This window comes from Halopseudomonas sp. (assembly GCF_036960865.1).
Lineage (GTDB): Bacteria > Pseudomonadota > Gammaproteobacteria > Pseudomonadales > Pseudomonadaceae > Halopseudomonas.
In genome coordinates this window covers 229060-459745 of the sequence record NZ_JBALWE010000002.1, presented here as the reverse complement: position 1 = coordinate 459745, position 230686 = coordinate 229060, and the positions used below count along the sequence as shown (strand labels likewise).

The 230686-nt window shown below is 59.3% G+C and carries 205 protein-coding genes, 9 tRNA genes, 1 pseudogene and 1 riboswitch (2 of these 216 running past the window's edge); of the genes and pseudogenes, 99 read left to right on the top strand and 116 right to left on the bottom strand.

What is annotated here, in order from left to right:
- From V7747_RS04560 to fabB, 3 genes are all read left to right on the top strand, one after another.
- A protein-coding gene (locus tag V7747_RS04560) for a class I adenylate-forming enzyme family protein (RefSeq protein WP_335614861.1) crosses the window boundary here: on the top strand, nucleotides 1–168 show its 3' portion. 1386 nt of this gene lie to the left of the window's left edge; only the last 168 of its 1554 coding nucleotides appear in the window; the start codon falls outside the window, past its left edge; it ends in the stop codon at nucleotides 166–168.
- 383 nt (nucleotides 169–551) lie between these two features.
- The gene (gene fabA / locus V7747_RS04555; protein ID WP_335614860.1) at nucleotides 552–1067 is read left to right on the top strand and encodes a 3-hydroxyacyl-[acyl-carrier-protein] dehydratase FabA; all 516 of its coding nucleotides are present in this window, start codon (nucleotides 552–554) and stop codon (nucleotides 1065–1067) included.
- An 11-nt stretch (nucleotides 1068–1078) separates the two neighbouring features.
- On the top strand, nucleotides 1079–2296 hold the full coding sequence (gene fabB / locus V7747_RS04550; RefSeq protein WP_335614859.1) for a beta-ketoacyl-ACP synthase I: 1218 nt from the start codon (nucleotides 1079–1081) through the stop codon (nucleotides 2294–2296).
- Between the two features lie 61 nt (nucleotides 2297–2357).
- Here fabB and V7747_RS04545 read toward each other — a convergent pair whose 3' ends face one another.
- A complete protein-coding gene (locus V7747_RS04545; protein WP_335614858.1) occupies nucleotides 2358–3554 on the bottom strand; it encodes a Bcr/CflA family multidrug efflux MFS transporter in 1197 nt (398 codons plus the stop codon).
- 236 nt (nucleotides 3555–3790) lie between these two features.
- Between V7747_RS04545 and V7747_RS04540 the strand changes: the two genes are divergently transcribed.
- The gene (locus tag V7747_RS04540; RefSeq protein WP_335614857.1) at nucleotides 3791–4312 is read left to right on the top strand and encodes an ankyrin repeat domain-containing protein; all 522 of its coding nucleotides are present in this window, start codon (nucleotides 3791–3793) and stop codon (nucleotides 4310–4312) included.
- A gap of 24 nt (nucleotides 4313–4336) precedes the next feature.
- Here the strand turns inward: V7747_RS04540 and V7747_RS04535 are convergent, their stop codons facing one another.
- Nucleotides 4337–4957 (bottom strand): TetR/AcrR family transcriptional regulator, encoded by a 621-nt coding sequence (locus V7747_RS04535; protein WP_335614856.1) that lies wholly within the window; start codon nucleotides 4955–4957, stop codon nucleotides 4337–4339.
- 82 nt (nucleotides 4958–5039) lie between these two features.
- On the opposite strand from V7747_RS04535, the gene V7747_RS04530 reads away from it, so the two are divergent.
- The 9 genes from V7747_RS04530 to V7747_RS04490 all read left to right on the top strand — a co-directional run bounded on the left by V7747_RS04530 (nucleotide 5040) and on the right by V7747_RS04490 (nucleotide 11803).
- Nucleotides 5040–6515: a flavin-containing monooxygenase gene (locus V7747_RS04530; RefSeq protein ID WP_335614855.1), complete on the top strand. Its 1476-nt coding sequence runs from the start codon at nucleotides 5040–5042 to the stop codon at nucleotides 6513–6515.
- Between the two features lie 14 nt (nucleotides 6516–6529).
- Nucleotides 6530–7345, top strand: a complete 816-nt coding sequence (locus V7747_RS04525; protein WP_335614854.1) for an SDR family NAD(P)-dependent oxidoreductase — start codon at nucleotides 6530–6532, stop codon at nucleotides 7343–7345.
- 25 nt (nucleotides 7346–7370) lie between these two features.
- Complete coding sequence (locus V7747_RS04520; protein WP_335614853.1) at nucleotides 7371–8324, top strand: alpha/beta fold hydrolase; 954 nt, start codon at nucleotides 7371–7373, stop codon at nucleotides 8322–8324.
- A gap of 203 nt (nucleotides 8325–8527) precedes the next feature.
- A complete protein-coding gene (locus V7747_RS04515) occupies nucleotides 8528–8746 on the top strand; it encodes a YgdI/YgdR family lipoprotein (protein WP_335614852.1) in 219 nt (72 codons plus the stop codon).
- 215 nt (nucleotides 8747–8961) lie between these two features.
- A complete protein-coding gene (locus V7747_RS04510) occupies nucleotides 8962–9180 on the top strand; it encodes a YgdI/YgdR family lipoprotein (protein ID WP_335614851.1) in 219 nt (72 codons plus the stop codon).
- Nucleotides 9181–9360: 180 nt separating this feature from the next.
- Nucleotides 9361–9786: a VOC family protein gene (locus V7747_RS04505; RefSeq protein ID WP_335614850.1), complete on the top strand. Its 426-nt coding sequence runs from the start codon at nucleotides 9361–9363 to the stop codon at nucleotides 9784–9786.
- A 10-nt stretch (nucleotides 9787–9796) separates the two neighbouring features.
- Nucleotides 9797–10156: a YciI family protein gene (locus V7747_RS04500; RefSeq protein ID WP_335614849.1), complete on the top strand. Its 360-nt coding sequence runs from the start codon at nucleotides 9797–9799 to the stop codon at nucleotides 10154–10156.
- A 5-nt stretch (nucleotides 10157–10161) separates the two neighbouring features.
- Entirely contained in the window at nucleotides 10162–11421 is a 1260-nt protein-coding gene (locus V7747_RS04495) for an RNA polymerase sigma factor (protein WP_335614848.1), read from the top strand.
- A gap of 25 nt (nucleotides 11422–11446) precedes the next feature.
- Entirely contained in the window at nucleotides 11447–11803 is a 357-nt protein-coding gene (locus tag V7747_RS04490) for a DUF1428 domain-containing protein (protein ID WP_335614847.1), read from the top strand.
- 93 nt (nucleotides 11804–11896) lie between these two features.
- Here V7747_RS04490 and V7747_RS04485 read toward each other — a convergent pair whose 3' ends face one another.
- From V7747_RS04485 to V7747_RS04475, 3 genes are all read right to left on the bottom strand, one after another.
- Nucleotides 11897–14359, bottom strand: a complete 2463-nt coding sequence (locus V7747_RS04485; RefSeq protein WP_335614846.1) for a TonB-dependent siderophore receptor — start codon at nucleotides 14357–14359, stop codon at nucleotides 11897–11899.
- A 101-nt stretch (nucleotides 14360–14460) separates the two neighbouring features.
- Nucleotides 14461–15456 carry a FecR family protein gene (locus V7747_RS04480; protein WP_335614845.1) on the bottom strand — a complete coding sequence of 332 codons (996 nt, stop codon included), beginning with the start codon at nucleotides 15454–15456 and terminating at the stop codon, nucleotides 14461–14463.
- Entirely contained in the window at nucleotides 15435–15944 is a 510-nt protein-coding gene (locus V7747_RS04475) for a sigma-70 family RNA polymerase sigma factor (protein ID WP_442909178.1), read from the bottom strand. The genes V7747_RS04480 and V7747_RS04475 overlap by 22 nt, the downstream gene beginning before the upstream one ends.
- Nucleotides 15945–16170: 226 nt before the next feature.
- Between V7747_RS04475 and rimO the strand changes: the two genes are divergently transcribed.
- Together rimO and V7747_RS04465 are read left to right on the top strand one after the other, a co-directional pair.
- Complete coding sequence (rimO, locus tag V7747_RS04470; protein ID WP_335614843.1) at nucleotides 16171–17502, top strand: 30S ribosomal protein S12 methylthiotransferase RimO; 1332 nt, start codon at nucleotides 16171–16173, stop codon at nucleotides 17500–17502.
- Nucleotides 17503–17760: 258 nt separating this feature from the next.
- The gene (locus V7747_RS04465; RefSeq protein ID WP_335614842.1) at nucleotides 17761–18135 is read left to right on the top strand and encodes a hypothetical protein; all 375 of its coding nucleotides are present in this window, start codon (nucleotides 17761–17763) and stop codon (nucleotides 18133–18135) included.
- 282 nt (nucleotides 18136–18417) lie between these two features.
- On the opposite strand, the gene V7747_RS04460 is transcribed toward V7747_RS04465, so the two are convergent.
- The gene (locus V7747_RS04460) at nucleotides 18418–19236 is read right to left on the bottom strand and encodes an HDOD domain-containing protein (protein WP_335614841.1); all 819 of its coding nucleotides are present in this window, start codon (nucleotides 19234–19236) and stop codon (nucleotides 18418–18420) included.
- 378 nt (nucleotides 19237–19614) lie between these two features.
- Between V7747_RS04460 and V7747_RS04455 the strand changes: the two genes are divergently transcribed.
- The 5 genes from V7747_RS04455 (at nucleotide 19615) to V7747_RS04435 (ending at nucleotide 25396) form a co-directional block, all read left to right on the top strand.
- Nucleotides 19615–21339, top strand: a complete 1725-nt coding sequence (locus V7747_RS04455) for a sensor domain-containing diguanylate cyclase (RefSeq protein WP_335614840.1) — start codon at nucleotides 19615–19617, stop codon at nucleotides 21337–21339.
- A gap of 23 nt (nucleotides 21340–21362) precedes the next feature.
- Nucleotides 21363–22067 carry a hypothetical protein gene (locus V7747_RS04450; RefSeq protein WP_335614839.1) on the top strand — a complete coding sequence of 235 codons (705 nt, stop codon included), beginning with the start codon at nucleotides 21363–21365 and terminating at the stop codon, nucleotides 22065–22067.
- 58 nt (nucleotides 22068–22125) lie between these two features.
- Nucleotides 22126–22575 carry a hypothetical protein gene (locus tag V7747_RS04445; protein ID WP_335614838.1) on the top strand — a complete coding sequence of 150 codons (450 nt, stop codon included), beginning with the start codon at nucleotides 22126–22128 and terminating at the stop codon, nucleotides 22573–22575.
- A 9-nt stretch (nucleotides 22576–22584) separates the two neighbouring features.
- Nucleotides 22585–22953, top strand: coding sequence for a VOC family protein (locus V7747_RS04440; RefSeq protein ID WP_335614837.1), 369 nt, complete (start codon nucleotides 22585–22587; stop codon nucleotides 22951–22953).
- 202 nt (nucleotides 22954–23155) lie between these two features.
- On the top strand, nucleotides 23156–25396 hold the full coding sequence (locus V7747_RS04435) for a TonB-dependent siderophore receptor (RefSeq protein WP_335614836.1): 2241 nt from the start codon (nucleotides 23156–23158) through the stop codon (nucleotides 25394–25396).
- Nucleotides 25397–25443: 47 nt separating this feature from the next.
- Here the strand turns inward: V7747_RS04435 and V7747_RS04430 are convergent, their stop codons facing one another.
- Nucleotides 25444–25815, bottom strand: a complete 372-nt coding sequence (locus tag V7747_RS04430; RefSeq protein WP_335614835.1) for a hypothetical protein — start codon at nucleotides 25813–25815, stop codon at nucleotides 25444–25446.
- Between the two features lie 435 nt (nucleotides 25816–26250).
- Here V7747_RS04430 and V7747_RS04425 point away from each other — a divergent pair, with 435 nt between their 5' ends.
- From V7747_RS04425 to V7747_RS04410, 4 genes are all read left to right on the top strand, one after another.
- Nucleotides 26251–27006 (top strand): DUF6602 domain-containing protein, encoded by a 756-nt coding sequence (locus V7747_RS04425; RefSeq protein WP_335614834.1) that lies wholly within the window; start codon nucleotides 26251–26253, stop codon nucleotides 27004–27006.
- A gap of 100 nt (nucleotides 27007–27106) precedes the next feature.
- Nucleotides 27107–27988, top strand: coding sequence for a hypothetical protein (locus V7747_RS04420; protein ID WP_335614833.1), 882 nt, complete (start codon nucleotides 27107–27109; stop codon nucleotides 27986–27988).
- A 93-nt stretch (nucleotides 27989–28081) separates the two neighbouring features.
- Complete coding sequence (locus V7747_RS04415) at nucleotides 28082–28507, top strand: hypothetical protein (protein ID WP_335614832.1); 426 nt, start codon at nucleotides 28082–28084, stop codon at nucleotides 28505–28507.
- Entirely contained in the window at nucleotides 28488–29168 is a 681-nt protein-coding gene (locus V7747_RS04410) for a hypothetical protein (RefSeq protein WP_335614831.1), read from the top strand. Before V7747_RS04415 ends, V7747_RS04410 begins: the two co-directional genes overlap by 20 nt.
- 631 nt (nucleotides 29169–29799) lie before the next feature.
- On the opposite strand, the gene V7747_RS04405 is transcribed toward V7747_RS04410, so the two are convergent.
- On the bottom strand, nucleotides 29800–31266 hold the full coding sequence (locus V7747_RS04405) for a CHASE domain-containing protein (protein ID WP_335614830.1): 1467 nt from the start codon (nucleotides 31264–31266) through the stop codon (nucleotides 29800–29802).
- Nucleotides 31267–31867: 601 nt separating this feature from the next.
- On the opposite strand from V7747_RS04405, the gene V7747_RS04400 reads away from it, so the two are divergent.
- Nucleotides 31868–32521, top strand: coding sequence for a DUF2959 domain-containing protein (locus V7747_RS04400; RefSeq protein ID WP_335614829.1), 654 nt, complete (start codon nucleotides 31868–31870; stop codon nucleotides 32519–32521).
- 105 nt (nucleotides 32522–32626) lie between these two features.
- Here the strand turns inward: V7747_RS04400 and V7747_RS04395 are convergent, their stop codons facing one another.
- On the bottom strand, nucleotides 32627–33754 hold the full coding sequence (locus V7747_RS04395) for a zinc-binding dehydrogenase (protein WP_335614828.1): 1128 nt from the start codon (nucleotides 33752–33754) through the stop codon (nucleotides 32627–32629).
- Between the two features lie 419 nt (nucleotides 33755–34173).
- Between V7747_RS04395 and V7747_RS04390 the strand changes: the two genes are divergently transcribed.
- From V7747_RS04390 to V7747_RS04350, 9 genes are all read left to right on the top strand, one after another.
- Nucleotides 34174–35085 (top strand): YihY/virulence factor BrkB family protein, encoded by a 912-nt coding sequence (locus V7747_RS04390; RefSeq protein ID WP_335614827.1) that lies wholly within the window; start codon nucleotides 34174–34176, stop codon nucleotides 35083–35085.
- 154 nt (nucleotides 35086–35239) lie between these two features.
- Nucleotides 35240–36439: a serine hydrolase domain-containing protein gene (locus tag V7747_RS04385; protein ID WP_335614826.1), complete on the top strand. Its 1200-nt coding sequence runs from the start codon at nucleotides 35240–35242 to the stop codon at nucleotides 36437–36439.
- Nucleotides 36440–36470: 31 nt separating this feature from the next.
- A complete protein-coding gene (locus tag V7747_RS04380) occupies nucleotides 36471–37040 on the top strand; it encodes a hypothetical protein (RefSeq protein ID WP_335614825.1) in 570 nt (189 codons plus the stop codon).
- A 162-nt stretch (nucleotides 37041–37202) separates the two neighbouring features.
- The gene (locus tag V7747_RS04375) at nucleotides 37203–37691 is read left to right on the top strand and encodes a GFA family protein (RefSeq protein ID WP_335614824.1); all 489 of its coding nucleotides are present in this window, start codon (nucleotides 37203–37205) and stop codon (nucleotides 37689–37691) included.
- Between the two features lie 34 nt (nucleotides 37692–37725).
- The gene (gene blaOXA, locus V7747_RS04370; protein ID WP_442909177.1) at nucleotides 37726–38514 is read left to right on the top strand and encodes a class D beta-lactamase; all 789 of its coding nucleotides are present in this window, start codon (nucleotides 37726–37728) and stop codon (nucleotides 38512–38514) included.
- 100 nt (nucleotides 38515–38614) lie between these two features.
- Nucleotides 38615–39145: an AAA family ATPase gene (locus tag V7747_RS04365; protein WP_335614823.1), complete on the top strand. Its 531-nt coding sequence runs from the start codon at nucleotides 38615–38617 to the stop codon at nucleotides 39143–39145.
- Between the two features lie 141 nt (nucleotides 39146–39286).
- Nucleotides 39287–39895 carry a hypothetical protein gene (locus V7747_RS04360; RefSeq protein WP_335614822.1) on the top strand — a complete coding sequence of 203 codons (609 nt, stop codon included), beginning with the start codon at nucleotides 39287–39289 and terminating at the stop codon, nucleotides 39893–39895.
- Between the two features lie 69 nt (nucleotides 39896–39964).
- A complete protein-coding gene (locus V7747_RS04355; protein ID WP_335614821.1) occupies nucleotides 39965–40642 on the top strand; it encodes a response regulator in 678 nt (225 codons plus the stop codon).
- A complete protein-coding gene (locus tag V7747_RS04350; RefSeq protein ID WP_335614820.1) occupies nucleotides 40639–42009 on the top strand; it encodes an ATP-binding protein in 1371 nt (456 codons plus the stop codon). Before V7747_RS04355 ends, V7747_RS04350 begins: the two co-directional genes overlap by 4 nt.
- Nucleotides 42010–42025: 16 nt before the next feature.
- Here V7747_RS04350 and V7747_RS04345 read toward each other — a convergent pair whose 3' ends face one another.
- Together V7747_RS04345 and rarD are read right to left on the bottom strand one after the other, a co-directional pair.
- A complete protein-coding gene (locus V7747_RS04345) occupies nucleotides 42026–43744 on the bottom strand; it encodes a sensor domain-containing diguanylate cyclase (protein WP_335614819.1) in 1719 nt (572 codons plus the stop codon).
- A gap of 154 nt (nucleotides 43745–43898) precedes the next feature.
- A complete protein-coding gene (rarD, locus tag V7747_RS04340) occupies nucleotides 43899–44801 on the bottom strand; it encodes an EamA family transporter RarD (RefSeq protein ID WP_335614818.1) in 903 nt (300 codons plus the stop codon).
- Between the two features lie 464 nt (nucleotides 44802–45265).
- On the opposite strand from rarD, the gene panB reads away from it, so the two are divergent.
- The 6 genes from panB to V7747_RS04310 all read left to right on the top strand — a co-directional run bounded on the left by panB (nucleotide 45266) and on the right by V7747_RS04310 (nucleotide 49006).
- On the top strand, nucleotides 45266–46051 hold the full coding sequence (gene panB, locus V7747_RS04335) for a 3-methyl-2-oxobutanoate hydroxymethyltransferase (protein WP_335614817.1): 786 nt from the start codon (nucleotides 45266–45268) through the stop codon (nucleotides 46049–46051).
- A 155-nt stretch (nucleotides 46052–46206) separates the two neighbouring features.
- Nucleotides 46207–46731, top strand: a complete 525-nt coding sequence (locus tag V7747_RS04330) for a hypothetical protein (protein WP_335614816.1) — start codon at nucleotides 46207–46209, stop codon at nucleotides 46729–46731.
- Nucleotides 46732–46809: 78 nt separating this feature from the next.
- Entirely contained in the window at nucleotides 46810–47040 is a 231-nt protein-coding gene (locus V7747_RS04325) for a hypothetical protein (protein ID WP_335614815.1), read from the top strand.
- 105 nt (nucleotides 47041–47145) lie between these two features.
- Nucleotides 47146–47838, top strand: a complete 693-nt coding sequence (locus V7747_RS04320) for an aspartate/glutamate racemase family protein (protein WP_335614814.1) — start codon at nucleotides 47146–47148, stop codon at nucleotides 47836–47838.
- A 17-nt stretch (nucleotides 47839–47855) separates the two neighbouring features.
- Entirely contained in the window at nucleotides 47856–48272 is a 417-nt protein-coding gene (locus V7747_RS04315) for a GFA family protein (RefSeq protein ID WP_335614813.1), read from the top strand.
- Between the two features lie 122 nt (nucleotides 48273–48394).
- A complete protein-coding gene (locus V7747_RS04310; protein WP_335614812.1) occupies nucleotides 48395–49006 on the top strand; it encodes a LysE family translocator in 612 nt (203 codons plus the stop codon).
- Nucleotides 49007–49034: 28 nt separating this feature from the next.
- Here the strand turns inward: V7747_RS04310 and V7747_RS04305 are convergent, their stop codons facing one another.
- From V7747_RS04305 to V7747_RS04290, 4 genes are read right to left on the bottom strand one after another with little or no spacing between them, the layout of a single operon-like run.
- Nucleotides 49035–50456 carry an efflux transporter outer membrane subunit gene (locus tag V7747_RS04305; RefSeq protein ID WP_335614811.1) on the bottom strand — a complete coding sequence of 474 codons (1422 nt, stop codon included), beginning with the start codon at nucleotides 50454–50456 and terminating at the stop codon, nucleotides 49035–49037.
- 14 nt (nucleotides 50457–50470) lie between these two features.
- Complete coding sequence (locus tag V7747_RS04300) at nucleotides 50471–53563, bottom strand: efflux RND transporter permease subunit (RefSeq protein WP_335614810.1); 3093 nt, start codon at nucleotides 53561–53563, stop codon at nucleotides 50471–50473.
- Nucleotides 53563–56634 (bottom strand): multidrug efflux RND transporter permease subunit, encoded by a 3072-nt coding sequence (locus tag V7747_RS04295; RefSeq protein WP_335614809.1) that lies wholly within the window; start codon nucleotides 56632–56634, stop codon nucleotides 53563–53565. Before V7747_RS04295 ends, V7747_RS04300 begins: the two co-directional genes overlap by 1 nt.
- 8 nt (nucleotides 56635–56642) lie before the next feature.
- Nucleotides 56643–57881 carry an efflux RND transporter periplasmic adaptor subunit gene (locus V7747_RS04290; protein ID WP_335614808.1) on the bottom strand — a complete coding sequence of 413 codons (1239 nt, stop codon included), beginning with the start codon at nucleotides 57879–57881 and terminating at the stop codon, nucleotides 56643–56645.
- 637 nt (nucleotides 57882–58518) lie between these two features.
- Here V7747_RS04290 and V7747_RS04285 point away from each other — a divergent pair.
- The gene (locus tag V7747_RS04285) at nucleotides 58519–59628 is read left to right on the top strand and encodes a Zn-dependent alcohol dehydrogenase (protein WP_335614807.1); all 1110 of its coding nucleotides are present in this window, start codon (nucleotides 58519–58521) and stop codon (nucleotides 59626–59628) included.
- Between the two features lie 73 nt (nucleotides 59629–59701).
- On the opposite strand, the gene rlmKL is transcribed toward V7747_RS04285, so the two are convergent.
- Nucleotides 59702–61888, bottom strand: coding sequence for a bifunctional 23S rRNA (guanine(2069)-N(7))-methyltransferase RlmK/23S rRNA (guanine(2445)-N(2))-methyltransferase RlmL (gene rlmKL / locus V7747_RS04280; RefSeq protein ID WP_335614806.1), 2187 nt, complete (start codon nucleotides 61886–61888; stop codon nucleotides 59702–59704).
- Nucleotides 61889–62152: 264 nt separating this feature from the next.
- Between rlmKL and rmf the strand changes: the two genes are divergently transcribed.
- Nucleotides 62153–62368 (top strand): ribosome modulation factor, encoded by a 216-nt coding sequence (rmf, locus tag V7747_RS04275; protein WP_092284106.1) that lies wholly within the window; start codon nucleotides 62153–62155, stop codon nucleotides 62366–62368.
- A gap of 94 nt (nucleotides 62369–62462) precedes the next feature.
- Here the strand turns inward: rmf and V7747_RS04270 are convergent, their stop codons facing one another.
- The 3 genes from V7747_RS04270 to V7747_RS04260 all read right to left on the bottom strand — a co-directional run bounded on the left by V7747_RS04270 (nucleotide 62463) and on the right by V7747_RS04260 (nucleotide 68673).
- Nucleotides 62463–63506: a quinone-dependent dihydroorotate dehydrogenase gene (locus V7747_RS04270; protein ID WP_335614805.1), complete on the bottom strand. Its 1044-nt coding sequence runs from the start codon at nucleotides 63504–63506 to the stop codon at nucleotides 62463–62465.
- Nucleotides 63507–63589: 83 nt separating this feature from the next.
- Complete coding sequence (locus tag V7747_RS04265) at nucleotides 63590–63814, bottom strand: DUF2835 domain-containing protein (RefSeq protein ID WP_335614804.1); 225 nt, start codon at nucleotides 63812–63814, stop codon at nucleotides 63590–63592.
- The gene (locus V7747_RS04260) at nucleotides 63802–68673 is read right to left on the bottom strand and encodes an NAD-glutamate dehydrogenase (RefSeq protein ID WP_335614803.1); all 4872 of its coding nucleotides are present in this window, start codon (nucleotides 68671–68673) and stop codon (nucleotides 63802–63804) included. The genes V7747_RS04265 and V7747_RS04260 overlap by 13 nt, the downstream gene beginning before the upstream one ends.
- 187 nt (nucleotides 68674–68860) lie before the next feature.
- Between V7747_RS04260 and V7747_RS04255 the strand changes: the two genes are divergently transcribed.
- Genes V7747_RS04255 through V7747_RS04230 form a run of 6 tightly spaced genes read left to right on the top strand, consistent with a single transcriptional unit; the run spans nucleotide 68861 to nucleotide 75691 of the window.
- A complete protein-coding gene (locus tag V7747_RS04255; protein WP_335614802.1) occupies nucleotides 68861–69820 on the top strand; it encodes an AAA family ATPase in 960 nt (319 codons plus the stop codon).
- Nucleotides 69821–69823: 3 nt separating this feature from the next.
- On the top strand, nucleotides 69824–70774 hold the full coding sequence (locus V7747_RS04250; RefSeq protein ID WP_335614801.1) for a DUF58 domain-containing protein: 951 nt from the start codon (nucleotides 69824–69826) through the stop codon (nucleotides 70772–70774).
- On the top strand, nucleotides 70771–71232 hold the full coding sequence (locus V7747_RS04245) for a DUF4381 domain-containing protein (protein ID WP_335614800.1): 462 nt from the start codon (nucleotides 70771–70773) through the stop codon (nucleotides 71230–71232). The genes V7747_RS04250 and V7747_RS04245 overlap by 4 nt, the downstream gene beginning before the upstream one ends.
- Nucleotides 71225–72223 (top strand): vWA domain-containing protein, encoded by a 999-nt coding sequence (locus tag V7747_RS04240; RefSeq protein ID WP_335614799.1) that lies wholly within the window; start codon nucleotides 71225–71227, stop codon nucleotides 72221–72223. The genes V7747_RS04245 and V7747_RS04240 overlap by 8 nt, the downstream gene beginning before the upstream one ends.
- Nucleotides 72213–74027, top strand: coding sequence for a VWA domain-containing protein (locus V7747_RS04235; RefSeq protein WP_335614798.1), 1815 nt, complete (start codon nucleotides 72213–72215; stop codon nucleotides 74025–74027). The genes V7747_RS04240 and V7747_RS04235 overlap by 11 nt, the downstream gene beginning before the upstream one ends.
- Entirely contained in the window at nucleotides 74024–75691 is a 1668-nt protein-coding gene (locus V7747_RS04230) for a BatD family protein (RefSeq protein WP_335614797.1), read from the top strand. Before V7747_RS04235 ends, V7747_RS04230 begins: the two co-directional genes overlap by 4 nt.
- 323 nt (nucleotides 75692–76014) lie before the next feature.
- Here V7747_RS04230 and V7747_RS04225 read toward each other — a convergent pair whose 3' ends face one another.
- From V7747_RS04225 to V7747_RS04180, 10 genes are all read right to left on the bottom strand, one after another.
- Nucleotides 76015–78366, bottom strand: coding sequence for an efflux RND transporter permease subunit (locus V7747_RS04225; RefSeq protein ID WP_335614796.1), 2352 nt, complete (start codon nucleotides 78364–78366; stop codon nucleotides 76015–76017).
- Between the two features lie 21 nt (nucleotides 78367–78387).
- Nucleotides 78388–79422, bottom strand: a complete 1035-nt coding sequence (locus V7747_RS04220; RefSeq protein ID WP_335614795.1) for a WD40/YVTN/BNR-like repeat-containing protein — start codon at nucleotides 79420–79422, stop codon at nucleotides 78388–78390.
- 325 nt (nucleotides 79423–79747) lie between these two features.
- Nucleotides 79748–82123 (bottom strand): efflux RND transporter permease subunit, encoded by a 2376-nt coding sequence (locus V7747_RS04215; RefSeq protein WP_335614794.1) that lies wholly within the window; start codon nucleotides 82121–82123, stop codon nucleotides 79748–79750.
- Nucleotides 82124–82150: 27 nt separating this feature from the next.
- Entirely contained in the window at nucleotides 82151–83254 is a 1104-nt protein-coding gene (locus V7747_RS04210; protein ID WP_442909176.1) for a YCF48-related protein, read from the bottom strand.
- Nucleotides 83255–83525: 271 nt separating this feature from the next.
- Complete coding sequence (gene pepN / locus V7747_RS04205) at nucleotides 83526–86174, bottom strand: aminopeptidase N (RefSeq protein WP_335614792.1); 2649 nt, start codon at nucleotides 86172–86174, stop codon at nucleotides 83526–83528.
- Nucleotides 86175–86255: 81 nt separating this feature from the next.
- Nucleotides 86256–87098, bottom strand: a complete 843-nt coding sequence (locus V7747_RS04200; RefSeq protein WP_335614791.1) for a DUF2797 domain-containing protein — start codon at nucleotides 87096–87098, stop codon at nucleotides 86256–86258.
- Entirely contained in the window at nucleotides 87098–87364 is a 267-nt protein-coding gene (locus tag V7747_RS04195) for a YeaC family protein (RefSeq protein ID WP_335614790.1), read from the bottom strand. The genes V7747_RS04200 and V7747_RS04195 overlap by 1 nt, the downstream gene beginning before the upstream one ends.
- A 43-nt stretch (nucleotides 87365–87407) precedes the next feature.
- The gene (locus tag V7747_RS04190; protein WP_335614789.1) at nucleotides 87408–88247 is read right to left on the bottom strand and encodes a rhomboid family intramembrane serine protease; all 840 of its coding nucleotides are present in this window, start codon (nucleotides 88245–88247) and stop codon (nucleotides 87408–87410) included.
- Nucleotides 88248–88254: 7 nt separating this feature from the next.
- Nucleotides 88255–89217, bottom strand: a complete 963-nt coding sequence (locus V7747_RS04185) for a metallophosphoesterase (protein WP_335614895.1) — start codon at nucleotides 89215–89217, stop codon at nucleotides 88255–88257.
- 6 nt (nucleotides 89218–89223) lie between these two features.
- A complete protein-coding gene (locus V7747_RS04180; protein WP_335614788.1) occupies nucleotides 89224–90108 on the bottom strand; it encodes an NAD(+) kinase in 885 nt (294 codons plus the stop codon).
- Nucleotides 90109–90233: 125 nt separating this feature from the next.
- Here V7747_RS04180 and V7747_RS04175 point away from each other — a divergent pair, with 125 nt between their 5' ends.
- On the top strand, nucleotides 90234–91145 hold the full coding sequence (locus tag V7747_RS04175; protein ID WP_335614787.1) for a DUF1853 family protein: 912 nt from the start codon (nucleotides 90234–90236) through the stop codon (nucleotides 91143–91145).
- Here the strand turns inward: V7747_RS04175 and V7747_RS04170 are convergent, their stop codons facing one another.
- Nucleotides 91146–92000 carry a hypothetical protein gene (locus tag V7747_RS04170; protein ID WP_335614786.1) on the bottom strand — a complete coding sequence of 285 codons (855 nt, stop codon included), beginning with the start codon at nucleotides 91998–92000 and terminating at the stop codon, nucleotides 91146–91148.
- A gap of 232 nt (nucleotides 92001–92232) precedes the next feature.
- On the bottom strand, nucleotides 92233–94269 hold the full coding sequence (locus V7747_RS04165) for an NADPH-dependent 2,4-dienoyl-CoA reductase (protein WP_335614785.1): 2037 nt from the start codon (nucleotides 94267–94269) through the stop codon (nucleotides 92233–92235).
- A 188-nt stretch (nucleotides 94270–94457) separates the two neighbouring features.
- On the opposite strand from V7747_RS04165, the gene V7747_RS04160 reads away from it, so the two are divergent.
- On the top strand, nucleotides 94458–95495 hold the full coding sequence (locus V7747_RS04160; RefSeq protein WP_335614784.1) for an AraC family transcriptional regulator: 1038 nt from the start codon (nucleotides 94458–94460) through the stop codon (nucleotides 95493–95495).
- Nucleotides 95496–95721: 226 nt separating this feature from the next.
- Here the strand turns inward: V7747_RS04160 and V7747_RS04155 are convergent, their stop codons facing one another.
- From V7747_RS04155 to V7747_RS04085, 15 genes are all read right to left on the bottom strand, one after another.
- The gene (locus V7747_RS04155; RefSeq protein WP_335614783.1) at nucleotides 95722–96456 is read right to left on the bottom strand and encodes an adenosylcobinamide-GDP ribazoletransferase; all 735 of its coding nucleotides are present in this window, start codon (nucleotides 96454–96456) and stop codon (nucleotides 95722–95724) included.
- A complete protein-coding gene (gene cobC, locus V7747_RS04150) occupies nucleotides 96453–97031 on the bottom strand; it encodes an alpha-ribazole phosphatase family protein (protein ID WP_335614782.1) in 579 nt (192 codons plus the stop codon). The genes V7747_RS04155 and cobC overlap by 4 nt, the downstream gene beginning before the upstream one ends.
- A complete protein-coding gene (gene cobT / locus V7747_RS04145; RefSeq protein WP_335614781.1) occupies nucleotides 97028–98083 on the bottom strand; it encodes a nicotinate-nucleotide--dimethylbenzimidazole phosphoribosyltransferase in 1056 nt (351 codons plus the stop codon). Before cobT ends, cobC begins: the two co-directional genes overlap by 4 nt.
- Nucleotides 98080–98601: a bifunctional adenosylcobinamide kinase/adenosylcobinamide-phosphate guanylyltransferase gene (gene cobU, locus V7747_RS04140; protein ID WP_335614780.1), complete on the bottom strand. Its 522-nt coding sequence runs from the start codon at nucleotides 98599–98601 to the stop codon at nucleotides 98080–98082. Before cobU ends, cobT begins: the two co-directional genes overlap by 4 nt.
- Nucleotides 98594–100054 carry a cobyric acid synthase gene (locus V7747_RS04135; RefSeq protein ID WP_335614779.1) on the bottom strand — a complete coding sequence of 487 codons (1461 nt, stop codon included), beginning with the start codon at nucleotides 100052–100054 and terminating at the stop codon, nucleotides 98594–98596. The genes cobU and V7747_RS04135 overlap by 8 nt, the downstream gene beginning before the upstream one ends.
- Complete coding sequence (gene cobD / locus V7747_RS04130; protein WP_335614778.1) at nucleotides 100051–101049, bottom strand: threonine-phosphate decarboxylase CobD; 999 nt, start codon at nucleotides 101047–101049, stop codon at nucleotides 100051–100053. The genes V7747_RS04135 and cobD overlap by 4 nt, the downstream gene beginning before the upstream one ends.
- Nucleotides 101042–101950, bottom strand: a complete 909-nt coding sequence (gene cbiB / locus V7747_RS04125; protein ID WP_335614777.1) for an adenosylcobinamide-phosphate synthase CbiB — start codon at nucleotides 101948–101950, stop codon at nucleotides 101042–101044. The genes cobD and cbiB overlap by 8 nt, the downstream gene beginning before the upstream one ends.
- Nucleotides 101947–102741: a cobalamin-binding protein gene (locus tag V7747_RS04120; protein ID WP_335614894.1), complete on the bottom strand. Its 795-nt coding sequence runs from the start codon at nucleotides 102739–102741 to the stop codon at nucleotides 101947–101949. Before V7747_RS04120 ends, cbiB begins: the two co-directional genes overlap by 4 nt.
- Before the next feature lie 11 nt (nucleotides 102742–102752).
- Nucleotides 102753–103406: a 5,6-dimethylbenzimidazole synthase gene (gene bluB, locus V7747_RS04115; RefSeq protein WP_335614776.1), complete on the bottom strand. Its 654-nt coding sequence runs from the start codon at nucleotides 103404–103406 to the stop codon at nucleotides 102753–102755.
- Entirely contained in the window at nucleotides 103403–104695 is a 1293-nt protein-coding gene (locus tag V7747_RS04110; RefSeq protein ID WP_335614775.1) for a cobyrinate a,c-diamide synthase, read from the bottom strand. The genes bluB and V7747_RS04110 overlap by 4 nt, the downstream gene beginning before the upstream one ends.
- Nucleotides 104692–105306 carry a cob(I)yrinic acid a,c-diamide adenosyltransferase gene (gene cobO / locus V7747_RS04105; RefSeq protein WP_335614774.1) on the bottom strand — a complete coding sequence of 205 codons (615 nt, stop codon included), beginning with the start codon at nucleotides 105304–105306 and terminating at the stop codon, nucleotides 104692–104694. The genes V7747_RS04110 and cobO overlap by 4 nt, the downstream gene beginning before the upstream one ends.
- Entirely contained in the window at nucleotides 105303–105878 is a 576-nt protein-coding gene (locus V7747_RS04100; protein ID WP_335614773.1) for a hypothetical protein, read from the bottom strand. Before V7747_RS04100 ends, cobO begins: the two co-directional genes overlap by 4 nt.
- Before the next feature lie 102 nt (nucleotides 105879–105980).
- The gene (gene btuB, locus V7747_RS04095) at nucleotides 105981–107792 is read right to left on the bottom strand and encodes a TonB-dependent vitamin B12 receptor (RefSeq protein ID WP_335614772.1); all 1812 of its coding nucleotides are present in this window, start codon (nucleotides 107790–107792) and stop codon (nucleotides 105981–105983) included.
- Between the two features lie 121 nt (nucleotides 107793–107913).
- Nucleotides 107914–108140, bottom strand: a riboswitch (cobalamin riboswitch).
- Between the two features lie 88 nt (nucleotides 108141–108228).
- Nucleotides 108229–109518 (bottom strand): nitrate- and nitrite sensing domain-containing protein, encoded by a 1290-nt coding sequence (locus V7747_RS04090; RefSeq protein WP_335614771.1) that lies wholly within the window; start codon nucleotides 109516–109518, stop codon nucleotides 108229–108231.
- Nucleotides 109519–109872: 354 nt separating this feature from the next.
- Nucleotides 109873–109949 (bottom strand) — tRNA-Asp (locus V7747_RS04085).
- A gap of 316 nt (nucleotides 109950–110265) precedes the next feature.
- On the opposite strand from V7747_RS04085, the gene V7747_RS04080 reads away from it, so the two are divergent.
- Both V7747_RS04080 and V7747_RS04075 read left to right on the top strand, forming a co-directional pair.
- Nucleotides 110266–110439, top strand: a complete 174-nt coding sequence (locus V7747_RS04080; protein WP_092284176.1) for a DUF2897 family protein — start codon at nucleotides 110266–110268, stop codon at nucleotides 110437–110439.
- Nucleotides 110440–110525: 86 nt separating this feature from the next.
- Nucleotides 110526–111050 carry a DUF2058 domain-containing protein gene (locus V7747_RS04075; RefSeq protein ID WP_335614770.1) on the top strand — a complete coding sequence of 175 codons (525 nt, stop codon included), beginning with the start codon at nucleotides 110526–110528 and terminating at the stop codon, nucleotides 111048–111050.
- A gap of 46 nt (nucleotides 111051–111096) precedes the next feature.
- Here V7747_RS04075 and rloA3 read toward each other — a convergent pair whose 3' ends face one another.
- Nucleotides 111097–111762 (bottom strand): retropepsin-like aspartic peptidase RloA3, encoded by a 666-nt coding sequence (rloA3, locus tag V7747_RS04070; protein ID WP_335614769.1) that lies wholly within the window; start codon nucleotides 111760–111762, stop codon nucleotides 111097–111099.
- A 335-nt stretch (nucleotides 111763–112097) separates the two neighbouring features.
- On the opposite strand from rloA3, the gene V7747_RS04065 reads away from it, so the two are divergent.
- A complete protein-coding gene (locus tag V7747_RS04065; RefSeq protein ID WP_335614768.1) occupies nucleotides 112098–113732 on the top strand; it encodes a methyl-accepting chemotaxis protein in 1635 nt (544 codons plus the stop codon).
- 68 nt (nucleotides 113733–113800) lie between these two features.
- On the opposite strand, the gene V7747_RS04060 is transcribed toward V7747_RS04065, so the two are convergent.
- The 6 genes from V7747_RS04060 to V7747_RS04035 form a co-directional block, all read right to left on the bottom strand.
- Nucleotides 113801–115120 carry a Na+/H+ antiporter family protein gene (locus V7747_RS04060; RefSeq protein WP_335614767.1) on the bottom strand — a complete coding sequence of 440 codons (1320 nt, stop codon included), beginning with the start codon at nucleotides 115118–115120 and terminating at the stop codon, nucleotides 113801–113803.
- A gap of 188 nt (nucleotides 115121–115308) precedes the next feature.
- Nucleotides 115309–115737, bottom strand: a complete 429-nt coding sequence (locus tag V7747_RS04055) for an ion channel (protein WP_335614766.1) — start codon at nucleotides 115735–115737, stop codon at nucleotides 115309–115311.
- Nucleotides 115737–116789, bottom strand: a complete 1053-nt coding sequence (locus tag V7747_RS04050) for a DUF2955 domain-containing protein (RefSeq protein ID WP_335614765.1) — start codon at nucleotides 116787–116789, stop codon at nucleotides 115737–115739. The genes V7747_RS04055 and V7747_RS04050 overlap by 1 nt, the downstream gene beginning before the upstream one ends.
- Nucleotides 116789–117955 (bottom strand): HlyD family secretion protein, encoded by a 1167-nt coding sequence (locus tag V7747_RS04045; RefSeq protein WP_335614764.1) that lies wholly within the window; start codon nucleotides 117953–117955, stop codon nucleotides 116789–116791. Before V7747_RS04045 ends, V7747_RS04050 begins: the two co-directional genes overlap by 1 nt.
- Nucleotides 117952–119481, bottom strand: a complete 1530-nt coding sequence (locus V7747_RS04040; protein ID WP_335614763.1) for an efflux transporter outer membrane subunit — start codon at nucleotides 119479–119481, stop codon at nucleotides 117952–117954. The genes V7747_RS04045 and V7747_RS04040 overlap by 4 nt, the downstream gene beginning before the upstream one ends.
- Nucleotides 119478–120512 (bottom strand): AI-2E family transporter, encoded by a 1035-nt coding sequence (locus V7747_RS04035; RefSeq protein ID WP_335614762.1) that lies wholly within the window; start codon nucleotides 120510–120512, stop codon nucleotides 119478–119480. The genes V7747_RS04040 and V7747_RS04035 overlap by 4 nt, the downstream gene beginning before the upstream one ends.
- A gap of 510 nt (nucleotides 120513–121022) precedes the next feature.
- Here V7747_RS04035 and V7747_RS04030 point away from each other — a divergent pair.
- Nucleotides 121023–122255: an OprD family porin gene (locus tag V7747_RS04030; protein WP_335614761.1), complete on the top strand. Its 1233-nt coding sequence runs from the start codon at nucleotides 121023–121025 to the stop codon at nucleotides 122253–122255.
- A 190-nt stretch (nucleotides 122256–122445) separates the two neighbouring features.
- Here the strand turns inward: V7747_RS04030 and V7747_RS04025 are convergent, their stop codons facing one another.
- The 11 genes from V7747_RS04025 to V7747_RS03975 form a co-directional block, all read right to left on the bottom strand.
- Nucleotides 122446–124347: a SurA N-terminal domain-containing protein gene (locus V7747_RS04025; protein WP_335614760.1), complete on the bottom strand. Its 1902-nt coding sequence runs from the start codon at nucleotides 124345–124347 to the stop codon at nucleotides 122446–122448.
- A gap of 232 nt (nucleotides 124348–124579) precedes the next feature.
- Nucleotides 124580–124852 (bottom strand): nucleoid-associated protein HU-beta, encoded by a 273-nt coding sequence (gene hupB, locus V7747_RS04020; RefSeq protein ID WP_092284196.1) that lies wholly within the window; start codon nucleotides 124850–124852, stop codon nucleotides 124580–124582.
- A gap of 214 nt (nucleotides 124853–125066) precedes the next feature.
- Nucleotides 125067–127466 (bottom strand): endopeptidase La, encoded by a 2400-nt coding sequence (gene lon / locus V7747_RS04015; RefSeq protein WP_335614759.1) that lies wholly within the window; start codon nucleotides 127464–127466, stop codon nucleotides 125067–125069.
- A gap of 186 nt (nucleotides 127467–127652) precedes the next feature.
- On the bottom strand, nucleotides 127653–128936 hold the full coding sequence (clpX, locus tag V7747_RS04010) for an ATP-dependent Clp protease ATP-binding subunit ClpX (RefSeq protein WP_335614758.1): 1284 nt from the start codon (nucleotides 128934–128936) through the stop codon (nucleotides 127653–127655).
- Between the two features lie 174 nt (nucleotides 128937–129110).
- Nucleotides 129111–129752: an ATP-dependent Clp endopeptidase proteolytic subunit ClpP gene (gene clpP / locus V7747_RS04005; protein ID WP_092284202.1), complete on the bottom strand. Its 642-nt coding sequence runs from the start codon at nucleotides 129750–129752 to the stop codon at nucleotides 129111–129113.
- A gap of 88 nt (nucleotides 129753–129840) precedes the next feature.
- A complete protein-coding gene (gene tig / locus V7747_RS04000; RefSeq protein WP_335614757.1) occupies nucleotides 129841–131187 on the bottom strand; it encodes a trigger factor in 1347 nt (448 codons plus the stop codon).
- Nucleotides 131188–131306: 119 nt separating this feature from the next.
- Nucleotides 131307–134123, bottom strand: coding sequence for an EAL domain-containing protein (locus tag V7747_RS03995; protein WP_335614756.1), 2817 nt, complete (start codon nucleotides 134121–134123; stop codon nucleotides 131307–131309).
- An 8-nt stretch (nucleotides 134124–134131) separates the two neighbouring features.
- Nucleotides 134132–134584, bottom strand: coding sequence for a prepilin-type N-terminal cleavage/methylation domain-containing protein (locus tag V7747_RS03990; RefSeq protein ID WP_335614755.1), 453 nt, complete (start codon nucleotides 134582–134584; stop codon nucleotides 134132–134134).
- A gap of 370 nt (nucleotides 134585–134954) precedes the next feature.
- Nucleotides 134955–135039: transfer RNA gene (locus V7747_RS03985), tRNA-Leu, on the bottom strand.
- Nucleotides 135040–135092: 53 nt separating this feature from the next.
- Nucleotides 135093–135168: transfer RNA gene (locus V7747_RS03980), tRNA-His, on the bottom strand.
- 43 nt (nucleotides 135169–135211) lie between these two features.
- Nucleotides 135212–135288: transfer RNA gene (locus V7747_RS03975), tRNA-Arg, on the bottom strand.
- 324 nt (nucleotides 135289–135612) lie between these two features.
- On the opposite strand from V7747_RS03975, the gene folD reads away from it, so the two are divergent.
- Nucleotides 135613–136467, top strand: coding sequence for a bifunctional methylenetetrahydrofolate dehydrogenase/methenyltetrahydrofolate cyclohydrolase FolD (gene folD, locus V7747_RS03970; protein ID WP_335614754.1), 855 nt, complete (start codon nucleotides 135613–135615; stop codon nucleotides 136465–136467).
- A 51-nt stretch (nucleotides 136468–136518) separates the two neighbouring features.
- Here the strand turns inward: folD and V7747_RS03965 are convergent, their stop codons facing one another.
- The 6 genes from V7747_RS03965 to V7747_RS03940 all read right to left on the bottom strand — a co-directional run bounded on the left by V7747_RS03965 (nucleotide 136519) and on the right by V7747_RS03940 (nucleotide 144507).
- The gene (locus tag V7747_RS03965; RefSeq protein ID WP_335614753.1) at nucleotides 136519–137307 is read right to left on the bottom strand and encodes an SDR family oxidoreductase; all 789 of its coding nucleotides are present in this window, start codon (nucleotides 137305–137307) and stop codon (nucleotides 136519–136521) included.
- A gap of 185 nt (nucleotides 137308–137492) precedes the next feature.
- Nucleotides 137493–138680 carry a 2-methylaconitate cis-trans isomerase PrpF gene (gene prpF, locus V7747_RS03960; protein WP_335614752.1) on the bottom strand — a complete coding sequence of 396 codons (1188 nt, stop codon included), beginning with the start codon at nucleotides 138678–138680 and terminating at the stop codon, nucleotides 137493–137495.
- A 384-nt stretch (nucleotides 138681–139064) separates the two neighbouring features.
- Nucleotides 139065–141656, bottom strand: coding sequence for a Fe/S-dependent 2-methylisocitrate dehydratase AcnD (gene acnD / locus V7747_RS03955; RefSeq protein ID WP_335614751.1), 2592 nt, complete (start codon nucleotides 141654–141656; stop codon nucleotides 139065–139067).
- Nucleotides 141656–142819 (bottom strand): bifunctional 2-methylcitrate synthase/citrate synthase, encoded by a 1164-nt coding sequence (gene prpC / locus V7747_RS03950; RefSeq protein ID WP_335614750.1) that lies wholly within the window; start codon nucleotides 142817–142819, stop codon nucleotides 141656–141658. Before prpC ends, acnD begins: the two co-directional genes overlap by 1 nt.
- Before the next feature lie 96 nt (nucleotides 142820–142915).
- Complete coding sequence (prpB, locus tag V7747_RS03945; protein ID WP_335614749.1) at nucleotides 142916–143800, bottom strand: methylisocitrate lyase; 885 nt, start codon at nucleotides 143798–143800, stop codon at nucleotides 142916–142918.
- Nucleotides 143800–144507: a GntR family transcriptional regulator gene (locus tag V7747_RS03940; protein ID WP_442909175.1), complete on the bottom strand. Its 708-nt coding sequence runs from the start codon at nucleotides 144505–144507 to the stop codon at nucleotides 143800–143802. Before V7747_RS03940 ends, prpB begins: the two co-directional genes overlap by 1 nt.
- A 309-nt stretch (nucleotides 144508–144816) precedes the next feature.
- Here V7747_RS03940 and rloB point away from each other — a divergent pair, with 309 nt between their 5' ends.
- The 3 genes from rloB to pabB are packed head-to-tail and all read left to right on the top strand — an operon-like array spanning nucleotide 144817 to nucleotide 148725.
- Entirely contained in the window at nucleotides 144817–146343 is a 1527-nt protein-coding gene (gene rloB, locus V7747_RS03935) for an osmotic stress tolerance membrane protein RloB (protein ID WP_335614747.1), read from the top strand.
- Nucleotides 146344–146352: 9 nt separating this feature from the next.
- The gene (locus V7747_RS03930) at nucleotides 146353–147366 is read left to right on the top strand and encodes an alpha-L-glutamate ligase-like protein (protein ID WP_335614746.1); all 1014 of its coding nucleotides are present in this window, start codon (nucleotides 146353–146355) and stop codon (nucleotides 147364–147366) included.
- 18 nt (nucleotides 147367–147384) lie between these two features.
- Nucleotides 147385–148725: an aminodeoxychorismate synthase component I gene (gene pabB, locus V7747_RS03925; protein WP_335614745.1), complete on the top strand. Its 1341-nt coding sequence runs from the start codon at nucleotides 147385–147387 to the stop codon at nucleotides 148723–148725.
- Between the two features lie 68 nt (nucleotides 148726–148793).
- Here pabB and V7747_RS03920 read toward each other — a convergent pair whose 3' ends face one another.
- A complete protein-coding gene (locus V7747_RS03920; protein ID WP_335614744.1) occupies nucleotides 148794–150167 on the bottom strand; it encodes a spinster family MFS transporter in 1374 nt (457 codons plus the stop codon).
- A 428-nt stretch (nucleotides 150168–150595) separates the two neighbouring features.
- Between V7747_RS03920 and V7747_RS03915 the strand changes: the two genes are divergently transcribed.
- The 4 genes from V7747_RS03915 to tal all read left to right on the top strand — a co-directional run bounded on the left by V7747_RS03915 (nucleotide 150596) and on the right by tal (nucleotide 153528).
- Nucleotides 150596–150958, top strand: a complete 363-nt coding sequence (locus tag V7747_RS03915) for a hypothetical protein (protein ID WP_335614743.1) — start codon at nucleotides 150596–150598, stop codon at nucleotides 150956–150958.
- Entirely contained in the window at nucleotides 150918–151343 is a 426-nt protein-coding gene (locus V7747_RS03910; protein WP_335614742.1) for a hypothetical protein, read from the top strand. The genes V7747_RS03915 and V7747_RS03910 overlap by 41 nt, the downstream gene beginning before the upstream one ends.
- A gap of 160 nt (nucleotides 151344–151503) precedes the next feature.
- Complete coding sequence (gene dusA, locus V7747_RS03905) at nucleotides 151504–152535, top strand: tRNA dihydrouridine(20/20a) synthase DusA (protein ID WP_335614741.1); 1032 nt, start codon at nucleotides 151504–151506, stop codon at nucleotides 152533–152535.
- A gap of 39 nt (nucleotides 152536–152574) precedes the next feature.
- Complete coding sequence (tal, locus tag V7747_RS03900) at nucleotides 152575–153528, top strand: transaldolase (protein ID WP_335614740.1); 954 nt, start codon at nucleotides 152575–152577, stop codon at nucleotides 153526–153528.
- On the opposite strand, the gene rssC is transcribed toward tal, so the two are convergent.
- Nucleotides 153517–154002 carry an anti-sigma factor antagonist RssC gene (rssC, locus tag V7747_RS03895; RefSeq protein ID WP_092288360.1) on the bottom strand — a complete coding sequence of 162 codons (486 nt, stop codon included), beginning with the start codon at nucleotides 154000–154002 and terminating at the stop codon, nucleotides 153517–153519. The two genes, tal and rssC, sit on opposite strands and share 12 nt — an antisense overlap.
- Nucleotides 154002–155192: a SpoIIE family protein phosphatase gene (locus V7747_RS03890; protein WP_335614739.1), complete on the bottom strand. Its 1191-nt coding sequence runs from the start codon at nucleotides 155190–155192 to the stop codon at nucleotides 154002–154004. The genes rssC and V7747_RS03890 overlap by 1 nt, the downstream gene beginning before the upstream one ends.
- Before the next feature lie 227 nt (nucleotides 155193–155419).
- Between V7747_RS03890 and V7747_RS03885 the strand changes: the two genes are divergently transcribed.
- Entirely contained in the window at nucleotides 155420–155725 is a 306-nt protein-coding gene (locus tag V7747_RS03885; RefSeq protein WP_335614738.1) for a PilZ domain-containing protein, read from the top strand.
- A 44-nt stretch (nucleotides 155726–155769) separates the two neighbouring features.
- Here V7747_RS03885 and V7747_RS03880 read toward each other — a convergent pair whose 3' ends face one another.
- On the bottom strand, nucleotides 155770–156498 hold the full coding sequence (locus tag V7747_RS03880; RefSeq protein WP_335614737.1) for an MlaA family lipoprotein: 729 nt from the start codon (nucleotides 156496–156498) through the stop codon (nucleotides 155770–155772).
- A 105-nt stretch (nucleotides 156499–156603) separates the two neighbouring features.
- Between V7747_RS03880 and V7747_RS03875 the strand changes: the two genes are divergently transcribed.
- The 3 genes from V7747_RS03875 (at nucleotide 156604) to V7747_RS03865 (ending at nucleotide 158052) form a co-directional block, all read left to right on the top strand.
- Nucleotides 156604–157032, top strand: coding sequence for an acyl-CoA thioesterase (locus tag V7747_RS03875; protein ID WP_335614736.1), 429 nt, complete (start codon nucleotides 156604–156606; stop codon nucleotides 157030–157032).
- A 118-nt stretch (nucleotides 157033–157150) separates the two neighbouring features.
- Complete coding sequence (locus V7747_RS03870) at nucleotides 157151–157711, top strand: hypothetical protein (RefSeq protein WP_335614735.1); 561 nt, start codon at nucleotides 157151–157153, stop codon at nucleotides 157709–157711.
- A 62-nt stretch (nucleotides 157712–157773) separates the two neighbouring features.
- Nucleotides 157774–158052 carry a DUF4404 family protein gene (locus V7747_RS03865; RefSeq protein WP_335614734.1) on the top strand — a complete coding sequence of 93 codons (279 nt, stop codon included), beginning with the start codon at nucleotides 157774–157776 and terminating at the stop codon, nucleotides 158050–158052.
- Nucleotides 158053–158137: 85 nt separating this feature from the next.
- Here the strand turns inward: V7747_RS03865 and queF are convergent, their stop codons facing one another.
- Genes queF through V7747_RS03850 form a run of 3 tightly spaced genes read right to left on the bottom strand, consistent with a single transcriptional unit; the run spans nucleotide 158138 to nucleotide 160739 of the window.
- A complete protein-coding gene (gene queF / locus V7747_RS03860) occupies nucleotides 158138–158971 on the bottom strand; it encodes an NADPH-dependent 7-cyano-7-deazaguanine reductase QueF (RefSeq protein WP_335614733.1) in 834 nt (277 codons plus the stop codon).
- Between the two features lie 54 nt (nucleotides 158972–159025).
- On the bottom strand, nucleotides 159026–159802 hold the full coding sequence (locus V7747_RS03855) for an ABC transporter permease (protein WP_335614732.1): 777 nt from the start codon (nucleotides 159800–159802) through the stop codon (nucleotides 159026–159028).
- Nucleotide 159803: 1 nt separating this feature from the next.
- Nucleotides 159804–160739 carry an ABC transporter ATP-binding protein gene (locus V7747_RS03850; protein ID WP_335614731.1) on the bottom strand — a complete coding sequence of 312 codons (936 nt, stop codon included), beginning with the start codon at nucleotides 160737–160739 and terminating at the stop codon, nucleotides 159804–159806.
- 208 nt (nucleotides 160740–160947) lie between these two features.
- Here V7747_RS03850 and V7747_RS03845 point away from each other — a divergent pair, with 208 nt between their 5' ends.
- The 3 genes and pseudogenes from V7747_RS03845 (at nucleotide 160948) to V7747_RS03835 (ending at nucleotide 165463) form a co-directional block, all read left to right on the top strand.
- Entirely contained in the window at nucleotides 160948–162258 is a 1311-nt protein-coding gene (locus V7747_RS03845; protein WP_335614730.1) for a spinster family MFS transporter, read from the top strand.
- 149 nt (nucleotides 162259–162407) lie between these two features.
- A pseudogene (locus tag V7747_RS03840) lies at nucleotides 162408–164912 on the top strand (acyl-CoA dehydrogenase); the annotation flags it as partial.
- 149 nt (nucleotides 164913–165061) lie between these two features.
- A complete protein-coding gene (locus tag V7747_RS03835; protein ID WP_335614729.1) occupies nucleotides 165062–165463 on the top strand; it encodes a PA2817 family protein in 402 nt (133 codons plus the stop codon).
- A 343-nt stretch (nucleotides 165464–165806) separates the two neighbouring features.
- Here the strand turns inward: V7747_RS03835 and V7747_RS03830 are convergent.
- Nucleotides 165807–165882, bottom strand: a tRNA-Gly gene (locus V7747_RS03830).
- A 16-nt stretch (nucleotides 165883–165898) separates the two neighbouring features.
- Nucleotides 165899–165974, bottom strand: a tRNA-Glu gene (locus tag V7747_RS03825).
- Nucleotides 165975–166388: 414 nt separating this feature from the next.
- Here V7747_RS03825 and V7747_RS03820 point away from each other — a divergent pair.
- From V7747_RS03820 to V7747_RS03810, 3 genes are all read left to right on the top strand, one after another.
- Nucleotides 166389–167156 (top strand): hypothetical protein, encoded by a 768-nt coding sequence (locus V7747_RS03820; protein WP_335614728.1) that lies wholly within the window; start codon nucleotides 166389–166391, stop codon nucleotides 167154–167156.
- A 62-nt stretch (nucleotides 167157–167218) separates the two neighbouring features.
- Complete coding sequence (locus tag V7747_RS03815; RefSeq protein WP_335614727.1) at nucleotides 167219–167878, top strand: glutathione S-transferase family protein; 660 nt, start codon at nucleotides 167219–167221, stop codon at nucleotides 167876–167878.
- Between the two features lie 302 nt (nucleotides 167879–168180).
- The gene (locus V7747_RS03810; RefSeq protein WP_335614726.1) at nucleotides 168181–170529 is read left to right on the top strand and encodes an ATP-binding protein; all 2349 of its coding nucleotides are present in this window, start codon (nucleotides 168181–168183) and stop codon (nucleotides 170527–170529) included.
- Nucleotides 170530–170557: 28 nt separating this feature from the next.
- Here the strand turns inward: V7747_RS03810 and V7747_RS03805 are convergent, their stop codons facing one another.
- Complete coding sequence (locus V7747_RS03805; RefSeq protein ID WP_335614725.1) at nucleotides 170558–171043, bottom strand: glutathione peroxidase; 486 nt, start codon at nucleotides 171041–171043, stop codon at nucleotides 170558–170560.
- Between the two features lie 340 nt (nucleotides 171044–171383).
- Between V7747_RS03805 and V7747_RS03800 the strand changes: the two genes are divergently transcribed.
- The 3 genes from V7747_RS03800 (at nucleotide 171384) to htpX (ending at nucleotide 174082) form a co-directional block, all read left to right on the top strand.
- Nucleotides 171384–172595, top strand: coding sequence for a pyridoxal phosphate-dependent aminotransferase (locus V7747_RS03800; protein ID WP_335614724.1), 1212 nt, complete (start codon nucleotides 171384–171386; stop codon nucleotides 172593–172595).
- 10 nt (nucleotides 172596–172605) lie between these two features.
- Complete coding sequence (locus tag V7747_RS03795; RefSeq protein WP_335614723.1) at nucleotides 172606–173037, top strand: hypothetical protein; 432 nt, start codon at nucleotides 172606–172608, stop codon at nucleotides 173035–173037.
- A gap of 151 nt (nucleotides 173038–173188) precedes the next feature.
- A complete protein-coding gene (gene htpX, locus V7747_RS03790) occupies nucleotides 173189–174082 on the top strand; it encodes a protease HtpX (RefSeq protein ID WP_335614722.1) in 894 nt (297 codons plus the stop codon).
- A gap of 135 nt (nucleotides 174083–174217) precedes the next feature.
- On the opposite strand, the gene ilvY is transcribed toward htpX, so the two are convergent.
- Nucleotides 174218–175096 carry an HTH-type transcriptional activator IlvY gene (ilvY, locus tag V7747_RS03785; RefSeq protein WP_335614721.1) on the bottom strand — a complete coding sequence of 293 codons (879 nt, stop codon included), beginning with the start codon at nucleotides 175094–175096 and terminating at the stop codon, nucleotides 174218–174220.
- Between the two features lie 193 nt (nucleotides 175097–175289).
- Between ilvY and ilvC the strand changes: the two genes are divergently transcribed.
- Entirely contained in the window at nucleotides 175290–176762 is a 1473-nt protein-coding gene (gene ilvC / locus V7747_RS03780) for a ketol-acid reductoisomerase (RefSeq protein WP_335614720.1), read from the top strand.
- A 125-nt stretch (nucleotides 176763–176887) separates the two neighbouring features.
- Nucleotides 176888–178360 carry a molybdate ABC transporter ATP-binding protein ModF gene (gene modF / locus V7747_RS03775; RefSeq protein WP_335614719.1) on the top strand — a complete coding sequence of 491 codons (1473 nt, stop codon included), beginning with the start codon at nucleotides 176888–176890 and terminating at the stop codon, nucleotides 178358–178360.
- Nucleotides 178361–178433: 73 nt separating this feature from the next.
- Here modF and V7747_RS03770 read toward each other — a convergent pair whose 3' ends face one another.
- The 9 genes from V7747_RS03770 to V7747_RS03730 form a co-directional block, all read right to left on the bottom strand.
- The gene (locus tag V7747_RS03770; RefSeq protein ID WP_335614718.1) at nucleotides 178434–179327 is read right to left on the bottom strand and encodes an alpha/beta fold hydrolase; all 894 of its coding nucleotides are present in this window, start codon (nucleotides 179325–179327) and stop codon (nucleotides 178434–178436) included.
- Between the two features lie 149 nt (nucleotides 179328–179476).
- Nucleotides 179477–180427, bottom strand: a complete 951-nt coding sequence (locus V7747_RS03765; protein WP_335614717.1) for a TIGR01777 family oxidoreductase — start codon at nucleotides 180425–180427, stop codon at nucleotides 179477–179479.
- Nucleotides 180424–180861, bottom strand: a complete 438-nt coding sequence (locus tag V7747_RS03760; protein WP_335614716.1) for a hypothetical protein — start codon at nucleotides 180859–180861, stop codon at nucleotides 180424–180426. Before V7747_RS03760 ends, V7747_RS03765 begins: the two co-directional genes overlap by 4 nt.
- A 66-nt stretch (nucleotides 180862–180927) precedes the next feature.
- Nucleotides 180928–181377 carry an SRPBCC family protein gene (locus V7747_RS03755; RefSeq protein ID WP_335614715.1) on the bottom strand — a complete coding sequence of 150 codons (450 nt, stop codon included), beginning with the start codon at nucleotides 181375–181377 and terminating at the stop codon, nucleotides 180928–180930.
- Nucleotides 181378–181458: 81 nt separating this feature from the next.
- Nucleotides 181459–181953 (bottom strand): AAA family ATPase, encoded by a 495-nt coding sequence (locus V7747_RS03750; protein ID WP_335614714.1) that lies wholly within the window; start codon nucleotides 181951–181953, stop codon nucleotides 181459–181461.
- 105 nt (nucleotides 181954–182058) lie between these two features.
- Complete coding sequence (locus tag V7747_RS03745; RefSeq protein WP_335614713.1) at nucleotides 182059–182340, bottom strand: putative quinol monooxygenase; 282 nt, start codon at nucleotides 182338–182340, stop codon at nucleotides 182059–182061.
- Between the two features lie 588 nt (nucleotides 182341–182928).
- Entirely contained in the window at nucleotides 182929–183417 is a 489-nt protein-coding gene (locus V7747_RS03740) for a hypothetical protein (RefSeq protein ID WP_335614712.1), read from the bottom strand.
- 157 nt (nucleotides 183418–183574) lie between these two features.
- Nucleotides 183575–183970, bottom strand: coding sequence for a DUF7674 family protein (locus V7747_RS03735; protein ID WP_335614711.1), 396 nt, complete (start codon nucleotides 183968–183970; stop codon nucleotides 183575–183577).
- Nucleotides 183971–184480: 510 nt separating this feature from the next.
- The gene (locus tag V7747_RS03730) at nucleotides 184481–185614 is read right to left on the bottom strand and encodes an ATP-NAD kinase family protein (RefSeq protein ID WP_335614710.1); all 1134 of its coding nucleotides are present in this window, start codon (nucleotides 185612–185614) and stop codon (nucleotides 184481–184483) included.
- 142 nt (nucleotides 185615–185756) lie between these two features.
- Between V7747_RS03730 and V7747_RS03725 the strand changes: the two genes are divergently transcribed.
- Nucleotides 185757–185945 (top strand): PA1571 family protein, encoded by a 189-nt coding sequence (locus tag V7747_RS03725; RefSeq protein WP_335614709.1) that lies wholly within the window; start codon nucleotides 185757–185759, stop codon nucleotides 185943–185945.
- On the opposite strand, the gene pdxB is transcribed toward V7747_RS03725, so the two are convergent.
- Complete coding sequence (gene pdxB, locus V7747_RS03720) at nucleotides 185926–187074, bottom strand: 4-phosphoerythronate dehydrogenase PdxB (RefSeq protein WP_335614708.1); 1149 nt, start codon at nucleotides 187072–187074, stop codon at nucleotides 185926–185928. The genes V7747_RS03725 and pdxB overlap by 20 nt on opposite strands.
- A gap of 421 nt (nucleotides 187075–187495) precedes the next feature.
- Here pdxB and V7747_RS03715 point away from each other — a divergent pair, with 421 nt between their 5' ends.
- Nucleotides 187496–188404, top strand: coding sequence for an alpha/beta fold hydrolase (locus V7747_RS03715; RefSeq protein WP_335614707.1), 909 nt, complete (start codon nucleotides 187496–187498; stop codon nucleotides 188402–188404).
- 48 nt (nucleotides 188405–188452) lie between these two features.
- Here V7747_RS03715 and V7747_RS03710 read toward each other — a convergent pair whose 3' ends face one another.
- Complete coding sequence (locus tag V7747_RS03710; RefSeq protein ID WP_335614706.1) at nucleotides 188453–188977, bottom strand: elongation factor P hydroxylase; 525 nt, start codon at nucleotides 188975–188977, stop codon at nucleotides 188453–188455.
- A 63-nt stretch (nucleotides 188978–189040) separates the two neighbouring features.
- Between V7747_RS03710 and V7747_RS03705 the strand changes: the two genes are divergently transcribed.
- Both V7747_RS03705 and V7747_RS03700 read left to right on the top strand, forming a co-directional pair.
- Entirely contained in the window at nucleotides 189041–190459 is a 1419-nt protein-coding gene (locus V7747_RS03705; RefSeq protein ID WP_335614705.1) for an MATE family efflux transporter, read from the top strand.
- Nucleotides 190460–190494: 35 nt separating this feature from the next.
- Nucleotides 190495–191577: a DUF3080 family protein gene (locus V7747_RS03700; RefSeq protein WP_335614704.1), complete on the top strand. Its 1083-nt coding sequence runs from the start codon at nucleotides 190495–190497 to the stop codon at nucleotides 191575–191577.
- Between the two features lie 90 nt (nucleotides 191578–191667).
- Here the strand turns inward: V7747_RS03700 and V7747_RS03695 are convergent.
- From V7747_RS03695 to V7747_RS03675, 5 genes are all read right to left on the bottom strand, one after another.
- A tRNA-Ala gene (locus tag V7747_RS03695) sits at nucleotides 191668–191743 on the bottom strand.
- A 41-nt stretch (nucleotides 191744–191784) separates the two neighbouring features.
- Nucleotides 191785–191860 (bottom strand) — tRNA-Glu (locus V7747_RS03690).
- A 77-nt stretch (nucleotides 191861–191937) separates the two neighbouring features.
- Nucleotides 191938–192013 (bottom strand) — tRNA-Ala (locus V7747_RS03685).
- A gap of 107 nt (nucleotides 192014–192120) precedes the next feature.
- Nucleotides 192121–193596 (bottom strand): glutamate--tRNA ligase, encoded by a 1476-nt coding sequence (gltX, locus tag V7747_RS03680; protein ID WP_335614703.1) that lies wholly within the window; start codon nucleotides 193594–193596, stop codon nucleotides 192121–192123.
- 82 nt (nucleotides 193597–193678) lie between these two features.
- On the bottom strand, nucleotides 193679–194581 hold the full coding sequence (locus tag V7747_RS03675; protein WP_335614702.1) for a LysR family transcriptional regulator: 903 nt from the start codon (nucleotides 194579–194581) through the stop codon (nucleotides 193679–193681).
- Between the two features lie 104 nt (nucleotides 194582–194685).
- Here V7747_RS03675 and V7747_RS03670 point away from each other — a divergent pair, with 104 nt between their 5' ends.
- The 9 genes from V7747_RS03670 (at nucleotide 194686) to V7747_RS03630 (ending at nucleotide 204908) form a co-directional block, all read left to right on the top strand.
- Entirely contained in the window at nucleotides 194686–195717 is a 1032-nt protein-coding gene (locus V7747_RS03670; protein ID WP_335614701.1) for an HlyD family secretion protein, read from the top strand.
- Nucleotides 195710–197296, top strand: coding sequence for a DHA2 family efflux MFS transporter permease subunit (locus V7747_RS03665; protein ID WP_335614700.1), 1587 nt, complete (start codon nucleotides 195710–195712; stop codon nucleotides 197294–197296). The genes V7747_RS03670 and V7747_RS03665 overlap by 8 nt, the downstream gene beginning before the upstream one ends.
- Before the next feature lie 102 nt (nucleotides 197297–197398).
- A complete protein-coding gene (locus tag V7747_RS03660; RefSeq protein WP_335614699.1) occupies nucleotides 197399–198682 on the top strand; it encodes an NAD(P)/FAD-dependent oxidoreductase in 1284 nt (427 codons plus the stop codon).
- Nucleotides 198683–198907: 225 nt separating this feature from the next.
- Nucleotides 198908–199312 (top strand): PA2779 family protein, encoded by a 405-nt coding sequence (locus V7747_RS03655; protein ID WP_442909174.1) that lies wholly within the window; start codon nucleotides 198908–198910, stop codon nucleotides 199310–199312.
- Between the two features lie 45 nt (nucleotides 199313–199357).
- Nucleotides 199358–200251, top strand: a complete 894-nt coding sequence (locus V7747_RS03650) for a PA2778 family cysteine peptidase (protein WP_335614697.1) — start codon at nucleotides 199358–199360, stop codon at nucleotides 200249–200251.
- A 39-nt stretch (nucleotides 200252–200290) separates the two neighbouring features.
- Complete coding sequence (locus tag V7747_RS03645; protein WP_335614893.1) at nucleotides 200291–200698, top strand: PaaI family thioesterase; 408 nt, start codon at nucleotides 200291–200293, stop codon at nucleotides 200696–200698.
- Between the two features lie 94 nt (nucleotides 200699–200792).
- A complete protein-coding gene (locus V7747_RS03640; RefSeq protein ID WP_335614696.1) occupies nucleotides 200793–201635 on the top strand; it encodes a DMT family transporter in 843 nt (280 codons plus the stop codon).
- 14 nt (nucleotides 201636–201649) lie between these two features.
- Nucleotides 201650–202405, top strand: coding sequence for a DUF2238 domain-containing protein (locus tag V7747_RS03635; protein WP_335614695.1), 756 nt, complete (start codon nucleotides 201650–201652; stop codon nucleotides 202403–202405).
- Between the two features lie 115 nt (nucleotides 202406–202520).
- A complete protein-coding gene (locus V7747_RS03630; RefSeq protein WP_335614694.1) occupies nucleotides 202521–204908 on the top strand; it encodes a fatty acid cis/trans isomerase in 2388 nt (795 codons plus the stop codon).
- Between the two features lie 78 nt (nucleotides 204909–204986).
- Here V7747_RS03630 and V7747_RS03625 read toward each other — a convergent pair whose 3' ends face one another.
- Complete coding sequence (locus V7747_RS03625) at nucleotides 204987–205301, bottom strand: EthD family reductase (RefSeq protein WP_335614693.1); 315 nt, start codon at nucleotides 205299–205301, stop codon at nucleotides 204987–204989.
- A gap of 227 nt (nucleotides 205302–205528) precedes the next feature.
- Here V7747_RS03625 and V7747_RS03620 point away from each other — a divergent pair, with 227 nt between their 5' ends.
- The 6 genes from V7747_RS03620 to V7747_RS03595 all read left to right on the top strand — a co-directional run bounded on the left by V7747_RS03620 (nucleotide 205529) and on the right by V7747_RS03595 (nucleotide 210598).
- A complete protein-coding gene (locus V7747_RS03620; RefSeq protein ID WP_335614692.1) occupies nucleotides 205529–206710 on the top strand; it encodes a BamA/TamA family outer membrane protein in 1182 nt (393 codons plus the stop codon).
- A gap of 79 nt (nucleotides 206711–206789) precedes the next feature.
- On the top strand, nucleotides 206790–207932 hold the full coding sequence (locus tag V7747_RS03615) for a YbaY family lipoprotein (protein WP_335614691.1): 1143 nt from the start codon (nucleotides 206790–206792) through the stop codon (nucleotides 207930–207932).
- Nucleotides 207929–208342 carry a GFA family protein gene (locus V7747_RS03610; RefSeq protein WP_335614690.1) on the top strand — a complete coding sequence of 138 codons (414 nt, stop codon included), beginning with the start codon at nucleotides 207929–207931 and terminating at the stop codon, nucleotides 208340–208342. The genes V7747_RS03615 and V7747_RS03610 overlap by 4 nt, the downstream gene beginning before the upstream one ends.
- A gap of 34 nt (nucleotides 208343–208376) precedes the next feature.
- Nucleotides 208377–208670: a YrhK family protein gene (locus V7747_RS03605; RefSeq protein WP_335614689.1), complete on the top strand. Its 294-nt coding sequence runs from the start codon at nucleotides 208377–208379 to the stop codon at nucleotides 208668–208670.
- A gap of 116 nt (nucleotides 208671–208786) precedes the next feature.
- Nucleotides 208787–210166, top strand: a complete 1380-nt coding sequence (locus V7747_RS03600; RefSeq protein WP_335614688.1) for an MFS transporter — start codon at nucleotides 208787–208789, stop codon at nucleotides 210164–210166.
- Between the two features lie 96 nt (nucleotides 210167–210262).
- On the top strand, nucleotides 210263–210598 hold the full coding sequence (locus V7747_RS03595) for a zinc ribbon domain-containing protein YjdM (RefSeq protein ID WP_335614687.1): 336 nt from the start codon (nucleotides 210263–210265) through the stop codon (nucleotides 210596–210598).
- 69 nt (nucleotides 210599–210667) lie between these two features.
- On the opposite strand, the gene V7747_RS03590 is transcribed toward V7747_RS03595, so the two are convergent.
- The 5 genes from V7747_RS03590 to V7747_RS03570 all read right to left on the bottom strand — a co-directional run bounded on the left by V7747_RS03590 (nucleotide 210668) and on the right by V7747_RS03570 (nucleotide 216210).
- Nucleotides 210668–211663 carry a hypothetical protein gene (locus V7747_RS03590; RefSeq protein WP_335614686.1) on the bottom strand — a complete coding sequence of 332 codons (996 nt, stop codon included), beginning with the start codon at nucleotides 211661–211663 and terminating at the stop codon, nucleotides 210668–210670.
- Nucleotides 211664–211755: 92 nt separating this feature from the next.
- Nucleotides 211756–212220 (bottom strand): DUF3429 domain-containing protein, encoded by a 465-nt coding sequence (locus V7747_RS03585; protein WP_335614685.1) that lies wholly within the window; start codon nucleotides 212218–212220, stop codon nucleotides 211756–211758.
- A gap of 50 nt (nucleotides 212221–212270) precedes the next feature.
- Entirely contained in the window at nucleotides 212271–214325 is a 2055-nt protein-coding gene (locus tag V7747_RS03580; protein ID WP_335614684.1) for a transglutaminase TgpA family protein, read from the bottom strand.
- Nucleotides 214322–215323 (bottom strand): DUF58 domain-containing protein, encoded by a 1002-nt coding sequence (locus V7747_RS03575; RefSeq protein ID WP_335614683.1) that lies wholly within the window; start codon nucleotides 215321–215323, stop codon nucleotides 214322–214324. Before V7747_RS03575 ends, V7747_RS03580 begins: the two co-directional genes overlap by 4 nt.
- Nucleotides 215293–216210: an AAA family ATPase gene (locus V7747_RS03570; protein WP_335614682.1), complete on the bottom strand. Its 918-nt coding sequence runs from the start codon at nucleotides 216208–216210 to the stop codon at nucleotides 215293–215295. Before V7747_RS03570 ends, V7747_RS03575 begins: the two co-directional genes overlap by 31 nt.
- Before the next feature lie 118 nt (nucleotides 216211–216328).
- On the opposite strand from V7747_RS03570, the gene V7747_RS03565 reads away from it, so the two are divergent.
- Complete coding sequence (locus tag V7747_RS03565) at nucleotides 216329–217255, top strand: alpha/beta hydrolase (RefSeq protein WP_335614681.1); 927 nt, start codon at nucleotides 216329–216331, stop codon at nucleotides 217253–217255.
- Here V7747_RS03565 and V7747_RS03560 read toward each other — a convergent pair.
- The 10 genes from V7747_RS03560 to V7747_RS03515 all read right to left on the bottom strand — a co-directional run bounded on the left by V7747_RS03560 (nucleotide 217195) and on the right by V7747_RS03515 (nucleotide 225010).
- Nucleotides 217195–218547 (bottom strand): TAXI family TRAP transporter solute-binding subunit, encoded by a 1353-nt coding sequence (locus V7747_RS03560; protein WP_335614680.1) that lies wholly within the window; start codon nucleotides 218545–218547, stop codon nucleotides 217195–217197. The genes V7747_RS03565 and V7747_RS03560 overlap by 61 nt on opposite strands.
- Before the next feature lie 83 nt (nucleotides 218548–218630).
- Nucleotides 218631–219101, bottom strand: a complete 471-nt coding sequence (locus V7747_RS03555; protein ID WP_335614679.1) for a CreA family protein — start codon at nucleotides 219099–219101, stop codon at nucleotides 218631–218633.
- A gap of 220 nt (nucleotides 219102–219321) precedes the next feature.
- Entirely contained in the window at nucleotides 219322–219906 is a 585-nt protein-coding gene (locus tag V7747_RS03550; RefSeq protein ID WP_335614678.1) for a HupE/UreJ family protein, read from the bottom strand.
- 1 nt (nucleotide 219907) lies between these two features.
- The gene (gene ureG / locus V7747_RS03545; protein WP_335614677.1) at nucleotides 219908–220555 is read right to left on the bottom strand and encodes an urease accessory protein UreG; all 648 of its coding nucleotides are present in this window, start codon (nucleotides 220553–220555) and stop codon (nucleotides 219908–219910) included.
- 13 nt (nucleotides 220556–220568) lie between these two features.
- Nucleotides 220569–221240 carry an urease accessory protein UreF gene (locus V7747_RS03540; RefSeq protein ID WP_335614676.1) on the bottom strand — a complete coding sequence of 224 codons (672 nt, stop codon included), beginning with the start codon at nucleotides 221238–221240 and terminating at the stop codon, nucleotides 220569–220571.
- A gap of 22 nt (nucleotides 221241–221262) precedes the next feature.
- A complete protein-coding gene (ureE, locus tag V7747_RS03535; RefSeq protein WP_335614675.1) occupies nucleotides 221263–221748 on the bottom strand; it encodes an urease accessory protein UreE in 486 nt (161 codons plus the stop codon).
- Between the two features lie 52 nt (nucleotides 221749–221800).
- The gene (ureC, locus tag V7747_RS03530) at nucleotides 221801–223501 is read right to left on the bottom strand and encodes an urease subunit alpha (protein ID WP_335614674.1); all 1701 of its coding nucleotides are present in this window, start codon (nucleotides 223499–223501) and stop codon (nucleotides 221801–221803) included.
- Between the two features lie 17 nt (nucleotides 223502–223518).
- On the bottom strand, nucleotides 223519–223824 hold the full coding sequence (locus V7747_RS03525; protein WP_335614673.1) for an urease subunit beta: 306 nt from the start codon (nucleotides 223822–223824) through the stop codon (nucleotides 223519–223521).
- A gap of 11 nt (nucleotides 223825–223835) precedes the next feature.
- Nucleotides 223836–224138, bottom strand: a complete 303-nt coding sequence (gene ureA, locus V7747_RS03520; protein ID WP_335614672.1) for an urease subunit gamma — start codon at nucleotides 224136–224138, stop codon at nucleotides 223836–223838.
- 14 nt (nucleotides 224139–224152) lie between these two features.
- A complete protein-coding gene (locus V7747_RS03515; protein ID WP_335614671.1) occupies nucleotides 224153–225010 on the bottom strand; it encodes an urease accessory protein UreD in 858 nt (285 codons plus the stop codon).
- A gap of 296 nt (nucleotides 225011–225306) precedes the next feature.
- Between V7747_RS03515 and rnk the strand changes: the two genes are divergently transcribed.
- Nucleotides 225307–225714, top strand: coding sequence for a nucleoside diphosphate kinase regulator (gene rnk / locus V7747_RS03510; RefSeq protein ID WP_335610719.1), 408 nt, complete (start codon nucleotides 225307–225309; stop codon nucleotides 225712–225714).
- Between the two features lie 59 nt (nucleotides 225715–225773).
- Here the strand turns inward: rnk and rmuC are convergent, their stop codons facing one another.
- The gene (rmuC, locus tag V7747_RS03505; protein WP_335614670.1) at nucleotides 225774–227348 is read right to left on the bottom strand and encodes a DNA recombination protein RmuC; all 1575 of its coding nucleotides are present in this window, start codon (nucleotides 227346–227348) and stop codon (nucleotides 225774–225776) included.
- A 173-nt stretch (nucleotides 227349–227521) separates the two neighbouring features.
- Between rmuC and V7747_RS03500 the strand changes: the two genes are divergently transcribed.
- On the top strand, nucleotides 227522–228853 hold the full coding sequence (locus V7747_RS03500) for a sigma-54 dependent transcriptional regulator (protein ID WP_335614669.1): 1332 nt from the start codon (nucleotides 227522–227524) through the stop codon (nucleotides 228851–228853).
- Nucleotides 228854–228906: 53 nt separating this feature from the next.
- Here V7747_RS03500 and V7747_RS03495 read toward each other — a convergent pair whose 3' ends face one another.
- Nucleotides 228907–230151, bottom strand: a complete 1245-nt coding sequence (locus V7747_RS03495) for a hypothetical protein (protein ID WP_335614668.1) — start codon at nucleotides 230149–230151, stop codon at nucleotides 228907–228909.
- 14 nt (nucleotides 230152–230165) lie between these two features.
- A protein-coding gene (locus V7747_RS03490; protein ID WP_335614667.1) for a hypothetical protein crosses the window boundary here: on the bottom strand, nucleotides 230166–230686 show its 3' portion. The gene runs 217 nt beyond the window's last position; 521 of the gene's 738 nt are visible here — the last part of the coding sequence; the start codon falls outside the window, past its right edge; it ends in the stop codon at nucleotides 230166–230168.

Sequence of the window (230686 nt, the reverse complement as noted above, 5' to 3'; positions counted from 1 at the left end):
CAGGTCAGCGCCGAAGCCGTGCAGAGCTGGTTCAACGCACGTGTCGGCAAAACCCAGCGCCTGAACCGCGTAATCATCACCGACGAGCTGCCACGCAGCGCGATCGGCAAGGTGCTCAAGCGCGAGTTACGCGACCAGTTCCAGGCCGAGTTCGGCGTACTGCCCTGATTTGGCAGCCCCGCATCCTGCCTGTGCGCTATTGACGCGGCACCTCGAGGACACAGAACCTTTGTCCTCGGGGGCCATCGCGGGTATCCTCAACGCCTCGTTGCACACTTAAGAGCGACAGTTGTGACTTTATCGTCAGGCATGCAGTCTGACCTTACGCTGGCCCGATAGCGCCAGGAAGCATCTGAAAACGCTGCAACATGAGAGCAAAAGAACAAGAGTCTTGATTGAAATTTCTTTTATTTCATACAAATAACGAAATTTCTTAACACAGGATCTACTACTGTTGGCTTCTCACAGCGCGCTTTTTCAGATGTTGCCTGAAACTCAGGTCAAGCCGAATTAACAGCGCCCCACTATTCAGGGGAAGAGCAGGAGCCTCTATGACACAACAGAATGCGTATTCCCGGGAAGAGCTGCTCAAATGCAGCCGTGGCGAAATGTTTGGCCCCGGTAACGCACAACTACCCGCCCCTAATATGCTGATGATGGACCGCATCGTGCACATCAGCGAGACCGGCGGCAAGTACGGCAAAGGCGAGATCGTTGCCGAGCTGGATATCACCCCTGATCTCTGGTTCTTTGCCTGTCACTTTGAAGGCGACCCCGTCATGCCGGGTTGCCTGGGCCTGGATGCCATGTGGCAGCTGGTGGGCTTCCATTTGGGCTGGCTGGGTTACGAAGGCCGCGGCCGGGCGTTGGGCTCCGGCGAAGTCAAGTTCTTTGGCCAGGTACTGCCTACCGCCAAGAAAGTCACCTACACCATCCACATCAAACGTACCATCAATCGTGCCCTGACCCTCGGTATTGCCGACGGCAGCATGGCTGTTGATGGCCGCGAGATCTACAGCGCCGAAGGTCTGCGTGTGGGTCTGTTTACTTCTACCGACAGCTTCTGAGGATCATCACTATGCGTCGCGTCGTGATTACCGGCATGGGCATTGTTTCCTGCCTTGGCCAGGACCTGGAAAGCGTGGCAGCCAGCCTCAAGGCCGGCAAGCCAGGCATTCGCTTCAACCCTTCGTATGCTGAAATGGGCCTGCGCAGCCACGTTTCCGGCTCGGTCGATATCGACCTTGAAGCCGCGATTGACCGCAAGGTAAAGCGCTTCATGGGCGATGCAGCCGCGTACGCTTATCTGTCTATGCAACAGGCCATCGCTGATGCCGGCCTAAGCGAAGATCAGGTCAGCAACGTACGCACCGGTCTGGTTGCCGGCAGCGGTGGCGCTTCCACGCTGAATCAGATGGAAGCCATCGACATTCTCCGCGAGAAAGGCGTAAAGAAGATCGGGCCATACCGCGTACCGCGCACCATGGGCAGCACCGTCTCCGCCTGCCTGGCCACACCCTTCAAGATCAAGGGTGTTAACTACTCTATCTCCTCCGCGTGCGCCACCAGCGCTCACTGTATCGGCCACGCCGCAGAGCTGATTCAACTGGGCAAGCAGGACATCGTCTTCGCCGGCGGCGGCGAAGAAGAGCATTGGTCGCAGACCATGCTGTTTGATGCCATGGGCGCCCTCTCCACCCAGTACAACGACACCCCGGAAAAAGCCTCGCGTGCTTACGACAGCAAACGTGACGGCTTTGTCATCGCCGGCGGCGGCGGCATGGTTGTGGTCGAAGAGCTGGAACACGCGCTGGCACGTGGCGCCAAGATCTACGGCGAAGTGGTCGGTTATGGCGCGACCTCCGACGGTTACGACATGGTCGCACCGAGCGGCGAAGGCGCAGTCCGCTGCATGCAGCAGGCACTGGCAACCGTTGATGGCGCCATCGAGTACCTCAACACTCACGGCACCTCGACGCCGGTTGGCGACGTTGCCGAGCTCAAGGCAATTCGTGAAGTGTTTGGCGACAAGGCGCCCAAGATCAGCTCCACCAAGAGCTTGTCAGGACACTCGCTGGGCGCTGCCGGTGTACAGGAAGCCATCTACTGCTTGCTGATGCTGCGTGACAACTTCCTGGTGGCTTCAGCCAACATTGAAGAGCTGGACGAAAACGCTGGCGATCTGCCGATTCTGCGTGAACGTCTGGATCAGGCGGTTGATCTGGTCATGTCCAACAGCTTCGGCTTTGGTGGCACCAATGCCACGCTGATCATGAAGCGCTGGAACGCTGCCTGAGTTCATGGCAGTAAAAAAAACGCCGCATTTGCGGCGTTTTTTTATGTGCGAGCGCAGTCGATCAGGTCGACCAGCTCGGCTGCGGCGCCCGAGCTGAGGCGCGCCGGGCCAAAAATGCCATCACCACGGTACCCAGGCCGCAGGCGGCCATCACCAGTGCCATAGGTACGTTGCTGCCATCGTGCAGCCAACCCACGGCCGCCGAGGTCAGGCCGGCAATCGCAAACTGCATGGTGCCCATCAACGCCGAGGCCACCCCCGCCTGATGCCCGTGCCCCGCCAGCGCGCAGGCCGAAGCATTGGGAATCACCAGCGAAATAACTGCCACACTGCAGAATAGCGGCGGAAGAAATAACCAAAGACTCGATGAATGCGACAGGGCGACCAGCAGCAGCGATGCGGTAGCAGCCAGATAAACCGCCGTGGTCCCCTTGAGCAGGTTCAGCGGCATGTGTCGACGCAGCATGCGGCTATTGAACTGGGCAAAGAGGATAAACCCCGCCGCATTGGCACCGAACAGCCAGGCGTAGTGATCCACACTCATACCGTACAGTTCGATGAAAATGTATGGCGAGCCAGCAATGTAGGCAAACATCCCCGCCATCGCGACACCGCCGGTGAGCGAATGGAACATGAACACCGGCTCACGCAGCAGCCCGGCGTAACGTCCCAGCGCACTGCTTAGCCGCGACGCTGGCACGTCGCTTGGCAGGGTTTCCGGCAGGAAGAAGTAGACCGCCAGCGCAAAGAGAGCAGAAAACGCAGTCAGGAACCAGAAGATCGACGGCCAACCGGAAACCTTGAGCATTGCGCCGCCCAGCAATGGCGCGAGAATTGGTGCTACTCCCATGATCAGCATGAGCTGCGAAAAGGCCTTGGCAGCGTCAATCGGTGCGCACAGATCGCGCACTACGGCGCGAGTTACCACCATGCCCGCGCAGCCACCCAGCGCCTGTACAAAACGTGCAGCCAACAGCCACTCAAGCGTGGGCGCCATGGCGCAAGCGAAGGACGCCAGACAGAACAGCAGCACACCGACCAGCAAGGGCTTGCGCCGACCAAACCGGTCCGCGAGTGGGCCGTACAGCAATTGACCACTGGCCAGGCCCAGAAAGTAGACAGACAGGCTCATCTGCACCTGTTCAGCATCCGCGTTCAGGGCTGCGCCTATGGCAGGAAAGGCCGGCAAATACATATCGATAGCCAACGGGCCAAAGGCGCTTAGAGCACCGAGGATGAGCAAAATATAGAAAGGCATTCAGGTATCCATCAGAGCCGCCGGGCACGCCTGGTGACAGCAACTATCTGGTGCTCGGCACCAGAGAAAAGAAAGGCACGACATCAGCCTAGATATCGATCGCGTATGATGCCAGAAAACCCGTGGCATGAGGGTGGAACAGAGTGTTGCCGGAATGGGTCCTAAGGCTATACAACGCCTTGGCAATTCTTTAGCGATAGGCGAGCACCACCTTAACTCTTTACACAGGAGACTGTATGAGCGAGCCCAATCACAGCAGCAAACCTCAACTGGACGATGAGGCCATGGCCTTCGCCCAGAAAGTCTTTGACCTGGCCCGCAATGGTGATGCACAGGCCCTCGCGCCGCTGCTCGACGCAGGCCTGCCGGTCGACATTCTCACCAGCAATGGCGACAGCCTGTTGATGCTAGCCAGCTATCACGGCCATGAAGCGGCCAGCCGTCTACTGCTGGAGCGCGGCGCGGACCCGGAACTGGCAAACGGGCGCGCACAAACGCCGTTGGCGGGCGTCGTCTTCAAAGGAGATGCCCCTTTGGTGAAGTTGCTGCTGGAGTATGGCGCCGCCGTGGATGGGCGGCCCGAAAGCGGCAAGACGCCGTTGATGTATGCCGCCATGTTTGATCGCACCGACATGTTGGAGCTGTTGCTGGCTGCGGGCGCAGATCCGGCCGCCCAAGACGACGCACAACGCACTGCGCTGGATTATGCCAACGCCATGGGTGCCGATGCAGCCGCTACCTATCTCGCGCAAAGGTGAGCGGCTGGTAGCCTCATCCGACACTCAGCTCTCGAGCAAAGCGCCACCCAGCTTGAACGCGGTGGCCGCAACCTCTTCAACCGGCATCCGGTAACCTGTCGCCATCCAGTGCAAGGCAATGTGAATCACCCCACCCATGATCCCGGCGTGCAATAGCTCATCGACCGGTTCCGCCTCGCGACCAGGCTTTACCAGCAGACGCGCCATATCGTTATTGGCAGCATGCAGAGCTTTCTCGATAGCCCGATCCACAGCCGGGCTGATGCCGCGGATCTCGATCAGTAGCAGACGCGCAATCAAGGGATAGTCTTTCAGCGCTTGGAAATACGCCTGCAGCATGGCCTTGCTGCGGGCGACCGGGTTGGGGCCGGCGGCCTCGGCCACCGCGGCATTGTTCTCGCGCAGCTGGCCCGCCGCTTGCTCGTAACAGGCAATCAGCAACTCATCGCTGTGCGAGAACGACTCATAGAAATAACGCTGCGTCAGGCCGGCCGCGTCGCACACCTGCTTCACCCCGGAATGGCGATAACCATTGCGACCGTAGACTTCAATAGCGGCATCAATGAGCTGCTGACGCCGTTGCGCCCGCCGCTCTTCGACGGCGGCGCCGCGATAACGTCGTTTGGCGGTAGTGGCTGTATTCATGCAATGAATTCTGGCAATAGGGATTGCCAAATCATATATGACAATCTAGATTGTCACCACAACCTATCGCTGGGATATGACCATGAGCACAGTACAACAACAAATTGCGCCCACCCCGCTGGATGTTCTCATTATTGGCGCCGGGCTGTCCGGCATAGGCGCTGCCCGTGCCCTCGCCGACCAGTGCCCCGACAAGCGTTATCTGATTCTCGAGCGTCGCGAGGCCATCGGCGGCACCTGGGACCTGTTCCGCTATCCCGGCATTCGTTCCGATTCGGATATGTACACCTTGAGTTACAGCTACAAGCCGTGGACTCACCGCAAGGCGATTGCCGATGGCGCCGATATCAAGCGCTACATCGAGGATATCGCTGACGAATCCGGCATCACGCACAACATTCGTTTCAAGCGCAAGGTCATCAGCGCCAGCTGGTCGACCAAGGATGCGCTCTGGACGGTGGTTGCCAGCGCCACCGACGCCCAGGGTCAGGAGCACGAGGAGCGTTACCAAACCCAGCTGCTTTCCGTCTGCGCCGGTTACTACAGCTACGACGAAGGCTATCGTCCCGCCTTCCGCAACGAGCAGGCGTTCAATGGGCAAATCATTCACCCGCAATTTTGGCCTGAAGATCTGAACTACGCCGGCAAGCGCATAGTGGTGATCGGCAGCGGCGCTACCGCCGTCACCCTGGTACCCGCACTGGCAAACACCGCCGCGCATGTGACCATGCTGCAACGGTCTCCCAGTTATGTTGTCAGCCGTCCGCTCAGCGATGGCATCGCCCAAACATTGCAAAAATGGTTGCCGCTGCCTGCCGCACACCACCTGACCCGCTGGAAGAACGTCCTGGTTGGTTCTTTCTTCTACCGTATCGCGCGCAATAAACCGGAGATGTTCAAGCAACGACTGCTGCAGATGGCTCAGGCCCAGGTGGGTTCGGATGTCGATATCAAGCACTTCACGCCGTCCTACAAGCCTTGGGATCAGCGTCTCTGCGCAGTACCTGACGGCGACCTGTTCCATGACATTCGTGCCGGCCGCGCCTCCGTGGTCACCGACACTATCGAGTCGTTCACCGAGCAGGGTATCCGGCTGACCTCTGGTGAAGACCTGGCAGCTGACATCATCGTCACCGCCACCGGCCTCAAGCTCAACGCCCTCGGCGATGTGCAGGTCGATGTGGATGGCAAAGCCGTCGCCTTTGGCGAATGCATGTCATACAAGGGCATGATGCTCAGCGATGTACCCAATCTGATTCTCACCTTTGGCTACACCAATGCGTCCTGGACGCTGAAAGCTGAGCTGACCTCCAACTATACCTGCCGCCTGCTGCGCTACATGGACAACAAGGGGTACCGCATCGCGGTAGCCAAACGCGATCCGGCGGTGAATGTAGAGCCCTTTCTCGACTTCACCTCAGGTTACGTGCAGCGTGCCGAGGGTATGCTGCCCAAACAGGGCGACCGCAAGCCTTGGCAGGTACACCAGAACTACCTCGCCGACAAATTCACTATTCAATATGGCCGGGTCGATGACGGCGTGATGCAATTTCAATAACAAGGACAATAAAAATGCAGATCAATGATTGTGTTGCAGTTCTGACGGGCGCAGGTAGCGGCATCGGCCGCGCACTGGCAATGGCGCTAGCCGAGAAACACTGTCATCTGGCCCTGGCCGACGTGAACCCGAGCGCCCTGGCAGAAACCGCTGCGCAGGCGCGCGCGCTGGGCGTCAAGGTCAGTGAGCATCCGCTGGATGTAGCCGATCGCGCCGCCGTTGCCGCTCTGCCTCAGGCAGTGATGGCCGAACATGGCAAGGTGGATTTGGTCATCAACAACGCCGGCGTCGCGCTGGGCGGCTACTTTGATCAGGTCACGGTGGAAAACTTCGACTGGTTGATGGCCATCAATTTTGATGCCGTGGTGTGCATGTGCCGCGCCTTCTTGCCATTGCTCAAGCAACGCCCCGCGGCCCGTATCGTCAACCTGTCTAGTCTGTTCGGGCTGGTCACCCCGGCCGGCCAGACCGCCTATTGCGCCAGCAAGTTCGCGGTACGCGGCTTTTCCAACGCGCTGCGCCTGGAGCTGTTAAACACGCCGGTAGGCGTGACCGTGGTGCACCCAGGCGGTGTCGCCACGTCGATTGCGACCAGCGCGCGGCCGGCCGAAGGGGCAAGCGAACAAGAGATGCAGGAGAAGCTTGTGCAAGCCAACAAGCTGCTGCGCATGCCACCTCCCAAGGCGGCAGAAATCATTCTGCGCGGAATAGAGAAAGACAAGCCGCGGGTGATCGTTGGCAACGACGCACGCGTGCTGTCTTGGCTGGAACGCCTGCTGCCGGTCAATTACTGGCGTCTACTACCGGGCCTTGCCACCCGAAACAACTGACGCGCCATAGCACGAGGAATACACCGTGAGTTATCTGTTCAACGCCTTGCTTGTCATTGTTCTGCTGCTGGTTGCCGGATTGTTCGTCTTTACCTGGCTGATCAAGAAGCGTGTAGAGGCCGGGCTGCCGCCAGAGGGCCGCTTTATCACTATTCGTGGTACTCGTTTGCACTACCTGGAGCAGGGCCAGGGACCGGCGATCGTCATGATCCATGGTTTGAGTGGCGTTGCCCAGAACTTCGGCTACCGTGTGCTTGGCCAGCTCGCCCGCGACCACCGAGTGATCGCCATTGACCGCCCCGGCAGCGGTTATTCCGTGCGCCATCCGCGTGCCTCCGCCGCCCTTGACGTACAAGCTGACGTGGTCGCCGAATTGATCGACGCCCTGGGCTTAGAGCGACCGTTGATTGTTGGCCATTCGCTGGGCGGCGCCGTGGCTCTGGCGATCGCGCAGCGCCATCCCGAGAAAGTGCGTGGGCTGGCACTCATTGCACCGCTTACCCACCTGCCCAGCGAAACCTCCAAAGCCTTTGCCGCGCTCGATATTCCTTTTCTATGGTTGCGCAAGCTGGTCGCCTGGACACTGGCCACGCCGTTATCAATCCGCAAGCGTGAGCAGGTGCTGGATGTGGTATTCGGGCCGGAAGACGCGCCCAAGGACTTTCCCGTGCGCGGTGGTGGCTTTCTCGGCATGCGGCCCAGCCACTTTGTCGCTGCCTCCAGCGACCTGCACGCGGTGCCGAACAGCCTGCCTGCGTTGCAGCAGCGCTACGCCCAGTTGAACCTGCCGGTTGCCGTGCTCTATGGCCGTCAGGACCGCATTCTCGACCCACAGGAACAGGGACAGGCGTTGGTCGATGTGCTGCCCGGTGCCGAGCTGGAGCTGATCGACGGCGGTCACATGCTGCCGATCACTCAGCCCGACATCACCAGCGAGTTCATTCGTCGCCAGTCACTGCGCTCAGCCCCAACGGCTTGAGCTGACAGCACTCCGGGCTTGGCAACGGCCCTGAGTGCTGATCCTCCAATCAGCTCAATGTTCAATTTATACACACCCCATTGTTTGTTTTGTGAGGTTTTCGGCGAAAAAACACCGAATTACAGTGAATTTGGAACCTTTTGCGTCGGACGCCTGTCATCTGTGTGTACATTTTGCACAAGCCACAATGAGAGGATTATCTGATGAAACCATGGAAACTTGCCGCGCTGGGTGCCGTTGCTATGCTGGCCGTTGTGGGCTGCTCAAACGACCACATTATCCGCACCGAAGATGGCGACATGATTCAGAGTAACGAGAAACCGGAAATCGATGAAGACACCGGCATGATCGAATATGAAGATGAGCAAGGCTACGACAATCAGATGAAGCAGTCTGAGGTGAAGGAAATCATCGAGCGCTGATACAAGTATCGTCTGGTATCACACAACGCCGGCCCTGATGGCCGGCGTTGTGCTGTCTGCAGCAAAAAATCCACCTGGCGCAAGGCAGCACACCGATAGCTATGTCACAAAAATGCAGCCTCACATCGCGACTTGCAGCGCTTTACGGATTTGAGTCTATTCTGATAAAGCACTACCCGAAGCAGGAACGCTAATATCCGTATAGGAGTGTCACCATGAAACACGCAATGCTGATCGCTTTCGCCTTGTTCGCTGCCATCACCCTGTCGGCTTGCTCCAGTGAGTACATCATCAGCACCACCAGCGGCCAGATGATCCCTACCGATGGCAAGCCCAAACTGAATAACGAGACCGGCATGGTCGAATACAAGGACGCAGAGGGCCGCAAGGCGACCATCCTGCAATCCGACGTCAAATCAGTCATCGAACGCTAAATCAGACCTCAGCGGTGGTGAGTGTCAACTGCTCACCACCGTATGGCCCCCTTGCCCACCCTCCTTCTATCCTTTCTTGCCACCTCAGCTACGCTTGCTGTCGAAAACCCTTTTGCTCAATCGACATGATACTGCCGCTGGGCAATAACGCCCCTCGGTACGTCTTATGAGGAATTTGCAATGCAGCTGACGCCCTACGTTTCCTTCAACGGCAATTGCGCCGAAGCCTTCGCTTTTTATCACGCCTGTCTGGGCGGTGAACTGGATGCCATGCCCTACGCCGGCTCGCCTATGGCCGATGAAATGCCCGCCGTGATGCAGGATCGCATCATGCACGCCACCTTGACCAACGGGGAATTTTTCCTGATGGGCAGTGATGTGCCTCCCTCTGTTTACCAGGCACCCCAAGGCATGCAGATCGCCCTGCTCTGTGACGACCTGGACGAGGCCCAGCGCCGATTCGACAGCCTGTCGGCCGACGGCCAGATCAGCATGCCCCTGCAGGCGACATTCTGGTCCACTGGGTTCGCTCTGTTTACTGACCGATTTGGCATCCAGTGGATGATCAACTGCACCTGTGCACTCGACGCCAAAATAGATGCTTAAGGAGACGACCATGCAATACATGCTGCTGTGCTGCATTGATGAAGCCCTGTGGGCCGCATTGCCCGATGAACAACGCCAGAAGGTGATGAACGATTATGACAAGCTGATTCAGGAGATGGTCACCGCAGGCCACTACCGCGGCGGCGGTAAGTTGATGCCCACGCAAAGCGCCACCACGCTGCGCAAGGAACAGGGGCAGTTGATTACCATGGATGGCCCCTTTGCCGAAACCAAGGAACAACTGGGTGGCTTTCACGTGATCGAGTGCGAGCACCTGGATCAGGCTCTGGCCCTCGCCCGACGCGTTCCACCACTGGCAGTCGGCGGTGTGGTCGAGGTACGACCTCTCGACCCGGCCTATCAGCTGTAATGTGCATGCCAACGCTAGAGCAGCTCTACCGCAGCGAGTACGGCAAGCTGCTGGCTGGGCTGATCCGGCGCTGCGGCAGTTTTGAACAGGCAGAAGATGCTCTGCAGGCTGCCTTTGAGGCCGCCCTGCGGCAATGGCCCGGCGAGGGCTGGCCAGCCAGCCCGGCTGCGTGGCTCAGCCGTACCGCGCAGCACAAACTGATTGATCAGCAACGGCGCCTGGTCACGCAAAGAGACAAGACCGAGGCGTTTGAGTATCACCTGCAGCAGTTGGCGTCAGAGGATGTCGATCAGGACGTTCCGCAGGACAGCCTGCGACTGATGTTTACCTGCTGCCACCCCGCCTTGCCGCAGGCCAGCCAAGTGGCGCTAACGCTGCATACCCTGGGCGGCTTGAAAACAGACGAAATCGCCCGCGCGCTGCTGTTACCGCTACCCACACTGGCACAACGCCTGGTGCGCGCCAAGAACAAGATTCGCGATGCCGGCATTCCCTTTCACATACCCGCGGATGGGCAGCTATCGGAGCGGCTGCAACCCGTTCTGACGGTGCTGTATCTGATTTTCAACGAAGGCTATAGCGCCAGTTTCGGCGCACAGATCGTGCGCCATGACCTCTGCCAGGAGGCCATCCGCCTCGCCAGCATGCTGGTTCGGCTTCTGCCCGCCGAGGCCGAAGCACGCGGTTTGCTGGGCCTGATGCTGCTGCACGATGCGCGGCGGGCCACGCGCACCGACAGTCAGGGTGATCTTGTGCTGCTTGAGGACCAAGACCGTGGCCAATGGGACCAGTCACAGATCGAACTGGGTTGCCGGCACACCAGCCGCGCTTTCCAACAGGGCCGCCCCGGCCCCTACACCCTGCAGGCCGGCATCGCCGCACTGCATGCTCAGGCACCCAGCAGCGCAACGACCGAATGGCGACGCATTGCCGCACTCTACAGTCTGCTTTACCAACAGCAGCCGACCCCCATCATTGCCCTCAATCGGGCGGTGGCGATCGCCATGGCCGATGGACTAGAACAGGGCCTGGCGCTGCTGGAGCACATTAATTTGCCCAAGTATCACCTGCTCCCGGCAACCCGTGCCGACCTGCTGCGCCGCCTTGGACGGCCTGCTGCTGCGGCCGAACAGTACCGCGCGGCGCTGGCGCTGGTGAACAACCAGCAGGAGCAGCGCTTTCTGGCGCGGCGTCTGCAGGAAATGGAGTCGGCCATGGCAGTGTCGAATTCGCCGCCGCTCAACCGACAGGTTTATGTACCTTGAGATTCAACTGCCCCAGGAGGCTGATATGTCTTATGTAGATGGATTTGTGGTGCCGGTGCCCAAAACCAAGATCGATGAATATATCCGCGTGGCCGAGATTGGCAAGACCGTGTGGATGGAGCACGGCGCGCTGGAATATGTCGAATGCATCGGTGACGACGTGCCCGATGGGCAGCACACGTCCTTCCCGATGAGCGTCAAGCTGGAGGCAGACGAGGTGGTGGTGTTTTCCTGGATCCGCTACAGCTCCCGCGAGGAACGCGACCGCATCCTGGCGCTGGTGATGGCTGACCCCAGACTCAAGGATCAGATGACACCGGAGACCATGCCCTTTGATGGCAAGCGGATGATCTTTGGCGGCTTCAAGGTAGCAATAGACTGAACCGGCGCCAGCCTGCAGACCGCAGGCTGGCGCGTTTCAAAACCACCTTCCGGGATGGCAACAGCCTATAACGTTGCCGTCCCTGCCCTGCTGCTACCAGTTGTATTTCACCTGTGCAGTGACCACCCGACCGCCGTCGTAAAAACAGCCGGTGCTGGAAATACAGTAGGACACGTATTCCTTGTCCATCAGGTTGTTGGCGCTCAACGACAGCTGCGTGCCATCGAGCGCCTGACTCAGCGCGCCAACGTCGTAGCTCAATACCGCATCAAACAGCGTAACGCTCGGCGATTCGAAGTTATTGGCCACCTCACCATACGACTTGCCGATATAGCGCACGCCCCCGCCTAGCCCAAGTCCGCGCAGGGCACTGCTCTGCAGCACATAGTTGAGCCACGCGCTGCCCTGCTTGTTGGGTACAAAGGGCTGCTCATTGCCCTCGATTGCCGGGTTGCCATCGCGGGTAATTTCGCTGTCGGTCAGCGCATAGGAAACGCTCGCCTCCAGCCCACGAGTCAGGGCCATCTTGCCCTCAAGCTCCAGCCCGCGCACGCGCACCTCGCCGGTTTGCGAACGCACGTTGGTCACCAGGTCACGGGTGAGTACGTTCTGCTGCGTCAGGTCATAAACAGAGAGCGACCACAGACTGCTGCCTGAGCCGGGCTGATAGCGCACGCCGAGTTCGTACTGCTCGCCTTCGGTGGGTTTCAGCGCATTGCCGTCAGCACCCACCCCGGCGGTCGGAGCGAAGGACTGCGAGTAACTGGCATAAGGCGCAATACCGTTGGCAAATTCATACACCAGGCCAAGACGTCCGGTGAAGGCTTCATCGTCCTGATCCACGGTGCTACTGGTGCCCGCCAGCACGTCGGTGGTTTTGCTTTCAGCCTTGGCGATGTCATACCGCCCGCCGAGGTTGAAGGTCCAACCGGCCAGCTGCAGCTCTTCCTGCAGATAAAGGCCGGCCTGATAACGATCCTGTTCGCGCCGGGTAGTGAGTGGCGGTTTCACCGCATCGCCGCTGTACTCCAGCGTGCTCAGATCGATCGGGCTGACGCTGGTGCCCTGAAAGTGCTCATCGTAGGTTGCGTCTTCGTGCTGGTAATCTGCGCCGATCAGCAGGGTATGCTCAGCCACCCCCGTCGCAAAGCGAGCGATAGCCTGATTATCCACGGTGAAGGTAGTGGAATCTTCCGGGAAGGCCCAGGCATAACGCGCCAGCACCGTCGGGCTGATCATGCTGTAAGCCTGCACGCGCTGAGTGTAGGTATCCACCCGCGAGACGCGCAGGTTCTGGCGCAGCTGCCACACATCGTTCAACTGATGCTCAAACTCCCAGCCGGCCATCATATGTTCATTGCTGAAACGGTCAAAGTCCGGCTCACCGATAAAGGTATCAGCGCCCAGTTTGCCGTAGGGCGAGCCACCGTAGAGCGTACCCACCGCCGGTAACGCTGGCTGGGCACCACCGCCATCGGAGTCGATGTTTTGATACTGCGCCAGCAGGGTCAGACGTGTGTCGTCACTGATCAGCCAGGTCAGCGACGGCGCGATGAACTGCCGCTCCTCACTGAGGTAATCCACCCGCGAGTCTGCCTCGCCCAACTGGCCCACCAGGCGATACAGCAGGTTACCGCTATCGGTAAGCACGCCGCCCAGATCAAAGCCAACTTGCTGAGAATCGTAGCTGCCGTACTCGGCATAGACTTCACGCAACGGGTCGTCGCTGGGGCGCTTGCTGACCATATTGATCATGCCGCCCGGGGAGTTCTGCCCATAAAGCACGGATGCCGGTCCCTTGAACACCTCTACCCGCTCCAGCCCGTAGCTGGCAATTTTCGGTTGCGCATAACCCAGCACGCCAAACGGCAGACGCAAACCATCAAGGTAACGGCCCGGCGTGAAGCCGCGAACGGTGAACCAGTCGTGCCGCACATCGGCATTACCATACTGACTGACCAGGCCCGGCGTGTACTGCAACGCCTGGGTCACGTTGTTGGCGCCGTGCTGCTCCAACTCTTCGCGGGTCACTACGTTCACCGCCTGGGGCGTGCGTATCAGCGGCGTACCGGTTTTGGTGCCGGTCGCCGAGGTGGTCGCCACAATACTGCCCGCTGCCGAGGTCGGCGACCTGTCTCCGCGCTGTCCGGTGATGGTCAGCGGTTCCAGCAGCGCGGTGTCCGTTGCTGCCGCGCTGAGCACGTACACCCGACTGCCTCGCTCGCTAATGCTCAGCCCGGAACCCTGCAATAAGCGGGAAAACCCCTCACTGACGCTGTATTCGCCGCGCAAGCCTGGCGAGCGAAGCCCCTCGGTCAAAGCTGGTTTGAACTGCACGGTAACGCCGGCCTGGGCGGCAAAATCGGTTAGCGCATTGGCTAACGGGCCCGATGCAATCTGATAGCTGTGGCGCTGAGCACCCAAGGTGCTGGGCTCGCTCTGGGCCTGCACCTGGGGTATGCCGGTGAGCAACGCCGCGGCGATGATGGCTGCGCGCAGCGGCAACCTGGCAGGGTGATTTCCGGCGACCCGCTGGCGAGATGAGGGGTGCGTCATTCCATAGACTCCTGAAGCTGAAAAAGAGTGAACTGTCTAAGGGAATGACACGCCAGTTGAGAAAAGGGGACACATCTTTTTCAGCCCCAAGACCATCGATTTCAAGCCGCAGTCAGCGAAACCCAAAAACGCGTGCGGTACACCACATTCACCGGCAGCGTATCCGGCAAGGCCGCCAGCACCTGATCGGTATTATCCAGTTGAAAGGCACCACTGATGCGCAGATCGGCAATCGCCGAATCACAGCGCACCAGGCCCGGGCGGTAGCGCGCCAGCTCGCGGATGAAGTCACCGAGTGGCATCTGCTGGGCAACCAGCAACCCCCGCGCCCAATCGGCGCCATGCGGGTCCACCGGACGCGGCAACTGTAGCGCCTCGGCACTGAAGCTCAGTTGCTGTCCGGCTTGAATGACCTGGCGTACGCCAGCGTTGACAGGTTGTACCTCCACCGCGCCGTCGTAGACCTGCACGCGGGTGATATCGTGATCGCGACGCACCACAAAGCGCGTACCCATTGCGCGGATGCGCCCTTGCCGGGTCTGCACCAGAAACGGGCGGAAGTTCTCATCGCTGCGGCGCGGGTCAGCGCCGGTATCAATCAGCACCTCCCCGCGATGCAGGCGTATGAGCCGCTGCACCGCATCGAATTTCACATCGAGCGCCGTGTCGGTGTTCAGCTCCAGCTCGGAGCCGTCGTTCAGCGACAGACTGCGCCGCTCCCCCGTGCGGGTGGCGTAATCTGCACTCCATTCGCGCCAGGGTGTATGCCGGTAGGCAACGTAAGAGGCCGGCACAAAGGTCATCAGCAATGCCAGTGCCTTGATCGCCCGGCGGCGTGAACCGTCAGAGGCATGCCCCAGCACCGGCAACCCAAACTGCGCCGGGATCAGGCCAAACTTATCGTTGACCAGCTGCGCGCGCTGCCAGGCACGTTCGTGCTCGTTACTGCTGGCGCGCCAGTGCGCCAGGGCCTCCAGCACCTTGGGGTCCTGGCGCTCTTCATGCAGGCGCACCAGCCAGCCCGCCGCTTCACGCACCGCCGCGCGGTCCAGTTTGTCGGCCTGTTCCAACCCGTTCAGAGAGTCAGCATGATGCATTGTTCGTATGCCTCCGCCATGTAGCGTTTAACCGTGCGTACGCTGATGCCAAGCCGCTCGGCGATCTGCGCATAGGTGCAGCCTTCCAGCTGCGCCAGCAAAAAAGCCTGCCTCACCCGTGGCGCCAGACCGTCAAGCATCGCGTCCACCTCATGCAGGCTCTGTAACAAACTGGTTTGCACTTCCGGCGAGGGCACCTGCTGCTCCGGCAACGCTGCCAGGGTCTCCAGCCAGGCCTGCTCAAGGGAGCGCCGACGAAAATGATTCGATACCAGGCGGCCCGCTACCATGACCAGAAAGGCGCGTGGCTCCTGCAGCTGCTGCTCCGTCTGCAGCTCACGGGAGCCCAGCACGCGCACGAAGGTATCCTGTGCCAGATCGGCCGCATCGTGCAGACAACCCAGCTTGTAGCGCAGCCAGCCCACTAACCAACGGTGATGCTCAACGTAGAGCGCACCGCACTGCTGTCTTGCACTGTCGCTGGACATCATGAGCTCCCTCTCGTGTGGTGAATTGCACATTTATAAATGAGAATTGTTCGCATTGTATGCAGATAAAAGTCCACGCGCAATCACTGTCAAACAATAATGGGAATGGTTAACGAAATCGCGGGACAGACGGCAGCTGGCAAAGCTGGAATGGGGCAAGGCAGATCGCTAGAATACGCCGTTTTCAGCTACGGCTATCACCTGATGCCGCCCTGCGAGGTCATTGATGTCCACCACCCCGTCCGCCCCTAAAGTCGGCTTCGTTTCCCTCGGCTGCCCCAAAGCCCTGGTCGACTCGGAACGCATTCTTACTCAGCTGCGCACCGAGGGTTATCAGGTGGTGCCCACCTATGAAGATGCCGACGTGGTAGTGGTCAACACCTGCGGCTTTATCGACACCGCCAAGGCTGAATCGCTGGATGCCATCGGCGAAGCCATCGCCGAAAACGGCCGCGTGATCGTCACCGGTTGCATGGGTGTGGAAGAAAGCGCGATTCGCGACGTGCACCCCAGCGTGCTGGCCGTTACCGGTCCGCAGCAATACGAGCAGGTGGTCAGCGCCGTGCACGAGGTTGTGCCTCCGCGCGCCGACCACAACCCGCTGATCGACCTGGTACCGCCGCAGGGCATCAAGCTCACCCCGCGTCACTACGCTTACCTGAAGATTTCCGAAGGCTGTAACCACAGCTGCAGCTTCTGCATCATCCCCTCCATGCGCGGCAAGCTGGTCAGCCGCCCGGTGGGTGATGTACTGAGTGAAGCCGAGCGTCTGGCCAAGGCCGGGGTGAAAGAAGTGTTGGTGATTTCGCAGGATACCAGCGCCTACGGCGTCGACATCAAGTACCGCACCGGGTTCTGGAATGGCCGCCCGGTCAAGTCGCGCATGACTGAAATGTGCGAAGCCCTGAGCGAGCTGGGCATCTGGGTACGCCTGCATTACGTGTATCCCTACCCGCACGTGGATGAACTGATCCCGCTGATGGCAGCGGGCAAGATCCTGCCTTACCTCGACATCCCCTTCCAGCACGCCAGCCCCAAGGTGCTCAAGGCGATGAAACGCCCGGCCTTTGAAGACAAGACCCTGGCGCGCATCAAGAACTGGCGCGAGATCTGCCCCGAGCTGACCATTCGCTCGACCTTCATCGTCGGCTTCCCGGGTGAAACTGAAGAAGACTTCCAGTACCTGCTCGACTGGCTGACCGAAGCGCAGCTCGACCGCGTGGGTTGCTTCAAGTACTCACCCGTTGAAGGCGCACCCGCCAACGACCTGGGCCTCGACCCAGTGCCGGAAGACGTGCAGCAGGACCGCTGGGAGCGTTTCATGGCGCACCAGCAAGCCATTTCTACCGCGCGTCTGCAGCAGAAAGTCGGCAAGACCATTCAGGTCATCATCGATGAGGTAGACGAAGAAGGCCCGATCGGTCGCTCGATGGCCGACGCGCCCGAGATCGACGGCAACGTTTATATCGATACCGACGAGCCGCTGCAGCCGGGCGATCTGGTCACCGTCACCGTGACCGATGCCGACGAGTACGACCTCTGGGCGCAGCTAGCGTAAGCGAAACAGCGCAGCCTACTTCCGCTGCGGCAGACAACGCCGGCTCGCAGAGCTCTCTTCCAGGAACGGTCGAGTACTAACTCGACCATCGCCTCAACGGATCACGGTCAAGGCAGCCAAGCCGTTTGGCATTGATCTGGCTGCGCGGCATCCGGAAAATCCCTCACAGTCTGGCGCGTCCGCTGCGCGGAAACATTGAAAATCCAGGCAGCATGGCCGATCCTGTGGCGCGTATAACCACGCCAGGACACCAATAGGATGAAATGCTTCACACACACCACCGACGACGCCATCGGCATCTGTAAAATCTGCGCCAAAGGCCTTTGCATGCCCTGCACCACCGACACCGGCTCGGGTCTGGTGTGCTCCGAAAGCTGCGCGGCCGAACTCGCCGACCTGGATGAAATCATGCGCAAGAACAAAGTGCTGCTTGGCATCGGCAGCGCGCGCAAATCCATCCCCACCGGCCTGTTGATGTTCTTTTTCTTCGGCGTCATGTTTACCGGTTTCGGTCTGTATTTCGCTTTGGTAAAGGGCCGCGAGGATTATTTTCTGGTGCTGATGGGGCTGGGGTTTCTGGTCATCGGCGGCATTGGCTGGTGGCGTAACCGCAAGATCAATCTCAGCTGCTGAGACGCTGTCAACATTGTTTAGGCAGCATCAGCGACGGTGCGCAGGAAGTAGAACTCTGAGTCGACGCGAAGACCTGCGGGCAAGTAGCGTATCGGGAAAACGCGCTGGCTTCGGTTGAGGTGACCTACCGGCCAGCCAACCTGTATTCGCCGCGCGAGCTTTACACCATGGTGCGCTTCAATCAGCCGCCGGTATCGGTTGAATAACCTGCCCTAGCCGCGCAGCGCCATGACGCCGGCGGCCAGTCGAAACAACAGTGCTGCTGGCGAATGGTCCTTCGACTCAGACGATCTTCATCGGCTCAAGATTGACTACCTGATCGGCAATATCCCCCAGCCCCTCTTTCACTCCGGCCAGGTTCAACAGCGGGAATGACACTCCATCGACGATCTCTGTGGCCGTTGCGCCCTTCTTGTGCGCCGCCATCATTTGCTGGGCCAGGCAAATGATGGCCGCCAGGGAGCTTGGCTCCGGGTGATCCAGTGGCGCGCGCTGCTGCAGCACCGCCACGCACAGCTCGGTGGGTAGTTTCCATTCTTCCAACAAGGCAGCGCCCGCCTCGGGGCTGGTGAACTGAAAGCGGTCCAGCTCGGCCTGATTCCGATTTGCCCCTTCGTCCACCATCGTCTGCACTGCCTTGGCACGATTGGGCGTGGTCAGGTGCAACAGCAGGCGGCCGATATTACTGATGATGCCGGCCGTGAAGGCCACATCCGGTTCAACGGTCTTGGTCTTTTTGGCGATAATTTTGCAAATTTCGCCAGTCTCGAACGATTCATTCCAGAAGCGTTTTACGTCCAGCCCCTCTACCTCGCCGGTAACCGAGCCGGAAAGGCCGGAGGAGATAACCAGAATCTTCAGCCGATCAAAGCCAATGCGCACAATGGCCTCGTCGATGGAGTTCACCTTGCGCGGCAACCCGTAATAGGAGGAGTTGACCATGCGCAGAATCTTGACCGACAAAGTCGGATCTCGGGCCACCTTGGTGGCGATAAGGTCCAGATCAGCCTTGTCGTCAGACAGCACCTGAATCAGCTCTTTAACCACCTCGGGCACATTTGGCAGCTTGTCTTTTTGCGCCAATAACTCACTTATATTCATCGTTCGGCTTCCTTGACATCGGGGGTAGTGTCGCAGCGTCATCTCGCGCTCGAAGCACCATCGTTTCCCTGACAACCTGCACACCCCTAATCAGGTTACAGCCGCAGCAAAACTCAGGGCCTGTGCTGTCCAGCGGCAGGGGAAAGACGTAAACGGCCTGGACACCCTCAAAATAGTTGCCGCCCAATGGGAAAGCAAGACGCCGCAAGCATTGCTGCGGCCCTACAGCCCGGGCAAACCAAGCGGCTGCGGCGGCGTGCGGTAGCCCGCCGTACTGCTCTTTGCATGCACAGCGCTTGGTACGCTCGACACCTTTAGCTAACATGGGCACAGTAATGGCACCATGGAACAGCAGTTAACCCAATGGATGGTCGCAGGATGACGTTAACCCGTATCTTTGTTTTGCTGATGCTGCTGTTTTCAGCAATGGCCGTCAGTGCCGAGCCACGCGTTCTGCTCGACGCCCCCGCCGTCAACCTCACCGACTTTCGCATCGGCTATTACATCGATGACTCGCGGGAACTGACCTATACCCAGATACGCGACCGCAGCTTCCGGGAAACCGCCAGCACGGCCAGTCTGGGCACCAATGCCCGCGTGGCCTGGTACAAGGTCATCATGGAGAATACCTCGGGTATGGAGCTGGCACTGGATATCCAGATGCCACACGCCTACCACGTCAAGTCAGTCGCCTTTTATGAAGAGCGCAACGGCCAACTGGTACGCAGCGAAACGCTGGATCTCGACAACCTGGCAGACAGCCACATCATGTACCGCGGCGTGGCCGTCTATCCCGTCAGCCTGCCAGCCGACTCGGTCACCACCGTCTATGTGCGCAGCTTTGCCTATTCGCACCAGTGGTTCGCCCTCAACATTTTCGACCAGGAGCACTCGCGCAAGGCATTGGTGGGTACCAACAATGACGTCGCCCTGCTCGTCGGCATGATGCTGGCCCTGGTGTTCTACAACTTCCTGCTGTACTTCGCCACCAGCAAGCTGGAGAACATCTTCTACTCCTTCTATCTCGTCTCCGGGTTGGTCTGGATCGCGCTGTCTTACGGCCTGGTTGCCAGTCTGTTTGATGTCTATGGCGAGCAGGTATTCATGCTCAACATCTCGCTGATCACCATGCCAATCTTTCTGGTGTTGTTCATGATGGCGATCTTCGAAACCAAAACGCGATACACCACGGAGCACCGCTGGTTGCAGGCGTTGCTATTGCCGCTATTTGTGGTGCTTGTATGGGGGCTGTTCGATATTTCCGCGGCGCTCAAACCCGCCAGCACCCTTGCCGTCATCATGATGCTGATTACCCTTTCGGTCACCTTCTCGCTACTGCGCAAGGGCAACCCTTTGGCCAAGTTCTTCCTGATTGGCCATGGTTTTTTCGTCATCTTCAACGTTATGGCGGTGCTCTTTTACAAGGGCCTGATAGAACCCACCTATGTCGCCAGCCACGGAGTCGGCATCGGCATCATGCTGGAGGCATTGATGCTCGCGTTCATCATTTCGCACCGCATCAAGATTCTGGAAGACATTCGTGCCTCGCAGGACGAGCTGAAAAAACAGGCCGCCACTGACCCGCTGACGCGCCTCTACAACCGCCGCTATTTCTTTGCCGAAGCCGGTTATCTGATGGAGGTAGCCAAGGCGCACCAGCAGCCACTTGCCATACTGGCCATCGATATCGACCGCTTCAAACAGGTCAATGACTCCCACGGCCACGCAGTGGGCGACCAGGTGATCATTACCCTCGCCCGCACACTGAAGGCCCAAAGTCGCAACAAGGACCTACTCGCCCGTTTTGGCGGTGAAGAGTTTGTCATGCTGCTGCCCGAGACCGACACCGAGCAGGCCCTCGCGTGCGCCGAACGCGTGCGCGCCGCGATTGCCGCCCAACGCATCGCCGCAAGCCCCACAGAGCAGCTGACCCTGACCGTGAGTATTGGCGTAACCTCCGTCAACCTCACCACAGACAGCATAGAAACCGCGCTGAATCGGGCAGATCAGGCGCTGTATGAAGCCAAGCACAAAGGCCGCGATCAGGTGTGCCTGAACAACGACAACCAAACCACCGAGCCCGGCGTCACGCAAAACCCCTGACGCGCCACTCGCAAGGACGCCCCATGCATCCACCGGCCTACCCGCATGATCCAATCCAGCAACTCTACTCCGGCATTTACTGGGTGCAGGGCAGCATCCGCATGGCGCCCGGGCTACGCATGAACCGCAACATGATCATTGTGCAACATCAAGGCGAGCTCACCCTGATCAACCCCGTGCGCCTGAGTGAACAAGGCCTGGCGAGCCTCGAGGCACTGGGCAAGGTTACGCACCTGCTGCGTCTGAGTGACTTCCACGGCATGGACGATGCCTTCTACCTTGAGCGCTACAGCTGCGCGTTCTGGGCGCAACCCGGGCAAGCCACCTACCCGCAACCTGCACCCGACCACGTGATCACCGAACAGGTTGCGCCGCCGCTACCCGACGCCGCGTTCTTTATATTCCGCACAGCTATCTACCCGGAAGCCGCTCTGTTGCTCAAACAACACAAACTGCTGGTCACCGGTGACAGCGTGCAATACCACGCAGACTTTCGCTATTTCAGCGTCATTACCCGTCTGGTCTTCAAGCTGCTGGGCTTTAAAAAGGGGGTCAACATTGGTGGGCCTTGGCGAAAACGCGTCACGCCCAAAGGCGGCTCGCTGCGCGCCGACTTCGACAGCCTGCTAAACCTTGATTTCGACGCCCTGATCGCCGCCCATGGCCAACCACTCGCCGGCGGCGCCAAGGCCGCGCTGCGGCGAGAGGCAGAGCAGGTTTTCAAATGACGCCAGCCTTGCACCGGCCAGCTTGTGCCACCACCCACCACCGCCCTGAGTACGCAGCATGCACCCTCCGGTAATACAGGAAGAAACCACCGGCTGCGGCATCGCCGCCGTGGCTAACATACTTGGCAAGACCTACACCCAGATGCGTGCCATCGCCAACGGCATGGGCATTTATGCCGCAGACACCGCGCTGTGGTCAGATACCCAATACGTACGTCGCCTGCTAGCTGATGCCGGCGTTGCCACTTCGCCAACTGAAGCCCCCTTCACCCATTGGCAAGCGCTGCCGGATCTGGCGTTACTGCCCATCAAACATCATCAGGACGGAGGGAAGGAGTTCTGGCATTGGGTGGTGTTCAAGCGAGAGGCCGGCCAGCCGGTAGTGCTGGACTCTGCCAGCTACCTGGATGAAAACTGCAGAACCGATTTTGACCAGATGCACCCACGCTGGTATATCGCCGTCACGCCGCCCCAGCGCAAAGGGGCTGACAGCCAGGTAACCGATTAGGGAAACAGCATGAGCGCATCACTCAGCAACGTCATCCTCTACGCCAGAAACATGCAGCTCACCGCCGCATTCTATCGGCAGCATTTTGGCTTCACGGGCAACGGCGAGGTGGTGGAAGGCTTGATCGAGCTGAGAGCGGAAGATGGCGGCTGCAGCATCCTGATTCATCAAGCAGCCAAGAGCCTGAAGTTCGGCCAGGCCACCGTCAAACTGATGTTCAGCGTGCAGGATGTAGACGCCTTCAAAGCGCTCAGCGCAGAACAAGGCTTGCTCTTCGGCAGCACTCATCACGCCAACGGCTACAGCTTCGCCAACGCCAAAGACCCGGACCAGAACAATATCTGCATCTCCAGCCGAGCGTTCCGCAAACTGGCTTGACCTGGCTGCATAGCCGCCGTTTGCGCCAAGGCCACGCCCGCGCTATCGCCGCCCCGGCATGACCTCAAACGGGCGTTACGCCCACAGTCTCACCGCAGTGTTCTAGCCACCGGACAGGTACAGCCCTTTCCTTTCGTAAAAAACCGCCTTATCATCGCGAACGGTTATCAATACGATTACGTTTACCAAGGAAAGTTCACTGATGCCTGTATCCCACTCTTCCGCTACGGCCCTCCCGCCTACCAACACCGCAAAACATGCAGCCCTGCGCCCACTGACGCTGGCCGTGCATCTGCTCGCGACCGGCATGGCCGCGGCTTCCCTGCCCGCTTACGCGCAACAGGCCGACACAACAACCGAGGGTAGCGCCACACTGGCACCGCTGACCGTTACCGGCAAACACGACGCTCAGGTAACCGAAGACACTGGCTCCTACACTACTGATGAAGCCCGTACCGCCACCCCACTGGGCCTGTCTCTGCGTGAAACGCCGCAGTCGGTAAGCGTCGTTACCCAGCAGCGCATTCAGGATCAGGACATGCAGACCATCCTGGACGTGGTCAATAACGCCACCGGCGTATCCGTCAACCGCTATGAAACCAGCCGCGCACAGTTCAATGCGCGGGGTTTTAATATCAACGCATTGATGATCGATGGCGTCCCCACCATCTGGGAGCAGCCTTGGAGTTCGGGGGAGATTTTCACCAGCCTGGCCATGTATGACCGGGTAGAAATCGTGCGCGGCGCCAATGGTTTGATGGCCGGTTCAGGCGACCCCTCGGCCTCCCTGAACCTGGCGCGCAAACGTGCCAATAGCCGTTATCTGACGGGATCGCTGGAAGTCAGCGGGGGCACATGGGACACCTACGGCACCCTGGGCGACGTCTCAATGGCGCTGAACGAAGCCGGCACCGTACGCGCCCGTCTGGTGGGCGAGTACAACGAGGGCGACAGCTGGATAGACCTGCACACAAACCAACGCGAAACCCTCTACGGCACGATGGACGTTGACCTGAGCGACAACACCACCCTCTGGTTTGGCTTGAGCCGTCAAGAGAACAACTCCGATTCGCCCATGTGGGGAGGCTTACCGGTTTGGTATGCCGATGGCAGCCGCACGGATTGGAGCCGCTCCAAGACCACATCCGCCAAATGGAGCAAATGGGATAGCAGCTATGAAACCCGGTTCATCAACCTGGACCACACCTTTGCCAATGATTGGCAGCTCCATCTGAGCTACAACCGCGGCGAGCGGAACTCGGACTCGGCCTTGCTGTATATCTCCGGCAATCCGGATAAGACCGGCGCAGTGCCCATGAGCACCTTCCCGGCGGTATATCAAACCAAGACCGTTCAGGACGATTACAGCGTCCGTTTAGATGGCCCCTTCTCTTTGCTTGATCGTGAGCATGAGTTGGCGTTCGGCTACATCTACAGCGAACAGGATTTCGACGCCGACACCCGCCAGGCACTCAGCGGGTTCGGTGGCGTGACTGACTTTGACGCCTACAACGGCAACTTTCCCGAGCCTACCTGGGGCAACCGCATCGAATATGGCTATGGCGACATCACTCAGAAGGCCCTCTACGCCGTCACCCGCCTTAACCTCACTGACGATCTGAAGCTGATTCTGGGTGCGCGCGACAACACTTATGAGAAGGAAAGCTACGACATTTATACCCCGGCCCCAACCAACACCGATGTCGGGCATGAGTTAACCCCCTACGCAGGTGTAATTTACGACCTGACCCAGGCGATCTCGGTTTACGCCAGCTATACCGATATTTTCCAGCCGCAAACCGAACGCGACATCAACGGGCAGCAGATTGAACCCATCATTGGAGAAAGCTACGAAATCGGCGCCAAGAGCGAGCTGTACGACGGGCGCCTGAATTTGTCTGCTGCGATCTTTAAGATCAAGCAAGACAACCTGGCAATTAAAACCGAAGACAAGGTCATCGGCAGCCCCACCAATGAGGCGGCCTACGCCGCAGGCGACGCCACCAGTGAAGGTTTTGAGCTGGAAGTGTCCGGCGAGCTAGCGCCCGGCTGGAACGTCTCGGCAGGTTACACCCAGTTTGATATTGAAGACTCGACCGGCAAAACGGTAAACACGCTCTACCCCACCAAGTTGCTGCGCACCTTCACGACCTACCGCTTTCAGGGTCCGCTTAACAAGCTGACCGTCGGCGGCGGCGTGAACTGGCAAGATAGCATCTACACCTATGCCACCAACCCCGCAGGAGACTTGGAAAAGATCCAGCAGGACGCCTACGCCCTGGTCAATCTGATGGCCCGTTACGACATCACCGATAACCTCTCGGCTCAGGTGAACGCCAACAACGTGACCGACGAAAAGTACTTCGATATTTTCAATGCCTACGACGCCCTGACCTACGGCGCGCCCCGCAGCATTACCGCATCCGCCAAATACCGCTTCTGATGCACCTCACGCGGGGCTGGCAGCAGCCCCGCGTACCCTCCAGGCTGTTACAGCCCTAGATACTCCGCAATCAGAAACGCCTCGCCCTGCCCTTCGTGCTTGCCAAAATAACTCACCGGCTCGCGCTCGCCGTCCTCGATGTAACCCACCTCGCAATCAATCTCGTATTTTTTCGCCAGATCGTTAAACAGGTTCACCGGGAAGTTCAGCTGAATGTGCTTCTTGATCGGTTGGCTGATACCCAATTGCCAGTCTTCGCAATCATCGCTCGCGCAGTCATTGATCAGCGTAACCTGGTTCGCCTCGTTCGCCTCAGCGTACGCCTGCAAGGCCACCTGCAACTCAGGCAGGTTTTGCCGCAGCTTCTTTTCCTGCTTCTCTTCAAGACGGTCAGTGGCGATGAGTACGTATATAAGCATGTGAAGTACCGGAGCTAGGCTGGAGTTTGCGGCCACTTTACCACAGGGCAGCGCCCTGCCTCGCAGGTGTGGCGGCAAGCCAACCCTTTCACACTAAGAGACGCACGCCACGCCTAACCAAAGCGCTTGGCGCACCCGAAAAATGAACCAAAAACCCGGGTTGGCACCACAAAAAAACTGTAGCACTATGCCAGTAACTGCAAGCCAGCCTACGCCCCTCCGGACGCAGCAAGGACGCTCGCTTACAGCCTGACTGCCACACGCAGTCGGTATAACACGCGACTAATGGTGTTATACCGACTGCGATATAACGTGCACAGATGAGCTGAGGTAAAACATGGAAAGTACTGATTTTAAAATATTTTTACCGCTAGCGCGCGGCGGTTGCCGCGCGCTATATCGGAGCGTTCTATCTAATCACTGTTGGGCTTAAAAATGCCAAATCCATATGTACTCGAAAGACTTAGCGGCCTACTCGCGGGCCTCAATGCCACCTATGCGGCAACGGCTAGCTCGGCGGCAGCTGCTAAGGGTGCCGGACGTGCAAACTTCATAGATTCGTTTTTGAAGCAGGTTATACCCCCAGGTTGGCGCATCAGCACAAATGGGGAAATCACCGACGCGGGAGGTACAAAAACGGGTGAACTCGACATCATCATTGAGAATGGCTTTTTCCCGAGCTTACCCGTCATCGGCATTGAGTCGTCCCGGCTCTACTTCGCGGAGGGAGTGGCGGCCGTTATCGAAGTGAAGTCGAACCTTCAGGGACAGTGGAGCGAAGCGGTCAGCACTGGCGCAAAGTTGGAAGCTCTGGACCGGCACATAAAAGGGGGCATCATGGGCGGCAGTAGTGGGCCTTTCGTTATCCAGTTGCCAATGACGATTAACAATGCCAATCTTCCAAAGATGTCACCAATGCCGAAGGACATTATCAAGAAGAAGGTGCCCTACTTTGTCGTCGGCTACAAAGGGTGGAGCAATCCTGAAACTATCGTGGCAAAGCTGGATGAGGCAGGCGGGAGCATCTCTGGAATCCTTCAACTCGATATAGGCTACTTCGCCGGTAGTGCCGCATTTGACAGCGTGAGAGCAACAGGCGCTCTTTCTCTTCTTGGTTTTCTAAATAGCATCAATGAAGCTTCGTCTTACATCAAATCGGCGACAGCTGACCTGTTGTCTTATGGCCGCTGAGCTTGCCCAACAAGCGCTTCCAGCCGACATCCCGGCCTCTGCGGCTACGCCGCTCCAGCCGGGCCGCGGCTGAAGCTGGGCGTTAGAAGGAGAAGAATAGATGGCATGGAGGTCGACGCAAGAAATCGTAGATCGCTTTGGTCTTGAAGCAGCACCTAATGATTTTGAGTCACTTAACCGAGAGCTGCGCCAGCGACTTACTGATTTGCATCCTGACAAGACAGGTGGGCACTTCGAAACCGAAGACCACAAGATTGAGTACGATGAGGTTAGGACTGCTCGTGACTTTGTGAGTACGTTGGAGAATGCCTCTCAGAATGTTGTAACCATTGAGCAATTACCCGCCTTGCTGAACGCCCTTCAAATTGCACAGGCCAGCCAGCAGCACGGACAGGACCGGCAACTTCGTGCAGAAGTGCGTGACGAGAATCGCCGAGAACTGCATTCCCGCTATACCGCCCCGCGCGTGGGATCAGGTGTTTTTGCGGCGCTAACCGGGGCGTTGTTCACGTTTAGCGGGGCACTCGCTGACCATCCCGTATTGGGAAATCTAGCGGATAATTACTATATACAGCTCGGCTTGTTAGCTCTTTCGGGATACAGCGCAGTATTTTTCGGGCTAACTTGGTATTTTGAGCAGCGTGCCGAAGCCCGCGTTGATTTCTTGCTGTCCGAGCAAGGGATGCAGATCGTATTCGATGATCTTGTCCAAGACCTAATGCAAGGAAGCGGTTCGTTAAGATTCTCGCGGAGACGGGTGGCAGAAATAGTCTCACGATACTGCGACGGCCGGGAAACGGCTAGAGGGTTACCGATGTTGCTTGGGCGGCAGGGGGTCAAACCTGCCACTATCGATCGGATAGTTCAGCTTCACGTGTCCGAATGGGAAAGTCGCGGTGCTATTAAACAAGTAGATGTGCCATCGGTTGAGCGCATATACGACTTGAATCAGCAGGTTGTGGACTCCCGGGATTCCTTCTAACAAGGCTAGGCACGGCGACGGATTTTTCGTTGCGGCCTCGCCTCCACTACAAAGCCGCGTATGCTGGCGGCGTTAAATTTACTGGAGTAAATTTTGACTAAAGATGAATTTGATGAACTATATCTATTTCTCCGTCAGAAGGTTTCTGCCGCTGGGCTAAGTCAAATAGATCAAATTATTGACATGGAATTTACCCGTTACCTAGACGGTAAAGAATCAGTTGAAAGGTATATTGAGTACTTATTGAGGATGCTTAAAGAGCGAAATACTAAAATTGGTGACTCTATACTCGATCTCCTCAATTACTCTATTAAAACCAAGTCGGGAAAACCAATCAAAGACATTGAAGTGTCATTTTCCCGAGAAGAATCTAAGCGTTACAACAAGCAATCTGAAAATATTCGCAAAGGCAAAGACTATTCAGACTTAATATCCAGAATAGAGAGCTTTAATTACAAACTCTCTCAAACTCCAGAAAACACACCAAGAGGGCCTAGCAATGGACCTGGCTTCCCTTAAAAATGAGATAATTAACATGCTTCAAGAAAATGTTGAAGCATCTGAAGAATCGGACTATCAAGTCATAAAAGACGATGAGAAAGCTGGAAAGCTTTACGAAGCATATGTATTGGCTTCAGTTTGTAGCTCTTTGAAAAATAAGGAAGGTTTGCGACTAGAGCTAAGCGTTGGCGAGAAAATTTACCTTAAGCGTGGTACAGGACCAATAAATAGGGCTTACCCCTGCATAGAGGCATATCGCGATGATGAGTTGGTGGCTGAAATTTGGACTGACGTGTGCTTTATGTCTCAGAGTTACTTAAGGACCTCCGAATACTTCCGGTCAACAACACCTCAGTATGGTGACTATCATGAGCTGGATATCCTTATGGTTGAGCCGAAATTAGATTCTTACCCACTACCAGAACAAATCTGGTTAGGTGTCGAGTGTAAAAATACCGGAATGAGGAAAGGTATATTAAAAGAAATACTAGGTGTCAGAAGAGAATTGAGTTTTATCAACGAATTAAGAAAAACAAAATTCAAAAATTGGCCTCAAACCGAAGCTAAGTCTAATCCACCTTGTTGTTTAATGCTCTACTCAAGTGATGAGGCAGTTGAAAAGTATAGAAATACCGGTATTTTTTACGACATTAAGTTCATGCATCAAGAAATGGAGTGAAATTTAACAAACAAAGCCAGCGGATGCTTCGCACCGCTGCTTTAGGCGCTAAACCCCGCAGGAGCAATGCGTGCACTCGTCTCGTAACGCAGAAATCTGGCAACTGCTACTTCAGATCGCAGCAATCCTTTCTGTAGCCGGATCGCTCTTACTCTGGCTCTTCTTCTTCACCTTGTACTGGCCATATAGAAACCTCTTCAATGAGGAGGGCCGCTACTTCGATGAAGATAGTGCGGTCGTCTACCACGAGCACAATGGCCTATTGGTCGTGCCGGCATTGGCTCTGCTGCTACTGGCGATATTATTCACTTTTCGTTGGTGGGCTCGCCGCCGTGTTCGCAAGGGCGGCCCCTAACGGGAAACCGGCTCAGATGAACATTTGGCCAGTTTTCCACAGCCTTGGCTTTGCTAGTGCGCGACAAAAAAAGGCCCTAACGGGCCTCTTTTTCAGACTTGATCAAGCAGCTTAGAACTTGAACAGCCCCCAACAGAATAAAAATCAACATCGCTTTCAATGCCGTACCATTCCCACTCACCGACGATAATCAACGCAATACCGGACGTATCGGCCGGAGGCCAGCGACCAAAAAGCGAAGAATTTTTGGCACGTGATGAACCGCCCGATCGCACATCAACACCCTTCCACCCTATTGCGACCCGCATTTTTCGCGCGGTAGAGCGCAGCGTCTGCCTGTTCTTTGAGCTCTTCCAGACTGTTGGATTCGCTCGGTACCATGGAGCACACGCCTGCGCTGATGGTCACTCGTTTGCTGGTATCGGAAAGCTCGTGCTGCATTGCCGCCTGTTCAATCGCGGCTCGACAGGCTTCGGCAACGAGGCTGCCGTTGGCCGTGTCGGGCAGAATGATCGCGAACTCTTCGCCTCCGTAGCGGGCCAGCATGTCGGTCGGCCTGCGCACGACGCGTTGTAGAATGCGCGCCACATTCCTCAGGCACTCATCACCAGCGGGGTGCCCGTACTGATCGTTGTAGTGTTTGAAGTGGTCTATATCCAGCATGATCAATGACAGTGGTTGGCTTTGTCGCATACCGCGAGCCCACTCCTGCTCAAGAAACTGATCAAAATGCCGTCGGTTCGCCAGCTGGGTCAAACCGTCGGTGAGGGACATCTTTTCCAGCTTCTCCTTGCTGGCAACAAGCGCGCGGTTCCGATTGACGTTGATCAGCGCATAGATCACCAGCAATGCGGTGAAAAAAGAACCAGACACCATGATCAGGGCTGGCAGAAAGCTCCGTCGGGCATCGACATAGGTCTGCGATGGCTTGGCTTGAATCTGCCAGGTACGGCCGGCCACCTCGGCCAGCAGGGTTTTGTAACCCATACTGCTCACCCACTTGGGCTCTGCAGGGCCGGCATTACTGTACAACTGGTTAGGTTGCGCGTCGGTAACATCTACTACCTGAAACAGCAGATTGCGGTTGTTCCTGATACCAATGGCCTGGTTGGCCAGCTCTCCCACCAGGAAGACGCCATTGATGTAACCATAATGGGCTTCGCGCCGTTGCTCCAGGTTGGTCGGTCGGCCCTTATAAAGCGGAGCAAATACCAAAAAACCCTGTTTCTTTTCCGACTCTTGTACCAGCTTGATGCCAGCAGTCGCAACCAGCCTGTCCGTGTCGCGTGAGGCTTCGATCGCCGCGCGGCGATTGGCTTCACTGGCCAGGTCAAAACCCATCGCAGCCGCGTTCTTATCCAATGGCGCTATGAATTGCACAGGGACGTACAGACTCCGTTCAGCTACAGGAATCACTCTGTTTTCAGCATCCCTTTCGCTAAGGCGCCAACCCGGAAAATGGCGTTGCTGTTCCCTTTCAAAGGTGGCTATCTCGCTGCGCTCAACGATCGGGGCCCAGGCGAAGGCCATGATTACCGGTGAACGCTCGAGTATGCCATCGGTGATGGATGTGAAACGCTCTGCATCCATACCGGGTACCACCTCGATGGCCGCTTTCAAAGCAAACAGCACCTCCAGGTTGAGCAGCACCTCCCGCTCCAATACTGCGGCAATCTGGTCCACATCCCCCTGAAATTCGCTGGATATAGCCTGGGTCTCCTGAACGTAAAAGCTACGGCTCATTGCCGCGCAAAGAGACATCCCCAACACAGCGAGGATCGCGATGGCCACGAAGGGAGAGCGCCTCAAATGGGCGCCATTGGCCACATGGGCTTCAGCGTTCTAATACTATTCACGGCAAGGGGCTCCCGATAATGATTCACGCGAATAACCACTGCCACTGACCGCGCAGCAATTCGTGATTATGAGGGCCCTTGAGGGAAACAGTTCCGCACAGAGGTAGGGAAAACAGGCAAAATGCCAGCACCATCACTGCGTGCCATAGCATTGCTCTCACTCAGGTAACAGCAGGCCCTGCTGAATGGGCAAGGGCTGCTGGCAATCACGCCTTGTGTGATTTCAGCATCCAGACATAGGCTGAGCGAGAACTTGAGTGCCAACGGCGGTTTTTCAGACGGGGCTTCAGGCTTGATGCCACATCGCCCTACCTTTATTCCTTAGGCCCGGCGCCTGTACGATGCACAAATGCAATTGGCAGGTAATTGGGGTCAGATGAGTAATATTCACTTGGCCTCGTGCACCTGGCGCTCCCCTGCTCTCGCGTCACAAGGGCGTTCATTTGCGCTGATCAAACTGGTCGGAATTCAGCTAAAGGTAAGGACACATGTTATTAACTCGTTGGGTTTTCATTTCTTTTTTTCTGGTCGCGCTGACCGGCTGCCAGTCAGCCTACTATGGCGCGATGGAACGGGTTGGCGTTCACAAGCGCGACATCATGGTCGATCGGGTTGAGTCGGCCCAAGACGCGCAAACCGATGCCAAAGAGCAATTCGAATCGGCGCTGGCGCAGTTCCGCTCCATTATCCAGATCAAGGATCAGGATCTGGCCACCCGCTACGACAAGCTGAACAGCGAATACGAAGACAGCAAAGCCGCCGCTGAATCGGTGACCGATCGTATTGATGCGGTGGAAGATGTGTCTGAGGCATTGTTCGATGAGTGGGAGGATGAAATCGAGCTATACAGCAGCGCCAACCTCAAGCGCCAGAGTGCCGCCAAGCTTTCCCAGACCCGGCGGCAATACCAGGCGCTCATCAAAGCCATGCGCAGCGCTGAGTCCAGCATGGAGCCGGTGTTGCGCGCCTTTCAGGATCAGGTGCTGTTTCTCAAGCACAATCTGAACGCGCGAGCGATTGACTCGCTCCAGGGTGAACTGGGGAGCATAGAGACGGATGTCGCCCAGCTGATCAGAGAAATGGAAAGATCGATCGCCGAATCAGAAGCTTTTATCAGCAGCTTGCAGAACCAGGATCAATAGTCGGCAATGGCGTTAGCGCCTTAGAGGGCAAGATTGCTTTGGGGCAGACGCTGGAGCCAGATTGGCTCCAGCGTTCTGGGCTGGCCATGCGGCCAGAGACAAATCTCAGCTCTGCGGCTTGATCAGGAACTTCTCTCCAGTCGCCTGTTTGCCGTATACCGCCATCGATTCCAGTTTTAACGCACCGGCCAGCGATACTTCATGCGTGTAGCTGCTGGCGAAGGTGGTTTTGATTTCGGCGGCGATGCGTTTGCGCATGGCGGCGACGGTGTCGTTACCCAGTTTGCCCAGCGCGTTGAACAACAAGAAGCCGTTCACACCCCAGGCAAAACCGAAGCTGCGGTTGAGGGTGATGGGGCCGCGATCCAGGCCGCCATAGATATACACCTGCTTGTAGATGTCCGATCCGTAGACGCTGTATTGCGTCATGTTGCGTGAGACGGCGGCTTCCATGCAGGTGAGGATGTCGCTGGCCAGGCGACCGCCACCAATCGGATCGAAGGCGATGGTCGCGCCGGTGTCGATCAGCGCCTGGGTCAGGTCGGCCATGAAGCTGTCGCTGCTGGAATTGACCACATACTTGGCGCCCTGCTCGCGCAGCAGCGCTTCCTGCTCTGGCTTGCGGACGATATTGACCAGGTCGATGCCATCGGCAATACAGATGCGATTGAGCATTTGCCCCAGGTTGGAGGCAGCGGCAGCATGCACGATCGCCTTGTGCCCTTCCGCGCGCATGGTTTCGACCATGGCCAGGGCGGTCAGCGGGTTAACAAAGCTGGAGGCGGCTTCAACCGCAGTGGTACCCGACTCCAGTTCCAGACAGCTTTGCACATTGGCACGCAGGAATTTGCGGTAGCTGCCACCGCCGATAAAGGCGACGGTTTTGCCCATCAGGGCTTGGGCCGCGGCAGATGAGCCTGCAGCAATAACGGTACCTGCGCCTTCGTTACCCACGGGGATCGCCTTGCCAATGCGCTTTTTAACCGCGCCCATGAACTTGGCAGGCACGTCGGCATGGATAACCGGCCGCTCGGCGCTGCCGGATTGCTTGGCCGTGGTCATATCGGCGGCGCTGAACATCACGCCCAGATCAGACGGGTTGATGGGCGCGGCCTCGATACGGATGATCACATCGTTCTCGCCCGGCTCGGGGATCTCGATCTCGCGCAGGGCCAGCTCCAGTTTGTTGTCTTCGCTGATGGTTGATACCAGTTCGATGTTGATGTCCGACATTTTATTCTCCTGAAAGGTGGTGGGGTCTGGCATGGCGCCCAGGGGTCTGGCTACCGACAAACAGTGAGCGACCTTTGGCGCCTGCCTGATCCGCGTCGCGGGACTGTCTTATCATAGGCCTTAAAACCCATTCACATGAACGCTTTAACCTGTGGGTGACGGCTGTGAATGGGGCGACATTTCGCTCAAGGGTGCCGCGGCGGGGCCTCACTCCTCGCCTGCTGCCTGGGCGGCCTTACCCTCACACCCTTGAATCAGCCGTGACAGACCCTTCCAGCGCCCTCGCCGCCGCCGCCAAAACCGGCTCGCGTAGTGGTCAGGCTTGAGCGCCTGTGTCTACAATGGCCCAAACCCGCAAGACTGATATCAAGAAAAGGCCTTTCGACAATGGTTTTCAGCTTTCACCGCAGCGCCGCCCTATGTTGAAACACTGGTTCAGCATTCTCCGCGCCGCCATCCAGAACTGGCTTGATAGCCAGGCCTTTATCTACGCTGCCGCCCTGGCCTTTTTTACCGTCTTTTCCATCGCACCGGTGCTGGTTGTGGTGGTGGCCCTGGTTGGGCTGATTCTGGGTCAGAGCGCTGTACAAGGGGAGCTGTTTGCGCAGCTGGAGGGCACGCTCGGGCCAGAGGCCGCCGGCGTGATACAAACCGCGGTGGTTAATTCGCAGATTGACAATAGCGGCCCCTGGCCGGCGTTGATCGGGATTCTTGCCACCGTTGTGGGCGCCACCACGGTGTTTGCCAAGATGCAGCAGTCGCTGAATCAGATCTGGGGCGTGGCGCCCCGGCCGACGCGCAACAATCTCTGGCTGTTTATCAAAAGCCGCCTGTTATCGCTCACCATCATTCTGGCCATTGGCTTCATTTTGCTGGTGTCGCTGATGCTGTCGGTCGCCTTCAGCGCCCTCACGGCCTTTGCCGAAGGCTGGTTGCCGATTCCTGGCCCGGCCATGGTGGGGATGGAGTTGGCGCTGTCGTTGCTCGTCACTACCCTGCTGTTTGCTGCCATGTTCAAGATTCTGCCCGACGTGCTGCTGTCCTGGCGCGAGGTAATACTGGGCGCTTTCATTACCGCCGTGCTGTTTACCGTGGGCCGCTCGCTGATCGCTACCTATCTGGCCTATACTGCCACGGCATCGGCCTACGGCGCCGCCGGCTCGCTGGCGCTGCTGCTGCTGTGGGTGAACTATTCATCCATGATCCTGCTGTTTGGCGCAGCTTTTACCCGCGCGCATCTGGAGGGCCGGGGCAAGTCTGTGCGCCCCAAGAGCACGGCGGTGCGCGTGCAGCGGGAGCTGATTGCCCAGGCGCCCCAGGAGGGAGGCTAATGCGGCTAGCAAGGCCATGGCTCGGCGTTGGCTTTGTAACCAGCAAAAATGGACCAATACCCAGCAATCACCACGGCTTATAAGTTTAAAAAATCACCCGACAGCCCGCGCCCGCCCCTAAGATACCCAAACAACAATAAGACGGAGCATAGGCATGAAAAAGGGAATCATCTCGATAGCACTGCTGCTGGTAGTGGGTTGCGGCATTGTCTGGGCAACGGCCGACAAGGACATGCGCCGGCTGCTGCTGAACCTGCCCACCGATACCAATGTACTCTTCTGGTCTACCGAGCAGCGCGATGCGGGCTTTCGGGCGCTGGATCGTGTACCGCTGCTGAGTGAATCGAGTGTAATTACGGCTGGCGGCAAGGTTTATCCCCTGCCCGAGGGAGCGCCCCTGGACGTGGGCGTCGACGTGGATGCCTATATGGACGCGCAACGCGCTGCTGCGCTGATCATAGTGCACAAGGGCAAGATACGGCTGGAGAAGTACGGCCTCGACTTTGGCCCCGAGGGCCGCTGGACCAGTTTCTCGGTCGCTAAATCCTTTACCTCTACCTTAGTAGGAGCCGCCATTGAAGACGGCTACATCAACAGCGTCGACGACATGGTCTCTGACTACATTCCCGACCTCAAGGGCTCGGCCTACGACAACGTCACCATCAAGCAGCTGCTGACCATGACCTCGGGCGTGGCCTGGAACGAAGACTACGCCGACCCGCAATCGGATGTGGCGCAGTTCAACAAGCACACACCCGAACCGGGCGTGGATGCGACCGTGAGCTACATGCGTCAGTTGCAGTCCGAAGCCGAACCCGGCACCAAGTGGGTGTATAAAACCGGCGAGACCAACCTGATTGGCGTGCTGGCCAGTTCCGCCGCCAACAAACCGTTGGCTGAATACCTCTCCGAAAAGGTCTGGAAGCCCTTTGGCATGCAGCAGGACGCGACCTGGCTGCTGGGCAGCACCGGGCATGAAATTGGCGGCTGCTGCATTCAGGCCGCGACCCGTGACTATGCTCGCTTCGGGCTGTTCATGCTCGGTGGCGGCATTGCCGATGGCGAACGGGTAGTACCCGTGGGCTGGATTGCCGAGGCCACCACCAAACAGGCGGATATTGGCCGCCCCGGTGCTGGCTATGGTTACCAGTGGTGGACGCTGGATGACGGCGCCTATATCGCCCAGGGCATTTTCGGTCAGGGCATCTTTATCGACCCCAAACGCCAACTGGTGATCGCCTCCAACGGCAACTGGCCGCAGGCCACCGATATGCAGGGCGGCAGCCAGGGGAAAGAGCGCCTCGCGTTCTTCCGGCAGGTGCAACAGGCCATAGATAACGAGGCCCAGCCCTGATCTATCACCCTGACCTAGCTGGATTCCGACCATGAAAGCATTCCTGCCCTGCGCCCTGCTGCTACTCCTGATGGTCATTCCAAAGGCCCCCCAAGCCCGCTCCATGGCGCAGGAGGTGCGCCTGCCGGTCGTACAGGGATGGCAGATCAGTGCGACCCGGAAGATCGGTGCAGTGACCTGCGCCGCACGGCGACGTGACACGGACGGGCAGCGACTCTACCTCTCAGTCAGAGTCATAGCCGAGCGCGAGAGTACCTGGGATCTGCAGGTTACCACTCGCCATCGAGCCCTGGCGGCCGACGCAACGCAGACGACCGCCAGCCTGCTGGCGGCGGGTACGCCAGTCGCCACAGGTCGTGCGGTGGCCCTTGGTTCGGGTACAGACAGCCAAGGCGCCGGGCGCTTTGTTCGTTTTGAGTTTGCAGCACTGACGAACGGCGTGGAGTCGATAAAGCAGGCGTATGCAGTCGAGTTGGCGGCGCCGGGCTTGGCGCCATTACAGATTGAATCAATAGCGCCGATAGTCACCGCCCTAGAGCAATGCCAGCGCGACAGTGTGAATCCTGCTTTCTGGAACAAGGCGGTAACCCTCTGTAATTGAACAGGGACTAAATGTGGGACGTTTTATTGATTGTTAGCCTGCCATTCGCCAAACGCGCCGTCATGCCGACTGAACCCAAAGCGCGCTTCGTGATCCCTGTTCTAGCAGCCTGCGTCTGCTTCATCCCACCCTGCACGCTGCGTTTATCAACGGAGGTACCCCATGCACCTGGAAGGCTCCTGCCACTGCGGCCGCGTTCACTTCTCGCTGGAATCCGCGCAGCCCTACCCGTTCAACCTGTGCTACTGCTCCATCTGCCGCAAGACGGCGGGCGGTGGCGGCTATGCCATCAACCTGGGCGGCGATTATCAAACGCTCAAGGTCGCGGGCATGGAGCATGTGAAGGTGTATCAGGCGATGATCACCGACGCTGAAACCGCAGAGCAGCGGCAAAGCTCGGGGCAACGGCATTTTTGCAGCGAGTGTGGCAGCGCGCTCTGGCTCTGGGACCCGAACTGGCCAGAGCTGGTGCACCCACTGGCCTCAGCCATTGATACCCCGCTGCCGGTGCCGCCAGAGCGCACGCACCTGATGTTGGGCTCAAAGGCGCCCTGGGTTAACGTACAGGCCGCGCCGAATGACAAGCTGTTTGATGTGTACCCGGATGAATCACTGGCCGAATGGCACGAACGGCTGGGGCTAAACAGCTAGTGCGCACAATACAACCAATCCAGAATGTCTAACCATGCCAAGACTGACGCTATACCTGCTGTTTTTCCTTGCCCTGCCACTGCAAGCCGCCGAGCAGGAGCGCGCCGACTGGGCTCCGGTATTTGCCGCGCAGGATGCCGTAGGCACCATTGTGGTGGTGGATGAACGCCAGCCGAGCAAACCCACCTGGGTGCATAACCCCGAGCGCGCCGCAAAGCGCTACTCGCCTGCCTCGACCTTCAAGATTCCACATACGCTGATGGCGCTGGATGCGGGCGCGGTGACGGACGAGTTTCAGGTCTTCCCCTGGAATGGCGTAGAGCACAGCTACGCCGGCCACAATCAGGATCAGACCCTGCGCTCGGCCATGCGCCACTCCACCGTGTGGGTGTATCGCGGTTTTGCCAATGCCATCGGCGAGCCCAAGGCCCGCGCCTATCTGCAGCGGCTGAATTACGGCAATGCCGACCCCAGCGTAGCGCGAGGCGACTACTGGATCGACGGCAAGCTGGCGATCTCGGCCAGGGAGCAGATCACCTTTTTGCAGCAGCTTTACCGCAATCAGCTGCCATTCGATGTAGCGCATCAGCGGCTGACCAAGGACGTGATGATTGTGGAAGCCCAGCGCGATTGGATACTGCGCGCCAAAACCGGCTGGGAGGGTCGTTACGGCTGGTGGGTAGGCTGGGTTGAGTGGCCAGAAGGCCCGGTGTTTTTTGCGCTGAATATCGACACCCCCAACCGGCTGGACGACCTGCACAAGCGCGAAGCCATTACCCGTGCTGTGCTACGCAGCATTGATGCGCTGCCCGCAGCCGACTGAGGTCAAGCCGCAACTCACCTGACCCTGCTTGTACCAGCCGCCGAGACAACAAAGCGCCATGCAGTAAGCTAGCGCGCCAACAGACTAAACCGTATTTCAGATGCAAAAAATCAACGTGATAGGTACCACCGGCAGCGGCAAATCGACCTTTGCCCGGCAACTGGCCGACAGGCTTGCCTGCCCTTGCGTGCATATGGATCAGCTGTTCTGGCTACCGCAATGGCGCGAGTCGAACGATGCGACGTTTTTCCCAAAAGTCGCGCAGGCTGTGTCTGGCCCGCGCTGGGTACTGGACGGCAACTACAGCCGCACCAGCACGATCAAATGGCAGAACGCCGATACAATCATCTGGCTCGACTATTCCTTTGCGCGCACGTTCTGGCAGTTGTTCAAACGTACCACGCAGCGTGTCATTACCCGGCAGGAGCTATGGCCCGGCACTGGCAACACGGAGTCATTCCGCCGCTCGTTCCTGTCGCAGAACTCGATCTTTCTCTGGCTATTCAAGAACTACAAACACAACCGCAGCCGCTATGCGCAGCTGCAGCAGACGATGGAAAGCAGCCAGCAGATTCGCTTTGTGCGCCTGACCTCCCCGGCGCAAGCGCGCCTGCTGCTTGCCAGCCTGTAGGCGTACGCGGCGCACTGGCTGGACGCTGTAAAGAGCCGCTCGTTCAGCTACTGTTCAGCAAGGGTTCAGCCAGCGTTCAGTTACCCGCCTGCATCATGACTCTCGAACTTGCCACATCCACAGCTATTCGAGAGGCATCACATGAAATCGACTATCACCAAACTGGTTCTAGCGACCCCTCTGGTTTTTTGCGCCGCCACTGCAGCCCAGGCCGACGAGAACTTCGCCAGCCTTACCTGGGGGCAGACCAGCAACAACATGCAGAAATCTTCGGCGCTGAACGCGAACCTGAACAACCCCAACTTCGACAGCGTGATCAATAACGAAACCACCTGGGGCGTACGCGCCGGTCAGCAGAATGACAGCGCGCGTTACTACGCCACCTACGAATACATCTCCGGCAGCAACAACGGCCTGAAATTACGTCAGCAGAACCTGCTGGGCAGCTATGACGTGTTTTACCCCCTGAATCAGAGCGGCACCCAGGTATTTGGTGGCGGTACCCTGGGGCTGGTGAAACTGGAGCAGAATGGCTCGGGTTTCTCGCATGACAGCAATATCAGTTATGCTGCCGGCCTGCAGGCTGGGCTGCTGCAGGACATCAGCCAGCGCGTTTCCCTGGAGGGCGGTTATCGCTACCTGCGCAGCAATGCCACTGTCGACGTGGCACCGCACGGAGCAGGTTCGCTGGGCAAGGTCGACCTGCACAGCAGCGGCCAATGGTATCTGGGCGCAAACTACCAGTTCTAGGCTGATCGCGAAGGTACCGGGCCACCCTGACGGTGGCCCGTCTTCGTTTTCGAGGAAGAGGACACAACCATGAAACTGCTGGTCGTGGAGGATGAGGCGCTGCTGCGTCACCATCTCTATACCCGACTCGGCGACCAGGGCCACGTAGTAGACGCGGTCGCTGACGCTGCAGAGGCGCTTTATCGCGCCGAGGAGTATCACCATGATCTGGCCATCATCGACCTTGGCCTGCCGGACATCAGTGGGCTGGATCTGATCCGCCAGCTGCGCAGCAGTGGCAAGCGCTTCCCCATACTGATCCTCACTGCTCGCGGTAATTGGCAGGACAAGGTTGAAGGTCTGGCCGCCGGCGCTGACGATTACGTTGTCAAACCCTTCCAGTTCGAGGAGCTTGAGGCGCGGCTCAACGCCCTGCTCCGCCGCTCCGCCGGGTTTATCCAGTCCACTATCGAAGCCGGCCCTCTGCTGCTGGACATGAACCGCAAGCAGGCACAGATGGGCGGCGCCAGCATGAATCTCACGGCGTTTGAGTACCGCATTCTTGAATACCTGATGCGCCATCAGCAGCAGGTGGTGCCCAAGGAGCGCCTGATCGAACAGCTCTACCCTGACGATGACGAGCGTGACCCCAACGTGATCGAAGTGCTGGTAGGCCGGCTACGCCGCAAGCTGGAAAACGCCAACGGATTCAAGCCGATAGAAACAGTGCGTGGCCAGGGTTATCTGTTTACCGAGCGTTGCCGATGAGATCGACCCGGGGCCGATTGCAGCGCCGCTGGTCATCGTCACTGCGCTGGCGCCTGATGCTTGGCAGTGCGGTACTGGCGGTGCTCTTCATGCTGGCTCTGCTGCCAGCGCTGCGCAGTGCCTTTTTGATTGCTCTGGAACAGTCGGTAGAAAAACGTCTGGCAGCCGATGCCGGGGCACTGATTTCCGCCGCACGAACCGACAACGGCAAGCTGAGCATGCCCAGCAAGTTGCCGGACGAAGAGTTCGACATACCCGACGCCAAGCTCCTGGGCTTTATCTACGACCGTGAGGGCAATCTGGTTTGGCAGTCGCGCTCTGCCAAGGGCATCTCCGTCACCTATCTGCCGCGCTACGACGGCGGCGGCAACCGCTTGTTGCGCATCGACGATGGCAACGGCGATGAATTCTATCTGTACGACGTAGAGGTCGATTTGCTGCGCGGCGAAAGCGCGGCCTTCAGCATCGTTACCCTGCAACCGGCCAGCGATACCCAGGCGTTGTACAACGGCTTCATGCAGCAGCTGTACCTGTGGCTGGGCTTGGCACTGCTGCTGTTGCTCGGCCTGCTCTGGTTCGGTCTGACCTGGGGCTTTCGCAGTCTGCGTGGTTTGCGCCGGGAGCTGGATGAGGTGGAGAGCGGCCACCGCGAGCGTCTGAGCGAGGCCCATCCCAGCGAACTGCTGCGCCTGACTGGCTCACTGAACCGCCTGCTGGACAGCGAGCGCCAGCAGCGTGAGCGCTATCGTCACTCATTGGACGACCTGGCCCACAGCCTGAAAACGCCGCTGTCAGTCCTGCAGGGCGCCAGCGAAATCATCGCCGCACACCCGGAGAACCGCGAACAAACCCGCATAGTGCAGGTACAGATAGAACGCATGAGTCAGCAGATCAGCTACCAGCTGCAACGCGCCAGCCTGCGCAAAAGCGGCCTGATACGCCATCGCGTTCTGCTCCGGCAGGTACTGGACAACCTCTGCGAAGCTCTCGACAAGGTGTACGCCGGTAAACAGGTGACCGTGCAACGCGCCTTTGATCCTGAGCTGCAAATTCCCATGGAGCGCGCGGCGCTACTTGAGCTGCTGGGCAACCTGCTGGAAAACGCCTACCGCCTGTGCCTTGGCCAGGTTCGCGTTAGCGCCAGCATCAGTGACGGCGGGTGCCAGCTGTGCGTCGAGGATGACGGTCCCGGCGTACCCATCAGCCAGCGGGAGCGTATTCTGCGGCGCGGCGAGCGGCTGGATGGTCAGCACCCCGGCCAAGGCATCGGCACTGCCGTGGTCAAGGACATTCTCGAAAGCTATGACGGCGAGCTATTTGTAGAAAAAGCCGAGTTGGGCGGCGCGGCTTTTCGGGTTCGCCTCTGAGCAGGCGCTCACCCTGCTACCCCGTTCCCGGCAACACTGAATATCGAACCACGCGATTGCGCCCTGCCCTTTTTGCTGCGTAGAGCGCCTTGTCAGCCAGCGCCAGCAAGGCGTCTAGATCATCCGTACCGGTGGGCGTCACGCAGGCCACCCCTACACTGACGGTCAACCCGAGCGGCCCATGTTCCAGCGGCAAGGGTGTTGATTCGATACCGAGGCGCAGGCGTTCGGCTACCTCAGCCGCCGCCTCCTCGGTGGTGTTTTCCAACACGATGGCAAATTCCTCACCGCCTACCCGCGCCAGAATGTCGGTATCTCGGAGCACACGCTGGGCCAATTGACCGAGATGCACCAGCGCGTCATCACCAGCGCCATGGCCGTAGGTATCGTTCACCGCTTTGAAGTGATCGGCATCAAACATGATTACAGAGAGCGGGTTAGCAGCACGTATGGCCTTTTTCATGGCCACCTCACCCAGCTCAAAGTAATGCCGGCGATTATTCAGGCCGGTCAATGCATCCGTACGCGCGGTCATCTCCAACTGCTGATTGGCCTGCTCCAGCGCCTGAGTACGTTCGGTAACGCGCGCTTCAAGGTGCGTGTTGAGTTCGTTCATCTCACGGGTTTTATTCGCCAGATTACGAATCAGATCGCGCAAGACGGATGAAAGGGTTTTTACCTCTGCGTAGTCCTCTCGCAGTTGAATCGAGTTGTCCGGGTTCTGTGGGTCGAGATTGCTGGCTTCTTCGGTGATCTTGATGATCGGACGCGTGGTCCATCGCGCCGCCACGGAGGCAAAGAAAATCAACACCAGACCAACCAGCGCGCCCACCAGAACGAGCGAACGCTGTAGCTCCCTGGCCGGCTGGAAAGCGGCCGCTGTCGGCTTGCGGACCAGCACCAGCCAGTCAAAGCTGGCGTACTCGCTGCGGTCTTTCAGGCGACTGAACCCCACCAGATAATCCTGGGGGCGGGCTGCGGCCTCGCTGCTCGGCAGCGACGCGGTGATATAACCTGACTCCTTGCCGGCGACTTTGGCCAGCAGCGCATCGGGCAGGCTTTTCCCCATGCTGTTTGGCGGCCCCATCAAGACCACGCCGTGCTCGTCTGCCACCAGAAATTCGGACCCAAGACGCTTATTGATTGGGGCCAAGGACTCACCCATGCTGGTCACCCAGTCCAGATACAGGTGTGCGCCCAGCACCGCCAACAACCTGCCATCGGTCGACCGCAACGGCACGGCGACATCGAGAAAGCGCAGCGGCGTATCCGTTTCGCCGCCCAGCATGTCGGCCAACAAGAGCGCCTCGTGTGCATCACCCAGAAATGGCTTTTCCATCGCCTGCTGGAACCAGGGTCGCTGGCTGACGTTGACCCCTACCAACATGCCACCCGTGCTTTCCAGTACCGTGCCGTCGGGCGTGACCAGACCAATCCAGGCGTAGCTTGGGAAGTTGTCATTCAGCGCATTGAGCAAGGAGTCTATTTCGGGCGTACGCTGGGACGCTAGGCGGTCGGTGGCAAAGGCGCCCGCCACCTTCAGATCGCTGTAGCGCTCATAGAGGTCAAGGTCGATCTTATCGCGGAGCTGGCTGGCAACCTCCTGCAGATTCTGCCCCGTGGACAGGTGCATGGCATCCACGGCAAGGTCGCTGAGCAGCGCCGTACTGATGATGGTCGACACCAGAATCAAGCCACCGAACAGCAGCGTCAAACGGCTCTTGAGCGTATTCATTAGCCTGATAACAAGGCTCCTCAACTAGGTTGCGTGGTCTGTTGCAGCATCCTTGCAACAACAACCTGCCAGCACCGGGACGATAGGCGCAGTCTCACGCGCCATGTCGCTGCTACGCAAGAACGGTAATGCAGCAGACCGCGATTGCCACCGATTATAGCGCTGCCCGCTGTTTTTTCGCGCTCTGCATACCGCGCCAAGCCGACCAGGAATACAGCAGGAGCGCCAGCCAGATCAGCGCAAAACTGGCCAATTGCACCCCACTGACGCTCTCACGGAATACAAACACGGCAATCAGAAACTGCAGGCTCGGATTGATGTACATGAGAAATCCCAGGGTCGCCAAGCGTAACCGGCGCGCCGCGCCAGCAAAGGCCAGCAACGGGATGGCGGTTGCCACGCCACTGGCTAACAGCAGCATCAGGGTGCTCGCGTCACGAGTGAAGTGCGACAGTCCCATCTGCGCGAGTGCCGCCAGCGCCAGCAAGGCCACCGGCAACAGCAACAGGGTCTCGACAAACAGGCCTGAGAGCCCGTCCAGCAACACCTGTTTGCGCAACAGGCCGTAGGTACCAAAGCTGACCGCCAGAATCAGGGCAATGGCGGGGATACTGCCTAGCATGACCAGTTGCACCAATATGCCAGCCACCGCAAGCGCGACCGCCACACCTTGCGCGCGGGCCATGCGCTCGCGCAGTACCAGCATCCCCAGTGCCACATTCACCAGCGGCGTGAGAAAATAACCCAGGCTGGCCTGCAGCACATGGTGGGTCTCTACCGCGTAGATGTACACCCCCCAGTTCAGCCCAATCAGCACCGCGCAGCCCAGCACACGCCCCAGGCGGGCCGGCTGCGCCAAGGCCGAGACGACCGGCGCCCAACGACGCATCAGTGTGATCACCAGCGCCAGGAATACGCAGGACCAGACAATCCGGTGCACCAATATTTCGTAGGCCGGAACGCCATCAAACAGGGCAAAGAACAGCGGAAAGCAGCCCCACATGAGGTAGGCACCAGCGCCGTAAACAACGCCTTGGCTGTTCTCGTTGGATTTCATGGAATGACACGCTCGGGTCGGTAGGCAGGAATGGCGTGCGACCATTCTACAGACGAGCTCAATGCTGCCAATCAAAACCTGCGTGCATCTAGGGGAATATCAGAACAGCGCATTGCATCTGTGCGCGTTCGGGTGCGCGTGCTTGGAGTGGTGCCCTGGTTATTCGCAACGAACCGCATTGACCGTGAAGTGATCGCCGCTGACCTCGAATGCCGCCCCTGTGCAGGCGATGCTGCCGACCACAATGGGCAGGGTTCCTGAGGTTTTTATCCCGATGACCGCTGGCCCCGTACTGGCAACATCGGCGCTTATCCCAGCCCGCCAGGGAAATAACCGCAAACAATGATGCTTGAGCCCCGCGGCATTTGCTGGTATTTCATCAGCACGACGCGGCCTGCGGCCCTGCCTGTTGTGATGGCTGCACCGTGATCCCGCGTCGTTTTCAGTCAATTGGGAGACATCACATGACTCTGCACGCAGCTGATTTTATTGCCCGAAAGGGCAACAAGCCGATCACCATGCTGACTGCCTATACCTGCCCGGTTGCCCGTGGCATCGAGGCAGCTGGCGTGCCAGTGATTCTGGTGGGCGATACCGTGGGTATGGTGGAGATGGGGTTTGAAAGCACCCGTGATGTGACCCTGGAGCACATGGAGTACCACATCGGCGCGGTGCGCCGTGGTGCCCGCAACACGCACATCATTGGGGATTTGCCCTACCTGACCGATACCGACCCGCAGACCGCACTGACCAGTGCCCGCCGCCTGATTGCCGCCGGTGCCAACAGCATCAAGCTGGAAGGCCCCAAGGCTGAGGTCATTCGGCATCTGGTGGATAACGACATACCGGTCGTTGGGCACACCGGACTGACGCCGCAAACCGCAACCTCGTTCAAGAAGGTCGGTAACACCGATGCCGAAGCGCAGCGCATCCTGGATGAAGCGCGGCTGATCGAGGCTTCCGGTGCCTTCATGGTGGTCCTGGAGCACATCCCCTATACCCTCGCCGGGCAGATCACCCGCGCGCTGGGCATTCCCACCATTGGCATTGGCGCAGGCCCGGAGTGCGACGGTCAGGTGCTGGTGATCAACGACGCCCTGGGGTTGGGCGACTATTGGCCGCCCTTCTCCAAGCAGTATGCCCATGTGAGCGATACCATACTCAAGGTGGCGCGCGACTTTACCGCCGAGGTAGAGACTCTGGAGTTCCCCAACAACATCATCCAGTTCACCGGTACCGGCAAACGCTGACACCGTGTCCCTTGCGGGCGGGGCGCTGCCAACCAAGCAGCGCCTCGCCCGGTCTGCCGCTTCCCGCACAAGCCAGCTATCCTGCATAAGGGCCTGCTGTTTTCAAGCAGTGTTCAGCGCATCTGCACACCAAGACCGCCACGCAAGGAGCATTCATGTCGCGTAACTTGAGCATTCTGTTTTTGCTGCTGGTCAGCCTTAGCGGTTGCCGTGAAGAAACCGTTCAGATCACCCTGCCTACGCTGGAACTGAACTGGAACGCGAGCAGCGCTGATGAGCGCCAGAGTAGCTGGGACGCGATGGTCGGCCGCTGGTACGGCGACCGGGTGGATGAAGACGGCGCACGCATACAGTGGATTACCCAGCGCTACGCCGACGGCACCTATCAGGTCGACTTTCGCAGCACCAGTACCCGCGGTCACGTAGAAAACAGCACCGAGCTGGGCCAATGGGGCCTAGCCGGGCCTATCTACTTCGGTTTTTTCCGCGGCTGGCTGGAAGGCGACGCCTTTACCCCATCCGACCCCAGCAAGGCGGACAACTACGACGCCTATAACGTCATCAGTTTGACTGACGACCTTATGATCTACGACAGTCTGACCACCGGCACGCGCTATGAAGCGCGGCGCGTACCTGAAGGTTTCCACATTCCGGATGCGGCTACCGAGACCCGGCTGTAAGCGGATTTTTTGGCCAGGGGTTATCCCTTACACTCGCTCACGGCCAAGTGCGCTTCATCACTGGATCAAGGAAGAATCATGTACCGCTACCTGCTTTCACTGCTCACTACCCTACTCATCTGGACGGTATTTATGCCCACAGGGGATGGCTTCGTTTCACTCGTCATCATTGGCGCCATCGTATTTACGCTTATCGAATGGCTGCATCGACGCTACTTCCCAGGTGTGCGGATTTCCACAGAGCAGGAACTCACTGTCGAAACGGGCGGGGTCGATATCGGTAGTGACAGTGGCGGTGGTGGCGACTAGCGTTGCTACTCGATAACTGTACTGCTCCTCTGCCTGCCTACAGCGCTAGACTGGCTGCACAGCTCGCTGCGGACTCGCACGAGCCGAACAAATTTGGGAGCGCATATGCAAACCATCGGCCTGCTCGGCGGCATGAGCTGGGAGTCGACCCAGAGTTACTACGCCGCCATCAATCAGGGCATCAAGCAGCGACTGGGCGGCCTGCACTCGGCCAAGCTGGTGCTCTACAGCGTGGACTTTGCCGACATAGAAGCCTTGCAGCAGCGCGGTGACTGGGCCGCAGCGGCGCAGCTGCTGAGCCAGGCTGCGCAATCGCTGCAGGCGGCCGGCGCCGACTTTCTGGTGATTGCCACCAACACCATGCACAAGGTCGCGCCGGAGATTCAGCAGCACACCAGCATGCCGCTGTTACACATCGCCGACGCAACCGCGCAGGTACTGCAACAGCAAGGCGTGCAGAAAGTAGGATTGCTCGGCACTGCCTTTACCATGGAACAGGCATTCTATCGTGAACGCCTGGAGGCCCAAGGCATCGAGGTACTGGTGCCCGAGGCGGCGGAGCGCGCAGAGGTACACCGCATCATTTACGAAGAACTATGTCTGGGAACAATCACGAGTGCCTCGCGCGCGGCCTATCTGCAGACAATCGATAGTCTGGCCGCACGCGGCGCGCAGGGCGTGATACTGGGTTGTACGGAAATCGGCCTGTTGGTGAGCCAGGCTGACACCACAGTGCCCCTGTACGATACCACCGCCATTCATGCGCAGGCTGCCGTCAGCCAGGCCCTGATTGATTGACCACCGAGGACAGCTCAATGCCCGAAATCCATTACCCGATTACCGGTTCCTGCCAATGCGGTCAGGTGAGCTACGAGCTACTGGCGCCGCCGCAGGCAATCATTGCCTGCCATTGCCGGGAATGCCAGAAGCTCTCCACCAGCGCCTTCAGCATCACTGCGCTGGTGCCGAAGAGTAACTTGCGTTTCAGCGGCCAACTGCAACACTGGAGCCGCCTTGCCGAGAGTGGCAATACCAACGCGGCGGCCTTCTGTGGCACCTGCGGCAATCGCATCTATCACGTCAACCCTGACCAGCCGGAGCTGATCAAACTCAAACCCAGCAACCTGTCGGACACCCGCGTTATTCAGCCGACCAAGCATGTGTGGGTCAGTGAGAAGCAGGATTGGTTTGCCATTCCAGCCGGAGCTGAGACTTTTCCGAAAGACCCGTAGCAGCTACCGGCACGGCAGAGCGGCAGGCAGTTTTTTATCGCACCAGCCCTTCCCGTCTGCCGAACACTGCAGCACAATCAAAGCGGCCGAAAACCTGTTGTGAGGTCTAACCAGAGCGCTACATGGACGCCTACCTGCTGTTTCTGATCATCACTGTAGCCACTGTCATGAGCCCCGGCCCCGGCGTATTGCTGACGCTGACCAACGCCATTCGCTTTGGTGTGCGCGGCGCCATTGGCGGCATACTTGGGCTGGCAGTGGGTGCCTTTCTGGTTGCCGGGGTATCGGCTACCGGGCTGGGGATTTTGCTGGCGACCTCGGCTATCGCCTTTACCGTACTGAAGTTTATTGGCGCCGCTTACCTGATCTACCTGGGCGTGAAGCTGTGGCGTGCGCCGCCTGCGGTCATCGAGTTGCGCGCGGCCAGCCCGCGCAGCCTGCCCCGCCAGTTTGCCGAAGGTCTTGGCCTGCAGCTGACCAACCCCAAGGCGGTATTCTTTTTCCTCTCCATCCTGCCGCAGTTCGTCACCTACGACAGCGCGCACGTTGGCCAGTTTGCGCTGCTGGTCTGCACCTACAGCCTGATACTGGTGGTGGTTCACCTGATCTATGCGGGATTGGCCAGAACCACCCGGCAGTGGCTGGCGTCCGATAACGGTGGGCGTCTGGTCAACCGCCTGGGCGGCGGCACCTTCATGTGTTTCGGACTGGGGCTGGCCGCGACCAGCCGCTAAGCCAGCTGCGTCAGGGTTCTCTCTGAGCTCAAGGCTGCTCTGGCCGCTCGGCAGCCTCACCGACGTCATCACCCACCTGCCAACTGCCGCCGATACTACCCGCCAGCTCTGCGGCGGCGGCCAGTTGCGCGGCGGTCACGTTAACCTGAGTGCGCTTGGCATTGAGGGTGGTGTTCTGCGCGACCGCTACTTCCAGATAGGAAATCAACCCGGACTGGTAGCGGTTGGTAATCACGCGCTCGTTTTCTTCCGCCAACTCGACCAGCTTGGCCTGCTGCACGGCTTTCTCGCGCAGGATGCTGGTGGTGGCCAGGGCGTTTTCCACATCGCGCAGACTGTCGAGCACGGTCTGACGGTAAGCCGCCGCCTGCTCGTCGTAACTGGCCACCGCCGCATCCTCTGCGGCGCTGCGCCGGCCGCCGTCAAAGAGGGTTAGTGCCAGACTGGGGCCGACCGACCAGAAACGCACCGGAGCATTCCACAGGTCACTGACGTTTTGTCCGTTCACACCGCCACTGGCATCCAGACTGAGGGTCGGCAGCCAAGCGGTAATCGCCACACCAATCTGCGCGTTGGCCGCCGCCACGTTGCGCTCGGCGGCGACCACATCCGGTCGGCGGGCAATCAGCTCGGCCGGCAGTTGCGCGGGAATCGCCGGCACGGCGGGCAGTACGTCGTGCCGCGGCAGGTCGAAGGCTACCGGGGGTTTACCCTGTAGCGCAGCGATGGTGTTTTCTTCAATGGCACGCTGCGCCTCAAGGTCATACAGGTCGCTGCGCAGCGATTGCAGCTGGGTTTCAGCCTGAATCACGTCAGCGCGCGACACTATGCCGGCGTCGTACTGATTGCGCGTAAGCTGGGTCGAGCGCGTGAAGGAATCCATGGTTTGTCTGAGAATGCGGTACTGCACATCCAACGCACGCAGATTGATGTAGCTGTTCACTACCGCCAATTGAATCGACAGCCGCGCCGCCGCCAGATCGGCGGCACTCGCGTCCAGCTGCGCGGTACTGGCCTCCACCTGACGCCGCACCCTGCCCCACAAATCCAGCTCCCAGCTGATGCCCAGGCGCGCGCTGCTGCTTTCGCCGATCACCTCATCACTGCTGCTGCGCGCGGCATCTACCGAGGCACTCAGGGTGGGGCTGTAATCGGCGCGCGATAGACGGCGCTGCGCCAGGGCGGCGCGGTAACGCGCTTCAGCCTGCGCCAACGTCTGGTTATTCGCATTGGCTTGCTGCACCAGGGCGTTGAGGTCCTCATCACCAAAAACCAGCCACCATTCGCCGCTGTTGGCCCAGCCCTGTGCCGGCAGCGGCTGCCAGCCCGCATCGTACTTGAGCTGTTGCATCGGCACGGTGGCCGGTTTGACGTAGTCCGGCCCCAAGGTACAACCGGCAGCGAGCATAGCGGCCAGGATGACGAAGGTGGGCAGTGGAAGGCGTTTCATCGGTTACGGGCCCGTCAGGTAGGTGATTCGGATTGGTCGGCAGCCGCGCCGCGCTTGAGCCAGCGCTGACGCAGGTTTTCCAGATACAGGTAAACTGCCGGTGTGGTGTAGAGCGTCAGCAATTGGCTGAGCGCCAAACCGCCAAATATGGTGATACCCAAAGGGCGACGCATCTCGGCGCCCTCGCCAAAGCCCAGAATCAGCGGCACCGCACCGAGCATGCCAGCCATGTTGGTCATCAGGATCGGACGCAGGCGCAGCAAGGCAGCGCGGTGAATACCCTGTTGTGGCGTCAGACCTTGGCGGCGCTGCAGATCGAGCGCGAAATCGATCATCATGATGGCGTTCTTCATCACGATGCCGATCAGCAAGAACAGCCCCAGCATGGCAATCAGGCTGAGGCTCTGCCCGCCTAGTTTCAACGCCAGCAAGGCACCAAGCCCGGCGGGCGGCAAGGTCGACAAAATGGTCAGCGGATGCAGGGTACTCTCATAGAGCACACCCAGCACCAGATACACCGCTACCAACACGGCGACAAAAACCCAGGGGTCGTTCAGTGCATTGCCGAAATCGTTGGGCGATGGCGGCGCCTGATGCACCTCGCTGGGCAACATGACCTCGTTGAGTATCTGCTCGATCGCCGCATCGGCCTCGCCATCAGTCACCTCCGGCGCCAACGAGTAACCAATACCCATGGAGGCAAACTGACCCTCGTGGCGCACGCGGTCTTCGGCCATGCCGTAATCCCAGGTGGCAAAACTGGTGAAGGGCACCCGCTGGCCGTCACTGGTCAGCACCTCCAACTGATCGAGAACTGCCGGACGCTCGGTATAGCGCGGCGCCAATTCCATTACCACGCGGTACTGGTTCAGCTCGTCATAGAGCGTTGCCACCTGGCGCTGCGAAAAGGAATTGTTGAGCACCGAGGCGATGGTCTGCATGTCCACGCCCAGACGCCGGGCAGCCTCACGGTCGATATTCAGCACCATCTGCCGGGTTTCATCGCCGTCGACGTTGTCTACATCGGTAAGTAACGGGCTCTGCTCCATCGCCTGCGCCACCCTGCGTGCCCAGACTTTCAGTGCCTCAAGCGAATCAGAGCGCAGCACCACTTCGTTCTCACTGTTGCCGAAGGGGCCGCGGAAATGCAGGTCCTGGTCGGCCATCAGATACATCATCACGCCCGGCACCGGCGGCGCGTTGGCACGCAGGCGATCAATCACCTGCTGGGAAGACAGCTCGCGCTCTGCCAGCGGCTTCAGGCGGATCGCCAATTGCGCATTGGTCAGGCCGCCATTGCCGCCACTGGTGCCGGTCAGATCCTGCACCGCCGGGTCGGACAGTATGTATTGCCGGTAGGCTTCGATCTTCGGCTGCATCACCTGAAACGACAGGCCGTCGTCACCACGGATAAAGCCGCGAATCTGCCCGGTGTCCTGCTGTGGCAGCGACTCCTCCGGCAAGTTGAGCATCAGATAGCCACTGGCCAGAATGGCGCCCAGCAGCGTCAGCAGGGCCAGCGGTCGATGGTTCAGCGTCCAGCTCAGCGAGCGGCCATAGCCGCGCTGCAGGCCGGCAAACAAGGATTCTGATCTGGCCTCAACAGACTGCTCCTGCCTGGCCGTGCCGCGGCCTTGCAGCCAGTGGGCACAGAGGCTCGGCGTGAGCGTCAGCGACACCAGCAGCGAAATCAGCATGGCAGCAATCAGGGTGATGGAGAACTCTTCGAACAGCTGCTTGACCAACCCACCCAACAGCAGAATGGACGCAAACACCACCGCCAGGGCCAGGGTCATGGCGATCAGGGTGAAACTCAGCTCGCGGGCGCTGCGCGCCGCGGCCTGCTGCGGCGTCAGCCCATCAGCCATGTGCCGTTGTACGTTTTCCAGTACCACGATGGCGTCATCCACCACCAAGCCGGCGCCGACGATCAAGGCCATCAACGACAGGTTATTGAGCGAAAAGCCCCAGAAGTACATGACCACAAAGCTGCCGATCAGCGACACCGGAATAGCCGCCGAAGGAATCAGCGCCGCGCGGAAATTACCCAGGAACAGCCAGACCACCACGACCACCAACAGGGCCGCCAGCAGCAATGAAATCTGCGCCTCACGCAGGGTGGCCCGAATCACTGGCGAGCGGTCCATGATGACTGAGAGTTCGGCATCGGCCGGCAGCAGCACCAGCAGCTGCGGCAAGCGGTCGTAAATGTTGTCGATAGTTTCGACGATATTGGCGCCACTCTGCCGACTGATATTCAGGATTACTGCGGCGCGATCGTTGTGAAAACCGCTGCTGTATCGGTTCTCGACCGAGTCGGTTACCTCGGCTACATCGCTCAGCCGCACCACCGCGCCCTCGTCATAACGCACCACGAGTTCACGGTAGGCCTTGGCCGTGCGCAATGCATCGCTGGTTTGCACCTGCCAGCGATGTGCGCCCTCCTCGATCACGCCCATGGGCCGGAGCGCGTTGCTGCGCGAAATGGCGCTGCGCACCTCGTCCAGCGAGAGACCGTAATGCAGCAGCGCGCCCGCGTCGATTTGCACCCGCACCGCGGGCAAGGAAGCCCCGTCGACAGTCACTTCACCCACGCCGGAAATCTGCGCCAGTTTCTGCGCCAGAATGGTGGCGCCTATATCGTACAGCTCGCTGGAAGCGAGGTTGGGCGAGCTCAGCGCCAGCCCCATGATAGGCGCCTGGGATGGGTCGATCTTGACGTACTGTGGATTGCCGGGCATTCCAGCCGGTAGATCGCCGCGCACCGCGTTGATGGCGGCCTGCACTTCTCTGGCCGCCTCGTTCAGATCACGCTCCAACTCGAAAGTCAGCGCCACCTGGGTGCTGCCCTGGTTGCTGGAAGACGAGATCGCCGTGACGCCGGAGATACTGCCCAGTGCACGTTCCATGGGCGTCGCAACCGTAGTAGCCATGCTTTCGGGGCTGGCGCCCGGCAAACTGGCGGTCACCACGATCATGGGGATATCCAGCTGCGGCAACGGCGCCACCGGCAGCAGACGCCAGCAGAGCAAGCCACAGAGCACCAACGCCAGCGCCAACAGCGAAATGCCCACCGGACGCTGAATAAAGGTATTGGCGACGTTCACTACACGGCCTCGGCAGGCGCCGGGGCATCTGCCTTGCGCGTCAAGCGATCAAAGAACAGGTAAACCACCGGCGTAGTGAAGAGCGTCAGCACCTGACTGACCAACAGGCCGCCAACCATGACCACGCCCAGCGGCTGGCGCAACTCGGCGCCCGAACCACTGGCAAGCATCAGCGGCAAAGCGCCGAACAGCGCGGCCAGCGTGGTCATCAGAATCGGCCGAAAGCGCAGCATGGCGGCGCGGTGAATCGCCTCGCGCGGGCTCATGCCCAGGTTGCGCTGCGCATCCAGGGCAAAATCAACCATCATGATACCGTTTTTCTTCACCAGGCCAATCAGCAGCACTATGCCCACCACCGAGATCATGTCCAGCGCGCGGCCGGTCAGCAGCAGCGCCAGCAGCGCGCCCAGGGTAGCCGAAGGCAAGGTAGAGAGAATCGTGATCGGATGGATGGTGCTCTCGTACAGCACGCCCAGCACTATGTACATGGTCAGCACTGCGGCCAGAATCAGCCACAGTGTATTGGCCAGCGAGCTGCGGAAGGCCTCTGCAGCGCCCTGGAAACGCAGCTCGACCGAGGCCGGTAATTGCAGCTGCGCCTGAACCTGCTCAATGGCCTCTACCGCTTCCCCCAGGGAGGTGCCGGGCGCCAGGTTGAACGACACCGTGGCCGCCGGGAACTGGCCCTGATGGTTGATCAGTAACGCGGCGCGGCGCTGATGCACACTGGCCACGCTGGCCAGCGGGATCGGATTGCCGTCGGCGCTGGTCATGTACACCTGGCCCAGGCTCTCCGGCGTACCGGCAAACTGCGGATCGACCTCCATGATGACCCGGTACTGATTCGACTGGGTAAAGAGCGTCGCTATCTGCCGCTGACCAAAGGCGTTGTAGAGGGTATCGGCGATGTCGGTAACGTCCAGGCCGAGGCGCGCAGCGGCGTCGCGGTCGATATCCACATAGGCTTCCATGCCCTGTTGCTGCACATCGGAGGCCACATCGACCAGCTCCGGGCGATCACTCAGGGCGGCAATCATCTGTGGCACCCAGTCGTGCAACTCGTCGCTATCCAGACTGGTGAGGCTGAACTGGTATTGGGTGCGGCTCACCCGATCCTCAATGCTCAACTCCTGCACCGGTTGGAACCAGGCGGTAATCCCGGGCACCTGCGCGCTGCGCTCGCGCAGGCGATCCATCACCTCAAACAGACTCTCGCTACGCTCGCTGTGTGGCGGCAGGTTGATCAGCAGACGACCGCTGTTGATGGTCACGTTGGTGCCATCCACACCGATGAAGGAGGACAGACTTTCCACGCCTGGGTCCTCCATCAGCGCCTTGGCCAGGTTCTGCTGTCGCTCGGCCATGGCGGTAAAGGAAATATCCTGCGGCGCCTCGGTGACCACTTGGATCACGTTGCTGTCTTGCACCGGGAAGAAGTCCTTGTTCACCGCCAGGTACAGCAAACCGCTGAGCAGGATGGTTGCCAGCATCACCAGCAACGCCGCGCCCTGCCGTGCCAGCACCCAATCCAGACCACGGCCATAACGCTCGATGATGCGCTGCAGCAGGTCGTCCTTGTGCTCCTGCGGCGGGCTTTTCAACATGCGCGCACACATCATGGGCGTCAGCGTGAGCGAGACCACTAGCGAAATCACGATGGCGACCGCCAGGGTGATGGCAAATTCGTGGAACAGCCGGCCGACTACATCCGGCATGAACAGCAGCGGAATCAATACCGCAACCAGTGAAAAGGTCAGCGACATCAGCGTAAAGCCGATTTCCGCGGCCCCCTTGAGCGCCGCCTGCATCGGGCTTTCACCCATTTCACGGTGGCGCGCCACGTTCTCCAGCATGACGATGGCATCGTCCACCACAAAGCCGGTGGCAATGGTCAACGCCATCAGCGTGAGGTTGTTGACCGAAAAGTCCATCAGGTACATGAAAGCGAAGGTGCCCACCAGCGACAGCGGCACCGCAATACTCGGAATGAAGGTCGCCTGCAGATTGCGCAGAAATACCAGCGTCACCAACACCACCAGGGCAATGGCGAAGATCAGCTCTTTCTGGGTGTCACGCACTGACGCACGAATGCTGTGGGTGCGGTCCGTCAGCACCTGCACGTCCACCGCCGCAGGCAGCGATGCGGTGAGCTGCGGCAGCAATTCACGCACCCGATCCGCCACCTCGATCACGTTGGCGCCGGGCTGGCGTTGCACGTTCAACAAGACCGCAGGCGCGCCGTTGGCCCAAGCGGCCAGAAAACGATCTTCGGCTCCGTCGACAATGGTCGCGACGTCGCCTAGACGCAGGGGTGCGCCATCGACCCAGGTGACAATCAGTTTGCGATAATCCTCGACCGAACGGATCTGGTCGTTGGCGTCCAGCATGGTCGTGCGCGTGGGCCCATCAAAGCTGCCCTTGGGCTGGTTGACGTTGGTGGCGGCAATAGTCTGGCGCACGGCGTCAAGGCTCAGGCCATAGGACGCCAGCGCACGCGGGTTGACCAGTACCCGCAAGGCCGGCCGCTGGCCGCCCGCCAGGCTGACCATGCCTACCCCCGACAGCTGCGCCAGCTTCTGCGCCATGCGGGTATCCACCAGATCGTGTACGCGCGGCAACGGAAGGCTGGCGGAGGTAATCGCCAGAGTAAGAATCGGTGCATCGGCCGGGTTCACCTTGCGGTAGATCGGCGGCGTCGGCAGATCGCCGGGCAGCAGGCTCTCTGCCGTATTCATGGCCGCCTGGACCTCCTGCTCGGCGACGCCCAGATCTTCATCCAGCGCAAATTGCAGGGTAATCACCGAGGCGCCACCGGAACTGGTAGAAGACATCTGTTTGAGGCCGGGAATCTGCCCAAGGTGCCGTTCCAGCGGTGCGGTAATGGTCCTTGCCGTCACTTCCGGGCTGGCACCTGGCTGAAAGGTAAACACCTGAATGATGGGGTAATCCACCTGCGGCAAAGCCGCTACCGGCAACATGCGCCAGGCAATCAGCCCCGCCGCCAGGAATGCCAGCATCAGCAGCGAGGTGGCAACGGGGCGCAGGATAAAGGGGGCGGACAGGTTTTTCATGGGCCTGCTCAGTTGCCGGCGCGCGGCGGGCTACCACGCTCACCGGCTGCCGAGGTCTCGCCCGTGTCGGCATTGCCAGACTCGGCTGCTCGTTCCGCGTCGGGCATCGTTACCTCCTTGCCATCGCGCAACCGGTCAAGCCCTTCCAGCACCACCAGCTCGCCGGGTTCCAGACCGCTGCTGACAGCCACCCGATCATTGGCCGTTGCGCCCAGCACTACCTCACGCACGTAGGCCTTGCCGTCGTTGATGACATACACGTAGTTGCGGTCGGTACCAAACTGCACTGCATCCGCCGGAATGGTCACCACGTCTGCCAGTGTGGTCAGACGCAAACGCACGTTGACGAACTGGTTTGGAAAGAGCGCGTTGTCGTCGTTCTCGAAACGAGCACGCACCCGCAGGGTACCGGTGGTGGTATCTATCTGGTTGTCCAGGGTTGCCAGCTCGCCGGTTGCCAGCACCTGGCGTTCGCTGCGGTCCAGCGCTTCCACCTGCAGTTTTCCTTCGCCCTGAAAGGCGCGGCGCAGCGCCTGCAGCTCGATTTCGGGAACGGTAAAGTTCACCGCAATGGGCTGCATTTGCGTAATAGTCACCAGACCCTCGGTATCGCCGCTGGAAATCAGGTTGCCCGGATCAACACGGCGCAGCCCCAGTTTGCCCGACAGGGGCGCCTTGATTCGCGTCCAGGACAACTGCAGCTGGGCATCCTCCACTTGCGCCTGATTCGCTCGAATCGTACCGGTCAGCTCCTTGACCAGCGCGCGTTGATCGCTCAGCTGCTGGCGCGCAATGGAATCCTGCTCCCAGAGCTTTTCATACAGTTGCAGATCGGCGCGAGCGTTCTCCAGCGTGGCGCGGTTCTGCTGTAGCTGTCCCTCGGCCTGCTCCAGTTGGGTTTTGTAGGGACGCGGATCGATCTCCGCCAACAGCTCATCCTGCTCTACTGTGGCCCCCTCCTCGAACACCACGCGGTCGAGCACGCCTTCTACACGGCTACGCACCACCACGGTATTCAGCGGCGTTACTGTGCCAATGGATTTTATCTGCACTGCCAGGCTACCCAGGGTGGCTGGCTCGGCGCGCACCACAGCCGGCGCATCCCACCCCATGCGCCGCCAGCTTTCCGCCTGGGTTGGTGCCGGCTCACCACCAAACTGATACCAGGCAAACAGCGACACGGCAGCGATACCGGCAAACAGAATCAGAAACTTGCCATAGCGGCGTAGGGGAAGTGCTTGGGCCATGAGATCAATATCCGGGTTTACGACGTGTGGCAATAGAGAAGAGAATCAGGAATGCTGACGTTAGAGGAGCTCTGCGCGGAGCTGTACCGAATTTACATACCTTTACCCTGGCTTTACATTACTTTTCCTTTACCGCGCATTACCGCCGCGCCGCAGTCTGGCTGAAGACGTATACCTTGCCGCCTTGCCTGCGTGCATCGCGTCATGGGGCGTAGCTCGCGGCAAATGATAGTTATTATCATTCGCCAGCACAACGTGTGGCAAGCTGGCGCGCAGAGAGTATCCGGAGCGCTTTGACAGCGCTGCTGCGCAGCTCTAGCATCCGATCACCGTTTTGCGCAGTCGGTTTACATTCTTGAGCCTATAGATGCAGTACATTCGTCTTGCCCATCGCCCTCTCGGGCGTAGACAATCGTGCCAGGTCCCTGCCATAAATAACGCCTCAGCAACGGGCACCCGGGTTACAAAACCAGCACATAAAACACAATTTGGTTTAGTAATAACGCGAGTCAATACCGTAAAATAGATCACCTTGGTAACTGGAAAGCGTCAGGCGCTGCGCTGCAAGCAGACAGGTTTGCGCACCACACGAACACACAAGCCATGCCCGTAATCAGAACATGAAAGGAGAAAAACAATGAGTCGTCAGGCAAAAGCCGTCGTTTGTCGCGAGTGGGGCCAACCCGTTCAGGTCGAAACCATCACTGTGGATGCACCCAAGCGCGGCGAGGTAACCATCAAGGTTGCCGCCTGTGGCGTCTGCCACAGCGATCACTCCGCCACCACCGGCAAGATTCCCTACCCCGCACCGCTCGTGCTCGGCCATGAAGCGGCCGGTGTGGTCGTTGAAGTGGGCGAAGGCGTGACCGAGCTGAAGGAAGGCGACTACGTTGTCAGTACCTTCATCACTATGTGCGGCAAGTGCCGCAACTGCGTGCGCGGTCGCCCGGTACTGTGTGAAAACGCGCGTAAATCGATGACCACCCTGCCTGACGGTACCGTACGTACCCACGGTAAGGACGGCGAAGATCTGAACGTGTTTGGCGCCTGCGGCGTGATGGCCGAGTATGCCACCCTGCACGTCGACAACTGCGTGAAAATTGATGAAGGCGTGCCCATGTCCAGCGCAGCACTGGTGGGTTGTGCGGTTATCACCGGCGTGGGCTCGGTATTCAATACCGCCCAACTGGAGCCTGGCTCACGCGCTGCGGTCTTCGGTATTGGCGGCGTTGGTCTGAACGCCATTCAGGGTTGCGTAACCGCTGGCGCCGAAATGGTTATCGCCGTGGATACCAACGACGCCAAGCTGGAAATGGCCAAGGAGTTTGGTGCTACTCACACCATCAATCTCACCGAAGTCGAAGACGTCAGCAAGGCGATCAAAAAACTGAGCGGTGGTGGTGTCGACTATGCCTTTGAGTGTGTGGGCAACGGCAAGGTTGTCGAGCAGGCGTTCAAGGCGCTCGGTCGCGCCGGCACCGTGGTAGTGGTCGGCGTAGCTGACAGTAAAGACAAGACCTCAATCACCACCCTAGCGCTGCCGGCAGATGAGCGCACCATCAAGGGTAGCTGGTTGGGCTCGGCGCGTCCGCAGTACGACTTCCCCAAGATCCTCAATCTGTACAAGGCCAATCGCCTGAAGCTGGATGAGCTGGTTACCCAGACCTATAGCATCGACGAGGCACCGCAGGCCTTTGACGACATGCTCGCGGGCAAGAACGCCCGTGGTGTAATCGTCTTCGAGTAAGCGGCACTGCCGCTGAAAAAAAACCGGCCAGCTGATCAGCTGGCCGGTTTTTTTATTGCTGCATCCCTGCGTATCAGACGCGGCGGGTAATCCGCCAGGTCTTGTGAATCCGGGTATTGCGCTGAAAGTCCTTGTCCAGCGTCTGCGCGGAAATGTCTTCAACCTGATAGGCCGCCTCTACCGATTCGTCCATACGGAAACGTCGGAAGTTGTTGGAGAAGTAAATCACCCCGCCCGGCGCCAGACGTGCCATGGCCAACTCCAGCAGTTTCGGGTGGTCTCGCTGCACATCGAATACATCGTCCAGACGCTTGGAGTTGGAGAAGGTCGGTGGATCGATAAAGATCAGATCGTAGCTTTGCTGCTCCTGCGCCAACCATTCCATCACATCGGCGCGCTCCAGCTTGTGCAGCTCCGAGAGACCATTGAGAGACAGGTTGCGTCGCGCCCAGTCCAGGTAGGTCTTGGACAGATCGACACTGGTGGTCGAGCGCGCTCCGCCTGCCGCCGCATGCACACTGGCCGTTGCCGTGTAGCAGAACAGGTTGAGGAAACGTTTGCCGCGTGCTTCCTGGGCAATGCGCAAACGAATGGGCCGGTGATCCAGAAACAGGCCGGTATCCAGATAGTCGGTCAGATTGACCAACAGCCGCACCTGCCCTTCGTGCACGGTCATGAACTCGCCACGCTGCGCCATGCGCTGATACTGCTGCTTTCCCGTCTGGCGCTGACGCTGCTTGAGCACCACCTGACTTTGCGGAATATCCAGCACCTGCGGGATCGCTGACAGCACGTCCTGCAGGCGCGCCTGGGCCTTGTCTTCGTCGATACTGGCTGGCGCGGCGTACTCCTGCACGTGCACCCAATCGTTGTAAACGTCGACGGCAACGGAGAACTCGGGCATATCGGCGTCGTACAGGCGATAGCACTGAATGTCGTTCTGCCGCGCCCACTTGCCCAGCAGCTTGAGATTCTTTTTCAGCCGATTGGCAAACATCTGCGCCGATTCACTGAGCCGCGCGGTCGCCACTGGCGCCGCGCTGCCCTGCTCTGCCTGTTTCTGGCTCTGGGGCGCCGCCTGGGTGATGAAACGCTCTGGCGCCAGATCCATCAACAGCAGCTTGCACGGCAAGGCGCCGTTGAACAGGTTGTACTGCTTGTGACTGCGAATGCCCATGCGCTTGCCCAGGTCCTGGTTACCGGTAAAGATCGCGGCCTGCCAGCCCAAACATTGCTCACGCAGCACCTCACCGAGCTTCTGATACAGATAAACCAGGCTGGCGGTATCGCCCAGGCGTTCCCCATAGGGAGGGTTGCAGACAATTAATCCCTGCTGGGCACGATCGGGGCTAGGCGCAAAGGTCGCCAATTCGCCCTGATAGACCTTGACCCACTCGGTCACACCGGCGCGCTGAATGTTGTTACGCACCGGCTGCAGCAGGCGCGGGTCGGCCTCGTAACCGCGAATCCATAGCGGCGGTTTGGCCAGACCCTGCTCGGCGCGCTGCTGCGCTTCCTGCAGCAGCCGCTGCCAGAGCGCCGGGATGTGCTGCAACCAACGACTGAAGCCCCAGCGCTCGCGCTGCAGGTTAGGCGCCACATCCGCTGCCATCAGCGCTGCCTCTACCAGAAAGGTGCCGGAGCCACACATGGGGTCGGCCAGTGCCGCGCCTTCGGCCGCCAGCTTGGGCCAGCCACTGCGAATCAGGATGGCTGCGGCCAGGTTCTCTTTTAGCGGCGCCGCACCCTGCTGCAAGCGGTAACCACGCTGGTGCAGGCTGACACCGGAGAGGTCAAGCGCTACCTGCACTTCGCTGCGGCGGCAATGCACGTTGATGCGCAGATCAGGCTGGACCTTTTCCACGCTGGGGCGGGTACCGTCAGCCTGGCGCAGTTGATCAACGATGGCGTCCTTGACCTTGAGCGCGCCAAAGTGGGTGTTGTCGATGCCCGGCAGGCTGCCGGTAAAGTCGATCGCCAGGCTGCCATCGGGGCGCAGGTGATCAGCCCAGTCGGTTTGCTGGATGCCGTCATACATGTCCTGCGCGCTTTGCGCCGGGAAGCGGGTAAGCACCATGAGCACCCGGTTGGCCAGTCGCGACCACAGACAGATGCGATAGGCCAGCTCCATATCGCCCTGCACTTCGATGCCGGTAACAGTTTCGCGGGCAGAATCAGCGCCCAGTGCGAGCACTTCGTCACGCAGCAGCCCCTCCACGCCTTTCGGACAGGTAACAAAAAATTCAAGGGTCTCGCGCATGTCGTTGATTTCCGGCAGATGATGACGTTTATATTTCAAGGGCGGCTAAATATAAGCCGCGGTATGCCAATTCGTTCTTTGGAGGAGGCACCTCCGGTAAGGTACAACAAGCTATGACTTGATCAGCAACACGGATTCGGCAGCCAGCCCTTAACTACATGGTAGCTGGCTTCCCTCTGGTGCAACCAGTCAGTTACTGGTTAGCACACTTTCCCGCACGGCATGTGCCGTCTGGTATGTCATACCCAACGAGGACTCAACCCTATGAGAAGACTCAAGCGTGATCCGATGGAACGAGCGTTTTTGCGCGGTTACCAAAATGGAGTACATGGCAAATCTCAAGACAGTTGCCCTTTCAACAGTGCCAGTGCCCGACAGAATTGGATCAATGGTTGGCGTGAAGGACGCGCGGATCATTGGGCTGGTTACACCGGCATCTCCGGTGTACACCGTTTAAACGAGATGCACGCGGTAGGTTAAGCTTTTCTCTTTTTCATTTTTCCCCAAGGCGCTCACCCAGAGCGCCGGGCCTCGCGAAGGCCCACCCGGCCCCCGCTTGCGGGGGCTGCCTATTTCAGCCCACAGCAATTTCTTCAGTGTGCGGTAACGTGGCAATCGCCTCGGCACATTCCCTGATAAGCCCCGGCCCGCGATAGATAAAGCCACTGTAGAGCTGCACCAGACTCGCGCCCGCCGCGATCTTGTCGGCCGCATCTGCGCCGCTGAAAATCCCGCCAACGCCAATGATTGGCATCCGCCCTTTTAGCTCCTGCGCCAGCAACCGCACCACTTCGGTTGATACATCGGTCAGCGGCGCGCCGGACAGGCCGCCCGCCTCCTCGGCAAAAGGCGAATCCGCCACCGCGCTGCGATCCAACGTAGTGTTGGTCGCAATCACCGCATCCATGCCCTGCTCCAGCAAGGTAGCCGCAACCAGAGCCACCTCTTCCGGGGTCATATCCGGCGCAATTTTGATGGCAATTGGAACATAGCGGCCGTGCTGGTCGCTCAACTGCAGCTGGCAGGTCTTGATCTGCGCCAGCAGCTGTTTGAGCGAATCGCCGTACTGCAGAGTACGCAGGCCTGGGGTATTGGGTGAGGACAGATTGACGGTGACATAGCTGGCACGGCTGTAGACCTTGCGCAGGCAGTAGAGGTAATCATCCACCGCGCTCTCGACCGGGGTAACCGCGTTCTTGCCGATATTGATGCCCAGCACGCCCTGATACTTCACCGCCGCCAGACGTTCAAGCATGGCGTCTACGCCTTGGTTGTTGAAACCGAAGCGGTTGATGATGGCCTCGTGCTCGGCTAGACGAAACAGTCGCGGCTTGGCGTTGCCTGGCTGCGGCTTTGGCGTAACCGTACCAACCTCGATGGAACCAAAGCCCATGGCGGCCAGGCCGTCCACCGCCACGGCGTTCTTGTCCAGTCCGGCGGCCAGACCTACCGGATTGTCGAAGGTCAGCCCCATTACTTCAACCGGCTGCGATGGCACCGGCCGCACCAGCTTGTCGGCCAGTCGCAACCGCCCGGCAGCGCCAATCAGATCCAGAGCTAGGTCGTGGGAGGTTTCAGCGGGCAGTTTGAACATCAGAGAGCGGAGCAGGTCGTACATGGGCGCGGGCCTGGGCAGTGAAAACAGGTTGCAGAGTATAAAGGGTTATGCCCCAGGATTCAGTAGTCGTGGTTATCCGGCGTTCAACCGGATAACCGCTCCAACTTGAGCAGCTTGCCCTCATCAGTGAAGCTCATACGAAAACTGCCGTATACCCCGGCATGGGTCAGAAATGGCCGCAGATGATGCGCCGGCAAACTGACCCGGCGCCCATCCCGGCTGTACATCAGCACCCGCTCGGCGCGTCCCTGGTACCACGCCAGGTAGCGCTCTGCGGGCAATGCAAGGTCGATGATCAACTGCTGCATGGCTCTCCCTGCACGTTCAAACGCGCTGCCTGAGCCAGATCCAGCAATTCACGCATGGCGACCGCCACCATGGGATAGTCCCCTGCCCCGGCGTTTTTCAGCTCGGTCAGCATGGCTTGCCAGCGCATTACCATCTGCTGGTTCTGCGCCATCCAGCGCTCAACCAGTTCCGCCACCGGCATTGCCGCGTTCGCACTCTGCAACGCCGCCACCGTCATGGTGCGCGCCTGCCAATCCAGGTCGTCGCGGTAGCTTTCACGGGCCAGCGCCTGCCAGTGGTTGTCGACCACGAGGTTTGATACCTGCTGGTTGAACCAGGGCAATTGCAGCTGACTGCCAATAGCAAAGAACACCTGCGCTACCCGCTCCGGGCTCTGCCCGGTGGTATCAGCAGCTTCGACAATGCCCAACAGGGTATAAGCATGACCGGTGCCGGCGACCACGCGGGCGATGCCTTCGGGGACCTTGGCATCGGCGTAATGCTGATAGCGCTCATCCCAGAGGCGCCGAATGTCGCCATCCAGCAGTTGGTCAAAGCGCTCTGACAGCGCCTGAACGCAGGGCGCAAAGTGCTCGACTTCACGCTGTGGCAACAGCTCTGTGCGGCGGTTGCGGATAAACCAGCGCGTCGCCCGCCGCCCAAGCCGCATCAGCTCTTCCATCAGTTCCAGCTGCACGTCGGCAGGAATCTGATAGTCCAGCTGTTCGATGCCGGCAAAGTGCTCCTGCAAGTGGAACACATCACGCGCTACCACGTAGGCCCGCGCGATGTCGCTGGCGGTCGCACCGGTAGATTGCTCCAGGCGGCGCAGGAAGGTAATCCCCATGTGGTTGACCAGGTTGTTGGCCAGTTGGGTGGAGATGATCTCGCGGCGCAGACGGTGGCTGGACAGCGCAGACTGGTACTTCTTCAGCAGTACCTCGGGGAAGGCGGTTTCCAGCTCGGTCGCCAGATAGGTATCTTCCGGTACATCGGACGCCGCCAGGGCTTCTTTCAAATCCGCCTTGGAATAGGAGATCAGCACCGACAGCTCGGCGCGGGTCAGACCTTTGCCGGCAGCCTTGCGCTCTGCCATCTGCTCGTCATCGGGGATGAACTCCAGCGCCCGATTGAGCTTGCCGCTGCTCTCCATCGCGCTGATGAAGCGCTGGTACTCGCCCATGGTCTGCCCAGCCAAGCGCTGCGCCAGACTGATCGCCTGAGTCTGCTTGTAGTTGTTGCCCAGCACCAGGCCGGCGACCGCGTCAGTCATGCTGGCCAGCAGCTTGTTGCGCTGCTTGGCGGTCATGTCCTGGCTGGCTACTACTTCATTGAGCAGAATCTTGATATTGACCTCGTGGTCGGAGCAGTCGACGCCGCCGGCGTTATCGATAAAGTCGGTATTTACCGCTCCGCCGTTGAGGCAAAACTCGATACGCCCGAGCTGCGTCAGACCCAGGTTACCGCCCTCGCCCACCACGCGGCAGCGCAGGTCGCGGCCGTTGACCCGCAGCGCATCATTGGCCTTGTCGCCGACATCGGCGTGGGTTTCGCCGCTGCCCTTGACGTAAGTACCGATGCCACCGTTCCAGATCAGGTCAACCGGCGCCTTGAGCAACTGATGAATCAGCTCGGTGGGCGTAAGTTTATCGGCCTTGATATCGAACAGTTCGCGCATCTGTGACGTCAGGGTGATCTGCTTGAGGCTGCGTTCGAAGATCCCGCCGCCCTTGGAGATGTGGCTGGCGTCGTAGTCGGCCCAACTGGAGCGCGGCAGGTCAAACAGGCGTTGCCGCTCAACAAAGCTGCTTTCCGGGTCAGGCGTCGGATCAATGAAGATATGCTGGTGGTTGAACGCCGCCACCAACTTGAGCTGGCGGGACAGCAGCATGCCATTGCCGAACACATCGCCGGCCATGTCGCCAATGCCGATCACCGTAATCGGGTCGTTTTGCACATCCAGCCCCAGCTCTCGGAAGTGCCGCTGCACCGACACCCAGGCGCCCTTGGCAGTGATGCCCATTTTCTTGTGGTCATACCCGGCCGAGCCGCCGGACGCAAAGGCATCACCCAGCCAGAAGCCGTACCCGGCAGCGATGCCGTTGGCGATGTCGGAGAAGGTCGCGGTGCCCTTGTCGGCCGCTACGACCAGATAAGGATCATCGGCGTCATGGCGCACCACATTGACCGGCGGCACCACCTGCCCTTCAACCAGGTTGTCAGTCAGGTCCAGCAAGCCCTGGATAAACAGCTTGTAGCAGGCAATCGCCTCCTGCTGCACCTCATCACGGTTACCCCCCACCGGCAACCGTCGCGGTACAAAGCCGCCCTTGGCGCCCACCGGCACGATGACGGCGTTCTTGACCTGCTGAGCCTTGACCAGCCCCAGCACCTCGGTGCGGTAGTCTTCCTCACGGTCTGACCAGCGCAGGCCACCACGCGCAACCTTGCCGCCCCGCAGATGCACCCCCTCGACCCGTGGCGAATAGACAAATATCTCGAACATCGGGCGCGGCAACGGCAGCTCGGGAATGCCGGATGGGTCGAACTTGAGGCTGAGATAGTCTTTGGCCTCACCCTCGGCATCCGGTTGATAGAAGTTGGTCCGCAGCGTGGCTTTGATCAGGTCTAGGTAGCGCCGCAGGATGCGGTCTTCGTTGAGCACTGCCACGTTATCCAGCGCATTGAGGATCGCGTGTTCCAGCTTCTGCTGCATTTCTTCCAGGTCATCGGCCGAGAGCTTGCGGGCCAGATAAAAACGCGTGCGGAACAGCCGTACCAGTTCGCGCGCAATATCTGCGTGGGCAATCAGCGTATTGGCGATATAGGGCAATTCGAAACCCAGACGAATCTGCTTGAGGTAACGCGCGTAGGCGCGCAGCAGCGATACGTCCCGCCAGGGCAGGCTGGCGAGCAGCACGAGGCGGTTGAAGGCGTCGTTCTCGGCCTGCCCGGCCCATATCGCGGCGAAGGCCTCGCGGAACAGGTCGTTGGCTTCCTGAATGTCCAGGCTGGCGTTGGCGGCAAAGGTAAACTCAAAATCGTGAATCCAGAAACCGGTGCCATCTTGCTGGGCAATATGGAATGGGAACTCGCCGAGCACGCGCAGCCCGAGGTTTTCCAGAATCGGGATAACGTCCGACAACGGCAAGGGATCATTCAGGTGATACAGCTTGCAATGCAGCACACCCGGCTTCTGCTCAAGCGGCTGGTAGAAGCTCATCGCCAACGGCTGCTCCGCGGTCAGCCCCAGCATGGTTTGCAGATCGACCACCCCGGTGGCCGGCGGGAAGCGGTCGCTGTAACCGGCCGGGAAACCTTCACCCAGATGCGCCAGTACGTCAGTCGCTTGCGCCTCGCCCATGCTTTCCAGCAGCCGATCACGAAACTCGTCCTTCCAGTCGCGGCAGGCACGAATGACTTCCTGTTCTATTTTCACGGGGTCGATGTCCAGCGTCTTGGTGGGGTCAACCCGCAGAATGAACTGGGTGCGGGCCAGAATGGATTCAGAAAAATAGGTCCAGAACTCGCTTTCAGTGGCCTGCAGCCGCTCCATCAGGACCGACTGAATGGTCAGGCGAATATCGGTGGAGTAGACATCGCGCGGCACGAAGGCCAGGCAATAATAGAAACGCCCATAGTTGCCCGACCGCAGGAACACACGAATCTGATTGCGCTCCTGCATCTGCACTATGCTGAGCGCGGTATCGGCCAACTCCTCCACCGACATCTGAAACAGGTCGTCGCGCGGCAACACTTGCAGCACCTGCTCCAGCTCCTTGGCCAGATGGCTGCGCGGGATGAAGCCCGATACCTCGCGCACGTGGGCTACCTTGCGCCGCACATGGGGGATGTTGTCGACCAGGTCGGAGTAGACACGCGAGGTGTACAACCCCATGAAACGGTGCTCCAGCAACACCTTGCCGTCGGCATCCACCTCGCGGATAGAGACGTAGTCCGGGTAGGCCGGGCGGTGCACACGGCTGAGCCGCGAGGCCTTGGCAAAGGACAGCAACAGCGGCGCCTGCAGGTACTCGATGACCTGCGCCGGCAAACCGGCGAGACTTTCATCACGCGGCTCCATCGACAGCGCGCCAAGGCTCTTGCCGGATATCAACCCCAGCCGCTGCTTGGGGAGCCCCTCATTGACGGCAAAGCACTCGTAACCGAGAAAGGTAAAGTGGTCTTCCAGCAGCCATTCGAGAAAAGCCACGGTCTCGCTGCGATCTTCGGCGGAGAAGTAGTGTTTGCCGCGCTTTTTCAGGTTGGCGATCAGCGTATCGACCTGGCCACACATGGCCGGGAAGTCGCGTACAGTTACCCGCACATTGCGCAGTGCTTCCTGCAGCCCTTCCTGCAGGGCACGCAAATCGGCGCTGGTGGTGCAGCGGTCGATTTCGATGTACATCAGCGACTCGGTGCGCACCTGATCACCAGTGCTACCTGCCTCAAGCAGTGACAGCAGATTGCCCTGCTCGTCGCGCTGCGTTGTCATGATGCTGTTTTGCAGGGTGTGGATAGCATAGCCCGAGCGCGTCAGCTCCATGCGCACGGAGTCCACCAGGAACGGCAGGTCACGGTGCAGCACCTCAACAACGGTGTGGGTACTCTGCCAGCCGTGCTGCTGGGTATCGGGGTTGAACACCCGCAGTTTGACTTCACCACCCTCGAACTGCTGCAGGAAGCGCCAGCTGGACAAAGTGCAGCCTAACAGGTCGTTATCCTGGCGCTGGCTCAGCTCGTCCAGCGTGGCGATTCCATAGAAATAGCGGCAGAACAGCCGAATGGCCTCTTGATCCTTTGCCTGCACCAGCGCCTGAAGCCGCTCTTGCAGTGTGTCGATGAAGCCCTGCTTAGTGCTGGCCATGATCAATGCCATGCTGCCTACCTCCTGTTGCGTCTTGGGTGTGGACTGCGAACCTGCTTTGGCCTTGCGCTGTGCCCTTGTGGGGCATCCGGCCGGCGCCTGAATTATTCTTGTCTCAGGCATAGTCTAGACCAAAGGCATTTCGGTAAAGTGACGTACACTGACGCTGGCCCCAACGAACAGGACACGAAAAATTCCAATGACCCATCGTGACTCACTGCTGCAGCTCAAGGCCTTCCTCGGGCAACACATCTTTGGTCAGGAGCATTTGATTGATCGCATGCTGATCAGCCTGCTGGCCGGCGGCCATGTTTTGGTCGAAGGTGCACCTGGTCTGGCCAAGACCAAGGCAATCAAAGCGCTCTCCGAAGGTATCGAAGCCGACTTCCACCGTATCCAGTTCACCCCCGACCTGTTGCCCGCCGACATCACCGGCACCGAGGTCTATCGGCCAGAAACCGCTACCTTCAGTTTTCAGCAGGGGCCGATCTTTCATCACCTAGTGTTGGCCGACGAAATCAACCGGGCCCCGGCCAAGGTGCAATCGGCACTGCTTGAAGCCATGGCCGAGCGCCAGGTCAGTATTGGCCGCGAGACCTATCCGCTGCCAGAGCTGTTCATGGTGATGGCGACGCAGAATCCGATAGAACAGGAAGGCACCTACCCGCTGCCCGAAGCCCAACTCGACCGTTTTCTGATGCACGTACGTATCGGCTTTCCCGATGCCGCGCTGGAGCGCCAGATTCTGCAGCTGGCCCGCGGCGAAGCACGCGGTGAAGAGCCCGCCATCAGCAGCAAGATCAGCCAGGCGAGCATTCTGGGGGCACGCCAGGAAGTGCTCGAGATGTTCATGGCCGACGCGGTTGAGGAGTATCTGATCCAGTTGGTCATGGCGACCCGCCGTGCCGAACAGTACAACCCGCAGTTGGCCGAATGGCTGTCGATGGGTGCCAGCCCGCGGGGCACCATTGCCCTGGACCGTTGCGCACGCGCGCACGCCTGGCTCGCCGGGCGTGATTTCGTGAGCCCGGAGGATGTGCAGGCCATCGTCCACGACGTGCTGCGCCACCGCATCATGCTGAGCTTTGAGGCCGAAGCGGCCGGCATCGATACCGATCAGGCCATCAACCTGTTGATCGACTCGGTTCCGGTGGTCTGATCCGTGGCTGCCAGTCTGGACCCGGCTGTTTACACCAGTCTGGAAGCATTGCTCGGCACGCGCCGCCACTGCCATGAGCTGCCGCTGTTCAGTCGGCCGGTTCGCAGCGGCCGGCAGAGCGGCCAGCAAAGCTCACGTCTGCGCGGTCGCGGGGTCGACTTTGATCAGGTGCGTGCCTACCAGCCCGGCGACGACATCCGCAACATCGACTGGCGCGTGACTGCGCGTACCCAGAAGGTGCACACCAAGGTGTTCAACGAAGAACGTGAACGCCCGGTATTCGTCATCGGCGAGCAGAGTCCCCGGCTGTTTTTTGGCAGCCAGCAGTGCTTCAAGTCCGTACTGGCCGCCGAAACCTGCGCCCTGATCGCCTGGACCGCGTTGTCCCACCACGACCGCGTGGGTGGCATGGTCTACGGCCCTGGCGTGTGCCACGAGGTACGCCCGCGACGTGACCGCAAAGCGCTGCTGCAGCTGCTGCAGCTGTTGCTCAAGGCCAACCACGCGCTGCAGACCGGCCAGCAAAGCGAACCCGAGGACGAGAGCGAGGCACTGAACCTGGCGCTGCGGCACAGCCGCGAGATCATCCGCCCGGGCAGCATCCTCTATATCATCTGCGACCATGCCGCCATTAACGGCCTGAACCAGAGTCTGCTGGTCCCCCTGGCGGGTCACAACGATCTGGTGCTGCTGCCGGTGTTTGATCCGCTGGACAGCAGTCTGCCGCTGTTTGGCCCACTCGATTTTGTGCAGGGCGAGCAGCGTTTGACGGTCGACACCCTGCAAAGCGGCGTGCGTCAGGCCTACACCGCGCAGTTCGAGCAACAGCAGCAAAACTGGCTGCGCCTCGCCCGTCGTCTGCGTTGCAGCCTGATCCCGCTGGACACCCGCTTCGCCGCGCATGAACAGCTGCATGACAACCTCACCGGCCATCCCCGCGGAGGGCCACGATGAGCAGCCCGCTTCAGGATGCGCTCCTGCAACCCGCCGCGCCGCCGCCGGTAAGCTGGTGGCCACCGGCACCGGGCTGGATAACCTTGGCCGTCGTCCTCACCCTCTTGCTGCTGGCCATTCCGGTACTCTGGCTGACCCTGCGACGGCGTCAGCGGCGGCGTATGCGCGCACAGCGCATCATCTGGGAAATACCCGACCAGCTGTCTGATCAAGCCTGGCTCGCGGCGCTCAACACGCAGTTGAAGCGCCAACTGAAAAGCCGTGGCAAAGATGAAGCCACTCGGTTGTACGGCGCAAACTGGGTCGATTACCTGTGCCAGCACTACCCGAATCCGCGTAAGGATATTCTGCAGCCGCTGGGCGGTGGTCTGTATCAGCCTGGGGTTGATATGAGCTCCACCGACCGCCTGGCACTGCAACGCGAGCTGCTGCGCTGGATCAGGTATAACCATGTTTGAGCTGCACTGGCCTGCCGCCTTCGCCCTGCTGCCCTTACCCTGGCTGCTGCGCTGGTTGTTGCCAAGCGCCGATCGACCGGCGAGCGCCCTGCAGGTCAGTTTTCTGCGCCGTCTGCAGCAGCTCGAGCACAGCAGCCCGCGCAGCAGCAGTAACGGGCGCGCCCGCTGGCCGGCAATCGTGATCTGGTGCTTGCTGGTGTTCGCCTGCGCTCGGCCGGAGCTGCTCGGTGCGCCCCTGGCTCCCAGTATCAGCGGGCGCGACATGATGATCGCGGTCGATCTGTCAGCCAGCATGGAAATACGCGACATGCAGCTGGAAGAACAGGCGGTGGATCGCCTGTCGCTGGTCAAACATTGGCTTGGCGCCTTTGTCGAACGCCGGCATGGCGACCGGCTGGGGCTGATCCTGTTTGGCAGCAAGGCCTACGTCCAGGCTCCGCTGACCTACGATCTGGACAGCATTGCGCTGTGGCTGGATGAGGCCTTTGTCGGTCTGACCGGTCGCGACACTGCCATCGGCGATGCCATTGGCCTGAGCATCAAGCGGCTGATGCAGCAGCCAGCGTCCAGCCGAGTCATGCTACTGATCACCGATGGCGCTAACACCGCAGGCAAGATCGCTCCCATGCAGGCGGCTCAACTGGCCGCCGAACAGGGCATCCGCATCTTTACCATCGGCGTCGGCGCCGACAGTGCACGCGAGGATGGCTTGCAGGGTATCCTCAATGGCGACGTCGACCCCTCGATCGATCTGGATGAAACCACGCTGCGGGAAATCGCCGAACTCACCGGCGGCGAGTATTTTCGCGCCCGCGACAGCGCCAGTCTGGAGGCCATCTATCAGCAACTGGATAACCTCGAGCCCAGTCTGCGCGCCGGCCGCCCAAGTCGCGAGAGCATTCCACTGTACCCCTGGCCCTTGGCCGCCGCCTGGCTGCTCAGCCTAGGCATGGCGCTACAGCAAGTGCGGAGGCAGCGCCGTGTGGTCTGATCTGCTGCCCTTCAGTTTTCTACGCCCCTGGTGGCTGCTCGCACTGCCGCCCACCTTGTTGCTGTGCGCTTATCTGTATCGCCACATGAAGAAGTACTCGGGCTGGGAGGCACTGCTACCAGTCAACCTGCGCAACGCGCTGTTGCAGCAGCAACCGGGTCGGCATTACGCCGGGCGCTATCTACTACTGGCTCTGGCTTGGGCGCTCGCGCTGGTCGCTCTGGCCGGCCCCGCCTGGGAGTCGGATGACGCGGTGGAGCGCAGCGACCAGGCCGCCCTGGTTCTGGTGCTCCAGGTATCGCGCAGCATGCTGTCTACTGACTTGACGCCTAACCGTCTGGAGCAGGCCCGGCACAAGGTGGAAGACATTCTGCGCGCCTTTCCGGAACGGCGCATTGGACTGATCGCCTATGCTGGCAGCGCCCATCTGGTGGCCCCGCTGACGCGCGATCACGCCACCCTGAAAAACCTGCTTGGGGTGCTGCACCCCGACATCATGCCGGCCCGAGGACAACAGGCCGACCAGGCTCTGCTACTGGCAGCGAAACTGCTCAGCAGCTTGCCACCAGACAGCGCGCAGGTACTGCTGTTAACCAATGGCCTGAGCGCTGACGAGCAGTCACTGGCCGACCCGACCAGCGAGCAGCTCGGCGAGCGCTTGCGCGTACTCGGCATCGGTACTGCCGACGGCGCCCCGGTGCCCCTCGCCGAGGGCGGTTTCATGCGCGATGAGCAGGGCCGGATACTGCTGCCGCAACTCGATGAAAGTGTGCTCAGCCATTTTGCCCGGCGCCACGGCGGCGATTATGCGCGACTCAGCGTTGACGACAGCGACATTCAATATCTACTGGCCGATGCGCCAAGCGTCGATGAAGTACTGCAGACCGACCAGCGCCAATGGCTGGACCAGGGCCACTGGGTGCTGTTGCTGCTGTTGCCCATAGCTGCCTTTGGCGCACGCCGCGGCTGGCTTGGCGTGGTACTGATTGCCCTCTGGCTACCGCCACCGGCGTCGGCAATGAGTTGGCAGGATCTATGGCAAAGACCGGACCAGCAGGGCGCCACGCTGCTGGAACAGGGCCAGCCTGCTGCCGCTGCAACGCGTTTTGAGGATCCGCAGTGGCGCGCCTGGGCACTCTTGCAGGCCGGCGACTACGCCGCCGCAAGCCAGGCTTACGGTGCACTGGCCAAAGCCGCACCCGAGAACGCGGATTATCACTTTGCCGAAGGCACCGCGCTGGCCCTCAAAGGCGATTACCCTGAAGCCTTGGACGCCTTCGAACAGACCCTGATTCGGGCGCCGGAGCATACTGCCGCGCGGCATAACCGCCAGCGCGTGGAAGCCTACCTGGCAGAACTCGCAGAGCAGGAGCAGCAAGAAACAGCCGGCAGCGACCAGACCGGAGAGGAAGCAGACATAGGCAGTGGGACCAAAGCCGACCCGAACGCTGACAACGACTCCGGCAACAGCGACGAATCGCCAGACAACGGCGAAGAGGCCCAGAGCTCGGGTGATCCGACCGTAACCGGGATTGACAGCAACCCGGCACAAACCACCGACGGCAGCAGCCAAACCGGTGCCGCACTGACCGAGCAGGTGACTAGCGAGGAGCTGGACGACAGCCTGCCCGGCAACAGCGTCACCGACAGCACTGGCGCTCCCCTCCCCGCCAGAGGCTACAATACCGAGCAGCAACAGGCGTTGCAGCAATGGCTGCGCGACATCCCGGATAATCCGGCCGAACTGCTGCGCCGCAAGTTTCTGTATCAACACCTGCAACAACCCGATGGACGCCCCCGATGATGCGACTGCTGTGCACCCTCTTGCTGTTATCGCTGGCAGGCCTTAGCCAGGCTGCCATGCAGGCCAGTGTGGACCGCACCCAACTGGTCGAGGGAGAAAGCCTGGAGCTGACGCTGGAAAGCAACGCCGGGAGCAAGTACGGCCCGCCCGACCTGACGCCCCTGCAGGAACACTTCACGGTGACACAGAGCCACCAGTTGAGCCTGCTCAGCGAACTGGAAGGCCGCAAGCAATGGGTCAACCGCTGGGTGATCGGCCTGACGCCCAAACGCACCGGGTTTGTGGTGATCCCGCCGTTGTTTCTGGGCCCCGACAGCAGCGAGCCGATAACCCTGCGCGTTCTCACTGAGGAGCAGGCCCGTGACGACGCAGCTGGCAAACTGGCGCCCATTTTCATCGACAGCGAAGTGGATACTGAAACACCTTACGTGCAGGCACAGGTACTCTTGACTCTGCGCATCTACCACTCGGTTTCGCTGTACGACGACTCCGACCTCAGCGGCCTGGATATCGCCAACACCAGAATCGAGCGCCTGGGCGCGCCGCGCAACTATGAGCGCACCATTAACGGCGTGCTGCACGGGGTGATGGAGGTGCGCTATGCCATCTACCCGCAACAGAGCGGCCCCCTGGATATTCCTTCCCAGCTGTTCAGTGCCACCGTGCAACTACCACGCGACCCCGCCAACCCCGCTGGCCCGCATAGTGCACGCATGGTACAGCTGCGTTCTCCCAGTCTGCAGCTGAACGTAAAGCCCATTCCAGAGAGCTACCCCGCAGGCGCACTCTGGTTGCCAGCCAAACAGGTTCGCCTGAGCCAGAACTGGCAACCAGACCCGGGGCAGGACTTACTGCGCGGCGAACCGCTCACTCGAACGCTGTCGATTCAGGCCGACGGCCTGACGGCGAGCCAGTTACCCGAGCTGGGTCACCTCAACGAGGATCAATCCGAAGACCTGCGTCAATACAACGATCAACCCCAGCTCGAGAACCAGCTTTCAGCCAATGGCATCCTCGGGCTACGCCAGGAAAGCGCGGCTATTGTGGCGCGCAGCACCGGAGACTTGCAGGTACCGGAAGTCCGTGTGACCTGGTGGAATACCACCACCGACACCCTTGAAGAAGCCAGTCTGGACGCCGTGAACCTGCACATCCTGAGCAATCAGACCACGACGACCGTTGCCAACAACAGTGAGCGTAACCGCAGCATCGCGCCCCTCCCCCTGCTGTGGCCCTGGCAACTGGGCTGTGCTCTGCTACTGATGGCGCTGGCGGCCTGTCTGTACCGTTTGCGTCAATTGCGCAGCCAACTGCATAGCCTCGACGAACTGCATGAGGACACCAACCACCTGGACGCCGACGTGGCGGGCAACCCGCTGGCCGACCTCCAGGTAGCCTGCCGTCAGAACCAGCCGGCCGATGCACGCAAGGCGCTGGAGCACTGGGCGAAGCAACAGACCAGTGACCTCATCGCACTCAGTCAACAGTACCCCGCACTCGCCGATGCCCTGGATGAGCTGAACGCGTGCCTGTTTGGGCAGAACGACAGCGCTTGGCGGGGCAAGCCGCTGTGGCGCGCGGTAAGGCAGGTTACCCAGTCGCGGCAGCGGGAAGCCGCTGAGGCAAGTGATGTGGGCATGCAACCGCTTTATCCGGATGTCTGAGCTACGTTATAAGTGAAGCAATCAGGGGCCTTCATAGCGCCCCGCTCAGTCAGCTCATTATCGCCTTTCGACCTGCTGGCGAGCTACCAGCAGACCAGCATCCCGCTGCTCGGCCCTTCGGGTTCGCTGTGCTGTTCACCCACCCCGAGGAAACTGGCAGCAGTAGGTGCCGCTAAAGGTTCGGATGCTCAAGCTAGGGCCAGGCACCCGCGCTGAAACACCACGCTGAACACCGGTCTTGCGCCCACCCTCCAAGCTGTCGAGTAACGCAGACAAGACAAAAAAGGCGCCCGGAGGCGCCTTTCTTCATGCGGTTGCGTTGCTTACTGACGCAGCTTGTCAGGCCGGATCAGGAAGCGTGCCAGGGCAGGCAGCAACCAGAGTGCACCAAACATGTTCCACAGGAACATGAAGGTCAGCAGAATGCCCATATCGGCCTGGAACTTGATGGCCGAGAAAATCCAGGTCGCTACGCCGATGGCCAGCGTGAAACCGGTGAACGTCACCGCCTTACCCGTGGTTTTCAACGTCTCGTAATAGGCTTCCTGCAGCGGCAGCCCCTGACGCAGGTAGGTTTCCAGACGGCTATAGATATAGATGCCGTAGTCCACCCCGATCCCCACACCCAAGGCGATCACCGGCAGCGTGGCCACCTTGACGCCAATCCCCAGGAAAGCCATCAAGGCATTGGCCAAGACCGACGTCAGTGCCAGCGGAATGATGATGCACAGTACCGCGCGGATAGAGCGGAAGGTCACCAGACACATGAAGATCACTACCGCGTAAACAGTCAGCAGCATCTTGGTCTGCGACGCTTCGATCACCACGTTGGTGGCTGCCTCGATACCGGCATTGCCGGCCGCCAGCTTGAATTCCAGCGTATCGGTGTTGTACTCCTCGGCAAAGGCCTCAACCGCTGCAGTAGCCTTGCTCAGGGTCGCTGCCTTGTGGTCATCGAGGAAGATCATCACCGGTGCCAGGGAGCACGAGGAGTTGAACATACCAGACGGCGCGCGGCTGATGGCGTTGTTCAAATTGTCCTGGTTACGCGACAACCCCTGCCACTTCAGGTTGCCCTCGTTGTTGCCCATGATCACCTGCTTGGCCACGGTCACCAGCGAGACGGCCGACTGCACCCCTTCAAGGTTGTTCATCTTCCATTCCAGCTGGTCGATGGCTTCCATGGTGCTGTGCGCCGAACACATCTCTGCTGGGGTCTTGACCATTACCACCAGAATGTCCGAGCTGGTTGAGTAGTTGTCGATGATGAACTTGTTATCCAGGTTGTAGCGCGAATCTGCACGCAGCTCCGGTGCGCCCGGATCAAGGTCACCAATGGCGACGTTCTGGCCGTGGTAGATACCAAAGGCAAAGGCCGCAATCGCCAGCAGAATGGAAATCGGCGCCACGGTCGGATGCGCAAAGCGCGCCACCGCCAACCAGGTCTTTTGCGGCCGCGCAGCACGCTCGCGATTACGCTCAACCGCGCCTTTGCTGATACCAATGTACGACATCAAAATTGGCAGCAGCATCAGGTTGGTAAGGATGATGACGCCCACACCGACGGAAGCCGCAATACCCAGCTCGCGAATCACCTCGATCTCGATCAGCAGCAGGGTAACAAAACCTACCGCATCGGAAATCAGCGCCACGATGCCCGGAATATAGAGCGCACGGAACGCCCGACGTGCGGCGTCATAGCTGCCCTGCGAGGTGGGATACTCAATCGCCATGCCGTTGATGATCTGCACGCCATGGGAAATGCCGATGGCAAACACCAGAAATGGCACCAGAATCGAGTAAGGATCCAGACCGAAGCCCAGGGTACGCAGCAGGCCCAGCTGCCAGACCACCGCGATCACCGAACACACCAGGGTGGTCAGCGAGCTCTTCAAACAGCGGGTGAACATCAGCAGCAGTACAAAGGTAATCAGCAGCGCGGCGCCAAAGAACATCACCACCTTGATGATGCCTTCGATCAGGTCACCGACTTTCTTGGCAAAACCCACGATGTGGACCTTGATGTTGGGGTTTTCGGCCTCGAAGTGCTGGCGAATCTTCTCTTCCAGCTGCCGCGAGAAATCACCGTAATCCAGTTGAATCAACTCGCTCTGATTCTCCGGATTGGGATAGGCCTCCTGCAACGGCACATCAATGATGGTCGACTTGAAGTTATTGGCCACAAGGCGACCGATTTCACCCGACTTGAGCACGTTGGCACGCAGCTCTTCGAGGTCCTCTTCGCTAGTATAGGCTGGCCGGTTGGCTACCGGCCCACCATCAAACCCGTACTCGGTTACCTCAGTCCAGCGTACATTGGGCGTCCAGAGTGAACGCAGGTTTGAACGGTCAACGCCCGGCAGGAAAAACACCTCGTCGTTGATACGCTTCAGCGTCTCCATGTATTCGGTGGAGAAGATGTCGCCATCCTCGATCTCCACCGCAATACGAATCGAGTTGCCGAGGTTAGGCAAATCGTTCTCGTGCTCGATCATGTTGACGATGTAGGGGTGCTTGAGCGGAATCATCTTCTCAAAGCTGGTATCAGGCTTTACCTGCGCGGCCTGATAGGCAAAAAACACCGTGAGTAACGCAAAGATCAGCAGTACTGCAATCCGATTATTGAAAATCAGCCGCTCCACAAAGGGTGCGGTCTCCTGATGGTGCTTGGACATCCCGTATCTCCCGGCAGAAACTTATTGTTGTGAGTCTTTAAGACCGTTGGCCGATGCTCTGACCACCCCGTGCTGTCCTACCAGCAACAGGTGCCCATCCGGCAATCGCTTGGCGGTTGCCAGCGCCACCCGGTCAGCGCGGGTGTGCGCTTCAAAGGTCTTGCCGTAATCGTCGCTGGTCAGTATCACGCCACCGGCGCCGACAATGGCCAACTTGCCATCGGCTGACAGGTTGCCGCCGAGCAGGGTCGCCTGCGGCGCCTTGTTGCTGAACTCGACCGGCTGCCAGGTGAAGCCGAAGTTTTCCGAACGGTAGAGGTTGCCGCGCAAGCCCCAGACCACTACCTGGCCGGTTTTGCCGGTGCCGGAGACACCAAACCAGGTCCCGTCGTAGGGCGAGGTGTCGAGGGTCTCCCAGGTATCGCCGTAGTCGGAGGAGCGATACAGGCTGCCCATTTCGCCAACCATCATCAGCCCTGCGTTGTGCACCGGGGCGATGGCGTTGTAATGCATGCCGTACTCGTTATCGATGCTGTCGCTGCGATCCTCCCAGGTGGCGCCACCGTCGTCGGTGCGCAGAAAGAGCCCATAGGCACCCACGGCAAAGCCGGTCTGATCATCACGGAACCAGACATCCATGAGCGGTCGCTCAAGCAGGCCCGGGCCGTCCGGGTCGGCGGGCTGGTCCAGTGCCGGGTCACGGTACTGCAGCGCCCAGTTCTGCCCACCATCGCTGCTGTGCAGGATCATCGAGTCATGTCCCACCGCCCAGCCATTCTGCTCATCGACAAAATAGACCGCTGTCAGCACCTGGCGCGCAGGTACTTCAGCCTGCGTCCAGCTTTCACCCTGGTCATCGGAATAGAGAATGTGGCCGCGGCTGCCAACCGCTACCAGACGCTCGCCGGCGCTGACGGCATCAAGCAGCAGCGTCTTGCTCGCTAGGTCAGACATGATGGCCGGCTCCGGCGCGGCGGCCAGCGGTTGTGCGTCCTGCGCCACCGCAGCACCAGCCGGCGCCAGCAGTGCCGCGCTGATACCCAGTGCGTGCAGCACTGAGCGGCTTATCCGGTGTTTGCGGTGTTTCAGACCTGGATTCGGGCTAACTGCCTGGACTGTAGATTGAGTGCGCCCTTCGCTGCGCTCACGCATACGCCATTCCCCCTTATTGTTGTCAGAAGCCGCCAGCTAGACGGAATCAACAATACTAACGAGGACGCACCCACCCCGCCAACCGCTCGCGGTTATCTTTTGTTAATCAGCATATTGATAACAGTTCGCGTATTTTAGCCGCAATATCAGGTAACAACTTTTGCGCGGCGGTTTATCGCGGACATAAAAAAACCCGCCTATCAAGGCGGGTTTTTAACTACTCAGGCGATCAGTGAGTCATCTTGCTCGCCTTGGAACGACGCACCTTCTCTGGATTGATCAGGAAGCGCGCCAGAGCCGGCAGCAGCAGCATGGCACCGATCATGTTCACCAGGAACATGAAGGTCAGCATCAGACCCATATCCGCCTGGAACTTGATGGCGGAGAAGATCCAGGTAGCCACACCAATGGCCAGACACAGACCGGTGAAGAGTACCGCTTTACCGGTGGAACGCAGGGTCTCGTAGTAGGCTTCCTGCAGCGGCATACCGGCCCGCAGGAAACTTTCCAGTCGGCTGTAGATGTAGATACCGTAGTCAACGCCCACGCCTACACCCAGCGCGATCACAGGCAGAGTCGCGACCTTCATGCCAATGCCCAGGAACGCCATCAGCGCGTTACCCATGACCGACGTCAGTACCAGCGGCAGAACGATACAGATGGTTGCTGGCAAGGAACGGAAGGTCATCAAGCACATCAGGCCAACCCAGACGTATACCAGCGCCAGAATCAGCAGCTCGGAGCTGGAGATAACGTCGTTGGTAGCAGCTTCAATACCGGCGTTACCTGCTGCCAGTTTGAACTCGAAGGTATCGGTGTTGTACTCGGCAGCAAACTCTTTCACCGCATCGGTAGCGCGGGTCAGGGTATCGGCCTTGTGGTCATCGAGGAAGATCATTACCGGTGCCAACGAACAGGCAGCGTTGAACATGCCCGAAGGTGCACGGCTGATAGCGTTGTTCAGGTTGTCCTGGTTACGCGACAGACCCTGCCACTTGAGGTTGCCCTCGTTGTTACCCATCAGCACCTGCTTGGCTACGGTTACCAGCGATACGGCCGACTGCACACCTTCCAGGTTGTTCATCTTCCACTGCAGCTGGTCGATGGCTTCCATGGTTTCGTAGGCAGAGCACTTCTCCGGCGGCGTCTTGACCATCACCACCAGAATGTCCGAGCTGGTGGAGTAGTTCTGGATGATGAAGTCGTTATCCAGGTTGTAGCGCGAGTCCGGGCGCAGCTCAGGGGCACCGGCATCCAGGTCACCGACCTTGATGTTGTGTTCCTGATAGATAAAGCAGGCTACACCACCGACCAGAGCAACAATTACCATCCAAGGCGCCACGTTCGGGTGGGCAACATAGGAGATGGTGCGCCAGAACGGATGCTCACGCACCGCGTCGCGCTTGCTGCGCTCAATGGCCTTTTTGCTGATACCCAGGTAGGAAATGGTAACCGGCAGCATGATCAGGTTGGTAAACACGATTACCGCCACACCGATGGAAGCACCGATGGCCAGTTCGTGAATCACGCCGATATCCATGACCAGCAGCGTGATAAAGCCCACTGCGTCGGCCAGAATCGCGATCATGCCCGGCAGGAACAGCTGACGGAATGTGCGACGTGCTGCGGTCAGGGCGTTATCAGCCTCACCCGATTGCAGCGCAATACCGTTGATCTTCTGTACGCCGTGGGAAATACCGATGGCGAAGATCAGGAATGGCACCAGCATCGAATACGGGTCCAGACCGAAGCCGACCAGATTGATCAGGCCCAACTGCCAGATAACCGCGATAACCGTGGTAACCAGTACCGACACGGTACTGCGAATACACCAGGTGAACAGGTACAGCAGTACAAAGGTAATCAGGAAGGCGATGCCGAAGAAAGCAACAACGCCCATCAAGCCATCGATCAGGTCACCCACTTTCTTGGCGAAACCGACGATGTGGATCTTGATGTTGGGGTTCTCGGACTGGAAGCGATCACGCACCTTCTCTTCCAGCTGGTGAGAAAACTCCTTGTAGTCCAGACGCAGCAGCTCGCTCTGGTTCTCCGGGTTCGGATAGAACTCCTGCAACGGCACGTCGATGATGCTCGACTTGAAGTTGTTCGCTACCAGACGACCGATTTCACCGGACTTAAGTACGTTGGCGCGCAACTCGTCCAGGTCCTGCTCGTTGGTGTACGACGGATGATTGGTGACCGGGCCACCATCAAAGCCGTACTCGGTCACCTCGGTCCAGCGCACGTTCGGCGTCCACAACGAGCGCAGGTTGGAACGGTCTACCCCGGGCAGGAAGAAGACTTCGTCATTGATCTGCTTGAGCGTTTCCATGTACTCGGTGGTGAAGATATCGCCATCTTCAATGGCCACCGCAATACGAATGGAGTTGCCAAGGTTGGCCAGATCGTTCTGGTGCTCCAGCATGTTGACAATGTAGGGGTGTTCCAGCGGAATCATCTTGCCGAAACTGGTATCAGGGCGAACCTGCAGCGCCTGATAGCCGAGAAACACAGTAATAAGAGAGAAAAGCAAAACAACGATCAGGCGGTTGTTGAATACCAACCGTTCCATGAAAGTCGCGTTTTCCTGGTCGCGAGACATCCAGATTCTCCTGGCTTGTAGTTATTATCAGTTGGCTTTGAGACCGTTAGCCCCGGCAGTCGAAACGCCGTGCTGGCCTACAAGCAAGATTTTACCGTTATCCAGCACCGTGGCCGACGCCAGCGCAATACGATCAGGGCGGGTTACCACGTTGAAGGTCTGGCCGCCGTCGTGACTGACCACTACCACACCGCCTGCGCCAACGACCGCCAGCTCACCGCTGGCGGAGAGGTTACCGCCCAACAGAGTAGCCCCGGTAGGCAGATCAACCTCCTGCCAGCTGTCACCAAAATCGGTGGAGCGGAACATGTTGCCACGCAACCCCCAAACCAGTACGACGTTGCTCTGCGTGGTACCGCTAACGCCAAACCAGGAACCGTCATAGGGCATGTCGGTCAGGGTTTCCCAGCTATCGCCGTAGTCAGCCGAGCGATACATGGTGCCCATCTCGCCGGCCAGGAACAGACCTGCGCCCTTGATTTCAGCGATCGCGTTGTAATGGAAGCCATCCGGGTTATCGACCACATCGCTGAGGTCCTCCCAGTTTTTGCCACCGTCGTCGGTACGCAGGAAGATGCCATATGCACCCACGGCAAAACCGGTATTGGCGTCGCGGAACCAGACGTCCATCAACGGCCGCTCCAGCAGACTGGGGCCATTGGGGTCCATTGGCTCATCCAGCTCGGGGTCGCGATACTGCATCGCCCAAGTCTGGCCGCCATCGGTGGTATTCAGGATCAACGAGTCGTGTCCAACCGCCCAGCCGTTCTTGTCATCGACAAAATAGACTGCCGTCAGCAACTGACGGACCGGCACTGCGGCCTGTGTCCAGCTACCGCCCTGGTCGTCGGAATAAACGATGTGGCCACGAGCACCCACCGCCACCAGGCGCTCACCGGCCTTGGCTGCGTCGAGCAGCAGGTCAGAAGCAGCCAGCTTGGATTCAACGGCGGGTTTGATGTCTTCCTTTGCTTCCGCCAGGCTCACGCCAGGCATAGCAAAGCCGGCAACAACGGCAGACAGCGCCAGCGTTGACAAGACTGAACGAATGGGAAAATTTTGCTTGCTGGTCGGTTGAAACGTGTTCGCCCGGACCATGAATGGAGCGCGCCAATTGACAGGCTTACGCATACACCACCCCTCTTTGTTTTTATAAGGTGCCCTGCTCCGCAAGGGAACGATGAACAGATGTCGCCATGCTTGGAGAGCTGAAACAGACGTCATGAAATCAGCTACCGCTCCAGCGGACAAGGCATATTAGAGGCCTACAACTTGCTGCACAAATACCTCTTGGTAATTTTTTATTAAAATGTTGGCCTTGCGCTGACGAAGTAACTCATTTATCAGCGCTCAACTCAAGCCCCCCGACCCCATACGGGGAGCATTTGGCCAGTATCCCCGGTCAAGCCAGCGACTTGCTCACCACTTCGTATACGTCTGGCGACAGCTTGTCGGTTGCCAGAATCCGCGCCAACTCCTGCTGCATCAGCTGCTGACGGTCGGTGGCAAACTTGCGCCAGCGACTGAGCGGCGTAACCAGGCGTGCCGCAACCTGCGGATTGAGGCGATCCAGTTCGATGATGCGATCGGCCAGGAAGCGGTAGCCGGCGCCATCGGCGCGATGGAAATTGACCAGGTTCTGGTTGGCGAAAGCGCTAATCAGCGCCCGGACCTTGTTCGGATTGCGCAGGGTGAACAGCGGATGCTGCATTAAAGCCTCTACCCGCTCCAGGCCGCCAGGCTGCGTACTGCCAGCCTGAATACTGAACCACTGATCCATCACCAGCGGGTAGGCTGCCCAGCGTTCGGCAAAGTGCTCAAGTGCAGCCTGGCGCGGCTGCTCGAAGGGCGAGTTGACCAGCGCCACCAGCGCGGCCTGACGGTCGGTCATGTTGTCCGCCTCAACAAACTGCCGCATACACTGCTGCACGACGGCCTGATCCTCGGTCAGCATCAGGTAACCCAACAGAGTGTTTTTCAGGCTGCGCGTAGCCATGGCGTCGGCATCGGCGCTGTACTGGGCGCTGACCTGCAGACTGTCAAAGCGCTGTTGCAGCTCGCTCTTCAGGCTGCGTGCCAGTTCAGCACGCAGCCATTCACGGGCAAAGTGGATGGCGTCTACGTGGGCGGTCTCAGCCAACTCGACCAGGTAGGCCTCTGACGGCAGACGAATGATCTCGGCCACCATGGCGGCATCCAACGCGCTATCAGCCAATACGGTGCGGTAAATATCCGCCAGGCGCTGGTCCAGGTGCAGCGGCCGGCCGGCACGATGGATCTCGACCAACCCTTGCAGAACGTCGACCGCCAGCCCCTGCGCGGCTTCCCAGCGATTGAAGCCATCGGGATCATGCTTGGCCAGAAACACACGATCATCACGGCTGTAGGGATAGCTCAGCTTGACCGGCGCCGAGAAGCCCCGCAGCAGCGAAGGCAGTGGCTCCTGATCGATATTGGCAAACACGAACTCCTGCTCGGCTTCAGTCACCGACAATACCGTTTCATTGCCGCGGCCCTGCTGCTCACCAGCCAACTGCAGCGGCAATTCCTGACCTGCGGAGTCGAGCAACGCCATACGCACCGGGATCACCTGCGGCAGCTTCTCGCTCTGCCCCGGCGTGGCCGGGCAATGCTGACGGAAGCTCAGACGGTATTCGCGCCGCGCTGCATCGTAATGGCTGGCCACGTCGAGACGCGGCGTACCGGCCTGACTGTACCAACGCTTGAACTGGCTGAAATCGGCGCCGTTGGCGTCTTCCAGCGCCTTGATGAAGTCATCGCAGGTCACCGCCTGACCGTCGTGCCGTTCAAAATACAGATCAGTGCCCTTGCGGAAGCCTTCCGCGCCCAGCAGCGTATGCAGCATACGCACTACTTCGGCGCCCTTCTCGTAAACGGTCAGGGTGTAGAAGTTGGATATCTCGATAAAAGAGTCCGGGCGTACCGGATGCGCCATGGGACCGGCATCTTCGGCAAACTGGTTGGCACGCAGAAAGGTAACGTCCTCAATGCGTTTGACCGTGCGCGAGTTCATGTCCGCAGAAAACTCGGAATCGCGGAAGACGGTGAAGCCTTCCTTCAGCGACAGCTGGAACCAGTCGCGGCAAGTCACGCGGTTGCCTGACCAGTTATGGAAATACTCGTGGGCGACGACCGCCTCGACGCGCTGAAACGCCATATCGGTCGCGGTATCCTGCTGCGCCAGAACACAGCTGGAGTTGAAGATGTTCAGGCCCTTGTTTTCCATCGCGCCCATATTGAAGTCGTTGACCGCGACAATCATGAAGATATCCAGATCGTATTCGCGGCCATAAACCTCTTCATCCCAGCGCATGGAACGCTTGAGACTGTCCATCGCGTGGTCGCACTGCTCGCGGTTTTCCGGCTCCACGTAAATACGCAGGTCAATCTCGCGACCAGTCATGGTGGTGAAACTGTCCTGCAACAGGCACAGGTCACCGGCCACCAGGGCAAACAGGTAAGCGGGTTTTGGGAATGGATCTTCCCAACTGATCCAGTGACGCCCGCCTGCGTGCTCGCCGGAGGCGATGGGATTGCCGTTGGAGAGCAGTACCGGATAGCTGCCGCGATCGGCCACGACCGTCGTGGTAAAGCGGCTCATGACGTCCGGGCGATCAAGGTAATAGGTAATCTTGCGGAAGCCTTCGGCTTCGCACTGGGTACAGAACATGCCGCCAGACTTGTACAGGCCTTCAAGCGCCGTATTGTTCTGCGGCTCGATGCGCGTGGTAATGGCCAGGGCAAAACTCGCCGCCTGCGGCTGCAGGGTCAGGCTGTCGTCATCGACCTGATAGTCGGCCAGCGGCTGATCGTCGAGTTCGACCGAGACCAGCTCCAGCAATTGGCCGTCGAGTACCAGCGGCGGCTGCGCATCACCCTGCGGCTTGACATCATTCAGGCGAATACTCAGACGACTATGAACCAGCGCATGGTCCTCGAACAGCTCGAAGGTCAGTTGGGTTTCATCAATCCAGTAATCGGGCTGTTGATAGTCCTTGAGGTAGATCGTCTTAGGTTGTTCGGTACGCATGGGAAGCCTCTTTGCGGCGCAGGCCGGCAAGTAAAAGTTCGGTCCGCTGCAATATTGGGGCAGCGGGCTGGAATCGCGTTGTCAGCTGACGCTGAAAGCCAGTTGATAAGCAGTATATTTGCGAATATTGATGACGGCGGTATCCAGCAGCAAATACTGTCCCTTGATGCCCAGCAGCGTGCCCTCGAGCAATGGTTCCTTGTCGAGGTTGGCCGACTGCGGCTTGGCCACGTAGTGCTCTACCGGATAGCGAATCTGCAAGGGTGCGATGTCGTTGATCGGCTGAATTGCCTGCAGACCGAACTGCGCCTGCAACGCCTCAATACCCTCCCCGACCAGACCGAGCAGACGCTCGCGCTCAGCGATCAGATCCAGCTGCTCCGGCTCGCCGCGCAGCAAGGCTCGCCAGTTGGTCTTGTCGGCCACGTGCTGACGGATCAGGTCCTCTACCAAGCCCGACTGCTGCCGCGTGGCCACCCGCAGTATCGGCAATGCCTGGCTGGCACCCTGATCAATCCAGCGGGTTGGAATCTGGGTTGCGCGGGTAATGCCGACCTTGAGACCGGACGAGTTGGCCAGATAGACAATATGGTCAGTCATGCAGAACTGCTCGCCCCAGGCCGGGTCACGACAGGTACCCAGGTGGTAATGGCACTTTTCCGGGCTCATGATGCAGCTATCGCACTGCGCCAGCTTGGTAACACAGGGGTAACAGTAGCCCTGATTGAAGCTCTTCTTGGTCTTGCGCCCACAATGTACACAGTTGATCTGACCAAGCGCCTGCAGACGAATCTGCTTGCCGATGGCGTCATTCAGGGCGATGCGCTGCTCGCCCAACGGCAGCTTGTAGTCAACCGTCGCCGCCGCATCTGCCAGCTCACCCAGCATCTTGCGTACGCTGCCCTGGGTTTCCAGCTGCGCCATCAGTGCAGGGTCTCCGAGCCGGTAGAAAACAGGATATTGGGAATATCCTTTTTCTCGGACTTGCAGGCCTGCGGCCCCATATAACCGGTGCGCTCCTCTTCCGGCAGATTGTCCTGCTCCCAGGCAATCATCGCCTGCAGGCAGAGTTCTTTCTGCTCCTGCGTCAACTTGCGGCCATCAGGCCACTTGCCGATTTCCACGGCGAGCTTGAGGGCGGCGTACACATCCGGGGTGATATTGCGCAGCATGTCGATGAAAGTGGTCATCAGTACTCCGGCGAGAATGGAAAACGGCGGTTATTGTAACCCGTCACAGGCGCCGCTGCAGCGCGCCGGCGATACTGCCAAACAGGCAGCCGACCAGCAGCCCACTGACGTGCGCGGCATTGGCAATGGCGCCAAACCCCAGCACAGTGATCAAGCCCGACATGCACAGCACCAGCCAGGCCAGCATCATGATCACCACCCCCTTGGGCAGCGCGAAATACACGTTGGGGGCGATCAACTGATACAGCCAGCAATAGCCCAGCAAACCGTACAGCACGCCGGAGAGACCGCCAAACAGGCCGGAGGTACCGCTCCACCACCACTGGGCGGTATTGGAAATCACCCCTATCAGCAGGGTCAGACCCAGCAACCAGAGCGCCCCCGAGCGCATTTCAATACGCCGACCCAGCTCCCAGAACCAGAGCGCATTGAAGGCCAGGTGCATCAAACCAAAATGGATAAAGATGGGCGTAATCAGCCGCCACCACTGCTGCATATCGGGTTGTGCGGCGAGATAGCCGCTAGCCTCCAGCGGCGTATAAGTGAGCAGCACCACGTTCTCGATGTTACTGCCCAGACCGGTAAATACGGCCACCAGTGCGGTGGCAAGCAACACCAGCAAGGTTGCAGGAATCAAACGATATGACTGACGCCAATAGGCTCGAGCCGGTGTCTCGGCAACACTTTGTGGTGCGATGTTGGGGATATCATCAAGACCACGTTCATAAAGCGCCTTCACGGCATCGGCGGTTGCCTGGTCGACCACCCAGACCACCTGCACACCGCGCTCCTCGCTAACGCGATGCACAACGCGGCGACTACGCAAAAAGCGCACCAGCGGGCGCAGGTCTTCTTCCAGCGAACAGGTCAAAGCACGTTGCATGAAATCCTCAAGCGTAATGGGGTACGTCTACCCAGACGAAGTGATCCTGGTTCAGCTTTAGTTCACCGTCCCAGCGGTAGGCAACGAGCTTGCCGTACTTGACCGCGCTGTAATCCAGACACGCCAGATTGGGACGAATAGGTTGCGGTTGGCCCTGCTGCCAGTAGTGTCCGACAAACAGGATGGGGTCATCGGGACGGTAGATCTGCAACGCCTGCTTTTGTTCCGCGCTGAGCGCCAGCGCGGCAATATCGTGCGGCAGCGCGTCAGGCTGAAAGACCACATCGCCATAGGTCTGAGGGTCTTCTTCCCAGAACTTGGTGCGAAAGGCTGCGCGGGTGAAACCATCCTTGCCGGTCATGGTGATGCCGTTGGGCAGGCGCATGTCCGTACCGCGCAGCAGGCGATCCAACACCCTGGATTCGAAATTGCCCCACTTTCCGGCGGCGCGCAGAAAATCCGCGTCAATACAGCCATCGGGGTGCAACGCGCGGAAGGGTTCGATCAGCCGAGCGTCCCAGCAGGCATGCACCAGGCGTATCTCGTTGCAGTCAAGAAACAGCGGCAATTCGTAGAACCAGTCCAGAAAACCCTGCCACTCATCCGGCCAGGCAGCAAACTGGTCGAGCGTATCGCCGATCAGACGCAGATGGCGCTCGTTGTGCTCGCGCATGAATTCGCGCCCGGAGTCCGGCGGCGCAGGCGTGGCCCAACACAGCGCATTGAATTCATGATTGCCCATGATGCAGCGCGCGCTGCCAGCCTCGACCATGTCACGCACCAGGTGCAATGCCTCACGGATACGCGGCCCACGGTCGATGATGTCACCCAGAAACAGCGCTTGCCGACGGGGATGCCGCCACACGCCGGCCTGCTTGCGATAGCCCATATGATCAAGCAGGCGCTCGACGGTCAGTGCACAGCCATGCACATCACCGATGATGTCGTATCCACGCTCGCTCTCCAGCACACTCATTTACTGGTCCGTGAGACGGCTGGACCATCCCAGTTTGCTGCGACAGATGGCGTAGAAATTGTGATCCAGCGGGTGCAGCAGACGCAGCTTCTGCGGCTTCTTGCGGATGGTGATGCTATCGCCGGGGGCACAGGAGATATGTACCTGACCATCGCAGCTGACCTGCGGGTAGATACCATTCTGATTGGAAATGATGATCTTCAATTCGCTGTTGCCGTCGACCACAATCGGCCGGCTCGACAAGGTATGCGGGAACATCGGCACCAGCACCACGGCATCCAGCTTGGGATGCATGATCGGCCCGCCGGCGGATAACGAATAAGCGGTAGAGCCGGTAGGCGTCGCTACAATCAGGCCATCGGACTTCTGGCTGTAGACAAACTGACCGTCGACGTAGAGCTCAAACTCGATCATTCGCGCCGATTTGCCCGGGTGCAGCACCACATCATTCAGGGCTTCGCTGGTGCCCAGTTGCTCTTCGCCGCGGCGTACGAAGGCGTCCAGCAAAAAGCGCGTTTCCACCATGTACTGCCCTGCCAGCACCTCGCCGACGCGGTGCTCCAGCTCATCCGGCGGAATATCCGTGAGAAAGCCAAGACCGCCACGGTTAACCCCCAGCACCGGAATATTGTAGCGACACAACGCACGGGCGGCGCCCAGCAGACTGCCATCCCCGCCGACCACGATGACCAAGTCGCAGATCTCGCCCATCATCTTGCGCGAGCACACCTGCTGCTGGTGACCCGGAAACAGGTCGGCGACCGCATCCTCAAGAATCACGGTATGCCCGCTGTCGAGCAGAAAGCGCTTCAAGCGTTTGAGGGTATCCACCACTCGTCCGCTGCCGAGTCGACCGATTAGCCCGATATTGCGGAACTGATCCATACCACCTCTTTGCCTGTGCGCTTGAGAGATGCGCGGACATGTCGGAGACTGCCCGGACAACAACGCTCTTCTGGAGCGCCGATTATTCCGCAGCCAGCCGCGGCTGGCAAATCAGGAACCGCGCCATGCTTCCGCAATTCCGCCACGACATAGTGCGCGACCTGGCCTGGGTAGCCTTCAGCCCGCCGCTGCTCGACGGTAGCACCCTGCCCCAGCGTGACCCGCTGCAGGACAGTGTCTGGCGAGCCAACCCGGACGCACTACTTCAGCGCCTGCAGCAGTTGGATGAAACGCCGGAGGACCTCGCTGGGCTTTTTCCGGCCGCCCGAGACCGACGTCTGGGCAACTATTACGAACGGCTGTGGCACGCTCTGCTCACACTTGCTCCGGATGTAACCATAGTGGCGCACAATATCGCGCTGCGCGAGCAAGGTCGCACCCTGGGTGAGCTGGATTTGATTATCCACGCCGCCAATGGCGAGTTGGTGCACCTGGAACTGGCGATCAAATTCTACCTGGGCAGACCTGAATTGCTGACCACCCGCAGCGACTGCAGTGATCCGGCGCTCTGGTGGGGACCGGACCCGAGCGACCAACTGGCGCGCAAGGTCGACCGCCTGCGTGATCATCAGTTACCTCTGGTCAGCCAGCTTGCATCGCATTGTTCCGAGCCCATACCACAGCCCAGCTGCTCGGCGGTCTGGCTGCAGGGCTATCTGTTTCAACCTGCCGCACAGCACATGCCCCCCGCCTGTGGACAGCAGCCAAGACCGGGGCAGCAATGGTGGTGTCAACGCCATGAAGTGACGCAGATGCTGCCCGCCGACAGCCAATGGCTGGCGATACCGCACAAGGAATGGTTGATGCCCCCGCGTGCGGCGCCAGGCTCGCTGTTGCGGCCAAATCAGATGGCTGAGGTTTTCGAGAAGGCCAGAGCACGTCAGGCGGTGATGTTTGCTCGAATAGATTCGATAGCGGACTATGAGCCGCTGCACGCAGACCGGTTGATCTGCGTCGCAGATGACTGGCCAGCCTGATCAGTCGATATCGGTAGAGGTACGGCTCTGCAGCTTTACCAGATCACGCTTGAGTGCCACGTTCAGCTTCTGCTGCTGGGCCAGTTCCTGCTTGATATCCAGCAACTCCCCCTGAACGATCTCAAGGTGATCGGCGTGGGTGCCCTTCAGCTCAGCCAGCGCCTGATCCTTCTCCAGCGTCAGCGCTTTCAGCCGGTTGTTCAGCAGCTCGATCTGACGCTGATACTCGCGGGTTTCCAGCGCGTGCTGCTCCAACACCTCATCCAGGTCATCGCTATGCGGCGCACTGGACTCGATTGGCATCAGGGTAGTGTTATCCGGGTCGATGATCACCCCACTGCCGTACCAGCTGTCTTCCGCAGCCACTTGCAGCCGCTCGGGCGAAATGATGCCAATGGCTTCTTCGTCTTCGCCGAGAATGCCGAGAGTATTGCGCGTTACGGCGTCCTTGATCAGGGCCAGATCATTGGTGCCGGCACGCTGACCAGGCTTCCACAGCAGCGGCCGATAATTGGGCTGCTTGTTGTAGCCGAGGCAGACCAGGCGAATTGGACCACCGCCCATATCGGGGCCGCGTTCAGCTTTCTCGGCCAGCTGCCGCAATGGCATGTTCCACAGCCGATTGACGTAGCCGTCCAAGTCGAAGTCGAGTGTAAAGAACACCGCTGCACGAACTTGCAGCCGCGAGTTGATCTGCACGAAAGCGGCTTCTACCGTTTCATCAGCAAATTCAGGTGACGCCACGAGGCCGTCCAGCAATGCTTCGAACTCCGGAAACAGCATTTCCTTGCATATGCCGCGTTCCGAGAAAAACATTACCGCCTCAGTGAGCATTGGCTTTGTTGCGGTGCTCATCATCTATCTCCTTGCCCTGCTCAATACTCTGCGCCTTTTTTTCGGCAAATGCATCCCGTATGCCGTGTAAGGCAATCAGTGTAAGGAAAAGGTTCAAGCGGGTGTGTGACCGACTTGGCAAGCAGTCAATCACATCCGGCAGATGTGGCCTTACCCATAGGCACGGCGCGGCCTGGGAGAAGAGCGGCCATAGCCGCAAGCGCAGAACCCGGCTTGCGGCTATGGTTCAGACTCAGAGCGCTGCGGCCAGCCGTGAGCCCTGGTCGATGGCGCGCTTGGCGTCCAGTTCGGCGGCCACATCGGCACCGCCAATCAGGTGCACAGGCTTACCGGCCAACTCCAAGTCCGCATGCAGCTCGCGCAAAGGCTCCTGCCCGGCGCAAAGAATAATGGTATCGACGGGCAATACCTTGTCCTCGCCGCTCTCGCCAATGCGAATGTGCAACCCTGCATCGTCCACCTTGAGGTAATTGACCGAGTTGAGCATCTGCACTTGCTTGGCCTTGAGTCCGGCGCGATGAATCCAGCCGGTGGTTTTGCCCAGGCCGTCGCCGACCTTGCTGGTCTTGCGCTGCAGCAGGTAAACCTCGCGCGCCGGCGGATGTGGCTGGGCCTTGACGCCGGCGATGCCGCCACGGGCCTGCAGTGCGGGATCAATCCCCCACTCCTTCCAGAACAGGTCAATATCCTGGCTCGGACTGGTGCCCTGGTGGGTAATCATCTCGCTGACGTCAAAACCGATACCACCCGCCCCAATCACGGCCACACGCTGGCCTACCGGCTTGCGTTCCAGGATGGCATCCAGATAACCAATGACCTTCGGATGGTCGATACCCGGTATCGCTGGCGTGCGCGGCACGATGCCGGTCGCCAGGATAACCTCGTCGAATTCAGCCAGATCGGCAGCACTGACCCGGCGATTCAATTGCAGGTTCACCCCGGTTACCTCGATACGCTTGCCGAAGTAACGCAGCGTTTCATAGAACTCCTCCTTGCCCGGCACCCGCTTGGCCACGTTGAACTGGCCGCCAATCTCGCTGGCCGAGTCAAACAGCGTAACCTGATGGCCGCGTTCGGCCGCGACGGTAGCTGCAGCAAGGCCTGCCGGCCCTGCACCAACCACTGCGATATTTTTCACTTGCGTCGTGGGGATGTAATTGAGTTCGGTCTCGTAACAGGCGCGCGGGTTAACCAGACAGCTGGTCAGCTTGCCGCCAAAAGTGTGGTCCAGACAGGCCTGGTTACAGCCGATGCAGGTATTGATTTCATCCGCTCGACCCGCAGCGGCCTTGTTGACGAAGTCGGGGTCGGCCAGGAACGGGCGTGCCATGGAGATCATGTCGGCAGCGCCTTCGGCCAGTAACTGGTTGGCCAGTTCAGGCGTATTGATGCGGTTGGTGGTGACCAGCGGGATGGACACCTCACCTTTCAGCTTGGCGGTCACTTTGGCGAAAGCACCGCGCGGCACCTTGGTGGCGATGGTCGGAATACGTGCCTCGTGCCAGCCGATACCGGTGTTGATGATGGTCGCACCGGCCTGCTCGATGGCCTTGGCCAGCTTGACGATTTCATCCCAGGTGCTGCCGCCTTCGACCAGATCCAGCATCGACAGACGGTAGATGATGATGAACTCGGGGCCGACCGCCTCGCGTACGCGGCGGACGATCTCCACCGGCAAACGCATGCGGTTTTCATAGCTGCCGCCCCAGCGGTCGGTGCGCTTGTTTACATGCGCGACCAGAAACTGGTTGATGAAGTAACCTTCCGAACCCATGACTTCCACGCCGTCGTAACCCGCTTCCTTGGCCAACGAGGCACAACGGGCGAAATCGGCGATCTGCTTCTCGATTCCTTCCTCATCCAGTTCCTTGGGGGTGAACGGGTTGATCGGCGCCTGCACCGCGCTGGCGGATACCTGCTTGGGGCTGTAGGCATAACGACCTGCGTGCAGAATCTGCATGCAAATCTTGCCGCCTTCGGCGTGCACTGCCTCGGTGATTACCTTGTGCTGGGCTGCCTCTTCCGGCGTGGTCATTTTCGCCGCGCCGTGTGCCACGCAGCCCTCTTCATTCGGGCCGATGCCGCCGGTGACAATCAGACCAACCCCGCCGCGCGCGCGCTCGGCGAAATAGGCCGCCATGCGATTGAAGCCATTGGGTCGCTCTTCCAGACCGGTGTGCATCGATCCCATCAAGGTACGGTTGCGCAGCGTGGTAAAGCCCAGATCCAGCGGGGCCAGCAGTTCGGGGTAGTGGGTTTGTGCGGTCATGGTTATCTCATCGCCTCGTCAGCGTCATCAGGACGGCTCTCGATTGATTGCCCGGAGCCTGTTATGGGCAAAACAATAGGCCCACCCCGGTGGTCGCTCAATCACCCAAAGTGACACATTCATAACTACAAATTACACTGCACAGCTACCAATCACCTCGCCATTCGAAGCAGGCAGCCCTAACTACGATGAAACTCGGCGATATCTCTGTCAGCTACCTGCTCAGCCTGCGCACAGCCATCCGGCAGCATCAGCTCGACCCCGCGCCATTGCTTGAGCGTTTTGGCATCACTGAGGCGCTGCTTGCCGAGCCGCATGCGCGCATCAGCATCCCGCGCTTCATGCGTCTGGGCAATGCAGCCATCCGCTACACCAAGAACCCTGCCATCGGCTTGATCATGGGCAGCCACAGCCAGCTCAGCCACCTGGGTCTGGCCGGCATGACAGCGCAGTGTGCGCCCAGTCTGGCAGAGGCTTTCGAAGTCATGGTCCGCTACGAGCGTCTGACCAGCCAGAACTACCGGGGGCATTCCAGTTTCGAGGCACCGGCGCTGCGTTTCTACTCGATTGCGCCTTACAACATGTTCAATCTGTTCGTGGTCGACTCGGCCCTGTCGGCGCGGGCGCTGGCAGGCAGGCAACTGACGGGCGGACAAGCGCAGCTGCGCGAAGTACATATCGAGTTTCCACCGCCCACCTACGCAGCCCGTTACGAGGAATTGTTTCAATGCCCTGTGCTGTTTTCCCAGCAGCACAACCAGTTGGTGTGGGAGCCGCGCAGCCTGCAGCTACCGCTGACGCAAAGTGCACCCGGCCACTATCAACACCTGCTCACACTGTGCGATCAGCGGCTGCATGAGTTGACGCGGCATCGGGGCCTGCGCGAGCGGGTGGAAAGCATAGTGGCGCCGCAACTGCATCAGAAATTACCCAGCCTGATGCAAGTAGCGCGCGAGCTCGGTCTACCGTCATGGACGCTGCGGCGGCGCCTGCAACAGGAGGACCATACTCGCTTTCAGGACATCATTGATGACATGCGCCGCGAGTTGGCCATCAGCTATATAAGAGATACCGAACTGGCACTGGGCGAAATTGCATTTCTGCTGGGCTTTTCATCACCGGAAGCATTTCAGCGCGCGTTCAAGCGCTGGACCGGATCGGCGCCAGGGAGTTACCGGAGGGGAATACTCGAGAAAGGTAAATCAGATAAACAATTAAAACAGTAGGTTAGCGACTTTTCATAGAAAACGCATAAAGAGACTTACATCTCTTCAGCGTCTTCTACATCCTCGTCGCGTTGCTGCATTTGTTGCTCGATCAGCTCTTCAATATAGTCACTCATTGTCCATTTCCCTTTTCTTCTTTGATGATCATGACGTACTGCCAACGGGTTTTACGTTAGCCACGCCAGATGACATTCAGATGAAAGAGAGAGTGGAAAGTTCCCGCCGCTCAGACCAGCACCACTGCCACAACCACCAGCGCCAGGCATTCGAAGCCTTCGAGCAAGGCGCCAGCGGTGTCGCCGGTGGTCCCGCCCAGGCGCGCCATCAGCTGCTTGCGCCAGTACAGCAGCAGCGCCACGGCGACCAACAACGCCAACAGACCGGGCCAGCCAAAGCACAGCAGGGCCAGTGCATTCCCCGCCAGCACCCATTGCATGCGCGAGCGCGGCATGGCTTGCGTGAGACTGGCACCAAGGCCACCCGCGCGCACATAGGCCGTGCTCAGCAGCAGCGCCGGCAACAGGCAACGCCCGAGCCAGGGCGCAATCAGTAACAGCTGCCACTGCTGATCACGCAGCAATACCAATAGCGCGCAGTACTTCAACAACAGACACAGCACCAGAGCCAACACCCCCATAGGACCACAGGCCGGGTCTTTCATGATGGCCAGCGTGCGCTCGCGGTCGCCAAAACCACCCACCCAGGCGTCGACGGTATCCGCCAGGCCATCCAGGTGCAGTCCACCGGTTATCCATACCCAGAATGCCAGCAGCATTGCCGCGCGCAGGATCACATCAACGCTACCAAGCAGCGCGTTCGCTGCGAGCAGCAATGCCCCCAGCAGCAGCCCCACCAGCGGGTACCAGAGCAGCGATTCGGCGCTTTCACTGGCGCTCGGCACCCGCCGCAGACGCACCGGCAAACGGGTCAGAAATTGCAACGCCACGGCAAAAGGCATCATGCGGTGAGCTCCCGTAGGCCGCATCGCGGGTCAAACTCAAGCGCAACCAGCTCGGCATAGCCTACCGTCACCTGCAACAACGCAGCGGGCGCCAACCCGCGGGCGCGCGCCAGCAGTAGCCGCATAACCCCGGCGTGGCACACCACCAGCAAGCGTTGCCCGGCATAGCACGCGTGCAGGTGCTGCAGGGCGCTATCGATGCGCGCTGCAAAGGCTTGCAGCGACTCCGCGCCGGGCGGTGTATAGGCATAGGGGTCGGCCCAGAAGCGGCCAAGTTCGTCGGCCTGGGTCTGCATCAGCTCACTGGGATGCTTGCCTTCCCAGGCGCCAAAGTGCAGTTCGCGCAGATCGTTGCTGTATTCCAGGGGCAAATTTCGCTGCACTGCCAGTTGCTCGGCAAAAAGCGCGCAGCGACGCAGCGGTGAACTGACAATACGCTGCCACCCGGCCAGCTGCGCAACGGCCGTATTCAGTTGCTGCCAGCCGGTTTCCGTCAGCAGGTCATCCAGGCTGCCGCGCAAGCCGCCTCCCTGCTCTGTTTCACCGTGTCGCAGAAAGTCCAGACGCAGGCTCATCGCAGGCTGACCGATACCGCAGCCTCCTGAAAGGTCGCCATTTCGTTGTGCAGACGGCAGGCCGACTGCAACAACGGCACTGCAACAGCGGCGCCACTGGCCTCGCCAAGACGCATTTCCATGGCCAGCAGCGGCTCGGCGTCAAGGGCGTCGAGCAATTCCTGGTGGCAGGGCTCGGCACTGCGATGGCTGTACAGCAACCAGGGCGCCACACCGGGGTTCATGCGCTGAGCACAGAGCGCCGCCGCCGAACAGATATAGCCATCGACCAAGGCCGCAATACCCTCTTGCGCAGCGGCAATATAGGCGCCCGCCAGCGCCGCAATTTCCAGCCCACCCACGCGGGTCAGCGCTTCCAGCGGTGAATCAATGTGCGGCCGGTGCAGCTTCAGCGCCGCCTCGATCACTCGCGTCTTGTGCTGCAAACCGCCCCCCTTCATACCGGTGCCGGCCCCCACCAACCGGGCTACCGGCTGGTCGAGCAGCAGACAGGCCAGAGCGCAGGCGCTGCTGGTATTGCCGATGCCCATATCTCCGCCAATAAACAGATCAGCGCGTTTCTCGATGCTACGCTGCACTGCCTCCCGCCCTGCCAGCAGCGCGTGCGCACACTGCACGCTGGTCATCGCCGGCTGCTGGCGAAAATTGGCCGTGCCGGGGGCGATTTTCAATTGGCGTACACCGGGCAACGGGCCCACTTCGTGCACCAGACCCAGCTCCAGCAGCTCCAGTTCAGCGCCCAGGTGGCGAGCCAGCACGCTGATGGCCGCGCCACCTTGAGCAAAATTGGCGAGCATCTGACCAGTAACTTCCTGCGGGTACGCCGAAACACCTTCCTCAGCAATACCGTGATCGGCGGCAAAAATGGAGATCCAGATGCGCTCAACAGCGGGCTGGCTGCGCCCTTGCAGCCCTGCCAACGTAACGGCGAGCTGCTCCAGGCGACCGAGTGCTCCCAGCGGTTTGGTGAGTTGCGTCTGTCGCGCTAACGCCTGCGCCCGCCTACCCCCGTCAGGACTTCGCGCCGCTGCCTGCCACCAAGCTCCTTTCACACGCTCTCTCCCTTCAAGGTCTGCGGAAGTCCCGCAATACAGACCACCACCCGTTCGCAGTGTGCTGCCAGTTCCTGATGCAACCAGCCTGCTTCGTCGACAAACCGCCGGCTCAACTCACCCATGGGCACCACGCCCAAGCCGGTCTCGTTACTGACCATGATCAAGCGCCCTGGCAACTGCTGAAGGCTGTCGAACAGCCGCTGACGCTCATGCGCCCAGCGTGTTGTGTCCGTGTCGAGCAACAGGTTGCTCAACCACAATGTCAGGCAGTCTACCAGCAGACAGCGCTCCGGCGAGGCATGTTGTTGCAGCACCTGCGCCAACGCCAATGGCTCCTCTACCAGCGCCCAGTCTGCGGGGCGGCGAGCACGATGATGCGCTACCCGCGCGGCCATCTCCGCATCGCGTGGCTGACAGGTGGCAATATAGGTGACCGGCAGCCCGGATTCCAGCGCCAGCCGCTCTGCCATGCGGCTTTTGCCCGAGCGCGCGCCGCCCAGAATCAGTTCATGCATGGGGCACCCCACAGAGCACGCGCAGTTTTTCCGTATCCAGATGCTGCGTCACCAAATCGGCTAGACGATCCAGATCGCGCTCGCGCAGCGCCGCATAATCCAGCCCCTGGGCATCGCGCAGCCCGGCCCAGGACAGGATTGCCCGCTGGGTCGCAGGTTGTTCGAAGAAGCCGTGCAGGTAAGTGCCGGCGACCTGCCCGTCTGCGCTCAGCGCGCCGTCCGTTTGGCCGTCCTGCAGCTCAACAAGAGGCCGCTGCAGGGCGGCGCCCTGGCTCACTCCGGCGTGAATTTCGTAACCACTGACAGCGGCCTGGTCGAGCGCCAGCGTACCGACAACGTTGCGCAACTGTTTGGCTTGGCGCAGCTCGGTGCGCATATCGAGCAGCCCCAGGCCCTCGACCTCGCTCACTGCGCCCTCCACTCCCAGGGGGTCGGCGAGCCGCGCGCCCAACATCTGAAAACCGCCACAGATGCCCAGCACCTTGCCGCCATAGCGCAGGTGCCGGCGCAGCGCCTGCTCCCAACCCTGGCTGCGCAGGTAAGCCAGATCGGCAGCGACGCTTTTCGAGCCCGGCAGAACAATCAGATCGGCCGGCGGAATCGCCTGGCCCGGCCCGACAAACTCCAGCTCGACCTGCGGATGCAGACGCAGGGGATCAAAGTCGGTGTGGTTGCTGATGCGCGGCAACACCGGGACCACCACCCGAATAGGCTCCTGCTGTTTAGCCACCTGGCGGAGATCTACTGCGTCCTCGGCCTCCAGATGCAGATCATGCAGGTACGGCAGCACGCCGAGCACTGCCTTGCCGGTACGCTGCTCCAGCCAGCGCAGGCCGGGCTCCAGTAGTGCAATATCGCCACGAAATCGATTGATGACAAAGCCCTGCACCCGCGCCTGTTCGCTCGGCGACAACAGTTCAAGCGTGCCGACCAGATGCGCAAAAACGCCGCCCTTGTCGATATCGGCGATGATGATGACCGGACAATCCACTGCCTCGGCAAAACCCATATTGGCGATGTCGCCTTCACGTAAGTTGATTTCGGCAGGCGATCCGGCACCTTCCACCAGAATAACCGGGTAACGGCTGCTCAAGCGTTCATGCGCCGCCAGCACGGCCTGCATGGCAACCGGTTTATAAGCGTGATAGGCCACCGCATCCATGTTGCCGACAGGCTGCCCCCGAATAATGACCTGCGCACCCACATCGCTGTTGGGCTTGAGCAGGATCGGGTTCATGTCGGTGTGCGGCGCCAGGCGCGCGGCTTGCGCTTGCACCGCCTGAGCGCGGCCGATTTCACCGCCATCCTCGGTCACCGCGGCATTGAGCGCCATGTTCTGTGGCTTGAAGGGCGCCACCACCACCCCCTCGCGCACCAACCAGCGGCACAGCGCGCTGACCAACGTGCTCTTGCCCGCATCCGAGGTTGTGCCCTGCACCATCAAACTGCTCATGCCAACTCCTTCAGACAGTCATACAGCGCCTGTCGCAGCCGCTGCCAGTCTGATTCTGACCGCGGCAAGCCGAAACGCAAGCCGGCCAGCTCAGGGAATTGCCTAACGAGCACGCCACGCCGAGCCAAACCACGATAAATCAGCTGCGCTTCCAGCGCGCCGGGCTGACGCCACTGGAACAGGGTGCAGCCGCCGCCGTTGTCCAGACCAAGGGAAGTTAACAGCTCACTCAAGCGTACGCTGTCCTGCCGCAGGCGACTGCGCCAGAGTTGCTGCGTGCGGCGGTCCGCGAGGATAGCCTGCCCCACCGCGCGCGCCGGGCCACTCACCGCCCAAGGGCCCAATTGCTCTTCAAGCGCAGCCAGCAAAGCCTCGGCACCCAATACAAAACCCAGGCGCAGGCCTGCCAGGCCAAAGAACTTGCCCACCGACCGCAACACCACCAACCCCGGCAACTGGCTATGTTCGGCGAGACTATAGCCCGGCGTCGCGTCCATGAAAGCCTCATCCACGACCAGCCAACCACCCCGCTGGGACAGGCACTCGCGCCATTGCAGCAGACGCGCTGCCGGTAACCGCTCACCAGTGGGATTATTGGGATTGACCACGACCAGCACGTCCAGCTGCGCCAGTTGTTGGGCGGGCAGATCAGCGCTCAGACTGACCACCTGATGGCCGGCCCGCTGCCACGCGTGGCGATGCTCGGCATAGGTGGGTTCGAGAATCCCTACCCGGCAGGGGCTGCGCAGTTGCGGCAGTGCCTGGATTGCCGCTTGCGAGCCCGCTACCGGCAAAGCCAAGGCCGCGCCATAGAAGTCGGCAGCCAGGTCGCTGAGGCCGTCGTCAGGCTCCGGCAGCCGGCTCCAGACCGATTGTGGCAAGGGCGGCACCGGCCAATGGTACGGCGCCAAGCCGGTCGACAGGTCCAGCCACTGCTCGGGCGGCAGGCCAAATTCGCTGGCCGCGCGGCGCAGACGTCCGCCGTGCTCAAGCATGGCGGAAAATCCATAGCAGCGTGATCATTGCCAGCCACAACAGCAGGCTGCGGCGCACCAGTTGCAGCGCACGCAAAATGTCCTGCGCGCGCGGCGCAGGCCCCAACCCCAGCGCTGGCCGGGTCACGCTTTCACCGTGGTACACCGCCGAGCCGCCAAGCTGCACATGCAGCGCGCCAGCCCCCGCCGCCATCACCGGGCCGGCGTTGGGGCTGTCCCAGGCGGCGGCCTGGGTACGCCAGCTGTGCCAGCCGGCGCCTGCATTGCCGCAGAGACAATAGCTCAGGGCGACCAGGCGAGCGGGCAGATAGTTGAGTGCGTCATCCAGCCGAGCGGCGACCCGGCCAAACAGCAGAAAACGCGGTGTGCGGTATCCCCACATGGCATCCAGGGTGTTACTCAAGCGGTAAAGCACCACGCCCGGCGCGCCCAGCAGCAGAAACCAGAAGAGTGCAGCAAAGAGCGCGTCGCTGCCGTTTTCCAGCACCGACTCAACCGTGGCCCTGGCGATGCCCTCCTCGTCCAGATCCCGGGTATCGCGGCTGACAATGCGGCCCACCAGCTCGCGCGCCACGGGCAGATCCTGGCGTTGCAGCGCCTCGGCAATGGGCCGCGCGTGTGCCGCCAGACTCTGACCACCAAGACACAAGTACAGGCAGAATACGGAAAACACCCAGCCCAGTACCGCCCAACTGGCCAGCCAGTAAGCCAGGGCGGTGAACGGCAGCACCGCCAGCGCCCAGGCGAAGGCGCCGCGCAGAATGCTGTTGTGCCGATTCAGCCGCTGCTCCAGATACTGCGCCCAGCGGCCAAAGCCAACCAGCGGGTGCCAACGCGTCGGCTCACCCAGCAGGCGATCCAATAGCGTAGCCAGCAGAGCCGCCGGCAATACGCCGCTCATGCCCCGCGCCAACCGGCAATGATACCGACCAATTGCTGCAAGCCGTCAGTCAGTGCGCCCACACCCGGCTGCAGGATGTCCGCCGACTTGATCTCGTGCAGCTGGCCGTTCCGTACCGCCGGTATTGCCTCCCAACCGTCACGCGCACAGACCTGTTCAGGACGAAAGCGTTTGCCGCACCAGGAGCCGATAATGATGTCCGGCGCGCGGCGTACCACTTCCTGCGGATCGGCAATAATCCGCTGGCGCGCACCGGGCGCGGAGGCCAGCTCCGCAAAACAGTCCTCGCCACCAGCCAGTGCAATCAACTCGCTGACCCAGCCAATGCCGGAAATCAGCGGGTCGTTCCATTCCTCAAAGTACACCCGCGGTCGCCGATCACGCTCAGAGACGCTATTGCGCATCTGTAGCAAGCCATCCTCCAGCTCGGCCACCAGTTCAGCGGCACGCCCGGCCGCACCGACCAGAGCACCCAACGTGGTGATCATGCGCAAGATGCCGGCAATGCTGCGCTGATTGAACAGGTGCACCTCTAAACCCGCTCGGGCCAGGTCAGCCAGAAGGCCGGCCTGCAGGTCGCAATAGCCCAGTACCAGATCCGGTTCGAGTGCCAGGATCTCGTCTATTTTGGCGCTGGTGAAAGCGGCAATTTTCGGCTTTTCCTTGCGCGCCTGCGGCGGTCGCACGGTAAAACCGGAGATGCCGACGATGCGCTGCTGCTCACCCAGGCAATACAGTACCTCGCAGGTTTCGGTCGACAGGCAGACGATGCGCTGCGGACCGCTACCGATGTCTTCCCCGGTCATGCGGTTACTCCCCATTGATCGACGAACAGCAATTCGTCCAGGCTGCGCGGCTGCGCCCATTGCTCCTGCACCAGCATCGGTTCGGAGTAAAACTCGGCCACCGGGCCCAGGCAGAGCACCGCTATGGGTTTGGCGCCAGGCGGCAAGTGCAGCAGGCTGGCCAGCGCCTGCGGGTCGAACAGCGACACCCAGCCCATCCCCAGGCCCTCCGCCCTGGCCGCCAGCCAGAAATTCTGTATCGCGCAGGCCAGCGAGGCCAGGTCCATCTCCGGCAGGGTACGGCGGCCAAACACATGGGCCTCGCGGCCCTCGGGCAAGGCGGCCACCAGCAGTTCGGCGCAATCGCGCACGCCCTGCACTTTCAAGCGCATGAACTCATCACGACGTTCACCCAGAGCCTCTGCCGTGGCCTGACGCTCCTGCTCCACCAGCTGATGAATCTGTTCGCGCAAGGCGGCGCTGCGTATGCGGATAAAGCGCCAGGGTTGCATCAAGCCCACACTGGGAGCCTGATGCGCAGCCTGCAGCAGGCGCTGCAGCAGCTCGTCGCTGACCTCGCCGCCGATGAAGTGCCGCATGTCCCGCCGCTCGCGAATGGCGCGGTACAGCGCGTCGCGCTCGGCAGCGGAATAGGCGTGCGGCAGGCTCATGGCCGAAACAGCGCCGCCGCGGCCGAAGGGTTGCCGGGCAGGTAAAAATGGATATAGGACGCCGTCATACGACCCTGCCGGTAGACCGCCTCGGCCGTACGGCGATAATTGGGGCACTCGCCCAGCACCAGCGGCTGCAGATCGCTGGTCAGTTGCGAGTGATGGAAGGTATGCCCATGCAGCCTGCCTTCCGGCAACTCTACCGCCTGTAAAGCCAGGGCACTGAGGCGTTGCTGCATGACCGCATCGCCGCGCAACAATCCACACATCTCGAAACGCTCGCCCTGCAGATCGGTCAGGCTGTCGAGCAGATAGAGCATACCGCCGCATTCCGCAACCATCGGCTTGCCCATCAGGTGATGCTCCGCGATCTCCGCCTGCATCGCCCGGTTGCCTGCCAATTGCGCGGCGTGCAGTTCGGGATAGCCGCCCGGCAGATAAAGGCTGTCCACCTCGGGTAGGCGGGCATCGTGCAGCGGCGAAAAGTACACCAGCTCGGCGCCCATCGCCTGCAACAGCTGCAGATTGGCCTGATAGACGAAGGCGAACGCCGCGTCGCGCGCCACCCCAATACTGACACCCGCCAGCAGCGGCTCAAGGCGCTGCGCCGCTGGCGCGGCAAAGCTGACCGGTGGTGGCAGCGCATCGCTCACACTGGCCGCCAGGGCGGTGGCGGCAGCGTCCAGACGTGCCTCCAAATCAGCCAACTCGGCGGCCTGCACCAGCCCCAGATGCCGGCTGGGCAAGGCGATGTCGGCCGAACGCGGCAAAGCGCCGAACCAGCGGATGTCGGCCGGCAGGCTGTCACGCAGAATCTCGCCGTGCCGCGCGCTACCCAGCTTGTTGCCCAGCACGCCGGCAAAGGGCAAATCAGCCTGAAAGTTGGCCAGCCCAAAGGCCATAGCCGCGAAGGTCTGCGCCATGCCGGAGCCGTCGATTACACCCAACACAGGTACACCAAACTGGCGCGCCAGATCAGCCGCCGAAGGCGTACCGTCAAATAGTCCCATGACCCCTTCAATCAGAATCAGGTCAGCCTCACCTGCTGCTTCCCACAGCAGCCGCCGGGACTGTTCCAGCCCTACCATCCAGAGATCCAGCTGGTGCACCGGCGCGCCGCTGGCGACCTCCAGAATCATGGGGTCAAGAAAGTCCGGACCGCACTTGAATACGCGCACCTGCCTGCCGGCGAGCCGGTGCAGACGCGCCAGCGCTGCGGTGACCGTGGTTTTGCCCTGCCCTGAGGCCGGTGCCGCAATCAGCACTGCCGGGCACTGTCTGGTTGTCAAAATTCGATCCCTTTTTGTGCCTTGATGCCGGCTTTGAATGCATGCTTGACCATACCCATCTCGGTCACTGTGTCCGCCACCTCAAGTAACGCCGGGGGTGCCCCACGCCCGGTGACCACCACGTGCTGCGCTGCTGGCCGCGCCTGAATATCGGCGATTACCTGCTCAAGCTGCAGGTAGCCGTATTTGAGCGCAATGTTCAGCTCATCCAGCAGCACCAAAGCCACTTGCGGGTCGCGCATCAGCTCAACTGCTACCGCCCAGGCTGCCTGCGCCTTGGCCACGTCGTCCTGGCGATCCTGGGTTTCCCAGGTAAAACCGGCGCCCATCACGTGATAGCGCACCTCATCGGGAAAGCGCCGGAAGAAGTTCTCCTCGCCGGTACTTTTTGCGCCCTTGATGAACTGCACGATACCGATACGCAGACCGTGGCCCAGCGCCCGCGCGGCCATGCCAAAACCCGAGCTGCTCTTGCCCTTGCCGTTACCCGTCAGCACCAGCAGCACGCCACGTTCCTGCTGCGCGACAGCGATCTTTTCATCCACCACCGCCTTCTTGCGCTGCATGCGCTGGCGGTGGCGCTCGTCACGCGCAGGATCCTGCTCACTCACGCTTCACGGCTCTGCTTGCTGGTGATGACCTGGGCGCTGCGTGCACCTATGTAGAGCACGACTGCAATGCCGACATACAACGCCAGCGTACTCAGGTACTGCGGGTAGTAATGCGCAATGCGCTCAGCCATGCCGGTCAAGGTCGGTGCCTCATAGCGGCCTGAGAAAAAGTAGAAACCACCACTGGAGAACAGCTGACAGACCAGCGCACTGAGCGCCATCACCGGTACCAGGATGGCCAGAGAACCTGCCGTCTCACGGTGCCAGCCGGCGTACAGGCGACCACCGAACCAGAGTGCGCCGTAAGCTGGGATCAGCATCCAGTAGGCAACGCTCATGCAATGATGACCGGCGTTGATCCAGCCGACGCTGGCCACATCGATCAGCGTTGCTTCGGCAAACAGCAGCGGGAATACCCATTTAGGCCGCAACAGCACACCCGCCAGAAAAAACACCGCCCAGGACGCGCTGGGCAGGTTCTGCAGCGGAAAATGGCTGCCGCGTGTCATGGCCATTAACGCCACCAGCGCAATGCCGATGTACAGCTGGGTAGATCTGGACAGGTTAAGCACGGTCGTTCTCCTCGTTGAAAACAGCAAAGCGTTTGCGCTCTAGACAGCGCAAACGCCTTTGGCTACCGCCCCGATAGAGACGGATGGATCATGTCGCCTGGCCTACATGGCCTGGTAGCGCAGGGTCAGGTAACCCGCGCGGCCCGGTTGCTGGTAGGTGGCAGCGGTTTCGTAATCGGTATCGAACAAATTGGTGACCTGCGCCTGTACCCGCCAGGCATGACTCAGCCAGTAGGTGGCACGCAGATCCAGCGTGTTGTAACCGTGCAGATCGGTGCTGTTGGCCGCGTTATCCCAACGCCGCCCTTCGGCGTGCAGGCTTGCGCCGAGGCCAATGCGGCCAAAGCGGCGGTCCAGGTCCAGATTGAAAATCTGCTCGGCGCGGCGCGGCAACAGGTCACCTTGGCCTGCGCGGTTAGAAGCGTTTTTCGGATCCTGCAGGGTCAGGTTGCCCTGCCAGCTCCAACCCAGCAGCTGGGTAGTGGCTTGCAGTTCAAGCCCATTGATCCTGGCCTTGTCGATGTTCTGCGCCTGCAGCCCTGCGCCGCTGTTGAAATAGGCGATCAGGTCGTCGATCTCATTGCGGAACACCGTGGCCGACCAGTTGCCCCAGTCATGCGTGCCCTGCAACCCGGCCTCCAGACTGCGGGAGCTCTCCGGCTCCAGGTCTTCATTGCCGAATCCCGGGTAATACAGCTGGTTGAAGGTCGGCGCCTTGAATGCTGTGCCGTAACTGGCAACGGCACGCAATGCCTCGGTGAACTGCAGGCCATAACCCAGGCTGCCGGTGTTGTGCGCACCAAACTGCTCGTTGTCGTCATGACGCAGGCTGAGCTGCACTTCATGGCGCCCGAACTGCGCCAGATATTGCGCGTAAACACCCTGGTTCTCGCGGCTATCCTCGGCGAAGGTACCGGTGCCATTGACTTCGTCATCGAGCCAGTCATAGCCCAGCGTCAGCAACTGATCTTCTGCCAGGTGCAGGTCGTTTTGCCAGCCAAAGCTATCGCGCCGGGTATCGATGCGGGTATTGAATGCGTTGCCGTTGAAGGTGTCGGTCTTGTCCTCACTACGACCGGCCTGCAGGGTCACATCCCAGGCGCTCAGAGGCGAGAAACGGGCACGCGCGCCATACACCTTGGTGACGTTGTCGGCGTTGGCCTTGAATCCGGAGTCGTAATCGTTGTGCGAGTCGACCTGCAGGATATTGCCATCCAGCGTCAGGCCGTTGGCAAAGCGGTAGCCGCCGCTGAGATTGGCCGAGAGTTCGCGGTAGCCGTCGTGGTCCACTTCGCGTGAAGGGCGCGCATCAATGCCCTCGTCCTTCAGGCTGCTGACACCCAGGTTATACCAGGCCTTGTCGTCACCACCTGACACACCGGCGGTGCCGGCGAGGTGCTGTGCGCTGCCCACGGTGGTCGAAAAATACGGCTGCACGCCGCCATCACCGCCACGACGGGTGAAGATCTGAATCACTCCACCGATGGCCTCGGAGCCATACAGACTGGAGCGTGGGCCCCGCACCACCTCAATCCGCTCGATTTGCTCTACCGGCAGGTTCTGCAGCGCGGCATCACCGGTGGTGGCTGAACCTATGCGCACGCCATCGATCAGCACCAGCACCTGATTGGTACTGGCGCCACGGATGCTGATGGTGGTGTTCTTGCCGGGTCCGCCGGTGTTGACCACGTTCACACCTGGCACACGCCGCAGCAGCTGGTCGACGCTGGTGACCTGCAGCCGTTCGATGTCGTAGCGATCAAACACGCTGGTGGCGGCAATGCTTTGCGCGCCGCTCTGCGCGGTGCGGGTGGCGGTCACCACCTGATCATCGAGGCTCAGGGTATGTGCAAGGGAAAGTGAAGACAGGCCAACGAGGCCAAGCGCCATCGGGGCGCGAAAAAAGGTTTTCATACTGCGTGATTGCTCCGTCGTACCCACCCGCACGACACTGACTGAGATACACAGTGACGGAGGCAGGGGAACGGCAACCAGCAAGAATCGGAGGGCCGCACACCTACAGCGCCCACCGCACTGTTGTGATTCGCATCAGGCCGGTCTCCGGGCTTGCGACTGGATCCATTGATCCTGCGACCTGAACCTTCCCATGCACAGCACAGTGGTTTTATCAGGGGCATCGCCATTAGGCGATCATCGCTTACCGTTGCGGGGGCAGCGCCGGAATTGTCTGCTGTGGCAGACGCACCGGCTTCCCAGTTTCACCCTCTCTTAATAGAGGGCACCTGAAGCAGGCGTGAAGAGTAGAGAGTTTGCCGCAGAGCGTCAACCGAGCTTTAACGCCGCCCGGATTACGGGCAAAAGCCGCTGCGCTGCGTCAGAATCGTGCAGCTCAGCGCACGCCGGGGCGAGCGACCGGGGTTTTCAGCAGCGCATCGTAATTGAGGATGGTCTGAGCAACGTCACTCAGCTTCTGGCTGCGCTCCATGGCGGCGCTCTGCAGCGCGCGAAACGCCTCCTCTTCGCTCAAACCATGCTGGGTCATCAGCACGCCCTTGGCGCGCTCGATGATCTTGCGTTCACTGAGGCTGCGGCGCGCGCTTTCCAGTTCGTCGTGCAGCTGCTGCAGTCGCACCGTCTGCTCGTGCAACACCTCCAGCACCGAGCGTTGCACGTGATTCCCCAGACGCTCCCCTGGCAAGGGGTCCAGCTCGGTAGCCTGCACGTTGTAGAGCCGCGCCGCCGGGGTGTTGGCCTCATCGTCCAGACTGTTGAGGCGCTGCAACAAGCGTCGCTGGCTATCCAGGTCGGCCTTGGCCTGGCTGGTACTGTGCTCGCACATCACTTGCAGCTTGTCGGCCAGATCATCCTCGACCTGCTTCATGCTGTCGATGCGCTGCGAGGTAAGTTCAAACCACAGTTCGCCCATCGCTGCCTGCACCTGGCTTTGCTCGCTGGTGCGGGCCGCCACCTGCCGCAGACGCGCAATCTCGCCGACCAGCTCCTCGCTGCACAGGGTCAGCCAACAGCGCTTGCTGTCAGGATCAGCAAACTCGAGAAAGGTATCAAAACAGCGCCGCTGCGCATCCTCGAGATAAACCAGCTTGTCGCGCTGGGCTTGATCAAAGTAACCCTCGATGAAGCCGGAAACGCCAATAGCCCGTTCCTGCCCCGCCAGCTCCTTGCCCTGCATGAAGTTGAACATGGCGACCAGGGTGCGCGTGATACGCGGATCTACTGCGGTATCCGCCGCTTCAAACACCACGGCCAGCAAGCCGGCGATCAAACGGGTGAAGCTGCGGGTAGCATCCTGCGCACCGATCTGCTGCGCACGAACCCGCCGCCGCACGGCTGGCAGCGCGTCCAACCCGTGTAGAACGAAGGCAATGCGAGTGAACAGCCGCGCCTTGTCCGCAGCGCAGCCTTGCTCGATATCCATGCGATTGAAGGCTGTGCGCACCCGTTCCTCGCAGGTACTGGCGGTGGCGGACAGCTCGTCCAGCGGCTGCCGGTAGCGCTCTGCCTGACCACCCAGATACATGTTGGAAAAGCCACGCTCACGCTGCAGCGCATGCACCAGCCGACTTATTTCGCTGACCAGATGGCAGGTCAACGCCAGTGCCTGCAGCCCCTGCATTTCACTGCGCCGGGCCGCCAGCATGAAATCAAGCGCTGTCGACATATCTCCCCTCCCCGGTCTCAAACGCCGGTTCAGAGTGAGTCCAGCAATACTTGTGCCAGCCGTTGGGCTCTGTCAAAACGCAGCTGGCTGCTTAGGGTTACCCCGATATGACTCAGGTGACTCAAGGTAACGAGACGCATTGGTGCCGCAGGCGCTCTCACGCCAGCGCCACGGCATCCACTCACCAGAGGTTCTGCCTGCCCCCGCACCATTAACACGACGCCATGTCTGAGAATGTTCGCGGCAAAGTGCGCGCCTGGCATGGCGAGAGCATCAGTCTGGATAACGTTCGCCAGGTCAATTCGAAGGCAACAAAAAACCCCAGCTGCGTGAGCAACTGGGGTTTATCTGATATGGCGCAGCGGACGGGACTCGAACCCGCGACCCCCGGCGTGACAGGCCGGTATTCTAACCAACTGAACTACCGCTGCGCATCAGTCCAACATCGCTTCAAACCATCGCTGGCAGAGCGCTTGAACTGGCGCGCATTGTAAACATTCCATCAAGGGAGTCAAGCACTTGCGTGAGATTTATTAAGTGCGGAGCCACATTGGCAAGGTATGCATCAGAGCGCTCCGAGGTTCCACCTTGCGACAGCTACCCCACCGCCCCGGCGACGGCACTGCGCAACGCCTGCAACTCCTCGTAAATACCGCCCCACAGACAATATTTTAGCGGAGCACTGTTTGCCATGCGGCCGCAGAGCGACCATGATGAAGGCTAACCTCCACATAAAGGATCAAACCCATGCCGTGGTACGGATGGCTGTTTATCGCACTGGCACTCGGAAGCATCGTCGGCAGCTTGCTGATGCTGCGCGACAATGCTGGTAGCAACAAGGTCAGCAAGGAAACTATTGCCAGGGTCAAGGCGCGCGAAGCCGAACTCGCAGCAGAGGAAGCGCGCGAAGAAAAGCGGTAGACTACTCGCGCAAACGCCACCCTTGGCTCGGATTCATTTGCGTGCGGGCATTTCTTTGCTCGCCGCCGACAAGACAGTTACAGATCATGGTCAATTCTCTGCAAGCTCAACTCCTCAAAGCCGGCCTGGTTGACGAGAAAAAACTCAAACAAGCCCAGCGCGCCAAGAAAAAGGCTGCCAAAACCGAACCCGCGCAGGACACCGGCAAAGCTATTGCCCAAGCGCGTACGGAAAAGGCCGAGCGTGACCGCCAGCTCAATCAGCAACGCCAGGAAGAAGCCGCGCGCAAGGAGCGCGAAGCGCAGGTCAAGCAGATGGTCGAGAACAGCAAGCTGGATCGCAGCGGCGGCGAAACGCCGTACCAGTTTGTCAGCAAGAACAAGATCAAGAAAATTCACGTCACCAAGGAGCAGTTCGACCTTCTCAGTCGCGGCCGCCTGGGTATTACCCGGCTGTCCGGCAACTTCGTACTGATACCGCTGGAAACCGCAGAAAAGGTACGTGAACGTGCGCCACACTGGCCGGTGTACGTTGCTGAAGCCAAGGCCGAAGCCCCAGCCGAAGATGATCCTTACGCTGCCTTCCAGGTTCCTGATGACCTGATGTGGTAGTACTGCCGTAGCCCGGTGCCTTGCGCGCCGGGCCACATTGCCGTAGTTATTCTTCGGCTTCCAGCTCTTCTTCAGTCTGCTCTGGCTGATCAATCTCACTATCATCTACCAGATTTTCGTCATCCTTCATGCGCTCCTGCTTGTCGCGCTCGTCCTCATGCTCCTGCTCTGAACAGCTGGGCTTGAGCAGGAATGTGTCAGATACGTCAATCAGACCAATGTGCTCGATGGTGCGACGGCCAATCAGCACCGGGTAGGTCATGTCGCCGCGGTCACGCAGGGAGAACTGCTCCTCGTACACCTGGTCGCCCATGCAGATAGACATCTTCACTACCGGACGGCGATCGGAACCGCCCGCACCGCGTACCAGAATGCGACGAAACACCGGGCGCTCAAACTGCATGGTAACCAGCTCACCGGTATCGGCATCCTTGACCGGGACGTCATAGCGTACCCACGGCTTGCCCTTGTGCTCGAAGTTTTCCAGGTTGACCGCATGCATCGACGAGGTCAGCGCTCCCGAGTCGACCTTGATCTTGACCGCCGTATGCTCGGGCATGATCAGCCCCTTCTCGATCCAGCCGACAACCTGTTTCGCGTGGCGCTGACCCGCCTCGTCCACGCCCTCTTCGCTACCGGCCAAGGCCGAGCCCGCAACCGACGCCAGCAGCATACAGGCCGACAACGACATCACCTTGAAAACTGATTGCATGAGAAATCCTTAATTACCAACACAAAATAGACTGAAGAACGCCGACAAGGTGCCCTGCGCCGCGCGGCAGAACACCAGTTTTGGCGCTTTATATACCAGTTAAGACCATAAGAACACCCGCCTACCTTATATCGCGCAATCACAGAAACCGATTAGCACTTGAAAGGTGGCGCCACATGACGTCAAATTGACATCATGCATGCCAATAAAATATCACTCAGGTTATGCAGCTCACTGCCGATATGCTCGGTACCGGGGCCTGGTCGAGCAGGCCAGTAGCGATGCAAAACAATTAAAACAAAAGCCGTATGCCATTCAGTGCGTGGAGGTTGTAGATGAAGCTGTTGCGCAGCATTCGAATCAGTCAACGGATCTGGCTGATCCTGATTATTGCACTGGCCAGTACTCTGATCATGGAGGGTGTGTCCCTCTCCCACCTGCACAAAGAAATCCGCGACGCCGAGATCACCAAGGCAACCCACTTGGTAGAGGTGGCGCATGATCTGATGAACTTCTACCACCAGAAAGAGCTCAGTGGTGAACTCACCGCCGACCAGGCACGTCAGCAGGCAATGGAAGCGCTGAGCAGCCTGCGCTACGACGGCAACGAGTACTACTGGGTCAATGACATGAACAACATCATGGTCATGCATCCATTGGCGCCACAGACCGTGGGGGTTGACCTGACCACGATGCGCAATACCGAAGGCGTCAACGTCATCAGCGAGATGGTCGCCCTGGCCCGCAACAAAGGTACTGCCAGCTTCGAATACAACTGGCCCAAACCCGGCGAAGAAGAAGGCACCCCCAAGATTGCTGCCTTCAAGCATTTCGCGCCATGGGACTACATGGTGGGCACCGGCATCTACGTGGATGACATGCAGGCCAAATTCCGTAGTGCCATCACCAGCTCGGTCATCATCATGACTCTGGTTACTCTCGCCATGGTGGCCCTTCTCTATGTAATCGGCCGCAGCATTACCCAGCCGCTCAACAGCGTCGTCGACGCCATGCGCGGCGTGGCGAGCGGCGAAGCCGACCTGACCCGCCGACTGGACGATGGCGCCCGTGACGAGGTCTCGCAGATTGCCCACTACTTCAATCAGTTCAATCGCAACCTGGCCGACATTATCCAGCAACTGGGCGACAGCGCACGCCAGCTGATCAGCTCAAGCCATCAGTTGGACCAGATCAGCGGCAACAGTCTGCGCGACATGAGTACCCAGTCAGAGCGCATGGAGTTGATGGCCACGGCGATCAACGAGATCACCTATGGCGTGCAGGATGTAGCGCAGAATGCCAACGCCGCCGCACAGGAAGTCGAGAACGCCAACGAGGGCGCCAACAACGGTCGCTACCAGGTCGACAAGACGATTCAAGAAATCAATCTCCTCTCCAGCAGCGTGCAGACCGCAGTCGAACACATGGAGACGCTGTCCACCGACGCGCAGGAAATCACCTCGGTGCTGGATGTGATTCGCAATATTGCGGAGCAAACCAACCTGCTGGCACTGAACGCCGCGATTGAGGCTGCCCGCGCCGGCGAGATGGGCCGTGGCTTTGCCGTGGTTGCCGATGAGGTGCGCAATCTGGCGCAACGCACGCAGAAGTCGACCGAAGAGATTCACAACATGATCACCAAGCTGCAGACCAACACGCAGACGGTGGTTGGTGTGATCAACGACAGCAGCCGCCACTCGCAGCAAAGCGTCGAACAGGTTAACGAGGCCGGCAAGGCACTGGAGCTGATTGCCCACTCAATGGAGCAACTGGTTGCCCTGAACGCCTCTATCGCCAGCGCCACCACCCAGCAGTCCACCGTGGTAGAAGACGTTAATCGCAACGTCACCGAAGCCGCCGAACTGGCCCGCGAGACGACGGACGGCGCACGGGAAACCGCGCAGGCAGGTCAGCATCTGGCCAGTCTGGGACGGCAGATCGACGAGTTGCTCAAGCGCTTCCGCGTTTAATCAAAGCAACAAAAAAAGCGCGCAACCGGAGGCCCGGTTGCGCGCTTTTTTGCTTTCTGCGATCTAGCTCAGAGCACCATGACCGCCAGCCAGCCGAAGGCAATCAACGGCAAGTTGTAATGCAGGAAGGTCGGCACCACGGTATCCCATATGTGATTGTGCTGGCCGTCAACGTTGAGACCTGCGGTCGGGCCCAACGTGGAATCAGAGGCAGGAGACCCGGCGTCACCAAGCGCCGCAGCCGTGCCTACAAGAGCAACAATTGCCATTGGGCTGAAACCCAGCTGCATGGCCAGTGGCACGTAAATGGCGGCAATGATCGGGATGGTCGAGAACGACGAACCTATCCCCATGGTGATCAGCAGCCCTACCAGCAGCATCAACAGCGCTGCCAGAGCGCGGTTACTGCCTATTATCTCTGCCGAGCTGTCGACCAGCGTCTGGATCGCGCCGGTAGCGCGCATGACCTCGGCAAAGCCGGCTGCCGCAATCATGATGAAGCCGATCATGGCCATCATTTTCATGCCTTCGGTAAATACACCATCGGCGTCTTTCCAGCGCACTACGCCAGAAACCGAGAAAATCACAAAGCCGGCCAGCGCGCCCATAATCATCGAATCCAGCCACAGCTGAATAACGAAAGCCGCAACCACGGCGGCGAGTGCCACCAGCAGCGACATCGGGCTGTATCCACCCTCCATGCGCTCGACCTGACGAATACGCGCCACATCGTATTCACGTGGCTTGCGGTAGCTGATGAAGATGGCAACCAAAAGACCCAGCAGCATGCCCAACGCCGGCAAAGCCATTGCGTGCATCACATTGACGCCCGCCACTTCCGTGCCGCTCTCTGCCACATTGGCAAGCAGAATATCGTTGAGGAAAATGCCGCCAAAACCAACCGGCAGAAACATGTAAGGGGTAATCAGACCGAAGGTCAGCACGCAGGCCACCGCCCGGCGATCCAGATTCAAACGCGCCATCACGTACAGCAGCGGCGGCACCAGCAGCGGGATGAAGGCAATATGAATCGGCAGAATGTTCTGTGAGGCAATCGCCACGCCACCAAGCAACAAAACCAGTATCAACTTCAACAGCCCCGCCCCGCCCTGTTGCTGCCGATCAACCAGCTGCAGCGCGCGGTCCGCCAGGGCATGTGCCAAGCCAGACTTTGCGATGGCCACCGCAAAGGCGCCCAGCAACGCGTAACTCAGTGCTATGTTCGCGCCCTTGCCCAGGCCGCTCTGAAAGGTCTCCAGGGTCGCCTGCAACCCCAGCCCACCCAACAGGCCACCGGCTAGTGCGCCCAGAATCAACGCCACTACCACGTGTACCCGACACAGGCTCAGCACCAACATGACGGCAACTGCCGCAACTACCGCGTTCATTCGATTTCTCCAGCAAAGTAGGCCCGGCTGCCGGCTTCCCGCTCCAGACAGCCCCCAAAGGTCGCGTACTCTGCCGAACCCGGCTGCTGCTGTCAAAAGCCCTGCGACCGAAGGCTCTCGCCGGATGGCGGCGGAACGACGGGGCAACCCGCTGGCACGAGTCGTTCGGCTGATGCCAGCCAGCAGATTCAATGGGTAACGAACGGCCTATCCTTTAGCGCTTCAGCAAAGGCGCGAGACAATGCCGCCGTGGTCACGCCGATCATCATCGCACCGTTAAGCGCCTGCAGTGGGCCCAGCAACTGATACCTTGCCGACATGACGATGTCGCCGTAACCCAAAGTCGCAAAATTCACCGCCGAGTGATAAATCCCCAGACCCAGGGTGTCGAACTCGCCCAGCGCGTAGAACAGCAAGGCCCAGGCGACCAATTGGCAGACATTGCCGACGATCAGAATGAACATCAAACCGACGGTTACCCGCATGGCGGAGAAAAACGCCGAGCGTACCTGATCCTGCCGACGCGCAAAGTAACGCAGCGCCGCGATCACCAGGAACCCCTGCAGCAGCAAACACACCGCCATCATCGACAGGCCCATTACAAAATTCATCAACATTAGCCAACTCCCGATAGATCAGCTTTCCGACGACGCTTGCTTAGCCGCCCAGAACGCCAGGCTTCCAGTAGCGCAACCGCGAGACTGGCGTAAAGCGCCACCGCCATAAACAGCGCCATACGCACGGCAAATGCCTGATAAACATCCTTGCCGTTGGCGCTGTCCTGCACTGCAGCCCCCAGCAGAATGATCATGGTAGTCAGGGTGCCAATCCAGAACGACGCCTTGAACTCGGTACGCACGACACCGTAGGCAGCGCTTGCCAACCCAAGGCAGAACAGCAGCATCCACCCGGAAAAAAACCAGAGCTCAACTGCCAGACTCAGGCACATCCAGACTGCTATCGCCAGTACACCGCCCAGCAGAGTCGAGCCAATGATTTCACTGTTGGCATCACGCAGATTGACCTGGGTAGCTTCCCGCCCGAGTAGAATGCTCTTCACCGTCAGCGGCAAATAGGCTGCCGGGTTGGTCAGGGTCAGCAGGAAGGCCGGCAGCACGATCAAGGTAGCGCGCAATGAGAGCCAGCCGCTCTCCGTCGGTGTTGTCCCTGCGCTTATGGTGGCCGGAGTGTCATCTTCAGGAAAGAACGGATACACCAGCCACTGGCAGAGCACCGCCAATACAACCCCCAACACCAGCGAAACGATCAGAGCACTGGCCAGTGCCTGGCTGAGACTGCTCGCAGCAGGTATGACGGTGAACCCGAAGGCCAGCAGAGTCGCCTGCGCCGCCTTGCCGCCAGCAATCGCCAGGCGGTTGCTGAAAAACAGCCCGCAGGCAATGATCAGCAGTGCAGGTAACGGGGCGCTTTGCAGCAAAGGGCCGAGCAAAATGCCGATACCCAGACTGAACATCACGGCGACTACCAGTACCAACAACTTTTTGGGCCCCGGCGGCGGCGCGGGCGCGGCACTGAGAATGACGGCCAGTAACGGCACGATAAACGGAATCGCCAAGCCCATACCGTAGCCCAACGCCAGTGCAAGGCTGGTGGTCAGAGCCAACCGAAAGGCACGGCGGGCAGCCAATGGCATAAGCGTGCGCGACATCAGAAGGCGTAAGTCAGATAGCTCAACAGACGAAGGTAGGCCTTGCCCAGCAAGCTCAGCACACCATGCCCCTCGGCGTAGGCCATGACCGATGCCTGGCCACCCACCCGCAGCTGACGCAACACCTCCGGGGTAAACGGCTGGTCAAACTCCACCTGAACCGGGAACCGCTGCGCCTGGCGTAGCCAGTCGCGGTTGTTCTGCACGCTGGGCAAGGAGCCCGGCGGTGGCGCAGAGCCGGCACTGATACCCACCCCGATATTGCGAATACGTCCTGGCAGTACCTGACCGGGTAACGAATCCAGCACGATCTCAACCACGGTGCCGGGCGCAAGGTGCCCCAGGTTGTTCTCGGTAAACTCGGCATTGATCCACACATCCTGGACTGCCACCAGTGTCATGACCGGATTGCCCGCAGCAGCGAACTGGCCAATATCGGCGCGCATGTCGGTGATCACGCCATCGCTCTGCGCCAGCACCGTGGTGTTGTCGAGATCTAGTTGCGCTTTATCCACACCCGCCTGGGCAGTGAGCAAGAGCGCGTTGTCATCATCGGATACGCCGCCCTTCTGCTCTATCGCGCGCTCTATATCCGCCTTGGCGGCAGCAACCTGCGCACGCGTCTGCGCCAGGGTGGCCTGCGACACCTCAAGCCGGCGCTGTGAAATGGTACCCGGGTCATCCTCGCGCAGACGCTTGAGCCGCGTGTAGTCCTGCTCGGCTTTCAATTGCCCGGCTTCGGCAGCTTGCAGATTGGCCCTGGCTACGGTCACTCCGGCGTCACCAGCGCCTACCTGATTGCGCGTACTGCTGAGGTCTGCATTGGCGCGGCTCAAGGCGATCTCGTACTGCGAACGATCTATGGCAAACAGCTTCTGCCCCTGGCTTACCCGCTCGTTATTACTGACCCAGACATCAGTCAGCACACCACTGACCTTGGGCGCCACGCCCACTACGTAGCCCTGCACCCGTGCCTGGGAGGTATAGGGCGTAAAGCGGTCTGCGAGCAAATGCCAAACCAATGTCACGACAATCAGCAGCAGGATGCCAAGGCCGCCCCGCGTCACCGACTTCTGTGCTGGCGATAACTCGCCCTCTGCCGCAACAGGCCCGACGTCCGACTTGCCGGTTTCGGTTTCGGTTTCGTTCTGTTTCGTTTCACTCATTGCACGCTTCCTGGCTCTGGTGGGGGCGCCAATGGCGCGTCGAGCAAGCCCCCCCAATCGGTACGTTCACGCATCTGCTCGCGCAGGGTATCGGGAATCACGTTGTTGATATCGGCCTGTTGCCAGCCACCACCCAGCGCCTGGTACAGGCTGATGATGGCAGCGATGTGATCGCCCCGGTTGACGATGGCCCGATCGGATTGCGCAAAGGTCGACGCTTGGGCATCCAACACCCGTTGGAACTCCGAATAACCTTCCTGATACCGCCGCGAAGCAATCGCCAGCGAGCGTTCAGCGGCCGTCAGTGATTGGTCCAGAATCGCCTGACTGGCCCCGGTTTGCGCGATCCTGTTAGCAGCATCTTCAATCTGCCGGGCAGCGTTCAGCACCGTGCCGCGATAGGCTTCCAGTGCCTGCTGCAGACGCGCATCCTGTACCCGCACATTGTTCTTCAGCCGACCATAGTTGAACAGGTTCCAACGCAGCGCTGGGCCCAGGGCCAGACTGGTGACGTTGTCGACTGAGCCCACGCTGTTACCGGACCACCCCAGGGAGCCAAACAGAGATATGGCGGGATACAGGTCAGCTTCGGCCACCCCGATCTGGGCCGACTGCGCCGCGGCGGTCCAGGCCGCCGTGCGCACATCGGGACGACGCAGCAGGAGGTTCGCCGGAATATTCTGCAGCCCGGTCACCGGCATCTCCGGCAGCGTGCTGTTGACATTGCTCAGTTCCGGCACATCATTGGGCGCACGCCCCAGCACTGCACTCAAGGCATTGCGCTGCTGTTGCAGTGCCAGACGCAAGCCGGGAATAGTCGCCTGGGTGGCCAGATACTGGGATTTGGCCTGCTGCAAGTCGAGTTCAGAATCCTGACCCTCGTTGAATAGCCGCTCGGTAATATCGAAGCTGCGCTTTTGCAACGTAACGTTATTTTCCGCGATCTCGATACGCTGCAAGGTAGTCTTGTAGCCGTAGTAGAGAGTGGCCACCTGAGCAGCAAGCAATACCTGTACATCCTGCTGATTGGTTACCGAGGCAAAATAGGCGGCATCGGCGCTTTCCAGACCGCGTCGGAAGCGCCCCCAGAAATCCAGTTCCCAGCCCAGATCGAAGGAGATATCGGCGGTTTCTACACTTTGATTGCTACCACCGCTGCGCTGCTGTATGTAGGCCCCGGTTGCATTCAACTGCTGCACCTGCGGGTGGTTCAGGCCTGCAGCAATTCCCTGCAACGCGCGGCTTTCCAGAATACGCAGGCCGGCAAGCCGCAAACCCGGATTTTCCTCCCTCGCCTTGCGCACCAGATCACTCAGCACAGGATCATTGAAGCGCTCCCACCAGACCTCCAGCGGTTCTGCATTGCGATCAGCACCGGCCCGGCCCTGCATGTTCGGCTGCCATGTTGCCAACCAGTCTGGCGCAGGCTCCTTAAAGTCCGGCCCTAGTGGCGCACAGGCGACTGTTGCCAGGGTAGCGAGTAAAAGTGCGCCCCGCAGCGCGCCATACGCATGATTACACTTCACTCGAATGGCGCATCCTTGCCTGTTGCTGGTTCACTCTCGTATACCCAGGCAACAAATACCTGATAACCCACCGCCAGAATGACCGCGCCCACAAACAGGCCAACCAGCCCACTGGTGACCATGCCGCCAAGCGCACCCAAAAGAATGACCGGCATGGGTACAGCCAAACCACGGCCCAGCAACAAGGGCTTGAGGACATTGTCGACCAGCCCGGCAGCCAGCAAATAAACGCTGAGAACCACATTGGCAACCAGCCCGCCATCACCCGCCATCCATAACCAGGCTATCGCCGGTATCACAAAAATGGCTGCGGGCAACTGCATTATGCCCAGTACCAGCACGCCCAACGCCAGCAAGCCGGCCGCAGGAATGCCGGCGATCAAGAAGCCGACGCCAAGCAGTACCGACTGAATAAAGGCAACACCCACGACCCCTACAGCCACCGAGCGAATGGTGGCAACCGACAAGGCGTGCAGCTCCGGACCTACCTGCGGCCCACAGACACGGCTGAATATCCGTCGTGTGCTGTCCGCACCCGGTTGCGCATAAGCCAACATGATGCCACCCACGATGAAGGCCGCGAGAAAACTCAACATGGTTTTGACCGCGCCACCCAGGGCACCTACTGCGCGACGGGAGAACTCACGTAGCTGCTCTTCGTGTTGCGCGGCAAACAGCATGGCGTTGTCCGACGCAGCGCGCCAGGTAGCATCCACTTGCTCTCCGATGACTGGCCAGTTGGCAACGTTCGGTCCCGGGCCACGGATAGTCAGGGTGCCGGCCTGTAGTGCCTGATAGCTACTCATCGCGTGATCAACCAGCGACATTGTCAACAGCACAGTGGGCACGCCCAGTACCAGCAAGATACAGAACACCAGCAGCGTCGCAGCCCGGCCGCTGCGCCCGCCCATCCGCTTGACCAGTTTCGCGTTGAGGGGATAAAGCGACACTGCCAATATCACCGCCCACGCCATCAAACCAAGAAAAGGTGAAAACACCCGCATGGCCAGATAGACCAGAAACGCAATCAAGCCCAACCGGATGGCAATGTCTACGATGGCGTAGTGGGTGCAGGGTTACCGGGTTTGAGTTCATCCATCGGTGTTCGAGTCCTTTTCCTTGAGCCCGCGAGCCAATTCCGCCGGCGAGGTGAAATCACGGTTGAGTGCAATAAGCCCATTTGCTTCAGCACCGAGCAATGCCAGCGACCTTAAATATAGACCACTTCCCTGAAGTGGGATTGGCAAATCGGCGCGAATCTGCAGCCTTGAGCGATTGCTGCTCGCAGTGTCGAAAAGCGCAGCCTTCTGGCCGCAAGGGCAACGTCCGCACATTTCCTAGACTAAAGTACGATCCCGGCCGGCAGGCAGCTGCCCGGCACCCGCGACGGGTCAAGATCAAGCCTCTTACCGACGCCGGCTGACCCAGCCACATGACGCTTTGATGACGGTAATACTATCGTCGTAAGGCCGCTTTACTCATCGCATGCTTTATTGAGTGCGCGCCATCGCAGCGCACCGACTCACATCAGGAGAACAACAATGAAGCATGTGAAACCCCACGCCCTAGCCGGGGCCGTCGCCTTGGCACTTGGCGCCACCACGGCAGGTCAAGTCCAGGCTAGCGGCTTCGCCGACGATGCCAGCGCCAACCTGCAGCTGCGCAACTTCTATTTCAACCGCGACTTCCGCGACCCGGGAGCCCAGTCCAAGGCAGAGGAATGGGCCCAGGGTTTTATATTCAAAGCAGAATCCGGCTTTACCGAAGGCTTTATCGGGTTTGGCTTGGATGTGTACGCTGGCCTGGGTGTCAAACTCGACTCGGCCGATGAGCGCGCCGGCTCCGGTCTGCTGCCCAACAGCTTTGGTGATGAGGGCCCCGGCAGCTACAGCGAAGCCACTGCTGCAGCTAAAGTGCGCCTGTCCCAGAGCGTCCTCAAAGTCGGCGGCCTGATGCCGAAATTGCCGATCGCCTCATCCGGCGACCTGCGCCTGCTGCCGCAGGAGTTCACCGGTGCCAGTCTGGCGATCAATGAAATAGACAACCTTGACCTGCAGGCAGGCCAATTGCGTGAAGTGAATTACCGCAATAGCACCAACTCAGAAGATATACGCGCCACCGCGGGCGGCAGCGCAGACCGCTTCAATTATCTGGGCGGCAGCTACGCCTTCAACAGAGATAACACCAAGATTGGTCTCTGGGGCGCCGAGCTGGATGACGTATACGAGCAGACATTGATCAATCTGATACACAACCAGCCCGTAGGTGATTGGGTGCTCGGCGCCAACCTCGCCTACTTTGATACTGGCGACGCAGGCAACCAGCCGCTGGATATCGACCATCAGATGAAATCCCTGATGCTCTCGGCAGCTACCGGAGCGCACACCTTCCGCCTTGGCTACCAGCACAGTGACGGCGACACCGCCTTTCCTTATCTCGCCGAGACCGACCCGTACATCGCCAACTATGTGCAGATACTCGATTTCACCCGCGCTGACGAAAAATCCTGGCAGGCTCGCTACGACATCAACTTCGCCTCGCTGGGCGTGCCTGGTCTGAGTGCCTTTACCCGCTACGTGCAGGGCGACAACTTTACCGTGGGCACCAGCGAGGGCAGCGAATGGGAGCGCGACATCGATGTCAGTTACACCCTGCAAAGCGGGCCGCTGAAAAACCTCTCGGTACGTTGGCGCAACGCCATGGTGCGCTCCAATGCCACCCGCGACATCGACGAAAATCGGTTGATACTTAACTATTCCTTCGCCCTCAAATAGGCTGCTCCCGGCCGGCTTCGAGCCCCCCTCAACAACGGAAGCTGGTCGTACTTTGCGGTGACCCCGGTCACCGCATTTTTTTGTCTCTGCTTCAGCCCTGATCGATTGCCGTCTGGAAGAGCAAAAAGCTTCATTGCCGGACATAAAAAAACGCGCCGAAGCGCGTTTTTTTATGTCGCAAGACAAGCCATCAGAAACGTTCGATCTCGGCGTCGGCGCGCAACTGCTCCTGCGCGGCACTGAAATCCTGCTGGCCAGACTGACCGGCGATGAACTGCTGATACTGCGAACCCGCGCCGTCTTCGGCCTGTACGTCCTCAGCGGTCGCTACACCACGCAGCGCCACCAACCAGTAACCACCAGCAGGCTGCTTGATACGCGCAAACACCGGTTGCTCAGCAGTCGGCTTGGGTAAGCCGAAAACGCTACGCAACAACGGCGTTGGGATTTCGCTGGAAGAACGCCCTACCGCTTCATACTGTTGCCACTCGGCGTCCTGCTGCTGAGCCAGTGCCTCGACAGTCAGCTCACCTGATTTCAAGCTGGCAATCAATTTATCTACCTGCTCTGCCGCAGCCTGCTCGGCCTTGTCGTAGGCAATCAGCTCGCTGATCTCCTGTTTGACCTCATCCAGCGGACGCTGCTCCGGCTTCATGTGCTGCTTTACACGCACCACTGCTACCGTATCGGCATCCAGTTCAAGCAGCTCGCTGTTGTAGCCGTTCTTCAAGACATCATCGCTGAACGCAGCGTTCATCACCTTCGGATTACTGGCCAGACCTTCGCCACCCAAACGCTCAACCGGGCCCAGAGTTTCAATCTGCAGATTCAGTGCAGATGCCGGCTCGGCCAGATCAGAAGCTTCGTGCGCCAGATTGGCCAACTCCTGTGACGCATCAACGAACTCGCGTTCGACCTGTTCCGACTTCAATTCCTGCACCAACTGCTCGCGCATTGATTCCAGCGTGGGCACCTCAGGCGCCTTGAGATCGGTCAGCTTGATCAGATGATAGCCGTAACTGGTGCGCACCGGGGCAGAGACTTCGCCCTGCTGCAGCGCAAAAAGCGCGTCGTCGAAGGACTGGTCGAAGCTGCCCTTGATCACATAACCCAGATCACCACCCTCACGGGCGCTACCGCTATCGTCAGACACATCTGCGGCCACTGCGGCAAAGTCCTCGCCTGCGTTAATACGCTTGGCTGCCGCTTCGATACGCGCCTTGGCGTCGGCATCATCCGCCTCGTCCGGCACTTCGACCAGGATATGCGATGCGCGGCGCTGCTCTGCCAGGTTGCCGATCTCACGCTGATAGAGCTCGTTTACTGCCTCTTCGCTGACCTCAACCCGATCAAAAAAGTTTGAGCGTGACAGCGTCAGGGTTTCCAGCACCACCTGTTCTGGCGTCATGAACTGTTGCGCGTTGCTGGCGTAATATTCTTGGATCTCTTCGTCCGCGACAGCAACGCTTGAGGCGTCGCCGACCGGCACATCGATCACCGAAAAATCACGCGTCTGATTTTCCAGATTAGCCAGATGCTGACGCTCAGCAGGCGTGGCGAACGCGGTAGCTTCATAGCCGTTACGGTACTGGGTGATCAGCAACTGTTGACGCACTAGGTCACGGAACGCCATGCGTGAGGGCATGCCCATATTGCGGATGACAATATCAAAACGGTCGCTGTCGAACTTGCCGTTCACCTGAAAGTCCGGTGTCGACAAGATCAGTTGGTCGATCATCTGATCGGAAACCTCAAAACCGGCTTCTTCTGCGCCCTGGATCAATACGGCTCGCTCAATCAGACCATCCAGCACGCTGGTACGCAGAAAGCGCTCATCGATCATGCTGGGATCAAAATTGTTGTTACCCATCTGCTGCAATTGCTGAATCAGCTGACGGCGTTGCAAGGCGACTGCCTGCTCCAGCTCCAGCTTGGAGACCACTTCTCCGTTTACCTCAGCAGCCTTCTCAGCGTCGCTGGAGAAACGACTGATCGACTCCCAGCCCGTCAACGCGAAAATCAGCACAATGACGCCGACGATCACCTTGGCGACCCAGCTTTGCGCATTGTCCCTCATGTTTTGCAGCATCATGCCCCCGAATTCTGTTTAACCTGAGCGCTTGGCATCAGGTCTTTGCCCCCCAAACCTTGAGTGGCCTTTCTCGCTTTCCAACAAAAAAGGCGCATCCGGTAGATGCGCCTTTCTGGTAACTGACGGAGTCATCTGTGTGACGTTATCGGCCTATCGGCCTGTGGCGTCCTGATGACCCCGTAGCATGCCTCGCCCTGGGGTGTCGGCATGTCACATCAGATCAGGGACGCAATTAGTTCACAGCGTCCTTGAGAGCCTTACCTGCTTTGAAACCAGGAATCTTGGCAGCACTGATTTCGATCGGCTGACCAGTCTGCGGGTTACGGCCGGTGCGTGCAGCACGCTCCTTAACAGCGAATGTACCAAATCCTACCAATACAACCGAATCACCATCCTTCAGCGCACCAGTAACGGACTCAATGACGGCGTCCAGAGCACGACCGGCGGCAGCTTTAGGAATATCGGCGGATGCGGCGATGGCATCAATCAGTTCAGACTTGTTCACTCTAAGTCCCCTTATTTAATTCAATGAATTGTTAGTCATTATGTAAGCTTGTGGTCTTAGCAAAGCTGTGGCCAGTCAGCATACCTGCTTAGGTCGAAGCACGCTTTATAGCAAGCGGTCAAAAACCGTGTCAAGGAATGCCTGAGGTAATCCGGGACCGGTTAGCAAAACGCTTTCACACTGGACGCGCTTCACTCACCGGACCCTAATCGCCTCAGTGAGTACTGATGCGTCCTTTCTCATCAGTCTCGCGATTGTCATCCTTTGCAACCATCTCTTCAACCCCTTCTTTCAAGGGCTCCGGCATGTATTGCAGCGCAATCTGCAATACCTCGTCAATCCATTTCACTGGTTTGACGTCAATATCCTGTTTGATCCGGTCGGGAATTTCCTTCAGATCACGGACATTATCGTGCGGGATGATGACTGTCTTGATACCACCACGGTGTGCCGCCAGCAGCTTCTCCTTCAAACCACCAATCGGCAACACCTGGCCACGCAAAGTGATCTCACCGGTCATCGCGACATCGGCGCGCACGGGTATTTTGGTAAGCGACGACACCAGTGCGGTGCACATGCCGATACCCGCGCTGGGGCCATCCTTGGGCGTCGCGCCTTCCGGCACATGAATGTGTATGTCATTGTTTTCATGGAAGTCTGCCTTGATTCCAAGGCTAGCTGCGCGGCTTCGAACCACAGTCAGCGCGGCGCTGATCGACTCCTGCATGACGTCGCCCAACGAGCCGGTCTTGATCTGCCGTCCCTTGCCTGGCACGACCACGGCTTCCAGGCTGAGTAGCTCACCGCCGACCTGAGTCCAGGCCAGCCCGGTTACCTGACCGACCTGGTCCGCCTCCTCCGCCAAACCATACTTGAACTTGCGCACGCCGAGGTAATGTTCGAGCAGCGTTTCATCCAAGGCCACCGGCTTGGGCTTGCGCTCACCGGCCTGTTCTTTAACCACCTTGCGGCAGACTTTGGCGATCTGGCGTTCCAGTCCACGCACGCCCGCTTCGCGGGTGTAGTAGCGCACCAGGTCCCGCAGAGACGCTTCACTGAAGGTCAGCTCATCCTTTTTCAAGCCATTGTTCTTGACCTGCTTGGGAACCAGATAACGCTGCGCGATGTTGATTTTTTCGTCTTCGGTGTAGCCCGGAATACGAATGATCTCCATGCGGTCGAGCAACGGCGCGGGGATATTCATCGAGTTAGAGGTACAGATGAACATCACATCCGAGAGATCGTAATCGACCTCCAAATAATGGTCGTTGAAGGCGTGATTCTGTTCAGGATCAAGCACTTCCAGAAGCGCTGACGACGGATCGCCACGCATGTCCTGCCCCATCTTGTCGATCTCATCGAGCAAAAACAGGGGGTTCTTTACCCCTGCCTTGGTCATTTTCTGAATCAATTTACCCGGCAGCGAGCCAATGTAGGTACGGCGATGACCGCGAATTTCCGCCTCATCACGCACGCCGCCCAGCGCCATACGCACAAACTCGCGGTTGGTCGCTCGCGCCAAGGACTCACCCAGAGAGGTCTTACCCACACCAGGAGGCCCCACCAAGCAGAGCACAGGGCCCTTCAGCTTGCGCACACGCTTCTGCACGGCAAGGTACTCAAGGATACGTTCCTTAACCTCTTCCAAGCCGTAGTGGTCTGCCTCAAGCACTTTCTCGGCACGCTGGATGTCATGCCGCACCTTGCTGGCTTTCTTCCACGGCACAGCAGTCAGCCAATCGATATAGGAACGCACCACGGTCGCCTCCGCGGACATAGGCGACATCATTTTCAGCTTGTTGAACTCGGCGTTGGCTTTGCTCAGGGCCTCTTCCGACAGGCCCGCATCATCAATCTTCTTGCGCAGGTCGTCGAACTCGCTGTGCCCTTCATCCAGATTACCCATTTCCTTCTGGATAGCTTTCATCTGCTCGTTCAGATAGTACTCGCGCTGACTGCGTTCCATCTGTTTCTTGACCCGGCCACGGATGCGCTTCTCGACCTGCAGCAAATCAATTTCGCCGTCCAACACACCCAGCACATGTTCTACCCGCTCGCGCAACGGCAGAATCTCAAGAATCGCCTGCTTCTCTTCCAGCTTGAGCGACAGATGCGCCGCCATGGTGTCGACCAGCCGACCCGGCTGATCAATGCTGGAGAGCGATGAGACCACCTCGGAGGGGACTTTCTTGCCCAGTTGCACAAACTGTTCGAACTGGCTCATCAAGCTGCGAGTGAGGACTTCAGCCTCACGCTCGTCGAGCGCACTTTCACCGAGCAGCTCCACCTCGGCACTCTGGTAACCCTCAACCTCGTCAATGGAGTCGATGCGCGCACGTTGCTCGCCCTCTACCAGCACTTTGACAGTGCCGTCGGGCAACTTCAGCAGCTGCAGGATGGTGGCGACCGTACCCATATCGTACAGCCCATCCCGCGCCGGATCGTCCTCGGCCGGATCACGCTGAGCTATCAGCAATACTTGCTTGCCGCCTGACATTGCCTGCTCGAGCGCCTGAATGGATTTGTCACGCCCGACAAACAGCGGGATGACCATATGGGGATATACCACCACATCGCGTAATGGCAGGAGCGGGAATTCGCTAAGAGTCGTCATGGCTGAGGCTCACTCGCTGAGGGGCGCTTGCGTAATACTGCGCCGGAAGAAAAAAAGTCCATGGATTCAAGATGGGGGCTGGGAAACGAAAAAACAAGCGGAAAGACGGTAATAATATTGCCGCATTTTGCCTGCAGCAAAAACGACTGCGCCGCCAAAGTGGCGGCGCAATCAACAGCTTGCAGATCAATCCTCAGGCATTGCCTTCGGTGGCTGCTCCGGCGTTTCGTAAATCAGCAATGGTTTGGCCTCACCACTGATCACGTTTTCGTCGATTACCACCTTGCTGACATGCTCGGCTGATGGAATCTCATACATGGTTTCCAGCAGCACGCTTTCCAGGATGGAGCGCAGGCCACGGGCCCCGGTCTTGCGTTCCAGCGCACGGGACGAAATCGCCTTGAGTGCGTCGGTGCGAAACTCCAGCTCCACCCCTTCCATGTCGAACAAACGCGCGTATTGCTTGGTCAGCGCGTTCTTCGGCTCGGTCAGAATCTGAATCAGCGCGTCCTCGTCCAGCTCATTGAGGGTGGCGATGACCGGCAGACGGCCAACAAACTCGGGGATCAGGCCAAAACGCACCAGATCATCCGGCTCGACATCCTTCAAGGTGTCGCCCACCTTCTTGCCACCGTCCTTGCTGCGCACAGTGGCGTTGAAACCAATGCCGCTACGCTCGGAGCGATCACGGATAACCTTCTCAAGACCCGCAAAAGCGCCACCACAAATAAACAGGATGTTGCGTGTATCCACCTGCAGAAACTCCTGCTGGGGATGCTTGCGGCCACCCTGTGGCGGAACCGAGGCTACCGTGCCTTCGATCAGCTTCAACAGCGCCTGCTGCACACCTTCCCCCGACACGTCACGGGTGATGGAGGGGTTGTCCGACTTGCGTGAAATCTTGTCGATCTCGTCGATGTAGACGATACCCATCTGGGCCTTCTCTACGTCGTAGTCGCACTTCTGCAGCAATTTCTGAATAATGTTCTCTACGTCTTCACCCACATAACCCGCTTCGGTGAGCGTAGTCGCATCGGCAATGGTAAAGGGTACATTGAGCAAACGGGCCAAGGTTTCTGCCAGCAGGGTCTTGCCCGAACCAGTAGGACCAATCAGCAAAATGTTACTCTTGCCCAGCTCGACTTCATCCTTACCCTGACGCTGGTTCAACCGCTTGTAGTGGTTGTACACCGCAACAGACAGTACTTTCTTGGCACGCTGCTGACCAATAACGTACTGATCCAGAATGGAACAGATTTCAACCGGCGTTGGCAGCTTCTGATTGCTGTTTTCCGCCTGGCTTTCCTGCACTTCTTCACGAATGATGTCGTTGCAAAGATCAACGCACTCATCGCAGATAAACACGGAGGGGCCGGCAATCAGCTTGCGCACTTCATGCTGGCTCTTGCCGCAGAAGGAGCAATACAGCAACTTGCCGTTGTCGTCACCCTTCCCAGTCATATCGGTCATCGAAAACCCCTACTCTTGAATCGCTCTTGAATACAAAGATGGGGGCAATGTGCCCACTTTGCAAGTGCGACCCGATCAACATGCACCAGACAATCCCCACTGCAGGCCACGCGCTTGCGCGGCGGCCGGCAGCATCATCAGGAGATTCGGGGGTTGTTGGCGTGAAACAAATAGTTACTCAGCGCTTGGACGCGATTCGAGCATCTGGTCGATCAGACCGTACTCTACCGCCTCGGAGCCGCTCATGAAGCGGTCACGGTCGGTATCACGTTCGATCACATCAAGCGGCTGCCCCGTGTGGTCAGCTAGCACCTTGTTCAGGCGCTCACGGATGAACAGAATCTCGCGCGCGTGAATCTCGATGTCCGAGGCTTGCCCCTGAAAGCCGCCCAGGGGCTGGTGGATCATCATGCGCGCATGCGGCAGGCAGTAGCGTTTGCCCGGCGCACCGCCAGCCAGCAACAGAGCACCCATGCTGCAGGCCTGGCCAATACACAGCGTGCTGACGTTTGGCTTGATGAATTGCATGGTGTCGTAGATCGCCATGCCAGCGGTGACTGAGCCGCCAGGCGAGTTGATATACAGGTGAATGTCCTTGTCCGGATTTTCCGACTCAAGGAACAACAGCTGCGCTACGACCAGGTTCGCCATGTAGTCTTCTACCTGACCCACAAGGAAGATGACCCGCTCTTTCAGCAGCCGGGAATAGATGTCGTAGGAGCGCTCACCACGGGCGGATTGTTCGATAACCATTGGTACCAGACCGCCGGCGGCCTGCACGTCCGGTGGAAACTGCGTAAAGCTGTTATGGGTCATGGATTCCTGTCACTCCAAATATGCATGTCGCGAAAACACGAGAGCCAGCCCGAAGGCTGGCTCTCGTTAGCGAAAAACGGCAACGAGATTACTCGTCTGCGCTGTTCTCTTCCGCTTCGCCGGCTTCAACCTGTGCAGGCTGCGCAGGCTTAACGGCTTCTTCGTAAGCTACCTTCTTGTCGGTAACCTGCGCCTTCTGCAGCACAGTATCCACCACTTGTTCTTCCAGCACAACCGACTGGATCTCGCCCAGTTGCTGCTCATTCTGGTAGTACCAGTTGATAACCTGCTCAGGCTCCTGATACGCCGCAGCCAGCTCTTCGATCATGGCACGAACGCGATCGTTGTCCGGCTTGATATCGTTCTGCTTGACCACTTCGGCAACAACCAGACCTAGGCTAACGCGACGCTTGGCCTGCTCTTCGAACAGCTCAGCCGGCAGCTGGCTAGCTTGAATGTTGGCACCGCCAAACTGCTGAACAGCCTGCTCGCGCAGACGGTCGATTTCATTGGCGACCAGCGCCTTGGGAACGTCAACGGTGTTAATTTCCAGCAGACCGTCCATTACCTGAGCCTTGACCTTGGTCTTGATCGCTTGCTTCAGCTCGCGCTCCATGTTCTTGCGAACTTCGGCGCGGAAACCTTCGATACCACCTTCGGTGACACCAAACTGAGCGAAGAACTCCTCATCCAGCGCCGGCAGTGCAGGCTCTGCAACAGCTTGCACAGTGACGTCGAACTCGGCGGCCTTGCCGGCCAGATCCAGGTTCTGATAATCCTCGGGGAAGGTCACGTTGAGCGTCACGTTGTCGCCCGCTTTCGCGCCGACCAGACCTTCTTCAAAGCCCGGAATCATACGGCCAGAGCCCAGTACGATGTTGCTGCCATTGGCAGTACCACCCTGGAAGGCTTCACCGTCAACCTTGCCAACGAAATCGATAGTCAGTTGATCGTCATTTTGTGCGGCGCGCTCGACCGCTTCAAAGCGAGTGTTTTGCTTGCGCAGGGTTTCCAGCATGGTATCCAGATCGGCATCGGTCACTTCGGACTCAAGACGCTCAACGCTGATACCGGCAAAGTCGGCCAGCGCGACTTCCGGGTAGACTTCGAAGGTCGCGATGTACTCGAAATCCTTGCCCTCTTCCATGCTCTTGGGCTCAACACTCGGCGCACCGGCCGGGTTCAACTTTTCCTGCATGATGGCTTCATAGAAAGAAGACTGGATCACTTCACCGATCACTTCCTGATGAGCAGAAGCGCCAAAGCGCTTGCGGATAACGCTCATCGGTACCTTACCAGGACGGAAACCATCTACGCGGGCGCGCTGCGCGGTCTGCTGCAAACGCTTTTTGACCTCGTTTTCAATACGATCGGCAGGGATGCCAACGGTCATGCGGCGCTCGAGGCCGGAGGTGGTTTCAACCGAAACTTGCATGGAGAGTCCTCGTTGAACGATCAAATTAAATTAGTGATTTAGTAAAAGCCGGGTAGTCTAATCGCTTAAGCAATAGAAGTCATCACCAGCTTGGCAAGTGCGCAAGAACCTGATTTTTATCAAACCTGACGGGCCTGCAAAAGCTCTTCGAACTCAAGGATAGGCATCGGCCGATGGAATAAGTAGCCTTGAAAAACCTCACACCCCTTATCCAGCAACCAGTCGAGCTCGGCGACCGTTTCCACTCCTTCGGCAATACAAAACAGATCTAGCTGGCTGGCCAACTGGAGGATCACCTCGACAATGGCAGCATCTCGCGCGGACAGCGTTATGTCTCGTACAAAGCTCTGATCAATTTTGAGCTTATCAATAGGCATTTTTTTCAAATAGCCTAGAGAGCAATATCCGGTACCAAAATCATCCAGGGCGAGTCTTACACCCATTTCGCGCAACTCAAACAACACCTGCTGCGCATGTACCAGGTTATCGATAAGAGCCCCTTCAGTGATTTCCAGCTCGATCCTGTCTGGCGTAAGGTCGTAACTTGCAAGCGTAGCGGCCACCAATTCAACGAAAAGCGGATTCTGAAACTGTGCGGCAGAGATATTAATTGCAAGCCGGACAGGTTCGATCCCCGCATCCAGCCATCGACGAATCTGCTGGCAAGCCGCGCGCAGAACCCAGCTATCTATCTCTGCGATCAAAAGAGATTCCTCTGCGATCGGAATGAAAATGCCGGGGGAAATCCAATTACGGACCGGGTGATTCCATCGCAGCAACACCTCTGCGCCCAACATGCGTTTCGAATCCGCGTCGACTTGAGGCTGGAAATATAGCAAGAACTGATCATTCTCCAGCGCTTTGCGCATGTCGTTGTCTAATTCCATACGCTCCTGAGAGGCACTTAGCATTCTCTCAGCAAAAAACAAAAACCCATTACCTCCGTTATGCTTGGCTTGATACATAGCCGTATCAGCCTGCTTCATGAGGTCATCGATAGTCTGGCCGTTATCCGGAAAAACAGACGCACCAACGCTTAAGGTGCTACGAAGATCATGCCTCCCTACACGCACCGGCTTCGGTATTTGCTCCAAAATACGATTGACCACCGACGTAACTTCACGGGCCAGGTTTACTTGAGCAGGTATATCGGCAATAACTACCGTAAACTCATCGCCACCCAAGCGAAAAACGTCGCAACCACCACCAACGCATTCTCGAATTCTCTCAGCGACCGCCTGAAGATAAAGATCGCCAGCAGCGTGCCCGATGGAGTCATTAATCAGCTTAAACCTGTCCAGATCAATCAGCAGCAGCGCAACCCGAGTATTCTTTGTTCGCGAGCGTGCGAAAGCGCCGTTTAAGTTCGCTTTGAGCGCAGCTCGATTAGGCAGACCCGTAAGATCATCAAAATGTGCCTGGTGATATAAATCTGCCTGCCAGCGAGCCCTGGTCAAAACAACCGACAAACGCCCTATCACCTGAACAGCCTTAGTAGCCTCCATCTCATCCGCCTCGTCACCTTCCCAAGCGCCTACCAACACAAAGCCTTGGGGCGAACCTGAAATAGGAAGAGGTAAAAGCAGCCATGAACCACAAACGAGACTCTCTGGAATTAGCGGCAGCCAATGGGGCGGTTTGGCCAAAAATACATACGGCAATGACTTCAGCTCTCCCTGGGCCAACTCCAGCGGCTCAAGGGCGCTTGCAATAAAGGAATCTTCGATTTCAGATCCGCGGCCAACCACACTCACCTTGAGCTGTTTTTTTTCCTTCACTGCTACCAAGAGCAACCGACAGCCCAGAAAGTCTCTTGCCCGCAGCAGGACTTCGTTAACCACACTCATGGAGTCTTTGGAAGAAAGAATAAGTCTATCCAGCGCCATGAGCGACTCACGCTGCTCAAACTGTCGAGCAAGTGTTCCGGTCATACCGTTAAATGCAAGCGCCAGCTCTTCGAACTCGTCTCCACTTGAAATATCAACCTGCTGATGCAGCTCCCCCTGCGATACTTGGAGAGTCGCATCTCGAAGCGTTTGCAGCGGCTTCAGCACACGACGAAGGTGCCCGATACTAAACATCAACGCCATCAAAACTGACGCCAACACAATGATAACCAGGGTATTCTGAAAATTGCCGCTGGTTGTAAACAGCGTCTGCTCAGGCTGACTAAGAACTACAGCCCAGTTATCTTCCAAGCCTAAGTTACGCAAAAAAACTTCCCAGTAGACCGCGCGCATTGGCTCAGCCTCCCGCTCCCACTCGAAGACACCCAGCGATGAGTTGCCATGTGCCGCGGAGAAAGCTGAGATAAAGCCCTGAGGCGGCTCCTCGCTGCAGAACAACACTGTACTGCTACCCGCCAAGATGCATACAGACTTATCATGCGGGAGTTGCTCACGGTCCCACAAATAGTCTGGATTCAAGCGTGCGATTAAATACTCACCACTTGCCAATCCAAGCGACACAAAAATTCCTTGTTTACCATCAAACCGCACCTGATGGAGACGCATTACGCCTGCCTTATAGGTGCCTGGAGCAAGTCTAAGCGTCTGCAAAAAACTGTCAGGGAACACCCTCTTGACATCATCCGAGAAAAGCCAAACAGGACCACCGGCAGCTCCTGCGCTAACAAGCTGCGCAACTGCGCCTGAGTTCGCCAGATAAGTTGAGTCTCCTGGAGAGTTCGATCTATTCTGCGCTTGGGCTAACCGAGGTAATTCATCACCAATACGCTGCAGGCGCTCAAAAATATTCAAGCCTATGAACTTAGCGTCTTGCTGCAACTCTTTTTTATGCTGATCAGCCATATAGCCTGTGAGCTGGAAAAAGGTTACCGACACCAATAGAAGAGCAGGGAAAGTGACTGCGAGAAAAAAAAATAAAAATAATCGGCGAGCTATCGGACTATGAAAGGTACGGATGTCTATCGCCATGCTAGTCCTTAATACCCTGACACAGGACCGATATAACCGCCATCGTTGGCACGAACAATATCATCCCTTGACGCACGAGCGGTGAAAGGTGCGCTAGAGCGTCCATCCCTACCCATACTGTAAAGATCATAATCAGAATTGACTGGCACCAAGCTTTTATCCTTGCGCATTTTCCCTTTTCCCTTTAACCCAGCGAAGCTAAGGTACTGATATGGATTCTCCCAAGGATCGAGAAGAGGCGCGCCCCGCAGCTGCGCCAGGCTTTCGGGGAGCTGGCCGTTAACCGCCAAAAACCTCTCTATTGCAGCTGATATGCTAGTAATGTCACTCATAGCTGTAGCCACCTTCCCCCGCTCGACATACTCACTATAATTCGGGTAGGCAATCGCGACGATCAACCCCAAAACGGCGACCGAGATCATCAGCTCGGCAAGCGTAAAGCCTCTATTCCAAATTTTCATAGCGCTGCAACACCTCGTCTGCGCAAAACAAGCAGCGGAACATCAAAATGACATCACAACTATTGAAGATAGTACTGCTCCATAGCCTTGAGCAACAAACTAAGCAAGTGACTAGGGAAGCCGATATAGCTTTACGACAACCACATAGCATTTGAAGAGTAGCAGCGGCTCGAGAAATACCGAAGATTTAAAAAGGCGAGCATCTCTAACACGGCAACAGCGCCGAGCACTAAAAACGCAAAAAGCCGCGCTTAGCAGCCAGTGGACGGCTGTTTGGGAGCGGCTTCTTGCGATCTCCGGCACTGACTTGACATCATTCAAGCCGGCCTGCTGACACGTTACCAGCACCCCATGGAGTAGCTGATTTAGATGGTGCGGACGGGGAGACTCGAACTCCCACACCTCGCGGCGCCAGAACCTAAATCTGGTGTGTCTACCAATTTCACCACGTCCGCATAACACTGGAACAAAAATGCCAGACCGGCAGCCTGGCATTCTCGAAGAATAATGGGGTGGACGATGGGGATCGAACCCACGACAACAGGAGTCACAATCCTGTGCTCTACCAACTGAGCTACGCCCACCACTACTCACTTCACTGCAACACTACTCCACACCTTCGCGCAATGGCGCACCCGGCAGGACTCGAACCTGCGACCATCCGCTTAGAAGGCGGATGCTCTATCCAGCTGAGCTACGGGCGCCTGTTGCACATACTAGATGATGAAGCATCATCGGCATGTCCGATTGATCTTTTGTGACGATCATTCGGGGGAGCCTGGTCGCCTTCCAAACCGGTATCGCTGTGTTTGTGAAGCGGGGCGAATAATACTGAGAGCACTGCTCCACGTCAACGCCGGAAGCTGATTTTTTTTAATCAGAAGAGGAGCTTAACGCTTATCAGCTCAGCATTCGCGCAAACGCTGCTGGGCATTTACTGCAATTGCACGACGGAATCGTGATCGCCCTTTTGCCTGCAGCCCCCGCCGTGCGACAATGCCGCCAATTTTATCTGCGTCAGGAACCCCATGAACGCCCAGCTCATTGATGGCAAGCAGATTGCTGCCAACCTCCGCAAGGACATCGCCACCAAAGTAGCCGAACGCCGGGACAGCGGACTGCGCCTGCCGGGTCTGGCCGTCATTCTGGTCGGCAGTGATCCGGCCTCCCAGGTCTACGTTTCCCACAAGCGCAAAGACTGCGAAGAAGTCGGCTTTATCTCGCGCTCGCATGATTTGCCTGCCAGCACCCAGCAGAATGAGCTGCTGGACCTGATCGACGCGCTGAACGAAGATCCGGAGATTGACGGCATTCTGGTGCAACTACCGCTGCCCGCGCACCTCGAAGCATCACAACTGCTGGAGCGTATTCGCCCCGACAAGGATGTGGATGGCTTTCATCCCTACAACATCGGCCGCCTGGCCCAGCGGATGCCACTACTGCGCCCCTGCACACCCATGGGCATCATTCGCCTGCTGAAAAGCACCGGCGTAGACCTGTACGGGCTGGATGCCACGGTTGTGGGCGCCTCCAACATTGTTGGCCGTCCGATGGCGCTGGAGCTGCTATTGGCTGGTTGCACCACCACGGTTACCCACCGCTTTACCAAGAGCCTCGAGGACCACGTGCGCCGCTCGGATCTGGTAGTGGTTGCCGCCGGCAAGCCGGGACTGGTGAAGGGTGAGTGGATCAAGCCGGGCGCCATCGTGGTGGATGTGGGCATCAACCGCATGGAAGACGGTCGCCTGGTTGGTGACGTGGAGTTTACCGCCGCAGCCGAGCGCGCCAGCTGGATTACGCCGGTACCCGGCGGTGTTGGCCCGATGACCCGCGCCTGCCTGCTTGAAAACACATTGCACGCCTGCGTTCATCTGCACGACTGATTCTGAGCCTGGCAAACTGAAACGCCCAGCCATCGCGCTGGGCGTTTTGCGTTACAGGTTACCGGTCTTGCCGCCATCGACCGGCAGGTTGATTCCGGTGATGTAGGCTGCAGCGGGCGATGCGAGAAAGCCTACCGCATTGGCAAACTCTTCCGGCTCGGCAAAGCGTTGCGCCGGGATGCTGGCCGCCATTGCCTGGGTAACCTGCTCTACGCTCTTGCCACTGGCTTTCGCGCTATGCTCAATCAGGCTGTCCAGACGCGGGGTGCGCGTCAGACCCGGCAGCACGTTATTGACAGTAATACCCTCTGCCGCCAGTTCTCCGGCTAGCGTCTTGGCCCAGTTACCCATGGCCGCGCGCACCGTATTGGAGACCCCCAGATTCGGGATCACCTGCTTGACCGAGGTAGAGAGTACGTTGAGGATGCGGCCATAACCCGCCGCGCGCATGCCGGGCAATAGCAGCTGTAGCAACACCTGCGCGCTGACCATGTGCTGCATAAAGGCATCGGCATAGGCTTGCGGGTCTGCCGTATTAGCTGGCCCCGGTGCCGGACCGCCGGTGTTGTTAACCCAGATGTGCAGATCACCGCCCTGCTCCAGCTCGTAACCGACCACCTCGGACAGCGTATCGCGATCATGCGCATCGACCGCCAGAAAACCGTGCTCCTGACCATGCTCTGCTGGCAGACGCGAGCAGAGAGCCTGCAGCTTGTCGGCAGAGCGCGCCAGCAGCACCACTTCAGCTCCCTGCAGCGCCAACTGCAACGCACAAGCCTCGCCCAACCCTTGGCTGGCACCGCATACCAGTGCCCGCTTGCCTGACAAGTCCAGATTCATAACGAATTCCCTATCGAGTGAGAAACAAAAACCCAGCCTAGCACGCTGCCAACACCGCGCCAGCGGACGCTGTCGCCTGAACGATGGACCATTCACCACGCCCATCAGCCTCAGCCAAGCGTTACCCACGACAAACACAAACAACCCGGCGCGCAGCCGGGTTGTGAAGACAACGCTGGGGCGGCCTAGAAGGAATCAGCCGGCACCCGCACCCAGCCTTCCATCAGGATACGTGCACTGCGACTCATGATGGCCTTGGTCACCTGCCATTCACCGGCCACCTGCTGCGCTTCGGCGCCTACCCGCAGCGCCCCTGAGGGGTGGCCGAAGGTCACCGCCGTGCGCTCGCCACCACCTGCGGCCAGGTTGACCAAAGTGCCCGGAATGGCCGCCGCAGTGCCGATGGCGACCGCGCAGGTGCCCATCATGGCGTGATGCAGCTTGCCCATGGACAGCGCGCGGACCAAAAGGTCGACATCGGCCGCGTTGATCGCCCTGCCACTGGATGCCTTGTAGCTCTTGGGCGCCGAGACGAAGGCGATCTTGGGCGTATGCTGTCGCTTGACGGCTTCTTCAGGCGTGCTGATCAATCCCATACGCAGCGCGCCTGCAATGCGAATCTGCTCGAAACGAGCAAGCTGCACCTGATCACTGTTGATGTCTTCGCGCAGCTCGGTGCCCTGATAGCCTATATCTTCGGCGTTGACGAACACCGTGGGGATGCCTGCGGTGATCATGGTCGCCTTGAGCGTACCCACGCCGGGCACCTCCAGTTCGTCGACCAGATTACCGGTGGGGAACATCGAGCCACCCTGCTCCCCCTCATCCGAGGGATCAAGAAACTCCAGCACGATTTCAGCCGCCGGGAAGGTCACACCATCCAGCTCGAAATCACCGGTTTCCTGTACCTGCCCGTTGGTGATCGGCACGTGAGCGATGATGGTTTTCTGGATATTGGCCTGCCAGATACGCACGACACATACTCCGTTTTCCGGAATGCGCGATTGATCCACCAGGCCGGCGTGGATGGCAAAGGCGCCAGCACCGGTTGAGAGGTTGCCGCAGTTGCCACTCCAGTCGACAAAGGCGCTGTCGATCGAAACTTGGCCGTAGAGATAGTCAACGTCGTGGTCCGGCTGGCTGCTGGCCGACAGAATCACACACTTGCTGGTGCTGGAGGTGGCGCCGCCCATGCCATCGATATGTGCGCTGTAGGAATCGGGGCTGCCGATCACGCGCATGAAGAGCTTGTCGCGGGACTGACCTGGAACCTGACAGGATTCGGGCAGATCTTGCAGGCGGAAGAAGACGCCTTTGCTGGTGCCGCCGCGCAGGTAGGTGGCGGGGATGCGGATCTGGGGGGCGGTGGACATTTGCTTACTCCTGAAACAGGTGGATATCGCTTCGATATGCTAGACCAGACGCCACCGAGCGCATGCTGCTGGGCATCTCGCAGGTGGCTGATTATTCATTTCGCCTTTATGGCGAGTTGGGGGAAATGCTTGCCCATTTCCCCCAACACCCCCTAGGACACCCCAACTACGCGGCCCTGCGGGTTCGCTGCGTTGCTCGGACTGCCGGGGCCCTGCGGAACTCGCTTCGCTCAGACAGTCCTCGGGCTTTATCCCGACAGTCCTGTGCTACTCGCCCGCGTAGACGGGGACTTGGGGTCCGTGCATAACATTTGAGCTCTTTGCTCGTTTACCTAGAACCAAACCTGGAATTTAAAAAAGCCCCGGCTTGACCGGGGCTTTTGTTTATACCGCTTCGGCCAACAGGTCCTTGGCGAATTTTTGCAGGATGCCGCCGCTGGAGTAGACCGAAAGCTCTTCGGCGGTGTCCAGGCGGCAGAGCACCGGTACGCGGTCGACCTTGCCGTTCTGATGGGTGATCACCAGGGTCAGCGGGGTGCGCGGTGCCGGGGTGCCTTCCACGTCGAAGATTTCCGTACCAGTCAGCCCCAGCGTCTTGCGTGTAGTACCCTCTTCAAACTGCAGCGGCATCACACCCATGCCGATCAGGTTGGTGCGGTGAATGCGCTCGAAGCCTTCGGCAACAATCACCTCGACCCCTGCCAGCGCCACGCCCTTGGCCGCCCAGTCACGGGATGAGCCCTGGCCATAGTCGGCACCGGCAATGATGATCAGCGGCTGCTTGCGCTCCATGTAGGTTTCAATCGCCTCCCACATGCGCATCACCTTGCCTTCAGGCTCGACCCGCGACAGCGAGCCCTGGATTGGTTTGCCCAGCTCGTCGGTGACCATCTCGTTCCACAGCTTGGGGTTAGCCAGGGTAGCGCGCTGCGCCGTAAGGTGATCGCCGCGGTGGGTGGCGTAGGAGTTGAAGTCCTCTTCCGGCAGACCCATCTTGTGCAAATACTCGCCGGCAGCGCTGTCCAGCAAAATGGCGTTGGAGGGCGACAGGTGATCGGTGGTGATGTTATCCGGCAGGATCGCCAGCGGTCGCATCCCCTTCATCGCACGCTGACCGGCCATATTGCCTTCCCAGTATGGCGGACGGCGAATATAGGTACTTTGCGGGCGCCAGTCATACAGCGGTGGCGTTTTTGCCTCGGTCTCGCGGGTGATATCGAACATCGGGATGTAGACCTCGCGGAACTGCGAGGGCTTGACCGCCGATTTTACGATAGCGTCGATCTCTTCATCCGCCGGCCAGATATCTTTCAGGGTAATAGGATTGCCCTGCTGGTCGTAGCCCAGCATGTCTTTCTCGATATCGAAACGGATGGTACCGGCAATCGCATAGGCCACTACCAGGGGCGGCGAAGCCAGGAATGCCTGCTTGGCATAGGGGTGAATGCGGCCGTCGAAATTGCGGTTACCCGAGAGCACTGCCGTGGCGTACAGATCGCGCTCGATCACTTCCTTCTGAATCACCGGGTCCAGCGCGCCAGACATGCCGTTGCAGGTAGTACAGGCAAAGGCCACCACATCAAAACCGAGCTGCTGCAGTTCGGGCAGAAGACCAGACTCTTCAAGATACATCTTCACGGTTTTCGAGCCCGGCGCCAGCGAGCTTTTCACCCAGGGCTTGCGGATCAGCCCCAGACGGTTGGCGTTGCGCGCCAGCAGACCCGCACCAATGATATTGCGTGGATTGGAGGTATTGGTGCAGCTGGTAATGGCGGCAATAATCACCGCGCCATCGGGCATCAAACCTTCTTCGCTTTCCCACGCCCGAGCGATGCCGCGATTGCCCAGCTCGGAGACCGGCAGCAAGGCATGCGGGTTGGAGGGGCCGGCCATGTTGCGGGTAACCGTGGACAGGTCAAAGCTCAGCACGCGCTCGTAGTCGACCTCCTGTAGGGTATCCGCCCAGAAACCTGCTTCCTTGGCATACTGCTCGACCAAGGCAACCTGCTCGTCTTCGCGACCAGTCAGCTTGAGGTATTCAATGGTCTGCTCGTCGATAAAGAACATGCCTGCGCTGGCGCCGTATTCTGGCGTCATGTTGGCAATGGTCGCGCGATCGCCCAGTGAGAGGCTGTTAGCGCCGTCACCGAAGAATTCCAGATAAGCCCCTACCACCCGCTCACGACGCAAAAACTCGGTCAGCGCCAGCACCAGATCGGTACCGGTGATACCCGGCTTCAGCTTGCCAGTCAGTTCTACGCCGACGATATCGGGCAGGCGCATCATGGACGGATTGCCGAGCATCACGTTCTCCGCTTCCAGCCCGCCCACGCCCACGGAGATCACGCCCAGGGCATCGACCATGGGGGTATGACTGTCAGTACCCACACAGGTATCGGGGAAGGCCACCCCGTCACGTACCTGCACCACCGGCGACATCTTTTCCAGGTTGATCTGGTGCATGATGCCGTTGCCCGGCGGAATAACATCCACGTTATCGAACGCGGTCTTGGTCCAGTTGATGAAATGAAAGCGATCTTCGTTGCGGCGGTCTTCTACCGCACGGTTTTTCTCGAAGGCGTTTTCCTCAAAACCGGGGTGCTCCACCGCCAGCGAATGATCGACGATCAGTTGGGTCGGCACTACCGGATTGACCTTGCTTGGATCACCGCCCTGCTCGGCGATGATATCGCGCAGCCCGGCCAGGTCGACCAGTGCGGTCTGCCCGAGGATGTCGTGACAGACCACGCGCGCCGGATACCAGGGGAAGTCCAGCGTGCGCTGACGCTCGATCAGCTGCTTGAGTGACGCCGTCAGGTCTTCCGGTGCGCAGCGGCGCACCAGCTGCTCGGCCAGCACACGCGAGGTGTAAGGCAGCTTGGCCCAGGCACCCGGCTTGATTGAGTCAACCGCTTCACGTGTATCAAAGTAGTCCAGCGCCGTGCCCGGCAATGATTTGCGGTATTGGCTGTTCATTACTTGCGATCCTTGAGCGGCACAAAGGCCACGTCTTCAGGGCCCACATAGTTGGCGCTGGGGCGAATGATCTTGCCGTCGATGCGCTGCTCGATAACGTGGCTGGACCAGCCGGCGGTGCGCGCAATCACAAACAGCGGCGTGAACATCGCAGTGGGAATACCCATCATGTGATAGCTCACCGCACTGAACCAGTCGAGGTTGGGGAACATTTTCTTGATTTCCCACATCACGCTTTCCAGGCGCTCGGCGATGTCGTACATCTTGGTATTGCTCTGCTCTGCCGAGAGCTCACGAGCCACATCCTTGATCACCTTGTTGCGCGGGTCAGAGACAGTGTAAACCGGGTGACCAAAGCCGATGACCACTTCCTTCTTCTCGACGCGGGCGCGGATGTCGGCTTCGGCCTCGTCCGGAGTGTCGTAGCGCTTCTGAATCTCGAAGGCCACCTCGTTGGCGCCGCCATGCTTGGGCCCGCGCAAGGCGCCGATGCCGCCAGCAATGCACGAGTGCATATCCGAACCCGTGCCGGCAATCACCCGACTGGTAAAGGTAGAGGCATTGAATTCGTGCTCCGCGTACAGAATCAGACTGGTGTGCATGGCACGCACCCAGGATTCGCGCGGCGCCTCACCGTGCAGCAGATGCAGGAAGTGGCCGCCAATGGAGTCGTCATCGGTTTCCACATCAATACGCTTGCCGTTGTGGCTGAAGTGGTACCAGTACAACAGCATGGAACCGAAAGAGGCCATCAGCTTGTCGGCAATGTCGCGGGCGCCAGGATGGTTGTGATCATCCTTCTCAGGCGATACACAGCCCAGCACAGACACACCGGTGCGCATTACGTCCATCGGGTGGGCAGACGGCGGCAATTGCTCGAGGGACGCCTTGAGTGCAGCCGGCAGGCCGCGCAGTGCGCGCAATTTGGCCTTGTAAGAAGCCAACTCCGCGACGGTCGGCAACTTGCCGTGCACCAGCAGATGGGCAATCTCTTCAAACTCGCAGGTGTTGGCGATATCCAGAATATCGTAGCCGCGGTAGTGCAGATCGTTGCCGCTACGGCCGACAGTGCACAGCGCAGTATTACCGGCGGCGGTGCCGCTCAGGGCAACGGATTTTTTCGGCTTGAAGGTTGGGTTCGGATTCTGGGGGGTGGCGCTCATTATCAGGTCTCCTCTCGGATCATTCTTGTCTTGTTGCGCAGGCTCTATCGCCTGCGCCTGCATAACAACGCCGCCACTGCAGCGCTGCCTGATGAATTACTTCTTGCCGGCGGCGAAGAGCGCGTCCAGCTTCTGCTCGAAATCGTGATAGCCAATACGATCGTAGAGCTCGGCGCGGGTTTGCATGCTGTCGACCACGGCTTTCTGGTGGCCTTCATTGCGGATGCTGGTGTACACATTCTCTGCTGCCTTGTTGGCGGCGCGGAACGCCGACAGCGGATACAGCTGAATGGCCACGCCAACCGAGGCCAGTTCCTCGCGGGTAAACAGCGGCGTGGCGCCAAACTCGGTGATGTTGGCCAGTACCGGCACACTCAGCTCCTTGACGAAGCGCTCGTAGGTCGGCAGATCGTTGGCGGCCTCGGCGAAGATGCCGTCGGCACCCGCCTCGACGTAGGCCTTGCAGCGCTCAATGGCGGCATCCACGCCTTCTGCCTGAATGGCGTCGGTACGCGCAATCAGGAAGAAATCGGGATCGGTCTTGGCATCCACGGCCGCCTTGATGCGATTTACCATCTCTTCGGTCGAGACGATCTCCTTACCGGGGCGGTGGCCACAGCGCTTGGCGCCGACCTGATCTTCAATATGCGCGGCGGCAGCGCCGGCCTTGATCAGGCTCTTGACCGTGCGCTCGATATTGAATGCGCTGGGGCCAAAGCCGGTGTCGATGTCCACCAGCAGTGGCAGATCGCAGACATCGGTAATACGGCGTACGTCGATCAACACGTCCTCCAGAGTATTGATACCCAGATCCGGCAAGCCGAGCGAGCCGGCAGCCACACCGCCACCCGACAGGTAAATGGCCTTAAAGCCGGCTCGCTTGGCCAGCAGCGCGTGGTTAGCATTGATCGCACCAATAACCTGCAGCGGACTTTCGGCAGCCAGTGCATCACGAAAACGTTTACCTGGGGTGTTCGACATCAGACTTTCCCTCCTGAGGAAGTGGTGGCCTCGCCCTGCTCCTGCAGACGACGCTCAATATTGCGACGTGAGGCACTGATATGGCGGCGCATCAGCATTTCCGCCAGCTCGCCATCGCGATCGGCAATGGCTTGAATAAGATTATGGTGCTCGGCAAAGGCCTGTTGCGGCCGTTTTGGCGTGGTAGAAAAACGGTAACGGTACATACGCACCAGGTGATACAGCTCATCGCAGAGCATATTGCTCAAGGTGCGATTCTTGCTGCCCTGCACGATCAGATAGTGAATATCCAGATCGCCTTCCTGCTGATAGTAGGATTTGTTTGCCTTCAAGCCGCTGTGCTGCTCGTGCATAGCCAGCACGTCACGCAGGCCCTGTATTTCCTCTTCGGTCATGTTCTGCGCCGCCAACCGGCAGGCCATACCTTCCAGCGCTTCGCGCACGTGGTACAGCTCGATCAGCTCGGCGTAGCTGAGCGACACCACACGTACGCCGGCATGCGGGATGCGCACCACCAGACGGCGACCTTCTAGGCGGCGAATCGCTTCGCGTAACGGGCCACGGCCGATACCAAAAGTGGTAGAGAGGTATTGTTCGCTGATACGCGTGCCAGGGGCGATATCGCCCTTGACGATAGCAGCCTGAATCTGGCGGAAAGCACCATCAGACAGGGTTTTGGTCGGTTCTTCCAGTTCGATATCAGCCAATTGTAGACAATCCATAATCGAGAATCGGAAAGTTCGCGAATTTTGCGCCCGTAATGCACTTATTGTCAACAATGCACAGACCGATTACTGGTCTATGCTGCTAATAGCTCAAGCTAATATGATCTGGGCAGGCCAAAATCATCTGATTGTCGACAATCCGTAGCCACCATAAGCGCATTGCCGGCTCCACAGAACCTGTACCAAGCCTCTACGAGGAGGCGCAGGGTCATGCTAAGATGCCGCCAGCGTGCCGAGCCTGCTGCCAGCGTTTCAGGGCAACGCCGACTTAAAATAGACGTTGAGAAAACTATGCAATCAATAAATCTGCACCTGAAAATCCTGATCGCCGTGCTCGTAAGCCTGGGTGTCCTTATCACTGGATACCAAATCTATTTTCTGGACATTCCGGTTACCGAAGACGAAACCGATGATATCTGGAGCCTGGATGCCAAGGTTGAATTCAGAGCCACCCCAGGCACCCCAATCAAGGCGCAGTTTTATATTCCCCCGTTGAACCAGGACTACGTCAGCCTCAACGAAAGCTTCATCTCCAACAATTATGGCGTCAGCGTCAACAGCCAAAACGGCAACCGCCGCGTTACCTGGTCATCGCGTCGCGCCAGTGGTACCCAGACACTTTACTACCGCCTGGTTCTGACCCAGCGCTACAGCGAAGAACAGCTCGCCGCCGCCCCGCCGCCGCCACGCCAGCCAATCCCGTTGGAAGGCCCCGAGCAGATCGCAGCCGATGCGCTGATCAACCCGATCCGCCAGCATTCGGCCGACATCGAAACCTTCATCAGCGAAACCATTCGCCGCGTCAACGACATCACCGATGACAACGTCAAGCTGCTGCTCAATGGCGGCACTAGCCCGATGGACAAGGCGCGAGTAATTGACTTGCTGCTGTCCAACGCACGTATCCCACTGGAAATGGTTCACACCATTCGCCTGGAAAACACCGAAGCACAAAGTCCGGAACTTTGGCTGCGCAGCTACAACGGCGAGCGCTGGCTGTACTTCCATCCGGAAACCGGGCAACAAGGTATGCCTGACAACCGCTTGGTGTGGTGGACAGGTGCAGAACCGCTGCTGGCCATGGAAGGTGGTCGCCAGAGCAGCGTTTCACTGACCGTTACCAACAGCGAAATGAACGCCCTGCGCTTGGCCAAGCTGACCACCGAGAACCGCGCCTCCGCGCTGCTCGACTATTCGCTGTATGGCCTGCCATTGCAGGCACAGCGGGTTTATCAGGTGATGATCATGATCCCGATCGGCGTATTGGTGATCCTGATTCTGCGTAACCTGATCGGCATGCAGACCCTGGGGACGTTTACCCCGGTGCTGATTGCCCTGGCGTTCCGTGAAACCGAGGTTGGTTGGGGTATCGCACTCTTTACCCTGATTACCGCCTTGGGTTTATCCCTGCGTTCTTATCTTGAGCACCTCAAGTTACAGATGCTGCCTCGCCTGTCAGTGGTGCTGACCTTCGTAGTGCTGGTCATCGCTGCCATCAGCCTGTTCAGTCACAAACTCGGCATGGAGAAGGCCCTGGCCGTCTCGCTGTTCCCGATGGTGATTCTGACCATGACCATTGAACGCCTGTCGATCACCTGGGAAGAGCGCGGCGGTATTCAGTCGCTGAAAACCGCCCTGGGCACACTGATCGCCGCGACGTTGGCGCACCTGCTGATGACGATTCCGGAGCTGACTTACTTCGTCTTCACCTTCCCCGCCGTGCTGCTGATTCTGGTTGGCTTCATGCTCGCCATGGGCCGCTACCGTGGCTACCGTCTGACCGAACTGGTGCGCTTCAAGGCGCTCACCAAAGGCTGAGGAGTCGACATGTTTCTGTGGAAAACCTGGAAGGCACTGGCAGCCAATGGTGTCATGGGCATCAACCGCCGCAACGCGGACTATGTGCTCAAGTACAACAAGCGCCATTTGTACCCGGTAGTGGATGACAAGATCCTGACCAAGGAACGCGCCATGGCCGCCGGCATTCACGTGCCGGAAATGTATGGCGTGATTGAAACCGAAAAAGACTTCGATACCTTTGACGGCATCGTCGCCAATTACCGTGACTTCGTCATCAAGCCGGCGCAGGGTGCCGGCGGTGACGGCATCATCGTGATTGCCGACCGCTTTGAGGGCATGTTCAAGACCGTGTCCGGCAAGATCATCAGCCGCGACGAGATTGGCCACCACATCTCCAGCATTCTTTCCGGTCTGTATTCGCTGGGTGGTCACCGGGACCGTGTCCTGATCGAATACCGGGTAACCCCCGATCAGATCTTCAAAAGCATCAGTTACGAAGGTGTGCCGGACATTCGCATCATTTGCCTAATGGGCTATCCGGTGATGGCCATGCTGCGCCTGCCCACCCGGCAGTCTGGCGGCAAGGCGAACCTGCATCAGGGTGCGATTGGGGTTGGCGTCGATTTGGCCTCCGGCGTGACGCTCAAGGGCACCTGGCTGAACAAGATCATCAGCAAGCACCCGGATACCACCAACCCGGTAGACGGCGTGCAACTGCCTGACTGGAACGGCTTCATGAACCTGGCTGCTTCGTGCTACGAGCTGTCCGGGCTGGGTTATATCGGCGTGGACCTGGTGCTTGATCAGGATCAGGGCCCGCTGATTCTCGAGCTCAATGCACGCCCCGGCCTGAACATCCAGATCGCCAACGATGCAGGACTGACCGCCCGTTGCCATAAGGTCGAGCATCATCTGGCCGCCTTGAAGAAGGCCGGCAAAACCGAAACCGCAGAAGAGCGCGTGGCCTTTTCGCAGCTGCATTTCGGTATGCCCGCCAGCGCCGAACCCTCCGAGCCACAGCCCGACCCTGCCACCGCGTGAGGTCAGGCTCGTCCGGCCATGCCTGAATACCAGTTAACCGAAGTAAGCTACCAGGCTGATCCGCTACCGCGGCTGACCAGCCTGCGCGGGCTTGGCCAGCCGGTACTGCTCGACTCGGCAGACAACCGCTCGCACCTGGGCCGTTACAGCGTGCTCGCTGCGGCGCCATCAGCGGTGATTTCCAGCAACACCACACCCGACGCACTCAGCGAAGTTCGCTCTCGACTGCAGGCCCTGGGCCCAGCTCAGTGGCCAGCAGGCCAGGCCTTGCCCTTTGGCTCCGGCGCACTGGGTTACCTCAGTTATGATCTGGCGCGCGAACTGGAAGCACTACCCAGTCTCGCGGCCGACGACATCGCCCTGCCCAGTATTCAGCTGGGTATCTACCTATGGAGCCTGGTGAGCGATCACCTGCAGCAACGCTGCTGGCTGGTGTGCCACCCAAGCCTGCCTGACGCCGAGCGCGTCAGCGTGCTCCTTGCGCTGCAGCAGGCGCATTCGACCACCGCAGAATTTACGCTCAAAGCGCCCTTTCGTGCCGAGCAAAGCAAAGCACAGTACGCGCAGGCCTTTGCGCAAATCCAGCAGTACATTCAAGCCGGCGACTGTTACCAGATAAACCTGGCTCAGCGTTTCTCCAGCGGCTACACGGGTGACCCGCTTGAGGCCTACCGGTTACTGCGCAGCGCGAGCCCAACCCCCTTCTCCGCCTACATGGAAACGCCCGACGCCAGCCTGCTCAGTCTCTCGCCGGAGCGCTTTCTGCAGGTCCATGGCGGGCAGGTAGAAGCCCGGCCGATCAAGGGCACCCGTGCTCGGGGCAAGACGCTGGGAGAAGATCAGGCATTGGCCAGCGAGCTGCAGCACTGTCTGAAGGATCGAGCGGAGAATTTGATGATCGTCGATCTGCTACGCAACGACCTTGGCCGCAGCTGTGTGCCGGGCAGTATTCGGGTGCCGGAGCTGTTCAGCCTGGAGAGTTATCCCAACGTACATCACCTGGTCAGCAGCGTGACCGGCACGCTGCGAGCGGACTGCGATGCGATCGAATTGCTGCGCACCGCATTTCCTGGCGGCTCCATTACCGGGGCGCCCAAGATCCGTGCGATGCAGATCATCGAAGAGCTCGAACCGGTGCGCCGCAGCCTGTATTGCGGCGGCGTCGGCTATATCGGCTGCGAAGGGCAAATGGATTTCAACATCGCCATTCGCAGCCTGGTCTGCACCAACCGGCAAGTCTATTGCTGGGGCGGCGGCGGCATAGTGGCGGACTCAGACGTCGATGCCGAATACCAGGAAACCCTGACCAAAATCGACAACCTGTTACGCGCGCTGCCGGTTAAGCCGCAGATCACCTAGAGCGCCACACGCACCCTCGCACATAGCACAATCACCGGGCAACCTGCTGCGTCGCCCGGCTCGTGCCTTCAGGCAGATGCGGCTGCGCCAAGCGCGGCGGCATCATCGTCATCCAGCTGTTGTGCATCGCTGGCCATGGTGGCTTCCATCTTCTGCCGATCAGCAACAAAGCTGCGTGACGCGACAATCAGCGCCGCCATCGCCAGCAGCAGGGCTACCGGGATCAGCAACATGGCGTCGTGCAGCCCTTGCGCCTTGAACGCTTCGTTCATCTCGGCGGCACCCGCAGCAACCCGTGCTGCCTCGGCGAAGTGATCGGACAGCAAGCCCACCACCAGCGGTCCCATGCCGCCGCCGAACAGATACAGACCCGCGAAGAACAGCGCTACCGCCGTCGCCCGCAGGCGCGGTTCGATTACATCCTGGATAGCGGTATACACGCTGGTGAAGTAGTTGTATGAAAACAGCCAGCCGAAGGCAAAAACCCCAACGAACACGCCGATCGCAATCTCACCGGCCATTAACGCGTATCCCGTTGCCAAGGCAGAAATCAGCATGCTGATCGCGCCAAACCAGAGACGGCCAGTTGCCCAGCGCTGATGCACCTTGTCGGCCACCCAGCCGCCCAAGGTCAGACCAAACAGCCCTGTCACGCCAACGATCACACCGGTGGCTACCGCCGCTTGCTGTAGCGGCATATCGAAGTAGCGCTGCAGCATGGGCACCATGAAGGTGTTACAAGCGTAGGAGGCAAAGTTGTAGGCCAGACCTGCCATGGTCAGCCACCAGAAGGTGCGCACGGCAAAAATCTTGCGGATCGGATTGGCTACCGGAGCGCTGCTGGTACGGACGGTTTCCGCAGCGCCCCGTGCCGGCTCCCGGATGAAAAAGATAAATACCGCAAGCACCAGGCCCGGCAATGCGGCGATATAAAAAGGTGCGCGCCAGCTGTCGAACGCCTCGACCATGGCCCCCACGGTAAAGAATGCCAGCAGCAGGCCCAGCGGCAAGCCAAGCATGAAAATACCCATCGCCCGGGCACGCTTGTGCGCCGGAAACAGGTCACCAAGTAGCGAGTTGGCGGCGGGAGCGTAACTGGCCTCACCAATACCCACGCCCATGCGAATCAGCAGGAAGCTCCAGAAATTCCAGGCTGCGCCGGTCATCGCCGTGAAACCACTCCAGGCAACCAGACCCCAGCCCATGATCTTGCGCCGCGAGCCTATATCCGCCATGCGCCCCAGCTGGATGCCCGCCAACGCGTACACCACGGTGAACACGGTGCCACCGAGACCCAGCTGAAAGTCGCTGAGATCCCACTCCAGACGCAAGGGTTCGATGATGATCGCCGGAATGGTGCGATCAAAGAAGTTGAACATATTGGCGAGGAAGAGCAGGAAGAGAACCCGCCACGCGTTCTTGGCTTGCTGGGACTGCTGCATGAAAGCTACCTTTTATTTTTGGTCTGAAACGCGTTACCCAAGACCTGGGTGCCGACGCGGCACGGGGCTAACAGGCAACATCCGTCGATCATCAATAGCATTGAGAAGCAGTCTGAACTAACACCTCTGCCCTCGGAAGCAATCCGCAGCGGCATGATACACAGCCCATCAACCGGGTGAATAACAGCTGGGCGTTCACGCCCGATCCGATACCCTCCCCACTCGATGGGTTCTGATCTGCGGTACAGAGCCGTTCGGCTTGTCTACGCCCAAGGCTGGACTAAACTCTGAAAGCGCACGGAAAAACTGGATTTCACCGCCGGCTGCTTTCACGTTTACAGGACAATAGCCCCATGACTCGCCTCCACCACGCCAGGACCTGCACCGCCATCGCGCTTGCCTTACCCGCTTTAAGCACGAGTTATGCTGTGCTGGCAGATCAAAGCAGCGCCGATCTCGCAAAATCACTGTCCAACCCTGTTGCAGCTCTCATCAGCGTGCCGTTTCAGTACAACTACGATCAGAATATCGGTCCGGACGACGACGGCCATCGCTCTACACTGAATATTCAACCCGTCGTGCCCATCTCGATCAGCGAAGACTGGAACCTGGTGTCGCGCACCATTGTGCCCATCATCAGCCAAAGCGACGTGGCTCCCGGCGCAGGTAGCCAGAGCGGCACCGGGGATGTCGTGCAGAGTCTGTTCTTTTCGCCCAAAGAACCCACAGCCAGCGGCTGGATCTGGGGGGGTGGGGCCGGCCTTTCTGCTGCCTACCGGCTCCGAAGATGAACTCACAGCGGACAAATGGGGTGTCGGCCCGACCGGTGTGGTCTTGCGCCAGCAGGGACCCTGGACATACGGCGGCCTGTTCAACCACCTCGTAGACTTCGCTGGTGACGATGATCGTAGCGACATCAGTACTACCTTTCTGCAACCCTTCATGAGCTACACAACGCCAAACGCCGTGAGCTACACATTGAACTCGGAAAGCAGCATCGATTGGGAAAATCACGACAGCTCAGTACCGATCAACGCCATCATCAGCAAGGTTCTCCCCATCGGCGGTCACCCTTTCAGCTTCGGCGGCGGCCTGCGCTACTGGGTAAAAAGCGCCGATAACGGTCCCGAGGGCTTGGGTCTCCGCTTCCAGGTAGTGGCCCTGTTTCCCAAATAAACCTGCCGCGCCGAGGCGCGGCCACTGTTTTCTGAGCGCGCAGCACCCTGGCGCTGCGCGGCACCCCGCATGCGCTGGATAAGCAAGAAACAGGCGGAGCGACATCAATTACTGATAAACTCCCCCACCCAGTACAACGTTTACGCCTCCACCAAACGCCATGTCGCATGCTTCCTTGAACAACTCATCCGCCCTATCACGCCGCTTCTCCGTCGCGCCGATGATGGATTGGACGGATCGTCACTACCGCTACTTTGCGCGCCTGATTACCCGCCGAGCGGTGCTATACACCGAAATGGTCACCACCGGCGCAGTGTTGCATGGTGATCGCCAGCGTTTCTTGGGCTACAACGCCCAAGAACAACCACTGGCCCTGCAACTGGGCGGCAGCAACGCGAGCGAGCTGGCGCAATGTGCAGCGCTTGCCGAAGCGGCCGGTTTCGCCGAGGTGAACCTGAATGTGGGTTGCCCAAGCGACCGCGTACAGAACAACCTGATCGGCGCCTGTCTGATGGCCCACCCCGAGCTGGTTGCCGAGGGCGTGAAGGCGATGCGCGACGCTTGCACCATACCGGTTACGGTCAAACACCGTATCGGCATCAACGGGCGAGACAGCTATGCCCAGCTTTGCGACTTCGTCGGTCAGGTGCACGAGGCTGGCTGCACCACCTTTGCCGTGCACGCGCGCATCGCGATTCTTGAGGGCCTCTCACCCAAGGAAAACCGCGATATTCCGCCGCTGAAGTACGAGGTAGTGCACCAGCTCAAGCGCGACTTTCCCCAGCTGGAAATCCTGCTCAACGGCGGGCTTACCGACCTGGACGTTATGCAACAGCACTTGCAGGCCCTCGATGGCGTCATGGTCGGCCGCGAGGCCTACCACAACCCCTACATGATGGCCGAGGTCGACCAGCGTTTTTACCACGACACCACCCCGCCCCTGTCGAGACTGGATGTGATGGCGCAGATGCGTCCTTACATCGCCCGCCACATTGAACAAGGTGGCGTCATGCATCACGTCACCCGGCACATGCTGGGATTGTTCCAGGGCTTGCCGGGGGCTCGCCACTTCCGCCGCCAGCTGAGCACTGCGATCCACAAGACGGATCGACCACTGGCGCTGTACGACCAGTTGATGAGTGAGATGGAGCTGCGCCTGCAGCCACGCGATTGCGGGCCTGAACCCGCATGAGGTAAGGTCAGGGCATACCCTTTACGCCGATGGGATGCCATGAGTTCAAAACTGCAAAGCCTCAAGCAACACACACTGATCGTCGCCGACACTGGCGACATAGACGCCATTCGCAACCTGCAACCAGTAGACGCCACCACCAACCCTTCGTTGCTGCTCAAAGCCGCTGAGCAAGACAGCTACAGCCCCCTGCTGGATCGGGTTATTGCTGAGTCAGCCACCAGCGTCGACCCGATCACCGAAGCTTGCGACCGCTTTGCGGTCGCAGTAGGCAACGAGATCATCAAGTTGATTCCTGGCCGCATTTCCACCGAAGTGGATGCACGCCTGTCGTTTGATCGCCCTGCCACGCTGAAAAAGGCCGTTGAGCTGATTGAGCGCTATGAGCGCGCCGGCGTGACTCGCGATCGCGTGCTGATCAAAATCGCCTCAACCTGGGAAGGCATTCAGGCGGCAGCTGAGCTGGAGCGCGAAGGTATCCAGTGTAATCTCACGCTGCTGTTTTCCTTCGCCCAGGCCAAGGCCTGTGCTGATGCCGGTGTGTTCCTGATTTCGCCCTTCGTTGGGCGCATTTACGACTGGTATAAAAAGCAGGAAGGGCGTGATTACAGTGGGGAGGATGATCCGGGCGTTCAGTCGGTTGCGCGCATCTATCGTTATTACAAACAGCACCTGTATAACACAGTGGTAATGGGCGCGAGCTTCCGCAACCTCGGCCAGATCGAAGCATTGACCGGTTGCGACCGCCTGACCATCAGCCCTGCGCTGCTGCAAAGCCTGAAGGACGAGCAAGGCGCACTGAGCGTCTCGCCGCTGCTGAGCAGCGGCTCCAGCGATGAACGCGAGGTGCTTAACGAAGAGCGTTTCCGCTGGCAGCACAACGAGGACGCGATGGCCACAGAGAAGCTCGCCGAGGGCATACGCGCCTTTGCGGCAGATCAACTGAAACTGGAGAAACTGATTAAGGCGCGGGCTGCACGGTCAGGCGTCTGACTCCAGGGCGCTGACGAGGTCACGGAAGGCCTCGCGGTTGCTGTCATTCAACTGCATCAGAATATGATGCGCTTCCAGCACCTTTTTCTTCACCTTGTCTTCGGACAGCATCTGCCCCGGCAAATCCTGCAATTCAGCGCAGGTCGGGGTGGTTTCCGGCACGATATTGAACACCTGATCAAAACCCATGCTCTGCAACAGGCGATTCATATCGTCGTGATTGGAGACCAGCGTAGGTAAAAAACCCACCTTCTGCTTGGACAAGATCGATAGCTTCGCCAGCAAGCCCAGAGAAGTACTGTCTATGCCTTCTGTTTCAGTCAGATCAATGACGATCGACTCAAAACTCAGCACACTGAAGATTTTTTCGATATAGGCGTCCAGTGCCGCACACAACGTCAGCCTGACGTCACCGATGAACTTGAGTACAAAGGTGCCCTGCGATTCCGCAAACTGGATCTTGCCAGTAGTCATCATTCTGCGTTCCTGCCTAACACCAAAACGGAAATGTCATCCGGCATGGTCTTGTTGGGATCGAGCCCCAGACCAGCCAACAGGCCGCGCAATTCACCATTGGATTCAGCAAATAGCTGCGGCAAACGCGCTTCCTTCTCTTTCAGGGTAGTCCCTGACAGGCAATCCAACACGCCATCCGAGCATAAAGCCAGACTGAATTGCTCCGGCAACTCGATTACCTCGTTGTGATACTCAGCATCTTCGAACAGCCCGACCGGCCGTCCCTTGCCCTGCAGGTAATGCGCTTCACCGCCGGTAAACATGATCGGCAGCGGCAGGTGCCCGCCAATACTGTAGGTCAGCGTCTGTTTCTGCTCATCAATCACCCCGCCCAGCATGGTCACGTGCTTGCCGAGCTTGCAACTGATCAGACTGCGGTTGATGTGGCCTAACACATCCGACGGCTTGAACTCGATGCGCGCGACATTATCGGCCTTGCGCTGCTCATACATCAACCGGGTGGTCATGAACTTGAGTAGCACCGTAACGAACGCCGAGGACGAGCCGTGGCCCGACACATCAGCCAGATAGAACGCCAACTGGCTATCAGAAACACGGAAGTAATCGACGAAATCGCCGGAGAGGTACAGCGACGGAATCAACCGGTGCTCAAAACGGTACTCGCCGCTGCTCCAGGGCGTAGCGGGGAGCATGTTGAGCTGCACCTGATGACCGGCCGCCTGGTCATCACGCAGTTCCTTGAGGTGGTTCTCCAGTTCGCGGTTGGCGCGCTCGAGGCGCTCGCGAATACGCTGGTTCTCAATGCGCAGCCGAGAACGATCCAGCGAACGGCGCACCGCGTGCTCCAGCACCATCAGATCTTCGAGAGGCTTGATCAGATAATCGCTGGCGCCCAGACGCAAGGCCTCAACCACATCGGCCATCACGCCGTCTGCGGAGACGACTATCACCGAGGTGTCCGGATCGCTTTCAGTAATCTGACGAACTACCTCAAACCCGCGGCTGTTGCCCAGATGCAGATCACAGAGCACCAGCGCCGGACGCTGGGCCGTAAACATGGCGAGCCCATCGCTGGCATCGCTGGCCTGCAGGACATCGTAACCACCACGTTCCAAATGCGCTGAGATGCTCTGCCGAACGTGATCATCGTCGTCAATCACCAGCAGTGTCGTGCCTGGAAGCTGCATAGAGTCCCTACGTCAATGTCATGGAACGCGGCTGGAGCCATGACCACAGGGTGGAGTACCAGATCAGGAGAAACCTGATGTTTTCAAGGGGCAAACAGTACTCCCATCCGATGCCGCAAGCAACCGTTAGGCATGGCGCCCGGAATGCTTGTCTCCGGGCGCACTCGGCACTAGGATGTTGCAAAAAGAACAATCGGGATTCTGTTTCGCCCAAGCCGGAGTAGACCATGTCATTTCACGACCAGCAGTACAGCGAAAAGCGTGACTTCATGCGAATGAAGATGGAAACCACAGCGACGCTGACGGTCATCGCCGACAACGTGACCCATTCTGTTCAGTGCCAGGATCTATCCAATCAGGGTGCTCAAGTGTTATGCCCAGCGGCCTTGGTTGAAGATGGGGCTGTAGAACTGAACATCCCCTCCCCGACACCCGGCATGCAAGGGCTGCAAGCCAGAGGAGTGGTCGTTCGCTGCCAGACGGAAGAGGCTGGCGGCTACGTGATTGGGGTTAAATTCGACAGCCTCGCCTGATACCGGCAAGGCAGAATCAGGCCGCCAGGCGGCGGCCCGGAAGATCAGAACTCATCCGGCACATTGCCGTCTTTCACCTTGTACTCGCGATTCTGCAGAAAAGCGTTGCGCACAAAGGTATAGCGGTCACCCCGAATCAGGCGTTCGCGCTCGAGCAGGCCGGCGCGGGTATTGACCAGTTCCAGCGCAAACCAGGAATTACGCACCCGGATATCATTGATACGCCCGGTATAGGTGTAATTCAAAAAGTTTTCCGGAAATTTAGAAGCAAAATCCCGGGCGGTGCTAGGGCCAAAAAACGGCATCACAAAATAAGGGCCGCTTTCTACCCCCCAAGCCCCGAATGTCTGCCCAAGATCCTCGTCGTTGCGCTGCAGACCCATCCGCGTTGCCACGTCCACAGTCCCAAACCCGCCAAGAATGCTGTTAAACATAAAGCGCGAGACATCCACCCCGGCATCTCGAAACTTGCCCTGCAGGGTGTTGTTGACGAAGTTCATCGGTTCGCCAAGATTATCGAAGAAGTTGCTAACGCCATCGTTAACAAACTCCGGCGTGGCCCAGTTGTAGGCCTTGGCGATGGGCTTGAGCGTATAGCGATCAAGGGTATCGTTGAAGCTGAAGGTGAAGCGATTGAACTTCTCCCAAGGATCCGGGTTGACGTACTCACCGTCATAATCGTCGTATGAATCGTCGGCAAAAACAGGTGTAATACCGCTCAGCGTCAGTATCGACAGCAATACCGCACTGGCACCTGTACTGGAAAATCTCATCAGCACGTCTCCGTTTTCAACTCTGAACAACCGGCAGCGTCCTGATGCCGCCAGCCGGGCGTGCCAGTGTAATGCAAAATAACCGTACAAATCAGCGATTTTACTATGACCGAAGACAACAAGCCTGTGCTCTACCGCTGTGAACTGCCCGTACGCTACGGCGACATGGACAGCAACCAGCACGTCAATAACACCCGTTACTACCAGTATCTGGAAGAAGCTCGGATTCTATGGCTCGACGGGCTCGGTGCCCAGCGACGCGAAATTGGCCAAGGTCTGGTGCTGCTGAGCTGTACGCACTATTTCCTGCGTCCGGTAGTGCACCCCTCTACCGTGGTGGTCGAGCTGATCGCGGGCGATGTAGGTCGCACCAGTCTCACACTGGAGCACCGCCTGTACGTGAAAGGACAGCCCGAGCTGGTCGGCTATGGCGACGTTAAAATGGTCTGGATTGATGTGGCCACCCAGCGGCCCATTCCCGTCCCTGACAGCGTTCGTGTGTCCATGGGCAAGGAGCCCCTGGCGGCCAGCTGAAACATTTTGTCATCAAGACGCAACAAAACTGTCAGATCATAACGGGTCACTTTGCAGCGCTGCGGGCATACCCGCAACCGCTGCAACATCAAGGCGTTGCCAGACAAGGACATGGCCCATGCCCCACCCTCAGATCGAGGCAGTTATCTTCGATGTCGCCGGCACCCTGCTGCCGTGCGATGCCCACAGCGCAGCTGATAGCAGCCTATTGCCGGAAGCATCGCCACTGTTGACCCACCTCAGCAGCGAGCACCAGCGCATAGGTCTGCTAACACAGCAGTCCATGCGACTGCCCGTTGCGCTCGCGCCCTACCCTTGTATCACCGCGGATAATACCCGCCGCGGTGCGCCCGCGCCGGACCTGCCGGTGCTCACGGCAATGCGCTTGGAAAGCCAGACCTTGCGCCAGTGCGTGCTCGTCAGCGGCTCCGCCGCAGGGGTGACCGCCGGATTAAACGCCGGTATGTGGACCGTCGGCACTGCGCTCAGCGGCAGCCTTGCGCAGGGCGCGCTGTGCGATTGGGCAGAGCTGCCTGCCGCCGAACGTGATCAGTTACGCATGCAGGCCACCATGACGCTACTCAACGCTGGCGCGCACTATGTAATCGATGCCGTGGACGAACTGGCGCATTGCCTGAGGGACATTACTCAGCGCCTGCACAAGGGCGAACGCGCATAAAACCGGCGGACGCCAGCTAGCCTCACGGGTTATAGTGTGAAAAACCGCAACAGGAGTAAGCCATGCCCACACAGCGTCTGAAAGCCCAACTGGAATCGCTGCAGGATACGCTCAACGACCCGAACGCCGAGCTGACCGCCGAAGAACGCGAAGCCCTGCAGAATATGGCGAATAACATCTACGCCCGCCTGCTGACCAAAGAGAGCGACGATCAGGCTGAGGAAGATCCGACATTGGTCGACGGGGTAAACCTGATGGCCGAGCAGTTTGCCGTGCGCCATCCCACCCTCGCAGGCACGCTGCGCAGTGTGATGCAAACGCTGTCTGATATGGGCATCTGAATTCCGCGCCTTGGCGCCACACACAACAACGCCGGCCATCAGGCCGGCGTTGTTGTTCAAGCAGGGCCAGAGCTGCGTTGGGAGCCTACTGCCGCGCCAACCGCAGGTTTTCCGGCACGCCCGCCCGGGAGGAACGATAGGGATTGATATCCAGCCCGCCACGGCGCACGTAACGCGCGTATACCGTCAATTCACCCTCGCCCAGCACCTTGCGCAGGTCCATGAAAATGCGCTCAACGCATTGCTCGTGAAAGTCCGCATGCTGGCGGAAAGAAATCAGATAGCGCAGCAGCGCCGCACGGTTTAACTGTGGCCCACGATAACTTATCTGCAGGCTGCCCCAGTCGGGCTGTCCGGTAACAGGACAGTTGGATTTCAGCAAATGGCTGTGCAACTGTTCAGTGACTTCAACCTGAGGCATATTCAGCGCCAACAGCGAAGGGTCGTACTGGTAGCAGTCCACGGCAACATCAAGATCGTCAATGCAGTCGCCGGCCATCGGCAACATGCCGCCCTTGTGCAACTGCTGCATACTGAGCAGACGCACCATCACCGGCCCCTGGGCCGCGACTGACAGGTCGGTTTCCAGCGTCTGCTGCACTTCCTGCCGATCACGGAACACAGTCTGGTTGAACGAGTTCAAGTACAGCTTGAACGACTTCGACTCAACAATCCGCGCGGCCTTGATCGGGAACACAAACTCCGCTGCTGCCACCTCCGGTTTGCCGGAGGGCGTCAACCATGACAACTCGTAGCAATTCCAGATATCCACGCCGTGAAACGGCAAATTGTCCGCATCGACACCCAGCTCGCGCCACTTGGGCTGGCGCGCAATCGGGAACAGCAAGGAAGGCGTGTACACGCTGACATAAGCGCTGGACTTGCCAAGCGGAGACAGCTCCGCCGGGTGTTCTGACATGCTCAGGTTCTCCAGAATATTAACCCGCGGCCAAGGCACTGACGGGCAGACTGTTCATTGCCGCATGCCGGTACCGCGCACCAGCAACCAGTAGCTCAGACTGTACAGCGCCACAGTAAACACCGCCATGATGATCAGCGCCGTGGCGATAGGAATATCCGAAACGCCCAGAATGCCGTAACGGAACGCGTTGACCATATGCAGGATCGGGTTGGCCATCGACAGCGCCTGCCAGAACGGCGACAACAGATGAATCGAGTAGAACACCCCGCCCAGATAAGTCAGCGGTGTCAGCACGAAGGTCGGCACAATGGAGATGTCATCAAAGGTACGCGCGAATACCGAGTTGATGAAACCACCAAGGGAAAACACCAGCGAGGTGAAGAATACAACGCAAATGGTCAGCCCGATGTGGTGTATCTGCAGACGGGTGAAGAACATCGACATCAGCGTAACAATCAGCCCCACCGCCAGCCCGCGCGCCACACCGCCAAAGGTGTACCCCAGCAGAATCACGTGCGGTGAAACCGGCGCTACCATCAGCTCCTCAATCGAGCGCTGGAACTTGGTGCTGAAGAAGCTGGAGGCGACGTTGGAATAACTGTTGGTAATCACCGACATCATGATCAGACCGGGCACGATGTAATCGATGTAGGCAAAACCGTCCATCTCGCCAATGCGCGAGCCTATCATCTTGCCGAAAATCACAAAATACAGTGCCATGACAATACCCGGCGGCAACAGCGTCTGCGGCCAGATACGGGTAAAGCGTTTGATTTCCTTGAACAGAATGGTGGTGAAAGCCACCCAACTACTGCGCCAATGCGTCATCTCAAGCAGCCCCTTTCTTATCGGCGTTTTCATCTACCAGCATCAGGAACAGCTCTTCCAGGCGGTTACTCTTGTTGCGCATGCTCAGCACTTTCACATCCTGACGGCTGAGCTCGGCGAATAACGCGTTCATGCCCTGTTCCTTGTCAACCTGCACCGCAAGGGTGTGCTCATCGACCAACTGGCACGGGTAACCGGCGATCTCCGGCGCCTGCTCAAAGCCGTTGCTGCAATCAAGCAGAAAGGTTTCTACGTGCAGTTCGGTCAGCAGCTTGCGCATGCTGGTGTTGTGGATGATCTGGCCCTGGTCGATGATCGCAATGTGCTTGCACAGCTGCTCGGCTTCTTCCAGGTAATGCGTGGTCAGAACGATGGTGATGCCCTGGGCATTGATCTCCTGAAGGAACTGCCACATCGAGCGACGAATCTCGATGTCCACGCCCGCGGTTGGCTCATCCAGAATCAGCAATTTGGGCTCGTGAATCAGCGCACGGGCGATCATCAAACGCCGCTTCATCCCCCCCGAAAGCATGCGAGAAGGCACATCACGCTTGTCCCAGAGTCCAAGGCGCTTGAGGTACTGCTCGGCGCGCTGAGTCGCCTCGCGATGGGGAATCCCGTAGTAACCCGCCTGATTGACCAGAATGTCGATGGTCTTCTCGAACTGGCTGAAATTGAACTCTTGCGGCACTACACCAATACAGCGTTTGGCCGCCAGCAGATCGGTATCAATGTTATGACCAAAAATGCTGACCTCACCGGCAGACTTGTTCACCAGTGAAGAGAGAATACCGATAGTTGTGGACTTGCCCGCCCCGTTTGGTCCCAACAGCGCAAAGAAGTCACCTTCGCGCACTTCCAGGTCGATGCCCTTGAGCGCACGCATACCGTTGGAATAGGTCTTTTCCAGCCCGCTGATACGAATAGCTGCCGTCATGCCAATGCCTTAAGCCAATTGAAGTAGTGACCTGACTATGGGGGCAAATCGCGGAGAATCAACCCCAAATCCGGGCCACGGTCAGGATTTTTGCAACACTCAGAAACACTTACAAATTTGCTACAAATGTGACCGAGCGGTCGATTGTGGCTCATAGGGAGACATCGTATCCTCGGCGGCACAAAAACAAGCAGCCCCGGAGACCCCCATGGCCACCACGCCGGAAACCCCGGTTGACGCGACCGATCTGTCTAGTCGTATCACCCCCGCCTATCGCCGTTACGCATTGATCCTGCTGGTGCTGGCGTACACCTCCAGCCACATCGACCGTAATATCGTCGGCATTCTGATCGAGCCGATCAAAGCTGACCTGATGCTGTCCGACACCCAGATGGGCTTTTTGTCCGGCATTGCCTTCGCTCTTTTTTACGCCACCCTGGGCATTCCGATTGCCGTCTTTGCCGACCGCTCCAATCGCCGCAATATCATTGCCTGGTCGATCGCCATCTGGAGTGCAATGACTGCTGTCTGCGGTACTGCGCAAAGCTTCTGGCAACTGGCGATTGCCAGGGTTGGCGTTGGTATTGGTGAAGCCGGTTCCGGCCCCTCATCCCACTCGATGATCGCGGACCTCTACCCCAAGGAAAAGCGCTCCAGCGCCATGTCGATCTATGCCTTGGGCGTGTATTTCGGGATTATGCTGGGCTTTTTGATCGGCGGATTCGTGGCCGAGTGGTGGGGCTGGCGTGCTGCGTTTTTCATTGTCGGAGCACCCGGACTGCTGATCGCCCTGCTGGTGCGCTACACCATGATCGAGCCGCCACGCGGCTTTGCCGATGGCGTCAAGCCGCCACCGCTGGGCAAGGTAAACGTCCGCGCCGGTTTCGCCTCCCTGTGGAAGGTGCGCACCACCCGCCACGTGGTCTGCGGCGTAACCCTTACCGCTCTGGTAGGTTACGGCACCATCGTCTGGGCACCGGCCTTCCTGATTCGTAGCCACGGCATGACGCCTAGCGAAGTAGGCATGTTTCTCGGTCCGGTGATGGGCATTGTCGGCGGCTTGGGTGCTTACATCGGCGGCATGCTGGCGGACCACCTTGCCGCCAAGGATGCGCGCTGGAATGCCTGGATTGTAGGTATTGCCAAAATGCTGTCGATTCCCTTCATTTGCGCCTTCTACCTGGTGGACAGCACCTACCTCGCACTGGCCTTCTATATGCCGGCAGCCTTCCTCGGCGCTTTCTATCTGGGGCCCAGCTTCGGCATGATCCAGAGCCTCACGCCGCTGCGCAGTCGTGCACTGGCCTCGGCGATCATGCTGTTCATCCTCAACCTGTTCGGTCTGGGTTTCGGCCCACAGCTGATCGGCATCGCCAGTGACCTGATGCGCGTATGGTTCGAGAGCGAGAGCCTGCGCTACGCCCTGTTGGCCGCTACCTTTGTTAACGTCTGGGCCTCGGCACATTACTACCTCGCCGGCAAAACCCTGAAGCAGGACACAGACAACCTGGTCGGCTGAACCTAAGGCGCATTCCTGCGGTTGCGAACTGCAATCGGAACCGCAGGCCCTCTTCCCTGTCCATTTGTATAACGTCTGCCAGCAACGGCGCCTGCGTTTCAAAGCGTCTATGCTGACAGCTGGACCTCCGGAAGAAGGAAAACTTCATGCTGACTCTGCTTTGGCTGCTCGGCCTAGTGCTGTGCATCGCCGCCCTCGCCTACGTCCGAACCTCGCTATTGAACGCCTGTCTGGGCGTGGGCGCCTACCTACTTGCCATGACCCTGCTGGGTCCGGTCCACTGGGTGATTGACTTGGCCCTCTGGGCCGTATTCCTGTGCATTGCGATCCCGCTGAACATTCCAGACGTGCGCCGCAATCAGATATCCGCCCCGCTGTTCAGTTGGTTCAAGAAGGTGTTGCCCCCCCTGTCTGACACCGAACAGGAAGCTCTGGATGCGGGCACCGTGTGGTGGGATGGCGAGCTGTTCAGTGGCCGCCCGGATTGGGGCAAGTTGCACAGTTTTCCGATCCCGCGTCTGACCCCCGAAGAGCAGGCCTTTCTCGACGGTCCGGTGGAGGAACTCTGCCGCATGACAAACGAGTGGGAGGTCACCACCACCCGTCAGGATCTGTCACCCGAAACCTGGGCCTACATCAAGGACAACGGCTTCTTCGGCCTGATCATTCCCAAGGAGTACAACGGCAAGGGCTTTTCTGCCTACGCCCATTCGCAGATCGCCATGAAGCTGGCCAGCCGCAGCGGCGACCTCGGCTCCACCGTGATGGTGCCCAACTCGCTTGGCCCGGCCGAGCTGCTGATGCATTACGGCACCGAGGAGCAAAAGCAGCACTACCTGCCGCGTCTGGCTGCCGGCCAGGAAATCCCCTGCTTTGCCCTCACCGCGCCAGAAGCCGGCTCTGATGCCGGCTCAATGACCGACAAGGGCATCGTCTGCAAGGGCCAGTGGGAAGGCGAGGAAGTGATCGGCCTGCGGGTCACTTGGGAGAAGCGCTACATCACCCTTGGCCCCGTCGCTACCGTGCTGGGCCTGGCCTTCAAGGCCTATGACCCTGACCACCTGCTGGGCGATGAGGAATCGTTGGGGATTACCCTCGCGCTGATCCCTACCGATACCGAAGGCGTTGAAATTGGCCGCCGCCACTTTCCGTTGAACGCCGCCTTCATGAACGGCCCCAATTCCGGTAAGGATGTGTTCATCCCCATGAGCTATCTGATCGGTGGCCAAGAGCGGATCGGCCAAGGCTGGATGATGCTGATGAACTGCCTCTCCGTCGGCCGCTCCATTTCGCTGCCTGCCGGCGGTACGGGCGCAGCGAAAATGGCGAGCATGACCACGGGCGCCTACGCCAGCATTCGCCGCCAGTTCAACCTGCCGATTGGTGAATTCGAAGGTATCCAAGAGGCACTCGCCCGTATCGGCGGCAACACCTACGTGATGAACGCCACTCGCACCATGACTGCGGGTGCCGTTGATCTCGGCGAAAAGCCCTCGGTACTTTCGGCCGTGGTCAAGTACCACGTGACCGAACGCATGCGCCAGACCATCAGCGACGCCATGGACGTGCACGGCGGCAAGGGTATCTGTATGGGGCCAAGCAACTATCTTGGCCGCGCCTATCAATCGGTACCCATCTCGATCACCGTCGAGGGCGCCAACATTCTCACCCGCAGCATGATGATCTTTGGCCAGGGCGCCATCCGCTGCCATCCGTTCGTACTGAAGGAAATGCAGGCCACGCAGAACGAGGATCAAGAAGCAGCACTGACAGAGTTCGACGATCTGTTGTTCCGTCATATCGGCTTCTCTCTCAGTAACGCTTCGGCCAGCCTGCTACTCGGCTTGACCGGTGGCCGCTTGGCCGACACGCCGGACTACCCAGCTACGCGGCCTTACTATCGTCAGCTATCACGCCTGGCTGCTGCGTTTGCAACCGTCACCGACTGCACCATGCTGATGCTCGGCGGCGAGCTGAAACGCCGCGAACGTATTTCTGCGCGGCTCGGTGATGTGCTCAGCTATCTGTATCTGGCCAGCGCCACGCTCAAGCACTTTGACGACCAGGGTCGCCACGAGGAAGATCTGCCCTTTGTCCAATGGGGCGTGGAAGACCTGCTGTTCAAGATCGAGCAAAGCTTGCACGAGGTACTGCTGAACTTCCCTGACCCACGCGTGGGCTGTCTGCTGCGCGTTTTGGTGTTCCCGCTGGGCCGTCGCCTGACGCCACCGTCAGATGCCGTAGGTGCGGAAATTGCCAGCCGCCTGATGAAGCCAGGCGCAGCCCGTGACCGCCTGCTGGACGGGTGCTATCAAAGTAGCGATCCCGAAGACGTTACCGGCCTGGTCAATACCACACTGGAGAAGGTACTGCTTGCTGACCCGATTGAAGCACGCCTGGCCAAAGCTATTCACAAAGGCGAGCTCGAGCACGACAGCGATGCCGATATGCTCAACGTCGCTGCCGAATCCGGCGTGATCAGTCCTGACGAAGCCGAGTTGGTGCGCGAGGCGCGTATTGCGCGGCGTGCGGTGATCGATGTGGATGACTTTTCCAAGGAAGAGATGGACCCCACGGCCGATAGCTCAGCGAAGAGCACTGCAGCCAAGTCGCGCAAATCCACTCGCAAAGCGACCGGCAACAAGACCAAAGCAGACGACCTGAAACAGGATGGCGTCCTGGAAAACCAACCCTTCCCGCCACCGGAAGATAAAGCCTGAGGTAACTGTCTGGCGCGTCTGCTCGACGCGCCAGACAGTGCTTTCTGTTAGACTCCCGCGCCAGAGTAATCAGGAGTCCCGCCATGACCACCCCGCTTAGCTACCACGCCTACCATCTCGCCCTGCTGCAGAGCCTCTACGACACGTTACGCGCGCAATCTGCCCTGCTGGAGCAGGTGCCGGAAGAAAGCAACGAACTGTTTATGGAGCGCTTCAATGAGCTGGTGGCGCAACTGGAGCAAGGCGATCACGACAGCCTGTATCTGGGTCAGGATATCCTCTGCCAGATCATCAGCCGTTACCCGCAAATAGCCCACCTGATCCCCCGTGATCTGCTCTGGTACTTTGGCGGTGACTGTCTGCACTTCATGCCCGATGAAGAGATCGCTCAGTATCAGCTGCTTGACGAGCATCGCGCTGAAGCAGAGGCTCGCGGAGAAGCTTTCGACTGGCAGCAAGCCCGGCAGTTGATTCAAAGTAATTGATACCCGTGCCGACGGTGAACTAGCGTTCCCGCTATCGGCAAGGTCCCGCCCCCTCTCGACCAGCAATCTGCGCCGCGTCGCGGGCCGCTAGAGCCCGCCGCCGCCAAAGAACAGCACATCGCAGCAGAACGCCGCCCAGGCCCGCCAGGCGCCCTCTAGCAGAACAGAACCGCCACAAGAACATGGGCTTTTTTTACTCCTGGAGCAGGGAATAAGACTCGAAGACGCGAGGCTACGCGCCTCGCCCTCGGCAAGGCAGCGCCCTGCCCACTGAATCAATGCTATACACCGGTAAATTACAGGCACAAAAAAACCGTCACATGGACGGTTTTCTTGTTACTTCTGGAGCGGGAAACGAGACTCGAACTCGCGACCCCGACCTTGGCAAGGTCGTGCTCTACCAACTGAGCTATTCCCGCAAAACTGACGCCGTAATGGCGTCCCCTAGGGGACTCGAACCCCTGTTACCGCCGTGAAAGGGCGGTGTCCTAGGCCACTAGACGAAGGGGACGTATCCGGACTTCTCTGTGCCAAGGTGTTAACCCTGGCTACCTGCTGCGTGTTGTTCGCTGCAAGTGGCGCGCATTTTATGCATGGTCTGAAATATCGTCAACCCCTCAACTCAATCTTTTTTCAGGTTTTTTTCATCCTCGCCGGCAACAGGTCAACCCTCCTCTCCTCAAGCGCTTGTATACCGAGGGTTAACCGCTGAAACCGGACTTGATCCAAGGTACCAACCTGGGGCGGAAAAAAGCTTGTCGCCTCTGGCTGTCTCAGCCATGATGCTAAAGTGATAGTTCACTGGCCGCGTGACTCTTGTTCCAATCAGATCACTCGCCCGGTTAAGAGAGCAATGCCAGTCAATGCCTGATGCAAGCCTGGCTCAGCTCAGGACGTTCAGACACACAAAAAGAGAGATAACCACGTGTCCCCACTCCTTATTGGCGGTTTATTGGCTGCCGGACTTCTGGTTCTGGTCAGCATTGGGTTCATCAGCCACGGGCTTGAGCGCGCTCGCCTGGAGCGTGCCAGACAGTCTGCCGAGGTGTCCGCGCGCATCAAGATCGGCAACAACGTGATGGCTTCGCTGCCCGGCCAGTTTCTGCCGGCCGAGCTAGGCACCCTGCTGCTGCAGATAGAAGTGCAACTGCTGGAAAAGCTGGCGCGCATCAACAAGAACAGCGGCGATGTCACCCAGCGTCTGGCCGCCTCCCGTGCACAGCTGGAACAAAACCAAGTGCCCAGCAACCCGCCTGTTACCCTGGATACCGAAGTAAAGGGCAAGGAAGCGCGCATCCAGCTTGAGAATCTCTACAAGCAGTTGCAGCAGGCGCAAGCCGATGGCCTGATCGACAAGGCCACCTTGAAGCACTGGGCCGCTATAATCCGTCAGTATCTGGTCGCCGCCAGTCTGGATACGTTCAATGCCACCGCCAAGCAAGGCATGCAACAGGGCAAGCCCAGGGTCGCCAAACTGCAGTACGAGCGCGCCATCGCCTACCTGACCAAATTGAATAATCCGGCTTTCAGCGAGCACCTGAAACAGTACAAGGCACTGCTGCAACGCGCAGAGACGGCCGTCGCAGCGCAGAATCAGTCAGCCAACGCCCAGCCCAGTGAACTGGATGCTGGCCTGGAGCAGTTGGAAAGCGCCGACGATCAGTGGAAGAAGAAAGCCGTCTACGACGACTGATATAATCCGCGGCCAGCTGCCGCTGGCCCGACTCCCCAATAACTGCCTCCTATGGAATTCCGATGGCACTGACCCTCTACGGCGCCATACTGTCGCCTTATGTACGCAAGATCCGCATTCAGCTGGCAGAACAGCAGATCGATTATCAGCACAAGCACATCCCGCCGCGCGATAAACCGGAGTGGTACACCGATATCAGCCCGCTTGGCCGTATTCCTGCTATACAGGATGGCGATTTCAAGCTGGCCGACTCCGCAGTGATCGCGCAGTACCTGCAGGAGAGCCGCGGCGGGCAGCCGCTGTACGGCAACACCCCCGAGCAGGCCGCGCGGGTACGCTGGCTGGAGAAATACGCTGACTACGAGCTGGCGCCGCACAGTACCTTTGCCCTGTTCTTTCAGCGTGTCGTAGCACCCAACTACGGTGAAAAGCCTAATCAAGCCATGATTCAAGCGGCCCTCGAGCACCACTTGCCGCCACTGCTAAATTACCTGGAAGCCGAACTGGGCAATGCACCGTACTTTCTGGGCGAACAGTTCAGCATCGCCGATATCGCTGTGTGCAGCCAACTGATCAACATGGCTCACGCAGGCGAGTTGATCGACGAGTATCGCTGGCCTGGCCTATCGTCACTGCTCAGCCGTGTCAGCTCCCGAAGCAGCGTCTCGGCCATACTGCCCACCGAGCACCAGCAGGTGGCCAAACTGACCGGCCGTCTCTGAGGCCACCCCCTGCCGGGCAGCGCGATGGGTCGCCAGCTTCGCCCGGCAACTCATCCGCGCGCGCTGCTTGCTTTACCCCCTGTTGAGACTACGACCGCACCCAGAGCCGTTGTATCAGGCCAAAGACCTTGCTCGCACGGCGGCGCAGTCACGGACAAGTGACGCTGGCGCGGCGCTGAACCATGCAAGAATGCACGGTCGCAACTGACCCTGCGCCCAGGCATGGCATGCTGTCACGCTGATGGCGATAGTGCGCTAAGCTTTCGCCAAGAGATTGCCTATTAAGGATCGCAGTAGCCAATATGGATATCCGCCTCACCAACCGACTGTCGTTCAAGCAAACCCGCATGGGCGTGCTGGGCGCCTTCATTCTCGGTACCCTGTTGGGCTTGATTCAGGTGACGGTTGATTATCACTCCGAAGACGCTGCCATCGACGAGGCCGTTCAGGCCCAGATCAACGTCAGCCTGGGGCCTGCCTCGCGCATTGCTTACAACATCGACGCTGAACTCGCCCTGGAACTGGTCAACGGCCTACTTCAGGCACCGCCGGTTATCCGCGCAGAAATCATCGACAACAACGGCATCGCCCTGGCCAGCGTCAGCCGCCCCATGGCTACCAGCCGCTACCGTGTGGTCAGCGATGCGCTGTTCAAACGTCGTCGCGACTACTCGCACCCGCTGTATGTAGAACATGCACCCAATGAGCTGCTGGGCCACCTGGTAATCGAAGTAGACACCTTCCACCAGGGTGCGAGCTTTCTGCGCCGCGCGGGACTGACCATGCTCTCGGGCTTTATTCTCAGCCTGGTACTGTCATTGATCCTGATGGTGCTGTTCTACGGCATGCTGACCAAGCCGCTGGTGCGCCTGATCAACGATCTGCTGAACATGAAGACCGAGGGCGAGCGCAGCCGCCTGCCCTGCCCTGATGGACATGAGCGCGATGAAATTGGCGCACTGGTGGAGGTAATCAACCGACAGCTGCAAAGCATTGATGTCAACATGCGCCAGAAGCTGCGCGCCGAGGACCGCCTGCGCAAATACTTGGAAGAACTCGAAAGCATCGTCGAGTCGCGCACCAACGAACTACAGGAAACCAACGCCCAGCTGCGCCGCTCAAATCAGGATCTGGAGTACTCGCGCGAAGAGGCACTCGACATGGCCCGCGCACGTTCCGCCTTTCTCGCCAATATGAGTCACGAGATTCGCACGCCCATCAATGGTCTCCTGGGCATGATCGGCCTGACGCTGGATAGCCCGCTGAATAACGAACAGAAGCAGCAGCTGTCGATCGCCTACGACTCCGGCAAAGTGCTGGTCGCCCTGCTGAATGACATTCTCGACCTCTCCAAATTTGAAGCCGGCAAGCTTCAGCTTGAACGTATCCCCTTCGACTTGGGCGCCCTGCTCGAAGAAACCGCCAGCCTGCTGTCGCAGAATGCCGGCAAGCAGGACATCGAACTGACTTGCCGCATCGACCCGAGGTTGCCGGGCATGGTGCTCGGCGACCCGACACGTATTCGCCAGATCGTCAGCAACCTGTTGTCCAACGCTCTGAAATTCACCGAGCAAGGCCATGTTGCGCTGACCCTCAGTCTGGAGCGCGGCGGCAGCGTCGATCAGCAGGTGCGTATCACGGTCTCGGATAGCGGTATCGGCATTGCAGAAGACGCCCTGGAAAGCATTTTTTCGCCCTTTACCCAAGCCGATGCGCACATTTCTCGCCGCTTCGGCGGCACCGGACTGGGCCTGGCGCTGTGCAAGAGCCTGACCGACGCCATGGGCGGCACGCTTACCGTCACTTCAACCCTTGGCCAGGGCAGCAGCTTCAGCGTACTGATTCCGCTGGCGAACCACGACCAGCAACCCGCGTTCCCTACGCCAACACCTCGCTCGGTACTGATCTGGAACCAAAGTGGTCACCTGCAGGGCCAGGTGCTCAATGAGTTGCTTCGCAGTTGGGGCATGGAGTGTCAGTTGCTGGACTACCAACTGGTCAGTCCCTTGCCCCTGATACCGGACAGCAAAGACTTCTGGTTACTCGACAGCCCGGTTTTGGCACAACGGCTGCAAGCTTTGGAGCCCGAGATTCCGCGCCTGCTGGTCTGCGGCTATAGCCGCCTGCTGCCGGCGGACAAGGCGCGCAAGCTAGGGATATTGCAACAGGTCGCGGCGCCACCGGCCCGGCGCGGGCTTGCGCAGGCTATAGACGAACTCTTCGGCATCATCCGAGAAAGCCAGCCAGCCAACGACAATATCGCGCTGCCGGCCGGCCAACGTCTGCTGCTGGTGGAGGACAACGCGGTGAACCAGATGGTCGCCAAGGGCATGCTAAGCCGCCTAGGCTATGAGGTAGACCTCGCGGAACATGGCGAGATCGCGCTGAATCTGCTGGAAGAAAATAACTACGCGCTGGTGTTGATGGACTGCAATATGCCGGTGCTCGACGGCTACGAGACCAGCCGCCGCATGCGCGCCGACCCGCGCTGGCAGCACCTGCCAATCATCGCACTGACTGCCAACGCGCTGCATGAAGACCGTCAGCGCTGCCAGGATGCCGGTATGAGCGACTACCTGGCCAAACCTTTCAAGCGCGAAGATCTACAGGCCATGCTGCAGCGTTGGCTCAGCAACCCCTTAGCCGACTGAACAGCTGACGGCCTGAGAAAGGCAAACGTCAGCCGAGCAGCGCCTCGATATCGGCACGCAAGTCTTCAGGCTTGGTGGTAGGCGCATAACGTTTGACCACCTTGCCCTGCCCGTCAACCAGGAACTTGGTGAAATTCCACTTGATGCCCTTACTGCCCAGCAAACCCGGCGCCTGCGATTTCAGTTGCACAAACAGCGGATGCGCTTTATCGCCGTTCACATCAATCTTTTTGAACAGCGGAAAACTGACCCCGTAGTTCAGCTCACAGAACTCGGATATCTGCCCCTCGTCGCCTGGCTCTTGCGCGCCAAACTGGTTACACGGAAAGCCAGCCACTCGCAGCCCCTTGGCCTGATAGTCCTGCCACAGTGCTTCGAGGCCCTTGTACTGTGGGGTAAAGCCACACTTGCTCGCGGTATTGACCACCAGATACGCCTTGCCATCCAGCTCTGCCAGGCTGCTTTCACGATTATCGATGGTGGTACAGGGAATCTGCAGCAGTTGTTCGGCCATGATGACGATACTCCTTGGATTGTTCATGTTAAGTGCGCCCAGCTTAGCGCATATTGATTTGTATGCAATTTATTTGCGCGCAATTAAAAAACGCAGCGATATTCGCACCGGTAAAGTCATGGGTACGGCCTGAGGGGCAACTACGACGTCTGGAGGCAATCACCAGCACACCAGTACAGCTGCACATTTTCTGCATTTTCCCCACCCGGAATCAGCAACACAGGCTTTCACAGGGAGCCACGCAAGACGTATGATGGTCGTTTTACAGTCGCTCAGGGATGACAGAACATCACCCCCTCCCTGACATGCTCATCAGCCCTGGATCCACAAGGTAAGCACCATGCAGGTTAGCAAGTCCAACAAATTGGCCAACGTCTGCTACGACATTCGCGGCCCCGTGCTGCGCCACGCCAAGCGCCTCGAAGAAGAAGGCCACCGCATTCTCAAGCTGAACATCGGCAACCCCGCGCCCTTTGGTTTTGAAGCGCCGGAAGAGATCCTGCAGGACGTTATCCTCAATCTGTCTACAGCCCAGGGCTACAGCGACTCACGCGGCCTGTTTTCTGCCCGCAAGGCAGTAATGCACTACACCCAGACCAAGAACATCCCCAATGTCGGCATCGACGATATCTACCTCGGCAACGGCGTTTCCGAGCTGATCGTCATGGCCATGCAGGGCTTGCTGAACAATGGAGATGAGGTGCTGATCCCCGCGCCCGATTACCCGCTGTGGACCGCCTCTGTCAGCCTCTCTGGCGGCAAGCCGGTGCATTACCTGTGCGACGAGCAGTCGGACTGGTACCCCGACATTGAAGACATTCGCAGCAAAATCACCAGCAACACCAAGGCCCTGGTGATCATCAACCCCAACAACCCCACCGGAGCAGTTTACCCGCGGGAAGTGCTGGAGCAGTTGGCGCAGGTCGCTCGCGAAAACAACCTGATTCTGTTTGCCGATGAAATCTACGACAAGATTCTGTACGACGGCGTTGAGCACGAGTCCGTCGCCGCTGTCGCACCCGATTTGCTGTGCCTGACCTTCAATGGCCTGTCCAAGTCCTATCGGGTCGCGGGCTTTCGCTCCGGCTGGATGATCATCAGCGGGCCCAAGCAGCACGCCAAGAGCTACCTGGAAGGCCTGGAGATTCTCGCTTCCATGCGTCTGTGCGCCAATGTGCCGGCACAGCACGCCATCCAGACCGCGCTGGGCGGGTACCAGAGCATCAACGATCTGATCCTGCCCGGCGGTCGTCTGCTTGAGCAACGCGACACCGCCTGGGAACTGCTCAACGAGATTCCCGGTGTCAGCTGCACCAAGCCCAAGGGCGCGCTCTACCTGTTCCCGCGGCTAGACCCCAAGGTCTACCCGATTCACAACGACGAGAAGATGGTGCTCGACCTGCTGCTGCAGGAAAAAATCCTGATCGTGCAGGGCACGGCCTTCAACTGGCCGTGGCCGGACCACTTCCGCATCGTATCGCTGCCGCGTAAGGACGATCTGGAAATGGCCATCGGCCGTATTGCCAACTTCCTCAAGAGCTACAAGCAGTAAGGCGCCGCGCGTGGCTGATCTGCATATCGAAGACTTCCATCAGGATGTGGCGCGCATCCTGGTGGCGCTGTACAACCGCTTCCCGCAGCCCGCCGCGCTCTTTGTCAGTGATTTGATTGGTGAGCACGAGCCCGATGCCTTCGGCGTACCCGCGCCGCGTCATCTGGCTTGCTTCAGCGCCATGCTGTGGCTCGCCGACGAGGGTTTTCTGCGCTATGGCGACACTATCCGCCAGGAAGCCATCGACCAGGCCTGCCTAAGCGAACGCGCTTTTGTATTACTTTCACGAGCGGACCAGCGCGAACGCGACCCCGCCCTCCCCGCCAGTATCGCCCGCCAACGCGCCACCCTGGCCCAGCAGTTGCGCGACGCGCTGCACAGCGGCTCCAGCAGCGCGGTTTACGACACAGTACAACGCTGCTTTTTCACCAGCGTCAGTTAGTCACAGACAGGCTGGAAACCCCGCGTGACATCTTTTGTCATAGAGTCAGCATTGAAAGCCCGCCCCGCTCGCCCAATATAAGCTCAGAATAGAGCCTCGCAGCGCAACGCCGCGCGAGCTGATTGATCTCTACACAGGAAATATCCACACCATGATGCGAATACTGCTGTTTCTGGCAACCAACATTGCGGTCGTGCTGGTCGCCAGCATTACCCTGAGCCTGCTGGGCGTCGGCAACATCCACGACGGCCAGGGCGGCATGAACCTCCAGGCGCTGCTGATCTTCTGTGCCGTGATCGGCTTTGCCGGCTCCTTTGTCTCGCTGTTTCTGTCCAAGTGGATGGCCAAGCGCAGCACTGGTGCCCGCGTTATTGAACAACCACAGACCCAGCAGGAAAAATGGCTGGTCAGCACCGTCGAAGAACTGGCCCGCACCGCCGGCATCGGTATGCCGGAAGTCGCCATCTTCCCTTCGCGTGCGCCCAACGCCTTTGCTACCGGCTGGAACAAGAACGCCTCGCTGGTCGCCGTCTCCGAGGGCATGCTGCAGCGTTTCAGCCCGGCGGAAGTAAAAGCCGTCATGGCGCACGAGATTGGCCACGTCGCCAACGGCGACATGATCACACTCACCCTGATTCAGGGCGTGGTGAACACCTTCGTGATGTTCTTCGCACGTATCATCGGCAACTTTGTCGACCGCGCCGTATTCAAGAACGAAGGCAGCGGCCCGGGCATTGGCTATTTTGTCGCAACCATCTTTGCCGAACTGGTACTGGGCATTCTGGCCAGCATCATCGTCATGTGGTTCTCCCGCCAGCGTGAGTTCCGCGCCGATGCAGCGAGCGCGCAACTGGTCGGTGCCGGCGCCATGATCGCCGCGCTGGAACACCTGAAAGCCGAACAGGGCATTCCGGTGGAATTGCCCGGCGAGATGACCGCATTCGGCATCAACGGCAGCCTCAAGCACGGCCTCGCCGGCCTGCTGATGAGCCACCCGCCGCTGGATGAGCGCATTGCGGCGCTCAAGGCCGGAAACTATCGGTAAACGATTACCCCAGTCCTCTGGCGACTGAGGGCTTGAAGTAAACAAAGCGGAGTCGGGGTTGCACCTGATTCCGCTTTTTTTTGGCCTTGTTGCGGGCTGATCAAGGCTGGCGCTGCCTAGGTTTTGGCAGGCCCACTACATCAAACTCCAGAACGCCTCGACCAATGGGTTTTTCAGGTTCTTCTTTAGCGCAAATAAACCGATGTCGTAAGGCTCCAGCTCCGGGGTGACATCCAGCACGCGGATGCGCTCACGCAGCGGGCTGTTGTCGAGCACAATCTTGGGCACCACACCAATGCCAAAGCCCAGGCTCACCATACTGACAATAGCCTCGTTACCCGTGACCTGGGCATAAATGCGCGGCGCGATATCCTGCTGGCGGAACCACTCGTCCACCCGGGTTCGGGAGACGCCGCTTTCCGAGAGAATCAGTGGAATACTCTCCCAGGCCTGCGGCGTAGCGGGCGTCTCGATAGGCACGTTGGGTACCTGCTGCTCCAGCGGCGCAATAAACAGCAGGGGTGAAATCGCGATGGGTTTGAAAGCCAGGCCACGTGGCAGGCTGGCCGGCCGCGCTGCGATGCTGATGTCTTCCTTGCCGTCCAGCACATGGACAATGGCATGTTCCGGATCACCGGTGCGCAGTTTGATTTCAATCGCCGGATACGCCACCCGAAAGCGGCGCAACAGCTCATACAAAAAGCTGTAACTGGCGGTAACCGAGCCGTACAGGCTAACCTCCCCGCTCAGTTGATCAGAGTTGTCGGTCAGCTCGTGGCGAATCAGGTTCCACTGGCTGCTGGTATCACGCGCGTAATTGAGAAATTTTTGCCCCTCGCGGGTCAGTACCACGGTACGATTGTCGCGGTTAAACAGCGCCACCCCCAGTTCGTCTTCCAACTGGCGAATATTGCGCGACAAGGCAGAGATGCTGATATGGCACTCATCGCTGGCGCGGCCAAAGTGCAGGGTTTCCGCCAGCGCGAGAAACTGCTTGAGGATTTTGATGTTCATGCGGTGATGATAGCGGACGTTTGCAAAAAACGGGACGTCTTGTTGCAAATATATCAATTTAAGAAATGGTCAGTTTTCTATAGATTGACCGCACTCACAGGCTACTTGTCCTTGCATCAGTAGCTGTGGCCCAACTCCATATCGGTGCGCCGTCGTCGCCGATACGTTCACCATACACTCAGGGTGCTAAAAAATGGCTAATTACTTCAATACCTTACCGCTGCGTGAGCAACTGGCCGAGCTGGCCAAGTGCCGCTTCATGCACAATGCCGAATTTGCTGATGGCGTTGACGCGCTGAAAGGCAAAAAAATGGTCGTTATCGGCTGTGGCGCACAGGGCCTGAACCAGGGCTTGAACCTGCGCGATAGCGGCCTGGACGTTTCCTACGCTCTGCGCCCGGAAGCCATTGAACAAAAGCGTCAATCCTGGAAGAACGCCACTGAAAACGGCTTTACCGTTGGCACTTATGAAGAGCTGATCCCCACCGCCGACGTAGTACTGAACCTGACCCCAGACAAGCAGCACACCGCCGTTGTAAACGCCGTCATGCCGCTGATGAAGCAAGGCGCCTGCCTGTCTTATTCGCACGGCTTCAACATCGTTGAAGAAGGCATGAAAATCCGTGACGACCTGACCGTCATCATGGTTGCTCCCAAGTGCCCCGGTTCTGAAGTGCGCGCTGAATACGTACGCGGCTTTGGCGTACCTACCCTGATCGCCGTTCACGAAGACAACGATCCCAAGGGTGAAGGTCTGGCGCTGGCCAAGGCCTATGCAGTCGGTACTGGCGGTCACAAGGCTGGCGTACTGATGTCTTCCTTCATCGCTGAAGTTAAATCCGACCTGATGGGCGAGCAGACCATTCTGTGCGGCATGCTGCAGACCGGCTCCATCCTGTGCTTCGACAAAATGGTTGAAGAAGGTATCGACCCTGGCTACGCCTCTCGCCTGATCCAGTACGGCTGGGAAACCATCACCGAAGCCCTGAAGTACGGCGGCGTGACCAATATGCTGGACCGTCTGTCCAACCCGGCCAAGATCAAGGCCTTTGACCTGGCCGAAGAGCTGAAGCAGATCATGCGTCCGCTGTACAACAAGCACCAGGACGACATCATCAGCGGTCACTTCTCCAAGACCATGATGGAAGACTGGGCCAACGACGACAAGAACCTGCTGCAATGGCGTGCAGATACCGCTGAAACCAACTTCGAGAAGACCCCTGCCGGCGACGTAAAAATCTCCGAACAGGAATTCTTCGACAACGGCATCCTGATGGTTGCCATGGTTAAAGCCGGTGTTGAGCTGGCGTTCGAGACCATGACTGCTGCCGGCATCATCGCTGAGTCTGCGTACTACGAGTCGCTGCACGAAACCCCGCTGATTGCCAACACCATCGCGCGCAAGAAGCTGTATGAAATGAACGCCACCATTTCCGACACTGCAGAATATGGTTGCTACCTGTACAACCACGCCTGTGTGCCGCTGCTGGCCGACTTCATGAAAGGCATCAAGACCGACGTTATCGGCAAAGGCCTGGACCTGGAAGACAACGGCGTAGACAACGCTCGCCTGATCGAAGTGAACGCCGCGCTGCGCTCACACCCGGTCGAAGCCGTAGGCACAGTACTGCGTGGCTACATGGCTGATATGAAGAAAATCGTTTAATCGATTAACGCTTCGTTAGCTGCCAAGCCGGGTTTCCAACCAGAAACCCGGCTTTTTTGTCTCTGTTGTTTGCAGCACCTGTTATTCCCGGCTCCGTTGTTCGTAACTCAAAAAGGCACGCCCCAATGACCGCATCAACCCAGCTCGCTCCCATTCAATTGAACAAGGCGACGGTCAACTTTGATGATCGCTTCACCCTGAGCGAAATTGACTGGAGCATCTCGCCAGACCAGCACTGGGTCATTACCGGCACCAACGGCGCCGGCAAGTCCGCTCTGGCGGCGGTGCTGGCCGGCATGGGCGAAGTCACCGCTGGCAGCGTACAGGGCCTGCCTGCCCACGTTGGGCTGGTCTCGTTTGAAGCCCAGGCAGAGCTGATCGCCAAAGAACTGAAAAAGGACGATGCCGACATCATGGACGTGATTTCACTCGGCACGCCCGTGCATGAAATCATCTTCGAGAACTGCCAGGACCCGGCATTGGCGCAATCGCTGGTCGAGAAGTTTGGCCTCAGCAAACTGCTCGACCGCGCGTTTCGCAAACTTTCCACCGGCGAGACCCGCAAGGTCATGCTGATTCGCGCCCTCTCCAGCAAGCTGGACCTGCTGATTCTTGACGAGCCGTTCGATGGCCTGGATGCAGACACGCTCGCCATGCTGCAAGCGCACCTGGCTTCCATCATCAATACCGTCCCCATGGTCATGGTGCTGAACCGCTTTGATGAGATGCCCGACTTCATCACCCATGTTGCTTACATGGATAAAGACAGCTCAGACCCAAAGAGCCCCAATCAAGGCCGCCTGACACTGACCGTCGATAGAAGCGACGAAGGCGCCTTCAACGAGCTGTATCAACTGCTGCACCTGAAAACCACCGACCTGAACGTACCCGAGGCCGACCCCAGCAACACCCTGCCCGCGCTGGACCCCAGTCAACCGTTGGTGAGGCTGAAAGACGCCACCATCAAGTACGGCGACACCATCATCGTAAACAAGCTGAATTGGACCATTGAGCGCGGCCAGCACTGGCAACTCAGCGGCCTAAACGGCAGCGGCAAAACCGGGGTGTTGTCGCTGATCACCGGCGACCACCCGCAGTGCTATACCAACGATATTTATGTGTTCGGCTTCCAGCGCGGCAACGGTGAAAGCATCTGGCAGATCAAGCAATTTATCGGCTACGTCTCCACTGCCCTGCAATGGGAATACCGCGTCAGCACCAGCTGCAGGAACGTGATTATTTCCGGCTTTCACGACAGCATCGGCCTGTATAGCAAAGCGTCCGATAACCAGAAGAAAATCGCCGACCAATGGCTCGAACTGCTCGGCATGACTGCACGCGCCGATCAGCCATTTAACAAGCTGTCCTACGGCGACCAGCGCCTGCTACTTATCGCCCGCGCCATGGTTAAACACCCGCCCCTGCTAATCCTCGACGAACCCTGCCTGGGCCTCGACGATATGAATCGGCAGCTAGTGCTCGCGTTGATCGAGAAGATCTGCCAAGGGTCGGAGACCACGGTGTTGTATGTGAATCATCATGCGGAAGATCGGATAGCGGGAATCGAGCGGTATTTGAAGTTGGAGAAGAACGGTTAGGCTGTTCAGCAGCTGGTACACGGCATGACACGCAAGCGCTCTCTAATCGGGCTGCTTGGCGTTAGCGGCGCGGTTACTGCGGAGCCGAAAGCAAAAAAGGCATCAGCTGGCCAAGCACATCATCCGGCTGTTCTTCATGGGGCAACAAGGATGCGCGCTTTATCCGCACCAGCGCACAGCCACCGGAAAACTGCTGACGCATGGCCTCAGCCAGCTCAACCGGGAAGGTTTTATCATCCTCCCCCCAGAGCAAAAGCACTTCGGCTTGTATATCCCTGTGGCGCGATTGCAGTCCATCCACCACAGACCACTGAATGCCCATCAGATAACCGAGCATACCCCGTATCCGTTTGCTCGATGTGATGAGAGGCTCGATATAAGGTCTGATATTTTCCGCCTCGCGCAACAGAGCAGAATCGCTATAAAACTGCCCCAACCCCATAGATGAACGCAGAAAAGCCGGCGACCGCAGTAGCGTCTGAAACACCCAGGCAGACCCTGGCAACTTGGCACACCGCTGATAAAAGGTTATCCACGGCGGGCGGTGCTGCGGGATCTCGGTATTGATGATCGCCAGTTTTGTCATCCGCTCCGGCTGCTCAAGCGCCACCATCCTGGCCAGGGTTGCACCAGTGTCATGTGCAACAATCGCGTAATCATTCAGCTTCAGCCGCGTAAACAGCAAGCCCAGACGTCTCGCCTGCGCTTCAAAGCTGAAGTCCGTTTGCGCCGACCAGTCGCTGTCACCCAGCCCCGGCAAATCGATCACATAGCAGCTAAAGGTCTGCGCTAATGTTGGCAGGAGCTTTCGCCAGGTATAACCATGCACGGGGTAGCCATGAATGAGCACAACGGCAGGCCCTTGGCCAAATACCCTCACGCCAATGCTAGCGTCTTCTACCGCATAGCTTTGCAGCGGCGCCTGCGCGTATAGCTGTGCAGCCGAATCAACGTTCCCTGCGTTCATAGGCCGTCCCCTGTGATTATTTGCCCGGTTCTCAGCGGAACCAGCTGTCGGTTTTACCCCGCACGCACAGAGACCGGGTGGCAGGAAAGTGTAGATGATGGACTCAAGGCCCGCCTGGTCTGCCGAGATAGCTGCCGCGCTGGGAAAATTCAGCTTATGGGCGGCCCGACCAGATCTTCCAGTGCACGTGGCAGCGACGGATGCATGAACTCGAAGCCCACGCCTTGCAGCTTGGCGGGTATCACCCGTTGCCCGGTGACCAGTACCTCATCCGCCATTTCGCCTACTACCAGCCGAAGCAACCAGGCCGGCACGCGAACCTTGGCGTAGGTCCGCAGGTAAGCGCTTAACGCGTAGGCAAATTCAGCATTGCTAACGGGATGCGGCGCGACCGTATTGACGGCTCCACTTATCGCCCTGTTGCGCATGACATACAGGATGATGGCAACCACGTCATCCAGGTGAATCCAAGACATCCACTGCCTGCCGTCGGCAATCTGCATTGCTACCCCGCAGTCAAAGGGCCGGCGCAGCTCGGCAAGCGGCCCACCATCACGTCCCAGCACAATACCGATGCGCAGCAAACACACCCGCACACCAAGCCGCTCTGCCTTGAGCGCCGCCTCCTCCCATTGCCGGCACAGCTCATGAGAAAAGGACGGTACTGCCGCACCCGCCTCATCCAGCGGCTCACTGCCGTGGGGGCCGTAGAAGCCAATTGCAGAACCATTGATCAATAAGTCCGGCTTGCGCTCAAGACGCTCGATCAACTGGCAGAGGGCCTCAGTGACGGCCAAGCGGCTTTGTAGAAAACGCATCTTTCTCTGTGCGGTCCAGCGCTGCCGCGCCAGTGGCTCGCCGGCCAGGTTGATGATCACCTCAAACCGGGCGGCCGCTTCAATAGCAGACAGGTCGGTAACAAACTGGACAGCATCGCCAAAGCACTGAGCATCACGCGGGATATTGCGGCTGAACAACGTGACCCGGTGATTGAGGCTCAGCAGTATCGGCACCAACCTTTTACCAATAAATCCCGAACCGCCCGTGACCAGCACGTTACGCGGCTCACCCTGATACTTCAAAAAGCTCGCCAGCGTCAAAGCTGCGAGCCTGTCGCCACCCTGACCCTGGGCTGCAAAAACCACAGTGGCAACAGTATGAGCACGACCACCGGGGTGTTGATCCACAAATGGCTGTACATTCCGTTGGCCGCCGATACCCCGGTATCCAGGCAGAACCACACCAATACCGCCGTGATCAGCGCCAGCTTGATTGCGGCGGTGCCTTGGGCCACATAGTGATAAACCGCCAGACAGAACAGCAAACCCCAACTGGCCACCGTAGGGCCAAACAGCTGCAACATGCTGCGCATCAGCTGATCTACATTAGTCTCGAAACCCACATCAAAGGCAGCGTAGAGGCCTGCCACATAGGGTGTCATCAGGCTTGTCTTGGCCACCACTATAAATACCAGCCCGAGCAAAAAGTGGCCAAGACCCACCAGCATCAACCAGTAATACAGAAACTTTTGCATGCAGCACCGACTTTTTTAAAGGAATAGGGAGCGCAGCTTCCGCCTGACAGAAGCCGCGGAGTGTCACTAGGCATTCCGCTCACAGTATTGCTTCAGACCGCGCAGCCTGGCTACCACGGCCTTGCGAAAATAGAGTGCCGCGATGTATTCAGAAACCGGCGGCAAGGCCCAGGCTTTGGTTTTTATCGCATAGCGAAAAGTGGCTTGAGTAGAACTGGCATCAATGGGTTTGAAAACCCAACTGCCCGCGAAGCTCTTGATAAAGGCCGGGCCTTTGGTCATCACTATTGCCGCCCTAACAGGCGGCGCCAACTGTACAAATTCAACGTCCATGCGCAAGCCGGATTTGGCTATTACACGGGTTCTGACCCCGATCGCCAACTCGGTTGCGCCATCCAGAAGCTCGATTTTCTCAGGGAATGGATCCCACTCATAGCGCACCGCATAGTCTTGTGATGCGGCGTACACAGCGGCTTGGGGCGCATGGATGCTAAGGTGGTGCTGGACTATGGCCATGACAGAACTTGTCTCTGCGTCTGTGTACGGGCCTGCAGCTGCTGGCGAGCAGCGAGAACTGGAGGCGGCATCACGCGGCTATTACGCATTGACGGTACGGCCATTTGCCAACTCGCTTGCATCCGGCACCTCGTATAGTGGCTCCATAAACTCGAACATGAAGTCGGTGACCTCAAAGGCGTAAACGCCGGGATCCTTTTCGGCATTTCGTTTTTCTACACGCTGTTTACGCACCGCTGTCGGCGCATTCAGATAGTGAACTTCGGCCTGCACTCCCACCGCCTTTGCCAGCTCAGAGAAACGTGATCTCTGTTCTCGCGTGGTAAAGCCCAGGTCCAGAACAACACTGCCGTTCAACCGCAAAATCTGTTCACACACCTCCCAGATCTGCACATAGCAGCGATTCACCCGCTCGATCATCCAAGCGTAGTCGAGTGAGGTCATATCCTCGGAAAACAGATTCTGCATCCACGGATCGATAGAAAAGCGCACTGCGCCAATGTCTGCAGATAACGACAGCGAATAGGTGGTTTTCCCCACCCCGGTGGGGCCGGTGACAATGATTACCCTGGCCATAACCTATGGACCTCTGTTGATGCGCAGCGCAAAGCACGCAGCTATTTTATCTCGCCCTGTAGGAAAGCTAGCCCTTACAAACCGGGTGCCCGCCTTCTTGAGACCTCAGTCACCCTCCCTCACCTGATAGTGCCTTTTCACATTCGCCGCCACTCTACCCCACTCGGACAACCTGAGCCGACTCTGATGCTTTTCAAAGGCAGCGCGATCGATAAATTCCTCGTACACGGAAAAGATGTTTTCTGCATTCGGGTCCGGAGTTACTTCAAAGCACAAACAGCCTCCTTCTTGCCGAGTGAGTTTGATATGCGCGGGCAGCGCCGCCTTGACGGCAACCAGATCGCTGCCGGGGACCACGATATGACCTTCCAGAATGATGCTTGGCATAGTGAGGTCAGTTAATCCTTATGACTCATGCTTTTGCGGCTGTTATGGAGCCGCAGCGGAAGTCCAACGTCGGCGTGAATAAATTGTTAGTGCTCGTACACAGGAACCTGCCCAGACGAGGAATCATAGGCAAACTTACCTGGCAACCCATTATTGCGCAGCACTTGCGTCCAGGCCGTCGCCAGCACCTGACCCAGCGAGTCTAGCGCTTCAGCCTCCTGTCCAAAGCTTTCGTTCGCGTGGACCAAACCCACGTGAAAACAGTCAACGGGGAGCTCGCATTCCGACGTTGCGAAGCGGGCAAACGGAACACCCTCTCTAACACTCATACTTGGGAAAAACAAAGCCGCATATGCTAGCGATAAAAGAGGGCTACCGTAGAACTTAACTAACCCCTCGGCAGGACCGAGCATTGCTCCTTGAGCGAGCCCGATGAGTTCGGACATTTCGCTTAGATTCGCTTCAATTGCTTGTACCGTGGGTGTGGTTATATAAAAGCTCTAACGCCCAGCACAGCGGCTGGCAAAGCTGGCACGTAATTGCGCAGCAATTTGAATGACAGGTTTGACAGTCCGTTGCTGCTGCTTGTTAAATTCCATTTTCTAACTCTGGCTTAAATCTGGCGTTACGGATTGAATTTAAAAGATAATCAATTTCTTCTTGATACTGAGTAGTCCCAACCTGACTAGATAGTACAGTGTAAGAAAAATTAGCTATACGCGCATGATTTGGCTCTATTATCTGGGCAAGTGACCAATAATAAATAGTTATGTCGTTGCCAGAATCCACGGCCTTTTCTGAAAATGTCTTGTAAGCAGTGCCATTTGAAAGTGTAGAAATAGGATCATCCGGTTCTCCTACACTTTGAAGAACATTAACCGCCTCCGACTTAGTGACTGGAGCTGGAGATCTCATTGTGACTACATGTAAACGGAATGTTCCCGACGTTGGTGAATCCTCATAGAATGAGCCTCCTACCTGTTGGTCATACTCCTCAATCCAGTCTTGTGGCACGCTGAAGGTAATAAGACCGCCGTTATAGCTTATTTCTTTTGAATCCATTGTTTCCTTACTCATTACATTAATACTCAATGTTAGAAGTATTAACGCTCCTATAATTGAACGCATTTGGATCTCTCAGGGCATTTAACGCCGCCAGCACAGGCCGGAGCACGCAGTGCGGAGGTTCAGCCCCGAAGGGGCGATTGTGCCTGGCCTTGTTATAAGCTTGCTGTTAATCACTAATTATTTTTCCTGTTTCCCAGAACTCGTAAACCTTTAGCCACCATTTTTTGGATTCTGGCAAAAGATAACTTTCTACTTTTTTTGGCACACCCACACCAACTACGTTGGCATTTTGAAGATCTTCAAGTATACCGACAGTGGCGGCCTCTTTTACGTAATCATCACCTTCAAGATGCCAGCGCTCAATTACGCTGAAGATGTCTTTGAGTTCTTTCTCGTTGGATTCTGAAATAAGTCCAGAGATGTAGCGAGCTAAATCTGACAGAGCTAGATACTGAGGCAGCTCGTCGTCATCTTTCCACTCTTCAATAAATTCATCCCATATTGGATTGAACCCTTCAGACACTTCCAATAATGGCTGAAACATTTCATCTCGTGAAATCATTGCACGATCGTCCTTGGCTTATAACAGTGACTAGATAGAACGCGGCATTAACACATAACCGCGGCTTCGGTATAACTCCGAAAACAGACCCAGGCTAAATCCGCATTTTTCAGTACAAATCAATGATTTGAGAAATTCCGTCATTACTGATCCGTATTCGCGTGCGCGCGTCATTTCGTGAATCCATTACTAATGTATGGCAGGCTATTCGTCATATCAGGCGTCATGATCACCGCCTGATACGTCAGCCGTCGCCCACGATGGCTTACACCACGCGAACGATTCTGGTGCGTTTATCAGCAGTAGTACTACGGTTCGTATGAGCGGATGACGGCAAGCAGACAAGCCCAGCGACTGCTGAACATGTCTGAGAAATCTGGGAGGATTAATTACGCTATGCGCCATCCATGGGCTCCTGCGAATTGGCTTATTGCCGTTAAACGAAGGTAACGCCAAGGGCGTGTACGGTAAAGCAAATATTGATCAGCGCGCCGCGAGTAATCTCTCGCCCTACTCCGCTTTCCAACTCACCGGATACAGCATCTCTTCCCGATAACCACTCAGCACCCGGCGCAGACCGGTGAGTTGCTGGTCCAGTTCGGCGTCGCCGCTATCAACCAGGAAGGGTCGGCCGTCCAGGGTGGTGAGTTTGGTTTTGGTGGCCACCACCATGAGGTTGTCGAGGCCGACGGCGCGGACGATGCGGGGGGAGAGTTGCTGGTTGCCGCGGCCAAGGATGTGGCCCTGGCCGCCGATGGCGGTGACCAGTATGCGCCAGTCGCCGCGTTGCTCCAGCAGCGCCCAGAGTTGCTGTTCTGTGGCGTCCTGCAGGATGAGTTCACCGTGGCGCAGTACGTCTACGCCCAGCAGTGTGCCGTGCAGGCCCATGGCTTCGAGCAGGCCGAGGTTGGTGGAACCGGGGCCGAGTATCCAGCCGGTGCCTTCATCCTGTTCTTCCTGCAGCCAGGCGGCGATGTCGTCCAGCACCAGGGTTTCGACCTCTCGGCCGCCCTGCTTCACCTGCTGCACAAAGCGGCCTTCTTCCGGCACCGATAGTTCGCCGTAATGGCGGGTTTTGACCTGGCCCTGGCGGAAAGCGGTTTCGTCGATGTCACGTACATCGGCTTCGCGCAGGCGCACCAAGTCGCCTTTGACTAGCAGTGCGACCAGTTCACCGGCGGCGCGCGGGTTGACGGCGTAGACGCCGGAGTGGATTTTTACCCCGGCGGGAATGCCCAGCACCAATTGGTTGGCGCGTATTTGGTTGCAGATGTTGCGGGCGGTGCCGTCGCCGCCGGCGAACAGCAGCAGGTCTACGCCGGTTTTTTGCAGGGCGGCGGCGCAGCGTTCGGTGTCTTCGGCGCTGGTCTGGTTGGCATCGCCCAGTTCGCCAATCACCTGGTGATCAAAGCCCAGTTCGGTGAGCAGGTCACTGCCCATGGGGCCGGGAGCGGCAAAGATCTGTAGCTGTTCGCGCAGTGGTAACAGCTGTTCCAGCGCGATGGCGACGCGGCGCTGTGCCTGTGGCAGCACGCCTTGCGCCAACGCCTGCTCGGCCACCCCATCGGAGCCCTTGAGGGCTGCCTGCCCGCCAACGCCAGCCAGTGGGTTGATGATGAGCCCGAGTCTGAAAGCTGCCTGCATTACGTTTGTCCGTTCCTGTTTGTTGCGGGTGGGTTGTCACAAAGTCGTCACGCGGTTGCCATATCCTGCCCTCAGCTGGTCAGCGGGAGGGTTGGCCAGCGCTCAGCGAGACGATTCAGCGACACCACACTGGGAGAAAACCATGAGTGTACATGCCTTGCAGACTTGCCGTGAAAGTGCCGAAATTCTGATTCACCCCGCGTCCTGCTCGGGCGGTTATCTGGTTGATGAGAGCGGCCGAGAAATTGCCATTACCGAGCAAATGATTCAACACGCCTGCAATGAGCTGGAGCGCCAGTGGGTACCTGCTCCTAGCCGCGCGGGCAACTGAAACCCGCTGCGGCCCAAGCGGCCGGCGGCGTTTTGTCGCCAAGCCAGTCCAGTTGCAGATGTGAGCACTCCCGGCGTAGCGGGTAGTGCTTGCGCAGCAGATCAAAAGCCTGCGGGATCTGCTCTTGCTGTACCCCCTGCATCGCCGCGCGAAAACGCGCATCATCGTCCCTTACGTCATAAACCAGCCGTAGCGCGCGCACCAGCGCCCAATCTGCTGGTGTCTGTTCGTCCACCGCCAAATGCGCCAGGCCCGATGTCGGTGCCAGGTCGCTCAGCTTCAGCGCGGCTGATTGCTGAAAGTGCGCGCAAAACGCCTGATAAATCTGTTCGGTACCGCGCAATTTGCCATCCAGGCTGTAACCGGCGATATGTGGGGTGGCCAGGGTGCACAGCTGCGCCAGCGCCAGATCGACCTGCGGTTCCTGCTCCCACACGTCCAATGCCACCTGCAGGTCTGGCCGTTGCGGCAGCAAGCTGGCCAGCGCCTGATTATCGACCACAGGGCCACGGCTGCTGTTGATCAGCCAGGTGCCGGGGGCAAGTTTGGCCAGTCGCTCGGCGCTCAACAGATGCTGCGTGGCGTGCGGGCCTTGTTTGTTGAGCGGTACATGGCAAGTGATGACATCGGCTTGCGCCAGCAGCGCATCCAGACTGACAAAGCCGCTCTCGCCGCGCTCGGCACGGGGCGGATCGCACAGCAGGCAGTCGACGCCTAACGCGGTCAGCGTAGCGGCCAAGCGGCCACCCACTTCACCGACACCGATGACGCCAACGCAGCGAGTACGCCAAGCCACGCCGGTGCGTTCAGCCAGGGTCAGCAGGCAGCTGAGCACATACTCCACCACCCCGCGTGCGTTACAACCGGGGGCGCTGGCCACCTGAATACCGGCGGCGGCCAGGCCTGCCAAATCCAGGTGATCCGTGCCAATGGTGCAGGTGCCGACAAACCGCACCGGCGTGCCCGCCAACAGCGCGGCATCCACCTTGGTGACCGAACGCACCAGCAGGGCATCGCCTTGCATAAGGTGTTCACGCCGAATCTCGCGGCCGGGATAGGTGACGATCTCACCCTGATCAGCAAAAAAGGCGTTTAACAGGGGAATGTTTTCGTCGGCGACAATACGCATGCAGCAGCTTCCGAGTGCAGGGTTTGGGGGCATTGTCAGCGGAGCCCGGCGGACTGTCCAGCCGCCGCGCCGCAGGCAGTAAAGAAACTGCAAGAAGGGGCTTGCACTGATTCGGCGCCGCTGCTTTACTGAACGCAACAAGTCCGAATGTGACTTGACGGTCAAAACATTATTCTAAGCGTTTCCCGAGGGGTAACCACCCCCGCTTGCAGGACCTGCCTGAGTCAAAGAGCAATTCGCGCAACGCCCACTGCGCTGGCCCTGCGACTGTCCTCTCCACCCTGTCGCCATAACCACAAGCAAAGTTGTCTGCACCGGACGATGCCTTGGCGCGTTTAGTTTCTTTGCGGCTTTTTGCCAATCACTGCCCTGTATGACGTGGCTCTTTTGCCGCGTCCAGCCAAGACCGGAGACAGGGAATATGAAGCCAGAACACGAAGTGGTAGAAACACTGGGGCTGTTTCGCATTCATACGCATTACTATGCCAGCCCGGCGCCGCAGGGGACCATCATTCTGGTCAACGGCTCACTCGCGACCATGGCGGCCTTTGCCCAGACCGTGCGTTTTCTGCAGCCACATTTCAACGTTGTGCTATTTGATGAGCCTTACTCTGGCGAGTCCAAGCGTTACAACGCCAACCAGCGCCCGATCACCAAGGAGCAGGAAGCAGGTATTCTGCTGGAGCTGATCGCACACTTTCACGCCGACCATATGCTGTCGTTCTCATGGGGCGGCGCTTCTGCCTTGCTGGCTTTGGCGCAGCGCCCACCGAGTATTCGCAAGGCGGTGGTGATGGCCTTTTCGCCGCTGATCAACAGTGCCATGCGCGACTATCTGGAGAACGGCATTGATCTGCTGCTCAACTGCGAGCGACGCAAGCTCGGCATGCTGCTGAATGACACCATCGGTGAACACCTGCCGTCGCTGGTCAAGCGCTACAACTTCCGCCATATCATCAGCCTGGATGAGCACGAGTACCAGCAGATGGCCTTCCATGTGAGCCAGGTACTGACTCAGGATACCCGCTGCTACCTGACCGGCAGTGCCAATATCGATGTGCCGCTGCTGTTTATCAATGGCGACCTGGACCGCTACACCAGCCCGCAGGACGCGCGCCATTTCAGCCGGCATATGCGTGATTGCGCCTACGCTACAGTGACCGGCGCCGGACATTTTCTGGATATGGAGAACAAGGAGGCCTGGCAGCAGACCCGCGATGCCGTGCTCGGCTTTATTACCAATAGCCTTCCACAGCACGGGCAAGCACAGCCAGCCGTGGCGCCCCGTCAGGTAGTGGGGCTCAAACAGAATCAACTGGGCCTGGTCTGAAGCTCTGAACTTTCTGGGTCTGCGCCGGGCACTGCAGTTCGGCCAGACTCAGGAGAAACTGTCTGCACTCAGGGTCGCACCCGGCCGATAGAACGCCAGCAAGGCTTCGACAAAGCGCGCCGGGCGCTCCTTCAGCCCGGTCTCAAGATAGCTCAGCACCTGCGCGCGCACCTTGGCCTTGAAGGGCGCAGGATCAGTGGCCTCACCACTGAGGTTATCGGTACTCACATCAAAACGGTGGCCGGCGGCGGCGCAAAAAAGCCATTCCAACGCCTGCGGCTTTACCTCTACCTGCTCGAACGCCTGCTGCTGGCTGGCGGTTCGCCCATCCGGGGCATACCAATAACCAAAATCCGGCAACAACCGCCGTTCGGGACCAGCCACGCACCAGTGCGCTACTTCATGCAGGGCGCTACGAAAATAATCGCGGGTAAAGTGAATGCGATGACAGGCCGAAGCCGCGTCGGCGGGCAGGTATTCCGGCTCGGCAAAACCGCCGCGCAGGCGGGTATTGAAGTCCCTGGCAAAGCAGCGGTCAAACAGGGTTACTAGGTCATCGCAGTGGTGCTGCATCGGCTGGTAGACAATATCTGGCAAGTTGATAGGATGAAGCGCTTTTTCAAGGCACACTCGGTAATGAGCAGCAGACCTTCTCGCTTCAACGGGCCGCGCATTGTAGCAGAACTGCGTGCGCTCATTATTCTGGTGCTGCCGATCGTTGCGGCGCAGCTGTCGCACACCCTGCTAGGCTTTGTCGATACCGCCATGGCCGGCCGCGTCAGCGCCGAAGCCCTTGCCGCGGTGGCGCTGGGCAACTCGTTCTGGATCCCTACCCTGCTCTTTCTCACCGGCGTGATGATGATCGTCACCTCCAAGGTGGCCGCCTGCAACGGCGCCAATCGGCTGGGCGAAACCGGCCCGCTAGTGCGTCAGGGCGCATGGCTAGGATTTTTCATCGGTCTGCTGTGCATGCTGTTTCTCAATCTGACGCGCCCGATACTGCTCTGGATGGAGATCGGCGAGGCGCTGATCCCAGTTACCCTGGATTACCTGCTGGCGATTTCGCTGGGCTTCCCGGCGGTGGGCATCATGCTCGCCCTGCGCGGACTGTCCGACGGCCTGTCCCACACCAAGCCGGCGATGCTGGTGGGCTTTATCGGTTTGGCTATCAACGTTCCGGCCAACTACGTTCTGGTGTACGGGAAGCTCGGCTTTCCGGCCATGGGCGCGGTCGGCTGCGGCGTGGCCACCGCACTGGTGATGTGGGCGATGCTGGCCTGCCTGGTGGTTTATCTGAAGCGCTCACCGCTGTACCGCGACTGCGGGCTGTTTACTCGCTTCGACTGGCCTGTGGCGCGCACCCAGGGCGAGCTATTCGGCCTCGGCTTTCCGATTGGTATTGCGCTCTTTGCCGAAACCAGCATGTTCTGCGTCATCGCCCTGCTGATCGGCGGCATGGGCGCAGTGGTGGTAGCCAGCCACCAGGTGGCGATCAACTTTTCTTCCCTTGCCTTCATGGTGCCGTTCAGTCTCGGCTTGGCGATTACCGTACGGGTTGGTCACAACCTGGGCCGGGGCGGCGCCCGCGCAGCGCTGTTCTCGGCCAAGGTGGGTACCGTGGTGGCGCTGGGTGTTGCAACAGTGGCTGCTGCCGGCATGTACTTTTTTGCGGCGCAGATTCCGCGGCTGTATACCGACGACGCCCAAGTGATCGCGCTGGCCGCCAGCCTGTTTGTACTGGCGGCGCTCTATCAATTCTCTGATGCCGTCCAGGTGGCTTGTGCCGGCGCCCTGCGCGGTTTTCAGGACACCCGCCTGCCCATGCTGCTGACGATGATCGCCTATTGGCTGATTGGCTTGCCCGCGGGTTACGTACTCGGCATTACTGATTTGCTTGGCCCCGCACGCGGGCCAGCGGGTTTCTGGATGGGGCTTATTGTGGGCCTTAGCAGCGCGGCGCTGTTCCTTGGCATCCGTCTGTCGATCGTCGGTAAACGCGAGAAGCTACGCCCACCATCACCGCCCAGCAGTCCACCCTTTAGCGCCACCCACTGATCGGACCTCAGCCGCAGGCATGGCATACTGCACCTATGAGTGCACTACTGCGTTTAATTCCATTTGCCCTGCTGTTGGCGCTGTACGGTTGCCAACGCCCGCCCGAGGCGCAGCGGCAGATGGACAACTACCTCGACCGGGTTGGCCGGGTACTGCAACAGGACTGGCAGTCCTTTCAACCCGAGACCTTGGCCCCCTACCGCTTCGGGCCGCGCCGCGAACGCGTGCTGAGCATTGCCCCGCTGCGCATTGGCCTGCTCGATCTGATAGTCGATACCAACGACTGCCGCGAGCTGCAGCAACGCATCAGCGAACGCAACACGGTGCTGGGCAAAGTCATGCCTTGGAGTCACCGGCTGGCCTATGACGGCGAGCTGCTGCGCGCCCTGCAACAATGCACGACGTTGCTCGCCAAGCAGGATGATAAAGAGGCGCTGCGCGAACAGCTGGCCGCCATTGCAGCGAGCAAAACCAACAGCCTGCCCGCCACCTACTGGAACGCGCTGAACACCAGCGAGGAATTTGAGCAATACCTGCGTTTTGCCGACCAGCCACTGCCGGTGAGCGCCAACCCACTGACAGATCAGACGGCGATCGACGCGCTCAGCGACCTGGCGCGAGTCGGCGCCAACCTGCCGCACGCACTGCCACCCGACCGCACCACACTGGATGCCCTGTTCCGCACGCTGCAACGGAGCCAACAGGGCAGCCAGCTGATCACCAGCCTGGCACAGACCACACATGGCCTGCAGCAGGCAACACAGATGCTGCAAGCAACCGAGGCTCGTCTGCTATGCCCGCTGCAGGCGCCCTCGGCACGCTCGAAGATTCTACTGAATGTGTTTGTGCTTTTTTACGCTGGTGAGATTCAACCCTACCTGGCGCAACTGCAGCGACGGGGTCAACCCTGGGCGGCTACTATCGCCGAGCTGCGCGCCGTGCCCGGCATCCCTCCTGCCACCGCAGAAGCGTTGGAGCGACTGGCAGTCACCGAGTCATCGTTATGGGTACGTTATCAGGCTGCCGTGGCGGAGCACACTCAGGCCTGGCAGGACCTGCTGGGGGCGTGTCAGTCACAGCCGGGGCAAAGCGGATGGCAGGGCCCTGCTGACGGTTAGAGCACTGGTCCAGGATGGCGCTGAGACGGCCGGTTGCCAGCACCGAAAAACAGGCAAAAAAAAGCCGGCATAAATGCCGGCCTTGTAAAATGGTGGAGCTAAGCGGGATCGAACCGCTGACCTCCTGCATGCCATGCAGGCGCTCTCCCAGCTGAGCTATAGCCCCAGGTCTTGCGACCCTGACACACTCTCGCGTGTCGGTAAAAATGGCGTCCCCTAGGGGACTCGAACCCCTGTTACCGCCGTGAAAGGGCGGTGTCCTAGGCCACTAGACGAAGGGGACGCAAACCCTTCTCTAAACAGGCTGGAATCTGTTTAGCAGTGATAAAACAGGCCGACGCGAACGTCGACCAAAAAACTTGGTGGAGCTAAGCGGGATCGAACCGCTGACCTCCTGCATGCCATGCAGGCGCTCTCCCAGCTGAGCTATAGCCCCGTCGCTATGACGGGGCGCATATTAAGTTCGACGCCCCGCCCTGTCAACAGAATTTTACGTAAAACAGCGACTTAACGTAGCGGCGAGCACACAACCGCAGCAACCTGTCAGATCTCCTCCAGCAGCTTCTGCCAGGCCTTGTTTTCTTTCTTCGAGGTGCCACCCAGCAGTTCCAGCGCCTGACGCAGACGGAAACGGGTCAGGTCCGGCCCCAGATGCGCCATGGCATCGAGTACCGAGACCGAGCTGGCCTGACCGGTGATGGCAGGGAACAGCAGCGGCATCAGGTCACGCAGCTTCAGCTCCTGGCTGGCGGCTACCGCATTGATGGTCGCCATGATGCCGTCCTTGTTCCACTCGCGCAGGGCTTCGAGCTTCCACAGCAGCAGTTGCATGACCTTGCGCACGTCATCGGCCGACAGCTTCTTGTGCTCGAACAGCTCCGGTGCCGGGCTGACCTTGCCGGCCATGAAAAAACCGAGCAGGTCTGGCAGGTCGCTGAAGGTCTCGACCCGGCTCTGTGCCAGACCGATCATCGGCTTGAGATAAGCCGAATTGAGCGCCCAGGTCTGCACGGCGGCAGCGAAGTCATCCTCCGACAGCTCGCGAATCCACTGACCGTTCAACCACGACAGCTTCTCCACATCGAAGATGGGGCCGCCGAGGGACACCCGCTGAATGTCGAAATGCTCGACCATCTCGGCAAGGGTGAATTTTTCCCGCTCGTCCGGCATCGACCAACCCATGCGGCCCAGGTAGTTCAGCAGCGCTTCCGGCAGATAGCCCATACGCTCATAAAAAGTAATGCTGGTCGGGTTCTTGCGCTTGGACAGCTTGCTCTTGTCCGGGTTACGCAGCAGCGGCATATGGCACAGCTGCGGCATATCCCAGCCAAAGTACTGATACAGCAAGATGTGCTTGGGCGCCGAGTTGATCCACTCTTCACCGCGCAATACGTGAGTAATGCCCATCAGGTGGTCATCCACCACATTGGCCAGGTGGTAGGTGGGCAGGCCGTCGGCCTTCATCAGCACCTGCATATCGACCTGCTCCCAAGGGATGTCGATCTCGCCGCGCAACATGTCCTGCACTTGGCAGATGCCTTCATTCGGCACCTTCATGCGCACCACGTGGGGCTCGCCCGCTGCCACGCGCTTGGCCACGTCATCTGCGCTCAAGTGCAGGCAGTGGCCGTCGTAACCGGGGGTCTGCTTGTTGGCCATCTGTTCTGCGCGCAGGGTATCCAGGCGCTCGCTGCTGCAGAAGCAGCGGAAGGCATGGCCGGCGCTGATCAGCTGTTCACTGTGCTCATGGTAGATGGCGCTGCGTTCGCTCTGGCGATACGGGCCGTGCGGGCCGCCCACATCCGGACCTTCATCCCAGTCCAGACCCAGCCAGCGCAGCGAATCCAGAATCTGTTGTTCCGATTCGGCACTGGAGCGCACCTGATCCGTGTCTTCGATTCGCAGGATGAACTGGCCGCCGTGCTGGCGAGCAAAACACTGGTTGAACAAGGCGATGTAGGCGGTGCCCACATGCGGGTCGCCAGTTGGCGAAGGGGCGATACGAGTACGAACGGTCATGAGGTCTCTCAGTCAGACTGCCGAGCAGCTGCTCGACGTGGCAGTAATGGGGGTTACGGTCATTGCATGGCGGACGATTTTATCAGGCCTCGACCTCGACTTGCACATCCTGCCGCGCTTCCAGGTTCTCGATGACAAAGTCGATGAAGGCCTTGACCTTCATTGCCTGAAAGCGCCGCGACGGATACAGCGCGTACAGCTCGCTGGACGGCAAGGTCACATCTTCCAGCACCCGTACCAGCGTGCCTTCGGCCACACAGGGTTCGGCGATGAACGCCGGCACATTAATGATGCCGGCACTGGCCAGCGCCGCCTCACGGGCAAACGTAATGTTGTTGACCACCAGTACCGGATTGATCGGTACGCTCAGGTGCGGCTGCTGGAAGTGCCATTTGCGACTGCCATCCACCAGCGCGTGAATACAACGATGCTGGCTCAGCTCTTCCGCCAGTTTGGGCATGCCGTATTTGGCGATGTAGCCCGGACTGGCGTAAAGCTGCCGTGGACTGGACATCAAAGGCCGCGCGACCAGGCTGGAATCCTGCGGACGCCCCAGGTGCACAACAATATCGACGCCCTCTTCCACCGGATCGACCGTGCGGGTTGTGAGTTCGACCTCGACCTGAATGGCCGGGTAGCGGCGCATGAACTCGCCCACCACACCGCCCAGAAACAGCTGGCCAAACTCGATGGGCGAACTGACGCGCAGCAACCCTGTGGGCTCGCGCTGCAACTGCATGATGGCCTGTTCGGCCTCGGCAAACTCCTGCATGATCTGGCGGCAGCGTTCATAGTAGGCCTGCCCCACTTCGGTCAAACGCAGTTTTCGCGTGGTGCGGTTGAGCAAGCGCACACCTAGGCGCTCCTCCAGTTGCGCGATACGCCGGCTGACGGTCGACTTCTGCATATTCAGGGTCGCTGCCGCACTGGTAAAGCTGTGACACTCCACGACTCGGGTGAAAATCAACGCGTCGTCCAATCCCATTGGTAACTGTTCCCGTATTGCAACAAAGTTTCCAGATTCTAGCGCCTCTGGCGCCACACGGAACAGTGTTAGAGTGCGTCGGATAACAAAAATTGGGGAAGTTCATGTCTGCCCGCGTTCGCTTACGCCTGTTTGCCTTTCTACTGCTTTGCGCTCTGATCGGAGCCGCCGCTGCAGCACATTGGTGGCTTGTTGGTCGTCATTACGAAGAAACGGACAACGCCTATGTGCAGGGCGACATCACCCTGATTTCCAGCCAATTGTCCGCGCAAGTAACCGAGGTGCTGGTGGATGACAACCAACTGGTACAGGCAGGTGAACTGCTGGTACGCCTGGATGCTCGCGACTTTGAGGTCGCCCTCGCTCACGCCCGCGCCAACCTGGCTACCCGCCGCGCTGAACAGCAGCAGGCGCGCTCCAAGCTGACCCAACAGGACAGCCTCATTCTTGCCGCCGAAGCCGGCATGCTGGCGACTCAGGCCGAGCAACGCCGCATCGAGCTGGACATCAAACGCATCGAACCGCTGCAGCGCTCCGGCTATGCCTCCGAGGAGCAGCTGAGCAACTTCCGCGCGCAGCTGGAGGTGGCCAAGGCGCAGGTCAAGAAGGCCGATGCCGACGTACAAACGCAGACACTGGTCAAGGATACGCTGTACGCCGATATCGAGCGGCTCGCCGCGCAGATTCAGGCCGCCGAGGCCGACATCAGCCAGGCAGAACTGGCCCTGGAGCGCACCGAAGTTCGAGCTCCGCTCGCCGGCCGCGTGGGTCAGCGCACTGCGCGGGTTGGCCAGAACGTGCAGCCGGGTAGCCACCTGATGGCCGTGGTGCCTGACAGCCAGCTGTGGATCAAGGCCAACTTCAAAGAGACCCAGATTCAGGCCATGCACGAGGGCCAGAGCGCCGAGCTGGTATTCGACGCCTTCCCGGACGAGGTCGTCCCGGGCCAGATTCAGAGTCTGTTTCCTGCCTCAGGTGCGCAGTTCAGCCTGCTGCCGCCCGACAACGCCACCGGCAACTTCACCAAGGTGGTTCAGCGCATTCCAGTGAAACTGGTGATCGACGCCGAACACCCCCTGAGTGAACGCATCCGCCCCGGCATGTCGGTACACGTAAAGGTAGATCTGCGTGGCTGAGGCCGCGATTCCAGAGCAGGAGATTCCACCACCCGGCAGACGCGACTGGATCGCCCTGCTGAGCGCGATTCTCGGCGCCTTTATGGCGATTCTGGATATTCAGATCATCAACTCGTCGCTGAAGGATATTCAGGGCGCGCTCTCGGCCACGATTGAAGAAGGCTCGTGGATTTCCACCTCCTATCTGGTAGCCGAGATCATCATCATTCCACTGGCGGCCTGGCTGACCACCATCTTCTCGCCACGACGTTTTGCGGTCGCCATCTCTACCTTGTTCGTCATTGCCTCGCTGCTCTGCTCCATGGCCTGGAACCTGGAGAGCATGATTGTCTTTCGCGCGTTGCAAGGCCTGGCGGGCGGCGCGCTGATTCCCTTCGCCTTTACCCTGATTCTGACCAAGCTGCCCCCGGCCTCACGCCCCAAGGGCATGGCCATGTTCGCCATCACCGCGACTTTCGCCCCCTCCATCGGGCCGACCATCGGTGGCTGGCTGACCGAGAACTTTGGCTGGGAATACATTTTCTACATCAACATAGTGCCAGGCATATTGATGGCCAGCGGCCTGATGTACGGCCTCGACAAGGCCGCGCCACGCTGGGAGCTGCTGCGTCAGGGCGACTACTGGGGCATTGCGACCATGGCTGCCGGTTTGGGCTGCTTGCAGGTGTTTCTGGAGGAAGGCCACCGCGAAGACTGGTTCGAATCCAGCAGCATGGTGACCCTGGCGGTTATCTCGTTCGTCAGCCTGGTGTGCTTTATCATCCTGCAGCTTTCGCGGCCGAACCCGCTGGTCAATCTGCGGCTACTGAAAGAGCGCAACTTTCTGTTCGGCAGCCTGGCCAACATCGGCTTGGGTGTGGGGCTGTACGGCACGGTGTTTGTGCTGCCGGTGTATCTGGCGCAGATCCAACAATACAACGCGTTGCAGATTGGACAGGTGATCATGTGGATGGGCTTTCCGCAGCTGCTGATCATTCCGCTGGTACCGATTCTGATGAAGTTTGTTGATGCTCGGTTTATCTGCGCTACCGGGTTCTTCCTGTTTGCCTTTGCCAGTTTCTTCAGCGGCAGCCTGAATCTCGATTTTGCCGGCGACCAGTTTATCGCTATTCAGATTTTCCGCGCATTCGGCCAGCCCATGGTCCTGGTGCCGATGTCGATCCTTGCCACGGCGATGATTCCGCCCTCGCAGGCGGGCTCGGCTTCCAGTCTGTACAACATTCTGCGCAACTTGGGCGGCGCCATCGGCATCGCTGCGCTGGCGACCATCCTGGATAGCCGCGCCAAGCACTATTACGACATTCTGCGCGAAAACATCACCCCCGGTAACCCGGCGTTTACCGAGCGCATGAACATTCTCACGGCGCAGCTGGGCAACGAGCAAAGCGCCTTCCAAATGCTGAGCAATCAGGTACATCAGCAAGCGAGCATCATGGCCTTCAATGATGCCTTCCACCTGATCGCCATCATGCTGGGTTGCTCCATGGTGTTCGTGCTACTGACCCGCGGAATACCGAAACCGGTTGCCGCCAAGCCAGCCAGCGAAGGCGCGAGCAACGCCGAAACGCCCCACCCCTGACTGTCATTTTTTTTGATCACCCACTGGAATTAGTCCCTTTCAGGGGGTAGCATCGGCTGAAAATGTAAAATATTTTAAACAACTAATTTCAGCAGGTGCATCATGGTCGAAACCCAGCACACATCCTCTTATTACGCCGCATCCGCGAATGCGACGCCCGAGCGCCCTCCGCTGCAGGGGCGCCATGAAACCGATGTATGCGTGATTGGCGCTGGCTATACCGGCATTTCGACTGCCCTGTTCCTGCTTGAGCAGGGATTCAAGGTGACCGTACTGGAAGCGGTCAAGGTCGGCTTTGGCGCTTCGGGCCGCAATGGCGGTCAGATCGTCAACAGCTACAGTCGCGACATCGACGTTATCGAACGCACCACAGGCGCCAAGCAGGCGCGGCTGATGGGCGAAATGGCCTTTGAGGGCGGTCGCATCATTCGTGAGCGGGTAGCCAAATACAACATCCAGTGCGATCTGAAGGACGGCGGTGTATTTGCTGCCTTCAATGACAAACAGATGGGCCACCTTGAATCTCAGAAAAAACTCTGGGAACGCTACGGCCACACCCAACTGGAAATGCTCGACGAGCAGCGAATTCGCCAAGTGGTGAATACCGAGCGTTATGTCGGCGGTATGCTCGACATGAGCGGCGGCCACATTCACCCGCTGAATCTGGTACTGGGCGAGGCGGCAGCAGTCGAATCGCTGGGCGGCGTAATTCACGAGCACTCGCGCGTGACCAAGGTGGACCAGGGCGCCAAGCCGGTAGTGCACACCGAGCAGGGTCAGGTGGTCGCCAACTATGTGGTGGTGGCCGGCAACGCTTATCTAGGCAACCTGCTGCCACAACTGGCGGCCAAATCCATGCCGTGCGGCACCCAAGTGATTACCACTGAGCCTCTGGGCGAGGAGCTGGCACAGTCGCTGCTGCCACAGGATTACTGCGTGGAAGATTGCGCCTACCTGCTGGATTACTATCGCCTGTCCGGCGACAAGCGCATGATCTTTGGCGGCGGCGTAGTTTATGGCGCACGCGATCCGGCGGATGTTGAAGCGCTGGTGCGCCCCAACCTGATCAAGACCTTCCCGCAGCTCAAGGACGTAAAGATTGATTACGCCTGGACCGGCAACTTCCTGCTGACCCTGTCCCGCTTGCCCCAGGTCGGCCGGATTGGCGACAACATTTATTACTCACAGGGTTGCAGCGGCCATGGGGTGACTTATACCCATCTGGCCGGCAAGATTCTGGCCGAAGCCCTGCGCGGCCAGGCAGAACGCTTCGATGCCTTCGCCAGCCTGCCGCACTACCCCTTCCCAGGTGGGCGCCTGTTCAGAGTGCCGTTCACTGCCATGGGCGCCTGGTATTACCAGATGCGCGATAAGCTCGGCTTCTGATCACCCCTCAGGCAGCGCGCCCGCGCTGCCGGCACCTTGCGCATGCAAGCTGACGAGTTAAGTGAACCTGATCACAGCAGTGATTGCAGTTCGGAACTGCGCCGGGCTTCAGCAGTCAGATTCTGCGTGACCAGACTGCGTTCGCCGCACCGGCACCTGCTGGCAGTCGCCCGCAAGCAAAGCTTCCAAGCAAGGAAGCAAAGACCAAGAATGAGGACTAACCCCATGACTTTCATGCAATCCAGCAAGCGTTATCTCTCCATTGTTTTCGCCTCCCTGTTCATGCTTACCTCGCTGATCAGCATCCAGGCCCAGGCTGCCATGGTTGGCACTGGCGAGGTCATCGAGCAGCAACAACTGACCGTCGACCGGGCAGAGCTGAAAACCATGCTGCAAGACGAAGCGGTTCAGGAAAAACTTGCCAGCATGGGCGTTTCGCCGGATCAGGTTGATCAGCGTATCGACAGCCTCACCGCCGATGAGCTCGCTTACTTCAATACCCAGCTTGACGAAGCCCCCGCTGGCGCAGGTGTGGTGGGTGTTATCGTGCTGTTCCTGGTGATTTTCATCATTACCGACATGCTCTGTGCAACCGACATCTTCAGCTTCATCCACTGCATCAACCGCTAACGGATGCGCGCCATTCGCCTCCTTGCTGCGCTCGGGCTGACAGCATTGCTGTCAGCCTGTGCCGGCACTCAGACCATCCCCGACAACTCGCAATTGCCGCCTGACCTGCACCGGCAGCAGTTGCTCGACGACGTCCCCTTTTTCGCCCAGGATGAGTATCAATGCGGCCCTGCCGCACTGGCCATGATGCTCAACCAACGGCACATTGAAGCAACACCCGAAGCGCTGAAAGAGCGCGTTTACATTCCCGAACGTAAAGGAAGCCTGCAAGTCGAAATGGTCGCGGCAGCACGCGATCAGGGCCTGCTCGTCTACCCCCTTGCACCCGAGCTGCAGGCGATACTCACGGAAGTGAACGCGGGCAATGCCGTATTGGTAATGCAGAATCTGGGATTAAACTGGTTTCCGCAATGGCACTACGCCGTCGTGGTGGGTTACGACCTGAACACGCGGGAACTGATACTGCACAGTGGCCTACAGCAAGCTCAGCGCGAACCCTTCAAGCTGTTTCTGCGCACCTGGAGCCGTGCCGAGAACTGGGCGCGGGTCGCCATGCCGACAGACCAGCTGCCCGCCACAGCCGAGCCGCTGCCCTACCTGCGCGCCGCCAGCGACCTGGAGCAGACCGGCAAGCTCGACAGCGCCAAGGATGCTTATCAGACAGCGCTGATTCGCTGGCCGGAGGAACCCGTCGCCCGGCTTGGGCTTGGCAACGTTGCCTGGCAACAGGGCGACAAGAGTATCGCAGTAGCCCACTTCAGCGAGTTGACCCGGCAGTTTCCTGCACTGGACGCCGGCTGGAACAACCTGATCACCGGCCTGAATGACATGGGTTGTGAACAGGCCGCCAAGGTCGCACAACAGTGCTTCGAACAGCGTACTCAGACCGGTGCCGAGAATGGCGAGAATGCCGCTTGCCCCCTGCCTGTCTGCCCGTGATGATGGCGGCATTCGCCGTCACAGGAGCAGAAAGGCATGCTGAGTGCGCAACAGGTTCAACAGCTGATACGTCAGGGTGTGCCGCAGGCCGACGACCTTGATCTGCGCATTGAAGAAGTCAGCGAGCAACACAGCCTCGCCCGCGTCCCCTTCAACAGCCGTTTAATTCGCCCAGGCGGCACCCTGTCGGGCCCTACGCTGATGGCGCTGGGCGACGCGGCCATGTATGCACTGGTATTGGCCCGTCTCGGTCCGGCTGAAATGGCCGTCACCTCCAATCTCAATATAAACTTTCTGTCTCGCCCGCAACCTGTTGATCTTATGGCAAAAGCGACGCTATTACGGATGACCCGCAGGCAGGCAGTATGTGAGGTTGGCCTCTACAGCGCGGGACAGCCAGATGACCTGGTAGCCCACGTTACCGGCACCTATGCCCTGCCCCAGTGACCCGCGACAATACACGCCCTCTCCAAAGTCGTATTGCCCGCGCGCCGGGCTTAGGTTGCGATAGCAAGGCCCATATTCAATTAAGGATAAGCCCGTGTCACTGCGCGCCATCAGCCTGACCCTGCTCGCCATGCTGGCCTTTGCCGGCAACTCGATCCTCTGCCGCCTGGCACTGAAGGAAACCGAGATCGACCCCGCCAGCTTTACCGGTATTCGTCTGGCCGCCGGGGCCCTGACCCTGTGGCTGATCGTCAGGCTGCGCAGCGGCAGCGGCGTCGGTGCGGGCAACTGGTGGTCTGCCTTGGCGCTCTTTGCCTACGCAGCGGCCTTTTCGCTCGCCTATGTTCAGCTGTCTGCCGCTACCGGGGCGCTGCTGCTGTTCGGCGCCGTACAGACCAGCATGATTGGTTACGGCGTAGCCCGTGGTGAACGACTGCGGCCTCTGCAATGTCTCGGTGTGAGCATGGCAATCATCGGCCTGGTGGTCTTGCTGTTGCCCGGGCTGGCTGCCCCGCCACTGGGCGCGGCTCTGTGGATGCTGGCGGCCGGTGTGGCCTGGGCGGTGTACTCGTTACGAGGACGCGGCGCCGGCGACCCGACGCGCGTCACGGCTGGCAACTTCATCCGCGCGCTGCCACTCGCCGTGGTGTTCTGCCTTCTTTACTGGCCTTCGCTATCATTCGACCCAGCGGGCGTGCTCTACGCTGTGCTTTCCGGTGCACTGGCGTCCGGCGTAGGGTACGCACTTTGGTATGCGGCGCTGCCCCTGCTGGCGACTAGCGCGGCTGCCACTGTGCAGTTGAGCGTGCCCGTAATCACCGCGATAGGTGGTATCTTGCTGCTGAACGAAGCACTGACCCTGCCATTGTTGATCGCCTGCGCCAGCGTTCTTGGCGGAATCGCGCTGGTCGTGCTCTACCACCGACAACCTGCTTGAGAAGTCGCTTGCCAATGACTGAGAACTACATCCACTCGCGCTACCTGCTGGTCCTGACCCTCTTGTTTTGCCTGTTATTTGCGGTAATGGCAATCAACCCACATGACCGCGGTGACTGGATGCTGGAGAACCTGCTGGTGGTCGCCTTCGCGCTCACATTAGGCATGAGTTACCGAGCTTTCCCACTCTCACGCCTGTCATACACGCTGATTTTTCTGTTCCTTTGCCTGCATGAGATAGGCGCGCACTACACCTATTCCAAGGTGCCGTACGACGCCTGGATGAGTAGCGCTTTCGGCGTCAGCCTGAACGAGTTGCTCGGCTGGCAGCGCAACAACTTTGATCGCGTGCTGCATTTTCTGTTCGGCGCACTCCTGGTCTACCCCATCCGCGAACTCTACTGCCGGGTGGCCAACGCCCGTGGCTTCTGGGGATACTTCTTCCCGCTGGAACTGGCGATGGCCGCCTCCATGCTCTACGAGCTATTTGAATGGGGTGCGGCCAGCCTGTTCGGCGGCGATTTGGGGGTTGCCTACCTGGGCACCCAGGGCGACATCTGGGATGCCCACAAGGACATGACCCTGGCCAGCCTGGGCGCGCTGCTCACCTTGCTGCTGGTCTTGTTGGCCAACTTTTGGCTGAATCCGCACTTCCGCCAGGAGTGGCGCGACAGTCTGCGCGTAAAGCGCCGTCGCCCCATGGGTGAAGATGAGCTTGAACACCTGTTGCAAGACAGCAATCAGGTGACCGACAAGTCATCGCAAAGGTAAAAGGCAAGCTGCTGTTTTGTGTGCAGAATGTTAAAGTGCCGCGCTGTATTCCGCGAAGTCGAAACGCCTTGGGCAGTACGACAACACAGAGAAAACCGTTTTTGAAGGAATCGCCATGGCGCGTGTTTCGGGCATCACCAGAGCCAAACTGAGTGTATTGATCCTGCTGGTAGCAGGTCTGTTTATTGCCTGCAGCCAGATTCCGGAATATCCGGTGGAAGAACCCGTCGCCGCTCGCATACAAACTTACGATTACCAACGCGACATTCGCCCCATCCTTGAACACAAGTGCATGGCCTGTCATGGCTGCTACGATGCACCCTGCCAATTGAAGCTGACCAGCGCCGAAGGCTTGGAGCGCGGCGCGTCAATCCTTCCGGTGTACGACGGCGCCCGTCTGGAAGATATGCTGCCAACGCGCTTGGGCGTCGATGCAAGCTCGACCGCCGAATGGCGCGAAAAGGGCTTTTTCTCGGTGCTGCACGGCGCCGAGGATGGCAAGCTGAGCGGGCTCGACGCCTCCGTGCTGTATAAAATGATTGAGCTCGGCCACAGCCAGCCAGTAACCCCGAACAGCCGTCTGCCCGCCACCATAAGCCTGGGCACCGCGCGCACCAACAGCTGCCCAAGCATTGAGCAGTTTGCCGACTATGCCGATGACTTTCCGCATGGCGGCATGCCCTATGGCGCCACCGGCCTCAGCGACGAAGAATTTACCCGGCTGACTCAATGGATCAGCGAGGGCGCTGTGGTCAGCCCGGCACTCTATACACCCGGTGCAGCCGAACAGGCGATGACCGAGAAGTGGGAGCAATTCTTCAATCAGCGCGGCAAGCGCGAACAACTGGTGGCCCGTTATCTGTTCGAGCATCTGTTTGCCGCTCATCTGTACTTCCCGGATATCGACGGCACGCATTTTTACGAACTGGTACGCTCCAGCACCCCGCCCGGCCAACCGGTTCGGCCGCTGCGCACCGTTCGCCCCAACGATGATCCCGAGGGTGCCTTCTTCTATCGCCTGCAACCGCTGCGGCAAGCGATCGTCGAGAAAACCCATATCGTCTATGCACTGGGCGATACCCGCATGCAACGCTTTGAGTCGCTGTTTTTTCAGCCCGACTGGGACGTAGTCAACCTCCCGGGCTACAGCTATAACGAGCGCGCCAACCCTTTTGTTACCTTTGACTCGATCCCTGCCAAAGCGCGCTACCAGTTCCTCCTGGACGACGCGGAATACTTCGTGCGCAATTTTATCCGTGGCCCGGTGTGTCGCGGCCAGATCGCCACCGACGTGATTCGCGACCAGTTTTGGGCGGTGTTTGAGGACCCAGAACAGGAAGCCTACGTCAACGATGCCAAGTACCGGGCGAAGGCCAGCCCACTGCTTGGCCTGCCCGGCCAGAAGAGTGATCTGCTCGCGCTTGGCCCGGAGTGGCTGGAATATAACGAAAAGCGCAACGACTATCTGAAGCTGCGCGGTCAGTACTACGCCGAGCGAAAACCCGAGGGCGCGACGGCAGACGAGCTGTGGGATGGCGACAACTGGAACCAGGACGCTCTGCTGACGATTTTCCGCCATTACGACAGTGCCTCGGTACGCCGCGGTCTGCATGGCCGCGTGCCCCGCACCATCTGGGTGATGGACTACCCCCTGCTGGAGCGTACCTATTACGAGCTAGTGGCCAACTTCAACGTGTTTGGCAGCGTGTCGCATCAGGGTCAGACCCGGCTGTATTTTGACCTGATCCGCAATGGCGCCGAACACAACATGCTGCGCTATGTACCAGCCGAGCAGCGTGAATCCCTATACGCACACTGGTACCAAGGCAACGCCAAGATCAAGCACGCGCTGACCTACACCGGCCTGGATACCACCACCCCTGTGGCCATGGACTATGCCGGCGCGGACAGCAACCACGCCGTCATGCAGCGTTTCAGTCAACTGCTGATGGAGCGTACTGCGGCCGTCAGTGGCCCGCCAGACACCCTGAATCGCTGCCCGCACGACAACTGTCAGCGGTCTGGCGTCAGCAGCGCCCAACTGCAACTGGAAGCCACCCTCCGGCCACTGGCGCGTGAAGACGGTGCCGGTCTGCCGGTCATCAGCCTGCTGCCTGAGGTCACTTTCCTGCGGGTGACCGACGGTGATCAGCGCTGGGTTTACACCTTGGTACACAATCGCGCCCACTCGAGCGTCGCTTTCATGTTTGGCGAGGAGTCCCGCCTGCTGCCCAAGGAAGATACCCTGACATTGATTGAAGGCACGCTGGGCAGCTACCCCAACTTCAGTTTCGATGTCAGCCTCGACGAGCTGCCGGCCTTTGTCGACAGCCTGTCTGCTATCCAGGATGAGGCCGGCGTGCAAGCTCTCGCCGATCGCTGGGGCGTGCGCCGTACCCATCCCGAGTTCTGGGAGATCATGGCCGACTTCAAGCGCAGCACGGAAGAACGCGTACCCGAGCAGGCCGGCATACTCGACGTCAACCGCTACGAAAACCTGTGAAAACCACTGCGCCCTATACGGCTAGACCATAAGCAGCTGTATAGGGCGCGGATTGTGACCAGTGAGCGAAACTGACGCTCAGCCTGCCACAACCTCACTGATCAGCAACTCCGGCGCAATGTTGGTGTAGTTGGCGACATCGCCCTGAATTGCCTTCGCATGCGGCGCAAAGGCCGTCTGAAAGCTTTCCACCGAGTCAAAAAACAGGTGCCCCATGGCCACATAGGCCGCCGGCGCACCAGGCGCTCCACCCGCCAAACCGCGATCAATACCGAACGACAGGCAGGCATCGCCCACCAAGCGCTTGACCATCGGCATATGCTGTTCACGGTAGTAATCATGGTCAAAATGGCTGCCCGCCACGTTCGGGTACAACACGCTGACTTTAATCATCTGCAAGACTCCTGGGGATTGGATTGATCGTAATACTGCCGGCCTTCCAGTCTGCACCGGTTAGGCCGCTGAGCAGTAGCGCATCAGCCAGACGAATATCCCGATAGCAACCGGCGCGAAGCGCAGATTGCCCGCTGCACTGGCGTAGCACAGGCTATGCTCTAGTGACGGCAGCGTGACCCGCACGCTGGCATGGCAGCAACCTGTGTGAATATCAAGGAGCCTGAATGCGGTTTTCGTTGAGCGCCCTGGCGGCCCTTTCTGCAGCATTACTGAGCGCGCCGGCAACGGCATCGCTGTATCACGATTACTCGGCGGCGCCGGAAGACGCCAAGGTAGATACAGGCAACTTCCTTGATAGCTGGTCCCTGCCGTTTATTCCCGTACCCAAGATCATCACCGAACCCGCCGTCGGCACCGGACTGGCGTTAGGACTGGTGTTTTTTCAGGAGTCCGAAGAGCAAAAAGCCGAACGCTCTGACGGCAGCCTGGTGCCAGAAAATATCACCATCGGCGGTCTGGCCTTCACTTCCAACGGCAGTCGTGGCTATGGTGTGGGGCACCTGGGCTTCTGGAAAGACGACACCATCCGCTACAAGGGCTTTGTTGCCTTCTCCGACTTCAACATTGATTTCTACTCCTTGGCCGGTATGCCGATCAACCGACCCATTGGCTTCAACATCAAGGGACCCGCGGTCATTCAGCAGCTGCAGATGCGGGTCGGCGACAGCCGCTGGCTGATCGGTGCCAAGCAGGTCTATCGCACGGTCAAACTCACCCTCACCGACGACATCACCCTGCCCAACGCGGCACTGGCCAATCGGATCAACCGCTATCTGGACGAGCATCTGGGCGAAAGCACAACCACCTCTGGGCTGGGTATAACCGCTGAATTCGACTCTCTCGATACCCCGATTGATCCGCAGGAGGGCTACAACTATCGTTTTCGCTATCTGGTCTACGACAAGGCCATCGGCAGCGACTATGACTACGCCAGCTATCAACTCAAGGGCACCAATTACTGGCATTTGACGCCCGCGTGGGACCTGGGTGTGCGCCTGCAATATGACGGTATCTCGGTGGACGATCAGACCGTGCTGCCTGCCTACATCGCACCCTCCATTGACCTTCGGGGCATCCCCGCCGCACGCTATCAGGGCAATGCCGTGGCGGTGGCGGAAGCGGAGCTGACCTGGAAAATCACCCCGCGCTGGCGACTCAAGACCTTTGCCGGCGCCGGTCGCGCTGCTGATCAGTTCAGCGAGCTGAGTGATGCCGAAGCCGCCTACAGTATCGGCGGCGGTTTCCGCTACATGGTTGCCGAGCGCTATGGCTTTAATATGGGTATCGATGTTGCCCGTGGGCCGGAGGAGTCCGCCGTCTACATACAGGCGGGCTCGACCTGGTAGCCGCTGCGGAACTTTGGGTTACACTCAATGCCAAGAATGGAAATAGTCGGCCTGGGCCACTAATAATCGGGAGCGCTACATGTACACAATCACCTCTCAAATACTGCTCATCGGCCTGGCCGGGATGCTCGCTGCCGGTTGCACCACCACCGCAAGCAAGGACACTAACGAGGCGCAGGAAGAACAGGCAGCGCCCGCCACCGAGCAGGTCACCGGCCAGATCAGTTACCGCGAACGCATACCGCTGCCCGACGGCAGCGTGGCGCATATCAAGTTGAGCGATGTCTCGCGCGCTGATGCACCGGCTACCGTACTGGCCGAGCAGAACACCACACTGTTCGGTCGATCCGTGCCCATCCCCTTCTCGCTCAAGGTCGAACCGGCAATGTTCGACCTGCGCATGCGCTATTCTGTCTCGGCGCAGATCCGCAGCCCAGAGGGCCAACTGCTGTGGACCACCGACAGCGCCAATTTGATTGACGTCACCCAGCCCGTGGAGGATCTGGGCACCATCATGATGATCAAGGTGAGCGGCGCGGTGGCTGAGGACGCCGAGATTGTCGATGCGAATGCCCTTCTGCCCTTCGCGGCACGCGGCAACGAGCCCGGCTGGGTGCTGAAAGTCGACAGCGAGCGCATGAGCCTGAGCCGCCAGAACGTCCCCACCACCATTCTCACGCCGACGCCAACCACCACCCGCGAGCAAGATAGCTATCGCTTTAACGCCAGTACCGAGGCCAATTCGGTGATTGTCGATGTCACCCCGCAGCTGTGCCGTGACAGCATGACCGGCATGCCCTATCCCTATGAGGTCAGCGTCAAGGTCAATGGCGATACTCTTACCGGCTGCGGCGGCGCCGCACAGTCTCTGCTCACAGGGCGGGAATGGATAGTAGAAGATGTCGACAGCAAGGGCGTGATCGACAACACCCAGATGAGCCTGAATTTTACCAATGAGGGCCTGCTCGGCGGCCGTGCTGCGTGTAACCAGTACACCACCAGTTATCAGCTCAGCGGCGAGGGCCTGCAGACCAAGGCCATTGCCTCCACGCAGAAAGCCTGCAGCGAGGCGCTGATGAACCAGGACGAGCATTTTCTTGAAGTGCTGGGCGACGTGGCGCGCTTTGAGATCGACGACACCGGCGCGTTGATACTGACCACCACTGACAACCGCACGATCAAGGCGCGCGCCGCAGAAGCTGACAGCGACAGCCAACCATGATCAGCGGCGGTTGCCTGTGTGGCGGCGTTCGCTATCGCATCAGCGGGGAACTTGCGCCCATTCAGCTGTGTCACTGTCAGCAATGCCGCAAGGCGCAGGGCACGCCCTTTGTCAGCAACATTCCACTGGAGCGCAGCCAATTTGAGCTGCTTAGCGGCGCGGAGCTGCTCAAGGCCTACGCCTCGTCTGAGGGCAAGGAACGGGTGTTCTGCGGCCACTGTGGCTCACCGCTTTACAGCCAGCGCAGCACCGCCCCGGAGGCCATACGATTGCGTGCCGGCAGTCTGGATCAGGATCTGACCGTACGCCCGGCATTTCATGCCTACACGGCCTCTGCAGCCAACTGGTGGCAGATTGACAACGCGATGCCACAGTATCCGCAAGGTGCGCCGCCAGAATCTGAAGCGTAAGCCGGTTATTCTTCCCGACACCGCGAGGTAATGCATGACGGATAGAGCAACAGACCAGCAGGACAACCCGTTAACGCTGTCGCTGGGTAACGAGCAACTTGTCATACGCCGCCGTTACGAAGTGCTCAGCATCATCAACGACTTTCTGATCGCCATCTGGTTTCTGCTGGGCAGCATTCTCTTTCTGTTTCCCGAGTACGAAAAAACCGCCATCGTGTTTTTCATTATCGGCAGCGCGCAGTTTCTCGTACGCCCCAGCATCCGCCTGCTCAGCCATCTCCATTTGCAGCGGCGCGGCGCCGCCAGTGCCAGCACCTGGGAGAGCTGAACCCTCCGCTCAGTTGCAACGGTTCCAAGGCGTAATCTCTTGTACCCGGCGCCTGCCTGAATAATACTCAGGCGCATAAACCTGCCCCTATAAAACAACAATATCAGGTGAGTATCATGGCGCTGAGCCGCACAACCAAGCTGGCCTACGGGCTGGGCCAGATTGCCGAGACCATTAAAGGTACCGGCTTCAATATCTTCCTGTTTTTCTTCTTCACCCAGGTACTGGGGCTGTCCGGCAGCCTGGCCGGACTGGCAGTGATGATTGCCCTGATATTTGATGCGGTGACCGACCCCTTGGCGGGCTATCTGTCGGACCGCAGCCGGTCGCGGTTCGGGCGCAGGCACCCCTTCATGCTGGCGGCAGCGCTCCCCTTGGCACTCACCTGGTACCTGCTGTTCACCCCGCCCGCCGGCCTGAGCCAGATTGGTCTGTTTCTTTGGCTGACCTGTTTTGCAGTGCTGGTACGTGGCGCTATTACGCTGTATTACGTGCCCTATCTGGGGCTGGGCGCCGAGCTTACCAGCGACTACCACGAACGAACCTCAGTCGCCGCCTGGCGCGGCTTCTGCGGTGTCTGCGGCGCCGCACTGGTAGTCTTGCTGGGTGTACCGCTGTTCTTTCCGGAGTCCGCCGCGTACGAGAATGGCCTGCTCAACCCAGAAGGCTATCCTCTGGTAGCAATCAGCGGCGCTGTGTTGATGGCTGTCAGCATTGTGATTTCCGTCTGGGGCACACGCAGCCATACCGGCGTGCCGGCTGCGCGCGGGCAACAGACCGGCCTCAGCCTATTCGCGAACCTGCACAGTATCTGGCGCAATACCTCGTTCCGCGCGCTCTTTCTAGGCACCCTGCTGGTGTCCATCTCGATCGGGATTACCCAGACCCTCAACATGCACCTGAATGTGTACTTCTGGGGCCTTACCAGTAACAACATCGCCCTGCTGGGTGCCGGTGTACTGCTGGGCTGGCCCGCCGGTATTCTGCTGGCCAGGCCATTGCATCGCCGCTTCGATAAAAAACCCAGCATTGTCGTGGCAGCCTTGGTGGCCGCATTGGCCAGCAACATTGCTGTGGTGTTGGAGCTGCTGGGGCTGTTTCCGCCGTCGCACAGCGCCCTGTTCGTGCCATTGATTCTCCTGTTGTTGTTTATCGGCGGCGCGGCCTCTGGCTTGGCAATGATCTCCGGTGCCTCGATGATGGCCGACGTAGCACAACAGCACGCGGACGACAGTGGCCAACAGCAGGAAGGGTTCTTCTTCAGTGCCATCTCCTTCACCGGCAAGATGGCGGCTGCCGCTGGCTATCTGGTGGCCGGCGTAGGGTTGGATTTGATCGGTTTTCCGTTGCAGGCCAACCCCAGCACAGTAACGAGCGAACAGCTGGATCAGCTGGCACTGCTCAGCCTGTCGGCTGGCATCTTCGCTTTTGCTTCCGCCTGTACTTACAGCCGTTACCAGCTACGTCAACCAACCGGCCCGGCACTGGCGCTCTAGGGCCGCTGGCATGGACAGGGCCGCGCACATACGGCATTATGCGCGGCCTAAAACCCTGTATACCGCATGGTTATGTATAGCGAAAAAGGCGACCCGATGAGCGACCTGCCCTCCTGCCCCAGCTGCAATTCAGCATTTACCTATGAAGATGGCCTGATGTTCGTCTGCCCGGAATGCGCCCACGAATGGCCTCAGCAGGCCGATGAAGCAGAGACAGGCAGCGGGATTACCGACGCCAATGGCAACCCGCTGGCCGATGGTGATTCAGTCACCGTGATCAAGGACCTGAAGGTCAAAGGCTCATCGCTGGTGGTTAAGGTGGGTACCAAGGTGAAGAATATTCGCCTGGTCGACGGCGACCACGATATCGACTGCAAAATCGACGGGATCGGCGCCATGAAACTGAAATCCGAGTTCGTGAAAAAGTCCTGACCCCAGGCCGGGGGCGCCTACGTTAGCTCCCCCAATATTGCCCGGCCGGCTTGCCTTCAAGCACTCCCTTCAGCGCTTGAAGGCGACGTACTGACGGTGCGGGTTTGGCCCGCGCCAGATGAACCCCTCGTAGTAATAATGCAGAAAAGACACTGTCAGTATGGTGATGTTGACCCACGGGTAATGCTGATGGCTGGTCAATGCGTAGGCGATCAACAGCGAGGTCAGCGGCAATACGATGAAGGGTGACCAGGCACCGGCATGCGTGAACCGATAGCAGAGGCTGCCGGCCCCCTTACGATTGCGGTTACGGTCGTGGGTGATATACACGCTGTAGGCAGTCAGGTCGTGAATGACCCGGGGAATCAGAATCACGAACAAGGTGTAGCCAATCTCGTTGATCAGCAACGCAGACACCAGCATCGCCGCATTGGCCCACAGGTACCAGCGGCCAATCCCCGGAGGGGCGCGGCGCGCCAATCGCCAGGACAACATCACCACAGCCGCACAGAGTCCCGCCCCCAAGGCCGACATGAGCTGATAGCCATTGATACCGGCGACCTCCCACTGCCCCAGAAAGCGCGTGCCGTAAACGTTGATGTAGATAGCGAAGCCCGCCAGAATCGCCAGCCATTTCCAGCAGTTGTATAACCTATCGGGCCGCGCCCCGAGCATCATCAGGGTCAACCCCAGCTGCTGCGCCAGCACATGGTAGATGGTGTAGAACGCGAGGAAGATAAACAGCAGGTTGTAACTCAGCGGTTGTGGGCCGAAATGGCCGCCGATGGCAATCAGCAGAAACAGGCAGAGTGGGGGCAACAGGCTGCGCCGGTAGTGCACCAGATACTCACCATTGGCCATGGTCAGCAGACTGGCGATGATATGCGGCAGACCAAACAAGACAGCCCAAAGTGGCCAGTCGTTAGGGTCGCCGGGCAACACATCGGCTGCCAACCACCCATCCCAGAGCAACAGGTCCAGAGCAACCAGCAACACTGACAGCGGGATGACCGCATACAGCGCCAGCAACCAGCGACAATCAATACTGTGCAGGGGGTGTTCCATAACGAGGCCAACGTCTTGTTTTTGTGGCCTCTACTTGAGCACACGCCAGAGGGTGCGCCCATCACCCGTATCAGTGACTGACTCTGTCTACCTTAGAGTACACGCCCAACCGATAACCAGGCGACCATCAGGCTCAGCACCACCAGAATACTCAGCGGTTTGCGCAACGCCGGATACCAGACTGGCGCCAGCCCATGGCGCACAGCCCAGACATCGGCAAAATACAGGGTGGCGAAGGCGATAAAAAAGACCGGCAAGGCCAGATTGATCGGCAGGCTCAGCCCCACCCAGCCCAGCAGCGGGGGGATGACGGACAGCGCCAGCTGAACCGGGGCCTGACTGCTCTCCTCGCCCGCACGCATTGCCAGGCCCCAATGAATCGCGCCCATGAACGCCAACACGATGGCAGCGTAGGCCAGTAACTCCTCCAGCACCCGCTCGCGCCAGGCCTCCGGTGTCACCCACAAGCCAAGGGCACCACTGACAAAGGGAATCAACCCAATCAGTCCCAGCCCCAAGGCCAGTTTCGGGGGACGCGTAGCACTGAATGGATGCATGCCAACTCCAGTATTCAAGGTTGCAGCGCCGTTACTGACGCACGCCGCAATTATAAGGGCTTGCCGGCTGACGACAACTGATCCTCGCGCAACAGTGCACTGGCCGCAGGCGGCCGTTTGCGCGGCAATGACCGCAGCAAGGTGCGCAGCATCTGCTGCAGGCGCTGCTGTTCTTCCCGCGTATCGGCCTTGGCCGCGGTGTAGGACTGGCGCACGAACTCGTCAAAGAAACCCTGCAGTGCGGCACGCTGGGCAGGCAACGCCGCCTCAAGCCGACGCTGCCAATCACGCGGCCCCTCCCCCGGCAGTGCCTGCAGCCGCAGCCGTGTCAGGCGTTGATCAAGACTGCGCCAGGCGCGCTGCTGAGGCGTACCGGTTCGGCGCTGCGGGCGTAGCCACCAGAGCCCCTGCAACAGCATCATGCTGCCCGCCAACGCCAGCACTATCAGACCAATGCGCTGCCAATCTGCCGTGCCGAGCCAGCGCCGGAACAGCCCCATTTGCTCCTCGCCCTTGAAATTGAGGACCCGCAACTGCCACTGGTAGTTGATGTTGTCCCAGGCCAGGCGCGCTTCGTTCAACCAGGTTACGCCGCGATAGCGCGAGGCAGAGAGGTAGTCGTCCTGCAGAAAACTGCCCTCCCCCCGTACGGCTTCTTCCAGACCGCGTTCAATCCGCTCGGGCGCGACCTGAAAGGTAGGATCCACCGACACCCAGCCCTGCTCCGGCAGCCAGGCTTCGACCCAGGCGTGGGCGTCAAACTGATGTACCAGTACATAACCGCCGCGCGCATTCACTTCCCCACCCTGATAACCAGCGACCACCCGCGCGGGAATACCCGCCGCACGCAGCACGAAGGTCATGGCGCCGGCGTAGTGTTCACAGAAGCCGCGTCGCGTATCGAACAGAAACTCGTCGTTGCTGTGCTGGCCGAGTGGCGTGGGATTGAGCGTGTAATAAAACGGCTCACGGTTGAAGTAACCCAGCAACGCCTGCACCAGCGCGGCATCATCCGGATACTGCCGGCGCAACTCCGCCGCCCAGGCGCGAGTACGCGGATCGCCCTGCTCCGGCAGTTCGGTTTGCCGGCTGCGCTCCAATCTGCTCAGCGGCTCGGTCTGCAACAGCGCCTCAGGATAGGAGGTCGCAGTGTAGCCAAAGGTGCTGTTCAGCGGCGCGATGGATTGCAGGTTGAAGTCGTGCATGCGCCGCAGATAGGGATCTTCCGAGGTCGCACCGCGCAGGCTGTAAACCCAGTGCTGGCCACTGGCACCGGCCACCACCTGGTACTCGACGGCCTTACCATCGGTCTCCAGCGGCAATGCCGGCAGGTTGCTCAGCCAGCGATCCTGCGACCAGCTGCGACCGTCAAAGCGGCTAAGGGTCAGCGCCCGCCAGTAGAGCGTCGGCAACGGCGGAATCTCACCGGCAAAGCTGGCGCGGAAGGCCAGTTCAGAGGAGCGCGCCAGGCTGGCAATATCGGCCGGCGACATGTTATCGGACAGGCCGGTCTTGGCGCTGCCGCCAGGCATGTTGACCGACCACAAGGGCTCCAGTCGCGGAAAGAAGATGAAGAGTACCAGCAGCAAGGGCACCGCCTGCAGCAGCATCACCCCGGCGCTGCGCAGCGCACGCAGCGGATCGTTGCGCCCAGCGCTCTGCTGCAGCCCCACCAGGGCCGCGACCAGCACCAGTAGCGACAGGCATTGATACAGCGTCAGCGGTATCCCCTGATCAAACAGAAAAGCGGTGGCCAGCACAAAGAAGCCCAGATAGATCAGCACCAAGGCATCGCGCGGCGTGCGCATTTCCAGCAGCTTGAGCATGAACAGCAGTAGCAGCCACATTACGGTCGCATCCAGACCGATCAGCGTACCCTGGGTGAGAAATACACCAATCAGGATCAGCACCAAGGCGGTGCCTTTCAACACGATGCCCGGATACCGCCAGCGCATACGCTGGATCTGCACCCGCCACAAGGCGCAGCCCATCCACAGCAGGGCCACCCACCAGGGCAGGCGCGGCAGGTGCGGCAACAACACCACCACCTGTGCGGTCAGCAACCAGGCCAGGCTGTTACGCGGGATCAGGCCGGCGGCGCTCATACGCTGTCGCCCAGACCATAGAGCGCCAGTGCGCGCAGGCAGGCATCGCGGTGCGCTTCGCCCAGTGCCGGTGCTCGTCGCAGGCTGCCCAAGGCCAATCCGTAGGGCCGGCCGGCTGCTTCCAGCGCCAGAACCCAGCCAGTCAGCATGCCCAAACGCTGCTCCAGATCGGCGCCGCTGGTCTGCTCCAGATCAAGCCACTGGCTCTGCTGCTGCGGCTCGGCAAAAATCTTGCTGTGCAACCCTTGGCCACGCGAATAGGCACGCCAGTCCAGCCGCCGCCGCGAGTCGCCGGGACGGTAGTGACGCAGGCCCTGAAAGTCATCCACGCCCTCGGCCAGCTGCGCTTCGGGTGCCTCATCCTGACCGGCAGCACTGCGCTGCAGCGGCAGCGGCGCCTTGATCGGGCGCGGGTACACCAGCACACGCCAATTCAGGTCGAGCAGACTCCAGGCAGTAAACCAGCCGAGCGGAAAGCGCGTTTCAATGCGCAGGCGCTCTGGCGCCAGCCAGCCGCGGACTTGGCTCGGGTAATACAGTGTAGTGCTCGCTTCGCCATCGGCCGGTACATCCAACTGCTGCGGTGCCACGCCAGGCCAGCTCAACCTGAGCGCCTGGCGCTCGCGTGCCGGGCTGAGCAGCACCAGCCCGAGCGGCACCTGCTCACCGGCAAACACCGGCCGCCCGCCCGTGGCGCGCAGGCTGATGCCTGCCAGATTGCGGTAACTGTGGTGCAGTGCCACCCAGAACAGGCTGAGCAGCAGGAAGGTCAGCCCGTACACCAGGCTGTTTTCGTAATTGATGGCACCCACCAGCAGAATCGCCAGCAACAACAGGAAAGCCAGACCGGCCCGGCTGGGCAGGATGAAGATGCGCCGGTGATTTAGGGTTATCTGCTGGGCCGCCGGAATACGCCGCTTGAGCCAGCGTTGGTGCAGCGCGCGGCCGCGTGCCCGCCAGCCGGTGCTCACACTGCGGGCACTTCGTTGAGCAGCCATAGGGCAAGACTCTCGCCGCCATGGCCGGCGGGGTCGTTAGCAGCCCGCAGCCGGTGGCTCACAACCGCCGGCAAGACCGCCTGCACGTCTTCGGGGATCACATAGCTGCGCTGCTCCAGCAACGCCCAGGCACGCGCGGCGGCGAGCAGGCCGAGACTGGCGCGTGGCGACAGGCCCCAAGCGCAGAGGTCACTGTTACGGGTGTGATTGACCAGCCGCAGGATGTAGTTCACCAGGGCTTCGCTGGCGTTGATCTGCGGCACCAGCGCCTGCAGTCGGCTCAGCTCCTCGCGGTTGAGCAGCGCTTCGACCCGGTCCAGCCGCGCGCGGCGGTCGTCGCCCAACAGCAGACTGCGTTCGGCCTGCTCGCTCGGGTAACCCAGCGAAAGGCGCATCAGAAAACGGTCGAGCTGAGACTCAGGCAGCGCGAAGGTTCCGCCTTGGGACACCGGGTTCTGGGTAGCGATCACAAAGAAAGGGTCAGCCAAGGGCCGGGTAGCGCCGTCTACGGTCACCTGCCCTTCTTCCATGGCCTCCAGCAACGCACTCTGGCTCTTTGGGGTAGCGCGGTTGATTTCATCGGCGAGTATCAGTTCGGCGAAGATAGGCCCCGGATGAAACACGAACTGGCCGCTGTTACGGTCAAACACCGAGGTACCCAGAATGTCGCCCGGCAACAGATCACTGGTGAACTGAATCCGCTGGTAGCTCATACCCAGAACCGAGGCCAGTGCCTGAGACAGCGTGGTCTTGCCCATACCGGGCAGGTCCTCGATCAACAGATGCCCCTTGGCCAGAATGCAGGTCAGCGCCAGCTTGACGGCGCGGGACTTGCCCAGCAGTACCTTGTCTATCGCGTCCTGCGCCGCATTCAACGCATCCTTCATGCTCACCTCTTCTCCGGGTTACCATGCCATGGTAGGTGCAAGCGCCCCTGCGCGAAAGGCAAATGCAATGGCTTGTAACAGCTTGTGCTTTCTATTCACCCGCTCCCAAGGACACCTTATGCCGCTGCTACGCACACTATCGCTGCTGATGACCACCCTGCTCAGCGGTTGCTCAGCCCTCGCACCAGTCAACTGGCTGGTGCCAAGCAATGGTTATGAAAAACTGGACGGTCTGCGCTACGGGGATCTGCCGCGCCAGCAACTGGACGTCTACGTGCCTGCAGAGCTGAAACCCGATGCACCGGTTGTGGTGTTCTACTACGGAGGCAGCTGGCGCAACGGCGAGCGCGCCCACTACCGTTTTGTAGGTCAGGCACTGGCCAGTCGCGGCATTATTGCGGTGATTCCCGATTATCGACTGTACCCCGAGGTGCGCTACCCCGATTTTTTGCGCGATAGTGCCAAGGCGCTGGCCTGGACTCGAGCACACCAGGCGGACTGGCAGAGCCCGCACGGGCCTCTGTTCGTCATGGGCCACAGCGCGGGGGCCTACAACGCCGCCATGCTTGCGCTCGATCCACGCTGGCTGGAACAAGAGCAGCTCAGCCCTGAGGTACTCAGCGGCTGGATCGGATTGGCCGGCCCTTACGATTTTCTGCCCATCATCAACCCCGATGTGCAGCCGGTTTTCTATCACCCGCAGACCCCGGTCGACTCCCAGCCGCTGGTACATGCCAGCGCTGCCAGCCCGCCAGCCCTGCTGCTCGCCGGCGCCGAGGATGATCTGGTGGACCCACAGCGCAACACTCGCCAATTGGCGCAATCGCTGCGCGAATATGGCGTAGCGACCAACAGTGAGGTGCTGGATGACCTTGGACACATCAAAATTCTGCTCACCCTGGCCGCGCCCTTTCAGGGCTGGGCACCGATTATCGACAAGGTGACCTGCTTTATCAGCCAGCATGGCGCGGTTTACGCCGAGCGTCAGGCCAGCGATGGCGTCTCACCGCCCTCCTCCTCGGCCTGCAAGGTTTCCAGCCGGTAGATCATGTAGCGGACGTGCAAATGCAAGCTGTACAGCTCGTGGGCGTAGGAGAGCGGCACGTCCACGTGGTTCAGCTCGGTTTCCAGCGCTTTCAGGCCTTGAATTTCCTCTGCGTATCGCTGTTTGATCTTGCCGCTGTAGATCAGCTTGTCGATTCGCCGCAGGTGCTCGTACCAGCGGTACACGCGGGCCCGAACCCGCCAACGGTAGAGCGGCCCCATGGTCTTGAGTAGCGGAAACATGATGGCAATGAAGGGAATAACCAGCACCACGTAGCGGTCAATGGCCGACGCCACCTGGAACGGCAGATAACGCTGCAGGAAAGGCACACCCTCGCGATGGTAGTAATCAGCCTCCTTGCTCAACTCCAGCCCCATAGGTTCACCGGCGGGAAAACGTCCGGGCTTGTCGAGCAGGTTGCCGTCGCGCAGCACCTTGCGTGCCGCCTCCAGCACCACAGCGGTCAGCGCCGGATGAAAGTTCTTGTTGCCGACCAGCATGGCCACCGGTGACAGTACCTTGGTGTCCTGCGGTGGCATGCTGGCGGCAATGTTCAGCAACCCTCGCGGCACCTCCAGCGCTTCCAGAAAATGCAGCCGCGCTGCAAAAGCATCGGCCTGCGCCAGATTGATCATGGTCACGTCAGGGTTCGCCGCGAGCCGCGTCACCAGCCGATTGTCGGCCGGCAACACCAGAAAAGCGGCATCCAGCTCGCCCGCTACCAACGCATCGACGGCGGCCGAGCTACCCATCTTGCGCCACAGTCCGTTGTTCAACAGCTCCAGTCGGGAAACCTCGTTGCGCTCTTCAAACAGCCCCTTGAGCACAGCCCAGGTGCCGCTGCCCTCGCTGCCAACCGCCACCCGCTTTTCTTCCAGATCAGACAACTGGGTGATGTTCACGCCCTTGCGCTGAAACAGCCACAACGGCTCATGATACAAGGCCGCCAGCCCAACCAGACGGCTGCGCTGTGCGGGCTCCAGCAACAGCTCAGTGCCACTCTGAATCAGCCCGATCTGCACCTGGCCGCTACCGTCGGTGAGGCGCTGCAGGTTGTCCAGCGAGCCGCGGCTAGGTCGTAGCTGCAGCTCCAGATCCTGCTTGGCCAACTCCTTTTGCATGGCCAGGCCAAATTGGTGGTAGCTACCGGATTCGCTTCCCGTGGTCATCACCAGTACTTTGGGCGGCGCCGGATCAAGAAAGCGGAAAAGCAACCACACCAGCAACAGCGCTAATGGAATAATCCACAGGTTGGTGCGAATGAAAAGTCCTATCTGCTTCAAGTTATGCATCCTGCCACTCCAACAACGAATCGTCCTGACAGTCTAATCGGCCTGCGCTATACGCGCGAAAACGCGCTCCGCAGTGCTGCGCACTACTCAGCCGCGAAGCCCCCAGTCCGATAGGCCTTGGTGCCCCACAGCGGCACGGTTGAAAGACTGTGCTTGAAGCTGCCAGATGTTTCCTTGGTCGAGTACGAGAGATACATCAGGGTCTGGTTCTCAGGGTCGAAGATGCGCCTCACCTTCATGGTCTTGAAGAATACGCTCTTGGACTTTCTGAACACGATTTCGCCCGAATCACTTCTATCGATCTGCGCTATCATCTCCGGCGTGATCTCGCCTGTCTGACGGCAAGAGATGGCACTGTCGCTGGGATCGGACAGGCTCAGGTTTGCCTCAACCGAGGCAATATGACAGGTCACGCCGGGCACCTCGGGATCTACCATGGAGTTCAGCTTGATGTCCTTGAGGGTAAATACGCCCAAGGATACATCCCCAACTTCATTGTCCGAGCAGCCTGCCAGCACACCGATCAGTCCCGCCACCATCAGTACTTTCTTCATTGTCATTCCCTGTCACTGCGTATAACCGGTTTCGTCCGGTTGAATGAGAGTATGGCTCTTGCCCGCGCCTGACTTTGACAGCGCAACGACGCGAAGTTCTGCATGACAATCCCGCGCCACAACAGCGCCAAGCTCAGATGCGCAGCCAGCACCAAATCATGGGCAAAAAAAAGCCGCGCTCCCGACAGCCGGGGCGCGGCTTTGATCATGCTGGCGCAGCTTACATGCTCAGCGCCATGCTCACACCGGCCATGCTGATCAGGGCACCCAGCACCTGCACCGCACGCTGCCATTGACGCGCCTGCAGCCATTGCCCGCCAACCAGGCCAAAGGCATGCAACCCGGCAGTGGCCAAAGCAAACCCGAAGGCGTAGGCCGCAGCACCGGCCGCTGCCGGCATTTCCGCGCCGTGGGCATAGCCATGGAACAGGGCAAAGCCGCTGACCAGCAGCGCCGCCGGCAGCGTGGCGCCGCTGCGGGCAACGATCAGCAACATACCCAGCACGATCACTGAGGCAACAATACCCAGCTCAACACCGGGCAGCTGCATACCTGCTATGGCCAGGCCGCCGCCAAGTACCATTACGCCAACAAACAGCATCGGCAACAACCAGCGCGCTGCGCCGCCGAGCTTGGCCGCACACAAGCCAACCGCCACCATGGCCAGCAAGTGATCCAGACCAAACAGCGGGTGGCTGAGGCCGCTGACCAGGCCGGAGGTACCGTGACCAGGGTGGGCATAGGCCATGGCTGGCATCAGGGTAAGGCCGGCGGCCAGCAGAAGGTGTTTGCGAACGGAAGTCATATTAGGCTCCTTGTTGGGATTGGTCTGTCTTGGGCAGTGCCTTGAGCATGCCCTGACGCACGATGAAATTGATGATGTCTTCCACGCCCTGACCGCTCTTGAGGTTGGAAAACACGAAGGGGCGCTCGCCGCGCATTTTCTTGGCGTCGCGGTCCATCACGCCCAGATCGGCCCCCACCAGCGGGGCCAGATCGGTCTTGTTGATGATCAGCAGGTCGGAACGGGTAATGCCCGGCCCGCCCTTGCGCGGGATCTTGTCGCCGGCGGACACGTCGATCACATAGAGCGTGAGGTCGGACAGCTCCGGGCTGAAGGTCGCGGCCAGGTTGTCGCCGCCGCTTTCGACCAGCACCAGCTCCATCTCCGGGTGACGCTGCTGCAGCTCAGCCACGGCGGCCAGATTCATCGAGGCGTCCTCGCGGATGGCGGTGTGTGGACAGCCACCGGTTTCTACACCCAGGATGCGGTCTTCGGGCAACGCATCGTGACGCAGCAGAAAGTCGGCATCTTCGCGGGTGTAGATGTCATTGGTGATAACGCCCAGGTTGTAGTGCGGGAACAGGCGTTCGCACAGGGTGCGCACCAGTGCGGTCTTGCCGGAACCCACGGGTCCGCCAATGCCTACTCGCAATGCAGGTCTGGTAGTCATATGTCAGTGCTCCTTAAGATCGAAACAGTCGGGTGTATTGATGTTCGTGCCGGGCGCTGGCGAAGGCCAGGCCGGGCAACCCCGCGCCGAGTTCGTCGCCGGACAGCTGCCGCGCTGTCGCCACGACGCCCGGCAGGCTGGGCAAAATACGGTCAAGCAGGCGCTGGGCATCGGTCTGGCCCAGCGGTATCAGTTTGGTCGCGGCGCCCACCTGGTTCTCCAGCCAGCTCCAGAGCGCACCCAGTGCCAGCGCATGCGCGCCGGTGCTCCAGTGCTGACCCGCCATGGCCAGCGCGGTGACCAGCGCCAGAGGCTCGCCGCTAGGCCACTCCTGTGCACTGGGTACGCCGAGCGAGCACAGCAGCCGCAACAAGGCGCCGCCCTGCTGGCTGTCCTCCAGATACAGCTCGGCGGTTTCGCGGTTGGCCAGCAGCCAGTCATTCCAGGAGAACAGCGCGCCGTCATCGGCGCGTTCCAGCGCCTCGTACTGCCGCAGCAGAATGGGTATATCCAGCCGCGCGGCGGAGTGCTCAAGCAAACCACCAAGCCAACCGGCGGCACTGTCGATATCCGTCACCCAAGCCTGCTCGATGGCGTACTCCAACCCCTGAGAGTAGGCGTAACCACCAATCGGCAGTGCCGGGCTGGCCAGCTGCAATACGCGCAGCAGCGCCAGATCGGTCATTACTCTGGCTTCCACCCTCGCCTCAGCCACGATCATGCCCGGCCAGCCGCAGAAAAGGTGCCGCCGGGGTGGCAACGCTGTGGCTGTGGTTATGGTAGGCACCGGACTCAGGATTGAAAGGCGCGGTAATCTGCTCTACCTCCAGCCCAAAGCCGCGCAGCATGGCATCCAGCACGTGATCGCACAGGTAACGCAGCTCGCCGGCGCGCACCTCGAGTGCGACGTGACGGTTGCCCATGTGATAGGCCGCCCGCGCCAGCAGCAGCGCGTCACTGCACTGCACACGCGACAGTTGCTCCGGTGCGGCACTGATCATCAGCACGCTGCCATCGCTGCACTGCAGGCGTTCGCCCTGGGCCAGCACACGACCACGTGGTAGAAACAGGCCGACGTCCAACCCGCCCTCGGTGACCGCACGCAGGCGGCTACGGGTGCGCAACTCGTAGGTCAACTCGAGCACGTGGTCGTGACCGCCCTCGCCCTCCAGCCATTCATGACATTCCAGCATTGGGTCTTTCCCTCTCAAAACAGGTCGTTCAACACAAATCGTTCAAAGCCACTTAGAACAGGTAATAACGCTGGGCCAGCGGCAATTCGGTGGCCGGCTCGCAGAGCAGCTCAACACCGTCGGCCTTGACCACATACGTCTGCGGATCAACGCTGATGTCGGGCATGTAATCGTTGAGCTTCATGTCCGCCTTGCCGATGGTGCGGGTATTGCGTACCGCTTCCAGCCGGCGATTCAGACCCAGCTTTTCGGCGATACCGGCGTCCAGTGCGGCCTTGGAGACGAAGGTCACACAGGTGCTATCCATGCCCTTGCCGAAGGCGCCGAACATCGGCCGGTAATGCACCGGCTGCGGTGTTGGGATGGAGGCGTTCGGATCGCCCATGGGCGCGGCGGCAATGGCACCGCCCTTGAGAATCAGGCTGGGCTTGGTGCCAAAGAACGCGGGCTTCCACAGCACCAGATCCGCCAGCTTGCCGACCTCCACCGAGCCAACCACATCCGCCAGTCCCATGGTGATTGCCGGGTTGATGGTGTACTTGGCAATGTAACGCTTGGCGCGGGTGTTGTCGGACCAGTCGTCATCACCCTCCAGCGGACCGCGCTGAACCTTCATCTTGTGCGCGGTCTGCCAGGTGCGAGTTACTACTTCACCGACCCGGCCCATGGCCTGGGAATCGGACGAGATCATGCAGAAGGCGCCCAGGTCGTGCAGGATGTCTTCGGCGGCAATGGTCTCGCGACGGATGCGCGAATCGGCAAAGGCCACGTCTTCAGCAATCGCCGGATCCAGGTGATGGCAGACCATGAGCATGTCGAGATGCTCGTCCACGGTGTTCACCGTGTAGGGCCGTGTCGGGTTGGTCGAGGACGGCAGTACGTTGGACTCGCCGCAGGCCTTGATGATGTCCGGCGCGTGGCCACCGCCCGCCCCTTCGGTGTGATAGGTGTGAATCACCCGGCCGTTGATCGCAGCCAGGGTGTCTTCCACAAAACCGGATTCATTCAGGGTATCGGTATGGATCGCCACCTGCACGTCGTAGGCGTCGGCCACGCTCAGGCAGCAGTCGATAGCCGCCGGCGTGGTGCCCCAGTCTTCATGCAGCTTCAGCCCCATGGCGCCGGCCTCGATCTGCTCTTCCAATGCATCCGGCAAGCTGGCGTTGCCCTTGCCCAGAAAGCCCAGGTTCATCGGAAAGCATTCGGCCGACTGCAGCATCTTGCCTAGGTGCCAAGCGCCCGGTGTACAGGTGGTCGCATTGGTACCAGTGGCCGGGCCGGTGCCGCCGCCGATCATGGTGGTCACACCCGACATCAGCGCCTCATCAATCTGCTGCGGGCAGATGAAGTGAATATGCGCATCGATGCCGCCGGCGGTGAGAATCATGCCTTCGCCGGCGATCACCTCGGTACAGGGCCCAACGATGATGTCGATACCCGGTTGAATATCCGGGTTACCGGCCTTGCCGATAGCCTGGATGTTGCCATCCTTGAGCGCCACATCGGCCTTGATGACGCCCCACCAGTCGAGGATCAGTGCATTGGTGATCACCGTATCCGGCGTTTCTGCGCGGGTGCGTTGGCTTTGCCCCATGCCGTCACGGATTACCTTGCCACCGCCAAACTTCACTTCCTCGCCGTAGCGGGTCAGGTCCTTTTCGACGCTGATCCACAGCTCGGTGTCGCCAAGACGCACGCGGTCGCCGGTGGTCGGGCCGTACATTTCCGCATAGGCCTGTCTGCTGATTTCCATTGTTCGCTCCTGTCTACTCAGAGACTGCCCATGACATCGCCACGGAAGCCATACACCTTGCGCTCTCCCGCCAAGGCCACCAGTTCTATCTCGCGGCTCTGGCCCGGCTCGAAACGCACCGCCGTACCTGCCGCAATATTCAGCCGAAAGCCACGAGCCGCGGCGCGATCAAACTGCAGCGCCGGGTTGGTTTCGGCAAAATGATAATGCGAGCCCACCTGCACCGGGCGGTCGCCGCTGTTGGCCACGCTGATTACCAGCGTCTCGCGCCCTTCGTTGAGTTGCAGCGAGCCCGGTCGGGTCTGTATTTCGCCTGGAATCATGCGGGATCTCCTCAGGGAATCGGGTTGTGGACGGTGACCAGCTTGGTGCCATCGGGGAAGGTCGCTTCCACCTGCACCTCGGCCAACAGTTCGGGAATGCCGTCCATCACCTGCTCACGGGTCAGCAAGGTACGGCCGTAACTCATCATCTCGGCAACGCTGCGGCCGTCACGGGCGCCTTCCATGATGGCCGCACTGATGTAGGCCATGGCTTCGGGATAATTCAGCTTTACACCGCGGGCCAATCGGCGCTCGGCCAACAGGGCTGCGGTAAACAGCAGAAGTTTGTCTTTTTCGCGCGGTGTCAGCTCCATGAAACGGGCTCCATTCAGGTATTCCAGATACGGGGTGAGCAAGCAGCACGACCGTTGATCAAGGGTCTCAAGTGCTGCCACAAACGAATAAAGGTGTTGCGTGCATGTTCGGCCTCATGACCAAGATAACGGCCAATCAGCAAGCCGTTGCGCTGCGTCAGCGCCAGCTGCGGGTAGTCTGCAAAGGTCTCACGTAGCTCATCCAACTGCTGACGATCCAGTTGCAGCGTAGCCAGCCAGGTGCCACTAACACCAGCGCCAGCCAGCCCCCAGCGCGCGTCCAACAGCGCCTCACCGCCAACAAAGCAGTTGCGCTCGATGTAGATCGGCCGACCATCACGCCACACATCCAGGCGCTGCTCCACCGCGCCGTGGGTGAAGCCCTCGTCCGCCGCCGGGCGGCCAAGGCAGAGCAGATCCCAGGCGCAGCAGCGGGCGTCGCCGCTCAGATCGATGCGGGTAATGAGTTTGGCGTTGCAGCCTTCAAAGGCAATGGTGTCCTGCGGCAAGTATTCCAGACTGCTGCCGGCGGCCAGCGTGAAGCGGTTGTGTTGCACCTGAAAGGTGCCGTTATCACGCGCGCGGTAGCATTTGCCCGAGGATGGTGTGGTCAACAGAGCCTGCGCGCCAACCTGCATGTCTGCCTGCAAACGCAGGGTGTCGCCGCTGACCAGGCCGCCGGGCGGATGCAGAATATAAAGATGCGGGCAATCGAGCCCTTCGGGGAAAAACGGGCGCTGAATGCGCAGCGGGCCTCGGTGACTGGTGTGCGCCAACTGAGTGCGCTCTGCACTGCGGATAAACCCGAGGCTCAGGCCGGCTTGCCAGTTCAGCGCGCTGTCATGCTGTTCAAGGTGCCAGGCAAGGGTCATATAGCGTATCCAACCGTTAACGTTGGCCAATTACAGAGCAAGTGCCATGCCACCCTGTTACTCCTGTATTTCGCGGGATGCACGATTAGCGCCCACAGCGCGACGCACCAAAATGATCCACTGACCATTTGGACAGCATTTCAAGGCACCATAAAAGGGCATAATTGGATACACCTTGAGACTTGTAACTGCTCTCCAGTCTGGTAACGTCAGCTGACCAGCGTCCTGCTGGGCAAATATTCAGCAATCCCGACTTTGTTTAACCAAACTCTAGCCAAGGAGTAATGCCGCTCGCCATGAACAAATCCCCTGCCATCGTAATGACCCGCCTGGATGTACAGCGCCTGGAAAAGGTGCTCGACAACATGCAGGCACCACTGGACCTGCTCGAAGCGCTGGAAGACGAGGTGCTGCGCGCCCGCGTGGTGAGCCACAAGCGCATCGCCAGCGACGTGGTCACCATGAATTCGACAGTGCGGTTTATCGATGAGGCCAGCGAGCGGGAGTTTGTACTGACACTGGTTTACCCCGAGCAGGCCGGGCGGCCCGGCACCATCTCTATTCTGGCGCCGGTGGGTATTGCCCTGCTGGGGTTGAAGGTGGGTCAGTGCATCAACTGGCAGGGCCCACAGGGCCGCCCGTTGAAGCTGAAGATCATGGATATTCTGTATCAACCGGAAGCCAGCGGTGACTATCACCTCTGACACCAGCTGTTACCCTCAAGCGCCCCGAGCTTGCCTCGGGCGCGCCTGGCCCCAAACGACTATTCGGCCGGATCGGGGCTGTCATGGCCCAGTTCCAGTGCCGCGCGCTCGGTCCACTCCTCGCCCAATTCTGCTTTAACAGACACGCCCAACTCCTTGAAATCATTGACCTGCTTGACCAGATTGGCCCGCCCGCCAAGTAGCTGATCCTTGGCCTTGCGGTAGGCGTCCGAGGCCTTGTCCAGGCTCTTTTCGATGTTGTCCATGCTGCCCAGAAAGGTACGCAGCTTGTCGTGAATCTTGGCGGCGCGCTCCGCCAGCTCGGCGGTGTGGCGGTTCTGATCCTCGAAGCGCCAGAGCTGGCGCACTATATTGAGGCTGGTCAGCAGCGTGGTGGGCGTGGCCACCAATACGTTCTGCTCGATGGCTTTCTGGAACAGGGTTTCATCGGCCTTCAACGCCTCGACAAAAGCCGATTCGATAGGGATGAACATGAAGACCATTTCCGGCGCATTGAGCCCCGGCAGCTCAAAATAGTTGCGATCCGACAACTCACGAATACGCTGCCCCACCGCCACTACATGCTCGCCCAGCGCAATCCGCCGTTCGGCCTCGTCTTCGCTGTTGATGTAGCGGGTATAGGCGTTCAGCGACACCTTGGCGTCGATGATCAGGTGCTTGTCCTGCGGCAGGTAGACCAATACGTCCGGGCGTTGACGCTGGCCCTCGCTGTTGGTCATGCTGACCTCACGCTTGAAATCAATGCCTGCGCGCAAACCGGAGCGCTCCAGTACGTTCTCCAGAATCAGCTCGCCCCAGTTGCCCTGGGTCTTTTTCTGCCCGCGCAGGGCGGTGCTCAGGTCATGGGCCTCCTGGGTGATCTGCAGGTTCAGGTCTTTCAGGTGCTTGAGTTCGGCCGCCAGCGTGGCCTGCTGCTGGGTATCCTTGTGATGGATGTCTTCCACCTTGCTGCGGAACTGGTCGATCTGCTCACGGAAGGGCTTGAGCAGCGCATCCAGCGACTGCTGATTCTGCAGCGAGAAGGCCTGGCCCTTGGCCTCGAAGATCTTGCCGGCCAATTGCTCGAACTCCATCTTCAACTGATCGCGACTGTCTTTCAGCAGCTGCTGCTGTTCACTGAAATGCTGCTGACGCTGCTCCAGGCTGCTTTGCAATGTGGAGTGCTCGACCTTCAACTGCTCGTGCTCGTGCTGCAGGCTATCGAGCCGCGCGCGCAGCTGGTCACGCTCACCGCGCAGCTCGTCCACTTGCCTGCCCTGCTCACGGCTCAGGGTTTGCGCGCGCTCGGCCTGCAGCTGCCATTCCTGCCCCTGCCCCTGCGCGCTGCTTAAACGCTCGGCCTGCTGCAGCTGCTGCTGACGCAGCTCCTGCACGGTTTCCTGCAGATGCTCGATACGGGTTTGCAGACCGCTGTGCTGGGCCTGCTGCTGATGCAATTCCAGCTGCGCGCTCTGCAGGTCGTCACGCAACTGCGACTGTTGTTGCTGAGCTTGCGCGAGCTCCTCACGCAGCGCGCCCTGCCGGGACAGCATCAACCAGACACTAAGCCCCCAGCCGGCCATAAGAGCAAAAGGTATGATAGACAACAGACTGGCTTGATCGAGTAACGACATCGGGTTCTCCTTAAACTGCCAAGCATTATCCCTAGCCGCGAGCGAATATGTAACCACCTGGGCGTTTGCTCACGCAGCCAGACGCACGGTGCACTGCGAGCAGACCATGGCTGTTATACTCCAGCGATCGCAGTGCACTGTTCCATCGCTAGATAACACCTGTTGTTCTCAGGATGAGAGTCGTACTGATGCCACAGCATCGCGTTTTGATGGTCGAGCCATGCGCAGACTGTGCAGCGCTGATACCTCACCTGAAGGCTTCAGGCTGGATAGTTGACTGCGCATCGTTGGAGAACGCGGCTCACTCGGCAAGCGAGTTATGCATATTCAGCTTGTCAGAGGCTCATCTAGCCAATCTGAGTCGCGTTCGATCACTGGTGGCGAGCAGCTCTTGTCAGTGGGTGGCCGTTGTCTCGGCCGAGGCATTTGGCACCCCTGGTGTAGCTGAACTGATAGCCGAACTCTTCCTCGATTACCACACCCTGCCATTGCTACCGCAACGCCTTATCGCAGCGCTGGGCCGTAACTACGGCATGGCCTCCTTGCGGCGGCTGAAAGCAGCCTCCATTGCAGCCATAAAAGACAGGTTTATCGGCACCACGCCGCAGGCCCGGGACTTGCACAACCTGATTCGTCGAGTGGCGCCCACCGACTCGCCTGTGCTGATCCGTGGCGAAAGCGGTACGGGAAAGGAATTGATTGCCAGTTCCCTGCATGATCTCTCGGCGCGTGCCAAGGCACCTATGGTTGCCATCAACTGCGGGGCAATCGCGCCCCAGTTGATTCAATCCGAACTGTTCGGCCACGAGAAAGGAGCCTTTACCGGCGCACACCAGCGTAGAACCGGACGAATAGAGCAGGCAATGGGCGGCACCCTGTTCCTCGATGAAATCGGTGATCTGCCCCTGGAGCAACAGGCCAATCTGCTGCGCGTGTTGCAGGAACGCAGGATTGAACGTGTCGGCAGCTCGCATTCGCTGCACGTCGACTTCAGGGTGGTGGCAGCAACCCACGTGGACCTGGAGCTTGCGGTCCTTGACGGCCGCTTCAGAGAAGACCTTTACTACCGGCTCAACGTGCTGGAGATCAAGACCAGCCCCCTGCGCGAGCAGCGGCCGGACATCATGCCCATGGCCGAGCATTTTGCGAATGTTTTTGCATGCGAGAGCGGCAATACGCGCAAGCGTTTCAGCCCGCAGGCAATCCAGGTTTTGCAGCAACACCATTGGCCTGGCAATGTCAGGGAACTGGCCAATCGCATCCAGCGCGGAACCATTCTGGCAAGGAGCAAGGAAATCACGCCACCAGACATGGGTTTCGACGAACCAACTGTCGCGGCGCCACTGCCGGTCGCCACCTTGAGTGAACAGATTCAATACGCGGAGCGAACCATTTTGAGCGAAGCGTTACTCTGTTGCCCGCACAATATGAGCCTGCTCGCGCAGGAAATGGGTGTATCGCGCACCACACTTTATCGCCTTTTGAGTAAACACAACCTGAGGTGAGGGGGGCCTGGCCTGCGAGCACGCACACCCGCAGCTTGATTTGGCAGTCTGGCTCAGAAGTAGTACGGCAATTTGAGGCTCAGACTGAAATCCTGCGAATCCGGCGTCAAACCTACCGAAAGATTGGGCACCAGGGTAAGCCGATCACTGATCGCCAAGGTCATGCCAATATTAAAATAGGAAGCATTGGCGTTGCTGCCATTGACCGCCTGCCAGCTGGTGCCTTCGAATCTGATACGACTGCGGCGATTGATCAATTCGGAGAACGACATGGACATGCTCATCCGCTCGTTCAACGCGAAGGCGACCCCCGCGCCGAACTGAATGTAGTCTCCCAACTTGACTTCGCCTGGCACCCTGACGCCCCGCTGTGGGCTGATGTCATCAAACTGCTCTGCCCGATTGTAGGTATAAGCGAGATTGCCAAACAGGATGGCCGGATCCAGCGTCTTGACCATCGACAGGCCGAGGGTGGTGGCCCACACACCGTTTCCGGTCGGTAATGACTCGGGCACCGTGAGGTTGTCGTTGCCCTCAACCTGATCCAGCTTGATGCCGTAGGGGGCCTTGCCGGTCGGCGCCTTGACCCGAAGACTGACCACCGCGTCGGGCCGTCCGCGCGCTTCATCGAGAAACTTGTAGGCAACCCCAACGCTGATATCCCCCAGTGAAGGGCTTTCGTTGACCCTTTGCTCGCTGTATGTGGAACTGGCCCCCCCTGCACCCGCCGAACGATAGGTGGTTTGCCGATAGATATAGGGCACGTTGATGTCGAACTGCCAACGTTGACGCCAGTTCAGGCGCCCGGTCAGGTCAAAGGTAAAGGTGTCGGCATTGATCTCATCAACCCCCAGGTTACCCAGAAAGATGGCATCAAGCGCGAGAAAGCCATTGAGAAACAACTGGCGGGTATCATAGTGGCTGTAGGTGAGGCCAGGTTCGATACTGAATCGGCCGCCACCAAAAAAGCCGCTGGCCTCTTGGTATAGCGCTTCGACGCTGGGGGGCTGTTCGGAGCTGTCACGCAGCGACTGACCATAGCCCTGTGCCGTTTCGGTACTGGTGCGCGCGGGCGCAACCGTGGCCGGTGCCGGCCTGGAGGGAGCCGCTGCAACACGGCTGTCTCCGGCCTCCAATTGACGAAGCCGCTGCTCAAGAATCATCAGCGCATTCTGCTGCGCTTCGTACTGCTTTCTGAGTACCGCGATTTCATCACGCAACACCTGTTCCTGCGTCTGCGCCACAAGACTGCCGCTCACTGCCAGCAGCACTAGCGCCCACCGAGCTGATCCGCTCATTTTGGCTTTCCTTGTCAGTAACCCGTCGGTCTCAGGGCACGCAGTTGCTCAAGGGTACAGTTGACGAACCCCTGCCCCATCGCCATCTCACGCAAAGCCACGTTGATGGTCGCCTGGTTGAGCACTGTATTGAGGTTGCCGGTAAAATTGGCCTGCTGGTTGATACCGCCAGCACCTATGCGCTGCAACGCGACGCCCTGGGCACCGGCATCGATCTGCATCGTCAGGCCACCTCCCAAGGTACTGATCGAAACAACCCCCGCTGCACCGGATGGGCCTGCACTGCCATCCCAGGGCACTGCGCCTGCGGGCAAGGCCACTGCCTGCCCACTGCGGTTGACCACGATCTCTATATTGTTCAGTCCGTCATTCATATCGCCGGCGCTGCGTACGCTCTGCGAGACGCCCTGCACGTTGCTCAAGCCAGCGCCACCGATGACCTGACCGCCCGCCGTGCCGTCGCCTGGGGCGAGCGCCTCATCAGCCACAGAGAAAGAGGTCACGTACAGATGAGGCTGCGCGTGTTCGTCAACCT

Coding starts and splice junctions, on each gene's coding strand:
- V7747_RS04430 (WP_335614835.1), bottom strand. CDS start 25,815: ATGCTTATATACGTACTCATCGCCACTGACCGTCTTGAAGAGAAGCAG.
- V7747_RS04255 (WP_335614802.1), top strand. CDS start 68,861: ATGACCCATCGTGACTCACTGCTGCAGCTCAAGGCCTTCCTCGGGCAA.
- V7747_RS04510 (WP_335614851.1), top strand. CDS start 8,962: ATGAAACACGCAATGCTGATCGCTTTCGCCTTGTTCGCTGCCATCACC.
- V7747_RS04495 (WP_335614848.1), top strand. CDS start 10,162: ATGCCAACGCTAGAGCAGCTCTACCGCAGCGAGTACGGCAAGCTGCTG.
- V7747_RS03560 (WP_335614680.1), bottom strand. CDS start 218,547: ATGCATAACTTGAAGCAGATAGGACTTTTCATTCGCACCAACCTGTGG.
- V7747_RS04165 (WP_335614785.1), bottom strand. CDS start 94,269: ATGACCGCACAAACCCACTACCCCGAACTGCTGGCCCCGCTGGATCTG.
- V7747_RS03990 (WP_335614755.1), bottom strand. CDS start 134,584: ATGAAAATTTGGAATAGAGGCTTTACGCTTGCCGAGCTGATGATCTCG.
- V7747_RS03575 (WP_335614683.1), bottom strand. CDS start 215,323: ATGGCTGCTCAACGAAGTGCCCGCAGTGTGAGCACCGGCTGGCGGGCA.
- cobU (WP_335614780.1), bottom strand. CDS start 98,601: ATGCATGAACTGATTCTGGGCGGCGCGCGCTCGGGCAAAAGCCGCATG.
- V7747_RS04435 (WP_335614836.1), top strand. CDS start 23,156: ATGCCTGTATCCCACTCTTCCGCTACGGCCCTCCCGCCTACCAACACC.
- blaOXA (WP_442909177.1), top strand. CDS start 37,726: ATGCCAAGACTGACGCTATACCTGCTGTTTTTCCTTGCCCTGCCACTG.
- V7747_RS04525 (WP_335614854.1), top strand. CDS start 6,530: ATGCAGATCAATGATTGTGTTGCAGTTCTGACGGGCGCAGGTAGCGGC.
- V7747_RS03655 (WP_442909174.1), top strand. CDS start 198,908: ATGACTTTCATGCAATCCAGCAAGCGTTATCTCTCCATTGTTTTCGCC.
- ureG (WP_335614677.1), bottom strand. CDS start 220,555: ATGACTACCAGACCTGCATTGCGAGTAGGCATTGGCGGACCCGTGGGT.
- V7747_RS04465 (WP_335614842.1), top strand. CDS start 17,761: ATGAAATGCTTCACACACACCACCGACGACGCCATCGGCATCTGTAAA.
- V7747_RS03705 (WP_335614705.1), top strand. CDS start 189,041: ATGAGCAGCAGACCTTCTCGCTTCAACGGGCCGCGCATTGTAGCAGAA.
- V7747_RS04440 (WP_335614837.1), top strand. CDS start 22,585: ATGAGCGCATCACTCAGCAACGTCATCCTCTACGCCAGAAACATGCAG.
- V7747_RS04535 (WP_335614856.1), bottom strand. CDS start 4,957: ATGAATACAGCCACTACCGCCAAACGACGTTATCGCGGCGCCGCCGTC.
- V7747_RS03930 (WP_335614746.1), top strand. CDS start 146,353: ATGTTTCTGTGGAAAACCTGGAAGGCACTGGCAGCCAATGGTGTCATG.
- V7747_RS03845 (WP_335614730.1), top strand. CDS start 160,948: ATGGCCACCACGCCGGAAACCCCGGTTGACGCGACCGATCTGTCTAGT.
- ureC (WP_335614674.1), bottom strand. CDS start 223,501: ATGGAAATCAGCAGACAGGCCTATGCGGAAATGTACGGCCCGACCACC.
- prpF (WP_335614752.1), bottom strand. CDS start 138,680: ATGTCCACCGCCCCCCAGATCCGCATCCCCGCCACCTACCTGCGCGGC.
- ureE (WP_335614675.1), bottom strand. CDS start 221,748: ATGCTGGAATGTCATGAATGGCTGGAGGGCGAGGGCGGTCACGACCAC.
- V7747_RS04030 (WP_335614761.1), top strand. CDS start 121,023: ATGAAGCATGTGAAACCCCACGCCCTAGCCGGGGCCGTCGCCTTGGCA.
- V7747_RS04330 (WP_335614816.1), top strand. CDS start 46,207: ATGTCGCGTAACTTGAGCATTCTGTTTTTGCTGCTGGTCAGCCTTAGC.
- V7747_RS04355 (WP_335614821.1), top strand. CDS start 39,965: ATGAAACTGCTGGTCGTGGAGGATGAGGCGCTGCTGCGTCACCATCTC.
- rloB (WP_335614747.1), top strand. CDS start 144,817: ATGCAATCAATAAATCTGCACCTGAAAATCCTGATCGCCGTGCTCGTA.
- V7747_RS03875 (WP_335614736.1), top strand. CDS start 156,604: ATGACCGAAGACAACAAGCCTGTGCTCTACCGCTGTGAACTGCCCGTA.
- V7747_RS04225 (WP_335614796.1), bottom strand. CDS start 78,366: ATGTCCAAGCACCATCAGGAGACCGCACCCTTTGTGGAGCGGCTGATT.
- V7747_RS03805 (WP_335614725.1), bottom strand. CDS start 171,043: ATGGCCGAACAACTGCTGCAGATTCCCTGTACCACCATCGATAATCGT.
- V7747_RS03700 (WP_335614704.1), top strand. CDS start 190,495: ATGAGTGCACTACTGCGTTTAATTCCATTTGCCCTGCTGTTGGCGCTG.
- lon (WP_335614759.1), bottom strand. CDS start 127,466: ATGACGACTCTTAGCGAATTCCCGCTCCTGCCATTACGCGATGTGGTG.
- V7747_RS03890 (WP_335614739.1), bottom strand. CDS start 155,192: ATGCAGCTTCCAGGCACGACACTGCTGGTGATTGACGACGATGATCAC.
- clpX (WP_335614758.1), bottom strand. CDS start 128,936: ATGACCGATATGACTGGGAAGGGTGACGACAACGGCAAGTTGCTGTAT.
- V7747_RS04400 (WP_335614829.1), top strand. CDS start 31,868: ATGTTATTAACTCGTTGGGTTTTCATTTCTTTTTTTCTGGTCGCGCTG.
- V7747_RS03585 (WP_335614685.1), bottom strand. CDS start 212,220: ATGCATCCATTCAGTGCTACGCGTCCCCCGAAACTGGCCTTGGGGCTG.
- dusA (WP_335614741.1), top strand. CDS start 151,504: ATGTCGCATGCTTCCTTGAACAACTCATCCGCCCTATCACGCCGCTTC.
- prpB (WP_335614749.1), bottom strand. CDS start 143,800: ATGTCGAACACCCCAGGTAAACGTTTTCGTGATGCACTGGCTGCCGAA.
- V7747_RS03540 (WP_335614676.1), bottom strand. CDS start 221,240: ATGACCGATCTGGCGCTGCTGCGCGTATTGCAGCTGGCCAGCCCGGCA.
- V7747_RS04545 (WP_335614858.1), bottom strand. CDS start 3,554: ATGCCTTTCTATATTTTGCTCATCCTCGGTGCTCTAAGCGCCTTTGGC.
- V7747_RS03995 (WP_335614756.1), bottom strand. CDS start 134,123: ATGGCGATAGACATCCGTACCTTTCATAGTCCGATAGCTCGCCGATTA.
- queF (WP_335614733.1), bottom strand. CDS start 158,971: ATGTCAGAACACCCGGCGGAGCTGTCTCCGCTTGGCAAGTCCAGCGCT.
- V7747_RS04360 (WP_335614822.1), top strand. CDS start 39,287: ATGAAATCGACTATCACCAAACTGGTTCTAGCGACCCCTCTGGTTTTT.
- V7747_RS04445 (WP_335614838.1), top strand. CDS start 22,126: ATGCACCCTCCGGTAATACAGGAAGAAACCACCGGCTGCGGCATCGCC.
- V7747_RS04090 (WP_335614771.1), bottom strand. CDS start 109,518: ATGTCGACAGCGCTTGATTTCATGCTGGCGGCCCGGCGCAGTGAAATG.
- tig (WP_335614757.1), bottom strand. CDS start 131,187: ATGCAAGTTTCGGTTGAAACCACCTCCGGCCTCGAGCGCCGCATGACC.
- V7747_RS04345 (WP_335614819.1), bottom strand. CDS start 43,744: ATGAATACGCTCAAGAGCCGTTTGACGCTGCTGTTCGGTGGCTTGATT.
- gltX (WP_335614703.1), bottom strand. CDS start 193,596: ATGACCGTTCGTACTCGTATCGCCCCTTCGCCAACTGGCGACCCGCAT.
- V7747_RS04060 (WP_335614767.1), bottom strand. CDS start 115,120: ATGAACGCGGTAGTTGCGGCAGTTGCCGTCATGTTGGTGCTGAGCCTG.
- btuB (WP_335614772.1), bottom strand. CDS start 107,792: ATGAAAACCTTTTTTCGCGCCCCGATGGCGCTTGGCCTCGTTGGCCTG.
- rarD (WP_335614818.1), bottom strand. CDS start 44,801: ATGAAATCCAACGAGAACAGCCAAGGCGTTGTTTACGGCGCTGGTGCC.
- V7747_RS04160 (WP_335614784.1), top strand. CDS start 94,458: ATGAAACTCGGCGATATCTCTGTCAGCTACCTGCTCAGCCTGCGCACA.
- V7747_RS04290 (WP_335614808.1), bottom strand. CDS start 57,881: ATGGCCCAAGCACTTCCCCTACGCCGCTATGGCAAGTTTCTGATTCTG.
- V7747_RS04375 (WP_335614824.1), top strand. CDS start 37,203: ATGCACCTGGAAGGCTCCTGCCACTGCGGCCGCGTTCACTTCTCGCTG.
- V7747_RS04180 (WP_335614788.1), bottom strand. CDS start 90,108: ATGGATCAGTTCCGCAATATCGGGCTAATCGGTCGACTCGGCAGCGGA.
- V7747_RS04475 (WP_442909178.1), bottom strand. CDS start 15,944: ATGTCCAGCGACAGTGCAAGACAGCAGTGCGGTGCGCTCTACGTTGAG.
- V7747_RS04460 (WP_335614841.1), bottom strand. CDS start 19,236: ATGAATATAAGTGAGTTATTGGCGCAAAAAGACAAGCTGCCAAATGTG.
- fabA (WP_335614860.1), top strand. CDS start 552: ATGACACAACAGAATGCGTATTCCCGGGAAGAGCTGCTCAAATGCAGC.
- rimO (WP_335614843.1), top strand. CDS start 16,171: ATGTCCACCACCCCGTCCGCCCCTAAAGTCGGCTTCGTTTCCCTCGGC.
- V7747_RS04500 (WP_335614849.1), top strand. CDS start 9,797: ATGCAATACATGCTGCTGTGCTGCATTGATGAAGCCCTGTGGGCCGCA.
- rnk (WP_335610719.1), top strand. CDS start 225,307: ATGAACAAATCCCCTGCCATCGTAATGACCCGCCTGGATGTACAGCGC.
- V7747_RS03965 (WP_335614753.1), bottom strand. CDS start 137,307: ATGAATCTGGACTTGTCAGGCAAGCGGGCACTGGTATGCGGTGCCAGC.
- V7747_RS04210 (WP_442909176.1), bottom strand. CDS start 83,254: ATGCGTAAGCCTGTCAATTGGCGCGCTCCATTCATGGTCCGGGCGAAC.
- V7747_RS03495 (WP_335614668.1), bottom strand. CDS start 230,151: ATGAGCGGATCAGCTCGGTGGGCGCTAGTGCTGCTGGCAGTGAGCGGC.
- V7747_RS03670 (WP_335614701.1), top strand. CDS start 194,686: ATGTCTGCCCGCGTTCGCTTACGCCTGTTTGCCTTTCTACTGCTTTGC.
- V7747_RS04305 (WP_335614811.1), bottom strand. CDS start 50,456: ATGAAACGCCTTCCACTGCCCACCTTCGTCATCCTGGCCGCTATGCTC.
- V7747_RS03800 (WP_335614724.1), top strand. CDS start 171,384: ATGCAGGTTAGCAAGTCCAACAAATTGGCCAACGTCTGCTACGACATT.
- V7747_RS03810 (WP_335614726.1), top strand. CDS start 168,181: ATGGATATCCGCCTCACCAACCGACTGTCGTTCAAGCAAACCCGCATG.
- rlmKL (WP_335614806.1), bottom strand. CDS start 61,888: ATGCGCGAGACCCTTGAATTTTTTGTTACCTGTCCGAAAGGCGTGGAG.
- rloA3 (WP_335614769.1), bottom strand. CDS start 111,762: ATGCAATCAGTTTTCAAGGTGATGTCGTTGTCGGCCTGTATGCTGCTG.
- prpC (WP_335614750.1), bottom strand. CDS start 142,819: ATGAGCGCCACCCCCCAGAATCCGAACCCAACCTTCAAGCCGAAAAAA.
- V7747_RS03550 (WP_335614678.1), bottom strand. CDS start 219,906: ATGACTTCCGTTCGCAAACACCTTCTGCTGGCCGCCGGCCTTACCCTG.
- V7747_RS03525 (WP_335614673.1), bottom strand. CDS start 223,824: ATGATTCCAGGCGAAATACAGACCCGACCGGGCTCGCTGCAACTCAAC.
- V7747_RS03635 (WP_335614695.1), top strand. CDS start 201,650: ATGACTGAGAACTACATCCACTCGCGCTACCTGCTGGTCCTGACCCTC.
- V7747_RS03740 (WP_335614712.1), bottom strand. CDS start 183,417: ATGAGTAAGGAAACAATGGATTCAAAAGAAATAAGCTATAACGGCGGT.
- V7747_RS03630 (WP_335614694.1), top strand. CDS start 202,521: ATGGCGCGTGTTTCGGGCATCACCAGAGCCAAACTGAGTGTATTGATC.
- V7747_RS03870 (WP_335614735.1), top strand. CDS start 157,151: ATGCCCCACCCTCAGATCGAGGCAGTTATCTTCGATGTCGCCGGCACC.
- rssC (WP_092288360.1), bottom strand. CDS start 154,002: ATGACTACTGGCAAGATCCAGTTTGCGGAATCGCAGGGCACCTTTGTA.
- V7747_RS03850 (WP_335614731.1), bottom strand. CDS start 160,739: ATGACGGCAGCTATTCGTATCAGCGGGCTGGAAAAGACCTATTCCAAC.
- V7747_RS04245 (WP_335614800.1), top strand. CDS start 70,771: ATGAGCAGCCCGCTTCAGGATGCGCTCCTGCAACCCGCCGCGCCGCCG.
- V7747_RS03735 (WP_335614711.1), bottom strand. CDS start 183,970: ATGATTTCACGAGATGAAATGTTTCAGCCATTATTGGAAGTGTCTGAA.
- V7747_RS04265 (WP_335614804.1), bottom strand. CDS start 63,814: ATGCAGCAGTTGATCATCGACCTTGCATTGCCCGCAGAGCGCTACCTG.
- V7747_RS04420 (WP_335614833.1), top strand. CDS start 27,107: ATGGCATGGAGGTCGACGCAAGAAATCGTAGATCGCTTTGGTCTTGAA.
- folD (WP_335614754.1), top strand. CDS start 135,613: ATGAACGCCCAGCTCATTGATGGCAAGCAGATTGCTGCCAACCTCCGC.
- V7747_RS03600 (WP_335614688.1), top strand. CDS start 208,787: ATGGCGCTGAGCCGCACAACCAAGCTGGCCTACGGGCTGGGCCAGATT.
- V7747_RS03515 (WP_335614671.1), bottom strand. CDS start 225,010: ATGACCCTTGCCTGGCACCTTGAACAGCATGACAGCGCGCTGAACTGG.
- panB (WP_335614817.1), top strand. CDS start 45,266: ATGACTCTGCACGCAGCTGATTTTATTGCCCGAAAGGGCAACAAGCCG.
- V7747_RS04215 (WP_335614794.1), bottom strand. CDS start 82,123: ATGTCTCGCGACCAGGAAAACGCGACTTTCATGGAACGGTTGGTATTC.
- V7747_RS03835 (WP_335614729.1), top strand. CDS start 165,062: ATGACCACCCCGCTTAGCTACCACGCCTACCATCTCGCCCTGCTGCAG.
- pabB (WP_335614745.1), top strand. CDS start 147,385: ATGCCTGAATACCAGTTAACCGAAGTAAGCTACCAGGCTGATCCGCTA.
- V7747_RS04450 (WP_335614839.1), top strand. CDS start 21,363: ATGCATCCACCGGCCTACCCGCATGATCCAATCCAGCAACTCTACTCC.
- V7747_RS04380 (WP_335614825.1), top strand. CDS start 36,471: ATGAAAGCATTCCTGCCCTGCGCCCTGCTGCTACTCCTGATGGTCATT.
- ureA (WP_335614672.1), bottom strand. CDS start 224,138: ATGGAGCTGACACCGCGCGAAAAAGACAAACTTCTGCTGTTTACCGCA.
- V7747_RS03745 (WP_335614713.1), bottom strand. CDS start 182,340: ATGCCAAGCATCATTCTGGAAGGTCATATCGTGGTCCCCGGCAGCGAT.
- V7747_RS03625 (WP_335614693.1), bottom strand. CDS start 205,301: ATGATTAAAGTCAGCGTGTTGTACCCGAACGTGGCGGGCAGCCATTTT.
- V7747_RS03565 (WP_335614681.1), top strand. CDS start 216,329: ATGCCGCTGCTACGCACACTATCGCTGCTGATGACCACCCTGCTCAGC.
- V7747_RS04075 (WP_335614770.1), top strand. CDS start 110,526: ATGGTCAATTCTCTGCAAGCTCAACTCCTCAAAGCCGGCCTGGTTGAC.
- V7747_RS04530 (WP_335614855.1), top strand. CDS start 5,040: ATGAGCACAGTACAACAACAAATTGCGCCCACCCCGCTGGATGTTCTC.
- pdxB (WP_335614708.1), bottom strand. CDS start 187,074: ATGCGTATTGTCGCCGACGAAAACATTCCCCTGTTAAACGCCTTTTTT.
- V7747_RS03750 (WP_335614714.1), bottom strand. CDS start 181,953: ATGGCCAGGGTAATCATTGTCACCGGCCCCACCGGGGTGGGGAAAACC.
- rmuC (WP_335614670.1), bottom strand. CDS start 227,348: ATGTCGTTACTCGATCAAGCCAGTCTGTTGTCTATCATACCTTTTGCT.
- V7747_RS03730 (WP_335614710.1), bottom strand. CDS start 185,614: ATGCAGGCAGCTTTCAGACTCGGGCTCATCATCAACCCACTGGCTGGC.
- V7747_RS03555 (WP_335614679.1), bottom strand. CDS start 219,101: ATGAAGAAAGTACTGATGGTGGCGGGACTGATCGGTGTGCTGGCAGGC.
- cobC (WP_335614782.1), bottom strand. CDS start 97,031: ATGAGCCTGCGTCTGGACTTTCTGCGACACGGTGAAACAGAGCAGGGA.
- V7747_RS03760 (WP_335614716.1), bottom strand. CDS start 180,861: ATGCAAAAGTTTCTGTATTACTGGTTGATGCTGGTGGGTCTTGGCCAC.
- V7747_RS04260 (WP_335614803.1), bottom strand. CDS start 68,673: ATGGCATTGATCATGGCCAGCACTAAGCAGGGCTTCATCGACACACTG.
- pepN (WP_335614792.1), bottom strand. CDS start 86,174: ATGCGTACCGAACAACCTAAGACGATCTACCTCAAGGACTATCAACAG.
- V7747_RS04045 (WP_335614764.1), bottom strand. CDS start 117,955: ATGAGTGAAACGAAACAGAACGAAACCGAAACCGAAACCGGCAAGTCG.
- V7747_RS04135 (WP_335614779.1), bottom strand. CDS start 100,054: ATGAGCAGTTTGATGGTGCAGGGCACAACCTCGGATGCGGGCAAGAGC.
- V7747_RS04240 (WP_335614799.1), top strand. CDS start 71,225: ATGTTTGAGCTGCACTGGCCTGCCGCCTTCGCCCTGCTGCCCTTACCC.
- V7747_RS04315 (WP_335614813.1), top strand. CDS start 47,856: ATGCCCGAAATCCATTACCCGATTACCGGTTCCTGCCAATGCGGTCAG.
- V7747_RS04485 (WP_335614846.1), bottom strand. CDS start 14,359: ATGACGCACCCCTCATCTCGCCAGCGGGTCGCCGGAAATCACCCTGCC.
- V7747_RS03580 (WP_335614684.1), bottom strand. CDS start 214,325: ATGAGCGCCGCCGGCCTGATCCCGCGTAACAGCCTGGCCTGGTTGCTG.
- V7747_RS03570 (WP_335614682.1), bottom strand. CDS start 216,210: ATGAAGGATGCGTTGAATGCGGCGCAGGACGCGATAGACAAGGTACTG.
- V7747_RS04155 (WP_335614783.1), bottom strand. CDS start 96,456: ATGATGCCTTTTGCCGTGGCGTTGCAATTTCTGACCCGTTTGCCGGTG.
- V7747_RS04170 (WP_335614786.1), bottom strand. CDS start 92,000: ATGAGCACCGCAACAAAGCCAATGCTCACTGAGGCGGTAATGTTTTTC.
- clpP (WP_092284202.1), bottom strand. CDS start 129,752: ATGACCCATAACAGCTTTACGCAGTTTCCACCGGACGTGCAGGCCGCC.
- V7747_RS03880 (WP_335614737.1), bottom strand. CDS start 156,498: ATGAGATTTTCCAGTACAGGTGCCAGTGCGGTATTGCTGTCGATACTG.
- V7747_RS03620 (WP_335614692.1), top strand. CDS start 205,529: ATGCGGTTTTCGTTGAGCGCCCTGGCGGCCCTTTCTGCAGCATTACTG.
- V7747_RS04285 (WP_335614807.1), top strand. CDS start 58,519: ATGAGTCGTCAGGCAAAAGCCGTCGTTTGTCGCGAGTGGGGCCAACCC.
- V7747_RS03815 (WP_335614727.1), top strand. CDS start 167,219: ATGGCACTGACCCTCTACGGCGCCATACTGTCGCCTTATGTACGCAAG.
- V7747_RS04540 (WP_335614857.1), top strand. CDS start 3,791: ATGAGCGAGCCCAATCACAGCAGCAAACCTCAACTGGACGATGAGGCC.
- V7747_RS04310 (WP_335614812.1), top strand. CDS start 48,395: ATGGACGCCTACCTGCTGTTTCTGATCATCACTGTAGCCACTGTCATG.
- tal (WP_335614740.1), top strand. CDS start 152,575: ATGAGTTCAAAACTGCAAAGCCTCAAGCAACACACACTGATCGTCGCC.
- ilvC (WP_335614720.1), top strand. CDS start 175,290: ATGGCTAATTACTTCAATACCTTACCGCTGCGTGAGCAACTGGCCGAG.
- V7747_RS04325 (WP_335614815.1), top strand. CDS start 46,810: ATGTACCGCTACCTGCTTTCACTGCTCACTACCCTACTCATCTGGACG.
- htpX (WP_335614722.1), top strand. CDS start 173,189: ATGATGCGAATACTGCTGTTTCTGGCAACCAACATTGCGGTCGTGCTG.
- V7747_RS04350 (WP_335614820.1), top strand. CDS start 40,639: ATGAGATCGACCCGGGGCCGATTGCAGCGCCGCTGGTCATCGTCACTG.
- V7747_RS04390 (WP_335614827.1), top strand. CDS start 34,174: ATGTTGAAACACTGGTTCAGCATTCTCCGCGCCGCCATCCAGAACTGG.
- V7747_RS03605 (WP_335614689.1), top strand. CDS start 208,377: ATGACGGATAGAGCAACAGACCAGCAGGACAACCCGTTAACGCTGTCG.
- V7747_RS03615 (WP_335614691.1), top strand. CDS start 206,790: ATGTACACAATCACCTCTCAAATACTGCTCATCGGCCTGGCCGGGATG.
- V7747_RS03590 (WP_335614686.1), bottom strand. CDS start 211,663: ATGGAACACCCCCTGCACAGTATTGATTGTCGCTGGTTGCTGGCGCTG.
- V7747_RS04455 (WP_335614840.1), top strand. CDS start 19,615: ATGACGTTAACCCGTATCTTTGTTTTGCTGATGCTGCTGTTTTCAGCA.
- acnD (WP_335614751.1), bottom strand. CDS start 141,656: ATGAACAGCCAATACCGCAAATCATTGCCGGGCACGGCGCTGGACTAC.
- V7747_RS04385 (WP_335614826.1), top strand. CDS start 35,240: ATGAAAAAGGGAATCATCTCGATAGCACTGCTGCTGGTAGTGGGTTGC.
- cobD (WP_335614778.1), bottom strand. CDS start 101,049: ATGCTTGAGCACGGCGGACGTCTGCGCCGCGCGGCCAGCGAATTTGGC.
- modF (WP_335614719.1), top strand. CDS start 176,888: ATGACCGCATCAACCCAGCTCGCTCCCATTCAATTGAACAAGGCGACG.
- V7747_RS04195 (WP_335614790.1), bottom strand. CDS start 87,364: ATGACCACTTTCATCGACATGCTGCGCAATATCACCCCGGATGTGTAC.
- V7747_RS03595 (WP_335614687.1), top strand. CDS start 210,263: ATGAGCGACCTGCCCTCCTGCCCCAGCTGCAATTCAGCATTTACCTAT.
- V7747_RS04270 (WP_335614805.1), bottom strand. CDS start 63,506: ATGTACGACCTGCTCCGCTCTCTGATGTTCAAACTGCCCGCTGAAACC.
- V7747_RS03855 (WP_335614732.1), bottom strand. CDS start 159,802: ATGACGCATTGGCGCAGTAGTTGGGTGGCTTTCACCACCATTCTGTTC.
- V7747_RS03610 (WP_335614690.1), top strand. CDS start 207,929: ATGATCAGCGGCGGTTGCCTGTGTGGCGGCGTTCGCTATCGCATCAGC.
- V7747_RS03715 (WP_335614707.1), top strand. CDS start 187,496: ATGAAGCCAGAACACGAAGTGGTAGAAACACTGGGGCTGTTTCGCATT.
- V7747_RS03865 (WP_335614734.1), top strand. CDS start 157,774: ATGCCCACACAGCGTCTGAAAGCCCAACTGGAATCGCTGCAGGATACG.
- V7747_RS04200 (WP_335614791.1), bottom strand. CDS start 87,098: ATGGCGCAGCTGGAAACCCAGGGCAGCGTACGCAAGATGCTGGGTGAG.
- V7747_RS04425 (WP_335614834.1), top strand. CDS start 26,251: ATGCCAAATCCATATGTACTCGAAAGACTTAGCGGCCTACTCGCGGGC.
- V7747_RS04080 (WP_092284176.1), top strand. CDS start 110,266: ATGCCGTGGTACGGATGGCTGTTTATCGCACTGGCACTCGGAAGCATC.
- V7747_RS04365 (WP_335614823.1), top strand. CDS start 38,615: ATGCAAAAAATCAACGTGATAGGTACCACCGGCAGCGGCAAATCGACC.
- V7747_RS04395 (WP_335614828.1), bottom strand. CDS start 33,754: ATGTCGGACATCAACATCGAACTGGTATCAACCATCAGCGAAGACAAC.
- V7747_RS03675 (WP_335614702.1), bottom strand. CDS start 194,581: ATGGGATTGGACGACGCGTTGATTTTCACCCGAGTCGTGGAGTGTCAC.
- V7747_RS04405 (WP_335614830.1), bottom strand. CDS start 31,266: ATGAGCCGTAGCTTTTACGTTCAGGAGACCCAGGCTATATCCAGCGAA.
- rmf (WP_092284106.1), top strand. CDS start 62,153: ATGAGAAGACTCAAGCGTGATCCGATGGAACGAGCGTTTTTGCGCGGT.
- V7747_RS04320 (WP_335614814.1), top strand. CDS start 47,146: ATGCAAACCATCGGCCTGCTCGGCGGCATGAGCTGGGAGTCGACCCAG.
- V7747_RS03755 (WP_335614715.1), bottom strand. CDS start 181,377: ATGGCCATAGTCCAGCACCACCTTAGCATCCATGCGCCCCAAGCCGCT.
- V7747_RS04490 (WP_335614847.1), top strand. CDS start 11,447: ATGTCTTATGTAGATGGATTTGTGGTGCCGGTGCCCAAAACCAAGATC.
- bluB (WP_335614776.1), bottom strand. CDS start 103,406: ATGAGCCTGCCGCACGCCTATTCCGCTGCCGAGCGCGACGCGCTGTAC.
- ilvY (WP_335614721.1), bottom strand. CDS start 175,096: ATGAACATCAAAATCCTCAAGCAGTTTCTCGCGCTGGCGGAAACCCTG.
- V7747_RS04410 (WP_335614831.1), top strand. CDS start 28,488: ATGGACCTGGCTTCCCTTAAAAATGAGATAATTAACATGCTTCAAGAA.
- V7747_RS04175 (WP_335614787.1), top strand. CDS start 90,234: ATGCTTCCGCAATTCCGCCACGACATAGTGCGCGACCTGGCCTGGGTA.
- V7747_RS04190 (WP_335614789.1), bottom strand. CDS start 88,247: ATGCAACGTGCTTTGACCTGTTCGCTGGAAGAAGACCTGCGCCCGCTG.
- V7747_RS03500 (WP_335614669.1), top strand. CDS start 227,522: ATGAGAGTCGTACTGATGCCACAGCATCGCGTTTTGATGGTCGAGCCA.
- cbiB (WP_335614777.1), bottom strand. CDS start 101,950: ATGAGCGGCGTATTGCCGGCGGCTCTGCTGGCTACGCTATTGGATCGC.
- V7747_RS04065 (WP_335614768.1), top strand. CDS start 112,098: ATGAAGCTGTTGCGCAGCATTCGAATCAGTCAACGGATCTGGCTGATC.
- V7747_RS04480 (WP_335614845.1), bottom strand. CDS start 15,456: ATGCATCATGCTGACTCTCTGAACGGGTTGGAACAGGCCGACAAACTG.
- fabB (WP_335614859.1), top strand. CDS start 1,079: ATGCGTCGCGTCGTGATTACCGGCATGGGCATTGTTTCCTGCCTTGGC.
- V7747_RS04055 (WP_335614766.1), bottom strand. CDS start 115,737: ATGTTGATGAATTTTGTAATGGGCCTGTCGATGATGGCGGTGTGTTTG.
- V7747_RS04025 (WP_335614760.1), bottom strand. CDS start 124,347: ATGATGCTGCAAAACATGAGGGACAATGCGCAAAGCTGGGTCGCCAAG.
- V7747_RS04505 (WP_335614850.1), top strand. CDS start 9,361: ATGCAGCTGACGCCCTACGTTTCCTTCAACGGCAATTGCGCCGAAGCC.
- V7747_RS04295 (WP_335614809.1), bottom strand. CDS start 56,634: ATGAAAAACCTGTCCGCCCCCTTTATCCTGCGCCCCGTTGCCACCTCG.
- V7747_RS03920 (WP_335614744.1), bottom strand. CDS start 150,167: ATGCAGCAGTCCCAGCAAGCCAAGAACGCGTGGCGGGTTCTCTTCCTG.
- V7747_RS03725 (WP_335614709.1), top strand. CDS start 185,757: ATGAGTGTACATGCCTTGCAGACTTGCCGTGAAAGTGCCGAAATTCTG.
- V7747_RS03660 (WP_335614699.1), top strand. CDS start 197,399: ATGGTCGAAACCCAGCACACATCCTCTTATTACGCCGCATCCGCGAAT.
- V7747_RS03885 (WP_335614738.1), top strand. CDS start 155,420: ATGTCATTTCACGACCAGCAGTACAGCGAAAAGCGTGACTTCATGCGA.
- V7747_RS04050 (WP_335614765.1), bottom strand. CDS start 116,789: ATGTCGCGCACGCTTATGCCATTGGCTGCCCGCCGTGCCTTTCGGTTG.
- V7747_RS03770 (WP_335614718.1), bottom strand. CDS start 179,327: ATGAACGCAGGGAACGTTGATTCGGCTGCACAGCTATACGCGCAGGCG.
- V7747_RS04230 (WP_335614797.1), top strand. CDS start 74,024: ATGATGCGACTGCTGTGCACCCTCTTGCTGTTATCGCTGGCAGGCCTT.
- V7747_RS03710 (WP_335614706.1), bottom strand. CDS start 188,977: ATGCAGCACCACTGCGATGACCTAGTAACCCTGTTTGACCGCTGCTTT.
- V7747_RS04515 (WP_335614852.1), top strand. CDS start 8,528: ATGAAACCATGGAAACTTGCCGCGCTGGGTGCCGTTGCTATGCTGGCC.